The organism is Aeromonas sp. Y293-4 (assembly GCF_027705905.1).
Taxonomy (GTDB): Bacteria; Pseudomonadota; Gammaproteobacteria; order Enterobacterales; family Aeromonadaceae; genus Aeromonas; species Aeromonas veronii.
Window position 1 is genome coordinate 235758 of sequence record NZ_JAPDCI010000002.1, and the last position, 172474, is coordinate 408231.

At 58.3% G+C, this 172474-nt stretch carries 155 protein-coding genes, 2 pseudogenes and 1 other annotated feature (1 of these 158 running past the window's edge); of the genes and pseudogenes, 67 read left to right on the forward strand and 90 right to left on the reverse strand.

Annotated features, from left to right (window positions below):
- The 3 genes from ligA to OKC31_RS03225 all read right to left on the reverse strand — a co-directional run.
- On the reverse strand, window positions 1-48 hold the beginning of the coding sequence (ligA, locus tag OKC31_RS03215) for an NAD-dependent DNA ligase LigA (protein WP_042079843.1). Its footprint begins 1959 nt before the window's first position; only the first 48 of its 2007 coding nucleotides appear in the window; it begins with the start codon at window positions 46-48; its stop codon lies beyond the left edge, outside the window.
- A gap of 99 nt (window positions 49-147) precedes the next feature.
- Window positions 148-1314: a cell division protein ZipA gene (zipA, locus tag OKC31_RS03220; protein WP_257696463.1), complete on the reverse strand. Its 1167-nt coding sequence runs from the start codon at window positions 1312-1314 to the stop codon at window positions 148-150.
- Window positions 1315-1329: 15 nt separating this feature from the next.
- Window positions 1330-4704, reverse strand: a complete 3375-nt coding sequence (locus tag OKC31_RS03225) for an AAA family ATPase (protein ID WP_270656259.1) — start codon at window positions 4702-4704, stop codon at window positions 1330-1332.
- Between the two features lie 213 nt (window positions 4705-4917).
- Between OKC31_RS03225 and cysZ the strand changes: the two genes are divergently transcribed.
- Together cysZ and OKC31_RS03235 are read left to right on the forward strand one after the other, a co-directional pair.
- Complete coding sequence (gene cysZ, locus OKC31_RS03230; protein ID WP_005338455.1) at window positions 4918-5682, forward strand: sulfate transporter CysZ; 765 nt, start codon at window positions 4918-4920, stop codon at window positions 5680-5682.
- 146 nt (window positions 5683-5828) lie between these two features.
- Window positions 5829-6443, forward strand: coding sequence for a trimeric intracellular cation channel family protein (locus tag OKC31_RS03235; protein WP_005338456.1), 615 nt, complete (start codon window positions 5829-5831; stop codon window positions 6441-6443).
- Between the two features lie 85 nt (window positions 6444-6528).
- Here the strand turns inward: OKC31_RS03235 and OKC31_RS03240 are convergent, their stop codons facing one another.
- The 4 genes from OKC31_RS03240 to OKC31_RS03255 form a co-directional block, all read right to left on the reverse strand.
- Entirely contained in the window at window positions 6529-6780 is a 252-nt protein-coding gene (locus tag OKC31_RS03240; protein WP_005338457.1) for a lipoprotein, read from the reverse strand.
- A gap of 47 nt (window positions 6781-6827) precedes the next feature.
- Window positions 6828-7373: a DUF882 domain-containing protein gene (locus OKC31_RS03245; protein ID WP_005338458.1), complete on the reverse strand. Its 546-nt coding sequence runs from the start codon at window positions 7371-7373 to the stop codon at window positions 6828-6830.
- Window positions 7374-7537: 164 nt separating this feature from the next.
- Complete coding sequence (locus OKC31_RS03250; protein WP_040066667.1) at window positions 7538-9022, reverse strand: L,D-transpeptidase family protein; 1485 nt, start codon at window positions 9020-9022, stop codon at window positions 7538-7540.
- Window positions 9023-9114: 92 nt separating this feature from the next.
- Window positions 9115-9879 (reverse strand): substrate-binding periplasmic protein, encoded by a 765-nt coding sequence (locus tag OKC31_RS03255; protein WP_236356417.1) that lies wholly within the window; start codon window positions 9877-9879, stop codon window positions 9115-9117.
- Window positions 9880-10196: 317 nt separating this feature from the next.
- On the opposite strand from OKC31_RS03255, the gene OKC31_RS03260 reads away from it, so the two are divergent.
- From OKC31_RS03260 to OKC31_RS03280, 5 genes are all read left to right on the forward strand, one after another.
- The gene (locus OKC31_RS03260; RefSeq protein ID WP_041202288.1) at window positions 10197-10742 is read left to right on the forward strand and encodes a hypothetical protein; all 546 of its coding nucleotides are present in this window, start codon (window positions 10197-10199) and stop codon (window positions 10740-10742) included.
- A gap of 55 nt (window positions 10743-10797) precedes the next feature.
- Window positions 10798-11817, forward strand: coding sequence for a glycosyltransferase family 2 protein (locus tag OKC31_RS03265; protein WP_021229161.1), 1020 nt, complete (start codon window positions 10798-10800; stop codon window positions 11815-11817).
- The gene (locus OKC31_RS03270) at window positions 11814-12185 is read left to right on the forward strand and encodes a GtrA family protein (protein ID WP_005338463.1); all 372 of its coding nucleotides are present in this window, start codon (window positions 11814-11816) and stop codon (window positions 12183-12185) included. Before OKC31_RS03265 ends, OKC31_RS03270 begins: the two co-directional genes overlap by 4 nt.
- Window positions 12185-13351, forward strand: coding sequence for a hypothetical protein (locus OKC31_RS03275; protein ID WP_139443225.1), 1167 nt, complete (start codon window positions 12185-12187; stop codon window positions 13349-13351). Before OKC31_RS03270 ends, OKC31_RS03275 begins: the two co-directional genes overlap by 1 nt.
- Window positions 13352-13579: 228 nt before the next feature.
- On the forward strand, window positions 13580-15691 hold the full coding sequence (locus tag OKC31_RS03280; protein WP_270656260.1) for an alpha-amylase: 2112 nt from the start codon (window positions 13580-13582) through the stop codon (window positions 15689-15691).
- A gap of 75 nt (window positions 15692-15766) precedes the next feature.
- Here the strand turns inward: OKC31_RS03280 and OKC31_RS03285 are convergent, their stop codons facing one another.
- Window positions 15767-16393 carry a glutathione S-transferase gene (locus tag OKC31_RS03285; protein ID WP_270656261.1) on the reverse strand — a complete coding sequence of 209 codons (627 nt, stop codon included), beginning with the start codon at window positions 16391-16393 and terminating at the stop codon, window positions 15767-15769.
- A gap of 170 nt (window positions 16394-16563) precedes the next feature.
- On the opposite strand from OKC31_RS03285, the gene OKC31_RS03290 reads away from it, so the two are divergent.
- The 4 genes from OKC31_RS03290 (at window position 16564) to OKC31_RS03305 (ending at window position 20137) form a co-directional block, all read left to right on the forward strand.
- Entirely contained in the window at window positions 16564-17208 is a 645-nt protein-coding gene (locus tag OKC31_RS03290) for a response regulator (protein ID WP_005338467.1), read from the forward strand.
- Window positions 17209-17321: 113 nt separating this feature from the next.
- On the forward strand, window positions 17322-17918 hold the full coding sequence (locus tag OKC31_RS03295) for a TetR/AcrR family transcriptional regulator (RefSeq protein ID WP_139493617.1): 597 nt from the start codon (window positions 17322-17324) through the stop codon (window positions 17916-17918).
- Window positions 17919-18000: 82 nt separating this feature from the next.
- Window positions 18001-18879, forward strand: coding sequence for an alpha/beta hydrolase (locus OKC31_RS03300; RefSeq protein ID WP_270656262.1), 879 nt, complete (start codon window positions 18001-18003; stop codon window positions 18877-18879).
- A 112-nt stretch (window positions 18880-18991) separates the two neighbouring features.
- Window positions 18992-20137 carry a patatin-like phospholipase family protein gene (locus OKC31_RS03305; protein WP_270656264.1) on the forward strand — a complete coding sequence of 382 codons (1146 nt, stop codon included), beginning with the start codon at window positions 18992-18994 and terminating at the stop codon, window positions 20135-20137.
- A gap of 28 nt (window positions 20138-20165) precedes the next feature.
- Here OKC31_RS03305 and OKC31_RS03310 read toward each other — a convergent pair whose 3' ends face one another.
- Window positions 20166-22118: a monovalent cation:proton antiporter family protein gene (locus tag OKC31_RS03310; protein WP_005338473.1), complete on the reverse strand. Its 1953-nt coding sequence runs from the start codon at window positions 22116-22118 to the stop codon at window positions 20166-20168.
- A 118-nt stretch (window positions 22119-22236) separates the two neighbouring features.
- Here OKC31_RS03310 and OKC31_RS03315 point away from each other — a divergent pair, with 118 nt between their 5' ends.
- Entirely contained in the window at window positions 22237-23139 is a 903-nt protein-coding gene (locus OKC31_RS03315; protein WP_123173574.1) for a GGDEF domain-containing protein, read from the forward strand.
- Between the two features lie 83 nt (window positions 23140-23222).
- Here OKC31_RS03315 and tilS read toward each other — a convergent pair whose 3' ends face one another.
- Complete coding sequence (tilS, locus tag OKC31_RS03320) at window positions 23223-24581, reverse strand: tRNA lysidine(34) synthetase TilS (protein ID WP_123173575.1); 1359 nt, start codon at window positions 24579-24581, stop codon at window positions 23223-23225.
- Window positions 24582-24761: 180 nt separating this feature from the next.
- Here tilS and OKC31_RS03325 point away from each other — a divergent pair, with 180 nt between their 5' ends.
- Window positions 24762-26795 carry a M13 family metallopeptidase gene (locus tag OKC31_RS03325; RefSeq protein ID WP_270656265.1) on the forward strand — a complete coding sequence of 678 codons (2034 nt, stop codon included), beginning with the start codon at window positions 24762-24764 and terminating at the stop codon, window positions 26793-26795.
- Between the two features lie 58 nt (window positions 26796-26853).
- Entirely contained in the window at window positions 26854-27297 is a 444-nt protein-coding gene (locus tag OKC31_RS03330; RefSeq protein ID WP_005338483.1) for a PliI family lysozyme inhibitor of I-type lysozyme, read from the forward strand.
- A gap of 76 nt (window positions 27298-27373) precedes the next feature.
- On the opposite strand, the gene pdxY is transcribed toward OKC31_RS03330, so the two are convergent.
- The 6 genes from pdxY to OKC31_RS03360 form a co-directional block, all read right to left on the reverse strand.
- Window positions 27374-28234, reverse strand: coding sequence for a pyridoxal kinase PdxY (gene pdxY, locus OKC31_RS03335; RefSeq protein ID WP_270656266.1), 861 nt, complete (start codon window positions 28232-28234; stop codon window positions 27374-27376).
- Window positions 28235-28327: 93 nt separating this feature from the next.
- Complete coding sequence (locus OKC31_RS03340) at window positions 28328-30460, reverse strand: lysine decarboxylase CadA (protein ID WP_123173578.1); 2133 nt, start codon at window positions 30458-30460, stop codon at window positions 28328-28330.
- 77 nt (window positions 30461-30537) lie between these two features.
- A complete protein-coding gene (gene cadB / locus OKC31_RS03345) occupies window positions 30538-31872 on the reverse strand; it encodes a cadaverine/lysine antiporter (protein ID WP_005338486.1) in 1335 nt (444 codons plus the stop codon).
- 740 nt (window positions 31873-32612) lie between these two features.
- Complete coding sequence (gene cadC, locus OKC31_RS03350) at window positions 32613-34157, reverse strand: lysine decarboxylation/transport transcriptional activator CadC (protein WP_123173579.1); 1545 nt, start codon at window positions 34155-34157, stop codon at window positions 32613-32615.
- Between the two features lie 392 nt (window positions 34158-34549).
- On the reverse strand, window positions 34550-35830 hold the full coding sequence (yjeH, locus tag OKC31_RS03355; protein ID WP_270656267.1) for an L-methionine/branched-chain amino acid transporter: 1281 nt from the start codon (window positions 35828-35830) through the stop codon (window positions 34550-34552).
- 101 nt (window positions 35831-35931) lie between these two features.
- Window positions 35932-36831, reverse strand: coding sequence for a LysR family transcriptional regulator (locus OKC31_RS03360; RefSeq protein WP_270656268.1), 900 nt, complete (start codon window positions 36829-36831; stop codon window positions 35932-35934).
- 154 nt (window positions 36832-36985) lie between these two features.
- Between OKC31_RS03360 and OKC31_RS03365 the strand changes: the two genes are divergently transcribed.
- Both OKC31_RS03365 and OKC31_RS03370 read left to right on the forward strand, forming a co-directional pair.
- The gene (locus OKC31_RS03365; RefSeq protein WP_270656270.1) at window positions 36986-38008 is read left to right on the forward strand and encodes an MBL fold metallo-hydrolase; all 1023 of its coding nucleotides are present in this window, start codon (window positions 36986-36988) and stop codon (window positions 38006-38008) included.
- Window positions 38009-38099: 91 nt separating this feature from the next.
- Entirely contained in the window at window positions 38100-38819 is a 720-nt protein-coding gene (locus OKC31_RS03370; RefSeq protein WP_270656272.1) for a substrate-binding periplasmic protein, read from the forward strand.
- Window positions 38820-38910: 91 nt separating this feature from the next.
- Here OKC31_RS03370 and OKC31_RS03375 read toward each other — a convergent pair whose 3' ends face one another.
- Window positions 38911-40203 (reverse strand): HAAAP family serine/threonine permease, encoded by a 1293-nt coding sequence (locus tag OKC31_RS03375; RefSeq protein WP_005338498.1) that lies wholly within the window; start codon window positions 40201-40203, stop codon window positions 38911-38913.
- Window positions 40204-40701: 498 nt separating this feature from the next.
- Between OKC31_RS03375 and OKC31_RS03380 the strand changes: the two genes are divergently transcribed.
- Together OKC31_RS03380 and OKC31_RS03385 are read left to right on the forward strand one after the other, a co-directional pair.
- On the forward strand, window positions 40702-41640 hold the full coding sequence (locus OKC31_RS03380) for a LysR family transcriptional regulator (protein ID WP_042055187.1): 939 nt from the start codon (window positions 40702-40704) through the stop codon (window positions 41638-41640).
- 73 nt (window positions 41641-41713) lie between these two features.
- The gene (locus tag OKC31_RS03385; RefSeq protein WP_157161225.1) at window positions 41714-43126 is read left to right on the forward strand and encodes an MATE family efflux transporter; all 1413 of its coding nucleotides are present in this window, start codon (window positions 41714-41716) and stop codon (window positions 43124-43126) included.
- Window positions 43127-43242: 116 nt separating this feature from the next.
- Here OKC31_RS03385 and alsS read toward each other — a convergent pair whose 3' ends face one another.
- Both alsS and budA read right to left on the reverse strand, forming a co-directional pair.
- Window positions 43243-44913, reverse strand: coding sequence for an acetolactate synthase AlsS (gene alsS, locus OKC31_RS03390; protein WP_005338504.1), 1671 nt, complete (start codon window positions 44911-44913; stop codon window positions 43243-43245).
- Between the two features lie 18 nt (window positions 44914-44931).
- Window positions 44932-45726 (reverse strand): acetolactate decarboxylase, encoded by a 795-nt coding sequence (budA, locus tag OKC31_RS03395; protein WP_270656273.1) that lies wholly within the window; start codon window positions 45724-45726, stop codon window positions 44932-44934.
- A gap of 108 nt (window positions 45727-45834) precedes the next feature.
- Between budA and OKC31_RS03400 the strand changes: the two genes are divergently transcribed.
- Window positions 45835-46770 carry a LysR family transcriptional regulator gene (locus OKC31_RS03400; protein WP_270656274.1) on the forward strand — a complete coding sequence of 312 codons (936 nt, stop codon included), beginning with the start codon at window positions 45835-45837 and terminating at the stop codon, window positions 46768-46770.
- Window positions 46771-46812: 42 nt separating this feature from the next.
- On the opposite strand, the gene tyrS is transcribed toward OKC31_RS03400, so the two are convergent.
- Window positions 46813-48012, reverse strand: coding sequence for a tyrosine--tRNA ligase (gene tyrS / locus OKC31_RS03405; protein ID WP_270656276.1), 1200 nt, complete (start codon window positions 48010-48012; stop codon window positions 46813-46815).
- Window positions 48013-48121: 109 nt separating this feature from the next.
- Between tyrS and OKC31_RS03410 the strand changes: the two genes are divergently transcribed.
- Together OKC31_RS03410 and OKC31_RS03415 are read left to right on the forward strand one after the other, a co-directional pair.
- Window positions 48122-49447: a peptidoglycan DD-metalloendopeptidase family protein gene (locus OKC31_RS03410; protein WP_013724009.1), complete on the forward strand. Its 1326-nt coding sequence runs from the start codon at window positions 48122-48124 to the stop codon at window positions 49445-49447.
- 313 nt (window positions 49448-49760) lie between these two features.
- Window positions 49761-50882 carry an anhydro-N-acetylmuramic acid kinase gene (locus OKC31_RS03415; RefSeq protein ID WP_270656278.1) on the forward strand — a complete coding sequence of 374 codons (1122 nt, stop codon included), beginning with the start codon at window positions 49761-49763 and terminating at the stop codon, window positions 50880-50882.
- 22 nt (window positions 50883-50904) lie between these two features.
- On the opposite strand, the gene OKC31_RS03420 is transcribed toward OKC31_RS03415, so the two are convergent.
- Window positions 50905-51777 carry a hypothetical protein gene (locus OKC31_RS03420; protein WP_257696480.1) on the reverse strand — a complete coding sequence of 291 codons (873 nt, stop codon included), beginning with the start codon at window positions 51775-51777 and terminating at the stop codon, window positions 50905-50907.
- A gap of 1172 nt (window positions 51778-52949) precedes the next feature.
- Between OKC31_RS03420 and OKC31_RS03425 the strand changes: the two genes are divergently transcribed.
- Window positions 52950-54215, forward strand: a complete 1266-nt coding sequence (locus OKC31_RS03425; RefSeq protein WP_257696481.1) for a RidA family protein — start codon at window positions 52950-52952, stop codon at window positions 54213-54215.
- A 73-nt stretch (window positions 54216-54288) separates the two neighbouring features.
- Here OKC31_RS03425 and OKC31_RS03430 read toward each other — a convergent pair whose 3' ends face one another.
- The 3 genes from OKC31_RS03430 to OKC31_RS03440 form a co-directional block, all read right to left on the reverse strand.
- Window positions 54289-55011 carry a PA1136 family autoinducer-binding transcriptional regulator gene (locus OKC31_RS03430; RefSeq protein ID WP_257696482.1) on the reverse strand — a complete coding sequence of 241 codons (723 nt, stop codon included), beginning with the start codon at window positions 55009-55011 and terminating at the stop codon, window positions 54289-54291.
- Window positions 55008-55871, reverse strand: a complete 864-nt coding sequence (hchA, locus tag OKC31_RS03435; RefSeq protein ID WP_064338532.1) for a glyoxalase III HchA — start codon at window positions 55869-55871, stop codon at window positions 55008-55010. The genes OKC31_RS03430 and hchA overlap by 4 nt, the downstream gene beginning before the upstream one ends.
- 145 nt (window positions 55872-56016) lie before the next feature.
- On the reverse strand, window positions 56017-56889 hold the full coding sequence (locus OKC31_RS03440; protein ID WP_201911785.1) for a LysR family transcriptional regulator: 873 nt from the start codon (window positions 56887-56889) through the stop codon (window positions 56017-56019).
- A 135-nt stretch (window positions 56890-57024) separates the two neighbouring features.
- Between OKC31_RS03440 and OKC31_RS03445 the strand changes: the two genes are divergently transcribed.
- Together OKC31_RS03445 and OKC31_RS21675 are read left to right on the forward strand one after the other, a co-directional pair.
- A complete protein-coding gene (locus tag OKC31_RS03445) occupies window positions 57025-58053 on the forward strand; it encodes an NAD(P)H-quinone oxidoreductase (protein ID WP_257696483.1) in 1029 nt (342 codons plus the stop codon).
- Between the two features lie 205 nt (window positions 58054-58258).
- Window positions 58259-58369 (forward strand): annotated as a pseudogene (locus tag OKC31_RS21675) (RidA family protein); the annotation flags it as partial.
- A gap of 159 nt (window positions 58370-58528) precedes the next feature.
- Here the strand turns inward: OKC31_RS21675 and OKC31_RS03450 are convergent.
- The 3 genes from OKC31_RS03450 to tkt form a co-directional block, all read right to left on the reverse strand.
- Window positions 58529-58810 (reverse strand): hypothetical protein, encoded by a 282-nt coding sequence (locus OKC31_RS03450; RefSeq protein WP_106842390.1) that lies wholly within the window; start codon window positions 58808-58810, stop codon window positions 58529-58531.
- Entirely contained in the window at window positions 58810-59178 is a 369-nt protein-coding gene (locus OKC31_RS03455) for a hypothetical protein (protein WP_146142103.1), read from the reverse strand. Before OKC31_RS03455 ends, OKC31_RS03450 begins: the two co-directional genes overlap by 1 nt.
- Window positions 59179-59475: 297 nt before the next feature.
- Window positions 59476-61467, reverse strand: coding sequence for a transketolase (gene tkt, locus OKC31_RS03460; RefSeq protein ID WP_005338517.1), 1992 nt, complete (start codon window positions 61465-61467; stop codon window positions 59476-59478).
- Between the two features lie 349 nt (window positions 61468-61816).
- Between tkt and metK the strand changes: the two genes are divergently transcribed.
- The 7 genes from metK (at window position 61817) to ruvX (ending at window position 67398) form a co-directional block, all read left to right on the forward strand.
- Window positions 61817-62968, forward strand: a complete 1152-nt coding sequence (gene metK, locus OKC31_RS03465) for a methionine adenosyltransferase (RefSeq protein ID WP_005338519.1) — start codon at window positions 61817-61819, stop codon at window positions 62966-62968.
- A 68-nt stretch (window positions 62969-63036) separates the two neighbouring features.
- Window positions 63037-63564, forward strand: coding sequence for a SprT family zinc-dependent metalloprotease (locus OKC31_RS03470; protein WP_257696486.1), 528 nt, complete (start codon window positions 63037-63039; stop codon window positions 63562-63564).
- A gap of 73 nt (window positions 63565-63637) precedes the next feature.
- Window positions 63638-64342: an endonuclease gene (locus tag OKC31_RS03475; RefSeq protein ID WP_257696487.1), complete on the forward strand. Its 705-nt coding sequence runs from the start codon at window positions 63638-63640 to the stop codon at window positions 64340-64342.
- Between the two features lie 119 nt (window positions 64343-64461).
- The gene (gene rsmE, locus OKC31_RS03480; RefSeq protein ID WP_257696488.1) at window positions 64462-65193 is read left to right on the forward strand and encodes a 16S rRNA (uracil(1498)-N(3))-methyltransferase; all 732 of its coding nucleotides are present in this window, start codon (window positions 64462-64464) and stop codon (window positions 65191-65193) included.
- Window positions 65194-65244: 51 nt separating this feature from the next.
- Window positions 65245-66195, forward strand: coding sequence for a glutathione synthase (gshB, locus tag OKC31_RS03485; protein ID WP_040066605.1), 951 nt, complete (start codon window positions 65245-65247; stop codon window positions 66193-66195).
- 182 nt (window positions 66196-66377) lie between these two features.
- Window positions 66378-66932, forward strand: coding sequence for a YqgE/AlgH family protein (locus OKC31_RS03490; RefSeq protein ID WP_005349793.1), 555 nt, complete (start codon window positions 66378-66380; stop codon window positions 66930-66932).
- 43 nt (window positions 66933-66975) lie between these two features.
- Entirely contained in the window at window positions 66976-67398 is a 423-nt protein-coding gene (ruvX, locus tag OKC31_RS03495; RefSeq protein ID WP_005343821.1) for a Holliday junction resolvase RuvX, read from the forward strand.
- A gap of 57 nt (window positions 67399-67455) precedes the next feature.
- Here ruvX and dtpB read toward each other — a convergent pair whose 3' ends face one another.
- From dtpB to OKC31_RS03510, 3 genes are all read right to left on the reverse strand, one after another.
- Window positions 67456-68958 carry a dipeptide/tripeptide permease DtpB gene (gene dtpB, locus OKC31_RS03500; protein WP_270656279.1) on the reverse strand — a complete coding sequence of 501 codons (1503 nt, stop codon included), beginning with the start codon at window positions 68956-68958 and terminating at the stop codon, window positions 67456-67458.
- 717 nt (window positions 68959-69675) lie between these two features.
- Window positions 69676-70638 carry an HTH-type transcriptional regulator YidZ gene (gene yidZ, locus OKC31_RS03505; protein WP_270656281.1) on the reverse strand — a complete coding sequence of 321 codons (963 nt, stop codon included), beginning with the start codon at window positions 70636-70638 and terminating at the stop codon, window positions 69676-69678.
- A gap of 18 nt (window positions 70639-70656) precedes the next feature.
- Entirely contained in the window at window positions 70657-71829 is a 1173-nt protein-coding gene (locus tag OKC31_RS03510) for an MFS transporter (protein WP_270656282.1), read from the reverse strand.
- A gap of 355 nt (window positions 71830-72184) precedes the next feature.
- Between OKC31_RS03510 and OKC31_RS03515 the strand changes: the two genes are divergently transcribed.
- Genes OKC31_RS03515 through OKC31_RS03525 form a run of 3 tightly spaced genes read left to right on the forward strand, consistent with a single transcriptional unit; the run spans window position 72185 to window position 76111 of the window.
- Window positions 72185-73114 carry an AAA family ATPase gene (locus OKC31_RS03515; protein WP_372587237.1) on the forward strand — a complete coding sequence of 310 codons (930 nt, stop codon included), beginning with the start codon at window positions 72185-72187 and terminating at the stop codon, window positions 73112-73114.
- Window positions 73114-74109, forward strand: coding sequence for a DUF58 domain-containing protein (locus OKC31_RS03520; protein ID WP_257696489.1), 996 nt, complete (start codon window positions 73114-73116; stop codon window positions 74107-74109). Before OKC31_RS03515 ends, OKC31_RS03520 begins: the two co-directional genes overlap by 1 nt.
- A complete protein-coding gene (locus tag OKC31_RS03525) occupies window positions 74096-76111 on the forward strand; it encodes a transglutaminase TgpA family protein (RefSeq protein WP_270656283.1) in 2016 nt (671 codons plus the stop codon). The genes OKC31_RS03520 and OKC31_RS03525 overlap by 14 nt, the downstream gene beginning before the upstream one ends.
- Window positions 76112-76173: 62 nt before the next feature.
- Here the strand turns inward: OKC31_RS03525 and OKC31_RS03530 are convergent, their stop codons facing one another.
- Window positions 76174-77604 carry an alanine/glycine:cation symporter family protein gene (locus OKC31_RS03530; protein ID WP_013724018.1) on the reverse strand — a complete coding sequence of 477 codons (1431 nt, stop codon included), beginning with the start codon at window positions 77602-77604 and terminating at the stop codon, window positions 76174-76176.
- 701 nt (window positions 77605-78305) lie between these two features.
- Here OKC31_RS03530 and tal point away from each other — a divergent pair.
- Window positions 78306-79256: a transaldolase gene (gene tal / locus OKC31_RS03535; protein ID WP_005338545.1), complete on the forward strand. Its 951-nt coding sequence runs from the start codon at window positions 78306-78308 to the stop codon at window positions 79254-79256.
- 160 nt (window positions 79257-79416) lie between these two features.
- Entirely contained in the window at window positions 79417-79599 is a 183-nt protein-coding gene (locus OKC31_RS03540) for a DUF3545 family protein (RefSeq protein WP_005338547.1), read from the forward strand.
- Between the two features lie 285 nt (window positions 79600-79884).
- Here OKC31_RS03540 and accA read toward each other — a convergent pair whose 3' ends face one another.
- The 17 genes from accA to rpsB all read right to left on the reverse strand — a co-directional run bounded on the left by accA (window position 79885) and on the right by rpsB (window position 99205).
- Window positions 79885-80835 (reverse strand): acetyl-CoA carboxylase carboxyl transferase subunit alpha, encoded by a 951-nt coding sequence (gene accA, locus OKC31_RS03545; protein WP_005338549.1) that lies wholly within the window; start codon window positions 80833-80835, stop codon window positions 79885-79887.
- Between the two features lie 15 nt (window positions 80836-80850).
- Window positions 80851-84330: a DNA polymerase III subunit alpha gene (dnaE, locus tag OKC31_RS03550; protein ID WP_257696492.1), complete on the reverse strand. Its 3480-nt coding sequence runs from the start codon at window positions 84328-84330 to the stop codon at window positions 80851-80853.
- Between the two features lie 38 nt (window positions 84331-84368).
- Window positions 84369-84959, reverse strand: a complete 591-nt coding sequence (rnhB, locus tag OKC31_RS03555) for a ribonuclease HII (protein WP_257696493.1) — start codon at window positions 84957-84959, stop codon at window positions 84369-84371.
- A 118-nt stretch (window positions 84960-85077) separates the two neighbouring features.
- A complete protein-coding gene (gene lpxB / locus OKC31_RS03560) occupies window positions 85078-86217 on the reverse strand; it encodes a lipid-A-disaccharide synthase (protein ID WP_040098041.1) in 1140 nt (379 codons plus the stop codon).
- Window positions 86210-87001, reverse strand: coding sequence for an acyl-ACP--UDP-N-acetylglucosamine O-acyltransferase (gene lpxA, locus OKC31_RS03565; protein WP_005338557.1), 792 nt, complete (start codon window positions 86999-87001; stop codon window positions 86210-86212). Before lpxA ends, lpxB begins: the two co-directional genes overlap by 8 nt.
- 5 nt (window positions 87002-87006) lie before the next feature.
- Window positions 87007-87468, reverse strand: a complete 462-nt coding sequence (gene fabZ, locus OKC31_RS03570) for a 3-hydroxyacyl-ACP dehydratase FabZ (protein WP_005338559.1) — start codon at window positions 87466-87468, stop codon at window positions 87007-87009.
- Between the two features lie 24 nt (window positions 87469-87492).
- Window positions 87493-88512 carry a UDP-3-O-(3-hydroxymyristoyl)glucosamine N-acyltransferase gene (gene lpxD, locus OKC31_RS03575; RefSeq protein ID WP_005338561.1) on the reverse strand — a complete coding sequence of 340 codons (1020 nt, stop codon included), beginning with the start codon at window positions 88510-88512 and terminating at the stop codon, window positions 87493-87495.
- 3 nt (window positions 88513-88515) lie between these two features.
- Window positions 88516-89028 carry an OmpH family outer membrane protein gene (locus tag OKC31_RS03580; RefSeq protein ID WP_005338563.1) on the reverse strand — a complete coding sequence of 171 codons (513 nt, stop codon included), beginning with the start codon at window positions 89026-89028 and terminating at the stop codon, window positions 88516-88518.
- 149 nt (window positions 89029-89177) lie between these two features.
- The gene (gene bamA / locus OKC31_RS03585) at window positions 89178-91709 is read right to left on the reverse strand and encodes an outer membrane protein assembly factor BamA (protein WP_270656284.1); all 2532 of its coding nucleotides are present in this window, start codon (window positions 91707-91709) and stop codon (window positions 89178-89180) included.
- A 34-nt stretch (window positions 91710-91743) separates the two neighbouring features.
- Window positions 91744-93096 (reverse strand): sigma E protease regulator RseP, encoded by a 1353-nt coding sequence (rseP, locus tag OKC31_RS03590; protein WP_058058902.1) that lies wholly within the window; start codon window positions 93094-93096, stop codon window positions 91744-91746.
- Entirely contained in the window at window positions 93096-94292 is a 1197-nt protein-coding gene (ispC, locus tag OKC31_RS03595; RefSeq protein ID WP_202000324.1) for a 1-deoxy-D-xylulose-5-phosphate reductoisomerase, read from the reverse strand. The genes rseP and ispC overlap by 1 nt, the downstream gene beginning before the upstream one ends.
- On the reverse strand, window positions 94292-95149 hold the full coding sequence (locus OKC31_RS03600) for a phosphatidate cytidylyltransferase (RefSeq protein ID WP_270656285.1): 858 nt from the start codon (window positions 95147-95149) through the stop codon (window positions 94292-94294). The genes ispC and OKC31_RS03600 overlap by 1 nt, the downstream gene beginning before the upstream one ends.
- A 27-nt stretch (window positions 95150-95176) precedes the next feature.
- A complete protein-coding gene (gene uppS / locus OKC31_RS03605) occupies window positions 95177-95953 on the reverse strand; it encodes a polyprenyl diphosphate synthase (RefSeq protein ID WP_005338574.1) in 777 nt (258 codons plus the stop codon).
- Between the two features lie 72 nt (window positions 95954-96025).
- Window positions 96026-96583 (reverse strand): ribosome recycling factor, encoded by a 558-nt coding sequence (gene frr, locus OKC31_RS03610; RefSeq protein ID WP_005338576.1) that lies wholly within the window; start codon window positions 96581-96583, stop codon window positions 96026-96028.
- A gap of 101 nt (window positions 96584-96684) precedes the next feature.
- On the reverse strand, window positions 96685-97419 hold the full coding sequence (gene pyrH / locus OKC31_RS03615; protein ID WP_005338577.1) for a UMP kinase: 735 nt from the start codon (window positions 97417-97419) through the stop codon (window positions 96685-96687).
- Between the two features lie 71 nt (window positions 97420-97490).
- Window positions 97491-98372 (reverse strand): translation elongation factor Ts, encoded by an 882-nt coding sequence (tsf, locus tag OKC31_RS03620; protein ID WP_075114988.1) that lies wholly within the window; start codon window positions 98370-98372, stop codon window positions 97491-97493.
- Between the two features lie 104 nt (window positions 98373-98476).
- Entirely contained in the window at window positions 98477-99205 is a 729-nt protein-coding gene (gene rpsB / locus OKC31_RS03625; protein ID WP_005303470.1) for a 30S ribosomal protein S2, read from the reverse strand.
- 371 nt (window positions 99206-99576) lie between these two features.
- Between rpsB and map the strand changes: the two genes are divergently transcribed.
- The 4 genes from map (at window position 99577) to OKC31_RS03645 (ending at window position 104599) form a co-directional block, all read left to right on the forward strand.
- The gene (gene map / locus OKC31_RS03630; RefSeq protein WP_005338579.1) at window positions 99577-100365 is read left to right on the forward strand and encodes a type I methionyl aminopeptidase; all 789 of its coding nucleotides are present in this window, start codon (window positions 99577-99579) and stop codon (window positions 100363-100365) included.
- An 85-nt stretch (window positions 100366-100450) separates the two neighbouring features.
- On the forward strand, window positions 100451-103087 hold the full coding sequence (glnD, locus tag OKC31_RS03635; protein ID WP_075114989.1) for a bifunctional uridylyltransferase/uridylyl-removing protein GlnD: 2637 nt from the start codon (window positions 100451-100453) through the stop codon (window positions 103085-103087).
- A 174-nt stretch (window positions 103088-103261) separates the two neighbouring features.
- Window positions 103262-104089, forward strand: coding sequence for a 2,3,4,5-tetrahydropyridine-2,6-dicarboxylate N-succinyltransferase (dapD, locus tag OKC31_RS03640; RefSeq protein ID WP_005338581.1), 828 nt, complete (start codon window positions 103262-103264; stop codon window positions 104087-104089).
- Window positions 104090-104215: 126 nt separating this feature from the next.
- Window positions 104216-104599: a DUF3461 family protein gene (locus OKC31_RS03645; RefSeq protein ID WP_005338583.1), complete on the forward strand. Its 384-nt coding sequence runs from the start codon at window positions 104216-104218 to the stop codon at window positions 104597-104599.
- A gap of 285 nt (window positions 104600-104884) precedes the next feature.
- Here OKC31_RS03645 and ptsG read toward each other — a convergent pair whose 3' ends face one another.
- The 6 genes from ptsG to OKC31_RS03675 all read right to left on the reverse strand — a co-directional run bounded on the left by ptsG (window position 104885) and on the right by OKC31_RS03675 (window position 111342).
- Complete coding sequence (gene ptsG, locus OKC31_RS03650; RefSeq protein ID WP_005338586.1) at window positions 104885-106315, reverse strand: PTS glucose transporter subunit IIBC; 1431 nt, start codon at window positions 106313-106315, stop codon at window positions 104885-104887.
- Window positions 106316-106738: 423 nt separating this feature from the next.
- A complete protein-coding gene (locus OKC31_RS03655) occupies window positions 106739-107710 on the reverse strand; it encodes a MalM family protein (RefSeq protein ID WP_005358661.1) in 972 nt (323 codons plus the stop codon).
- A gap of 91 nt (window positions 107711-107801) precedes the next feature.
- Window positions 107802-109163, reverse strand: coding sequence for a maltoporin (locus tag OKC31_RS03660; protein WP_108612675.1), 1362 nt, complete (start codon window positions 109161-109163; stop codon window positions 107802-107804).
- Between the two features lie 542 nt (window positions 109164-109705).
- A complete protein-coding gene (locus tag OKC31_RS03665; RefSeq protein ID WP_270656287.1) occupies window positions 109706-110146 on the reverse strand; it encodes a flavodoxin in 441 nt (146 codons plus the stop codon).
- Window positions 110147-110236: 90 nt separating this feature from the next.
- Window positions 110237-111010, reverse strand: coding sequence for a tRNA pseudouridine(65) synthase TruC (gene truC / locus OKC31_RS03670; RefSeq protein ID WP_139428998.1), 774 nt, complete (start codon window positions 111008-111010; stop codon window positions 110237-110239).
- On the reverse strand, window positions 111007-111342 hold the full coding sequence (locus OKC31_RS03675; RefSeq protein ID WP_005338596.1) for a YqcC family protein: 336 nt from the start codon (window positions 111340-111342) through the stop codon (window positions 111007-111009). Before OKC31_RS03675 ends, truC begins: the two co-directional genes overlap by 4 nt.
- Window positions 111343-111618: 276 nt before the next feature.
- Between OKC31_RS03675 and OKC31_RS03680 the strand changes: the two genes are divergently transcribed.
- From OKC31_RS03680 to OKC31_RS03700, 5 genes are all read left to right on the forward strand, one after another.
- On the forward strand, window positions 111619-112659 hold the full coding sequence (locus OKC31_RS03680) for a DUF3549 family protein (RefSeq protein ID WP_270656288.1): 1041 nt from the start codon (window positions 111619-111621) through the stop codon (window positions 112657-112659).
- A gap of 111 nt (window positions 112660-112770) precedes the next feature.
- The gene (locus tag OKC31_RS03685; RefSeq protein WP_005338600.1) at window positions 112771-113070 is read left to right on the forward strand and encodes a DUF3301 domain-containing protein; all 300 of its coding nucleotides are present in this window, start codon (window positions 112771-112773) and stop codon (window positions 113068-113070) included.
- Window positions 113071-113144: 74 nt separating this feature from the next.
- Window positions 113145-113381 (forward strand): DUF2789 family protein, encoded by a 237-nt coding sequence (locus OKC31_RS03690; RefSeq protein WP_005338602.1) that lies wholly within the window; start codon window positions 113145-113147, stop codon window positions 113379-113381.
- 84 nt (window positions 113382-113465) lie between these two features.
- Complete coding sequence (locus OKC31_RS03695) at window positions 113466-113762, forward strand: DNA-binding protein (protein ID WP_042081118.1); 297 nt, start codon at window positions 113466-113468, stop codon at window positions 113760-113762.
- Window positions 113763-113765: 3 nt separating this feature from the next.
- Window positions 113766-114551, forward strand: a complete 786-nt coding sequence (locus OKC31_RS03700; RefSeq protein ID WP_266134128.1) for a Zn-ribbon-containing protein — start codon at window positions 113766-113768, stop codon at window positions 114549-114551.
- Between the two features lie 92 nt (window positions 114552-114643).
- Here the strand turns inward: OKC31_RS03700 and syd are convergent, their stop codons facing one another.
- Window positions 114644-115192 (reverse strand): SecY-interacting protein, encoded by a 549-nt coding sequence (syd, locus tag OKC31_RS03705; protein WP_158110989.1) that lies wholly within the window; start codon window positions 115190-115192, stop codon window positions 114644-114646.
- 204 nt (window positions 115193-115396) lie between these two features.
- Here syd and queF point away from each other — a divergent pair, with 204 nt between their 5' ends.
- The 7 genes from queF to OKC31_RS03740 all read left to right on the forward strand — a co-directional run bounded on the left by queF (window position 115397) and on the right by OKC31_RS03740 (window position 124620).
- Complete coding sequence (queF, locus tag OKC31_RS03710; protein WP_270656289.1) at window positions 115397-116245, forward strand: NADPH-dependent 7-cyano-7-deazaguanine reductase QueF; 849 nt, start codon at window positions 115397-115399, stop codon at window positions 116243-116245.
- 209 nt (window positions 116246-116454) lie between these two features.
- Window positions 116455-118737 (forward strand): tetratricopeptide repeat protein, encoded by a 2283-nt coding sequence (locus OKC31_RS03715; protein WP_270656291.1) that lies wholly within the window; start codon window positions 116455-116457, stop codon window positions 118735-118737.
- 83 nt (window positions 118738-118820) lie between these two features.
- Complete coding sequence (locus OKC31_RS03720) at window positions 118821-120437, forward strand: GGDEF domain-containing protein (RefSeq protein ID WP_244775407.1); 1617 nt, start codon at window positions 118821-118823, stop codon at window positions 120435-120437.
- 148 nt (window positions 120438-120585) lie between these two features.
- Entirely contained in the window at window positions 120586-121941 is a 1356-nt protein-coding gene (ppnN, locus tag OKC31_RS03725) for a nucleotide 5'-monophosphate nucleosidase PpnN (RefSeq protein ID WP_019445906.1), read from the forward strand.
- 135 nt (window positions 121942-122076) lie between these two features.
- Window positions 122077-122877: a flap endonuclease Xni gene (gene xni, locus OKC31_RS03730; protein WP_236367490.1), complete on the forward strand. Its 801-nt coding sequence runs from the start codon at window positions 122077-122079 to the stop codon at window positions 122875-122877.
- 159 nt (window positions 122878-123036) lie between these two features.
- Complete coding sequence (locus tag OKC31_RS03735; RefSeq protein ID WP_005349723.1) at window positions 123037-124044, forward strand: isocitrate dehydrogenase; 1008 nt, start codon at window positions 123037-123039, stop codon at window positions 124042-124044.
- Between the two features lie 117 nt (window positions 124045-124161).
- A complete protein-coding gene (locus tag OKC31_RS03740) occupies window positions 124162-124620 on the forward strand; it encodes a hypothetical protein (RefSeq protein WP_270656293.1) in 459 nt (152 codons plus the stop codon).
- A gap of 80 nt (window positions 124621-124700) precedes the next feature.
- On the opposite strand, the gene rlmM is transcribed toward OKC31_RS03740, so the two are convergent.
- The 6 genes from rlmM to dinB all read right to left on the reverse strand — a co-directional run bounded on the left by rlmM (window position 124701) and on the right by dinB (window position 131316).
- A complete protein-coding gene (gene rlmM / locus OKC31_RS03745) occupies window positions 124701-125795 on the reverse strand; it encodes a 23S rRNA (cytidine(2498)-2'-O)-methyltransferase RlmM (RefSeq protein WP_005338617.1) in 1095 nt (364 codons plus the stop codon).
- On the reverse strand, window positions 125788-126174 hold the full coding sequence (locus OKC31_RS03750) for a DUF423 domain-containing protein (RefSeq protein ID WP_058052208.1): 387 nt from the start codon (window positions 126172-126174) through the stop codon (window positions 125788-125790). Before OKC31_RS03750 ends, rlmM begins: the two co-directional genes overlap by 8 nt.
- Window positions 126175-126225: 51 nt before the next feature.
- The gene (locus OKC31_RS03755) at window positions 126226-126855 is read right to left on the reverse strand and encodes an alpha/beta family hydrolase (protein WP_270656294.1); all 630 of its coding nucleotides are present in this window, start codon (window positions 126853-126855) and stop codon (window positions 126226-126228) included.
- Window positions 126848-127768, reverse strand: coding sequence for a transcriptional regulator GcvA (locus OKC31_RS03760; protein WP_005338622.1), 921 nt, complete (start codon window positions 127766-127768; stop codon window positions 126848-126850). The genes OKC31_RS03755 and OKC31_RS03760 overlap by 8 nt, the downstream gene beginning before the upstream one ends.
- A gap of 284 nt (window positions 127769-128052) precedes the next feature.
- Window positions 128053-130194 carry a methyl-accepting chemotaxis protein gene (locus OKC31_RS03765; protein WP_270656297.1) on the reverse strand — a complete coding sequence of 714 codons (2142 nt, stop codon included), beginning with the start codon at window positions 130192-130194 and terminating at the stop codon, window positions 128053-128055.
- Window positions 130195-130260: 66 nt separating this feature from the next.
- Window positions 130261-131316, reverse strand: a complete 1056-nt coding sequence (dinB, locus tag OKC31_RS03770) for a DNA polymerase IV (RefSeq protein ID WP_255909469.1) — start codon at window positions 131314-131316, stop codon at window positions 130261-130263.
- Window positions 131317-131447: 131 nt separating this feature from the next.
- Between dinB and OKC31_RS03775 the strand changes: the two genes are divergently transcribed.
- Window positions 131448-131654 carry a hypothetical protein gene (locus OKC31_RS03775; protein ID WP_106842353.1) on the forward strand — a complete coding sequence of 69 codons (207 nt, stop codon included), beginning with the start codon at window positions 131448-131450 and terminating at the stop codon, window positions 131652-131654.
- A gap of 111 nt (window positions 131655-131765) precedes the next feature.
- On the opposite strand, the gene OKC31_RS03780 is transcribed toward OKC31_RS03775, so the two are convergent.
- Together OKC31_RS03780 and OKC31_RS03785 are read right to left on the reverse strand one after the other, a co-directional pair.
- Window positions 131766-132326 (reverse strand): DJ-1 family glyoxalase III, encoded by a 561-nt coding sequence (locus OKC31_RS03780; protein WP_257696823.1) that lies wholly within the window; start codon window positions 132324-132326, stop codon window positions 131766-131768.
- A 37-nt stretch (window positions 132327-132363) separates the two neighbouring features.
- Window positions 132364-133317: a ketopantoate reductase family protein gene (locus OKC31_RS03785; protein ID WP_257696824.1), complete on the reverse strand. Its 954-nt coding sequence runs from the start codon at window positions 133315-133317 to the stop codon at window positions 132364-132366.
- A 200-nt stretch (window positions 133318-133517) separates the two neighbouring features.
- Between OKC31_RS03785 and OKC31_RS03790 the strand changes: the two genes are divergently transcribed.
- A complete protein-coding gene (locus OKC31_RS03790) occupies window positions 133518-134000 on the forward strand; it encodes a YajQ family cyclic di-GMP-binding protein (protein ID WP_005338634.1) in 483 nt (160 codons plus the stop codon).
- A 108-nt stretch (window positions 134001-134108) separates the two neighbouring features.
- Here the strand turns inward: OKC31_RS03790 and OKC31_RS03795 are convergent, their stop codons facing one another.
- The 5 genes from OKC31_RS03795 to OKC31_RS03815 all read right to left on the reverse strand — a co-directional run bounded on the left by OKC31_RS03795 (window position 134109) and on the right by OKC31_RS03815 (window position 138949).
- A complete protein-coding gene (locus OKC31_RS03795; protein ID WP_005349699.1) occupies window positions 134109-134915 on the reverse strand; it encodes a nucleoside-specific channel-forming Tsx family protein in 807 nt (268 codons plus the stop codon).
- 156 nt (window positions 134916-135071) lie between these two features.
- A complete protein-coding gene (locus tag OKC31_RS03800) occupies window positions 135072-136451 on the reverse strand; it encodes an AmpG family muropeptide MFS transporter (protein ID WP_257696825.1) in 1380 nt (459 codons plus the stop codon).
- Between the two features lie 172 nt (window positions 136452-136623).
- Window positions 136624-137211 carry a peptidylprolyl isomerase gene (locus tag OKC31_RS03805; protein ID WP_050547831.1) on the reverse strand — a complete coding sequence of 196 codons (588 nt, stop codon included), beginning with the start codon at window positions 137209-137211 and terminating at the stop codon, window positions 136624-136626.
- 2 nt (window positions 137212-137213) lie between these two features.
- The gene (locus OKC31_RS03810) at window positions 137214-137798 is read right to left on the reverse strand and encodes a YajG family lipoprotein (protein WP_005349692.1); all 585 of its coding nucleotides are present in this window, start codon (window positions 137796-137798) and stop codon (window positions 137214-137216) included.
- Between the two features lie 17 nt (window positions 137799-137815).
- The gene (locus OKC31_RS03815) at window positions 137816-138949 is read right to left on the reverse strand and encodes a methyltransferase (RefSeq protein ID WP_257696827.1); all 1134 of its coding nucleotides are present in this window, start codon (window positions 138947-138949) and stop codon (window positions 137816-137818) included.
- Between the two features lie 204 nt (window positions 138950-139153).
- On the opposite strand from OKC31_RS03815, the gene OKC31_RS03820 reads away from it, so the two are divergent.
- The 9 genes from OKC31_RS03820 to nqrM all read left to right on the forward strand — a co-directional run bounded on the left by OKC31_RS03820 (window position 139154) and on the right by nqrM (window position 147013).
- Entirely contained in the window at window positions 139154-139468 is a 315-nt protein-coding gene (locus OKC31_RS03820; RefSeq protein WP_257696828.1) for a BolA family protein, read from the forward strand.
- A 434-nt stretch (window positions 139469-139902) separates the two neighbouring features.
- Complete coding sequence (locus tag OKC31_RS03825) at window positions 139903-141246, forward strand: Na(+)-translocating NADH-quinone reductase subunit A (RefSeq protein ID WP_257696829.1); 1344 nt, start codon at window positions 139903-139905, stop codon at window positions 141244-141246.
- Window positions 141247-141249: 3 nt separating this feature from the next.
- A complete protein-coding gene (locus OKC31_RS03830) occupies window positions 141250-142479 on the forward strand; it encodes an NADH:ubiquinone reductase (Na(+)-transporting) subunit B (RefSeq protein ID WP_005338642.1) in 1230 nt (409 codons plus the stop codon).
- Window positions 142469-143257, forward strand: a complete 789-nt coding sequence (locus tag OKC31_RS03835) for a Na(+)-translocating NADH-quinone reductase subunit C (RefSeq protein ID WP_270656298.1) — start codon at window positions 142469-142471, stop codon at window positions 143255-143257. Before OKC31_RS03830 ends, OKC31_RS03835 begins: the two co-directional genes overlap by 11 nt.
- Window positions 143250-143882 (forward strand): NADH:ubiquinone reductase (Na(+)-transporting) subunit D, encoded by a 633-nt coding sequence (locus OKC31_RS03840; RefSeq protein ID WP_005338644.1) that lies wholly within the window; start codon window positions 143250-143252, stop codon window positions 143880-143882. The genes OKC31_RS03835 and OKC31_RS03840 overlap by 8 nt, the downstream gene beginning before the upstream one ends.
- Before the next feature lie 3 nt (window positions 143883-143885).
- The gene (gene nqrE / locus OKC31_RS03845) at window positions 143886-144482 is read left to right on the forward strand and encodes an NADH:ubiquinone reductase (Na(+)-transporting) subunit E (protein ID WP_005338645.1); all 597 of its coding nucleotides are present in this window, start codon (window positions 143886-143888) and stop codon (window positions 144480-144482) included.
- Between the two features lie 32 nt (window positions 144483-144514).
- Window positions 144515-145738 carry an NADH:ubiquinone reductase (Na(+)-transporting) subunit F gene (gene nqrF / locus OKC31_RS03850; RefSeq protein WP_005338656.1) on the forward strand — a complete coding sequence of 408 codons (1224 nt, stop codon included), beginning with the start codon at window positions 144515-144517 and terminating at the stop codon, window positions 145736-145738.
- A gap of 3 nt (window positions 145739-145741) precedes the next feature.
- Window positions 145742-146779 carry an FAD:protein FMN transferase ApbE gene (locus OKC31_RS03855; protein WP_005338666.1) on the forward strand — a complete coding sequence of 346 codons (1038 nt, stop codon included), beginning with the start codon at window positions 145742-145744 and terminating at the stop codon, window positions 146777-146779.
- 9 nt (window positions 146780-146788) lie between these two features.
- The gene (nqrM, locus tag OKC31_RS03860; RefSeq protein ID WP_005338668.1) at window positions 146789-147013 is read left to right on the forward strand and encodes a (Na+)-NQR maturation NqrM; all 225 of its coding nucleotides are present in this window, start codon (window positions 146789-146791) and stop codon (window positions 147011-147013) included.
- A gap of 73 nt (window positions 147014-147086) precedes the next feature.
- Here nqrM and OKC31_RS03865 read toward each other — a convergent pair whose 3' ends face one another.
- The 17 genes from OKC31_RS03865 to OKC31_RS03945 form a co-directional block, all read right to left on the reverse strand.
- Window positions 147087-147626 (reverse strand): DUF3833 domain-containing protein, encoded by a 540-nt coding sequence (locus OKC31_RS03865; protein ID WP_270656301.1) that lies wholly within the window; start codon window positions 147624-147626, stop codon window positions 147087-147089.
- A 14-nt stretch (window positions 147627-147640) separates the two neighbouring features.
- The gene (locus OKC31_RS03870; RefSeq protein ID WP_201996087.1) at window positions 147641-148183 is read right to left on the reverse strand and encodes a chalcone isomerase family protein; all 543 of its coding nucleotides are present in this window, start codon (window positions 148181-148183) and stop codon (window positions 147641-147643) included.
- The gene (locus tag OKC31_RS03875; protein WP_005338671.1) at window positions 148140-148361 is read right to left on the reverse strand and encodes a TIGR02450 family Trp-rich protein; all 222 of its coding nucleotides are present in this window, start codon (window positions 148359-148361) and stop codon (window positions 148140-148142) included. The genes OKC31_RS03870 and OKC31_RS03875 overlap by 44 nt, the downstream gene beginning before the upstream one ends.
- Window positions 148358-148834, reverse strand: a complete 477-nt coding sequence (locus OKC31_RS03880; RefSeq protein ID WP_270656302.1) for a DUF2878 domain-containing protein — start codon at window positions 148832-148834, stop codon at window positions 148358-148360. The genes OKC31_RS03875 and OKC31_RS03880 overlap by 4 nt, the downstream gene beginning before the upstream one ends.
- A 2-nt stretch (window positions 148835-148836) precedes the next feature.
- Complete coding sequence (locus OKC31_RS03885) at window positions 148837-150093, reverse strand: SAM-dependent methyltransferase (protein ID WP_270656304.1); 1257 nt, start codon at window positions 150091-150093, stop codon at window positions 148837-148839.
- Window positions 150093-150875, reverse strand: coding sequence for a DUF1365 domain-containing protein (locus OKC31_RS03890; protein ID WP_270656307.1), 783 nt, complete (start codon window positions 150873-150875; stop codon window positions 150093-150095). The genes OKC31_RS03885 and OKC31_RS03890 overlap by 1 nt, the downstream gene beginning before the upstream one ends.
- Window positions 150872-152131: an NAD(P)/FAD-dependent oxidoreductase gene (locus OKC31_RS03895; protein ID WP_270656309.1), complete on the reverse strand. Its 1260-nt coding sequence runs from the start codon at window positions 152129-152131 to the stop codon at window positions 150872-150874. Before OKC31_RS03895 ends, OKC31_RS03890 begins: the two co-directional genes overlap by 4 nt.
- Window positions 152128-152862, reverse strand: a complete 735-nt coding sequence (locus OKC31_RS03900; protein ID WP_270656310.1) for an SDR family NAD(P)-dependent oxidoreductase — start codon at window positions 152860-152862, stop codon at window positions 152128-152130. The genes OKC31_RS03895 and OKC31_RS03900 overlap by 4 nt, the downstream gene beginning before the upstream one ends.
- Window positions 152859-153287: a nuclear transport factor 2 family protein gene (locus OKC31_RS03905; RefSeq protein WP_064337133.1), complete on the reverse strand. Its 429-nt coding sequence runs from the start codon at window positions 153285-153287 to the stop codon at window positions 152859-152861. The genes OKC31_RS03900 and OKC31_RS03905 overlap by 4 nt, the downstream gene beginning before the upstream one ends.
- 1 nt (window position 153288) lies before the next feature.
- On the reverse strand, window positions 153289-154710 hold the full coding sequence (phrB, locus tag OKC31_RS03910) for a deoxyribodipyrimidine photo-lyase (protein ID WP_270656312.1): 1422 nt from the start codon (window positions 154708-154710) through the stop codon (window positions 153289-153291).
- A complete protein-coding gene (locus OKC31_RS03915) occupies window positions 154707-155594 on the reverse strand; it encodes a MerR family transcriptional regulator (protein WP_270656313.1) in 888 nt (295 codons plus the stop codon). Before OKC31_RS03915 ends, phrB begins: the two co-directional genes overlap by 4 nt.
- Before the next feature lie 69 nt (window positions 155595-155663).
- Entirely contained in the window at window positions 155664-156611 is a 948-nt protein-coding gene (locus tag OKC31_RS03920; protein ID WP_139463029.1) for a YbgA family protein, read from the reverse strand.
- A gap of 180 nt (window positions 156612-156791) precedes the next feature.
- Window positions 156792-157433 carry an autotransporter gene (locus tag OKC31_RS03925; RefSeq protein WP_042080712.1) on the reverse strand — a complete coding sequence of 214 codons (642 nt, stop codon included), beginning with the start codon at window positions 157431-157433 and terminating at the stop codon, window positions 156792-156794.
- Window positions 157434-157622: 189 nt separating this feature from the next.
- On the reverse strand, window positions 157623-158195 hold the full coding sequence (locus tag OKC31_RS03930; protein ID WP_139463027.1) for a DUF3157 family protein: 573 nt from the start codon (window positions 158193-158195) through the stop codon (window positions 157623-157625).
- A gap of 106 nt (window positions 158196-158301) precedes the next feature.
- Entirely contained in the window at window positions 158302-159138 is an 837-nt protein-coding gene (locus OKC31_RS03935) for a hypothetical protein (protein WP_019445107.1), read from the reverse strand.
- Window positions 159139-159217: 79 nt separating this feature from the next.
- Window positions 159218-159496 carry a DUF6482 family protein gene (locus OKC31_RS03940; RefSeq protein WP_005338699.1) on the reverse strand — a complete coding sequence of 93 codons (279 nt, stop codon included), beginning with the start codon at window positions 159494-159496 and terminating at the stop codon, window positions 159218-159220.
- Between the two features lie 18 nt (window positions 159497-159514).
- Entirely contained in the window at window positions 159515-160126 is a 612-nt protein-coding gene (locus tag OKC31_RS03945) for an HAD family hydrolase (protein WP_257696842.1), read from the reverse strand.
- 170 nt (window positions 160127-160296) lie between these two features.
- Window positions 160297-160418: a sequence feature (Phe leader region), on the forward strand.
- A 38-nt stretch (window positions 160419-160456) separates the two neighbouring features.
- On the opposite strand from OKC31_RS03945, the gene pheA reads away from it, so the two are divergent.
- Entirely contained in the window at window positions 160457-161629 is a 1173-nt protein-coding gene (gene pheA, locus OKC31_RS03950; protein WP_005343631.1) for a prephenate dehydratase, read from the forward strand.
- Between the two features lie 77 nt (window positions 161630-161706).
- Here pheA and OKC31_RS03955 read toward each other — a convergent pair whose 3' ends face one another.
- Both OKC31_RS03955 and OKC31_RS03960 read right to left on the reverse strand, forming a co-directional pair.
- Entirely contained in the window at window positions 161707-162132 is a 426-nt protein-coding gene (locus OKC31_RS03955) for an LPP20 family lipoprotein (RefSeq protein ID WP_005349622.1), read from the reverse strand.
- A 10-nt stretch (window positions 162133-162142) separates the two neighbouring features.
- The gene (locus OKC31_RS03960) at window positions 162143-162763 is read right to left on the reverse strand and encodes a FlgO family outer membrane protein (RefSeq protein WP_005338718.1); all 621 of its coding nucleotides are present in this window, start codon (window positions 162761-162763) and stop codon (window positions 162143-162145) included.
- A 206-nt stretch (window positions 162764-162969) separates the two neighbouring features.
- Here OKC31_RS03960 and OKC31_RS03965 point away from each other — a divergent pair, with 206 nt between their 5' ends.
- The 3 genes from OKC31_RS03965 to OKC31_RS03975 all read left to right on the forward strand — a co-directional run bounded on the left by OKC31_RS03965 (window position 162970) and on the right by OKC31_RS03975 (window position 166692).
- Window positions 162970-164124, forward strand: a complete 1155-nt coding sequence (locus OKC31_RS03965; RefSeq protein WP_270656314.1) for a flagellar assembly protein FlgT — start codon at window positions 162970-162972, stop codon at window positions 164122-164124.
- A 346-nt stretch (window positions 164125-164470) separates the two neighbouring features.
- The gene (locus OKC31_RS03970) at window positions 164471-166012 is read left to right on the forward strand and encodes a tyrosine-type recombinase/integrase (protein ID WP_270656316.1); all 1542 of its coding nucleotides are present in this window, start codon (window positions 164471-164473) and stop codon (window positions 166010-166012) included.
- 281 nt (window positions 166013-166293) lie between these two features.
- Entirely contained in the window at window positions 166294-166692 is a 399-nt protein-coding gene (locus tag OKC31_RS03975) for an antitoxin Xre/MbcA/ParS toxin-binding domain-containing protein (RefSeq protein ID WP_223936746.1), read from the forward strand.
- Between the two features lie 465 nt (window positions 166693-167157).
- On the opposite strand, the gene OKC31_RS03980 is transcribed toward OKC31_RS03975, so the two are convergent.
- The 3 genes and pseudogenes from OKC31_RS03980 to OKC31_RS03990 all read right to left on the reverse strand — a co-directional run bounded on the left by OKC31_RS03980 (window position 167158) and on the right by OKC31_RS03990 (window position 172163).
- The gene (locus OKC31_RS03980) at window positions 167158-168288 is read right to left on the reverse strand and encodes a hypothetical protein (protein WP_270656317.1); all 1131 of its coding nucleotides are present in this window, start codon (window positions 168286-168288) and stop codon (window positions 167158-167160) included.
- A 485-nt stretch (window positions 168289-168773) separates the two neighbouring features.
- Window positions 168774-169814: pseudogene (locus OKC31_RS03985) on the reverse strand (IS630 family transposase).
- Window positions 169815-170609: 795 nt separating this feature from the next.
- Window positions 170610-172163, reverse strand: coding sequence for a methyl-accepting chemotaxis protein (locus OKC31_RS03990; protein ID WP_270656318.1), 1554 nt, complete (start codon window positions 172161-172163; stop codon window positions 170610-170612).
- Between the last annotated feature and the right edge of the window lie 311 nt (window positions 172164-172474).

Genomic DNA, 172474 nt, shown 5'->3' on the forward strand with positions numbered 1-172474 from the left:
GGTAAGCAGTTCACACAATTGACGGTGGCGGGAGAGGGTGTCGCTCATGAAAAAGTCTCGAAGTGTGATTGAACATACGGCCGGGGTAGAAACAAAAATGCGGTACCAGGGTACCGCACTTTTTCTTCACTCGACCCGCATGGCGTATTAGTCGCGACTGGCCTCGTAGGCAGCCAGCTCGTGACGGTAACGGGCAATGGTCTCATCGCTCAGCGGGCTGCGATCCATATCTGTCAGCATGGCATCGAGATCGCTGGCCAGCTGATCGGCAGCCTGCAGCATATCCTCGAAGGCAAACGCGGCATTGCTGCGTAGCGGCAGTTGCATGAACAGGGAGACACCTGGCGTGGTGAACTGCTCCATCCGGTACGGGTTGAAGGTACCCGGCTTGACCATGTTGATCATGGAGAAGAGCACTTCACCCTTGCCGTTGGGATCTTCGTGACGGTGGAAAATATCCATCTCGCCGAACTTGAAGCCCAGCGCCATCAGGGATGAGAGCAGGGTTGCACCTTGCAAGTCGTGACCCGGACGGCCCATCAGGTTGATGACATAGACATCCTGCCAGATCTTCTCGACCGGCAGGGGGGCCATGCGCGGCTCTTCCACCACAGGAGCAGGTGCCACATAGGGCGGCTCTTCATAAACAGGCTCGGGAGCCACATGACGGGGCTGCGGCTGATATTCCGGCTCGGGAGCACGCACCGGTTCGGCACGAACGGTGTCGGCGGTACGGACTGTCTCTGCACGGGCACCAAAAGTCGGGGCGGTCGCGTAGGCGGGCTCGACCAGCGGCTCGTCATCCAGCGACTGCATCATGGGCTCGCGCTGGGGACGGGAACGGTAGACCGGGGTACGACGATTGACCTGAGCAGGTTTGCGCACCGGCGCGGCAGGCGCCTCGTCGATCTCCTCGAGCAGCGGTTCGTCGAATGTTTCCTCTTCATAGACAGGAGGCGGCGGAACCGGGCGGGCAGCAGGCTTGCGCACTACGGGCGGCGGCAGATCGTCCTCGTCATCTTCATCATCAAAGGCGGGGACGGCAGGGCGACGACCGAGTTCCGGCTGGCGGCTCTCTTCACTGCGCAGCTTGGGCTCGGCACGACGGCCACCACTGACCACGCGTACCTGGCCGATGCCATCGCTGTCGAAGGCATCGTTATCACGATCCCGCGACTTGGAGTCCATCCGTCCAATCGGTTTCTCTTTGATCGGTGCCTGACGATTCTTTTTGTTGCTCCACAACCCGTGAATGAGCAATGCCGCAATAGCAATACCGCCCAGGGCAACCAAGATGTAACGCAATTCCTGCATTAGCTGCTTCTCTTTCTAGTTTTGCTCAGCCAAAGCGACGGCTTCACCGATATCGACCGACACAATGCGAGAAACCCCGGGCTCTTGCATCGTGACGCCAACCAGCTGCTCAGCCATCTCCATGGAGACCTTATTATGACTGATGTAAACGAACTGTACTGTGCTCGACATCTCTTTGACAAGAGAACAGAAGCGACCGACGTTCACTTCATCGAGCGGTGCATCCACCTCATCCAGCAGACAAAAAGGTGCTGGGTTGAGTCTGAAGATGGCAAAAACCAGCGCAAGCGCGGTTAACGCCTTCTCCCCCCCGGAAAGCAGGGCAATGGTAGCATTCTTCTTACCCGGAGGTCTCGCCATGATGCTCACTCCGGCCTCCAAAAGATCATCGGAGGTAAGCTCAAGCCAGGCACTGCCCCCACCGAACACTTTTGGAAACAGGGATTTTAAATCTTCGTTGACCTTATCGAAAGTGTCCCGGAACCGTATTTGTGTCTCTTTATCAATTCTTTTAATGGCTTGGCTCAAGGTTTCCAGCGCTTGCTCGAGATCCTGGCACTGATTTTCAAGATAGGTTGCCCGGGTTTTCGCCTCTTCGTACTCCTCCAGCGCCGCCAGGTTGATGGCGCCGAGCGCCTCCACTTGCGCCTCCAGGGTCTGGATCTCCTGCCGCAACTTGCTGCGATCAGCGGCGATCAGCACCGCCTGATCGAGATCTACCAGTCGAACCCCCAACTCTTCGAACTGCTCGTGCAGCCCTTGTCGACGGGTGAGGTTGCGTTCGCGCTCAAGGCGCAGGGTTGCCAGCTTCTCTTGCAACGTCACCAGCTGCTTGTGATCGGCACTTCTGGCCTGTTCCAGCTCACCGAGCTGGCGCTCCAGCTCCGCAAGCCGTTGATGGCAGGCGAGCTGCTGCGCCTCCAGATTGCGCTGCTCGGCCAGCAGGGGCGCCAGATCCGGTATTGCTTCGCTATCCGGCCCTTTCAGCCCGGCCAGCTCCAGCCCGAGCCTTGCCAACTCCTCTTCACCCAAGGTAATGAGTTGACGCAGATTGCCCAACTCCAGTTGCAAACGCTGGCTGGTCGCTTGTTGCTGCTCGCGGCGCACACGGGCCTCGTCGACCGCCCGCTCGCAGCGGGTCAGCTGCTCCTGAGCGAGCTGCAACCCTTGCGTCAGCGGCTCCCCCTGCTCCTGCAACTCGGCAAGGCGCGCCTCATCGAGTTCCAGTTGTTCACGGGCGCTGGCCAGTCGCTCTGCCTCTTCGGCCTGCTCCTGACCTAGCCGGATCAGCTCTTCGCCGAGCTGACCGAGCCGCTGCAACCGCTCCTGCCGCTGACCCTGTTGCAGGCTCCAGGCTTCGCGCAGTTGTTGCCATTTCTGCTCTTGCTCGCGCAAGGTTCGCTGCGACAACTCCTGCGCGCTGGCAAGCTGGGCGCGCCGGGCATCAGCAGCAACAAGTTGCTCGCTTAGCTGTACCAACCCCGCGGCAACCCTCTCCTGCTCGGTATGCAACCGCTCACGCTCACCGAGCAGCGCCATGGTGCCGAGCGCCGCGCCTTGCCCCAGATCTGCCCAGTTTGGCCCCAGCCAGTCGCCAGCAGGAGTCAGTACCGACTCACCGGCCGCAAGGCTTGGCTGGCGGGCCAATGCGGCCTCCCGGCTCTCCACCAGCCAGATGGCGTTGAGGAAGGCAGGAATATGCTCACCACCCAGTTGCGCCGCCAGGGTACCGGCAACCGCCGGTTGCGCCGGGCCAATCCAGAGCCCCTCTTGCGCCAGATTGCACTCGTCCGCCGGCATTGCGGTGAGCCAGCGACCCAGCACCTTGTCGAGTGCCTGTACCCACTCGGGGGCAACCTGCAGTCGATCCGCCAGGGTCGCCCCTTCCATCTGCTCCCCGAGGATCTGATCCAGCGTCGCCAGCCGCGCCTCCAACTCCCGCTGCAGGCTCAATTGCTGGCCATGCTGCTGCTTGAGTTGTTCATGGGCGTCGACCGCCTGCGCCAGCTGCTCGGTCAGCTCGCCATAGGCAGCCCTCTTCAGCTCCAGCTCACCACTCAGGACATCGAGGGCCGGTTGCAGATCGTCGGCCTCTGTGCCGAGGGGGCCCGCGCGTTCATCTTCCAGTTTGAGGCGGGCCAGCCGGGTCTTGGCCTGCAGCTCCTGCAAACCACCCAACCGGGTACGGGTCTGGTTGAGCTGCCCCTGCAACCCGGCCAACTGTTGCTGCCACTGCTGCTGGCGCAGGCGAGCCTGCTCCAGCTGCTCGCTGGCGTGCTGGCGGGCCTCCTGCTGCTCAGTGAGCAACTGCTCACACTGCTCCAGCCGGGCGCTCTCCTGCTCGGCGCGCAATACCCCTTCGGTCAGTTGATCCTGCTGGCAGGCAAGCTGCGCCTTGCGGGTAGCAATCCGCTCGCCCAGCGCCTCTGCACGGGCCTGCCAGTCGCGCCCCAGTTCACTCTGGTGCAATTGCTGTTGCTCGAGACGGGCGATGGCCTGCCCGCCGAGAAAAATCTGTTGCTGGCGGCTCGCCTGTTCGGCTTGCGCCTCTTGTCTGGCGACCGACAGGGTGACGTGGCGCCCCTCATCGGCGGTGCGCTTGGCATCGAGCGCCGCCAGCGCCTGCTCGGCCTGCGCCAGTTCCGTTTTAGCCTCGCCAAGGCGCGTCTCCAGCGCCCACAACTCGGAGCCAATCAGCTCGGCGCGAGCTGCGCGCGAACGACTCTTGAGCTGTTTGTAGCGCTCGGCCGTTTCGGCCTGGGCTTTGAGGTGGTCAAGGCGCGAACCCAGCTCGCCGCGAATATCGCCGAGGCGCTCCAGGTTCTCCTGAGTGTGGCGAATGCGCTGCTCGGTCTCGCGGCGCCGCTCCTTGTAACGGGAAACCCCGGCGGCCTCTTCCATAAAGAGCTTGAGATCGGCCGGACGTGACTCCACCAGTCGGCTGACAGTGCCCTGCTCGATGATGGCGTAACTGCGGGGGCCAAGACCGGTGCCGAGGAAGAGGTCGGTCACATCCTTGCGGCGGCACTTCTGGCCGTTGATCTGATAGTGGTTGGAGCCGTCGCGCAGCACTTCGCGGCGCACCGAGATCTCGGTAAAGCGGCCGAACTCGCCGGGCACCCGGTTATGGGGATTGTCGAACACCAGCTCCACCGAGGCGCGCCCATGCGCACTGCGGTTGATAGAGCCGTTGAAGATGACATCGGTCATGTTCTCGCCGCGCAGATGGCGGGCGGAGCTCTCCCCCAGCACCCAGCGCACCGCGTCGATGACGTTGGATTTGCCACAGCCATTGGGGCCCACCACGGCGGTCATGTCTGCCGACAGTTCGATGCGGGTCGGCTCGACGAACGACTTGAAGCCGGCGAGTTTGATCAGTTTCAGACGCATGGCGACCTGTATCAGTGGCTAAATAAAGAGGATGCGGGCAGGTGACTTTACCAAATCCAGACCCGGCTTTGTTTGTAATATGCAGGCATCATCCCCATTCATGCCCGATTTTTGGTCGCCACGGCACGAAATAAGGAATAGTCGGCGACTTTACCAAATCAAAGGCTTGTTTGTAATATGCTGGCAGTTCTCCCATGCATAGATGGAGCTCACATGAGCCAATCACCCCATATGGTCAAAGATTCAATCAGCGGTGCAGACTACTTTCTGCGCGGTTTTTCCCTCATTCGCCAACCGGGCATCCGCACCTTTGTGCTGATCCCCCTGCTGGTCAACTTCGTGCTGTTTGCCGGGGCCTTCTATGCCCTGCTGCTGCAACTGGACGGCCTGTTCGCCTGGCTCCATCAGCAGATCCCCGCCTGGCTCGACTGGCTGGACTACCTGCTGTGGCCCATCGCCCTCATCACTATCCTGGTGGTCTTCTCCTTTATTTTCAGCTCAGTTGCCAACTGGGTAGCCGCTCCCTTCAACGGTTTGCTGGCGGAGAAGGTGGAGCAGATCCTCACCGGCCAGCCCGCCAATGACAGCGGCATGCTGGATATCGTCAAGGATGTGCCACGCACCTTCGGCCGCGAATGGACCAAGCTGAAGTATTATCTGCCCAAGGCCATCGGCTGCCTGATCCTGTTCCTGATCCCGGTGGTGGGCCAGACCCTGGCGCCTGTGCTCTGGTTCCTGTTCAGCGCCTGGATGATGGCGATCCAGTATGTGGATTATCCGTTCGACAACCACAAGATCGACTTTATCACCATGCGTGACGCCTTGAAGCAACGCCGTGGCAAGTGTCTGAGCTTCGGCGCTTTGGTGACCCTCTTCTCCGCCATTCCGGTGGTGAACCTCTTCGTGATGCCAGTCGCCATCTGTGGTGCCACCGCCATGTGGGTCGATCACTACCGGCAAGAGCAGTTGGGGCGCTAACCCTTGAACATTGATTAGAAAAAGGCACCCGAAACGGTGCCTTTTTCGTATTTAGCATGAATTAAATTAATGCATGCATTCGATAGCTTGTCCCATATGACACGAGTTGGTAGGATTCTGGCCTTTCTCGTTCCCTGGGATATCTCATGTTACATGCACTCTTCTTGGTGGGCCTGGTGGCCGAAGGGATGACCGGCGCGCTGGCCGCGGGTCGGCGACGGATGGATCTGTTTGGTGTGGTGATCATCGCCTCGGCGACGGCCATCGGTGGTGGCACCATCCGCGATGTGCTGCTGGGCCACTATCCGCTGCTCTGGATTGAGCATCCGGAATACGTGCTGCTGGTTGCCGCAGCCGCGATGGCGGGTGTGGTCTCCGCCCCCCTGATGCGCTATCTCGGCAAGCTGTTCATGGCCCTTGATGCCCTGGGACTGGTGGTCTTCTCCATCTTCGGTGCGGCCCGGGCGCTGGATATGGGCCACGGCGCCGGTATTGCCTGCATCATGGCGGTGGTGACCGGAGTCTTTGGCGGTGTGCTGCGGGATCTGCTCTGTCAGCGAATTCCGCTGGTGTTTCGTCGCGAGCTCTATGCAGCCATTTCGCTGATCACCGCAGCCCTCTACTGTCTGGCGCTGGATCAGGGCTTGCCCACCAACTGGGCAGCGTTCGGTTCCATCGGGATCGGCTTTGTGCTGCGGCTGCTGGCGGTACGCTTCAAGTGGGGTCTGCCCACTTTCAACTACCAGTACGCGACCCATTGAGTACGCCAGCTTCTGGCGAAGCAGGTTGGATTGCGAGCAACAAAAAAGCGCCCGAGTGGCGCTTTTTTCATGGACGTTCTGCGACTCAGTTAATCCCTTCCGAGCTGAAGAAGGTCGCCTTGTCGGCGATAAAGCGGATCTTGATGTTCTTCCCTTCCCCGCCCCAGAGGCAGCTGGTAGTGCCCAAGGCATCGTCACAGCGCTCCGCCTTGCCCAGAATGGTGCTGGCCTCGGCGTAGCTCATCCCCATCTTCAACTGGTCGTAATTTTCACGGTTGAGCTTGCTGCAACCGGTCAACAACAGGGCGATCAGACCGCCAATCACTATCTTTTTCATCGCTATCTCCTCTCTGGTGGGAAGAGCTTGGCAGCTTGCCAACCCCTTTACCAGCTGCGCACCGGGCCGGTATCGAGGTGAACGAAGTTATCACGGGGATAGTAACCAACCCCACCCACCTTGAGCTGGAGCGCTGCCTTGCGCAGATGGGCTAGCTGTACGCCGGGGATCCGCACATCCACCGCCTGCCCCAGGGTGTGGTAGCTGTGCTTGGCCACGCCGCGGCTCTTGTGGCGCTTCTGACGATTGGTCGCCGGGGCGCGATAGCCGGAGATCAGCTGGATTTCGCTGCGCCGACCCAGCTTGTGCTGCAACAGAAACAGTTGATCAAACAGCTTCTTGTCGATGTTGAACACTTCATTGCGCCGGTAATCACGGAAGATGTGGTTGAGCTCAGCCAACCCGTCGCTCAGATAGTGGCCATTCTCCCAATAGCTGGCGCGCACCCGCTCGCCGGTATTGAGATTGAAGAAACTGAGTTCACGCCCGGTGGTACTGCGGCTGGCCAGTGCAGGGAAGGAGATCAGCGAGCTGCCCAGCAGGCAACCGGCTCCCAACAACAGGCGACGTCGACTTATCTCTTGTTCCAGCATAAGGGGTTCGTCCATCGCAGATTCAAGCGAAAATAGTTGAATAAAATCACTGACTGAATGTGATACAGGCGCTTGAAACTACCCTCCGGCGGGGGGCCCTGTCAAACCTCAATCGCCCATAGAAAAGCCCGGCACAGGCCGGGCTTTTCACTCTGTGGCAGGGATCACAGCAGGCGGCTCTGGAAGCTGACCCGATCAAATCCGTAGATATCGTTGCGCAGTTGCTGGCGACCATTTTCGTCGATCCAGCTGCTCCAGTAGACGGTAAAGACCGGGATAGGCGTGGTGAGCGGCAACCATTTGGTCTGGCTCTCCTTGAGGATATTGGCCACCTTGTCCGGCTGATAGCGGGAGTCCGCCAGCAAAAGCTCGGCCAGATCGTCCGCATGCTCCACCCGGATACAGCCCGAACTGAAGGCGCGCGCCCCCTGCTCGAACAGCGCCTTGCGCGGGGTGGAGTGCAGATAGATGGCGTCATTGTTGGGCAGGTAGAACTTGTAGCGCCCCAGAGCATTGTGATCCCCCGGCTTTTGCCGCAGGCGATAGGGGAAACCGGCGGCCAGCGCCTGATGCCACCCCTCTTCGGTGAACTGGACCGGATTGCCCTCGCTGTCGATCACCTCGAACTGCTCGCGACTCAGATAGGCGGGATCCCGACCCAGCTTGGGCAGGATGTCCTTGCTCAGGATCGAGCGCGGCACATGCCAGGAGGGGTTGAGCACGATGGAGCGAATTTCGCTGGCCAGAATGGGGGTGGCCCGCTGCTCCTTGCCGACGATGACCCTGCTGGTAAACACCTCGTTGCCGGACTCCACCACGCTCAGGCGGTAGTCAGGAATATTGACCAGCACGTAGCGGCCACCGGCGAGCTGATCCACCAGATCGCGACGCCACAGGTTACGCAGCAGCAGGCTGGCGCGCACTTGCGGGCCGGTATTGAGCCAGGAGCGGGTCTGACGGCCGATGATGCCGTCCGCGGTGAGACCGTGACGACGCTGGAACTGTTTGATGGCCTGCTCGGTATCACCATCGTAAATCTGATCACCATGGCTCGGGGCGCTGTCGCCCAGCTCGTTGAGCATGGCGCGGATTTGGCCGAGTTCGGCGGAGCTCTCTCCGGCACGCAGGGTCGGCATATCGAGGGTTGGCCACTTGCTGGCCATCGGCATTGCCAGAAGTTTGTGCACTTTGGCCCGCACCGCCTCGTATTCCGCCACCTGAGGGCGCAGGGATTTCACCTGGGTGAGCAGGTCATCATCGCTGGGTTGGGTCACTACAGGGCGGTTCAAATCGAGCTTGAGGGTCTTCATCTGCTCGCGAGAGACCAGATCCATCCCCCGCCAGGCGTGCTGGAAACGACTCAGCTTGGCAAAAATGTCGTCATAGATGGCACCACGCTTGTCTGCAGGGGTGGCCTGCAGGCGCTTCCACAGCGTGAAAAAATCGGGATGCAGCTGGGCAAGCACAGCCTCTTGCAACTGCTGCTCCAGCTCGACACGGGCCTGTTCGGCCTGACTGCCCTGATACCAGTCGTGTCCGGTTTCACTGGCCGCCACCACGACTTGTGCTTCGGTTGCATGTACCGCGCCAGCGGGCAAACATCCCAGCCACACCAGATTGGCAAGGGCCAGCCAATACTTCATCCCCATGGGTACCTCAAAACGGTTTGTTCACTCTGTCAGGCCTGACAAGCAGACCCGATGCTCAGGCCGCTCATGATGCGTGAACGGCCAATACTTTGCTAGCGCCCGGGGGCATAACGCTGCCAGATAATGTCATACGCATCTGTCTCCTTGAACCGCGCCAACGCCTGATTGAATTGTTGCAAGAATTGCGGCGAAAAGCTGCGCTTGCCCAACATAAAGAAGCTCGGCGATTCAGATACAACCATGGGGTGACTGGTGAACAGACCGCTCATCCCCTCCTTGTTAAGGGCGCTGGGGGTAGCCAGCATGTCACCAAGGAAACCGTCGATCCGGCCGCGGGCCAGCTTCTCATAATTTTGCTGGTCGCTCACCGCACTCACCTGTTTGGCATAGCGACCGAGCAGCGACATCACTTCATCGCCATAGAAGTACTCTTTGGTGACACCGAGGGAGTAACCACTGGCCAGCCAGCTCGCCAGATCCTGCTCGGGGTAGTGGCTGCCCTTGCGGATCCACAGCAAGGTGCGCCCCGGGTTGTAGGAGTCGGAAAACCAGGCATAACGAGCGCGCTCATCATTGATATTCGCCTCCATCGCCATGTCTATCTCGCCATACTCCATTTCGTGAAGTACCCGCTTCCAGGGCAGCTCCACATAGTGGACCTTGCAGTGCATGGAAGTGAGCACAGCCGTCAGCACCTCGGCGGCATAACCGCGCACCTCTTGCGGTGAGTCGGCTTCGTAATAATGGTAGGGGGGCCAGTTATCGTAACCGACCTGAATGGGCTCGGGACACAGGGCCCTGGCCAATGCCATTGGCGCCCATAATCCAAGCAGCAGACAGCAAGAGATCCACTTCATATGTCATCCTTGACGAATAAGTGAGTCATCATAAATCGCCCCCTGCAAAATGGCGATAGAAGCCAGATGACTATCGCATCCGCTAGAAAATGACGCAGCAAAGCAACGTCTATTTGCCAATTGCCCTGCCGGAGCACTACTGGCAACCGGCGCCCTGCCAGACCTGTTTAACCGGGATACAGCAACGTTTGGAACAGGGGTAAAAAGGGGTTAATATGTGACCAAATATTTTTTTGTGATCCACTATGCTTTTTTTGCAATTGGATTAGCATATGCGCGACATCGGCCTACCCCTTCTGTCAGGCATAGAGAGTGATATGACGTACAAAAAGTTCGGTTTTTTGACTGCCATTCTGGCGTTAAGCGGTTTTTATCTTTACACCCTCTATCTGGCTGCTCACCCCAACGTGAGCCTGGCCTACAAACTCTATTATCTGGAAGGCAAGACCCGCTTCTGGGAACACAACTCCAGCATGACCTATCAGCCGGGTAACGAGCTCAATCTGACCAAGCCAAGCCGCTTTCTATCCAGCGAAGGCTGGGCCAAGAAGCCGAGCGATGAAGGTACCCTGCTCAGCGGTCAGGGCGGTCTCTACTTTGTGCTACCCAAGCAGGCGGCCAATCCGGATCAGCTGACCGTACAGGCCCGCATCAACAGCCCGGAAGCCGGTGCTCTGTTGAAAGTGGCGCTGGGTCACGACTTCACCACCACGGTGAAACTGGCCAAAGCGGGCATCAACGAAATCCGCCTCAGTCTGCCCGGCGACTCGCTCACGGCAGATCCCAAGCGCCCCAATTTTCTGGCGCTCTCGGCACCTACTCCCATCAATGTGCAGTCGGTACGTTTGACCGTAGCCCAGTGATCCTTGCCCCGAATACCATTTTATAAAAACAACTATCCCAAATAAGGACGTTCTTATGTCGCATCCAGATTTTCGACTCTCTCTGGTCGTTCCCGTTTACAACGAGGAAGAGAGCATCGATGCCTTCATCAACGCGATAGACAACGAACTGGCCCCGCTGAAAGACCAGCTTGAAATTGTATTCGTCAACGATGGCAGCCGTGACCGCACCCGTGAAGTGGTCGAGCAGGCCATCGCCCGCGATCCGCGCGTAACCCTGGTCAACCTGGCACGCAACTTCGGTAAAGAAGCGGCCCTGACCGCCGGTCTGCATCAGGCCAAAGGGGATGCCATCGTGCCGATGGACGTGGATCTGCAAGACCCGCCCGCCCTGATCCTGGAGTTCGTCAAACTGTGGCAGACCGGTGACTATGACACCGTCTACGGCATCCGCGTCGATCGCAGTGCCGATACCCCGATGAAGCGCCTGACTGCCGGTGGCTTCTACCGCTTCTTCAACGCCCTCTCCACCAGCACCAAGCTGCCGGAGAACGCCGGTGACTTCCGCCTGATCGACCGTCGCGTGGTCGAGGCGATCAAGCTGCTGCCCGAGCGCAACCGCTTCATGAAGGGTCTGTTTGCCTGGGCCGGTTTCCGTGCCGTTGGCGTCCCCTACGAGCGCCCGGCCCGTCACGCCGGTGAAACCAAATTCAACTACTGGAAACTGTGGAACTTCGCGCTCGACGGTCTGCTCAGCTTCTCCAGCTGGCCGCTGCGGGTCTGGAGCTATGTGGGTGTCGGCGTCTCCTTCGTCGCCTTCCTCTACATCCTCAAGATCGTGACCCAGGTGGTCTTCTTCGGCATCGACGTGCCCGGTTACGCCTCACTGATGTCCGTAGTGCTGTTCCTCGGTGGTATCCAACTGTTGTCGCTCGGCATCATCGGCGAATACATCGGCCGCATGTTTGTGGAAGTGAAACAGCGCCCGGTCTACCTCATTGAAGGGGTCTATGGCCAGTATGCCAAGCAGGATGCGGCCAAACCGCAGAGCGCTGACAGCAACCAGCAAGAGCAGCAGGAGCAAGCGCCTCAATGATCTCCCGCGAGGAATTCTGGCGGCTGGTACGTTTCGGTTTTGTCGGCGGGGGGGCTACCCTCGTCGACCTTGGCACCTCCATCGCACTGTTTCATACCTGGCCCACCATCTCGGAGCACCTGGTTACCACGTTGGCTTTTGCCATCGCGTTCTGGTTCTCCTTCTTTGGTCACCGCTACATCACCTTCCAGAAGCAGGGAGCCGCCAGCAAGTTTCTGCTGGTCGCCCTCTTCTCACTGGCGGTGCGTAACCTGATCCTGAGCGGCCTGCTGTTTGCGGGGCTCTCCGGTCTGCTGCCGGTGGTCATCGCCACCCTGACCGTTACCGTCCTCACTTACGTTCTCTCTCGCGTCTGGGTTTTTGCCTGATGAATGATATGACCAATACTGCCCCGCTAACCGGGGCTGCACTCCCCTATCGCCCGTCACTGCGCATCAGCGGTCGTGACTGGCTGATGATCATCGCCGCCTTCATGCTGAGCCGGGTGGCCCTGTATGGCATGGGCTACTTCGGTGTCCAGCTCTATGGCTCCCCCGACATAGGCCCGCTGCAGGCCTATTGTCAGTTCGACTGCGTCTGGTTCCAGCGCATCATCGAAAATGGATACGACCTCTACCCGCGCTGGCTGAGCAAGGGCAATGCGGCCAACTGGGCCTTTATGCCGCTCTATCCGATGGTCTCCGGCGCCATCTCCAACCTGTTCAATGTCGAGAGCCTGATCGGCCTCATCATTGTTACCAACCTCTCCTTCTTCGCCAGTTTGCCGCTGATGCTGCTGGTGTTGCGTCAGCTCAAGCTGGGGGACGATACCGCCCGCTTCGGCGTCTGGCTGCTCGCCTTCTCCCCCTTCTCCGCCTACTTCGTCTCCGGCTATACCGAGTCGACCTTTATGGCGCTGATGCTGGGGATGTTCCTGTTCGCCTATCGGGAGCAGTGGCTGATGGTGGCCGTGCTGGGGGTCTGTATCTCCGCTACCCGCAACCTGGGGGTGATGATGGTCTTCCCGGTGCTGATCCTGGCGCTGCAGGCCTACGGCTGGCGGGAATTTTTCCGCTTCACCGAGCGCGCCTTCAAGGTGGTCTTCACCCTCTGGATGATCCCGTTTGGCCTGTTCGCCTACATGGTCTACCTCTATCATCTGACCGGCGATGCCTTCGCCTTCAAGCACATTCAGGTGGCGTGGGGTCGCTACATGGACAGCCCGCTGGACTGGTGGCTGAGCGGTTTCGAGCTGGGCGGCCGCAAGGCTTACCTCTCCATCATGGTGATCTTCGGCTGGTGTCTGAACGGCTACCTGTTCAGCCAGAAGCGCTGGGCGGAAGCGACCCTGATGTTCATCTGCTGCACCATTCCGCTGATGACCGGCCTCAACGCCATGCCGCGCTATATGTTCGGGCTCTACCCGACCCTGCTGGCCATCATTCTGCTGACCCATCGCTGGCCCGCTATCCGCCCGGCGGTGCTCTGCCTCAGCGGCATGGTCGCCTCCTTCATCGCGGTGGCCTTCGTCAACTTCAAGTTCTTCACCGTCTGATGTGACGACAATGCCTGATACACCAAATGCCGGTCACCTGACCGGCATTTTTTTATGGCCGCTATTTTTATCGACAGAGCGTCCCTCTCCTCTCCGTCACACTTTCCTCGGCTTGAAAACGTAACCATTTGAACTGATGTCACAAATCGGCATTTTGCCGATCCAAGGCGCGCTTTGCTGCTCCTAGAATGGGCCCTTGTCCGAACTGCCCTGCTCAAGGAATGGCTTATGCGTCGTGCTCATCACTTATCCCCTCTCTGGCTCGCCCTGCTGGCTGCCCCTCTGTTCATCCAACAGGCGATGGCCGCCCCCGAGGTTCGCCTCTATGTGGATGGTCAACCGGTGGCGGCCCCGCTCGCACTGGACAAGGGCACTGTGGAGCTGACCCATCCCCTTGCCAAGGGGAGCCACCAGATCCGCATAAGCGACGCAGGAAACAGTTGCGGCACCAGCTTTGGCCCGAGCGAGAGCAAGCCGCTCCCCTTCGGCACCGCCCAGCCCATGGACAAATGCAGCAAGGATCAGAGCTTTACCCTGCGGGTGATGCTGGCTGGGGAGTATCAGTTCACCTTCAACCCGGATACCCCCAGCCTCAAGGTGCTACGGGCGACCAAGAAGAGCGAGTTCAAGCGCCAGCCACCAGAAGAGCCCTGCATCAGCTGGGATGGCGGCCCGGTCACGGTATCCCTGAAAGGGGTTTGGCCCGAGGGTACCCGACTGAGGGATGCCTACTCGAAACAGGAGGCGGTGGTCAAACAGGGCAAACTGACTCTGACCCCGAGCAAAGAGAGCGGCGGCCTGCTGCTGCTCGAGCCGGTCAAGGCAGCCAAGCCAGCACCGTTCAGCTGGGATCAGGCAAGCGTCTATTTTCTGCTGACCGATCGCTTCCACAACAGTGACCCCGCCAACGACCACAGCTTCGGCCGCCAGAAGGATGGTCAGGATGAGGTAGCCACCTGGCATGGCGGTGACTTCAAGGGGCTGACCGAGAAGCTCGACTACATCAAGAGCCTCGGCATGAACGCCATCTGGATCACCCCCATGGTGGAGCAGGTGCACGGCTTTATCGGCGGTGGCGAGCAGGGCAACTTCCCTTTCTACGCCTACCACGGATATTGGGCGCTCGACTTCACCAAGATTGACCCCAACTACGGCGATGAAGAGAGCCTGAAAACCCTGGTGGACGAGGCCCACAAGCGCGGCATGCGGATCATCCTCGACGTGGTGATGAACCACGCCGGTTATGCCACCCTCGCCGATCTGCAAGGTCTGGGGCTCACCGAACTGACCCAGAACAGCGGCAAACTGCCGACCGTCTGGAACCAGTGGCGCCCGAGCGGTGGCCTCAACTGGCATGGCTACAACCAGTTCATCGACTATCAATCACCCGCGTGGAACAAGTGGTGGAGCGGTGACTGGGTGCGCGCCAGTCTGCCCGGCTACCCGCAGCCCGGCACCGACGATGTCACTGGCTCGGTGGCGGGGCTGCCGGACTTTCTGACCGAATCGACCAAACCGGTAGGGCTGCCGCCGTTGCTGGCCGCGAAAAAAGACACCCTCGCCAAGGCGCTGCCCAACGCCACCGTGAATGACTATCTCATCGCCTGGCACACCGACTGGGTGCGCCGCTTTGGCATCGACGGCTTCCGCGCCGACACCGTCAAGCATCTGGAGCCCGAGGTGTGGGCCAAGCTCAAGCAGGCGGGCACCGCTGCACTCAAGGAGTGGAAGACCAACAACCCGGGCAAGGCCCTCGATGATCTGCCCTTCTACATGGTGGGCGAGGTGTGGGATCACGGGGTGGCCAAGGATTTCTGGTATCAGAACGGTTTCGATTCCCTGATCAACTTCGACTATCAGCGCGAGTTCGCCCTGCCCCAGGCCCAGTGCATGACCAGCGCCGAGCCCACCTATGCCAGCTACGCCAGCCGCATCAATCAGGATCCCGAGTTCAACGTGTTGAGCTACATCAGCTCCCACGACACCAAGCTGTTCTTTGGAGACTATCAGGATGTGCCGCTACAGCGCCGGGTCGCCAACAGCTTTATGCTGCTGCCAGGCGGCATCCAGCTCTACTACGGCGACGAGTCCGGCCGGGGGCTCGCCAAGGATGGAGGGGTGTTCGATCAGGCGTTGCGCTCGGACATGAACTGGCAGGAGCTGGCCAGCGGCGACAAGGCTGAGCTGGTCAAGCACTGGCAGCAACTGGGCCAGTTCCGCGCCGCCCATCCGGCCATTGCGGCAGGTAGCCACCAGAAACTCTCGGATGCCCCCTACGCCTTCGTGCGGGAGAAGGGGGATGACAAGGTAGTGGTGGTCTTTGCCGGTCGGCAGAAGTAACTCTTGGGCCACATTCACCAGCAACAGAGAGGGGAGCCAATGGCTCCCCTCTCTCGTTCATCTATCTGCCACGGTTCACTGTGACAGGCGCGCCGCCACCGGCCACTGCAACCGCGCCTTGAGCAGGGTCTCCTGCCACAGAGGCCAAGAGAGCAGCGTCTGCTGATAGGCTCCGGCCTGACCGGGCAACAGGATGCCGTAGCTGGCCAGTCGATAGGCCATCACTGCATAGAAGGAATCGACAATGCCCGCCTCGCCAAAGTAGAAGGGGCCCCGCGCCTGCGACCAGATCTCCTGCAAACGGGCCAGCTCACCGACCGCCTCCACCGGGGGATCGATACGGGTTGGCGCCCCAAGAAAGAAGGGGAGCAGAGAACGGATCTGCCGAAATCCCGCGTGCAACTCGGCGCAGAGGCTGCGAGCCAGTGCCCGCTCGGCCAGCGAAACGGGATAGAGCTGGCGCTCGGGACAGAGCTCGTGAACATATTCGGCGATGGCCAGCGAGTCGTGAACCCGCACGCCATCGTGTTCGAGCCAGGGCACCAGACCGGCCGGTGCCAGCCGCTTGAGCCGCGCCAGCGACTTGGCATCCTCCAGATCGAACACCTGCTCCTGCCACGTCAGCCCGCTCATGGCGAGCACCAGTGCCGCCCGCATCGCCCAGGTGGAGCCGGTGCCCACCACCAATACCAAGGATCCCATCTGTTGCCTCCTGCATGAGTTGCCTGCGACCGGCCGATCTGCCCTGATGGCAAAACATCCGATGGTCGCTTCACATTTGCGCACCGGCGGGTTTGACCCTCTTGGTGAGCGATGCTAGTTTGATTTTTCAAAACAATCAGTTAGCAACAATGTGAGCCATTAACCGAAATATGGACAGCCAATTTACCATCGTCATCGCAGATGACCACCCCCTGTTTCGGGGCGCCCTATACCAAGCGGTGCACATGGCCATCAACGACGCTCAATTGCTGGAAGCGGACTCCATCGACAGCCTGACCAGCCTGCTCGGCGAGCACCCCGAAGTTGACCTGTTGCTGCTCGATCTCAAGATGCCGGGGGCCAACGGCTTCGAGGGGCTGGCCCACCTGCGCGGCCAGTATCCCGACCTGCCCATCGTGGTGGTCTCAGCCTCGGAAGATGCGGCCATCATCCAGCAGGTGTTGCGACTCGGAGCGCTCGGCTTTATTCCCAAGTCGGTACCGATGAAGGAGCTGGTCAATGCCCTCAATACGGTGATCGGGGGGGATAACTGGGTGCCGGAAGGCATCTCGCTCCATCCCGAATCGGAAGATGGCCCCGATTTCGCCAGCAAGCTGGCCAGCCTCACCCCCCAGCAGTACAAGGTGCTGATCATGCTGCGCGATGGCAGCCTGAACAAGCAGATCGCCTGGGAGCTCAATGTCTCCGAGGCCACCATCAAGGCCCATATCACCGCCATCTTCAGAAAACTGGGCGTCAAGAACCGAACTCAGGCGGTTATCGCCCTGCAACAGCTCGATATCAAGGAGAGCTGAGCCCCGAACGCGGCGACACAGGCCAGATGAGATAGCCAGCCATGCTGGCTATTTGTTGCTCGACAATTAGCACGATCGTACTTTATGCTGCCAGCGCCAACGAGGAGAGAGTGATGAGCAAGGGGCGCCTGACCCGGGAAAACATTTTGCAGACTGCCTTCGAGCAGGCGAGCCAGCAAGGGCTGGAGAGCCTGACCATCGGCTCGCTGGCCAGCGCCTGCGAGATGTCCAAAAGCGGCCTGTTTGCCCACTTTCAATCCCGCGACAATCTGCAGATCGCCGTGCTGGAGTACGCCGCCGAAGTGTTCCGGCTGCGGGTGATCCAGCCGGTACGCCAGCAGGAGCACCAGAGCCAGCACGACAAGCTGATCGCTCTGCTGCGCGCCTGGCAGGCATGGAACCACTGCTTCGCCGGACGCTGCATGTTCCTCGATGCCTGGACCTCGGCGCAGGATGGCCATGAGCAAAAGAGCCAGGTGCAGCAAGCCGCCCGGCAACTGGTGCGCTTCTGGCTCGACTATCTGGCCCGTCAGGTAGTGCAGGGTCAGGCCGCAGGTGAGTGGCGACAGGAGATGGATCCCTGGCGCGCCGTTTACCGCCTCTATGGCCTCTATCTGGCGGATCAGGTGTTCAACGATCTCGAACTGTGTCAGGATCCGGCCCGCCACTTCTGGCCCGAGGTGGACGCTCTACTGAGCAGCTGGCGCTGATGTTTTGGCATCCGTTCAACACTAATTTTTAAAAACCAACAAAAAAGCACGACCGTTCGCAAATAAAAACCACAGGATGACCATGAGCAGCAAGATCTACTTCAACACCAGCCGCTTCAGCCCGAGCAAATGGCTGCTGGGGATCGGTACCCGGTTGCACTACAGACTCGCCCCCACCCATGCCAAGCGTACCGCCAGCAAGTTGCTGCTCACCCCCCAACGCAACCAGCGGAATGCCCACGAGCCAGCGGGCCTGGTGAAGCAGGCCGTCCATACCAGCGAAGGGGTATTGATGAGCTATCGGCTCGGTCAGGGGCCGCTGTGGCTACTGATGCACGGCTGGTCCGGCAGCGCCAGCCAGTTCTATCCGCTGATGAGCCATATCGCCGCGCAGGGTTTCACCGCCATTGCCTACGATCATCCGGCCCACGGCCAGAGCGCAGGCAACACTGGCCACCTGCCCCGCTTCGTACGCGCCTTCGACGAGCTGGCGACCAAGCTGGCCAGCGAAGCAGGTCCGCTGCACGGCGTCATCGCCCACAGCATGGGGGGCGCCGTCACCCTCTCCAGCCGTCAGCCGGGTATCGATACCCTGCCGCTGCTGTTGATTTCGCCGGTGCTCGACTATGTGCCCCAGCTCTACGGCATGGTGGCGCGCTCTGGCTACTCCATCCGGTTGTTCGATGCGGTGGTCAAGGAGATTGAGCAGGAGTACCAGCACCCCTTGAGCACGGTCGACCCGCTGGGTCGCCTCGCCAGTCGCAGCGGCGCGGCGATGATAGTGCATGACGAGGAGGACAGATTTGCACCGCACGGCGATTCCTTGCGGGCCAGTCAGGATGGTCATACCCGGCTGGTGAGCACCCGGGGACTGGGCCATGGTCGCATTCTTGCCAGTGCGCCGGTATTCGCCGCCTTCGATCAGCTGGCACGACCGGAAAATCCTCTCCGGGCCCTTTGACCGGGGGCCATGAAAAAAACGGGCAAGCGCCCGTTTTTATATTTGATACAGCGCCTTATAGTTAATTTGTCAGTGGGAGCATCCTTGTCAGAACACTATAAGGCGCCAGCATATGGCCAGACCCAATACAGCGTTGTTGCTCACCGGAGGCGGAGCGCGCGCCGCCTATCAGGTCGGCGCCCTCAAAGCCGTGGCGGAGCTCTACCCGCGTAATCTCGGCATCCCTTTTCCCATCCTGTGTGGCACTTCGGCGGGGGCCATCAACGTCACCGCGCTCGCCTGCTACGCCTCCTGCTTCCATCTGGGGGTGCGCAAGCTGGAGTGGGTCTGGCGCCGTTTCGAGACTCACCACATCTTCGATTTTCACCCGGGGCGCCTGCTGTGGCGGCTGATGTACGAGGGGTCGGCGGGGCTGATCAATCCCCACACCAACCACGCCTTTCACCTCTTTGACAACGCGCCGCTGCACCGCCTGCTGGATCAACTCATCGACTATCACCGCATCGATGACAACATCCTCTACGGCAGTCTGGAGGCGCTGGCCATCACGGCGTCGGATTACGATGACGGCCTATCCACCACCTTCTTTCAGGGGCGTGCCGACCACCATCCGTGGGAGCGGGCCAGACGGCGCGGGGTGCGCACCGTGCTTACATCGGAGCACCTGCTCGCCTCCTCGGCGTTGCCCTTTGTCTTTCCGGCCACCCGGATCGGCGAGAAATTCTACGGCGACGGATCCATCCACCAGCTGAGCCCGCTCAGCCCCGCCATTCATCTGGGTGCGGAGCGGATCCTGCTGATCACCCTGGATCCGCCAGCCCACTCGGCGCCGACCCATCACCACGGCCATCTCACCAGCTCCAATATTGCCAGCCATCTGCTCGATACGGTCTTTACCGACACCCTCAACTCCGATCTGGAGCGGCTGTGGCGCATCAACCAGACTCTGGATCTTATCCCTGAGCGGGAGCGCAATCGCCTCAAGCTGAAACGGGTGGAGACCTGCGTGCTAAAACCGAGTCAAGATCTCGACACCATCGCACTGGCCTACCTGCGCAAACTACCGCTAAAGTTGCGCCGCCTGTTGCGGGTGCTGGGCGTGAAGGGGGATGAGACCAGCAGTCTGGCCAGCTTTTTGATATTCTATCCGGGTTATTGCCAGCAGCTGATCAAGCTGGGCTATCAGGACACCCTTAGGGAACGAGAGCGGATCACCGCCTTCCTCGATATCGAAGGGCAGCCAAAAGAGCGGGAATAAAGGGGGCTGCCGATGAGTGCGAGACGACTCAGCGCCCCTCCAGCAAACGCTGCTCCGCCTGCTCCATGGCCACCACGGTGCCAAACAGGATCAGTCGATCGCCAGCCGCCAGCACCAGCTCGGGTCTGGGTTCCAGACTCTGATCCCCGCGCTGCACCTCCTTGATCCGCACCTCATCGAGCGGCAACTCGCGCACTTCACGGCCTACCGCCCACGCTTGATCGTGCAGCAACAGCGGATGGAGGCGTTCAAGCAGCTGATCTGCCTCCAGATTGCTGGCGCTCTGATCCCCCCAGTAGAAGCCGTGCAGGAAGCGATACTGGCTGCTGCGCTCCAGCTCCATCCGGCGGATCACCCGACCGATGGGGATATCGCAGTTGAGCAGCAGGTGGGAGACCAGCATCAGGGCCCCCTCCTGGGACTCGGGGATCACCTCAAACGCCCCCGCCTGCTTGTACTGCTCCAGAAAACTGTCATCCCGGGTACGCACCAGCACCTTGAGATCCCCCGCCAGTTCGCGGATCAGTGCCAGCATCGCCTCCACCCGTTTGCGATCATCGAAGGTGATGATCACCAGCCGTGCCCGCAGCAATCCGGCGGCCAGCAAAATATCGCGGCGGCTGGCATCGCCGAAGGCCACCTGCTCCCCCGCCAGCTTGGCCTCGCTCACCCGCTCCGGGTCAAGATCGAGGGCCAGAAAGGGGATCTCCTCGATCTTGAGAAAGCGGGCACAGGTCTGCCCGGCCCGGCCAAACCCGGCAATGATGACGTGCTGGTTTTTGCTCAGGCCCGACTGGGCGACTTCGGAGCGGGTCAGCAGCGCCGGATCGGTGAGGCTGCGGGCCAGCGAATGGGCCTGGGTCACCAGCCAGGGGGTCATGGCGATGGAGATGATGCCGATGCCGATCAGCAGGGAGACCAGTTGCTGATCCAGCAGGCCGTGGTGCAGTGCCAGTGCCAGCAACACGAAGCCGAACTCCCCCACCTGACTGAGCATGATGCCGGCGGCCATGCTGTCACGCTTTCGCTCCCCCATCAGCCGCCCGGCCAGCAACACCAGCAGGGATTTGCACAGCACCAGCAGCACCACGCAGATCAGTACCTGCCACCATGCCCGCGCCACCAGCTCCCACTCCATGGCCATGCCGATGGTGATAAAGAAGAGCCCCATCAGCACGTCGCGAAAGGGCTTGATGTCTACCTCAAGCTGATGACGGTAGTGGGACTCTCCTAGCATCATCCCCGCCAGAAACGCCCCCAGCGCCATCGACAACCCCAGCGAATGGGTCATGTAGGCAGCCAGCAGCGCCACCAGCAGGGCACTCAGCACGAACAACTCGTCGGAGCGGGCTCGCGCCACCTCGTGAAACAGCAGCGGCAGCAACCACTTGCCCACCGCCAGCAGAGTGAAGAGAGCAAACAGCCCCTTGAGGGTGGCCCAGGCGATCTCGGCGGCCAGGGCGCTCCCCTGCACTTCCGGCTGGGCGAGGATGGGGATCATCACCAGCAGGGGCACCACCGCCAGATCCTGAAACAGCAGCACGCTCACCCCCAGCTGGGCGCGGCGGGTATGGAGCTGCTTCTGCTCGCCGAGCTGCTTGATCACCACAGCCGTGGAGGAGAGTGCCAACGTTCCCGCCACCACCAGCGACTGGGCCAGACCCAGCCCCCACCACCAGCCGATGGCGAAGAAGAGCAGTGACGTGAGCAGCACCTGCAACATCCCCACCCCCAGCACCAACCGACGCATCGCCAGTAATTTCGGCAGGGAGAACTCCAGCCCCAGCGAGAACATCAGAAAGACGATCCCCAGCTCGGCAATGGTCTGCATGATCGACTGGCCGGTGATCACCGCCAGCCCGTGGGGGCCGAGCAAGACGCCGGCAATCAGGTAGGCGAGGATGACCGGCAAGCCGAGGCGCCGGAAAGTTGCCACCAGCAGAACGGCGGCGAACAGCAGGATCAACAGGTCGGTGTACAAATTTTCCTCTCCTTTTATCGACTTAAGCTTAGTCAGCCGATCTGGCGGGCAGGAAAGATATATTGGGCATGCCAATTGCAGGGAGGAGACAGTAGTCAGGTGTTACAGGTGGAAGACCATGGAAAATACGTCGTCACTTAATGGCTTTAGCCATGGCATCGAGCAGTGGGTTCGCCAGATGGAGCGGCTCACGCCGTTGCCCAGCGTTGAACGCAACCAGTTGCTCGAGCAGTTGTTGGGGCAGAGCGATCTCGGCGGTCTGCTGACAACTTTTGCCGATCGTGCGGCAAGAATTGTCAGGATCCACGGTCTCTACCTCGATTGTGGCCAGCCCCATGTGCTGATCCAGCACCCGCCGCTGGCCACCCTCAACCTGCACAACTATCCGTTCGAACTGCGCGGTCAGCATAGCCAGCTGCTCGGCCAGCTCCACTACGAGCTGGAACATCCGATGAGCGGCAGCCAGCAACGGGTACTGATGCAATACCATCAGCTGCTCTGCCTGCTGCTGCCCCTCTATCTGCGGCTGGAAAAACTGGATCAGCTGGTCAGGCTCGATCACCTGACCGGCCTTGGCAACCGATCCTACTTTGACGAGGCCATCGGTCGCGCCATCGAACAGCACAGCCGCGAGCCCCACGGTCTGGTGCTGGTGCTGCTGGATCTCGATCGCTTCAAGCAGATCAATGACACCTGGGGCCATCCGGTGGGGGATCTGGTGCTGAGCCGCTTCGCCCAGCTGCTCAAGGGGTGCATCCGCAGTACGGATCAAGCCTTCCGGCTCGGGGGAGATGAATTTGCCCTGCTGCTGCAACCGGCCGAACCCGAGGCGTGGCGCCCGGTCTGGCTGCGACTGCAGCACATGTTGATGACCAACAAGGAGCTCAGCACCTTCTCGGTCGGATGCAGCCTTGGCGCCGCCAGCTGGCAATCCGGGGTCGATGTGCCGAGCCTCTACGAGGCGGCCGACAGTCACCTCTACGCCCGCAAGAAAGCAGGCAAGGCCAGCCCTAACGAATAATCCCGAACTCTTCTTTGCTCCGGCACATGCGCGCCATGTGACCGGAGCTTCTTTTTTTGGGGTCCCCGCTCACACCGATCACCTCAGGAAAGATCCTGCTCGGGCAAAACCGGGGCGGCACCGCTTCCCTGCCAGTGGCACACCAGCCCGGCCCCCTGCGCCATAAAACCGTCGCAGACAAAGAGCCCCACTAACGCCGCCGCCTGCTCGCCATAGTAGAGGATGGGGATGCGCCCCCGCTGCCACGAAGGCACGCCATACTCCTGCAGCAGCTTCTTCATCCGCCGACTACCGCCCCGTCCCACCGGTTTGAGGGGGATCCCGGGCGCCACCTGAAAGCGCACCGAGAGCGGCTCATCCGCTCGGGGGGCACGCAGCAGCCCCTCGCCGCACTCCGCCATGCGTACCACCAGCTCGCCCAACCCGTCCGGCAGGCTCAGCGGCTCACCCACGGTCAGCGGCAACACCTGATGACAGGGTTGCAGGTCAGGGCTCACCAGATAGAGTCGCTCCTGAAAACGGCGGCAGCTCTGGCGCCCCCAGTTGAGCTGGGGATTGGCATCGCCGCGCGCCAACGCCACCTCCTGCCAGAGCCGGGCAAGCTGCTCGCGGGATGGCATCTCCCCCCCCTGACGGCGGATCCAGTAGCGCAGCAGGTTGTTGCGCCGGGTAGGTGAGAGGGCGTGCAGCGGGCCGATATGGAGCGCCTCCCCCTCGCCCGCCAGCTGCCAGTCGCTCTCGGCCAGCTCCTCCAGCAGCGCCTCCTGCTCGGCGCACAGGGCCATGCTGCGCGCCGCGGTCTGGGCCATGGCGGGCCAGCGCGCCTTGAGTTGGGGGATAAGCGTCTGGCGCAAAAAGTTGCGGTCATAGCTCACGTCCTGATTGCTCTCATCCTCCACCCAGCCAAAGGGTAGGCTCGCCGCCGCCTCGGCCAGCTCGGCGCGACTCATATCGAGCAGCGGCCGCAGCAACAGGCCGCCAGCAAAGGGCTGGCTTGGCAAGATCCCCGCCAAGCCGCGCAGACCAGCGCCGCGCTTGAGGGCCAGCAGCAGGGTCTCCAGCTGATCGTCCTGATGGTGAGCGGTGAGCAGCCACTCCCCCTCCCGCATCCGGGCGGTCAGCCGCTGGTAACGGGCTGTGCGCGCCTGCGCCTCCAGACTCTCGCCATTGCCACAGGCCAGAGTCACCCGCTCGACCAGCAGCTCCACCGCCAATTGCTGACACACGGCTTCACAATGAGCGACCCACTCATCAGCATGGGGACTGAGGCCGTGGTGCACGTGCAGGGCACGAACTGGCAGGCCATGCTCGCGGGCATACTGGGCCGCCAGCACCAGCAGCAGGGTAGAGTCGAGGCCGCCACTGAAGGCCACCTGCAGACCGGTGGAACCTTCCGGCGCTGGCATAGTCAGACAAAAGCGAGAATAAAGATGAGAAATCATAGGCTTCCCCAAAACGGACCGGCCGATCTTAGCAGAGTCGGGCTTATCAAGCTGCAACCCTGCTGCTAGAGTGAGGCTCGCCCGCCCTCTCCACCAAGCTGGCCGCAAGGCGGTCGCACAACTGGTTGGAGCAAGGAAGATGGGCAGGGAAGCAAACAACCCGAATTGGAATCAAACAAGATGAACAATAAGAAAAGCTTACTGGCTGGCCTGATTGGACTGGCCCTGCTGGCTGGCTGCAGTCAGGCACTGCAAGACTCCCCCAAACACTCCGGGCTGGCGCTGGCCAATATGGACACCCAGGTCAAACCTGGCGATGACTTCTTCCGCTACGTCAATGGCAAGTGGCTCGCCACCGCCAAGATCCCCGACGATCGCCCCGCCGATGGCGCTTTCTACATGCTGCGGGACAAATCCCTCGCCGATGTGCGGGTGCTGGTCGAGGGGCTGGCCAAGCAGGAGGCCGCCACCGGCACGCCGACCCAGCAGATCCGCGATCTCTACGCCAGCTATCTGGATCAGGCAGGCCGTGACGCCAAGGGGCTCACCCCGCTGGCACCGGCGCTGGCCGATATCGACCGGATCGGTGATCAGGCTGCATTGGCCCGCGCCTTTGCCCAGTCGGGCCGCATGGGCGGCGGCGCGCCGTTCGGCATCTGGATCGACGCCGATGCCAAGTCCCCCGACCGCTATGCGGTCTACCTCTATCAAGGTGGACTGGGGCTGCCGGATCGGGACTACTACCTCAAGCAGGATCCCGAGAGTCAGGCCCTGCGCCAGAAGTACCAGCTGCATATCGCCGCCATGCTGAGCCGCCTCGGTGAGTCTGACCCGAGCGGCAAGGCCAAGCGGATTCTGGCACTCGAAACCCGGCTCGCCACCATCCAGTGGGACAACGTCGCCCTGCGAGATCGGGAGAAGAACTACAACAAGCGCCCCGCCAGCGAACTGGCACGGCTCGCCCCCCACCTCGACTGGCAGGCCTATCTGAACGCCGCGGGCATTGCTGGTCAGCCGGATCTCATCATCGGCCAGCCGACCTATCTGAGCGCGTTGGATCAGGTGATGGCCCAGACCCCCATCGCCGACTGGCAGGCCTACCTCAAGTGGCAACTGCTGACCGATTACGCCCCCTATCTCGACAGCGAGACCGACCGCGCCAACTTCGCCTTCTACGGCACCACATTGAGCGGCACGCCCAAGCAACGCGCCAGCTGGGAGCGGGCGCTCGGGGTGCTGAACGATCATCTGGGTGAAGCGGTCGGCCAGCTCTATGTGGCCCGCTACTTCCCGCCAGCAGCCAAGGAGCGGATGGAGCAGCTGGTGGAGAACCTGCGCACCGCCTACGGCCAGAGCATCAAGGAGCTCGACTGGATGTCGCCCGAGACCAAAGCACAGGCTCTCGAGAAGCTGGCCAAATTCCGCCCCAAGATCGGCTACCCCGACAAGTGGAAGGATTACAGCGCCATCGCCATCAAACCGGATGATCTGGTGGGCAACCTGCAACGCTCGCAAGCCTTTGAATACGCAGACAGTCTGGCGCGCCTCGGCAAGCCGGTTGACCGGGACGAGTGGCACATGTCGCCGCAGACGGTGAACGCCTACTACAACCCGAGCAACAACGAGATCGTCTTCCCGGCGGCCATTTTGCAGCCCCCCTTCTTCGACATGACGGCGGATGATGCGGTCAACTACGGCGCCATCGGCGGGGTGATCGGCCACGAGATGGGCCACGGTTTTGATGATCAGGGGGCCAAATCCGACGGCGACGGCATGATGCGCGACTGGTGGACACCGCAAGATCTCAAGGAGTTCCGCTTCCGCACCAGCCGTCTGGTGGCCCAGTACAACCGCTTCGAGCCCATCAACGGCCAGTTCGTCAACGGCCAGTTTACCCTGGGGGAGAACATCGGCGATCTGGGCGGCCTCACCATCGCCCACAAGGCCTACGAGCTGTCGCTGGATGGCAAGGAGGCGCCGGTGCTGGATGGCTTCACCGGCGAACAGCGCTTCTTCCTCGGCTGGGCGCAGGTGTGGAAGGGGATGTATCGCCCCGAGCTGATGCAGATGCTGCTGCGCTCCGACCCCCACTCGCCCCCCGAGTACCGGGTCAACGGCGTGGTGCCGAACATTCCCGCCTTCTACGAGGCATTCAACATCCAGCCGGGGGACAAGCTCTATCTGCCGCCCCAGAAGCGGGTGAAGATCTGGTAACAGCATCACGGCGGGCTCCCCGGGAGCCCGCACTCAACAGACAGCAAGAGGTTGCAAGATGAACAGAGCATTGATGATGGCAGGGCTGCTGACCCTGCCGCTGGCGGCACAAGCACAAGCCGAAGAGGGATTTAGCAAGCAACTGACCCTCCCCTCCGGGCAGGTGATCCGGGTGGCGCAGGGGGCCGGTGAGCCCGCCTCCATCGGCAGCTATGACGTGCGGCTCTATTCGGGCCAGAACGCCCAATTTCCACTGGATGAGTTTCAGGATGGCAAGGTGATGGCCCGTAACGGCTTTATCCGGGAGCTGAAACTGGTCGATTTGAATGGCGACAAACAGCCCGAGCTGGTGGTCATCATCGAGAGCGCTGGCAGCGGCAGCTATCAGGATGCCGATGCCTACACCGTCAGCCCGCAGGGTGAGCTGGAGATCTTCAATCAGGTCAAGGAGCTGGAGCCCAAAGAGGATGTGGTCAAGGCGCTCAAAAGCCCGCAAGACTAAGCCCTCTCCCCGAATCTGAAATATAAAAAGCCCTGATGATCAGGGCTTTGTTGTTTCTGCTGTTGGTACAAACAGCTCAGAGGCGGGTCGCCCGGATGGAGACCTGCGGCAGCGCCATCTCGTGCTGGGCAGCAACCAGTTGCAGCTCGTAGGCCCCCGCCAGCCAGGTCCGGGCCAGTACCGCATCCACGCTGGCGTTGGTAAGTTCGAACGCCGCTACCGGGGTACAACCGGCCAGCAGATTGGCCAGCATGGTGGCGCTCAGCAGATCCCCCACCCCGATGGGATGGCGGGCAAAAGGGTAGAGCGGGCGGGAAAGATGAAAGGTCCCCTCCTCGCACACCAGCAGCATCTCGAAGCGGTCCATGGCAAAACCGGCCTTGCCCAGATGCTTGACCATCACCAGCTTGACCCCTTGCGCGCGCAACTGCTGGCACGCCTCAATGGCCTCCGGCACATTGCGGATATCGCGGCCGGTGAGCTGTTCCAGCTCCAGCAGATTGGGGGCCAGCATATCGGCACAGGCCAGTGCCCTGGTTTTCAGAAAATCGGCGACGCCGGGTGCCACTATGCACCCCTTGTCGGGGTGACCCATCACGGGGTCACAAAAATAGAGGGCGTTTGGATTGAGCGCCTTGAGCCGGGCCACCGCCGCCAGGATCTCCTCCCCCTGTTCGGCAGAGCCGAGGTAGCCGCTCAAGATCGCATCGCACTCGGCCAGCACACCGATCTCCGCCAGGCCGTTTACCAGCTGACGGATATGACCGCCGGGCATCACCATCCCCTGCCAGCCTTCGCGGTATTGGGTGTGGTTGGAGAACTGCACCGTGTTCATCGGCCACACCTCGATCCCGAGGCGACGCATGGGAAAAACGGCGGCGCTGTTGCCGGCACAGCCAAAGACTACGTGGGATTGAATGGAGAGCACTCGCTTCATGGTTGGCGACTCACGCAATAAGAACAGGAATTCCGGAGGGAAAAACGGGCCTTGCGGCCCGTTGTTGTCACTTTCGACTGTTGTCACTGTCGATTAACGCAGCACCTTGACGGTGTAGCTGCCATCGGCCTGACGATAGAGGCCGTGGATGTCGGTCTCGAAGCCCGGGTAGTGGGCGCCGATCTCGCACAGCATCTCGAGGAACTCGAGCACCGGCAGAGAATCCTGGGTCACCATCTCGCCCGGCAGAACCAGCGGTACTCCCGGCGGGTACGGCAGGATCATGTTGGCGCTGATGCGATCAACCATGTCACGCAGCGGCACTTCCACCACGTTGCCTGCCAGCTCTTGCTGCCATGCGGCGTGCGGAGTCATCTTCATCTCCGGCAGTACGTCGAACGCCTTGAACATCAGCTCCGGCAGACGGTACTTGCTGGTCAGCTCGTGAATACGCTGCGCCAGCTCCTGGATACGCATCCCTTCGTAGAAGCTCGGGTCTTCACGATAGAGGCTCGGCAGGATGTTCTTGATGGTCAGGTTCAGGTCATAACCACGTTTGAACTCGGTCAGGGCGCGCAGCAGCTGCATCGCCTTGGACTGATCGATACCGATGGAGAAGAGGAACAGCATGTTGTAGGGACCGGTCTTCTCGACCACGATGCCGCGCTCGTCCAGGAACTTGGAGACCAGAGAGGCAGGGATGCCCTTCTCCAGCAGCTTGCCATCACGACCCATACCCGGAGTCAGCAGGGTGACCTTGATCGGATCCAGGTACATGTGGTTGTCATCGATGTCCTTGAAGCCGTGCCAGTCATCTTTCGGATCCAGCTTCCAGCACTCGACGGTGTCGATGTTGTCCGGCTGCCATACGTCGAAGAACCAGCCTTCGCTCTGATCACGCAGACGCTTGATCTCTTTGCGGAAGGAGATGGCGCGATCGATGGAGTCCTTGATCAGACGCTTGCCGGTGTTGCCACGCATCATGGCAGCAGAGATCTCGGTCGATGCCACGATGCCGTACTGCGGCGAGGTGGAGGTGTGCATCATGAAGGCTTCGTTGAAGGTCTCTTCCTCCACGTCACCCTTGATGTGGATCATCGAGGCCTGGGAGAAGGCCGCCAGCAGCTTGTGGGTGGACTGAGTTTCGTAGAACACCTTGCCCGGCATCGCTTCGCCGCTCATGCCGCACTTGCCTTCATAGATCGGGCTGAAGTTGGTGTAAGGCACCCAGGCACTGTCGAAGTGGATGTAAGGAGTGTCCAGCGCCTCCTTGATGAAGCCGGTGTTGTAGAGCAGGCCATCATAGGTGGAGTTGGTGACCACGGCGTAACGGGGAGCCTGGGCACCCGGTGTCGCGGCAACCTTGGCAGCGATGGTATCACGGCTGAATTCGCTCTGCGGGATACCACCCAGAATGCCGTAGGCGTTGCGGGTCGGACGGAAGTAGATCGGAGTCACGTCATTCATCATCATCAGGTGAGTGAGCGACTTGTGGCAGTTACGGTCAACCAGCACTGTGCTGCCGGCCGGCGCGGAGTACATGCCGACGATCTTGTTGGCAGTGGAGGTGCCGTTGGTAACGATATAGGAGCGATCGGCGTTGAAGGTACGGGCGATGTACTCTTCGGCTTCCTTGTGCGGACCGGAGTGATCCAGCAGGGAGCCCAGCTCCGGCATGGAGATGGATACGTCAGCCTTGAACGCGTTCGGGCCGTAGAAGTCATAGAAGATGCTGCCGGCCGGGCTCATCTGGAAGGCGGTACCGCCCATGTGACCCGGAGTACAGAAGGTGTATTTGCCCTCTTCCACGTACTTGAACAGCGCCTTGGTGAACGGCGGCAGGATGGCGTCCTGATACTCCTGAGTGGCCTGACCCATCTTGAGGGCGATGTCGTCGGCCATGCCGAGACGGTACTCGAAGAAGTGCACGTTCAGACGCAGGTCGGTCAGGTGAATGTCCAGGGTGGACTGGTCGTTGGCGAAGGCGAAGATCGGCAGCTTCTCGTTGCGATCGTGGATCTCCTTGCACAGACCCAGGGAGTATTTGTCCCAGTCGAAGATGGCGCCGCAAACGCGGGGGTTCTTCTCAATCAGTTTCAGCAGGTCGGCCACATCGACCGGATAAACAACCTCGAAACCCTTGCGCTCGAGGGAGGCTTGCAGCTGGCGAATGGGTTCTTCTTTAAAGAAAACGCCCAGGTGGTTGAGGATGGCAATGATATTCATCGTAATGCTCCACACATAAAGGGGCGCTCTCCATCAGGGATGGTGAGTGAAGAGCGCTCGGAAGATAAAAGGGGGAATTAGTTGCTGGGTTGTTCGCTCAGCAGGGCATCGTGCTGACGCAGACCCTGTTTTTTGGCGTAGAACATCAGGATGATGAGCGACACCACGAAGGTAGCGGTGAGGTTGGAACCCTTGGCACCCATCAGGGCCACCAGACAGAAGACACAGGCCACACCGGAGAAGATCATCGCGCCGATGCTGCGGGAGGTCATGCCCTCGAAGCGGATCAGGTTAATGCTGGAGTAGAAGTAGGGCAGCATGGTCAGCAGCACCGCATCTGTGGTCAGCACGTTGAAGAGATCGGCAGCATGAGCGGACTGGGAGGTGAAAGCGGTCAGGCCAACCATCAGGGCAGTCATCTTGAGGGAGCCCAGGATCAGACCCTTCTTGGCTACGCCGTTCTTGTCCACTTCGCCATAGATTTTCGGGAAGTTGCCGTCGTTGGCGGCACGCTTGCCCGCCTCGCCCACCAGCATCATCCAGGAACCGAGCGAGGTGAAGCAGGCCAGGGCGGTGAAGGCAGAGACGAACGGTGCAGACCAGCTACCGAAGATGGCGGAAGAGGCCATGGCAAACGGGGCGCCGGAGGCAGCCACTTCACCGGCCGGGAACATGCCGCTGATCACCTGGGTAGAGAGGATGTAGATAACACCCGCGATACCGGTACCCAGCATGGTAGCGAGCGGTACGGTGCGCTTGGGGTTCTTCACCATGCCGGAAGAGACGGCGGCAGATTCAACACCGACGAAGGACCAGAGGCAGATCAGCACGGCGCTGATGACCGCATGCAGGTCGCTGCCGCTGGTGGTATTCCAGTTCTGGCTGTAGACGGTGGCATCAAAATGACCCCAACCCATCACCGCAGTACCGACAACCGGCAGCAGGATCAGCACCAGACCCAGGGTACAGAGTCGGCTCACCCAGCTACCGCCAAGCAGGTTGACGAAGGTGAAGATCCAGACGGCAGCGATAGTGGCTGCGGCGGCCGGGATCGGGCTGTTGAGAATGGGGAAGAAGACCGAGAGGTAGGAGACGCCGGTAATGGCGATGGCCAGGTTACCGATCCAGTTGGCGTGGTAATAAAGCACACCGGTCTGGAAACCGAACACCGGAGAGATCTCGCCAGCGTAAGCAATGGGGCCACCCTCTTGCGGGTTCTTGGTAGCAAGGCGGGCGAAGACAAAGGCGAGGCCCATGGCGCCTACCAGACAGATTGCCCAGCTAAAGACAGAGATGGAGCCGATGGTAGCCAGTGCCGAAGGCAGCAGCGCGATGCCACTCCCCATCATGTTGCCGGCCACCACACCTGTACAGGCGATAAGGCCAATCTTCTTGCTCGTATCTAGGGACATAAGATCTCCGGTTCTATAAAAGGTCGGGTCGTCACATACACATTTGGCGGAACGCCCCGCCAAAGAATGGGCACAGACTAGGCCTCTCATCCCCGGAAAACATAAAGACCAGCTAACGGATAAAAATATGAGGCAACTTTTTTTGCCGCCTCGTCACTTTTGATAAAAACCATTTAAAAACAGTCAATTGACATCACATCACACAGCCGTCTTGATAAAACCTTGATATCCTTCCGCCCAATTTTTGCCCCTTGATAACCCCCTTATCTCGCCACCTTGATATTTTTGGTCAGATAAACCCGGGATAAAGCAGCTCCCATTGCGCCCCCTGCCCTTGCGGCCATTTAGAAGCCCTGCGGATCATCACCCTGAGTGGCCGCTCACCTCCTGTTCGCCCCGCCGCTCGGCTCATCACAATCCAGTCTCAGAGGTAAAGCGCAACGGCGATAACCTGTCAGCAATGAGAAATGGGTCGAGACAGACAGCTTATCCCGCCGCCAACAATGAGCAGATGTCACAAGCTGCACACGGCGCAAAGCCGGGCAGAATGCCGCGTGCAAGGCAAAGGCAAATGGGGATAGTGGGGAGCTGCGGGGGATAAATCGGGCCGTACCAGAGCGACTATCCCCGGTGGCAAACAAGCAGGATTGAAACAAGCAGAAACCGCACAGGCCGCCCGAAGGCAGCCTGTGGATGGGGTCGGCAACCGCACCGACCGGGGGAAAACCAACACTACGGAGTTAGAAGAGCTTCACCTTGCTCTGGCCCAGCGCATTGAACAGAGCCGGGGTGAGGCTCTCCATATTGCTGTAGAAACCGAGCTGCTGGCAGAGCAGATAGGTCTGCTCGGTCGCCTCCATCAGGAAGGCCTGACTGTAGGCATCCCCCGCCGCCTCGGGGCGACCATCCAGCTCCGCCAGCTTGCCCTGCAGTATGTAATAGAGCACCGAGCGGCCGCGACTCGCCGCCTTCTCCAGCAGATAGTTGGCCTGCTGTTGCTGGCCGTTGAGGATAGCCTGCAGGGTCAACGCCTCCCACACCCGGGCTGGCAGGGCGCCGCTGTTTTGCACCACGCTGGCGAGATGGGTGCCAATCCCCTGCAGTCGCTCGCTCTCGGATTTTCCCGCCAGAGTGGCCAGCGCCTCGCCCGCCAGATAGCGCTCCGCCAGCAGCAGCGGCTGATCCGGATGGGCAATCAGCGCCTGCTCCAGCAGATCAATCCCACGCTTGAGGGCGACCGGATCCCGGCTGTTGATGTAGTACTGCGCCTCCATCATCGCCATCAGGGAGGCATCATCGGTCGGCCAGCCCATCCCCGGCTCGGCATCGGGTTGGTCAAGGGCACGCAGCAGATCCTGGCTGCTCGCCTGCAACACGCCGTGCACACTGTGGCGACTGAGCTGGTACTGATGGCTGAACAGCACCCGGTTGGTGTTGATATTGCGATACTCCAGATCGAGATAGGTGCCGCGCGGCTGGCGGGTGACCCGCACACTCAGCTCCTTGCCGGGCATGATGCCCCCCATCAGAGTGGTGGCGCCGTACTGCACCCGCAGCGGCGTGGCCACCGCCACCTCCCCCATCAGGGCGCGGGTAATGCCATCGGCGAGGCGCACGTTCTCGTTGTTGTCATCCATACCGGAGTGGAAGCGGAACACCAGCAGATTGGGATCAAGCATGGCATGCACCTGGGGGCTGGTGTGCTGGTAGCTGAGCATGCTGACAATGGCGATCAGCACGATGGCAACGAAGATATCGAAACTCACCATCTTCCAGCGGCTGCGGGCATCCTTGGCATGGGTGGAGATGGCGCGGGTCAGGGGCCCGGCGGGAAAAGGGGCGATATTGGGCTGTGCATCATCCTGCTCAGCCGCGGGCGGGCTCAGATCGGAGAGCGTCGGGTTGTCGGAGAGAGCGGTATTGACCGCGGGCTGCTCGTCCGCCATCACCACAGAAACCACCTGTAACGGCCGCACCGGTGCCACCAGCTTGTAGCCGCGCTTGGGTACGGTGACGATATAGTCGGTCGCATCGGTGCGACCATCTTTGAGGATCTTGCGCAGTTCGAAGATGGACTGGGTCACCACCTGATCGGTCACCTCGGCGCCATCCCACACCTCGTTGATCAAGGCATCGCGGCCAAACACAGTGCCGGCATTATGGGCCAGAAACCGCAACAGGTTGACCAGTCTGGGTTCGAGGTAGACCTCGCGGTCGGGGCGACACAACATGTTGTCGTCAACGCTCAGGGTCCAGTCGTGGATCTCAAAAACCGATTCGCTCATGATTCACTCGCTGCAGATGGTGACAATGCACGATGAGAGAGACGCAAAACCCGGGCTGACTGAACGGAACAAGGCGCTATCACCACAGGTGACAGATAAAAAGAGAACCGAAGCAATCACATCTCTGAGAGTCAGTCTGGCCAGGCCATCCTGTTTACGTCTGAAGGGCATCCTTGCGGGCATTCCGACCACCGGGATCGGAAGGGATCACTTTAAGCAAAACGGGAGCTGGATCCCACTTTTTTTGGCTATAAATCGCCGTTGAGTTGATCCGACACCGCACTTTTCGGCAAATAGCGTGCCAACTAGTATTCATATGAACATCCCATATGCCGGAATCAAAAAGCCCTGAACATCAGGGCTTTCTCATTTCTTCGACCATCGGGGAGACGTTACTTCGCTACCGGAAGCACATCCTGCTGACGACTGCGGCGCAGATGACGCCGCCACAACGAGAAGCAGCCGTAGCCAAGACTCAGCACCACCGCATAGAGCACCTGGGTGGCGAGCGCCACCAGCACCAGAGCGCAGAGCAGCACGCTTATCCCCGCCAGCCCCTTGCCCACCCCGCCGAGCAGACGCCAGCCCGCCGCCATGCAGAGCAGGTAGACCAGCACGAAGTTGCCGTTGGCGTAGCGGATCAGCTCATCGAGCGGCAGTCGCAGCCAGATGATGAGGGTGATACAGAGCAGGCAGATGGCGAGCACCAGGCCGAGCGCCCGCAGCGGCGCGCCGCGCGCGGTGAGCACGGCCAGCGAAGCGGGTAACTTGCCTTCCCGCGCCATGCTCCAGATCAGCCGGGCAAAGCCCTGAATGTAGATATTGATGCTGGCAAAGCAGGAGAGATAACCGAGCACCGCCACCAGCCACTTGGCGGTGGGGCCGAACAGCAGCGCCAGCAGGGAGGGGATGGCGGTGGCGTTTTTCGCCTCATCGCCGTAGAGGCCATATTTGAGCACCACCAGCGAGTGTACCCAGTAGATAAGTCCCGCCAGCAGCACCCCGCCGAGCAGGGCGATGGGGTAGTCCCGCTCCGGCCGCTTGAACTCCTCCCCCATGTGGGCGAAGGCTTCCAGCCCGACAAAACACCAGAACATCACCGCCAGCGCGGTGGCCATAGGGGGCCACTCGTCCGCGCTAGGCAATGGCCGGGCTGCATCGCGCCAGCTCACCTCCCCCTTGAACCAGATAAGCAGGGTCAGCCCCAAAATGGCGAGCGCAATCAGCAGTTGCAGATTGCCGGAGGAGCGCGCCCCGCGCAGCCCCAGCAGAAAGACCCCGAGCAGGGTCAGCAGCTGGATGGCCCAGAGGGTCCAATCCCCCATCTCGAACAGGGCATGCCAGAAGCCGGCGGCAATCATCAGGGCGGCAGGCAGCCCCACCGGCAGCACAGCCAGAAACAGGAAGGCGGAGAAGCGCTCGGCGCCGTTGCCAAAGGCGAGGCCAATCAGGTGCGGCGCGCCGCCCGCATGGGGATAGCGACGGCCGAGGCGAGCAAAGGTAAAGGCGATGGGCAGCACCAGCGCAATCAGCAGCAACCAGGCCCAGAGCGAGGCCCCACCCGCCAGCGAGGCGGCGGTCGCCGGTACCACGAAGATCCCGGTGCCGAGCAGCGAGGTGGCGAGCAGCCCCATCCCCTGCCAGAGCCCGAGATCCTTTTTCAACCCAGACATATCCTTTTGTCCCGACTAGAAAAACATCCCGCCATGTTAGGCCTCCACCACCCCTTTGTTAAGCACGATGGTTAAGCGCGGCTGCGAGAATATGCAGCCTTTTATTCGGGCTCGGGCCCAGCTTGCAGGGACTCGGCCAGAAAATCCCCCAGCAGGGTGATCTTGAGCACCTGCCGCCGCGCCGCCGGATAGATGAAGTAGAGGGTCTTGGCCGGGCTCTGATAGCGGCCAAGCAGCGGCAGCAAACGCCCCGAAGCGATATGGTCACTCACCTGTTCGGCGGGCTGCAAGGTGATGCCAGCCCCCGAGAGCGCAGCCGTCAACAAGGCTGGCCAGTGATTGATGCGCAGGCGCGAGGCGACCCGCACCTCCTCGCTCTGGCCATCCTCACCGACAAACTGCCAGCGCTCATGCTCGCCCCAGTTGCCGTGCAGACACTGGTGGCGAACTAGATCGGCCGGATGACGGGGCACGCCGTGGCGATTGAGGTAGTCAGGGGCCGCGCAGAGCCGGTAGTGCTGGGTCAGCAGCGGACGGGCAATCAGCGCCTCATCCTGCGGGCGCAGGGTGCGGATAGCGGCGTCGAACCCCTCCTCCACCAGATCGACCCAGCGCGGGGTGAGCTGCAGATCCAGATCCAGCTTGGGGTAGCGGTCGAGAAAAGCGGGCAACAGCGGCACCAGCCGGTGGTGGCCAAAGCTGAGGGGGGCGGCGATGCGCAGCCGTCCGGCCGGCTCGGCCAGCAGATTCTGGGTGAGCGACTCGGTCAGTGCCAGCTCCTCCAGCACCCGCTGGCAGCGAGCCAAAAACAGCTGGCCCAGCTCGGTGAGAGTCTGCTGGCGGGTGGTTTTGTGAAACAGCTTGCCCCCCAGCCACTGCTCCAGCCCCAGCACATGCTTGCCCACCATCTGGGCGCTGATCCCCGCTTCGCTCGCCACCGCGCTGTAGGAGCCGAGATCCACCACCCGGGTGAAGATACGCATGCTGGTCAATCGGTCCACAACCCCTCCTTTTTGCCCGTTTCAAGGCCGTTTGGCCCGCGACCAGGCCCTGATTCACAACCAAAAGTTTAGTAAGAAATGGATCTTAGCCAATTTATTCAACTTTTAGTTACCAATACAGTGATGCCGTCCCTTCCCCACAGGATAAATTCCCATGAACAGCACCTATCTGGCCGCCCTGCTGGTCGGTCTGCTGGCCAGCGGCGCCAGTCAGGCTGCCGAGAGCAGCTTTATCAGCAACCACGACCATGCCCCTGCCTCAGCAACTCAAGCCCAGACCGATATCTTTCGGGTCAGCCTGCTCGGCACCGGCACCCCGGTGCCCCAGATCAGCCGGGGCGGTTACAGCACCCTGGTCGAAGCGGGCAACCAGAAGCTGGTGTTCGATTTTGGCCGCAACTCCGCAACTCGCCTGTGGCAGCTGCATATCCCCATCGGCCGGGTCAACGCCTTCTTCCTCACCCACTTTCACTCAGACCACACCAACGGGCTGGCGGATCTCTGGCTGACCGGCTGGCTGCAACCGGCCTATGGCCAACGCCACGCGCCGATGGAACTCTACGGCCCCAAAGGCACCACAGCTCTCGCCCGTGGCTTGCAGCAGGCCTACGCCACCGACATCGCCACCCGGGTCAAGGATGAGGGAACGCCGCTGGACGGGGTGGAGATCAACAGCCACGAGGTCACCGCCGGGGTGGTCTACAACCATGACGGGGTCAAAGTAACCGCCTTTGACAACGACCACGGGGTCAACATCAAGCCGTCATTCGGCTATCGCATCGACTATCACGGCCACAGCGTGGTGCTCTCCGGCGATACCCGCTACAGCCCCGAAGTGGTGAAGCAGGCCAAAGGGGCCGACCTGCTGGTGCACTGCGTCTCCATGACCTCTGCCGAGCAGATGAAGGCCAACCCCGGCTACAAGGCGATCGCCGGTCACCTCGCCTCCCCCGAGCAGGCGGCCCGGGTAATGAACGAAGCGAGACCGGCGCTGACCGTGTTCAGCCATATCGGCCTCAACGGCAAGATCAGGGTCAAAGATCTGGCGCAGGATCTGCGTGCCCGCTACACCGGCCCCTTCATCATCGGCAACGACCTGATGCAGATTGATCTGCCCACCACGGCCTCCGGCAAGGGCTATGCCCTCTGGCAGTCGGAGAATATCGACAATAAATAGCTGGCACGGATGCCGATCAGCCATGGCCGGCATCCGCAATCGACACCGGGGGCTATCTTTAAGGGGTGTTTGACCACAAGGAGTTATCTCTATGAGCCTGAAATGGAAGCACCTCGCCCTGGCCACTCTTCCCTTGTTCGGCATGTCGGCCGCGCAGGCGGCGGTGTTGACCAGCCTTGAATGGCCCCCTTACACTAGCGCCAGCCTCCCTGAGCAGGGCAAGAGCAGTCAGGTGGTGACCGCAGCCTTTGCCCTGGCTGGCGACCCGCTGACCATCAAGTTCTATCCCTGGCAACGGGCCGTGGACGAGGCGACCAACAACCCCGAGGTACTGGGTTATTTCCCCGAGTATCTCGACCCCAAGAGCAGCTGCCTCTTCTCTGACCCCATAGGTAACGGCCCTCTCGGGTTTGCCCAGCGAGCCGATCAGCCGGTCACCTGGCAGAGCCTTGATGACCTCAAGGGCAAGAAAATTGGTGTCGTAACCGGCTATGTGAATACCACCGAGTTCGACGAAAAAGTGGCCAGCAAGGCACTCTCGGCCGATGCCACCAGCTCGGACAGCCAGAACCTGCTCAAGCTCGGCAACGGTCGGCTCGATCTGGCGGTCATCGACCAGAATGTGATGACCTATCTGCTGGAGAGCGATCCCCAACTCAAGGACATCGCCGCCAACCTCGGTTTCAACGGCAAGATCCTCGAGGACAAGTCCCTCCACGTCTGCTTTACCAACTCCGCCAAGGGGAAAGAGGCGCGGGACAAATTCAACAAGGCGCTGGCCAGTGACGAGGTGAAGAAGCTGATGAAGTAGCGATACCGCATCCGCTCGCCGCCCCAAAAAGCCATAAAAAAAGCCGCCTCTTGCGAGGCGGCTTCTTCATTCAACTTGGTAACCGGCGTTATCAGGCAATCAGCTTGTAGATGATACCGGACATGGCGATCAGGCCAATGATGGTCACGAAGCCGTTGCTGATGTTGCCAGCGTATTTGCGCATGGCCGGAACCTTGGTGATGGCGTACATCGGCATCAGGAACAGCAGCATTGCGATGATCGGGCCGCCCAGGTCTTCAATCATGCCGAGGATGCTCGGGTTGATGGTGGCGATGGCCCAGGTGGTCAGGATCATGAACACGGCAGTGACTTTGTTCAGTTGCTTGGTGTCAACGTTCTTGCCCTTCTCGCGCAGCGCCTTGGCCATCAGGCCGTTCATGCCTTCTTGTGCACCCAGGTAGTGACCCAGGAAGGATTTGCTGATGGCAACCATGGCGATCAGCGGAGCCACAGTACCGATAACCGGGTTATCGAAGTGGTTGGCCAGGTAGGACAGGATGGAGATGTTCTGTTCTTTGGCAGCAGCCAGGTCAGCCGGGGAGAGGCTCAGTACGCAGCTGAATACGAAGAACATAACGGTCATTACCATCATTACGTGGGCGCCCAGCAGGATGTTGCTGCACTTCTTCTCAGCACCTTCACCGTAACGACCTTTGTTGTCCACCGCGAAGGAGGAGATGATCGGGGAGTGGTTGAAGGAGAACACCATTACCGGGATAGCCAGCCACAGGGTCTTGATGAAGTCACCGTTGAAGGCATCGGACAGGGCCGGAGCTTCAGTGATGATGGCACCGTTCCAGTGCGGGATCAGGTAGAACGCCAGACCCATCAGGGTGAGTACGAACGGGAATACCAGCACGCTCATCGCTTTGACGATAACCTGGCCGCCCAGACGAACAACCGCCATCAGACCGAGGATCAGGGCCAGTGACAGAACGGCACGGGGAGGTGCAGACATGCCCAGCTGGTGAACAATCACGCTCTCGACGGTGTTGGTGATGGCGACTGAATACATCAGCACGATCGGGTAGATGGCAAAGAAGTAGAGCAGGGTGATGAATTTGCCTGCGGTCTTGCCGAAGTGCTCTTCTACTACTTCAGTGATGTCGCCATCACGGGTAGAGCCGGACAGCACGAAGCGGGTCAGACCACGGTGAGCAAAGAAAGTCAGCGGCAGCGCCAGGATCAACATGGCGACCAGCGGCCACAGGCCACCTACACCGGCGTTGATTGGCAGGAAGAGCACACCGGCACCGATCGCGGTACCGTACAGACCCAGCATCCAGACCACATCGGCCTTGTTGACGCCGCGGGAGGTGTTGCTGGCTAAACGACCATCAGCTGCAATATTCATGTCAGACATACGTTGTTCCTGTCATCTAGGAAAATGGGATTCTTGTTTGGTCGGGCCTTGGCCCGGTTCCATCTCCCTGGAACGCCTGCTGTCCGTCCTTGATATTAACCTCTCGCCCCCCGGCAACCTGGCCATCACTCCTTGTGACAACAGGATTGCAACAAACAACAGTGCGAGATTTTGACCCTGAGGGTCGGCGCCCGTCTCACTTAACAACCGATTAACGTGCGCCACTCTTGATGGGCTGACTTTAATTAAATGCCCTTATTAATCACAGCGTTTTTTTGAATTAATCAACCAAAGTTTGATTTTGGTCGCCTTTCGGACGACCAAGATCACACTCAAAGCGCCTTATTGTGAGTTTTTTTTAACAATTCAACTTAGTTTCACTGGAATCAATGGCCTGCGAGCAGCTACATATTTGCAACAAGCCACCCGTTTAGCGCGGATTGTGTGCAGCACGGCCTTGGCGTACCCTTGTGACTCACGCCTTTTTGTTGATTGATGATGACCATTACCCGTACCGATCTCGCCGAACTGGCGGTATTTGCCGCCGTCGCCCGTCACCGCAGTTTCAGCAAGGCCGCCCTCGAACTCGGGGTCTCCGCCTCCGCCCTCAGCCACAGCCTGAAGGGGCTGGAAGCCCGTCTGGGGGTGCGGCTGCTCAACCGCAGTACCCGCGCCGTGGTGCCGACCGAAGCGGGCCAGCGGCTGCTCAAGCAGCTGCTCCCCACCCTCAATACCCTGGAAGAGGCGCTTTGCGAGCTGGCCCGCAACAGCGATGAACCGGTGGGTCGACTCAAGCTCTGCGCCCCCCGCGGCGCCATCGACAGCCTGCTGGCACCTGTGCTGATCGACTATCTGGCCCGTTATCCGCGGATGCAGGTGGAGGTAGTAGAGCAGGAGCTGATGCCCCGGCTGATTGAGGATGGTTACGATGCCGCGCTCTTTTATGGCGATCTGCTGCCCAAGGAGATGATCGGCATCCCCCTCGGCCCGCCCCAGCGCTATCTGGTGGTGGGCTCCCCGGCCTATCTGGCGGAGCACGGTACGCCGGAGCACCCGAGCGAGCTGAGCCGCCACGCCTGCATCGGCTATCGCCTCACCCCGCACCACCACTATCGCTGGGCCTTTGCCGCCGACGGCACCATGCTGGAGATCGAAGTAACCGGGCCGCTCACCACCAGCACCCCGGCCCTCTATCTGGGCGCCGCCGAGGCGGGGCTGGGGCTCGCCTACTGTCTGGAAGAGGAGGTGAGCCAGAAAGTCGCGGAGGGGAAACTGCTCACCGTGCTGGAACCCTGGTGTCCCACCTTTGCCGGCTTCTACCTCTTCTATCCCAGTCGGCATCAGCTGGGCAGCGGGCTGCGCATCCTGATCGACATGCTCAAGGCCCACTACCAAAACCCCGGATTAGTGAGTAATACTCAGCAATTCATCAAGTAAAACCCTGATTATCACCAAATAAGTATTAATCTAGACTAGCTGTTCGATAATCGAACTCCCCGAGAGAACAGATATGTCTGCCTATTTAACACTGCGGCAACGGGCCATGACCCGTCGCTTCTGGGCTTACGCCCTCCCCTCCATTCTTGCCATGCTGGTCTCGGGGGCCTACTACCTCATCGACGGCATCTTCGTCGGCCACTATGTCGGCGCCGCTGGCCTCGCCGGGATCAACCTGGTCTATCCGGTCATCATGGTGCTGATCGGTCTGGCCGCCATGATCAGCATGGGGGCGGCCACCGCCATCTCCTTCCAGCAAGGGGCGAAAAACGACAAGCTGGCCCGTCAGGCGCTGGTCAACGCCCTCTGGCTGCTGGCCGGACTCGGGGGCGTTGCACCGGTGCTGCTCTATTACACCCACACCGATATCCTGCTGGGGCTGGGAATTGAACAGGGCACCGAGACCTGGAAACAGGCGAGTGACTACCTCACCTGGATTGGCGGCGGTACCCTGCTGCTGGCCAGCAATCTGGCGGTCCCCTATCTGCTGCGCAACGATGGCCGCCCGAAACTGGCCATGGTGCTGGTGAGCAGCGGCGCCGTGCTCAACATCATCCTCAACTACATCATGGTGGGTCGGCTGGGGCTGGGATTGATCGGTACCGCGCAAGCCACCCTGATGGCAGAGGGTGCGGTGAGCCTGATCGGTCTTGGCTACTTCTTTACCCCCTGGGCGCGGCTGCGCCTCAGCTGGCGGGATCTGGTGCCCAACCTTCCCGCCATGCCGCACCTGCTCTTTACCGGTCTGCCGAGCCTGATTGCCCAGTTCAACCTCGGCCTGCTGCTGATGCTGCACAACAGCCAGCTGATGGTGTACGGCAATGTGAAGGATCTGGCGGGCTTTACCGTGGCCGGTTACACCGAAGCTGTCTTTATCGTCATTCTGCAGGGGCTGGCGTTCGGCATTCAGCCGCTCATCAGCAAGGCGGCGGGGGCCAAGCGCCACCGCAACCTCAAGTACCTGATGGAGATGGGGCTCAAGTTCACCTTTATCTACGGCATGCTGGTGTGGCTCACCATCCAGCTGCTGCCGGGACAGGTCGCCATGCTCTATACCGGCGACAAGGATCCCGAACTGCTGGCCGCTGCCATCAGCAGCCTGACCCTCAACCTCGGCGCAATTCCGCTGGAGGGGATCATCATGTTCGGCATAGTGCTGCTGCAATCCATGGCGCGTACCCGTCAGGCGCTGGTCATCTCCATCGCCAAAACCGTGTTGCTACTGCCGCTCATCTTCCTGCTGCCGCAACTGTGGGGTCGTGATGGGGTGCTGATGGCCCAGCCCGCGACCGTGCTGCTGCTCACCCTACCGCTCTGCTGGCTGCTGTGGCGCGAGTGGCTGCGCCTGAAGATGGCCTGCGCGCCAAAAGCCAAACAGCGCCCACAACCGGCCCGCGCACGCGCCGCCGTCCAGCTGGCCCGTTAAGGCCATTAATACGGCAAAACAATAAAAAAACCGGCATCAATTGATGCCGGTTTTTGCTATATGGGCGGGTCTGCTTGCGCTGACACAACAAGCCAGGCCAGCACTGCTGCCCCCACTTATGCCAATACTTCTGGCCTGAGCTGGGCCATCAGCCCCGGGTTGTCGGAGTAATCCACCGGAATGGCCACCACAGCAGGCCCCTCCACCGCCAGCGCGGCACGCAGGGTGGCGCGCAGCTCGTCGGCCGAGCGCACCGCGAAACCGGCCGCCCCGAACGATTCGGCATAGCGTTTGAAGTCGATGGGACCAAAAGAGACGCCGGAGGTGCGGCAATACTTCTGCTGCTCCTGCATCGCGACCATGTTGTAGCCGTTATCGACCCAGATGATGTGGACGATATTGCTCTTGAGCCGCACCGCCGTCTCCAGCTCCATGCTCGACTGCATAAAGCTGCCATCCCCCGATACCGAGATCACCTTCTCCCCCGGCCGCACCAGCGCCGCACCGATGGCCCACGGCAGTGCCACCCCCATGGTCTGCTGACCGTTGGAGATCAGCACCTGACGGGCGCGGAAGCTGTAGAGGTAGCGGGCAATCCAGATGTGGAAGCTGCCCATGTCGACGCAGAGGGTCATGTCATCGCGCACCAGATCCTGCAGCTCGCGCACGATACGCAAGGGGTGAACCGGATTGCCGTGCAGATCGTCGGCCCGCATTGCCAGTCGCAGCCGCTGCTGGCGCACCCCTTGCAGCAGCCGATCCACCTCGGGGGGACGGATTTTCGGATTGCCCATGATGCGGGTCAGCTGCAACAGGTTGGCACGGATCGACCCCACCAGCTCGGCGGTCGGGCAGTAGCTGCTGTCGATATCGGCAGGCAGCACGTCGATATGGAGGATGCGCCGCTCCCGGTCGCCATTCCACAGCACGGGGTCGTACTCGATGGGGCTGTAGCCGATGCAGATCACCAGATCGGCCCCTGCCAGCAGCTGATCCCCCGGCTGGTTGTTAAAGAGCCCGACCCGTCCGGCAAAGTCATCGAAGTGGCAGCTGTCCACCACCCCGGCAGCCTGATAGGTACCGGTCACCGGCAGCCGCGCCTTGTCGAGGAAGGCGCGCACTGCCTCGGCATTCTCCGGCCGGCTCGCCATCAGGCCGAGCAGCACCACCGGATTCTGGGCGTTGCGCAGCAGGGTCAATGCCTGCTCCATATTCTGTTCATCGGCGCAGCCCGGCTCCGGCACCTCGCGGGGCACCAGCACATTGCCCTGCACCGGCTTGTTGATGATGTCCATCGGCAGGCTGACAAACGCCGCCCCAGGCCGCCCCAGCTCGGCGGCGCGAAAGGCGTTGGCCATCACTTCCGAGATTGCCGCCCCGCTATTGACCTGGGCACTGAACTTGGTGACCGGACGGCAGAGGTTGACCGTATCCATGCTCTGATGAGTGAGTTTGAGGCCATCGGCACGGCGAACCGCACCGCCCAGCGCCACCATGGGGTCACCTTCCGAGGTGGCGGTCGCCAACCCGGTAATGAGGTTGGAGCAGCCGGGGCCCGAGGTGACCAGCGCCACCCCCGCCTTGCCGGTGAGGCGCCCTACCGCGGCCGCCATAAAGGCGGCGTTCGCCTCATGGCGCACCACTATGGTCTCGATGGGGGAGTCCTCCAGCGCATCGAACACCCGGTCAATCTTGGCACCGGGAATACCGAACACCTGCTTGACCCCTTGCGCCTCCAGATGACGAACAACCAGCTCGGCACCGCACTTCCACTGTCTGTTTTCCATGTTATTGCTCCTTGTCTATCAGCCTTCGGCGGCTTGAATGGCGCGATCGAGATCGGCAGGGTTGAGGTCGGCCTGCCGGAAAGCGGGATCCGATGGCAGGGCCAGATTGAGGTGACGCACCACAGAAAGTCGCAGGGTGCCGTGGGCCATGGTGTAGTCGAGCAGATGACCGCCCCCCTTGCGATCGGCGGTGATCATGTGCTCGTGAAAGCCCGCTACATTAACTCCCTGCACGAACGGCGGGCAGCGAAAGCCCACCAGGGTTCCCGCCACCGCGGCAAAGCGGAACAGCGGCTGCTGTTCGATAGCTTCCAGCATGGGACGATAAGGGGGCTCCTGACGCGGCACGGTTCGTACCTTGGCCGTTTCAAACTGGCCGTCGAGGCGCAGGGCAACGAAGACGTTGTCGGATCCCACCAGCCGATCCACCCACTGGTGGATCTCGTCACGGCTGAGGGGGTGATCGAAGCGACGCTCCAGACAGGGGCGAAAATGGGTCATCACCGCGAAGGGGGTCTTCTGATCGGCGCGGGCGGGCCGAGCCGAGCCATCGGAGCGCAACTGGTGGATCTGCCGCTCGAAGGCGATCAGCTCACCATCGAGGTGATTGAAGGTGCCGAGGCCAAAGTCGCCGTGGCGCAGCAGCTCGCTCATGGTGGTCTCCCCTTCGTAGACCCCCGCCAGCAGGGCGCTCATCAGGGAACTCTGGTAGATCTCGCCACCGTCATGCTGCCTGCGCCAGCGGGAAAACTGCTGGCTCACTTCGAGGGCACACGCGCATCCGGCACTGTCAGATGTTGCAATACGTTCCATTCGGGTTTCACCTCCGGCCTGAATCCTGTTAGCGTTAGGATTCAATGGTGACCCGGATCACATTTCAACGCCAATACACCGATCCCGCGACTTTGAGACTCTTTCGATATGGAACTGCGAACCCTGCGCTACTTCATGGCGGTCGTCGACAAACAGAACTTCACCCGGGCAGCCGAGGCGCTCAACATGGCCCAGCCGCCCCTGAGCCAGCAGATCCGCAAGCTGGAGGAGAGCCTCGGCACCCCGCTACTGCGCCGCCTGACTCGCGGCGTCGAGCTGACCGAGGCGGGTGCGAGCCTCTATCGGGATGCCACCCAGATCCTGACGCTGGCCGATGCCGCCAAACAGAAGGTGAAGCGGATCGCCCGCGGCGAGCAGGGGGCGCTGCGCATCGGCTTTGCCGGCTCTACCGTGCTCCACCCCGCGGTGCTGACCCTGTTGCACGACTATCGGGAGCGCTACCCCGAGGTGGCGCTCACCCCGCAGGAGGGCACCATGCCGGCACTGGTAGAGGCGCTGCGCAACGATCGGCTGGATGCCGCCATCTTGCGGCTCCCCTGCCGGGGCAGCGAGGGCTTTGCCCATCACCTTATCGAGCAGGAGCCGCTGCTGATCGCCCTGCCGACCAGCCATCCCAAGGCCAAGCCGGGCCCCTTGTCACTGGCCAGCCTGAAGGATGAGAGTTTTATTCTGTTTCCCCACGCCATCGGGCCCGGGCTCTATGACGGCATCGTGGGCCTCTGTCGGGAGGCGGGCTTCGAGCCGATACTGGGGCCCGAATGTCCGCAGGTGATCTCCACCGTCGGCATGGTGCAGGCGGGCTTTGGCGTGACCCTGGTGCCCAGCTCGGTGGCGGCGCTGCGCCCGCTCGGGGTCAGTTATCACCCCATTGAGGGCAATGGCATGATGACCAGCATCAGTCTGGCGACACGGCCACACCCAAGTAGTGCCGTGCTGCGGCACTTTATCGCCCAGATCCGTGCCGCCCAGATACGACAGGGCCTCCCGAAGGAGGCCCTGTTGAACAAGCTTGAACCGGTTTGATGGCCAGCTTGCCTGATGCGACGGCTTATTTGACGGTACTGCTTATTTGACAGTCACGCGGGCAAACTTGCGCTTGCCGACCTGATAGACGGCGGTACCGGCACCGATGAGTGCCTTGCCATCTTCCAGCTTCTCGCCATCCACCTTGACCGCACCCTGCTTGATCATCCGCAGCGCTTCGGAGGTGGTGGCCACCAGATCGGCCTCTTTCAGCAGGTTGGCGATGGCCAGACCTTCGCCTTCCAGTGCCAGCTCGACTTCCGGCATCTCGTCCGGAATGGCGTTCTTGGAGAAGCGCTGGGTGAAATCTTCGTGGGCCGCTTCAGCCGCCGCTTCGTCGTGATAACGGGCGATGATCTCTTTGGCCAGCCAGATCTTCACGTCGCGCGGGTTGAGAGTACCGGCAGCGATGCCCGCCTTGAACTCTTCGATTTCGGCCAGCGGACGGAAGGAGAGCAGCTCGTAGTAGTTCCACATCAGATCGTCGGTGATGGACATGATCTTGCCGAACATCTCGCCCGGAGCGTCGTGGACGCCGATGTAGTTGCCTGCGGACTTGGACATCTTCTTGACGCCGTCCAGACCCACCAGCAGCGGCATCATCAGCACGCACTGGGTCGCCATGCCGGCATCTTTTTGCAGCTCGCGGCCCATCAGCAGGTTGAACTTCTGGTCGGTACCGCCGAGCTCAACGTCCGCCTTCAGCGCGACCGAGTCATAGCCTTGCAGCAGCGGATAGAGGAATTCGTGAATCGCGATGGATTGGCCGCCGGTGTAGCGCTTTTTGAAGTCGTCACGCTCCATCATGCGGGCCACGGTCTGCTTGGCCGCCAGCTTGATCATGCCGGTCGCGCCCAGTTCGCCCAGCCAGCTGGAGTTGTACTCGATGCGGGTCTTCTTCGGATCGAGGATCTTGAACGCCTGCTCCGCATAGGTGAGGGCGTTGTGCTTGATGGCCTCTTCGGAGAGCGGCGGACGGGTGCTGTTCTTGCCGGAGGGATCACCCACCATGGCAGTGAAATCGCCGATCAGCAGGATGATCTCGTGGCCCAGATCCTGGAAGGTCTTCAGCTTGTTGAGGATCACGGTATGACCCAGATGAATGTCGGGGGCGGTCGGGTCCATGCCCAACTTGATGCGCAGCGGGCGCCCTTCCTTCAACTTGGCGACAAGTTCTTCTTCAACCAGAATTTCTTCCGCTCCGCGCTTGATCTCGGCTAGCGCCACCTCGAGCTGGGACATTTTTTGACTCTCCATCACGATTCCACAGGGCCAAACATATTACTGGAATGGCGGGCCAATTGGAAAGGCTGTAAAATCCGTCCATTCTGCCCGACTTCATCTGCTTCTCATGGTTATTTGGCACGCCTTCAATGCACTCCCCCACTGGCACCGCAAGATGGTGCTGATCTTGAGCATCATGATCATGATGCTGGCTGCCTGGCCCAGCGAACAGGCAGTAGCAACACGGGTCGATGAAAACGGCAACGAAATTGCCCTGCGGGAACCGGCCAACGACAACGCACTGAATGATGAGCTGCCGGCCGAGGCCGCCCAGCCCGTTACCCCGCCCAAGCCGCGCTATATCACCAAGCAGGTGAAAGTACGCCGTGGCGACAACATGGGAGTCATCTTCCAGCGCATTGGCCTGAGCACCACGGATCTGCACCTGATCGATCAGCTCGAGGGCAGCGATCCCCTGCGGATGCTGCAACCTGGGCAGGAGCTCACCTTCAAGCTCACCGAGAACGGCGAGCTGCACAGCCTCTATTACCCCCACAGTCTGGAGCAGGCGCTCAAGGTGAGCCGCAAGGAGGAGACCTTTGTCGCCCGCAACGTCAAGATCGCCCTCGACACCCGCGAACAGGTGAGCAAAGGCGAGATCCGCTCCAGCTTCTGGGGCGCCGCGGTGGATGCGGGAATGACCGAAGATCAGATCATGGACTTGGCTGCCATCTTCGGCTGGGACATCGACTTTGCCCAGGACTTGCAGCCGGGGGACAGCTTCCGGGTGGTCTATGAAGACAAGTTCCGCGACGACGAGCGGGTCGCCTCCGGCGATATTCTGGCGGCGGAGTTCGTCAACCAGGGCACCGCCTACCGCGCCGTGCTCAATGAAGATGGCAACTACTACACCCCGGAAGGCAAAGCGATGCGCAAGAGCTTCCTGCGCGCGCCGGTCAACTTCAAATACATCAGCTCCAACTTCAACCCGCGCCGCCTCCATCCGGTGACCGGCAAGATCCGCCCCCACAACGGCATCGACTATGTGGCGCCGGTGGGCACCCCCATCATGGCGGCGGGCTCAGGCAGCGTGGTGGCCGCCGGTTACAACCAGTTCAACGGCAACTACGTCTTTATCAAGCATGCCGGCAACTATGTGACCAAGTACCTGCACCTCTCCAAGCGCACCGTCAACAAGGGGCAGCGGGTGAAGCAGGGGCAGACCATCGGCACTCTGGGTGGCACCGGTCGCGTCACCGGCCCGCACCTGCACTACGAATTCGTGGTGGGCGGCATTCACAAGAACCCGCGCACCCTCACCCTGCCGCAAGCAGAGACCCTGAGCGGACGCGAGCTGGCCAACTTTAAAAAGCTGGCGATGCCGCAACTGGCCAAGCTCGACAACCCCGAGCTGCAGCTGGCCCAAAACAAGCGGGATAGTCGCGGCAACTAAGTCATCTGGGCTGGCAGGGTGAAGACCCTGCCAGCCCCTTTTATTGAACCCGCGCCAGCCAATCAGATTGAAATGAGTCCAACTTCAGACATAAGATGAGATGGAACACCGGGAGCGGCATGTGGCACGGAAGCAAGGGCTTATCTATCCTGTCTCTCTCACTCTTTTTCCGGTCCGCATTGAGGATGCAACATGGTTGAGCGTTATATCGGTCTGATGTCAAAGACCACGCCATGTGGCATGGGATGAAAGCCGTTCCCCTCTTCACCCTCTCTGCACACCGTATTTTCGAACAGCAATGTAAGGAGACACCATGGCTGAGCGCTATATCGGTCTGATGTCGGGAACCAGCATGGACGGCATTGATGCCGTGCTGGTGATGATCGCCGGGGATGAACTGCGGGTCGAAGCGGCGCTTTGTCACCCCTGGCCGCAAGAGACCGCACGCACGCTGCATGCCCTCTGCACCCCGGGCGACAACGAAATCGACCGCATGGGGGTGGCCGATAATCTGGTGGCGCGAGAGTTTGCCGCCGCCACCCACGCGCTGCTGACCAAGGCGAAGCTTGAGCCCAAAGATATTCGCGCCATCGGCAGCCACGGCCAGACCATCCGCCATCGCCCCCAGCTTGGCTTTACCCTGCAGATCGGCAACGCCGCCCTGCTGGCCGCCCTGACCGGCATCGACGTTATCGCCGATTTTCGCACCATGGATATGGCCCTCGGCGGTCAGGGGGCGCCGCTGGTGCCCGCCTTCCATCAGGCGCTGTTTGCCAAACCCGGCGCCCTGCGGGTGGTACTGAACCTCGGCGGCATCGCCAATATCTCGGTGCTGCCGGGCAATCCGGGCGGGGTATATGGTTTTGATACCGGCCCGGCCAACACCCTGCTCGATGGCTGGTATCGCCGCCATCAGCCCCACGGCGGCAGCTATGACGCCGGTGGCAAATGGGCCGCCAGTGGCAAGCCCATCCCGGCCCTGCTGGAGAAGCTGCTGGCTCACCCCTACTTCGCCGCCCCCGCCCCCAAGACCACCGGACGAGAGATGTTTACCCTCGATTGGCTCGATGGGGAGCTGGCAGGCACTTCATACGCCCCCGTGGATGTGCAGCGCACCCTGCAGGCGCTCACCTGCCACAGCATCGCCCGCCAACTGCCCGCCCGGCCCGAATCAGTCGGTACCAGCCAGCCGAAAGCCGAGCTGTTTGTCTGCGGCGGCGGAGCCCATAACGCCCCCTTGCTGAAGGAGCTGGCCAGCCTGCTGCCTGCATGGCGCATCGCCAGCACTGCCGAGCTGGGCCTTGCCCCCGACTGGGTGGAAGGCGCTGCCTTTGCCTGGCTGGCCATGTGCTTTGTTCACCGCAAGCCGGGCAACCTGCCCGCCGTCACCGGCGCCAGCCGTCCGGCTGTACTGGGTGCACTTTATCCCGCCTGAGTGATGACAAGGGGGCTGCGGATCAGTGTGCCCCCTTGAACAGACGCACAACCTGTTGCCGGATCGGTGCAAACAGCGGGGGCTTTGGCGGCTCCAGATTGATATGGCGCCGCCCGGCACGGGTTTCACAGCGAAGCAGATTCTGGATGTAGTGCTGGTGGGAGCGATGGATCAGCTGTGAAGCCTGATACGCCCACAGTCTGGGCACGCCCCACAGAGTGCTGGCAATCGCACCGACGATGCAGAAGAAAGCGGGCTCCTGAATTCCCATCCGGCTGGCATTCTCCAGCGCCTCCTTGAGCGAATTGGAGTGAGCAATACAGGTCATGATATTGACCATGAAGGCGTCGTAATCATCCTCCCCACCCTTGCCAACGCGCGCCGTCAGGGTCGCCGCGGGCTGATAACCAAACTGATGGCTGATATTTTCCAACACCGTATTCCGCTGGCGGATCACCTTGCCATAAAACATCAGCATCACCATGCAGTCGATCGCCTTGCACAGCGCCTCGTAGTGGGGATGGCTCTTCTTGGGACGCGGCGCCGTGGCGAGGGCCAGCTCTTCAGAGATAGCCAGCAGGCCCACAGGTACGGCGGTGCTGACAAACGAGAGATCAATCGACAGCTCCAGCCCCTCCTCCCCTTCCATGCGGGCCACAATCACATGTTCGCCAAACAGCCGACGCTGGCGCTCGATAAAGGCGCCAAAGACCAGATCACGAAACTGCTTTTGCGGATAAGGGGTATCGAGCAAGCTCTCGATGGTCATGATGGCGGCGGATACCCGGCCGCGCAGTCGGTAATCGGCAGGAATGGGAAAGCTCTTTCCCAGGCGAGGAGGTAACCGCTGCCCAGATGTTTGACAATACATATCGCCCAGAACGAAACCCAGCATAAATCCTCCACTGTCAGGTAATGATGATCGCGATGCGATCTCGCTTGCCAATCCTGGGCAATGGCCTGCCGGTGCATCGATGCTCTCCGTCAGGGCTCCTTGATTACCTTATTAATCATACGATTAATAGCGAGTGAAAAAAGCGACCTGACTCGCAATCACGCCACCAATTAACAGTTTCATCAAGAAACAATAGGAAGCGGTCGATAAATCCATTTTTTTACGCATTTACCTTTAAAAACAGCATATTGAAATTTATGTCTGCGAAATCACCTGAGCTGTTCCCGAGCCCTGAAAACGATCCCAATCATCACAACTAGCCACAGATAAGAGGGAGATCGGACAAACTCGCAAAAAGTGGAAAAAGCGACGACGCGGGGCAACCCCACCCATCGGGGGATGCAACCGGCGTGAAGATAAGCGAATTGCCACCGCCTCCCCTTCCTCATCCAGCGCCACCTCTCATCCAGCACCACAGCTCCCGCACACCGTCACGCCAACGCCAACGCCATGCTCCCCACTCCTGTGCAGCAGGGGCAGATCCGCCGTGCAAATTCATGGCATAGAATTTTATGGCGTTAATAACAGATCCCGGCTGCCAGCAAGGCGTCATCGAGTATGCAGGAATAATCATTAACAGAGAGGAATGCAAAAGCCATGAATTATATTCCAGAGGTATCTTTAATAAGGTGGATATGCATATTAACGGGAATTTTCATAGTCCCTTAAAAGAGCTGAAAACAGATATCCATGCACCATAACATGCATTATTTGCACATCGGCGCATAATATTAACCCTTTATTCACACGCCAATATCCCGAAGAGAGGGAGAGCAAACCCAGTCAGGACAAGGCTGTCCGCCGGTTCGGCACCATTTGCACACAAATTGGCTCCTATTTCGGGTGAATTGAATAGCAATATGATTAAATTTGCGCCCATTGAGCCATCTCATAGAAATGCAATCAGCGGTTTGCAACCCCTGATAGCCACTCATAGAATCGCAGCGTCTGAAATATCTACCCTGTCCTCTTCTCCCTTATTCCTGTCAGCGATTGAGTGGATCACAAATAATAACCGAGGATGCCGCCGCTGGCGCAGTGGCCGTGGCGCACAACAAGATGGGGTAAACCTGTACCTGAATGAACAACAAATATTAAAAAGAGGCATATCTATGAGTGGCACCATCATCAAGTCGGCAAGAAATACCCCCCATGCACCCCAGGATCTGGGCCCCTGCACCCAAACGGTGGCGTTTTCTCATTACAACAATATCTCCGCCCAGCTGCCGGTCGATCCCGCCACCGGCAAGATGGTGAGTGGCGATGTCACCGCGCAGGCCAGACAGTGCCTGAGCAACCTCAAGGCGATCATCGAGAGCATCGGCCATGTGATGGACGATATGGTCAAAGCGACCATTTTCCTGAAAGAGATGGCGGATCTGGAGGCGGTCAACGCCGTCTATCGCGAATTCTTCCCGGGCTATCTGCCGACCCGCACCACCCTCGCCGTCGCCGCGCTGCCGCTGGGTGCGCTGGTGCAGATCGATGCCATCATCTCCAACGGCGAAGGTACCTTCCCACAAGATCCTTGCCCGCTGGTTAAACTGGCCCGCAATAGCGACAAGGCGCCGCACAATCCGCTCTCCACCCATACCGTGGCCTTCTCCCACTACAACAATATCGGCGCCCAGCTGCCGGTCGAGGCCGCCTCGGGCCAGCTGGTTGCCGGTGGCATCAAGGAGCAGGCGGGTCAGTGCCTGCGCAATATCAAGGCGGTGCTGGAGAGCATCGACGTGCCGTTTGACGATATCGTCAAGGTTACCGTCTATCTGACCGATCTGGCTGATCTGGAGGCCGTCAACGAGGTCTACACCACCTTCTTCCCCGACTCCGCCATCGCCCGCGCCGTCGCCTATCTGCCCGCCCGCTCTGTGGTCAGTGCCGCCGCCCTGCCCATGGGGGCACGGGTGCAAATGGATGCGGTCATCTCCCACGGTGACGGCACCCCGCCGCAACTGGTGGAAGATCGCCACAATCTGGTGATCCGTGCCCGCAATACCGACAAGGCACCGCGCAGCCCCTTGCACACCCAGACCGTCGCCTTCTCCCACTACAACCATCTCTCTGCCCAACTGCCGATTGACCCCGCCACCGGCAAGATCCTGACTGGCTGCATCAAGGAGCAGACCGCCCAGTGCCTGAGCAATATCAAGGCGATTGTGGAGAGCATCGGCCATGTGATGGACGATATCGTCAAGGTCAATATCCAGCTCGGCAATATCGCGGATCTGGATGCGGTCAACGCCATCTACACCAAATACTTCCCGGGCTACCTGCCTGCCCGCACCGTAATCGGGGTCAGTGAACTGCCCGCCGGCGCCCTGGTGCAGATTGATGCGGTGATGTCCAACGCGGAAAGCACCCCGCCGCAGGCGTAAGTGTTGCGGTAAATAAAAAAGAGACCGGCTCATAGCCGGTCTCTTTTTAAATGCCAGACAAAGGGATGGCCCCTCAGCCCTCGATATCGCGGTTCCTGAGCGCCACTCTGACCGCCTCTGCCGTGGTGGCCACACCGAGTCGACGGCGGGCACTGCGCAGATGGTTCTCGACCGTGCGCACCGAGAGCTTCAGGGTGGTGGCGATATCGGCATGGCGCCAACCCCGGGAGACCCACTCCAGCACTTCGCGCTCGCGCCCAGTGAGGCCACGCTCGTGACCCGCTACCGGCATCTCCATCAGCCGACGAGCTGCATGAAAAGCCGCCACCGCGATCAGCGCAAGGCCAACCCGAGTGTGGGAGCTGGCATCGATCTGATCGCCGCCAAAGCTCATCGCCCCCTCCAGTCCCAACGGCCCATAGACGGGTACCTGCAAGCCATGTCGGCCCGGCCCCTCAGGCTGGCGAACGATACGGTACTGCTCGCCAGCAGCGCCAACCGTTTTGCTCCAGAAGAAGGGCTGGTCTCGCTCCCTGATATGCATCGCCATCGGGCACTCGCGCATATAGGCATGCAGGTCGACCGCCTCGCCGCTCTCCAGCCACTCCCCCTTCAGCCAGTAGAGATGCTCGACCACCCCCTCCTCGCTGGCACTGATGGAGAAGAGCGCAAAGCGGTGATACCCCAGCGGGGTGGCAAAAGCGCGCACCAGCTGCTGGATCTCCTCCAGCCGCTGACACCCTTCCAGCGCCACCGCGACCTGCAGCGCATTCGCTGGCGACGACGACAACCTCATCGCTTGGCAACCGCCTCCAGCAAGGTGGTAGCTGCCAGCTTGCCGAGGTTATTGCCCGCCAGCGGGCTGTCACCGGTCAGCAGATTGCGATCCCGGAACACCTCTCCCGAGATGCCGTTGTTGACGATCTCAAAACCAATCTCTTTGAGCCTCTCGCCAAACTTCCAGGTGAGGTGGCCAGGCATATAGCCAATTGCCGGGGTCTGGGCATCCAGCTCGTCGGGGAAGGCGCAGATCTTGTAGCCCGCGAAGGTCTCTGGATTGGCCACCGCCAGCAGCGCAGCAGGCCCGTGACAGAGGGAGATGATGAAGCGATCGTTGGCCATCGCCCACTCCAGCAGCGCTTTCACCTCGGCACTCTCCGGCAGCCCCATCAGGGCGCCGTGGCCGCCGGGAATAAAGACGCCGATATAGTCCGAGTCGGCGGCCAGCGCCTGCTTCAGCAAGTCAGCCAGCTTGGCCGGTTGGCGGAACTGCGCTTGATATTTGCCATAGAGCCCCAACACCTCTTCATCTTCGCCGGGCATGGCCCACCACTCGAACTTGACCGGATTGCCGGAGAGGGTGGCCACGTCAAAGGCAAAGCCCGCCTTGTCGAGGTGATACATGGGCAGCAGGGTTTCGACCGGATGGTTACCGGTGGAAAACAGGGTGCCGTTGTCGGTGGGCAGATAACGTTCATCGGCACCGATCAGCAGGATCTTCCAGCGCCCCTCCCGATAGGGAGCGGGATAGTCAGCCCCGGCAAGGTCAGATTTGCGCGAGGTGAACTGGCTCAGGGAGTAGGGCGACGGAAAGAAGGCATTCTGCTCTGCCGGATCCGGGGTCGGTTGTTTATCGTCAACAAGCATATCGGTCATGGGTCAAGCTCCAGTAGTGGTGGACTCGGTCTCACAGTATTGACTGTCAGAGACCAAGTAAATGAGGGTTTTCCCTCAACCTCCATGACTATGGCAAGGGATGTGACAGCGCTGCGACAAAACCTGAACAGAGCGCCCGCCAGACTTAGGCCATCGCGGCAAATGCCCTGACGATGGCATCCATGACGGCCCTGACCCGCGCGGCATGCTGCACATCCTGATGGGTCACCAGCCAGACATCGTAGGATTGCTGTAACTGCCGCTCGGGCCAGACCCGCACCAACCCGGCTTGCTCGGCGAGCGGAACCGCCACCTCGCCAAGTCCCAGCCCCATCAACAGGGCCTGACGCAGCATCAGGCTGGTATTGACCCCCGCTGCTACCGTGGCCTCCTCGGCCGCCTCTTCGAGCATCATTGGCGAGCGAGCGCTCTGCCAGTGGGGCTCATACACCACCAGCGAATGGCCCGCAAAACCGGTGCCCGCTTCGGGAATGCCATGGCGAGCCAGATAGTCGGCGGAGGCATACAACCCGACCGGCCAGGAGGCCAGCTTGCGAATAATCAGGTCGGGATTGTCCGGCTTCACCGTCCGGATCGCGATATCCGCTTCCCGCAGGGACAGATTGACCACCTGGGTCGAGGTATTGAGGATGACCCTGATATCGGGATAACGCTGATGCAGCTCGGTCAGGGCCGGTATCAGAAAATCCATCCCCAGGGTGTCTGTGGTCGCCACACTGACCTCCCCGACCAGGCGGTTGTCGACCCCTTGTGCCGCCCGTACGAAATCAATGGCCGCCAGCTCCATCTGCTGGGCGCTGGCCAGCACTATCTCTCCGACATGAGTCAGCACATACCCTTTGGATGTGCGGAGAAACAGTGTGGCCGCCAGACGATGCTCCAGTGCGGCAATCCGCCTGCCAATGGTGGCCTGATCGACCCCGACCACACGGGCGGCGCCCCTCAGGCTCCCCTCCCGATGCAACGCCAGAAAAATTTTCGCATCATCCCAGTTCATCACGACTCCCGGTTGAAATGCATTTTTGCATTACAGGTGAGGGATAATACTGCGTTTATTCATCAGTAATCTCCACTATCTTGGTGCTCATCCCACTCGGGGAACCTCATATCACCTCGTTACAAGGAGCCGCTGATGCATAACGCCTATTCCATTCCCGCCACCATGAGCGCGGTAGAGATTACCCAGCCAGGTGGCCCCGATGTCTTGCAACTGACCACCCGCGCCACACCCAAGCCCAAGCCAGATGAGGTCTTGATCAGGCACTATGCGACCGGCATCAATGGGCCGGATGTGATGCAGCGCAAGGGGCTCTACCCGCCTCCGGCAGGGGCATCGGATATTCCCGGGCTGGAGGTCGCCGGGGTCGTGGTCGCCAAGGGGGAGCAGGTGACCCATCTCAAGATTGGCGACAAGGTCGCCGCGCTGATTTCGGGTGGCGGCTATGCCGAGTACAGCGTCGCCCACCAGAGCAATGTCCTGCCCCTGCCGCCCGGATTGAGCTTTGTCGAAGCCGCGGCGCTGCCGGAAACCTTTATGACGGTCTGGTCAAATATGTTTGAACGGGGTCAGTTCAAAAAAGGGGACATTATCTTGATCCATGGCGGTGCCTCCGGCATCGGCACGACCGCCACCATGCTGGCCAAGGCATTTGGCGCCGCCAAAATCATCACCACGGTCGGCTCACCCGAGCAGCAGGCCGCCAGCATCAAGCTGGGCTCGGATGTGGCCGTGCTCTACAAGGAGGAGGATTTTGTCGAGGCCGTGCATACCGCCACCAATGGCCATGGCGCCGACATCATTCTCGATATCATTGGCGGGGAGTATGTCGCGCGCAACTATGCGGCGGCCGCCATCAATGGCCGCATAGTCCAGATCGGCATTATTGCGGGCGCCGCCCCCAATCTGGATCTGTTTCCCATGCTGCAAAAGCGGCTGACCCATATCGGCTCTACCCTGCGCTCGCGTACTCCGCAGGAAAAAGCCGATCTGATAGCCCAGCTGCAAACTCAGGTCTGGCCATTTATCGAACGCGGTGAGGTCAAACCGCAGGTTTACCAGACCTTCCCGCTGCATGAGGCCGCCGCCGCCCACCATTTGCTGGATTCAGGCCGCCATATCGGCAAGCTGGTATTAACCATGGCGCCGTTGTCGTCAGATTGATAAAGCCCATCGTGAAGCAGGCCGAGGTGGGATGTGGCGATGTCCAGTGCTGAAAGCACCCCGCCGCAGGGGTAAGTGTTGTGCTCAATAAAAAGTGACCGGCTATATGCCGGTCTCTTTTTTAGGTAACAGGAAGGGCATTATTTTTATGGCACCGTCTAAAAGAACGCGATCGTCCGATTACGCTTCGCTAATCGAACCTACGAGCTATCTGCCTGCCCGCACCGTATTCGGAGTCAGCGAACTGCCCGCTGGTGCCCTGGTACAAATTGATGCTGTGATGTCCAACGCAGAAAGCACCCCGCCGCAGGCGTAAGGTTTGTTGAAATAAAAAAGAGACCGGCCATATACCGGTCTCTTTTTTGGTAACAGGAAGGGATATTATTTTTATGGCATCGTCTTAAAGAATGCGAACGTCAGATTACGCTTCGCTAATCGAACCTACGAGTTCACGCCATATAAAAATCATAATATCTTATCGATTCCAAAAATTTTGGATATGTTTTGCCACTTCATCAGATAAATTATACCAATATGCTTCATTGTTCACTGTATTTATAACAACGAGTGAATCATTAGAATCCATCTTAACCCGAAGTCTTTTCGCCGCCTCTTCAGCGGATAGAGTGGAGTTAACGTACCACAATGACCGCTGTACGGAAGCCCAATCGCCTAATGATTTAATTTCATCAATCAAATTTGTATAGTCTTGATTTGGAGCATATAAATCATAAGATATGAATAAATTATTTGCCATTATGAATCACCCCTAACTTGAGAAGTTGATACTTTTTCATGACTTTTAGCTGAGTGCGGTGTATCTTTTCCATCAACACCACCAAACAAGTGTTTATCTGAAGTTGATGTTAGAACCGTCCGCCCTAAATCACCCCATTTTTCCATTTCACTCATCACTCCTCTTGTAACAGATTTCGCATCAACTCGAATATCCATCAAAAGCTCTTTTGTTTCCTTGTTAACGCTATCAGACTCTTTTTTTAGGTGCAATGTTAGCCAAATTGCAAACCCACCTAATACAAGAGAGGCCACACCCGTAATAAGTGATATAACCTCGATCAATGTAAAGCTAAAGGTAATCACTTCAGCGCCACCAGCTTGGTCCATAATATATCCACCACAAACAAATCTACGCTATTATAACCTTTTCAAAACAAAAATTAAACCCATATAAAAGCACAATAAAATCAGTTGGAAAACTAAAGAAACCCCACAAAAAACTTTCAAAAAAATAATGTTAGTCCCTGCTGGAATAATTAGTTATTAATAAAATTAAAATTTTATATACATGCAGCTAAAAATAGATAGACTGGCTAATCACGTAAAAAATAAAATTTTTAACTATTAATAAAAAAGCGCCTCCCTAGGGAGGCGCTTTTCAGTTCTATACAAAGCAATTAGCTATTACAGGGACTCTGCGGTCGCAACCACGTTTTCCACGGTAAAGCCGAATTCCTTGAACAGCAGCTCGGCCGGTGCGGACTCACCAAAGGTGGTCATACCGATGATCTTGCCGCCGAAACCGACGTACTTGTACCAGTAGTCGGCGATGCCAGCTTCGATGGCCACACGCTTGGTGACGGAGGACGGCAGGACGGACTCTTTGTACTCGGCAGACTGGGCGTCGAACACGTCGGTAGACGGCAGAGAGACCACGCGCACGGCACGGCCCTTGGCAGTCAGCTGCTCATAGGCGGCAACGGCCAGTTCCACTTCGGAACCGGTGGCGATCAGGATCAGCTCCGGAGTACCGGCGCAATCCTTCAGCACGTAGCCCCCCTTGGCGGTGTCGGCCAGCTGCTGGGCAGTACGATCCATCTGGGCCAGGTTCTGACGAGAGAAGATCAGAGAGGTCGGGCCGTCGGTACGCTCGATGGCGTGTTTCCAGGCGATGGCAGATTCAACCTGGTCACACGGACGCCAGGTGCTCATGTTCGGAGTCAGACGCAGGGAGGCGATCTGCTCAACCGGCTGGTGAGTCGGGCCATCTTCACCCAGACCGATAGAGTCGTGGGTGTAAACGAAGATGGCACGCTGCTTCATCAGGGCGGCCATGCGCAGGGCGTTGCGAGCGTACTCCATAAACATCAGGAAGGTGGCGCCGTAGGGGATGAAACCACCGTGCAGGGCGATACCGTTCATGATGGCGGACATGCCGAACTCGCGTACACCGTAGTGGATGTAGTTGCCGGAGGCATCGTCGTTGGTCAGAGACTTGGAGCCGGACCACATGGTCAGGTTGGACGGAGCCAGGTCGGCAGAGCCACCCATGAACTCCGGCAGCAGCTTGCCGAACGCTTCCAGAGAGTTCTGGGACGCTTTACGGGTCGCAATCTTGGCCGGGTTGGCTTGCAGGGTTTCGATGATCTTGGCGGATTCGGCAGCCCAGTTGGCCGGCAGTTCGCCAGCGGTGCGGCGCTTGAATTCGGCAGCCAGCGTCGGGTGAGCGGCTTCATAGGCGGCGAACTTGGCAGCCCAGTCGGCTTCCAGTGCAGCACCCTTCTCCTGAGCGTTCCACTCGGCAGCGATATCGGCCGGGATAACGAACGGAGCGTGGTCCCACTTCAGGAAGGCGCGAGCAGCGGCGATCTCGTCGTTGCCCAGCGGTGAGCCGTGGCAGTCGTGGGAACCGGACTTGTTCGGGGAACCGTAACCGATGATGGTGCGGCAGCAGATCAGAGTCGGCTTGCCGGTCTCGGCCTTAGCGGCTTCGATGGCGGCATTGATGGCTTCCGGGCTGTGACCGTCAACAGCCGGGATAACGTGCCAGCCGTAGGCTTCAAAACGCTTGACGGTGTCGTCGGTGAACCAGCCTTCTACGTGACCGTCGATGGAGATACCGTTGTCATCCCAGAACGCGATCAGTTTGCCCAGTTGCAGGGTACCTGCCAGGGAGCACGCTTCGTGGGAGATACCTTCCATCAGGCAGCCGTCGCCCATAAAGGCGTAGGTGTAGTGGTCAACGATGTCGTGGCCCGGCTGGTTGAACTGTTCAGCCATGGCTTTCTCGGCGATCGCCATACCCACGGCGTTGGTGATGCCCTGACCCAGCGGGCCAGTGGTGGTTTCAACGCCCGGTGCATAGCCGTACTCCGGGTGACCCGGGGTGCGAGAGTGCAGTTGGCGGAAGTTTTTCAGATCGTCGATGGAGAGGTCATAACCGGAGAGGTGCAGCAGGGAGTACAGCAGCATGGAGCCGTGGCCGTTGGAGAGAATGAAACGGTCGCGGTCGGCCCACTTGGGGTTGTTCGGGTTATGTCTGAGGTGGCTACGCCACAGCACTTCGGCGATATCCGCCATTCCCATGGGGGCGCCCGGGTGACCGGAGTTGGCTTTTTGAACGGCATCCATACTCAATGCACGAATGGCATTGGCAAGCTCTTTACGAGAAGGCATCTGAATCTCCTGCGATTGCTTCATTTGATGGCCAAGATTAAGGCGCGTTATTGTCCCAGCAGGGCGCGCGGCGTGCAAATATTATCTGGACGAATAAAGCCGCTTTGGGAGGACAATCGCTTTTCTTGCCCTCTATTGACCAAAGCAACCAGAGAAAAACGTTTGATTTCCATCCCTTTCGGGATAGGAGAGCACCGCTTGTGACCCATTGGACACTGCGCGACAAAATAGTGCTGGCAATCACGGGGGGCGCTAATTAAAATAGACGTCCAGATGTAGATACCTCTACACCATCCTATTCATCCGGTTATTGCTGTGGCGATAACCCAGACAAGCTGAGACTCTTATCATGGCAAAGCTGTTTACTTCCGAGTCGGTCTCCGAAGGCCATCCCGACAAGATTGCGGACCAGATCTCTGATGCGGTACTGGACGCCATCCTCAAGCAAGATACCAAGGCCCGTGTCGCCTGTGAGACCCTGGTCAAGACCGGTATGGTCATGGTGGCCGGCGAAGTAACCACCTCTGCCTGGGTTGATATCGAAGAGATCGTGCGTGATACCGTACGTGAAATCGGCTACACCCACTCCGACATGGGCTTCGATGCTGACTCCTGTGCCGTGCTGAACGCCATCGGCAAGCAGTCCCCGGATATCAACCAGGGCGTTGACCGCAGCGATCCGCTGGAGCAGGGCGCTGGCGACCAGGGCCTGATGTTCGGCTACGCCACCAACGAAACCGACGTGCTGATGCCGGCCCCCATCACCTACTCTCACCTGCTGGTGAAGCGTCAGGCTGAAGTGCGCAAGAACGGCACCCTGCCGTGGCTGCGTCCGGATGCCAAGAGCCAGCTGACCTTCGCCTACGACGATGCAGGCAAGATCATCGGTGTGGATGCCGTGGTGCTGTCTACCCAGCACGCCGAATCCATCAGCCACAAAGATCTGGTTGAAGCGGTACGCGAAGAGATCATCAAGCCGGTACTGCCGGCCGAGTGGGTCAACAAAGACACCAAATACTTCATCAACCCGACCGGCCGTTTCGTTATCGGCGGCCCGATGGGTGACTGCGGTCTGACCGGTCGCAAGATCATCGTCGACACCTACGGCGGCATGGCCCGTCACGGTGGTGGCGCCTTCTCCGGTAAGGATCCGTCCAAGGTTGACCGCTCCGCTGCCTACGCCGCCCGCTACGTTGCCAAAAACATCGTGGCCGCTGGTCTGGCCGATCGCTGTGAAATCCAGATCTCCTACGCCATCGGCGTGGCCGAGCCGACCTCCATCAGCGTCGAGACCTTCGGCACTGCCAAGGTCGCCGAAGAGCTGCTGGTCAAGCTGGTGCGCGAGCACTTCGAACTACGCCCGTATGGCCTGATCGAAATGCTGGATCTGAAGCGCCCGATCTACCAGGCTACCGCTGCCTACGGTCACTTCGGTCGTGACGAGTTCCCGTGGGAGCAGACCGACAAGGCCGAACTGCTGCGTTCTGCCGCTGGCCTGTAAGGCTCGCTGTTGTGATAAAAGGGGAGCCTGGCTCCCCTTTTGCTTATCCGCCATTTGACGAGATGTTGATGTCTGCCACCCCTTCCCAGCTTGTCGCCCTGCTGCAACAACGCGTAGAAGCCTGCTTTGTGCAGGCCGAGACGCGCCTTGGCCGCACCTTCCCACGCCCTCGGATCTACTGCAATATGCGGGGCCGGGCGGCGGGTTCGGCGCGGCTGCAAACCTGGGAGCTGCGCTTCAATCCTGCCCTCTATCAGGCCAACCAGCAGGCGTTTCTGGATGAGGTGGTGCCCCACGAGGTGGCCCATCTGCTGGTTTACGCCCTGTGGGGTGACGGGCGCGGCAAAAACCGGGTTTTGCCCCACGGCCGCCAGTGGCAATCGGTGATGCGGGAGGTGTTCGGCCTTGAGCCCAGAACCACCCACAGCTTCGATCTGGCGGTACTGGCGCAGCCGACCGTGCCTTATCGCTGTCACTGCCAGCAGCATCAACTCTCCATCCGCCGCCATAACAAGGTGGTGCGCGGCGAGGCACGCTACCACTGCCGCCGCTGCAAGCAACCGCTGGAGCGGGAACGGCCGGAGCCAGAGCAGTAAGCCAGCTTGTGTCGCGCCCCTGTGGTAGGGTGCCCGCCATCGTTCGTCAATCACCCCGTTTGCAAGGAATCCCATGCGTTTCATCTCCTCCATCGCCCTGACCCTGCTGGCCGGTTTGCCGCTGCTCAGCGCGCCTCTGCACGCCCAAATCTTTCGCGAAGCCAAGCAAGATCTGGTGAAGCTCTATCGCAGCCAGCCTGCGGTCACCACCTTCTACTGCGGCTGTGACATCGACTATCAGGGCAAGAAAATGAGCCCGGATCTCGCCAGCTGCGGCTATGAGCCGCGCAAGCAGGCCAAACGCGCCGCCCGCATCGAGTGGGAACACGTGGTCCCCGCCTGGGAGTTCGGCCACCAGCTGCAATGCTGGCAGGATGGCGGTCGCAAGAACTGCGAAAAAGCGAGCCCCGAGTTCAACAAGATGGAGGGGGACATGCACAACCTCTTCCCCGCCATTGGCGAGGTGAACGGCGATCGGGCCAACTACCGTTTCTCCGACTGGAACGGCAAGCCGGATCAGTACGGCCAGTGCCAGATGCTGGTGGATTTCAAGGATCGTCGGGTGCAGCCGCCCAAGGGCTCGGTACGGGGCCAGATTGCCCGCGCCTACCTCTACATGAGCCAGCAGTATGGGCTGCGTCTGGCAGCGCAACAGCGTAAACTGTTTGAAGCCTGGGATCGCCAGTACCCGGCAGAGGGCTGGGAGTGCGAGCGCAACCGCCGTATCGGCAAGCTGCAGGGCAATACCAATCCCTTTATTGAAAAGCAGTGCCAATAACCCCATTTGACCAGGGAGGGGGAGCGCCCCTCCTACCATGAAACCCTTACCCACTGCCGCGTGAGCCTTGCTCGCCGCAGGATATAAAGGGTTTCCAAGCAAGAGACTGACAAGCAGCCATGCGCATTCCACGTATCTATGAACCGGCCACCCTGCAAGTTGGCCAGACCATCGCCCTGTCGGAAGACGGCGCCAACCATATCGGCCGGGTACTGCGCATGCAGCCGGGCCAGCAGCTCGAGCTGTTCAACGGCGATGGCAATCAATATCCCGCCACCATCGCCAGCGTCGGCAAAAAGTCGGTGGAAGTGACCATCGACAGCTGCGACGTCCAATCAGTGGAGTCAACGCTGGCCATCCACTTGGGTCAGGTGATCAGCCGTGGCGACAAGATGGACTTCACCATCCAGAAATCGGTTGAGCTGGGCGTCACCTGCATCACCCCACTCTTCTCCGAGCGCTGCGGCGTCAAGCTGCCGGCCGATCGGCTGGAGAAGAAGCGCGAGCAGTGGCAAAAGGTGGTGATCAGCGCCTGCGAACAGTGCGGCCGCAACGTGGTGCCAGAGGTGCGCATGCCGATGGAGCTGGACGCCTGGCTGGCGGAAGAGACCAAGGAGCTCAAGCTCAACCTGCACCCGCGCGCTGAGTACAGCATCAACACCCTGCCCGTTCCCGAGCACGGCGTGCGCCTGCTGATTGGCCCGGAAGGGGGCTTGTCGAGCGACGAGATCGCCCGTACCGTGCAGGAAGATTTCAAAGAGATGCTGCTGGGGCCGCGGGTGCTGCGCACCGAAACTGCCGCCCTGACCGCGATTACTGCGCTGCAGTGCCGCTTTGGCGATCTGGCCTGAAGCAGGTTTTAAGAATCTCACTAGCAATCGAGCCACAAGAAGGATATTCGGATGACCATTAAACTCGGCATCGTGATGGACCCCATCTCGGCCATCAACATCAAGAAAGATTCCAGCTTTGCCATGCTCGAAGAGGCGCAAAAGCGCGGCTATGAGCTCTTCTATCTGGAGATGAAGGATCTCTACATGGAAGCCGGTCGCGCCTTTGGCACCATGCGCCCGCTGACCGTCAAATATGACTATGCCGACTGGTACACGCTGGGCGAGGTGGTGGATCAGCCCCTCTCCAACCTCGATGTGATCCTGATGCGCAAGGATCCGCCGTTCGACACCGAATTTATCTATGCCACCTACATGCTGGAGCGGGCAGAGGATGAGGGTTGCCTTATCGTCAACAAGCCGCAGAGCCTGCGTGACGCCAACGAGAAGCTCTATACCGCCTGGTTTGCCGAGCACACCCCGACCACGCTGGTAACCCGCCGCGCCGACAAGCTGCGCGCCTTCCACGCCAAGCACAAAGACGTCATCCTCAAACCGCTGGACGGCATGGGCGGCGCCTCCATCTTCCGCATGAAGGAGGATGACGCCAACGTCGGTGTGATTATCGAAACCCTGACCGCCCACGGCAGCCAGTACTGCATGGCGCAAACCTATCTGCCCGCCATCAAGGATGGCGACAAGCGGGTGTTGGTGGTGGACGGTGAACCGGTGCCTTACTGCCTCGCGCGCATTCCGGCGCAAGGTGAGACCCGTGGCAATCTGGCGGCCGGTGGCCGTGGTGAAGCGCGCCCCCTGAGCGAAGCCGACTGGGCCATCGCCCGCGCGGTGGGCCCGACGTTGAAAGAGAAAGGCCTCATCTTCGTTGGCCTCGATATCATCGGCGATCGGCTGACCGAGATTAACGTCACCAGCCCGACCTGCATTCGCGAGATTGAAGCGGCCTTCGACGTGCACATCACCGGCATGCTGATGGATGCCATCGAGCGTCGGCTGGGCAAATAATCGCCAGGCAGGGTAACCCGCCCCCGACAAGCCCGAAAACAGAGAGGGTGGCCCGGCGCCACCCTCTCTGTTTAAAGGCAATCCGGAAAGGGGCAGGATCTCGCCCAGCCCAAAAAGCGGTTTTTCCCATGGGGATCAACTGCCATAATTGACCTCAAATACCTTTGCACTATTTGGCCTCTATGCAAACACTGCAAAATCACTTCCTGCTTGCCATGCCAAGCCTGACGGATCCCTACTTCGAGCGCTCGCTGGTCTATCTGTGCGAGCACAACGAAGAGGGTGCCATGGGCTTGGTCGTCAACATTCCGGTGGAGATGTCGCTGGAAACCATGCTGACCCAGCTCCAGCTCAATCCGCCCAACAACCCGGAGCTCAAGCAGCCGGTGCTGCAAGGGGGGCCGGTTCACGCCGATCGCGGCTTCGTGCTGCACAGCTTCCGCCCCGGTTTCAACTCCACCCTGCAGGTGGGGGATGAGATGATGGTGACCACCTCCAAGGATATTCTGGAAACTCTGGGTACGAGCGAGGCCCCTGCCCATTGGCTGGTGGCCCTTGGCTATGCCGGCTGGAGCGCCGGGCAGCTGGAGCAGGAGCTGGTGGACGGCGCCTGGCTGGTTATCCCCCCCAATCCGGCTCTGGTGTTCAAGACCCCCATTCACAAACGTTGGCAGCAAGCTGCCGCCAGCATAGGGGTGAACCCGGTTCACCTCTCCAGCGATATCGGCCACAGCTGATCGGCTGGCCCGCTCCGCTCTCTATTTCGAGGATTTATCAGTTATGTCATCACGCAGCATCATGGGCTTTGACTATGGCACCAAGAGCATTGGCGTCGCCATCGGTCAGGAGCTGACTGGCACAGCCCAGCCTCTGCGCGCCCTCAAGGCCAACGACGGCATCCCCAACTGGGACGAAATCGAGAAGCTGCTCAAGGAGTGGCAACCGGACCTGCTGGTGGTCGGTCTGCCGCTGAACATGGATGGCACCGATCAGGAGATCACGGTACGGGCCCGCAAATTCGGCAACCGGCTGCATGGCCGTTTCGGCAAGCCGGTGGAGTTCAAGGATGAGCGGCTCACCACCACTGATGCCCGCGCCCGGCTGTTTGAGCGAGGCGGCTATCGCGCACTGGAAAAAGGCAGCGTGGACGGCGTATCGGCGCAGCTGATCGTCGAAGCCTGGATGGAAGAGCAGTACAACTAAGCCATCAACAGCAAGGCAAGGGTCGCCGCCCTTGCCTTGTCTCGCACTATCCCCTCATTACGCTTGTGATTGTCCCGCAACCAGCCCTTCGGCCTCAGGGCTCGCATTCATCATCCGGTTCAGCCAGGGCACCATCAGCCCCATCACCACCGCAATCAGCAGGGTCGCCATCCCGATCTTGCCAAACACGCCGGTGTAGATCGGTAAGGTTTGCAGCGGATCCGTCATCCCTTGCGGCACGGCGGTAAAGGTCGCCACATAGCCACCCAGCAGGGACGCCATCGCTTGAGTCAGGAACCACATCCCGAGAATGAAGCCCATCAGGCGTTGCGGTACCAGCGCCGCGACCATCGCTAGTCCCAGGGCGCTGATCATCAGCTCACCCAGACTCTGGAACAAGTAGATAAGCACCATAAACCAAGGGGAGGTAAGCCCCTGCTCATCGGCAAACCACCAGCCAGATGCAGCCGCAGTCAGAAAGCCCAGCGAGCAGAAGAACATCCCGAGGGTGAACTTGAGCGGCATGGTGAGATCCCGCCCCTTGCTGCCCATACGGGTATAGATCATCGCGAGTACCGGGCTACCCACCACCACCCAGAAGGGGTTGAGCGCCTGGAAGCTGATGGGGTTGACGCTCATCCCCAGCATTTCGTGGTGCATGTTGTTGATGGCAAAGAAGTTGAGAGACGTCGGCATCTGGGCGTAAAGCACATAGAAGAGCACCGCCTCAAGCATCAGCACGAAAGCCACATACATCTTGTTGCGGCCCACTGTGTCGAGCCTGAATGCCTCGCGAAAGAAGAAGATCACCACGGCGATGGTCACCGTCATCAGCACCATGTTGGCGATCACTACGTGGTGCATCAACCAGGCACAGAAGAAGACCATAACCACCGAGCCTGCGATTACCAGCAGCAACTTGCTGTAATTGAGCGGCAGGTGATCCGGCTCGGAGCCAATATCCTTGACCATATTGCGGCAGGCAAAGAAGGTGAGCAGCGCAATAATCAACCCCACCCCGCACAGGTTATAGGTCACGGTATAGCCGTAGTGATCGGCAATCACTGGCGCGAGCGAGAGGGAAATAAGGGAGCCGATATTGATCGACATATAGAACAGGGTAAACGCCCCATCCAGCCGCGGATCTTTTGGCTGGTAGCATTTTGACAGCAGGCTGGCCGGATTGGCCTTGAACAGACAGTTACCAACTGCAATGGTGCCCAGCGCATAGAAAATCAGGTCGGGATTGTAGATCGACAGACCGGTCATAAAATAACCGACCACCAACACGATAGCCCCGAGCACCATGGTGCGCTTGGTGCCGAGCACATGGTCGCCGACATAGCCACCGACCGAAATCAAACCATATACCAGTGCCGAGAAGGCGCCGAAGGTAATAAAGGATTGCTCTTGGGAAAATCCCAGTTGCTGTACAAAGAAGACCGCCAGGATCCCCTGCACGCCGTAATAACCGAAGCGCTCCCAGAGTTCGACGAAAAATATCATGAAGAAGGGTTTTGGTTGTTGTAACAACCCGGTGGATGCTGTTGCTGGATGCATATTAAGCTGCCTTTGCTGAGATTTATTTTTATTCATCTGGTGGTAGCTACCGCACTATTTTTTGTCCGTCATTGCCATAACGGTAAGCGCAATCAGCCTGCCAATCTGGCTATTTTCGGGCGTACGCAACCCGTTCGATGAAGGTGTTTTTCATCTAGCCGGTTTCAATTACGGGTTATCGGGGGATGGTGAGTGGCGTCTCCCAGTACAGTTACCGGCTCCGGGTTCTACCTTTGCTGCATCCCTTCACTCAAGCCGATTTATCAACCTTGATACTTATTCCCCTCTGCTCCGTCACTCATGGCTGGTGGCCAGATAGCCGGGGCATGACACGGCCACAGACGACCTGTGGGGCTGGCTCACGCCGCGCTCTAATGGCAGTCACTTACGCAGGCGATATCTAACCCCGCCATTCCAAGGGGTGTCATGCTATATCACTGCAAATACAGGAACTTAATGGTCGATCACACTTTGAAAGTGACCATCAGTGAAGTTTTCTAATGAAACCACATGAATTTTTTTCGTGAAAATAGCCTCAATCGAGACGCGCAACCAAGGCCAATCTGTGCATAAAGAGCGTTGAATGAAACACCATATGAACCCGTGAACCCGCGCTTGGCACTTCAGTCGTGCCAAAGCCCACTCATCCGGGCGATACGACAACAAAAAGCCGGAGCAGATGGCTCCGGCTGATCGATGGGCACCGTCACGCTCACATTAGCGTGGCGATTCGTCATTGTAGAGCCGCCGGATCTCGTTGCGCAGCCACATCACCTTGGCATCCTGATTGTGCCGTTTGTGCCACAGCAGGATGAAGGCGATCTCCAACTGGGCGTAGAGCTTCTCGGGGAGCGGCAGCGGCATGGCGATCAGATTGCCATGATACCGACTGGCATAACCACCGCAGTAGGAAGGGGCCACCGCAATCAGCTCGTGACTCGACTGGGAGGCAATATGCAGCGCCTGCTCGAAGCTGGAGACCATAATGGGCACCTCCCGCTTCAGCCCCTCGTCCTCCAGCAGACTGTCAAGAGCCCAGGTATCGTTCGCTTCCCACACCATGCTGATCTGGGGGCAGGCCAGAAAGTTCTCCAGCGACCACTTCTGCTCCAGCAGCGGGTGATCCTTGCGCAGGAACACCACTGGGCGATCGGTGAACAGCACCTCGTGATCGATGTAATAAGGCAAGCGGTTGACCTTGGCTTGGGAGCGGCCATGGGTCTCGCGGGCGCAGAAGCCGAGATCCGCATCGCCGTTGACGATGTCGTTGAGGGAGTGGTGATCCCACCCCAGCATCCTGACCACCGAGTTGGGGTACTTCTGATAGATGGTCATGGGCAGATCGCTCAGGAAGCTGATGTAGAAGGGGGACTCCATCACCAACGTGAAGCGGGCACCGTCGGGGATCGCCTCGCTATTGAGCGAGGTGATGCTGTCGGTGAGCTGGAACCAGGCTTTCAACTCCTCCTCCAGCGTCAGAGAGAGGTTGGTGGGCTGCAACCCCTGCCGTACCCGCACAAACAGGGGATCGTCAAACCACTCCCGCAATTTGGCCAGAGACTTGCTCACCGCCGACGGAGTGACACAGAGCTTTTTGGCCGCCCCTGCCACACTGCGCTCCTGCATCAGGTACTTGAAGACCACCAGCAGGTTCAAATCGAGTTCACCCAGATTGCGCATATCCCCTCTCATCTTCCATCAGCCCTGCGACCGCGCTTCACGAAGCGCGAGCCATGGTAACAGCCCTTTGACAGCCAGGTAACTGAGCATTGCCAGCAGCAAGGCGCAGATCAGCATCTCGGTCGGGGCAAAGCCAAGTTGACCCAGCAGCCAGATGTAGAGGCCGGAGAGGCTGATCTGCATGATGCAGAGCACGGCACTGGCGAACGCTACATTGTGCTGGCAACCATCGAGCGCCTCCCCCATCGCCACCCCGAAGCCACAGGAGAAGCCGACACAGACCAAGGCAAATCCCGGCAACAACAGATGGATATTGCCCCCCAACTGCCAGCACCCGAGTAGAAAACACGCAGCCAGCAGATAGGAGAGATGAGACACCGCCAGCACTTTCTGTTTGCCCAACCAGCGCAACAGCAGGGGCGTCAGGAAGGAGGTGGACATACTCACGCCGGCCATCACCATCATCACGATGGAGTACTGCTCGGTAGTGAAGCCAAACTCCTTCATCAGGATCAGCGGCGAGACGCTGACATAGGCCAGAATGGCGGTCACGCTGGCACTGGTCAGCAGGGAGAGCAGCATAAAGCGCGGCGAGCGCAGCAGGGCAAAGGGCAGCGCCGCGCTACTCCCCGGTTGCCGTGCTGGGCGGGTCTCCTTGAGCAGCAACAAATTCACCAGACCGCTGATGGCCGCCACCAGCGCCATCGCCACGAAGATCCCGCGCCAGTCAAAATGGGACAGGATGAGGTAACCGAGCACCGGCGCCAGCACCGGGATCACGCAGATCACCCCGTTGATCATCGAGAGCGCCATCGCCAACCGCTCCTGACTCAGCACATCCCGCAGCACGGTAAAGGTCATGATATAGAGCGCCCCCGCCCCGACTCCCTGCCAGAAACGGCCGAAATAGAACTGGCCAATCCCCTCCGCATTGCCTGCCACCAGCGAGGCAAGGACAAAAATCAGCGCGCCCCCGAGCACCACCCAGCGCCGCCCGTAGCGATCGGCAATCATCCCCCCCAGCAGCACGGTGGCCGCCATACCGAACAGATAGATAGAGAAGGCGGTGTGGATCTGCGCCTCGCTCGCCTGCAGGGTATCGGCAATCTGGGGCACGGCGACCAGATAGAGATCGATCCCGACCGGATAGAGAATGATCATCAGAAAAGTGCACAACAGGAAAACAAGCATGGATGCTCCATAGCAGATTGGCGTGCCGATGCCTGCCAGATCACAGCGACAGGCGAACAGTGGCGGGGCCAAGGTGGTGACAAAGGTAGCAACACAGCGCGTCGCAATGGGGCAACTATATGGGTGCCCACCGCCCTCACCTAGTGAAGAGATGGCGATCGGTACATTCCAATCAGGAAATATTGTATTGAGCTGCGTGCCTGGGCGGCCATATTTAATCGACCAGAGGCCGTAATAAACCGCGTCACCTCCCGCTCATAGCCATCCCTGCGCTGCACTTTTCCACCCGTCTGTTATCCGCCTTCGCCCTTGCGGGCGTATAAGCTGTAGGTGCGACGCAATACAGGGAATGTGTATGAAGGGAATGAAGAGAGAAGAGCAGATTGCCGGGCTGCTGGCGGCACTGGAGCAAGTCATTCTGGGCAAGCCGCTGCAACTGAAAATCGCGCTGGTGACCCTGCTGGCGCGTGGTCATCTGCTGATCGAGGATCTGCCCGGTATGGGCAAGACCACCCTGGCCCACGCGCTGGCGCAGGTGCTGGGGCTGGCATGCAGGCGGATGCAGTTCACCGCCGATCTGCTCCCCACCGACCTGCTGGGGCTTCAGATTTTTGACCCCCAGCAACAAACATTTCGCTTTCACCCCGGCCCCATCTTCACCCAGGTGCTGCTGGCAGACGAGATCAACCGTGCCAGCCCCAAGGTGCAGAGCGCCCTGCTGGAGGCGATGGCCGAGGGCAAGGTGAGCATTGAGGGCCACACGCACCCACTCCCCGATCCATTTTTCGTCATCGCCACCCAGAATCCGGCGGATCAGGCTGGCACCTATCCGCTGCCGGAGTCCCAGCTCGACCGCTTCGCCGTGCGACTCTCTTTGGGTTTTCCGCCGCGAGAAGCGGAGCGCCAGCTACTGCGGGGCAATCAGCCGACTGACCCGTTGCCCGCCATGCTGAATGCCGCCGAGCTGGCTGCCCTGCAAGCGGAAGGTGATGCTATCCATGTTTCCGATGCCACCCTCGACTACCTGCTGGCGCTGGTGCACCAGAGCCGCTTTGATGGGGAGCTGCCACAGCCCCTCTCCCCTCGGGCAGCCCAGACCTTGCTGGCGGTGAGCCGGGCCTGGGCGCTGGTGGCGGGGCGGCGCTTTGTCACGGTGGAGGATGTGCAGGCAGTCTTCCCCTATGTGGCCGAGCATCGGCTGCGGGGCAGCTTTGGCGTACAGCACGGCGAAGCCTGTCCCCTTAGCCAGCGGCTGCTGGCCCGGGTCGATCCGGACAATCCCTGATGAGCAAATTGCTAAACCGTTGGCAGCAGTGGCGAGCCCGCTGGCAGCGACGCTGGCTCGACCGCCGCATTCCCCCGGCCCGCCAGATCACGCTGGGTACCCGCAGCCTCTTTATCCTCCCCACCCGCATGGGGCTGCTCTATCTGCTGGTGCTGCTCGCCATCTATCTGCTAGGCACCAACTACCAGAACAATCTGGTACTGCTGGTGGCCTACTGCCTCGGCAGCCTGTTTATGGCAGCCATGTGGCTCACCCACCGCAACCTGCTGGGGCTGGAGCTGCTGGGGAGCCCGTTGGTGCTGGGGGAAGCGGGTAGCCAGCTGCCGATCCGTATCTTGGTGCAGAGCCCGCGCCCGGTGCAGGCGCTCCGGTTTAGCCTCAACGAAGGCACCCTCTGGCTGGCACAGGCCGACGCTGTGCCCAGCACAGTTATCCTGCCAGTATCGGGCTCGCGCCGTGGGCCACTGCACCTTGGTCGATTGCGGGTCGAGAGCCGCTACCCTCTCGGCCTGTTTCGCTGCTGGTCCCTGCTGGACTTGCAGTTGGAGGGCTGGCTCTCTCCCAAACCAGCATTCGGCGCGTTAAGAGGGGAGCATGCGACCCAAAGCGAGGGGCATCAGGGCCAGCCCGCTCCGGCCACTCTCGGTGACTTTGATACCCTGCGGACACATCAGGCCGGTGAACCACTGAGCCGGGTCGCCTGGAAACAACTTGCCCAGGGGCGCGGCCTGCTGACCAAACAGTTCCATGAACCTCAGCAGGATGACACTCGCCTCACATTGCCGCGGGTCGCGGGCGGGGATCTGGAGCAGCGGCTGGCGGTGCTGGCCTGGTGGTGCGCCGATTACGGCAAGCGGGGCATCCCCTTTACCCTGACACTGGCAAACCAGACGCTGGGGCCCGATAACGGTGCCGCCTTTGTGCAGCGCTGCCTGCTGGCACTGGCCCAATTCGATGCAACACCACCGAAGAGCACGCCAGATGCTGCTCGATAACCGCCGCCTGCTACCACTCATCGCCCTGCAACAGCTGCTGCTGGTCGCGGCGCTCTGGCCCCAGTTGCAGCTCTGGGTAGTGGCAGTGGGCGCCATGACCCTCGGCGTCCGGGCCATGATGCTGTGGCGCGGCTGGCCGCCCCTGCCTGCCCGCAGGTTGGCGCTGCTGGCCATCACCACTGTGCTGTTGCTGGGACTACAGTGGCGTGGCTTGGGCACCCTGCCCGCCCTGATCAATCTGCTCTGGCTCGGCTATAGCCTCAAGATGATCGAGGTACGGCGCGAGCGGGATATCGAGCTGGTGCTTCTGCTCGCCTTCTTTCTTATCGCGCTGGCGCTGGTGCAGCGACAGAGCATCGGCTGGACGGCCGGAATGACAGTAGCGCTCTGGCTGGCAGTAACCGCGCTGGTGGCCGCCATCGCTCCCGAGCAGAAACGGCCTTGGCGCAGAGCGGGCGGCGCCCTGCTGCTGGCGCTTCCTCTGCTCATCACCCTGTTTCTGCTGCTGCCAAGGCTCCCGCCCCTCTGGCAGATGCCCACCACCAGCCGCGCCCTGTCGGGGCTCTCGGAAGAGCTGGCCCCCGGCGATATCAGCGAACTGGTCAACTCCTCGGAACTGGCGTTTCGGGTCACTTTTGCCGATGGCCCGCCCCCTGTCCGCGAGCGCTATTTTCCGGTGATGCGCCAAGAAGTTTTCGATGGTCAGCGCTGGTTGCTGAGCCCCGAGGTCAAAGCATGGCAGCAGACAGTGCCGGTGCAGACCGGGCTGACCCTTCTGGCATCCTCTTCACAGGCCAACACTCAACTGGCAGATAGTCCGTTGCCCGCCGGGAGCTACGAGGTGATCGCCGAGCCCCAGCGCCACCGCTGGGCCTTTGCCCTGAGTGAACCGCGCCTGCTGGCGGGTCCGGTGCTGCTTACCCCTCTCGACACCCTCTATCGTCAGGGGAGCGGCGAGGTGGCGATCCGCTATCGCATTGGCAGTGGCGAAGCGCTGCCCGAGGATGACCACCAAGCCGCCCAGCGCAACCTGCAACTGCCTGGCGGGGACAACCCAAGAGCGCGAGCCTATGGCCAAGAGCTTGCGGCACGCTATCCGGATCGCAGCGCGCTGGTCGCCGCCCTGCTCGAACAGTTTCGCAGCCAATCCTATTACTACACCCTGACCCCGCCACGGCTTGGCAGTGACGGGGTGGATGAGTTCCTGTTCGATACCAAGCGCGGCTTTTGCGGCCACTACGCCATGGCGACCGCTTTCGTGCTGCGCGCCGCCGGTATTCCGGCACGGCTGGTCACCGGTTATCTCGGTGGCGAGTGGAATCCCAGAGGCAACTATCTGGCGGTACACCAGTTCGATGCTCATGCCTGGGTGGAGTATCTCGATGAAGGAGGAACATGGCGGCGAATCGACCCCACGGCGGCAGTGGCACCGGAGCGCATTGACGGCGGCGTGAGGGAGGCGCTGAGCGACGAGTTTACCGCTGCCGACCCGCTCGCTTTGCAGCGTTATCGCAACTGGGTCCTGCTCAATCAGCTGCGCTGGTGGGGCAACAATATCGACTACCAGTGGAGTCGCTGGGTGATTGGTTACGATGCGGGCCAACTCTGGCAACAAATCGGCCTGCGCTGGCCCGCACTGGCGGGGCACACACCCTGGTTCATCCTCGCCAGCCTGATGCTGGTCGCCCTGCTGGTGAGCCTGCCCCTGCTGCTGCCCGCCCGCCTGCCGCCAGAGCGGCGCATCTGGCAGCCCCTGCTCAAACGGGGTAAACGCAGCGGCTATCCCCCTGAGCCCGCCGAGAGCATGGGGGCATGGTGCGAGCGGCTGGCACGGCTGCGTCCCGATCTTGCCCATCCCTTGTTGCAGGCGGCCTGGCTCTATCGCCGCTGGCGTTATGCCCCCCTCAGCGAACGGCAACAAGGGCGCTGCTGGCGCCAGTTGCGACGGCGTGTCAGACAGCTCGTTCGGCGCTGGGATCAACAGCCAACGAGTGCGCCATAAAAGAAGGGGGAGCCACCGGCTCCCCCTTCAGGTTTTAATCAAGAGGTTTGACTCACCGCTTGTTACTTTTTGGTCGGATTGTCCCAGATCCCCTCTTCCAGCTGGGAGCGGATCTCGGGGTATTTGTTGGCATCGAAGGTGGGTACCTTGCCCAGCCGGAGCTGGTCGTTGTAATCCTTCGCTAGCTTGATGGCAACGCTGGAGAGCAGCAGGATCGCCACCAGGTTGACGATAGCCATCAGTCCCATGGAGACATCCGCCATCGCCCACACGATCGGCAACTCCCCCACGGCACCGAACATCACCATCCCCAGCACGAACACCCGGAACAGCATCAGGCCGCCCTTGTGGTTGTGCTCGAGGAACACCAGATTGGTCTCGGCATAGGAGTAGTTCGCCACGATGGAGGTGAAGGCGAAGAAGAAGATGGCCGCCGCAATGAAGATGTTGCCACCGCTACCAATCTGGGAGGAGAGCGCCCGCTGGGTCAGCTCGACACCGGTCACGCCGGATCCCGGCTCAAACTGACCTGACATCAGGATGATGGCAGCGGTACAGCTGCAGATGACGATGGTGTCCATAAAGACCCCCAGCATCTGCACATAACCCTGGGAGGCCGGGTGCGGCGGATAGGGAGTGGCAGTCGCCGCAGCGTTGGGCGCAGAGCCCATGCCCGCCTCGTTGGAGAAGAGACCGCGTTTGATACCGTTGATCATCGCCTGGGAGATGGCATAACCCAGCGCACCCGAGCCTGCCTGCTCAATCCCGAAGGCGGACTTGATGATCAGCATGAAGACATGGGGCAACTCGGTGATGTTCATCGCCACGATCACCAGCGCCAGCAGGATGTAGGCCAGTGCCATAAAGGGCACCACCAGCTCGGCAAAACGGGCTATGCCACGAATGCCGCCGAAGATAATCAGGCCGGAGAGCGCCACCAGCGCCAGACCGCTGACCCAGTCAGGAATGCCAAACGCCACCTTCATCGCCAGACTGATGGAGTTGGCCTGCACCGCATTGAACACCAGACCAAACGCCAGGATCAGGCAGAGCGAGAAGACCACCCCCATCCAGCGCATGCCAAGGCCTTTCTCCATGTAGTAGGCCGGGCCACCACGGTAGTTGCCATCCTCATCCTTGACCTTGTAGAGCTGGGCCAGGGTGCTTTCGACGAAGGCGGTCGCCATGCCGATAAAAGCGATCAACCACATCCAGAAGATGGCGCCGGGGCCGCCCAGATAGATGGCGACAGCCACACCGGCCAGGTTGCCGGTGCCGACACGGGCGGCAAGGCTGGTACAAAGGGCCTGGAAGGAGGAGATGCCTGCATTGTCCGATTTACGGCTGTTTTTCAGCACGGAAAACATGTGGCCAAAGTGACGGATCTGGATAAAACCCAGGCGGAAGGTGAAAAAGATACCGACCCCGATGAGCAGGTAGATGAGCACGGCTCCCCACATCAGGTCGTTTAGCATCGCAATCAAGGTGTCCATAATTCTCTCGTTGTTATTCACATCCATGGCCAGTCTGCGCTGACCGTTTTCTGTCTGTCGTTTAATTAGCGTTTCGCTAAAGGGGCGGAATCTAGCACAGCGGGAGAGCCCGGAATAGTGATCCCGGTCACGCGAGACACAAAAAACGAACGGTAAAAGCCCATAAAGCTCCATTTAAATCGCAAACTTTCAACAAACTCAATAATTCAATCAGACAGGCCACCATTAAGCCCCATAAGAGAACCATTTTGATATATCCCTGATGAGCTATCCGAAAACGCAAACGCTTGCATGAAATGGCTTTCAAACAGCGATATTTCGCCAAACGTTTTCGCTGTAATTAAATTTCAAGTACGTAGCGAGATAATTTATGTGATCAATGACACAAATATGGACATTGGCTAAAAAAGTTCAGCTGAAAGCAAACCGGAGCGAGGTCGGAATGAAATGTAAAAAACCTTACTAATCATATAGTTTCACGCCATAAAACGGGATAACTCAACAGCCTGAATGTTTAACAACCAAGCGCCCCTATTGCAGGATGCAGCACATCAGTATTAATTAGGCAGGCAATGACGATGGGCCGCCCCCATCGCGCTTTTCTGAGCCTGAGGCACCAAGATCCTGTAATTTTATTTCAGAACCACCGTCTCAAGCCCGCAACCCAGGGATTACTCCCTCATTAAGAGATGATATTCGCTATGGCCGATAAATTAACCCAGCTGAAAGCCCTGACCACTGTTGTTGCCGACACCGGTGATATCGAAGCCATCAAACGCTATCAGCCCATCGATGCCACCACCAACCCCTCTCTGGTTCTGAAGGCCTCCGAGATCCCCGAGTACGCTCCGCTGATCGAAGACGCCATCAACTGGGCCAAAGCCCAGAGCCAGGACAAGGCACAGCAAATCATCGACGCGGGCGACAAGCTGGCCGTCAACATCGGTCTGGAAGTGCTGAAGATCGTTCCGGGCCGTATCTCTACCGAAGTGGATGCCCGTCTCTCCTTCGATACCGAAGCCAGCATCGCCAAGGCCCGCAAGCTGATCCGTCTTTACAACGAAGCGGGTATCAGCAACGACCGCATTCTGATCAAGCTGGCCTCCACCTGGGAAGGGATCCGTGCCGCCGAGGTACTGGAGAAAGAGGGTATCCAGTGCAACCTGACCCTGCTGTTCTCCTTCGCCCAGGCCCGTGCCTGTGCCGAAGCCGGTGCCTTCCTGATTTCCCCATTTGTGGGTCGCATCCTCGACTGGTACAAGGCCAAAAATGGCCGTGATTACACCGCCAGCGAAGATCCGGGCGTGGTCTCCGTCACCTCCATCTACAACTACTACAAGCAGCACGACTACCCGACCGTCGTGATGGGCGCCAGCTTCCGCAACACCGGCGAGATCCTGGAACTGGCCGGTTGCGACCGCCTGACCATCGGCCCGGCCCTGCTGGAAGAGCTGAGCAAGACCGAAGGCGCCGTGGTACGCAAACTGGACTACACCGGTGAGCGCAAGGCCAAACCGACCCCGATGACCGAAGCCGAATTCCGCTGGGAACTGAACCAGGACGCCATGGCTCACGAGAAGCTGGGCGAAGGCATCCGCATGTTTGCCATCGACCAGGGCAAGCTGGAAACCATGCTGGCAAGCCGCCTGTAATCGGTTCTTTTTTCTGATAAAAACCGGGTCCCCACCAAGGGGCCCGGTTTTTTTTCATGGGCTTTTTTAGCGCTGTCATAGAGTTGTCACGAAAACGTTTTAATTTCAGATTCGTTATGTTATACGGGTGGTGAAAACGATAAAAACCAAGGAGGGAGCCATGGAAATGTTCAACTTCGATTATGACGAGGTGGTTGAACTCGGTTCGCGTAGCCGCGGGACAACGGGAAAAAAACGTAAATGGCGTGAAATCGAGGCGTTGAAAGACAAACATCGCCTGCAGAAGGAGCTGCAATCCATCGATATCGCCTATGAAGGTCTTACAGACGAGATTGAACTGTAATACCGCCAGACACCTGTAAAAGCGCTCCGCACAGTCGGGGCGCTTTTTTATGCCGCAATCGGATGATCAAGCTACTTGTCATGCCACCGCTAACGATGCCAAAGGATGCTGCAGGCTAATGAGAGTCATCACCAACAGCGTGGCATCCAACCCTGCCCCACACCCACGAATGCAGACCTGCGCCGTTTCAGGGCGCATTGGGGCAATCACCGCAAGACAAGTCATCAGCAATAAAAAACCCCCGTCGATGACGGGGGCCTGAACACTCGGGGCTGACGGCTGCGCTTAGCAGTAGCCGTAGCCCAGCAGACGCTGGTAGCGCTGCTCCAGCAGCTGCTCGGTATCGAGCGGACGCAGTGCGTCCAGATCCTGCTTGATGCGAGCCTTGAGGTTTTTGGCCATCTTCTCCACATCGCGGTGGGCACCGCCGAGGGGCTCGTCGATCACGTGGTCGATCAGCTTGAGCTCCTTCAGACGCTGGGCAGTGATCCCCATCGCTTCGGCAGCTACGGAGGCCTTGTCAGCGCTCTTCCACAGGATGGAGGCACACCCTTCCGGCGAGATGACGGAGTAGGTGGAGTACTGCAGCATGTTGACCCGGTCACCCACGCCGATTGCCAGCGCACCACCGGAGCCACCCTCACCAATCACGGTGCAGACAACCGGCACGGTCAGACCGGCCATCACTTTCAGGTTGCGGGCAATCGCTTCGGACTGGCCACGCTCTTCGGCACCGACGCCAGGGTAAGCGCCCGGGGTGTCGATAAAGGTGATGATCGGCATCTTGAAGCGCTCGGCCATCTCCATCAGACGCAGGGCCTTGCGGTACCCTTCCGGACGCGGCATGCCGAAGTTGCGCTTGATCTTCTCTTTGGTCTCGCGACCCTTCTGGTGACCAATCACCATCACCGGCTCGCCGTCGAGACGGGCGATGCCGCCGACGATAGCCTTGTCATCGGCATAGGCGCGATCGCCAGCCAACTCGTCGAAATCGGTGAAGATATGCTCGATATAGTCAAAGGTGTAGGGGCGCTGGGGATGACGCGCCATCTGGGATACCTGCCAGGCACCCAGATCACCGAAGATCTTCTTGGTCAGCTCTTCGTTTTTCTTCTCCAGCCGGCGGATCTCGTCTTTCAGATCCACGGCGTGATTGCCTTCACTCACATGTTTGAGTTCATCAATCTGCGCCTGCAACTCGGCAATCGGCTGTTCAAAATCCAGAAAAAGACTCATAGGGCCTTAGAACCTCTAATCAAAAACCAATTCAACCCGCTCTCGTCCAAGCAGGACTCGCAAGTCATCTATCAGTTGATCGGTGGGCGTCACCCGCCACTCGGTACCGAGCGTCAATCGCACCCGGGAGCCGGGGCGACGATAGTTTACCTGAACCGGACAGACTCCGGCACGGGCGGGCTCCAAAATCTCGCACAAACGCGGGAAAAAGCGATCATCAATCCGCTGTTCATCGAGGGAGATGCGGATTGCTCTGGCAAAACGCTCCCTCGCATCGTTGATATCCAGTAATTCTCGAGCCGACATTTTAAGGCCACCGGAGAAGTCATCAAAGCTGACCTGTCCAGAAACCACCAAAATGCGGTCTTTTTGCATCAATTCTTCATATTTTTCCAGCGCTTCACTGAACAGGGTCACATCGAGGCGACCGGAACGGTCGTCCAGGGTGAAGATCCCCATCTTATTGCCACGCTTGGTCACCATGCTGCGGGCCGCAATCACCAGCCCCGCCGCCGTGGTCACGGTATCGCGGGAGGTGGGATGCAGATCGCACAAGCGACCCGAGGTATAACGACGCAATTCGCTGCTGTACTGGTTGATGGGGTGGCCGGTGAGATAGAGCCCGAGAGTCTCGCGCTCCCCTTCCAGCCACACCTTGTCAGGCCAGTGCGGCACGTTGGCAAACGCCTTCTTGACGTCGTCAATCTCTTCGGTGAGCACGCCGAACATGTCGACCTGCCCCACCGCCTGCGCCTTGGCGTGCTGCTCGGCGGCACGCATCGCCTCCTCCAGGGTCGCCATCAGCGCTGCGCGGTGAGGGCCAAGTCGATCCATGGCGCCAGAGAGGATCAGTTTCTCCATCACCCGCTTGTTGAGCTTCTTGATGTCGACCCGGTTGCAGAAGTCGAACAGATCGCGGAACGGGCCGTCCTGATCCCGGGCGCTCAAGATCGCATCGATGGGGCCTTCACCGACCCCTTTCACCGCCCCGATCCCGTAGACGATATGGCCATCTTCGTTGACCGAGAAGCGATAGCGACCAGTGTTCACATCCGGCGGGATCACGGTGAGCCCCATCCGCTGACACTCATCTACCAGGGTCACGATCTTGTCGGTGTTGTCCATATCGGCGGTCATAACCGCCGCCATGAACTCGGCCGGGAAGTGGGTCTTGAGCCAGAGGGTCTGGTAGGAGACCAGCGCATAGGCGGCGGAGTGGGATTTGTTGAAGCCGTAGCCCGCAAACTTCTCCACCAGATCGAAGATCTTCATCGCCAGCTCGCCGTCGACGCCATTCTTGACGGCGCCCTCCTCGAAACCGGCCCGCTGCTTGGCCATCTCCTCGGGCTTTTTCTTACCCATGGCACGGCGCAGCATGTCCGCGCCCCCCAGGGTATAGCCCGCCAGGGTCTGGGCAATCTGCATCACCTGCTCCTGATAGAGGATGATGCCGTAGGTGGGTTCGAGGATGGGCTTGAGGCTCTCGTGCTGCCACTTCTCGTCCGGATAGGAGATCGCTTCATTACCGTGTTTGCGGTCGATGAAGTTATCCACCATGCCTGACTGGAGCGGGCCCGGTCGGAACAGGGCCACCAGTGCGATCATGTCTTCGAAGCAGTCGGGACGCAGCCGCTTGATGAGATCCTTCATACCGCGAGATTCGAGCTGGAATACCGCTGTGGTCTCGTAGCGCTGCAGCAGGTCGAACGACTTCTTGTCATCGATGGGGATGGCGGCGATATCGACCGGCGGCTTGCCCTCTTTGGCAAGACGCGGGTTTATCATACCGAGCGCCCAGTCGATGATGGTGAGAGTGCGCAGACCCAGGAAGTCGAACTTCACCAGACCGGCGTATTCCACGTCGTTCTTGTCAAACTGGGTGACCGGGTGATGGCCCTCATCATCGCAGTAGAGCGGCGCAAAGTCGGTGATCTTGGTGGGTGCGATCACCACGCCACCGGCGTGTTTACCGGCGTTGCGCACTACCCCTTCCAGGCGGCGGGCCATGTCGATGAGGTCCTTGACCTCCTCATCCTGCTCGTAGAGCTCGGGCAGCTTGGGCTCGGCCTCGAATGCCTTGGCGAGCGTCATGCCCGGATCCGGCGGAATGAGCTTGGAGATGCGATCCACAAAGCCGTAGGCGTGGCCCAGCACCCGGCCCACGTCCCGCACCACCGCCTTGGCCGCCATGCTGCCGAAGGTGATGATCTGCGACACCGCCTCTCGGCCATACATGTCGGAAACGTGCTCGATCACTTCATCCCGTCGATCCATGCAGAAGTCGACGTCGAAGTCGGGCATGGATACCCGCTCGGGGTTGAGGAAACGTTCGAACAGCAGGTCAAATTCCAGCGGGTCGAGGTCGGTGATCTTGAGGGCGTAGGCCACCAGAGAGCCGGCACCGGATCCACGGCCCGGGCCAACGGGGATGCCGTTGTCCTTGGACCACTGGATAAACTCCATCACGATGAGGAAGTAACCCGGGAAGCCCATCTGGTTGATTACTTTCAGCTCGATATCGAGACGCTCGTCATACTCGGGACGACGCTCGGCCCGCACCGCCGGATCCGGGAACAGGAACTCGAGACGCTCCTCCAGACCCTCTTTCGACTTGGCCACCAGAAAATCTTCGGTGGTCATGTCGCCGGTCGGGAAGTTGGGCAGGAAATATTCGCCGAGACGCACCGTCACGTTGCAGCGCTTGGCGATCTCCACCGTATTCTCGAGCGCCTCGGGGATGTCGGCAAAGAGCTCGCACATCTCCTCCTGGCTGCGCAGATACTGCTGGGGGCTGTAGCGACGGGGACGGCGCTTGTCCATCAGGGTATAGCCATCGTGGATGGCGACCCGGATCTCGTGGGCGTCAAAATCATCGGCGTTGAGGAACACCACCTCGTTGGTGGCCACTACCGGCAGCTCGAACTCGGTGGCAATGGCCACCGCCATGTGCAGATAGACCTCCTCGTCGGAGCGGCCGGTGCGCAGCAGCTCGAGGTAATAGGCATCCGGGAAGTGGGTCTGATAGAAGGCGACACACTGCTCGGTCATCTGGCGGTTGCCCTTGAGCAGGAACTTGCCCACATCCCCCTCGCGCCCGCCGGAGAGCACGATCACCCCCTTGGCATGCTCGGCGAGCCAGCTCTTGTCGATAACCGGCCGCCCTTGCACGTGGCCGCGCTGGTAACCGCGGGAAATAAGCAGGGTGATGTTCTGGTAGCCGTCGTTATCCATGGCCAGCAGGGTGAGACGGAACTGCTCGTCGCCGAGTTCATCGCTCTGCACCCAGAAGTCGGCCCCGACGATGGGTTTGATCCCCTTGCCGTGGGCGGCGCCATAGAAGCGCACCAGACCGCACATATTCATCTGATCGGTCAGCGCCAGCGCCGGCATGTTGTTGGCCGCAGCCGCCCCGACGATGGGGTTGATCTTCTGCAGGCCATCGACCATGGAGAAGTCGGAGTGGACTCGCAGGTGGATAAAACGGGGTTCAGCCATCGTCATCTCCTCTCGCTGCTCAAACTAAATGGCATGGTCTACTCGATCCCCAGTGCGCGACGCACAGGCTTGAAGCTCTTGCGATATTCGGGCAACGGGCCACGCTCGGCCAGAATGGCGAGGTGCTCCGCAGTCGGATAACCCTTGTGGCGGGCAAAGCCGTACTCGGGATGACGGCTGTCCAGCTCGGTCATCTCCGCATCGCGGGTCACCTTGGCGAGGATCGAGGCGGCGCTGATGGCGGCCACCAGGCTATCGCCCTTGACCACGGCGCGCGCCTCCATCGGCAATGCCGGGCAACGGTTGCCATCGATAAAGACCAGCTCGGGCGTCACCTTCAGTCCCGCCACGGCGCGCTGCATCGCCAGCATGGTGGCATGCAGGATGTTGAGCTCGTCGATCTCCTCCGGAGTGGCGCGACCGATGGCCCAGGCGAGCGCCTTCTCTTTGATCTCGTCAAACAGCGCCAGCCGCTTCTTCTCGGAGAGCTTCTTGGAGTCGTTGAGCCCCGCGATCGGATTGGCGGGATCGAGAATGACCGCAGCGGTGACCACGTCACCCACCAGCGGGCCACGGCCCACTTCGTCCACACCGGCAACCAGCTTGTTGTCAGGAATATCGATCATCATCTTGTAGCCTTGAATCAAAACAGGCCCCGTGGGGCCTGACAGGGGTCGACTGACGCGGCATCACCGCTCGAAAACGAATGTACGGGTAGCGCGGCGCAATCGACGGTCCGAAATAGCGTTATCTGCCGAGCAGATCCGCCACCGCATCGGCGGCCTGCGAGTCGGCATTGCAGCGGATCAGCTGGTGCAGCTCGGTGAAGGTGTTGACCAGCGCACTGTTGTCGTGCTCGAAGTACTTGCTCACCTCTTCCACCAGATTCTCCGGGGTACACTCGTGCTGGATGAGTTCCGGCACCAGCATGCGACCGGCGAGCAGGTTGGGCAGAGAGACAAATTCGGTCTTCACCAGTCGCTGGGCCAGCCAATAGCTGAAGGGCTTGAGCTTGTAACCCACCACCATCGGTTTTTTCACCAGCATGGCTTCGAGCGCCGCAGTGCCGGAAGCCAGCATCACCACGTCGGCGGCGATCATCGCCTCGCGGCCCTGTCCTTCCAGCAGCACCATGTCGAGACCCGGAGCTACCTCGGCCTTGATGGCCATAAACTGCTCGCGCCGTTTCTGGTTGACCAGCGGCACGATGAAGCCGAGATCTGGATAGCGCACCGTCAGGTGTTTGCACGCCTCGAGAAACAGGGGGGACATAAAGCCCACTTCTGCGGTGCGGCTGCCCGGCAGCACCGCCAGCCAGCGGCGATTGGCATCGATACCGAGATTGCGACGTACGGCTGCCTGATCCGGCACCAATGGAATATCATCCGCCATGGTGTGACCGACAAAACGGCAAGGGGCATCGAAGCGGTCGTAAAAGGCTTTCTCGAACGGCAGGAAGGCGAGCACCATGTCGGTGGCGGCCTTGATCTTGTGAATGCGGTTCTGGCGCCAAGCCCACACCGAGGGGCTGACATAGTGAACCGTCTTGATACCGGCGCGGCGCAGTTTCAGCTCCACTCCGATATTGAAATCCGGTGCATCCACGCCGATGAAGATATCAGGCGGATTGGCGATGAAGTGGCGCAACAGTTCGCGACGGACCTTGAGAATGCGCGGCAGACGGCCCAGCACCTCGGTGATCCCCATGACGGAGAGCTCTTCCATCTCGAACAGGGCCTTGACGCCGAGGGCCTGCATCCGCGGCCCGGCGATCCCTTCAAACTGCGCATCCGGGTAGCGGGCTTGCAGCTCGCGCACCAGACCGGCAGCCAGGATGTCGCCGGAGACCTCTCCGGCGACGATACCGATACGAACCGGATCAGGCACGGATGATCCCGCGCTCGTTGTCTTTGAGGAAGTCCACATAGAGCTGGACAGCCGGTTCGGCTTGCGCCATCTCGATCAGAACCGGCAGCACCTCTTCGATGGTCTTGCCAGAGCGGAAGATCTCTTTGTAGGCACGCTTGACGGCAGAGATGGCCTCGGCGCTGAAACCGCGGCGACGCAGACCTTCGGAGTTCACCCCGAACGGCTTGGCGTAGTTGCCGGCAGCCATCACGTAAGGCGGTACGTCCTTGTTCAGGGCGGCGCAGCCACCGACGAAGGCGTGGGAACCGACGCGGCCAAACTGGTGAATGGCGGAGAGACCACCAAAGATCACGAAATCACCGATCACCACGTGGCCCGCCAGGGTCGCGTTGTTGGCGAAGATGCAGTTGTCACCAATGATGCAGTCGTGGGCAACGTGGACGTTGACCATGAACAGGTTGCCGCTGCCCACCTTGGTCAGGGATTGATCCTGAATGGTACCGCGGTGGAAGGTGCAGTTCTCGCGAATGACGTTGTTGTCGCCAATCTCGAGGAAAGTGCGCTCACCGGCGTACTTCTTGTCCTGGCAATCCTCACCGATGGAGGTGTGCTGGAAGATCTTGTTGCCGCGACCAATCTTGGTCGGGCCCTTGATCACCACATGGGAACCTACCCAGGTGTTGTCACCGATTTCCACCTCGGCGCCGATGACAGAAAAGGGGCCGATTTCAACCCCTTTACCGATCACGGCAGACTCATGGACGATGGCTGTATCGTGAATGATGGCAGTCTGGTCGATCACGTGTGTTAAACCTCGCGTTTGGCGCACATCAGCTCGGCGGTACAGACCACTTCACCGTCGACGGTAGCGACACCGGTGAACTTGGCAATACCGCGACGCTCTTTCAGGAACTCCACGTCGAGCACCAGTTGGTCACCGGGGCCGACCGGACGCTTGAAGCGAGCGTTGTCGATTGAGGCAAAATAGTAGAGTTCGTTGGGAGACGGCTTGCCCACCATGGTAAAGGCCAGGATACCGGTGGCCTGTGCCATCGCTTCCAGGATCAGTACGCCAGGGAACACCGGCTTGGCCGGGAAGTGCCCCTGGAAGATCGGCTCGTTGAACGAGACGTTCTTGATGGCGCGCAGAGTTTTGCGCTCATCGCTGATCTCGTAGTCGTCTACACGATCCACCATCAGAAACGGATAACGGTGGGGCAGCAGATCCATGATTTCCTGGATACCCAGGCTCTTCTTTTCAGTAGTCAAAACAGTACCCTATACCAATCGTGATTATTCTTGATCCAGCTTCTTCTCAAGCTTGCTTAACCGCTTGTGCATCTCTTCGATACGCATCACCCGGGCGGCGGTCTTGCGCCACTCTTTATTGGTTTGCAGAGGGATGCCGGAAGAGTAGACACCGGGCTCGGTAATGGGTCGCATCACCATGGCCATACCGGTGACGGTGGCCTGGTCGCAGATCTCCATATGCCCGTTAAAGACGGAAGCGCCGCCAATGATACAGTATTTGCCGACCTTGAGACTACCAGCCATCACGGTAGAGCCCGCCACGGCGGTGCCGTAACCGATCTCCACGTTGTGGGCGATCTGGCACTGGTTGTCGATGATGACGTTGTCAGCGATGCGGGTATCTTCCAGCGCACCGCGGTCAATGGTGGTACAGGCACCGATCTCGACCCGGTTGCCAATGGTCACACCGCCGAGCTGGGGGATCTTGATCCACTCGCCACGCTCGTTGGCATAACCGAAACCATCGGCCCCGATCACTGTGCCGGATTGAACCAGACAGTCGGTACCCATGGTCACATTGTGATAGAGGGTGACGTTGGCCCACAGCCGGGAGCGGGCTCCCAGCCGGGTATTTTTGCCAACAAAACAGCCCGGGCCAATGCGTACATCGTCACCCAGCACGACGCCGGATTCGATCACTGCATTGGCGCCGATGGCCACTCTCTCGCCCAGTTGCACGTCAGCCGCGATAACGGCACTCGGATGAATATCCGTGGCCGGCTGCGGGGTGGTGTCCAGCAGTTGGGCTACCCGGGCAAAGCCCACATAGGGGTCTTTGAGCACCAGGGCATTGGTGGGACAAAATGGCAGATCCGCTTCGGTAATGAGCACGGCGGTCGCCTTGCTCTGCTCCAGATAGTGCCGGTACTTCTTATTGGACAGGAAGGTGATATCCCCCTCCCCGGCCTTTTCCAGTGTCGCTACCTTGCGGATTTCCAGGGTTCCGTCGCCATGGACCTGGGCCCCCAGTTGCTGGGCCAGCTGTGCGAGAGTGAATGCCATCAATTAGTTGCTCTTGCTTACCTGAGAAATAACCTGGCCGGAGATGTCCAGCTTGCTGGCGGCATACGGGGCGGCATTGCGCTCCAGCACCAGATCGTAACCATTGCTCTTGGCGATGGAATCGATGGCAGCCTGCACCTTGGTCAGGATCTTGTTGCGCTCTTCGGACTGACGGCGACCGTTGTCCTGTTCAAAGGCTTGACGCTTCTGGTTGAACTCCATCTGCAGCTTGGCCAGCTTCTCCTGGTTCTGCTTCTTCTGCTCGGCGCTCATGAAGGCTTCATCCTTGCGGAACTTCTCGACCAGCTTCTGGCCTTCCTGTTCCAGCTTCTGCAGCTCACGCATGCGCGGCTCGAATTCGCCTTTCAGCTTGGCTGCAACGGCTTCACGCTGGGGCAGCTTTTGGAAGACTTCGCCCATATCCACCACGGCGATCTTGGTCTCAGCGAAGGCAGAACCCATGCCGGCAGCCATCAGTGCAAAGCTCAAACCAGCTACTTTCAACGCTTTATTCACACTTACTCCTTGTTCCCTCATGGCGAGGGCTACCTGATTTACCCGATTATGCAAGCGGCGTTAGGACCGTCTTGTTACCTGGTGAGGCACGCATACCGCGCGTCCCATCATTGAAGACCCCCACCGCATGGGTGGGGGCGAAACTCTGCTTAGAAAGTACGGCCGATGTTGAAGGAGAAGAACTCGGTGCGATCCCCTTCGTATTTTTTGATCGGCTTGGCCAGGGCAAACACCAGCGGGCCCATCGGCGAGAGCCACTGCAGGGAGACACCGGCAGAGACCCGGATATTGCCCGGACTGGAGTAGTCCTGGCTCAAGTAGTTGCAATCTGCCCCAGCGGTACAAGGATATGCCCCGTTGGCAAAATCAGTGCTCCAGACGGTACCTGCATCCATAAAGACGGTGGAACGGATCTGCGGACGATAGGTCTCGGAAACAAACGGGGTCGGGAAGACCAGCTCCAGTGTTGCGACGGCCAGAGCGTTGCCCCCCACCGAGGTGTCGGAACCTTCATAACTGCCGGTCTCACAAGGTTGGCTGCCAGTACAAGTGCCAGCCCCCGGTTTGTTGTAGGTCTTGTAAATCGCCTTGGGACCAATGGTGTTGCTCTTGAAGCCACGTACCGTATCGAAACCGCCGGCATAGTAGTTCTCGAAGAACGGCAGCATGGGGTCATCGCCATAGCCGTTACCGTAGGAGACGCGCCCCTTGCCGATCATCACCCAGTTATGATCCGCATCGAGCGGGAAGTAGTGGGCATCTTCGGCGGAAAGCTTGTAGTACTGCAGTTCCATGCCCGGCACGGTCACCTTGGCGTTGACACGCTGGCGGTCACCGGCTGTCGGGAACATCCCCTTGTTCAGGGTGGAGCGGGTCCAGCCAGCGGTGACATCGACGGTCACAAAGTCGAGGTTGGAACCATCCTGTGAATAGAGATTCCAGAACTGATCCATCTGCACCGACTGGCGATTATCGTTCCACTGATCCCAGCAATAGGTATTGCCGTCAGTATCCGGATTGTCCTTTAGACATTCCTGATAGTTCTGGCTATTGAATGAGGGACGGCTCAGCTTGGTGCTCTCGATACCGGTACTGAAGTCGAGACGGTTGAACTCGTTGACCGGGAAACCGCTGGAGAGACGGAAACCGATGGTTTCGTTCTCGTAATCGACAATATCAGCATCATCGGCGCGGAACTGGTTGTAGTAGACCCGACCACCCAGGCTGACACCATCCACGGTGAAGTAGGGGTCATTGTAGCTCAGGTCAACGTTCTTGGAGTAGTCGTTGGTGCTGGCGTTGATGGAGACCGTTTTACCGGTACCCATAAAGTTATTCTGAGAGATCCCCGCCTGCAGGCTGAGACCCGATTCGGTGCCGTAACCGATACCGGCGTTGATGGAGCCTGCTGGCTGCTCCTTGACCTTGAAGTCGAGGTCAACCAGATCATCGTTACCCGGCACCCGCTTGGTGTCCACTTCGACGCTCTCGAAATAACCAAGGCGGTTGAGACGGCTCTTGGACTGCTCGATGTTGTCGGAGGAGAGCCAGGTGCCTTCCATCTGGCGCATCTCGCGACGCAGCACCTGATCTTCGGTGGTGGCGTTACCGCTGAAGTTGATGTTGCGCACATAGACACGGGGGCCAGGCTCAACGTTGACGATCAGCTCCACTTCTTTGGTCTTGTCATTGACCTGCGGGAAGGTGACCACTTTCGGATAGGCGTAGCCGTAACGGCCGAGGAACTTGGAGAGCACTTCTTCGGTATGGGTCACCTGACTGGCGGAGTAGGTGCTGCCGGCAGCGATCGGGATCAATCCCTTCATCTCGCCACCGCGATCGATCAGGTCACCCTTGAGCTGGACACCGGAGACCTTGTACTGATCCCCTTCCTTGATGTTGAGGGTGACGTAGACGCCCTTCTTGTCGGGGGTCATGGAGACCTGGGTAGACTCCTGCTGGAAGCGGATATAGCCGCGGTCCATGTAGTAGGAGCGCAGGGTCTCGATATCACCGGCCAGTTTCTGCTTCTGATAGCGCTGGTCGGCGGTGAAGTTCCACCAGGGCACTTCGTCGCGCAGGGAGAGTTGGGCAATCAGCTTCTCTTCAGGGAAGACGCTGTTGCCGACGATGTTGATCTGCTGGATCTTGGCCGCTTCCCCTTCCACGAAGGTGAACTTGAGGTCGACCCGGTTGCGCGGCAACGGGGTGACGATGGCCTTGACCTTGGCGGAGTATTTACCCACGCCATAGTAGAAATCTTCCAGTCCCTTCTCGAGGGAGGTGAGCACGGTGCGATCCAGCGGATCACCCACACGAATACCTGAGGACTCCAGACTCTGGGTCAGTTGCTCCTCTTTGATATCCTTGTTGCCGGCAAACTCGATGCTGGAGATGGTCGGACGCTCCTTGACCATCACCTGCAGCACTTGGCCGTCACGGTAAACCTTCACATCCTCGAAGTTACCCGAGGCATAGAGCTTTTTGATGGCGCTGGCCAGAGCCACGGAATCGACGGTATCACCGACCCGGATCGGCAGGTTCAACAGTGCGGCCCCCAGGGTCACCCGTTGCAGACCTTCGACCTGGATATCTTGCACCACAAAAGAGGCAGGGGCCGCCTGGGCCAGGAAACTGGCACCCAGCAGGCAACTCAACACCAATGCTTTTTTAACAGCCATTTTGTTCTTATGTGTCCTTGTTGATGCTCTGGCCTCAGAGGCGAGCGAAATCGTTAAACAGCGCAATGCCCATCAATAACATCAGAATGGCGGCGCCGATCCTGAAACCCACTTCCTGTATTTTCTCTGATACCGGCTTGCCGGTGACCGCTTCGATCAGGAAATAGACCAGATGGCCACCATCGAGCACCGGCAGGGGGAACAGATTGATAATCCCCAGGTTGACACTGATCAGCGCCAGAAAACTCAAGAAATAGACCAGGCCATAGTCGGCACTGCTGCCGGCGCCCTTGGCAATGGAGATGGGGCCGCTCAGGTTGTCCAGCGACACGATGCCACCGATCAACTTGCCAATCATGTCAAAGGTGAGCGTGATCAGACTCCAGGTTTTGTCCGCGCCATGCCACAGCGCCTGCAAAGGCCCATACTGTAACAGAATTCGATATTCATCCGGTAATGGAACCAGTTGCGGCGAGAGACCGACGAATCCTACCAGCTTGCCCTGCACCTTGCGGCTATCCGGGGTCAGGGTCACGTTGAGATCACTGTTGTTGCGCTCAACCACCACTTGCAGGGGTTCGCCCGGAGCCTGCTGCACCAGCTCGACAAACTGGGCCCACGCGGTAATAGGCTGATCGCCGACCTGTTTGATACGGTCACCGACCTGCAGTCCCGCCTTTTCACTGGCACTCTTGGGCACCACGGCAGCCACGACTGGCAGCACTTTGCCACTCAGGGGGACGATCCCCAAGCTGCCGATGGGCGACTCTTTATCCGGATCGAAGGTCCAGCCGGTCAGCGACAAGGTTTTATCGGTGGCATAGCTGGTATTGGGTGCCTGCACCTTGAGAGTCACTGCATCATCACCCAGATGGCTGATAAGGGCGTAAGTGACGCTCTCCCAGTCACCGGTCTGCTCATCGCCGACCCCGACAATCTCCATCCCCGGCAGCACACCCGCCTCGGCAACGATGGATGCAGGACGCACCTCACCGATCACCGGCTTGACGCTCGGCACCCCGATGATAAACATCAGCCAGAGGGCAAACAGGGCAAACACGAAGTTGGCCATGGGACCTGCGGCGACAATCGCCATCCGCGCCCAGACACTCTTGTGGTTGAAGGCATACTGCTCGTCACCGGGCTTGAGTTCATCGACCCGGCCATCGAGCATCTTGACGTAACCACCGAGGGGGATCAGCGCCAGCACATATTCGGTGCCATCTTTACCCATCCGGCGCCAGATCGCCTTGCCAAAACCGATAGAGAAGCGCTCAACCTTGACGCCACAACGACGGGCCACCCAGAAGTGACCAAACTCGTGCACCGCGACCAGCAGGCCCAGCGCAACAACAAAGGCACCGATATTCCACAACACACCGCCCATCAGCCAAGCTCCTCAATCAAAGTGTGAGCACGGGCTCTTGCCGCACCGTCCAGGGCAAACAGATCATCGAGCGAGCCGACTGCGCTGCTCTCCAGCGCCAGCATCACTGCCTCGTTGATCCGGGCAATATCCATAAAGCCGATGCGCCCGGCCAGAAAGGCGGCAACCGCCTCCTCGTTGGCTGCATTGAGCGCAGTGGTCGCCGCTTGTCCCTTCTGGCAGGCATTGATGGCCAGCGCCAGACAGGGGTAGCGATCATAATCAGGCCGGATAAAGCTGAACTCTCCGACACTGAAGAAATCCAAAGGTTCCACACTGGAGGGGATGCGATTGGGATAAGCCAGCGCATGGGCAATGGGGGTACACATATCCGGATTGCCAAGCTGAGCAAGCACGGAGCCATCCTTGTACTGCACCATGGAGTGGATCACCGACTGCGGGTGGATCACCACCTGGATCTGCTCGGGCGCCGCATTGAACAACCAGCGCGCCTCGATGTACTCCAGCCCTTTGTTGATCATGGTGGCGGAGTCGACCGAAATCTTGGCCCCCATCGACCAGTTGGGATGAGCGATGGCCTGCGCCGGCGTCACCTTCGCCAGCTCGCTGATCTCGGTGTAACGGAACGGGCCGCCGGAACCAGTCAGCAAAATCTTGCTGATCCCCGCCACAGCCAGATCGCAAAAACCGGGCTGGCGCTGCACGGCAGTCGGCAGACACTGGAAGATGGCATTGTGTTCGCTGTCGATGGGCAGCAGCTCGGCGCCATGCTCGCGCACAGCCTCCATGAAGAAAGCACCGGACATCACCAGCGCCTCCTTGTTGGCCAGCAAAATACGCTTGCCGGCACGTACCGCGGCCATGGTCGGGGCCAGTCCGGCCGCACCGACGATGGCGGCCATCACGCTATGGGCGTCGGGGTGAGCAGCAACCTCGCAAAGGGCTGCTGCACCAGACATGACCCGGGTCGCACTGCCGTGCGCTTTCAGACGGGCAGCCAGTTCACGGGCGGCATCCTCATCGACCATCACGGCAAAACGGGGGGAGAATTCGAGGCAGTCCCGCAACATGGCATCCACGTTGCGGGCGGCGGTCAACGCCAACACTTGCCAACTGCCCGGGTTATGGCGCAGCACTTTCAAGGTACTCTGACCAATGGAGCCGGAGGCTCCCAGAATAACCAGTGACTTGTGCATCAAAACTCCTGACTGATTAGCAGATAACTGAGCAGAAACACCGGCAGAGCGGCGGTCAGGCTGTCGATCCGGTCGAGAATACCGCCATGACCCGGCAGCAGGGTGCCGGAATCCTTGATGCCCGCTTCGCGCTTGAACATGCTCTCGGTCAGATCGCCGAGTACAGAGGCAAGCACCGCCAGCAGAGAGCAAAACAGCACGGTGATCATCTTGGCAGGAACAAATCCCATCGACCAGGTAACGCCGATGGCCAGCAGGCTGGCGGTAAAGAGGCCGCCGCACATTCCTTCGATGGTTTTGCCCGGACTCACAGCCGGTGCCAGCTTGTGCTTACCGAACGCCTTGCCGAAAAAATACGCGCCAGAATCTGCCGCCCAGACCAGTCCCATCACGAACAAGAGGATCCAGGCCCCCATCATGGGATCATGGTAAAAGTTGTAACCACGGATGGCGACCAGCGACCAGAAGAAAGGAACCAAGGTCACCAGACCAAACAGCGACTTGAGCCAGATAGACTCTTTCCACAGCTTGGCGCTTTGGGGATAGCGCAGCACCAGCAGCAGACCCAGCAGCCACCAGCTTACCGCTGTCCAGAGCACGCCCATCACGAGGGGGTGCAGGTGGGGCGTCCAGAGTTGCTCCACCGGCAGCCAAAAGAGGCTGGCACCGAGCAACAGACAAAATACGATGGGCAACCATTGCTGCGGAGCAGCAGAGACAAACCCACTCCATTCGCGACTGGCCAACAAAAACACTAGCGCAGCCAACAGGGCAAAAAATTTCAATGGCAGAAAGAAGAGCGCCCCCAACACCAGGGGGATCAACATCAAAGCAGTAATAATTCGTTGTTTTAGCAAAAGAAACCTCTCTCTTGGGAGCGGGGTTTAGCCGGTCTGCTGCTCGGCGATCAATTCCCGTATCTGTTCACCCGTGCAACCGAAGCGACGCTCGCGGGCAACGAAAGAGGCGACAGCCTCACTGAACTCGGCCTCGTTGAAATCGGGCCACAATACCGGGGTAAAATAGAGCTCGGCATAGGCGAGCTGCCATAACACAAAGTTGCTGATGCGATGATCGCCACCGGTGCGGATCAACAGGTCCACGGGTGGCAGATCGGCCATGCAAACCTCACGGGTCAACATGGATTCATCAATGTCGTCAGCGGCCAGTTCACCGGCCGCCACTGCTTTAGCCAGCTTGCGGGCCGCCTGGGCGATATCCCACTGGCCGCCATAGTTGGCCGCAATGTTCAGGGTCAACCCCTTGTTATTGGCGGTCAAGGCTTCCGCCTTGGCGATTTTGGCCTGCAACCGCTCACTAAAGCGAGCAGTATCGCCAATCACCTTGAGCCGGATCCCGTTGTTGTGCAGTTTCTGCACCTCACGACCCAGCACTGTGATGAATAGTTCCATCAAGGCACTGACCTCCCCTTCCGGGCGGCGCCAGTTCTCGCTGGAGAATGCAAACAGGGTCAATGCCTCGATCTTGGCACGCGCAGCAAAGGTAACGGCCTCGCGCACTGACTTGACGCCCGCCTTGTGGCCATAAACCCGCATCTTGCCTCGGTTCTGGGCCCAGCGACCGTTACCATCCATGATGATGGCGACGTGACGGGGTAAAGACGAGTTGGCACAATCACCCAACGCAGCCAAAAGCGACATGTAATTCTCCCACAAAGACAAAAGCGCCGTGCAGGGGCACTACACGGCGCTCGTAATATACCTTTCAGACGGTTAGATTTCCATTAGCTCCTTCTCCTTTACGGCAAGGGCCTCATCGACCAGCTTGATGTAGGAGTCGGTCAGTTTCTGGATCTCTTCCTGGGCGCGACGGTCGTCGTCTTCGGAGATCTCTTTGTCCTTCAGCAGCGCTTTCAAGTCGGCGTTAGCGTCACGACGGATGTTGCGCACGGCAACACGAGCGTTTTCCGCTTCGGCACGGACGATCTTGGTCAGGTCACGACGACGCTCTTCGGTCAGCGGCGGCAGTGGCACGCGCAGGGTCTGGCCATTGCTGGACGGGTTCAGGCCCAGATCGGAGGTCAGGATCGCCTTCTCTACCGCCTGGATCATGGAGCGGTCAAAAATGGAGATGGAGAGGGTGCGAGCATCTTCTGCCACGACGTTGGCCAACTGTTTCAGCGGAGTGGCAGCACCGTAATACTCAACCTGGATGCCGTCGAGCAGGCTCGGGTGAGCGCGGCCGGTACGGATCTTGGACATTTGAGTCTTGAGCGCTTCTACGCTCTTGCCCATACGGTCCTTGGCGTCGTTTTTAATCTCGTTGATCACAGTGGTTTTCCTTTTGGCGAACGAGCCGCTACACGGCCCGTGTCTATCTTATTTACTGACGTGATGGATAGGATAAGAGCGCCAGGTGGCTCACTTTTATCTTATTTACCAACGTGGTGGATCAGAGTGCCTTCCGGTTCACCCATGACAACCCGGCGCAGGGCACCCGGTTTGTTCATGTTGAACACGCGGATCGGCAGATCATGGTCACGTGCCAGGGTAAAGGCAGCAAGATCCATCACCTTGAGCTCTTTTTCAAGAACTTCATCATAACTCAGTTCATGATACAGCACGGCATCCGGATTCTTGACCGGATCTTCGTTGTATACACCATCAACCTTGGTGGCTTTGAGCACCACATCAGCTTCGATCTCGATCCCGCGCAGGCAAGCCGCAGAATCGGTAGTGAAGAAGGGGTTGCCGGTACCGGCAGAGAAGATAACGACTTTGCCAGCACGCAGCTGGCTGATTGCCTCGGCCCAGCTGTAGGAGTCGCAGACGCCCTGCAGGGAGATGGCAGACATCAGACGGGCATTCACATAAGCACGATGCAGGGCATCACGCATGGCCAGACCGTTCATCACGGTTGCCAGCATACCCATGTGGTCGCCCACCACGCGGTTCATGCCCGCTTTGGCAAGACCGGCACCACGGAACAGGTTGCCGCCACCGATGACCAGACCGACCTGAACACCCAACTCAACCAGTTCTTTGATCTCTTGGGCCATCCGCTCCAGCACCGCCGGATCAATGCCGAAACCCTCGGATCCTTGCAGGGCTTCACCACTCAACTTCAGAAGAACACGTCTGTATGCAGGTTTGGGATTGGTACTCATGTCACTGATTCCTGGTCATATAAAGACCGCGACATAAGTCGCGGTCTGGGGAAACGGAAAAACCGGTTCGATTAGGCCTTTTGAGCGGCCGCGATTTGGGCTGCAACTTCAGCAGCGAAATCGGTCTCTTGCTTCTCGATGCCTTCGCCCACTTCGAAACGGGTGAAGGAGACAACTTCAGCGCCTTCTTTCTTCAGCAGCTCGGCAACGGTCATGGAAGGATCTTTCACGAACGGTTGACCAGTCAGGGAAACCTCACCGGTGAACTTCTTCATGCGGCCTTCAACCATCTTCTCGGCGATCTCTTTCGGCTTGCCGGAGTTGATGGCGATGTCGATCTGGATTTCGCGCTCTTTGGCAACGACTTCAGCAGACACGTCTTCAGGCTTGACGAATTGCGGGCTGTTGGCAGCAACGTGCATGGCCAGATCTTTGGCCAGCTCGGCAGAACCACCGGTCAGCTTGGTGATAACACCAATGCGGGAACCGTGAACGTAGGTACCCAGGTTGTCACCTTCAACCAGCATCACGCGACGTAGGTTCATGTTCTCACCGATCTTGGCGATCAGGTTGGTGATGGTCAGCTCGACGGATTCGCCGTTACCGAAGTCAGCGGCTTTCAGCGCGTCAACGTCAGCAATTTTCTGGGTCGCAGCGATGTCAGCGATCTTCTGGCCCATTGCCATGAAGCTGGCATCTTTGGCGACGAAGTCGGTTTCGCTGTTCAGCTCGATCATGACGGCAACGTTGCCTTCGGTGCGAGCAAAGATAACGCCTTCAGCGGCGATACGGCCAGCTTTCTTGGCGGCTTTGGCCTGACCGGATTTGCGCATGTTCTCAATTGCCAGCTCGATATCACCAGCAGCTTCTTCCAGTGCTTTTTTGCAATCCATCATGCCAGCGGCAGTGCGCTCGCGCAGTTCTTTTACCAGGGCGGCAGTAACGTTAGCCATGTCCAGTATCCTCGGTCTTGAATTGACAAGAAACAGGGGCCACAAGGGCCCCTGCTAACCAATTACATCAGCTTGGTTAATAAGGGCTTTACAGTCCTTATCAATTACTCAGCTTCAACGAAGCCATCTTGTTCGGCTTGAACAACGATGTCCTGAGCGCGAGCTTCCAGTACGGTGTCAGCAGCAGCATTCAGGTACAGCTGTACGGCACGGATAGCGTCGTCGTTACCCGGGATGACATAGTCAACGCCGTCCGGGTTGGAGTTGGTATCAACGATGGAAACTACCGGGATACCCAGGTTATTGGCTTCTTTGATAGCGATATGCTCGTGGTCGGCATCGACAACGAACAGAACGTCAGGCAGGCCGCCCATGTTCTTGATACCACCCAGGCTCTTCTCCAGCTTTTCCATTTCGCGAGTACGCATCAGCGCCTCTTTCTTGGTCAGCTTGTCGAAGGTACCGTCTTGGCTCTGGGTTTCCAGATCTTTCAGGCGCTTGATAGACTGACGAACGGTTTTCCAGTTGGTCAGCATACCGCCCAGCCAGCGGTGGTTTACATAGAACTGGTCGCAACGCTCAGCGGCTTCTTTTACGGCTTCAGACGCGGCACGCTTGGTACCAACGAACAGTACCTTGCCTTTCTTGGCAGCTACGGAGCTGATGAAGTTCATGGCATCGTCAAACATCGGAACGGTTTTTTCCAGGTTGATGATGTGAACTTTGCTGCGGGCACCGAAGATGTAGGATTTCATTTTCGGGTTCCAGTAACGAGTCTGGTGACCGAAGTGAACGCCGGCTTGCAGCATGTCGCGCATAGAAACTTTAGCCATTTTATACCTCTGTATTGGGGTTAGGCCTCCACACATCCCATATAACCGACCCGTTAAGGCACCCCGGCATATGTGTCGATGTGTGTGTGTTGTTTAAGTAAGGGTGATGAAATCGGGACGCAAGTTCCCCATTCCGGCGCGCTTTATACCATAACTTTGTTCAGGACACCACCGGCCGACACCCTAAACAGGTGTAAATATGGATCCCGCCAGAGGATGCTGCGACGCCGATTTGACGTTGTGATGACAATCACACTGGAAGTACGCGGGGGTTGCGGATAAAATTTTGCCCTGATTGCAAACGCATCTATTTTTCATTACCTGTCCTGTCTGCCCTCGCAGGCCTAGCGGCAGGCCGCAAGAGAGATCCCATGTCCATTAAAATCAAGACACCGGAAGAGATTGAAAAGATGCGCGTTGCCGGCCAATTGGCCGCCGATGTGCTGGTCATGATTGCGCCCCATGTCAAAGCTGGCGTCACCACTGACGAACTGAACACCCTCTGCCACGACTATATTGTCGACGTACAACAGGCGGTTCCAGCTCCGCTCAACTACCACGGCTTCCCCAAATCCATCTGCACCTCGGTGAACGATGTGATCTGCCACGGTATCCCGAATCACAAGAAGCTGCGCGATGGCGACATCATCAACCTGGATATCACCGTCATCAAGGATGGCTACCACGGTGATACCTCGGCCATGTTCATCGTGGGCGAGACCACCCCGCTGCGCCGCCAGCTCTGCAAGGTTGCGCAAGAGAGCCTCTACGCTGCCATCAAGAAGGTGCGCCCGGGTGCCTGCATCACCGAGATTGGGGCCGTCATCCAGCCCATCGTCGAGAAGGCCGGTTTCTCCGTGGTGCGTGACTACTGCGGTCACGGTATCGGTGCCGAGTTCCACGAAGAGCCGCAGATCCTCCACTACCGCAACAGTGGCAAGCTGGAGCTGAAAGCGGGCATGTGCTTCACCATCGAGCCGATGGTCAACAGCAAGAAGTATCACTGCAAGGTCAATCCGAAGGATGGCTGGACCGTAACCACAAAGGATGGCGGCGACTCCGCCCAGTGGGAACACACCCTGCTGGTGACCGAGGATGGCTGCGAGGTGCTCACCCTGCGCCCCGATGACACTATCGACCGCTTCATCAAACACAGCTAACATCGAACCCCGGCCCTGAACTTCCAAAGCGCCGGGGTTTTTACTTCTGTTTCAGCCATTTGCCTGCCACTGTGTGTGAGATGCCATGGACGCCAGCCTGCTTTCCCCCCATTTGTTACCCGATGATCAGCTCACTCGCGACAACTGCAAAGAGTACCTGAGCCGCTTTCTCGGCTGGCTGCACGCCCGTTTTGATGCCGGCGACAACATCATCGAGCTGGTCGCCACCCGCTCCGAGTACATGGATCAGTTGCTCTGCCGGTTGTGGCAGAAGTTCGGCTTTGACAAGAGCGATCTGACCCTGATCGCTGTGGGGGGGTATGGTCGCGGCGAGCTGCACCCACACTCCGATATCGACCTGCTGATCCTCTATGACGGCGACGAACTGGACGAGGTGTTGGGACTGCGCATCGGCGAGTTCATCACCTTGCTGTGGGACCTCAAGCTTGAGGTGGGTCAGGCGGTGCGCAACGTGGCGGAGTGCCTTGAGCAGGGGCGCGCCGATATCACTGTCGCCACCAACCTCATTGAGGCCCGCTACATCACAGGTCGCCAGGAGGGCTTCCGGCAACTGAAAGAGGCCACCGGCCCCCAGCACTTCTGGCCGAGCGAAGCCTTCTTTCGCGCCAAACGGCAAGAGCAGGCGGAGCGCCATCAGCAGTTTCTCGGTACCGCCTACAAGCTGGAGCCGGATCTCAAGAGCAATCCGGGTGGCCTGCGGGATATTCAAACTCTCGCCTGGGTCGCCCGCCGCCACTTTGGCGCCACCACCTTGTTCGAGATGACCAGCCACGGCTTTCTCAATCGCGCCGAGTACCGCGAGCTGCTCGACTGCCAGAATTTTCTCTGGAAGGTGCGCTTCGCCCTGCACATGGCCATAAACAAGGGAGATAACCGCCTGCTGTTCGATCGCCAGCGCACCGTGGCCCAGATGTTGGGGTTCGAGGGGGAAGGCAACACTCCGGTCGAGCAGATGATGAAACGCTTCTATCAGACGGTACGGCGGGTCTCCGAGCTCAACGAGATGCTGCTGCAGCTGTTTGACGAAGCCATCCTCGGCAACACAGCCATGGATGTGCGCCGCCTCTCCGACGAGTTCCAGCTCCGTGGCCGCCTCATCGATGCGGTGGATGCGGAGTTGTTTAGCCGTGAACCGGCCGCCATCCTGCGCCTCTTCTATCAGATGGCCCAACACCCCGAGATTGCGGGTATCCACTCGGCCACCTTGCGCCAACTGCGCGAGGCGCGCCGCAAACTCAACTGCTGGTTGCAAGACTTACCCGACTGCCGTCGCCTCTTTATGGCGCTGCTGCGCCACCCCAACGGCATCGGCCTGCCGCTCACCCTGATGCACAAGTACGGCATTCTGGCGGCCTATCTGCCGCAATGGAACCTGATCGTCGGCCAGATGCAGTTCGATATGTTCCACGCCTACACCGTAGATGAGCACACCCACCGGCTGCTCAAGAACATTCACCAGTTCCCCAATCCGGCCAGCCGCCAGAGTCACCCGCTCTGCCACGATGTCTTCACCCGGCTGCGCAAACCTGAGCTGCTCAGCATCGCCGCCCTGTTCCACGATATCGCCAAGGGACGGCGCGGCGATCACTCGGAGCTCGGCGCCGTCGATGCGCTGGAGTTCTGCCAGCTGCACGGCCTCGATCGCTACGAGAGCCGACTGGTCGCCTGGCTGGTGCGCCACCATCTGCTGATGTCGGTCACCGCCCAGCGCCGCGATATCTATGACCCCGACGTGGTCACCGATTTTGCCCAGAAGGTGCGCGACGAGCAGCATCTCGACCTGCTCTACTGCCTCACCGTGGCCGATATCTGCGCCACCAACGATACCCTGTGGAACGACTGGAAGGGCACCCTGCTGCGGGAGCTCTACTTCGCCACCCAGAAGGCGCTGCGCCAGGGGCTGGAGAACCCGCCCGACATGCGGCTGCGCATTCGCGAAAACCAGCGTCAGGCCAAGCAACTACTTGCGCAACGGGATGTATCGGAAGAGGCAATCAACCAGCTCTGGGGCGACTTCAAGGCCGACTACTTCCTGCGTCACAGCCCGGAACAGATCGCCTGGCACTGCCGCCACATCATCGAGCATCGTGACAATCCGGCGCCGCTGGTGATCATCGGCAAACACCCGACCCGCGGCGGCAGCGAGGTATTTATCTACTGCCGCGATACCCCGAATCTGTTTGCCACCGTCGCCTCGGCGCTGGATCAGAAGAACCTCAACATCCACGATGCCCAGATCATGAACTCGCGCAGCAACTATGTACTCGATACCTTCGTGGTGCTGGAGCCGAGCGGCGAGCCCATCAGCCCCAACCGCACCGCCACCATCAAGAAGGCGCTGGAGAAGGCGCTGCAGGAGCCGGGCAAGCTGGTGCTGCGCAACAAGCCGCTGTCGCGGCGCCACCGCCAGTTCAGCGTGCCGACCCGGGTGGTCTTCCTGCCCCATAAAGGGGAAAGCCGTCACACCCTGATGGAGCTGACTGCCCTCGATACCCCCGGCCTGCTGGCCCGGATCGGTGCCGTTTTCCAGCAGTGCGGGCTGTCGCTGCACGCCGCCAAAATCGCCACTTTCGGTGAGAGGGTCGAGGACTTTTTCAGCCTGACCAGCCTCGATGGCGAACCATTGACCGCCGAGCAGCAAAAACAGCTGGAAGAGCGACTGGTACACCAACTCAATCCCCAACAGTCGGTACTGGATTAAGCGAAGAGTGATTCGAAAGAGACTGGTTGTCGGGCGTTTTTTGCCATGCCAAACAACTGGTTGGCGCACACCGGATGAAGAAATGGCCACTGGCCGGAAGAATTCCGGTCAACCCCTTAAAAACAGTCGGAAAAGTGTGATACAACAAACAGAATTTTTTAAAGGAAACCTGTCATGACCGAGTTGCAACAGATCATTGAAGCGGCCTTCGAGCGCCGCGACACCATTACTCCGGGCTCCGTGGATAGCGCCACCAAGTCCGCCATCCTGCAAGCCATCGACCTGCTGGACTCTGGCAAGGCACGGGTTGCCGAGAAGATCGCCGGTGAGTGGGTTGTCCATCAGTGGTTGAAGAAAGCGGTACTGCTCTACTTCCGCATCAACGACAACGGCATCATCAAGGGCGACGATGCCCAGTACTACGACAAGGTTCCCCTCAAGTTCTCCAACTATACCGCCGAGCAGTTCAAGGAAGCGGGTGTGCGCGTGGTGCCGCCGGCAACTGCCCGCAAAGGCTCCTTTATCGCCCCCAATACCGTGCTGATGCCCTCCTATGTCAACATCGGCGCCTTCGTTGACGAAGGTACCATGGTCGATACCTGGGCCACTGTCGGCTCTTGCGCCCAGATCGGTAAGAACGTCCACCTCTCCGGCGGCGTCGGCATCGGTGGCGTACTGGAACCGCTGCAGGCCAACCCGACCATCATCGAAGACAACTGCTTTATCGGCGCCCGCTCCGAAGTGGTTGAAGGGGTGATCGTTGAGGAAGGTTCCGTCATCTCCATGGGCGTCTTTATCGGCCAGTCCACCCGCATCTATGACCGCGAAACCGGCGAAATTCACTACGGCCGCGTACCGGCTGGCTCTGTAGTCGTCTCCGGCTCCCTGCCCTCCAAGTGCGGCAAGTACAGCCTCTACGCGGCGGTGATCGTCAAAAAGGTCGATGCCAAAACCCGTGCCAAAGTCGGCATCAACGCCCTGCTGCGCTCCATCGACGAGTAATCAGCATTGCTGTGATGAAAGGGCGCCTGATGGCGCCCTTTTCATTTTGGCGCCCCTGTCACAGGCAAGCCATGAGGCATCGGTTAAGATGGATGGGACAGGATCGTTTCAAACCGAGGAAGCCTGATGTACGAGAATCTGAAGAGCCTGGGGATCCAGGATCCCGCCTCCGTCGACAGCTACACCCTGCGCCAGGAGGCCAACCACGACATCCTCAAGATCTACTTCAAGAAGCAGAAGGGCGAGTTCTTCGCCAAGAGTGTCAAATTCAAGTATCCCCGCCAGCGCAAGACCATGCTGGTCGACTCCGGTACCCATGAGTACAAGGATGTCACCGAGATCAACGCCAACCTCAAGTATGTGGTGGACGAGCTGGATAACCTGACCCAGGGCGTCCATCAGCAGGCCGACCCGGACATCAAGCAGAAGATCCTGCGCGATCTGCGCCATCTGGAAAAAGTGGTACAGAACAAGATCAGCGAAATCGAACGGGATCTGGAGAAACTCTAATCCCCTCGACTCGACAAAAGAGCGCCCAGATGGCGCTCTTTTTATTGGCTGATTACTGGATGACTTTATCTGGCGATAGGTTGATCTGGTGATGGTGTGCGATAAGGCGCCGCGAGGCACACCAGCAGTTGTGCCGACAGAGGGCATCCCGTTACATATCGCCCCTTGGGCAAAGAGACTCCTGCCGAGATCGATCTACAGCGACTCGCACGCTCCATAACCACAAATAGCAAGAGGGAGGCTTTCGCCTCCCTCTTCAAACACGCTGATATTCAGGCAACAGAATTAGTTGCTCTTCATCCAGATGTCCATGTCGGTTTTCAGGTTGTCAGACTTGGTACCGAAGATGGCTTGAACGCCGGAACCAGCCACTACCACACCGGCAGCACCCAGTTTCTTCAGACCAGCCTGGTCAACTTTGGCAACATCTTTCACGCCAACACGCAGACGGGTGATGCAGGCATCCAGAGAAGCGATGTTCTCTTTACCACCGAAGGCGGCAACCAGAGCAGCAGACATCTCGTCTTTGCCTTGGCCAACGGCCTCTTCAGCAGTCTCGTCTTCACGACCCGGGGTTTTCAGGTTCATGGCACGGATAACGAAGCTGAATACCACGTAGTAGATGGCCGCATAAACCAGACCCAGACCAACCAGCAGCAGCATGTTGTCGGCACGCGGTGATTGCACCACGAAGTCGATGAAGCCGTTGGAGAAGGTGTGACCGTGTACGATACCCAGAGAGTTGGTCAGCACATAAGCCAGACCAGCCAGTACCGCGTGGATTGCGTACAGAACCGGAGCGATGAACAGGAAGGAGAATTCAATCGGCTCGGTGATACCGGTCAGGAAAGAGGTCAGGGCAGCAGAGGCCATGATACCAACGATCTTGGCGCGGTTTTCCGGCTTGGCAGCGTGAGCGATGGCGAACGCAGCAGCAGGCAGACCGAACATTTTGAACAGGTAGCCACCAGCCAGCTGACCGAAGCCGTTACCGGCAGCGCGGGACGCGTCATCAGCAGTCAGGAAGCAGGTCATGATACCGTGAACAGTTTCACCAGCACCGTTGACACAGGTACCAGCCTGATAGAAGAACGGTACGTTCCAGATGTGGTGCAGACCGAACGGGATCAGGGAGCGTTCAACCACGCCGTAGATACCGAAGGCCAGTACCGGGTTCTGGTTGGCAGCCCAGTCAGAGAAGGCACCGATGGCGCCACCCACTGGCGGCCAAATCACGGACAGGATCACACCCAGACCGATGGAGAGGAAACCGGTGATGATGGGTACGGCACGTTTGCCCGCGAAGAAACCCAGGTACTCTGGCAGCTGGATCTTGTAGAAGCGGTTGAACGCCCAGGCAGCGATACCACCGGCCAGGATACCACCCAGCACGCCGGTTTCGATGGTTTCAACACCCATCACAGGTGCCATGACCTTCAGGGTTGCGACCATGATGCCGTAGCCAACGATGGCTGACAGACCTGATACACCGTCGTTATTGGTAAAGCCCAGAGCAACACCCACTGCGAACAGCAGGGCCATCTGGCCAAATACAGAACCACCGGCTTGCTCCATCAATTGGGAGACAATTTCCGGCATCCAGCTGAAGTGGGCAGCACCCACTCCCAGCAGAATACCTGCGACTGGCAAGACTGATACTGGCAGCATCAGCGCCTTACCAACCTTTTGCAGATTAGAGAAAGCATTTTTGAACATTGTGTGCGCTCCTGAATGGATTGTCGTCCCTGAACGATCTATCTGGATGAAATAAGCACTGATTCATTCAGATATCTTCGAGTCGGGCTTGTTTATTTTGACCATCAGAATATAACCCAGCGGGTCATAAATTGCTGCTTTCGAAGGCGGGGGAATATTGAATTTGGAGGGAAGATCACAACTTGTTTAGCGGCTAAAAAACACCTCTAATATAAGTTAATAATCCGCATTATCACTTTATTACAAAGACATATAAATAGCAGTTTCACTTTGTATTTTAATAATGCCAATTATACCGAACGGAAACCAATTGTAACTAAACGTAACAGCTTGATTTTTATTTATTACAGTCTACCGATTAAAAAGGCCTCCAACAAGGGAGGCCTCAACAAATATATCTGACCAGCAAACGGTCGTATTACTCTATTTTTGCGAGCGCTTGACCGCATCAATAAACACGCTTTTTGCCTTGGTTGAACCGGCCCGCTCGGCCTCGTTCACCAGCTTCATCGCCTTGTCGATATCCCCCGCCTTGACCGCTTTTTCGATCTGGCTCTGGTAGAAGGCTTCTGTTTCACTCAGCATGGCAGGAGCAGGTTTGGCTGCGACCGCAGCTGTTGCAGTTGTGGTAACGGCTGCGGTAGTCGCTATCGCGGCAACCTGCTGACCCTGGCTCATGGCCACCTTGTCGGCATATTCGGGTTTGAATACCGCTTCAAGACCACTTCCACGGGCCATATCTTTGACTTTGATCTGCACCAAACCCCACGGGGAGTGCGGGATCACTGGATCCTTGATATCAGGCTCAACGGTACCATTAGCGCGAGCAAACGCTTTTGATGGATGCAGGATTGTTGTGCTGCCAGAGAGCTTATCCGCGGGCGCATAAACGATCATGTATGTTTCGCTGGCCGGGTTGCCAGGCATGCTGCGGTCAACAAAAACACGCCCTTCAATACGGTCGTTATCGAGCAAGTGAGCAGGCTGATAGCTGAATACTGACTCACCCAGGACCCGAGTCACCTTGAACTCGGCATCCAGCATAATAACCTTGGGCACCATCACGGTTTTACTCACCTGTGATGCTAGGCTGATCGCCAGATTGCCGGTGTTGGTCGGCAAGCGATAAGCCGCAAAGTAACTCATCCCCTCATCAAACTGAAAAGTGGGTTGCTTGCCATCAATGGCCAGCAAGGTCTCACCTTCAGGCAAGGGGGCATAACTGAAATCTTTAAACGCCACACAGCAGCTTGAGGCTTTGGCCAACGCTTGCTTGGCTTGATCTGCATCGCTCAAGATCGAGCCATGTTCTTGCAGAGGAACAACCATGTTTCCGGCACAACCGGTTAATAGCGCAGTGATTACGGCTGCAATAGACATCTTTACCCGTTTCATTTTTCTTATCTCCATAATCCGGTGGCCGTGATCCGGCGAAACAAAACTGCCCCCATAAGGGGGCAGTCACTAACTTAACTTAAACTTTTGCTTACCACCAAGCTTCTGCTTGAACACCAAACTGGTAGGTGTCTTTGGAGGTATTGCCTTCGAAGACTTTCTTGTCTTCGTCGTTAGCCAGATAGGAGGCGAACACACGGATTTCCGGACGGGCCCAGAAGCTGGAACCGGCAGACCAGGCTTGTGCCAGAGTCAGCTTGTAGCCAGCATCTTTGTCTTCACTGCCATTGGTAGACTTATTGTTGTCCTTGAAGTAGCCGCCTTCAAAGATGGTCTTGTTGAAGTCATCCCACTTGTACATCGGGCGGATAACAGCGGACATGGTTTCGTACTTGTCGTTGCCATCCCACATTTCGTTGCCTACACCGTAAACCAGCTGGTGACCCATCTCCCAGGAGTTGCCCATCGGAACAACGCCCCAGTTGATGATACGGAAACCATCAGCACCGTCTTTGGCTTCAGCGCCGTACCAGGAACCATCGCCATAGAAAGCCATGGTCTTGGAGTAACCTTCGGTACCGTATTGCAGCACGGTTTTGTTGAAACCACCGAGGATGCCTGCGGTCAGTTCAGCAGTCAGCATAACGCCGTCTTTCGGGTCTTTTTTCAGTGCTTTCTGATCATTGGTCTCATTGACCAGAGCGTAATCCACGCCCAGCTCCAGAGAAGCATCGGTCCACAGCGGGATGCCGGCATAACGCAGATCCAGAGTATTGACGTTCAGGTCTTCGTTCTTGGTGTAAGTAGGCTCTTCGATGTAATTACCGGTCGGATTACCATTGGCATCCAAAACGGGTTTCTTAGTTACACCTGTTTTGGTGTATTGGCCAAACACATCGGCAGCGCTGCGATCGTTGCGTACCCATGCGAAAGAGACTTTACCCGGACCAGCCTGGATGCCTTCGATACCAGCACCAGCACCGGAGATGTTCCAGTAGTAGAAGTCGGAGATGTGGATGTCATGGCGTTGATAGTAACGCTTACCAGCCCACAGGGTTGCTTCAGGAGCAAAGTTCAGCAAGCCTTTGGCTTGTACGTTGAACTGACGCAGAGCGAAGTCAGAATCACCATTGCACTGTTTGGCATCGAAGTTACAAACAGTACCGGTACCTTCCCAGTCGTTTGAACCGTTGGAAGCCATGGCAAACATGGAATCAACATAGAAAGTCTTGCCATCTTTGTTGAATACTTCCTGACCCAGTTGCACTTCACCGTAGGTATCATTTTCGTTACCCAGACGGCCAACTTTATTGACGTTGTATTTAACCATGTCGCCGTCGCCGGAAACACCGACACCGGAACGGAAGTAACCGTGGAAATCTACGGCAAAGGCGGCTTGGGAAGCCAGGGCGGCAGTAACAGCTGCTGCAATCGGGAGCCACTTCATTTTCATTGTCATATTCCTTATTTCCCGCAGTGAGGAGTGTGATCCTGAATATTCAACTTCTTATCACCATGTAATCCTGTTGGTGATAACCGAGGTTGATTATAGGGAGCGTATTTCACGACAAATATGAAGCGACTCACAAAATGGCGACAAATCGCTCGGCAAACGATCGCTACAACACAAGCAGGTAAAAAACCGACAAATAAGGCAATGCATGACCAACAAAACAACAAAATCAGCAATTAAAGCAAACCTGAAAGCGTTACCAGCAATTAATTCGCGACTGAACCAAAGTCATTATTTTACGTTCGAATGACAAAAACATGACTGAGATCGCTTTCAAGATTGAACTTTTATTTGAAGGACGGGTCTGCGGTGCGCTTGAAACCATTACGCCGATGGAATGCCAAAAGGGGAAAATATCCCTCCGCCACTATCGACAATAAGAGTGGGAAATAAGCTTGCTGAGTGAGATGACATTTGTGCAAATAACAATCCCCTGCCGGTTAAGGATCAGGGGATTGATATGGCTCTATTTCAGAGAATATTCAGGGCTGAATATCCCACTTTTTCAGCCAGGTGAGTGCCACCTGTTCGGGTTCATCGTGCAAAGTGGCATCCAGCTCCAGCGGGGGAATCACTCGCGTGGCCCCCAGCTCTTGCAGCAATCCGTCCAGCCGACGGCCCGCGCCACAAAAATGGTCATAGCTGCTGTCGCCCATGGCAATCAGGGCATAACGCAGCCCCTTGAGCCAAGGCGCCTTGTCGACCAGATCGCTGGCAAAAGGCTGCAGATTGGGAGGAATGTCTCCCTGTCCTGTAGTGGCACTAACCAGCAATAAAAAACGGCCGGGGTCGATGTCCGCCAGCCGTGCTTCTTCGTGCAGAGAACAGTGATGCCCCTTGCGTTCCAGCTCATCTGCCAAGGTCTCGGCCACCAGCATGGCTGCGCCATAGACAGTTCCTACCACGATATCGATCTGCGCCATTCTCCTCTCCCTGCTTGAGTCACTCTTTTGAGCAACTCTATCAGCAAGCTGGCGTCAGATGCCACCGGTTCAAGGCTGAGGATCAGGCGCTTAGTAGTCGCTCTCGCTGGCGGGCCAGCCCAGCTCGGCAAACAGGCGCAGCACATCCTGACCGAGTGGCGCCTGGATCCGCATCGGCACCTTGAGCACCGGATGGGTAAAGCTCAGGGTGCGGGCCACCAGCAGCAGCCGTTCGCAGCCAAAGTGCTCGCGAAAGAAACGGTTGTGGCGGCCATCCCCGTGGGTGGTATCCCCGACGATGGGGTGGAACAGGTGATCCATATGACGGCGCAGCTGATGCTTGCGGCCGGTCTTCGGGAACAATCTGACCAGACTGTAGCGACTGGTGGGGTGCTTCTTGGAGACCGCGTGGGGCAGCTCGACCTGATGCAGGCGCCGGAAGGTGGTGACGGCATCCTGCGCCGGGCGATCCGGGTTGCTCATGGCATCGGCAATCTTGTCCAACTGCTCCTTGAGGGGATAGTCGATCACCCCCTGCTCGGGCGCCCAGCCACGCACCAATGCCAGATACTCCTTGTGCACCTGACGTTGGGTAAAGGCTTCGGTGAGTGCGCGGGCAATCACCGGATCGAGCGCAAACAGCAGCACACCGGAGGTGGGTCGGTCGAGGCGATGCACCGGATAGACATGGCGACCGCCGATGAGATCCCGGGTCATCTGCATGGCAAAACGGGTCTCGCCCTTGTCGAGCCAGCTGCGATGCACCAGCAGACCGGACGGCTTGTTGACCGCCACCAGCCACTCATCCTGATAGAGCAGAGTCAGCTTCAGGTCACTCTCTTCTCGGGTTTGCGTTGGCATCATTGTTCGATCACTTTGCCGGAGAGCAGCAGGTCGAAGCGTGCGATCAGGCGCAGCAGCGCTTCTGCCTCGGCCAGATCCTCTTTGTAGACTTCGCTGGCCATGGGATAGAGGGAGACGCTGGTGGGCAGTGGCGCCTGCAACATCACCAGCTGCTCCATGCGCGGGATCAGCACGAACTGCAGCCACTGATCAAAGCTCAGGGTATCGACACAAAAAGGCAGGGTGCTTGCCAGGGCTTCGTCACCGGGATGGTCAGCTTGCCAGCGCTCAAGGCGCTGCAACTCGGCGGTGAGTTCCCCCAACAGGCCAGCTACCAGCAAATATTGATTCATCTCGCTCTCTTCCTCATAACCACAAATTGATCCGCCGACCCGACAGGGTCAGCCAGGATGCCGATACATTCGGTCGCGCAGCACCGGCGGTTCAGCCGGGTCAACGACATACACGGCAACCAGCGCGGCCTGCCGCCTTTAAAAAAGGGCGATACTATACACCTCCCCCCGCATGGCTGCCATGTTGATATCTGCCGCAGCGCACGTCTGCTGCCACTGGCTATCCTCGGCAAGGGCCTTATAATCGGCCCGCATCACCATTAGCCGGATCTCACCATGTCTGCGACGCCTACTGCCATCAATACCTTGACCGAATTTCTGACTCAGGCTGGCACCCAGTTCCAGCTGTTTGACATGGGCCGCCAGGTGCGGCCACTGGCAAGCGATACCTTTGTCCGCATCGAACAGCAGCAAGAGCCCTATCCCTGGCCGCTGCAACAGCACGCCTGGTTGGGTGTGCACTTCTTCCAGCCGAGCGAGTCTCGCCACTACCTCTGGTTCCTCAAGTTTGCCCTCGATGAGCGCGGCCTGCTGATGCCAAACGGCCCCAAGCTGTTCATGGATCAGGTGGTGGAGACCCTGGGCTACAAGCTCACCGGCGATCTGGATGAAGAGAAAGCCCAGCGCTTGGCCGACAATCCCTACACCTTCCGCCCGGCAGAGGCAAAAATGGCCAGTCTGCACGCCAAACTGGCGCGCCAGCTGGAGCAGACCCCTTCTGCCTATTACGATGCCCTCTGCCACTATCTGGCCGCCCCCAACGACACCGGTTGGCAGACTCTGGGGCTGCAGGGCTTTGCCGATCTGGCGGAGCGGCTGCATGATGAGCGCAATCTGGCGCTGATCTGCAAGGCGCTGCCCAAACTACCGCAAGAGCCGCTCTACGCCCTCTGCCAGAGCCTTGAAAACGCCCCGCTGCCGCCAGCAGTACAAGGCGCCCTGCTCGAGTGGATCGGCAAGGAGCAGGAGTGCGCCGCCCCCAACCCTGAGACCCTGGCCTACCTCTGCCGCGCTATGGCCTCCTGCCCCGGCAGCACGCTGCGCACCAACAAGCTACTGACCCTGCTGCAAACCCAGCCGAGCCCTGCGCTGCTGCTCGCCATCGCCGGCCGGCTCTGGCCCGATCTGAAAGATGCCAATCTGCTCAGCCACTATCTGGAACAGCTGGCACTGCAACCGACCCAGTTCTTCAATCAGGTTTTTGCCGAGTTGGTCACTTTACCGGCCCTTCGCAATGATATGCTGGCCAGACTGCGTGACCCCGAGCGCAGCGATGCGCTGGGCAAGGCCATCGGCCGTCTGTTTGCCTCGGCCTGATCCCTCGCCTCCCCCTCACGCCACGAGGCAACACGGCGGGAAATAGAAAAGGAGATCGGGAGTGCCGAGCAGGACTCCCGGTTATCGACATCACGATAAGGAAGCCCGCCTATGGGAGAGATGCTCGGAATTTTGTTGCTGATTGCCGTAGCCGGCCTGTTCTGGCTGCAACGCCAACAGGCAGAAGTGGCCTGGCAATACATGCGCCGCTACTGCCAGCACCATGATCTGCAACTGCTGTCACTGGCCCGCCATCGGCGGGAGCTGGCACATAATCCCCTGCGGCTGCTGACCCACTATCAGTTTGAATTCTCCAGCGATGGCGAGAGCCACTATCAGGGCACCCTCAAGATGCAGGGGCTGCACGTCGTGGGCGTTGATCTGCCCCCCCATCGCATCCCCTCTGCCTGATCTCCAATCTCGTCTCTGCTCCCGGTTGCTGTGCCTGTCTATAATCTCAGGGATTAAACAAAGGGAGAGACGAGATGGAACCCCTTGTCCACGATCTGCCAGCCCTGTTTGCCCAGCTTGGGATGGCCAACGACGAGCTGAGCCTGCACCGCTTTGTGCACGACCATCACCTCGATAATGAGACCCTGCTGCCGGAGGCCGGTTTCTGGAACGCCGCCCAGGCCAGCTTTCTGCGCGATGCCCTGTGGAACGACTCCGACTGGTGCGAGGCGATCGACCAGCTCGATGTGATGTTGCGCCAGCCCCGCTAAGCCGCCCGCCCCTTTCCTCCCCTGCTGGCTTTGGTTAAGATCCCGCCCCGATATCGATCCCTCCTTCTCACCCAGAGCATGCTTATGTCCGCCCACGAGATCATCCGAATTGCCAACGAGCTGGCCGCCAAGGGCCTGACACCCACCACCGCCATGATCAAGGCCCGCCTTACCCAGCCCGTACCGATGGCCGAGCTGCTGAAAGTGCTGAGCCAGTGGAAGCAGCAACCCGTCGCGACCGCCGAGAGCGAGCTCCTGCCAGAGGCCGTGCCCCAGCCAGCGCCGGAGCTCACCCTGCAGCAACTCGCCGAACAGCTCGCACGCATCGAACAGAAGGTGGATCGCCTGACCGACCTGCTCCTCCAGCAGGGGCAAGGCTGAACCATGTATATCGTCGAACTCTGCTTTGAGTGTTACCGCGATACCTCCCTTGGCGACGCCGAGCGGGCCATCGTCAACTACCTCGACATGCTGCGTTATCAGGGCCAGATCCTCGGGCGGGAGTTCCCCACCAGCATGCATGACGGCTATTTCGTCAGTCGGGTGGTCTGCCCGGAGCAGGATAGCCTGCACCCCGATAACCAGAGCGATCAGGTCAAGCTGGCCGAACAGCAGCTCAATCAGGCCGGGCTGCTGGCGCCCAAACTCCAGCTGCAGGGGGCTGATCTGCTCTCCGACAGCACAGATCCTTGCGGCCAGCAGGGCGAGCGGCCGAGCTGGATGCTGCTCTACACCAGCTTCCTGCATACCTGCTCGCCGCTGCGCTGTGGCGACCACTTCGCCCCCATTCCGCTCTACCAACTGCCCGCGGTCGCCAACGGCGATCAGAAACAAATCATCAAGTGGCAGGAGGATTGGGAGGCGTGTGATCAGTTACAGATGAACGGCTCCATCGCCGAACATGCGGCGCTGCACGAAATCGGCGAAGTGGGCAGCCGCCTCTACCGGCGCGGCACCGATCTGGCCAAGCGGCTGGAAGTGCTGAGCGGCATCCCCACCTACTACTACCTCTATCGGGTGGGCGGGCTGAGCGCTGCCGAGGAGAAGGCGCGCCCCTGCCCCAGCTGTGGCGGTGAGTGGGCGCTGGCAGAGCCACTGCACGAGATCTTCGACTTCAAGTGCGACAGCTGCCGTCTGGTCTCCAACCTCTCCTGGGATTTCAAGGATTAAGCGCGTTCCCTGTACACGATGCCATAAAAAAGAGCCTTGCCGCATGGCAAGGCTCTTTTCGCTCCGATGAGTAACCTTGGCTCGAACAGGTGCTATTGCGGTAACGTCTCCAGCCGTTCCAAAAACGCTGGCAAGGAGGGAGCCAGCGTCAGACGGCGGCCGGAATCGAGCCACTCCAGCCACACCTGCCCACTCTCGTTATCCAGCGAGATGAGCGTCATCTCGTTGCGGGTGGTGGCAATAAAGATGGAGGGGGTTCGTTTTAACTTGCGCAGCATCAGCAGGTGGCCGATGAGGTTCTCCTTGAGCAGATCGAGATCCGCCTCGTTCCACGGCAGGATCAGTTCAAGGCGCAGCCCCTTGAAAAGGCAGGGGATGGGGCGGCTGAACCAGTGCCCGAACAGGGCGATGGCGCTGGGATGAATCGTCAGCTCAAGAGCATCGGCCATAGCCGTAAAATCGGCGGGTTCGGAGCGATGGTGAGGACGCCAGGCCACCCGACCATCGGCGGGCTCACCAAGCTGGCAGGGGGAACGCCAGTCCGCCTCCCACTCGCACAGGGGCAGGCCTCGTCTGGCCTCGCCATCCCGTTGCCAGCGGGCAAAAAAGTGCTCCAGGGCAGACAAAACTTGATCCGACATCGAAAATCCCCACAATTGCTGGCAAAGTCCGCTATTGCACCACCAAACCCGGTAACAGACAAGGTTGCCAGCCGACCTTGCGACCCGGGAAACAGAACCCGGGATACAGAGAGGCCGACACCCAAGCCAAACGGCTGCAACCATCCGGCCCAGCAATGGCCCGTTTCATTCCACTCATCATGAGCACATTACGTGAGCAACCCTGTGAGCAAACAAGATAGATACGCCGGGGCCAGCGCCCTGACCGGCCTGAGCCTGGGCCAGCAATCCGATTACATCAGCCAGTACACCCCCTCCCTGCTGCAGCCGGTTCCACGTAGCCTGAACCGGGATGATCTCAAGCTGGGCGATGACCTGCCCTTTAGCGGTTGCGATGTCTGGACCCTCTATGAGCTCTCCTGGCTCAATGCCAAGGGCAAGCCGATGGTGGCGGTGGGGGAAGTGACCATCCCGGCCACCAGTCCGAACCTGATCGAATCCAAATCCTTCAAGCTCTACCTCAACTCCTTCAACCAGACCCGTTGCGACTCTATCGAGGCAGTCGCCGCCATGCTGACCAAGGATCTGAGTGCCTGTGCGGGCGAGACCGTCAAAGTGACCCTGTTCCCCCTCGACAAGGCGCCGCACCAGATTGCCCAGCTGCCCGGCGAGTGCATCGACGAGCAGGATATCGAGGTAGACAATTACGAGTTTGATGCGTCCCTGCTGCAAGGTGCAGCCGGTAGCGATCAGGTAGAAGAGACCCTGCACAGCCACCTGCTCAAATCCAACTGTCTGGTGACCAGCCAGCCCGACTGGGGCTCTGTGGTGATCCGCTACAAGGGGCCGAAACTCGATCGGGAGAAGCTGCTGCGCTATCTCATCTCGTTTCGCCAGCACAACGAGTTCCACGAGCAGTGCATCGAGCGGATCTTTATCGACCTCAAGCACTATTGCCAGCCTGAGCAGTTGACCGTCTATGCCCGCTATACCCGCCGCGGCGGCCTCGACATCAACCCGTTCCGCTCCGATTTCGAAGCCGTGCCCGCCAACCTGCGTCTGATCCGCCAATAAAGTCGAGCTGCGACAGAGAGGGCAGGTACGCTGCCCTCCATGACTGGCAAAAGGCTTCAATTGATGCTTTACGCAGCAGGGATAAGGGGGCTGGATAATAAAATCCAGACGAAACCCACTTGCCGGCCACCAGCAAACCACAGTAAACGCTGGACTCGCAGGGGGGGGCTTGGATAACATGCCAACACCTCTGCGCCGTCCTTAATCCAATGAATCAACTGTTTTTTCTGGCCATGATGATGTCCTCCCTGTCAGCTCCGAATCTGGATCTGGACAAGGAGCAACTCTCTATCGATCTGCAACAAGCGCAATCGATGGTACTGACCGATCCTGCCAGATGCGTCCAGATCACCACCGCCTTCCTGACGCGCGCAGCCAATAATCCCCAGCAAATCATCAGCAATCGCCAGGAGTTCGGTTATCGCGAGCCCATCCTGAGTTACAGCACGGCGGCCCAGACTATAAGCGCCCATCTGCTCAAAGGGGAGTGTCTGCTGCAACTGGGCCAATATCAGGCCACCCAGCAAGCGCTCGACAAGGCGATGGCGCTGGCAGACAAAGAGCGACAACCGGAACTCAAGGCCCACGGCCTCTATCTCAAGATCCGCAGTCAGGCCCTCAAACCGGATAACCAGAGCACCAGCCGTGCCCTGATGGATCAACTGGACGAACAGCTGGCCGTCCCCACGCTCAAGCAGAGCCAGCTCCAGATTTATGGCCGCCTGCAACGCACCAGCTACGACATCGAGAACCAGCACTTCGATGATGCCAAGGCCCACTTGGCAGATGCGCGGATCTGGGCCGCCAAGACCCCCAATCCTCTCGCCAGTGCCTGGGTCAGCGCCATCAGCGGCGACCTCTATCGCGCGCTGCAGCAGCCGCAACTGGCGCTTGGGGAATATATCGATGCCCAGCAACAGGCCAAAAGCCTCAATGACCCGCTCTTTCTCGGCCTGCTGTCGAACCAGATAGTGAAACTCTACCAGCAGGAGCAGGAGCCACAGAAAGCGCTGCAGTATGCCAATGAGGCGGCCAACTACTTCCACTCCATCGGCAACCCCTCCCTGCTGTGCGACTCCCTGATGGTGCTGGCGCGACTCAACCGCGAGCAGGGCGACCTAAATATGGCGCTGGTCTACTTCTTCAATGCGCTGGATCTGCTCGATGAGGGGAGCAACCGACCGCAAGCCTCCCTGCTCAAATATGAAATTGGCAAAACCTACCTGCAAAGCGGCAACCTCTCGCTGGCCAGCAACTACCTCAATGCGGCCCGTCAGTCTCACGAACTGAGCGATGCCAAAGAGCCGCTGATCGATACCCTGCTGCTGCTCGGCGAGCTCTATCTGAAGAAACAGGAGGCCGCCATCGCCATTCTGCAGTTGGAGAACGCCCGCGCGCTGGCCAATCAGCTCGGCGATACTCGCCGTCAGTACGAGGTATTCCGCCTGTTGTCGCTGGCCTATGAGCAGAAGGGGTATCTGCGCCAGGCCCTCGACAGCTACAAGCGCTTCCACCGTCTTGGCGAGGAGGTGCGCCAGCAGGAGCAGGCTATGGAGCAGGCGGCGATCCGCGACAACTATGTCCAGGTCGAGCGGGTGCAACATATCAAAGAGCTGGAGCAGCGACTTAACAACAGCCAGCATCAGCAGGAGCGCTATCTCTGGTCGAGTATCACCACCAGCCTGCTGCTGGCGCTCTTTATCTACCTCTTCTTCACCCTCTGGCTTAAGCTGCGTACTGCCCGCCTGCAACTGAAACGGACCAATGAGGCCCTGCTGATCGAGCCACGCTCGGGGCTGGCCAACTGGCAACGGCTGATGAACCGCTGGCCGCGGGAGATGGCAAAGCGCCAGCTGAAATCGGATCGCTGGTACCTCAGCGAACAGCCCTCCAGCGAGTTCGATGACAAGCTGCACTATCTGCTGTTCCGTGTGCCTTTCCTGGTCAACACGCTGGAGCGCCACGGCTATCAGGCCAGCAGAGAAATCGAGCAGGCCTTCGGTGCCTATATGGACACCCTGACCCCGCAAGATGGCCGTATCTATGACTTGCGTGAAGGACACATGCTCTATGTGGTGCCACAGCGCCACGTCACCAACCTGCATCAACTGGCGGGAGACCTGCTGACCGCCATCGCCGCCTTCCCTTGCAACTATCCGCTGGATCGCCAGATCAGCCTCGGGATTGTCAGTCACCCCTTCCTGCCGAAAGCGGCGACCGCGCTCGATCACAATGGCCTGTTTGACCTCTGCTATCTCGCCCTGTCGGGAGCCATTCAGCTCAGTGAAAAATGCCAGCAAAACGCCTGGTTGGAGCTCGCGGCGATCGATTGCCAACAAGCGGCATTTTTTAATGGAGATGTGTGGCAATGCGGCCTGATGGCAATTGACAAGGGACTGGTAAAAGTCAATTCTTCTCATGAAAAGCAATGGGTTAATTGGCCCAGCCTTGCAAGGAAGCCGGCAGCCGATAACCACCAGGAAATAATGTAGATAACAGGCGAGGATCGAAACCAGGTTCGACCACTGTTGCTATCCAACACCAAAAACAATAATGACAACAGGGCGACCTGATAATGAATGACATCGCTGCCGTAGCAGGACAATTGGCAAGACTCAGGGAATCCCTTCAGCAGAAACAGCTGGAACTCGACGGCGTGCTGTCGTTTTCCGATGCAGAGCGTGCTCGCGGCATCCAGTTTATCAACAAGTTGATGCTCTCCTGCCGTGGTTTCGACCGCGAGCTGGACAATCGCTTCGCCAAGCTCAAGCAGAAACTGGATAACAATCCCGCATTTACCTCGTTGGACGCCGACCTGCTGGCCATTGAAAAATTGCTGCAGCAGCACAGCAATGCGCTGGAAGAGTCGATCACCCTGACCCAAACTGCCATCGATCTTGGTTCCAAACAGCTGAAAACCATCAAGGGCTTCCCGGAAGAGACCCGCAAGTCCCTCAAGGAATTTCTGGCAAGTCCTGCCGGTTACGGCATTGCCGATCACCAGAAGAAGGTGATCAAGCTGCTGGAGTTCTACCAGCAGGCGATCAAGATCCAGCTGCTGCCAAGCCAACCCCTGTTGGCACCTTCAGGTGCAACTCAACAAGCAAGCGATACTGCCAGCAACGATGGCCAGCCCGATGTAGACCCGTTTGATCTAAAAGATCACGCTCGCATCGCCGATGAGTTGCAGCGGCTTATCACCGAACTCGACTTTGCCGGCGCCATCGGCGAGAGCCTGAGCGACATTCGCCGCCAACTGCTGATCGGGATCAACCCTGCCCTGCTGGCGGAAACCTGCCTGCAGGTGATCGAGCTCATCATCGAAGGCACCCGTGAGGAGCGCAAAGCCTCCCGCGCCTTCCTCAGCTCCCTCAACGAGAGCCTGTCCGCAGTACATGTCGGCTTTACCGAATCCCTCGATGAAGGGCGTGCACTGCAAAACGAAACCCGAGAGACCCGCGAAGCACTGGTCAACGAGTTGCAGGCGATCGATCACTCTCTGGCCAGCCATAACTCCATCGATGCGCTCAAGCGCGCCATCTCCGGCCATATGGGCGCCATCAACCTGCTGCTGCAAGAACGGGAAAGTACCGCAGCACGGGAACGTCACCTGCTCACCCGCCTCTCCACCATGGAGTCCAAGCTGCGCTTGATGAAGGAGGAGACCGCCGAGTACAAGAAGCGGCTGACCATTCAAAAACACAAGCTGTTCCTCGACAGCCTGACCCAGGTGCACAACCGGGCCGCCCTCGATGAACGGCTGGAGCAGGAGTACAAACGTTGGCTTCGTTACCGCACTCCGCTCTGCATGGCGATCATCGACATCGATCACTTCAAGAACATCAATGACAACTACGGCCATATGGCGGGTGACAAGGCACTGAAAGTAGTCGCCAAGGCGCTGCAGAGCGCGCTGCGTGACACCGACTTCATCGCTCGTTTTGGTGGGGAAGAGTTTGTGGTGTTGCTGCCCAACATCAACCCGGACAAGTTCCAGAAGCCGCTGGAGACCCTGCGCCAGACCATCAAGAGCATCCCGTTCCGTTTTCGCGATGCCAAGGTGGAGATCACCATCTCCATCGGCGCAACCCTGTTCAAGGATGGGGACAACCCGTCAGATGTGTTCGAGCGGGCGGACAAGGCGCTCTACCACTCCAAGCACACCGGTCGGGATCAAGTGACACTGGCCTGACAAGCGGCTAAAAAAACAGCGAACAGTCGTCGCCCTATTTCCCTCCACCCTCTGTTACCACTACTATCGATCTCAGGGGATGCAACATAGCGTCCCCTTTTCTCCCCAGGGAAAAACACAACGATAACAAGTGAGTAAAGGGGAACCTATGATTACGCACATCAATCCCGTTGGCAGCATGGATTTGCTGTCACAGCTCGAGGTGGATCGCCTCAAGCAGACTGCCTCCAGCGATATCTATCAACTGTTTCGCAACTGCTCGCTGGCAGTGCTCAATTCCGGTAGCCATACCGACAGCTCCAAGGAGATCCTGGAGCGCTTCAAATCGTTCGATATTCATGTGATCCGGCGCGAGCGCGGGGTCAAGCTGGAACTGTTCAATGCCCCCGAGCACGCCTTTGTCGATGGCGAGATCATTCGCGGCATTCAGGAGCACCTCTTCTCGGTGCTGCGCGACATTCTCTATGTCTCCAATCAGCTCGAGTCCAACCGCCTGGTCAATCTGACCAACTCCACTCACATCTCCAACGTGGTGTTCGCCATCCTGCGCAACGCCAAGGTGATCCTGCCCGGCGCCGATCCCAACCTGATCGTCTGCTGGGGTGGCCACTCCATCAACGAGATCGAGTACCAGTACACCCGCGCCGTGGGCAGCGAACTGGGCTTGCGTGAGCTGAACATCTGTACCGGCTGTGGCCCGGGCGCCATGGAGGGTCCGATGAAGGGGGCCGCCGTCGGCCATGCCAAACAGCGGGTACGCAACGGCCGCTACATAGGCCTCACGGAGCCTTCCATCATTGCGGCCGAACCGCCCAACCCCATCGTCAACGAGCTGGTGATCCTGCCGGATATCGAGAAGCGGCTGGAAGCCTTCGTGCGTCTGGGCCATGGCATCATCATCTTCCCGGGCGGGGTCGGCACCGCCGAAGAGCTGCTCTATCTGCTCGGCATCATGATGCATCCGGCCAACGAGCGGCAGCCGATGCCCATCATCCTGACCGGCCCGAAAGAGAGTGCCGACTACTTCCGTGCCATTGACGACTTCATCAAGGCGACCCTCGGTGAACCTGCGACCAAGCTCTACCGGATCATTGTCGGCGATGCGCCGGAAGTGGCCCGAGTGATGAAAGAGGCGATGCCGAAAATCCGCGAATATCGCAAATCGGTCGGTGATGCCTACTCCTTCAACTGGTCCCTCAAGATTGAGCCGGAGTTCCAGCTCCCCTTCGAGCCGGATCACGCCAGCATGGCCAGTCTGGACCTTCACCGCAACCAGCCGCCCCAGTTGCTGGCCGCCAACCTGCGTCGTGCCTTCTCCGGCATCGTCGCCGGCAACGTCAAGGAAGGGGGTATTCGCGCCATCGAGAAGAAGGGCCCCTTCAAGTTGCACGGCGACAAGGAGCTGATGCACCTGATGGACAAGCTGCTGGAGAGTTTCGTCAAGCAGCAGCGGATGAAGCTGCCGGGCAGTCAGTATGTGCCCTGCTACGAAATCGTCCGCTAGGATACAGATACATCATCGACAGAGGGGCGCATCGGCGCCCCTCTTTATTGGCTCAATGCCTTCCCGACTGCCATCAATCCCCCATAAGGCGAGCGGTTTGTTACAATGGGGCGTCCCGACCGCCAAGAGTGCCCCATGTCAACTATCCGGCCACACCTGCTCATCATCGATGCCCTCAACCTCATTCGCCGTCTGCACGCGGTACAGGCCCAGCAGGCACTGACCCCTGCCCAGGCGCTGGTTGCAACCCGCGCCAACCTTATCAATACCTGCCGCAAGCTGCTGGCCAATAGCGAGCCGACCCATGTCATTGCCGTGTTTGATGGCGAGGTGCATAGCTGGCGCAAAGAGGTCTATCCGGCCTACAAGGAGGGGCGAACCCCCATGCCCCCCGAACTGCGTGAGGGGTTGGCGACCCTGCAGGATGCCTTTTGGGAGTGCGGGGTCGATGCCCTGCTCTCCGAGACCGATGAAGCGGATGACCTTATCGCCACCCTTGCCAGTGGCATCGCCAGCCATGGCCATCAGGCGACCATCATCTCCACCGACAAGGGCTTCTGCCAACTGATCTGCCCGCAGATCCGGGTGCGCGACTACTTCAACAAACGCTGGCTGGATGCCGCCTTCGTCCAGCAGCAATATGGGGTAGCCCCTGCTCAGCTGGTCGACTTCTGGGCCCTGACCGGTATCAGCGGTTCCAATATCAAGGGGGTTCCGGGGATCGGCCCCAAGACCGCCACCCAGCTGTTGCAGAAATATGGCCATCTGGCAGCCATGCTCGAAGCCTGTCAGCAAGAGGATGCCGCCAAGCCCCTGATCAAGCTGCGCCAACATCAGGATGAGGCCCTGCTGGCCCAGCGGCTGGTGCGCTTGCAGCAGGATATTCCGCTGGGATTCAACCTGCGGGACATCCGCTACCCGACCCAGCCGGACTGAAGTGCCGAACAAAAATGCAGGCAAGGGCGTGAACCATGACGAGACTCACCCTCGCTGTTGATAAAAGTGAGTAGAATGTAAAGGAATGTGGTTGGTTTGCTGAGTAAATGCTATAAAGCAGCCCCATCCTCCCCTATACCCTGGAAGTGGAACCCTCTCATGTCCAAAAGAAAAATTACCGTGATCCCCGGCGACGGCATCGGCCCCAGCATCATTGAATCAGCCATCCAGATCCTGACCCATGCGGGCTGTGATTTTGAGTACGAATACGCTGATGCGGGTCTGGTTGCCCTCGAGAAGCATGGCGAGCTGCTGCCCCAGGCTACCCTGGATCTGATTGAGAAGAACAAGGTGAGCCTGAAAGGGCCATTGACCACACCGGTCGGCGGCGGTTTTACCTCCATCAACGTCTCCCTGCGCAAGAAGTTCAACCTCTACGCCAACGTGCGCCCGGTCATCTCCTTCAAGGGTACCAGAAGCCGTTACGACAACATCGACATCATCACGGTGCGTGAAAACACCGAAGGGATGTACTCGGGTGCAGGTCAGAAGCGCAGCGATGACAACAAGAGTGCCGAGGCGATGAGCATCATCACCCGCGAAGGGGCCGAACGCATCGTCAAGTTCGCCTTCGAGCTGGCACGTCAGGAAGGGCGCAAGAAGGTCACCATCATCCACAAGGCGAACATCCTCAAGTCGACCTCCGGCCTGTTCCTCGAAGTGGCACGTGAAATCGCCAGCCACTATCCGGATATCCAGAGCGAAGAGATGATCGTCGATGCCGCCTGCATGAACCTGGTGATGTACCCGGAGCGTTTCGATGTCATGGTCACCACCAACCTGTTCGGCGACATTCTATCGGATCTCTGCGCCGGTCTGGTCGGCGGCCTTGGCATGGCGCCCGGCGCCAACATCGGCGATGGCGCGGCCATCTTCGAAGCGGTCCACGGCTCTGCGCCTGACATAGCTGGCAAGAACATTGCCAACCCGACCTCGGTGATCCTCGCCTCCATCCAGATGCTGGAGTACCTCGGCATGCAGGATAAAGCAGAGCGGATCCGCGAGGCGGTGCGAGCTACCATCGAATCCGGTGATCGGGTCACCCGCGATCTGGGTGGCACGGCTTCCACCAGCGAATTCACCCAAGCCATCATCGATCGCCTGTAAGCTAACCAATTGATTTTAAAAGGGAGCATAGGCTCCCTTTTTTATATTTCCGAATCCTTTGCCACTCCCCAAACAGCAACTATGTTCAATAGAGAAGAAGAACAGGGAGTGTTTTTCATGAAGGGATACGGGTGCTATCTGGTTTCGGGTTTGATGCTGGTTTGTGGTGCTGCAAGTGCCTTCGAACAGGCTCAATCAACCCAAACCGCCAAACTGCCGCAGCAGGAAAAACGGACTGCCACCGAGGTATGGCGTTCAAGCCTGAATACCAACGACCTGCTCAAGGCACCCAAACCCCTGTCGTTTGGTATTGAAGTCTCCACCGACAACTTTGGTAATCAAAAGATCACCTCCTACCCGCAGCTTAATCTGACCCCGGAAAAGAGCGTCAGTCTGTCGGTCGAACGCTTCAGACCCAAGGTCAAGTTCAAGGCTGGCGGAATGAACACCGCCCTCAGGCTGAGAGGGGACGGGATAAAGATGCAATTCAATCCGGTCGACAAAACCATCCCGCTGCAGATAGAGATCAAGGTGACCGACGACGAATCTTCCCTGCGCCTCGATTACCGTTTCTGATTTTTTGCCTCCCGAATAGCAAAAGGCCGACAGGTTTCCCTGTCGGCCTTGGTATTTATCGTACGGGCAGAACTGCTACATCACGCCTTGGGCTCGAGTTTGGAGACCCAGTACTTGTTGTAAACATGCACAGTGATCTCTTCCCGATCGTGATAGAGCTGCTTGGCCTGGATCACGAATGCGTTGTCGATCTCCTTGAGCATCTCGCGCAATACCTCGATATTGTGCACCGACTCGGCATAACGCTTCTTCATCGGCAGCTTGAGGTTGAACATCGCCTCCTGGCAGTCGCCCTCACGGAACCAGTCTGCAATCATGTGAACGACCCGTGCCGGTTTATCGACCATGTCGCATACCAGCCAGTAGGTGTTCTTCTTGCTCGGACGCCAGACGAAACCGTCATCCCGGATATGCTTGACCTGACCGGTATCCATCAAGGATTGGGCCATCATGCCGTTGTCGACCGCCGTCACCATCATGCCACGGCGCACCAACTGATAGGTCCAGCCACCCGGGCAGGCGCCCAGATCCACCGCCTTCATGCCTGAACAGAGACGCACATCCCACTCTTCCCGCGGCACGAACACGTAAAACGCCTCCTCCAGCTTGAGGCTGGAGCGGCTCGGTGCATCGGCCGGGAAGCGCAGGCGCGGGATCCCCATGTGGAATCCGGAGTTGTTGAACGAGTAGGAGTAACCCAGCAACACGTGATCATTGGCCATGAAGAAGGCGTGGAACACCGGACGGTTTGGCGTCTCCTTCTTGGTCAGGATCTCGTTGCTGCGCAGCGCCTGACGAAGCGGCACGGTGAACTTGCGGCAGAAGGCCGACAGCTCTTTCGCTTCGTTGGTATCCGCGGTTTCGACCCGCAGATCGCCGCAAATGGTGTAGTCACTCACCGCCTCAAGGATCGGGGAGATCCTGTCCGCGACATCCAGATCCTTCAGCTCATGGGTGACCACCAGCATCTGACGGATGAAGATGAGCTCCCGGAATGGGAGCTTGCGAGCCAGCAGGTCCGCCTGCTCCTCGTCATACAGTTCGAAGATCACATAACCGCTGTCGTCCTTGACCCGGGCGAAACCGTAGCACTGCATGTTACCGGCACGCTCGGTGATCTCTGCAGCCGCCTCTTTCTCAAAACCGGGGCGGCAATAAAGCAGCAGATTATTCATTTTTTCCTCCAAGACGACAGCCAGCCCAGATCAGGGCCGCCCATCCCAACATAAAACAGAGGCCACCGGCCGGAGTAATCAACCCCAGCCCCTTGCTGCCAAGCAGCACCATGGCGTAAATACTGCCGGAGAATCCGATGATCCCCAGCACAAAAGCGGTGCCAGCCAGGTGGATCACCTTGCTGCGCACACCACACCAGCCCAGAACCAGCAGGGCCAATGCGTGAAAAAACTGATATTGCACGGCGGTATTGAATGCCGCCAGACGCTCGGGCGTAATGCCGGTCGCCGCCAATCCATGGGCGCCATAAGCCCCCAGCATGGTGGCCGTCAACCCGAAGAGACCGGCCAGTATCAGCCAATGTCGATGGATCTGCATCCTCACTCTCCCTCTCTCATCACGGCTGGCAATAAAGCCAACCCTCTCGTGCTATCCATGCCGGGCCACAAAATGGCTGATGGCCGCCGCTGCATGCTGCATATTATCCTGCTCACTCACGCCACTGGCTTTACGCGGTTTGAAACCATGATCACCATCGGTCAACCAATGGACCGATACGGCGGGTGAGAAGGGGAAATCGGCCAGTTCGGCGCGACTACCGAAGGTATCGCGCTCCCCCTGCAACAGCAGAGTTGGCACTGCAATATGCTTGAGTACCTCGCCTCGCCAACTGTCGGGCTTGGCCGGAGGGTGGAAAGGATACCCGAGAATGAGCAATCCTGCAGCATTCATCTCACCCTCGCCTGCGCTATACAGTTCCGCCGCCATCCGCCCGCCCATCGACTTGCCCGCCAGAAACAGCCGTGGATGGGCAAACTCGCGGATCATGTCGCGCCAATGGGCGAGCAGCACAGGTGCTCTGTCCGGCGGACGGCGCTTGCCATCCTGTGCTCGCTTGGTCATGTAGGGAAAGTTGAAGCGCACCACTTCGATTTCGGGGCCAGCTAGCAGACGTGACATCTCGGCAAGAAAGGGGTGATCCATCCCTGCACCTGCCCCGTGGGCCAGCAAAATGCGAACGGGGGCATCAACAGCCCCCTCGCGGATCACATCAGGCATCGGCGAGCCTTGCCCTGCGACGCGCCTCTTCCTGCTCCACCAGCTCCAGCATCCAGTCGCGGAAGGCAACGATCTTGCCCTGATCCGACTGTTGCTCCTGGCACACCAGATAGAAGGCATTTTTGCTCACCAGCACCTGCTCGAACGGGCAGATAAGGCGGCCGGCCTCAATCTCGGGTTGTGCCAGCACGCTGTGGCCAAGCGCCACCCCCTGGCCGTGGATCGCCGCCTGAATCACCATGGTTGAGTGGCTGAAGATGGGCCCCTGATTAACGTTGGGTGCATCGATATCGAGCTGTCGGAACCAGGCCTTCCAGTCGCGGCGGGAGGTATCGTGCAACAGGGTATGAAGAGTCAAATCTTGCGGCGTACGCAGTGGCTTGGGCCCGGTCAGCAGCAAGGGAGAACAGACCGGGATCAGGTATTCGGTATGGAGCTTGTCCGAGCGCAGACCCGGCCAGTTGCCGCGGCCGTAGTAGATGGCCACATCCACATCGTCGGTAAGCGACCCTTCATCGAGATCAACCGCCTTGATCCGTACATCGATATCGGGGTGGCGCTCGCTGAACTTGACCAACCGCGGCACCAGCCACTGGATGGCGAAACTCGGCTGCAAACTGACAGTCAACGCCCCCTTGGCACTGCGAGCCAGCAGCTTGTCGGTCGCCTCAGAGATGGAGGCAAAGATGTCCTTGATATCCAGGAAATAGCCCTGCCCCTCTTCGGTCAGTAACAAGGAGCGATTTTTGCGGCGGAACAGCTTGATGCCAAGATACTCCTCCAGCGCCTTGATCTGGTGACTGATGGCAGCCTGAGTCACAAACAACTCTTCTGCTGCGCGGGTAAAGCTTAAGTGACGAGCCGCAGCTTCAAACGCCTTGAGGGCATTGAGCGGGGGTAAACGACGAGACATGACACCAGCCGACGATGAGTTTTTCTAATGGGGCGCATTATAATTTGTCGGTTGCGGGTCGACCAGTGAATAAACATAATTCGCCCAGCAATCAGTCGTCATATGGCTCACATTTTCTACTACGTGTTGGTTTACATGTGTTTTTAGTGAGTCTTTCGACTGCGATTGTGGTGTTGTGTTTCTTCCTCTGCGGGAAGAGGGGCTCAAATCTCACCGGTTTGACCCAGTCTGTCATCTGAATGTGTTTGGCGCCTCCAGCTGGATGGCGCCTTTTTTCATCCCTTCTATACCTTGAACTGCCCCACCAGCTGCTGCTGTTTATCCGCCAGCGCAGAGAGCTCGCGACCATTTTCGGCGGAGGTCGCCGCCTCGGCCCGAATGGTGTGGCTCACATCGCGAATGTTGCTGACGTTGCGGTTGATCTCGTCCGCCACCCGGCTCTGCTCCTGCGCCGCCCGGGCAATCTGCTCGTTCATCTGATGGATGGTGGAGACCGACTGGATAATCTGCTCCAGCACCTGCACCGAGAGATCCACCTTGGCGAGCGTCTCGTCAGCCTGACCATGACCATCGCGGATCGCCTTGACCACGGCGCCGGTACCGGATTGCAGTTGGCTGATCAGGGTCTGGATCTCGACGATGGCATTCTGGGTGCGACCGGCCAGATTACGCACCTCATCGGCCACCACGGCAAAGCCACGACCCTGTTCACCGGCCCGCGCAGCCTCGATGGCCGCATTGAGCGCCAGCAAGTTGGTCTGCTCGGCAATTCCCTGAATCACGGTGAGAATATCGTTGATGTTGTCGCTGTTGGCGGAGAGTCGCTCCACCACCGGCTGGGCATCGTTGATGATGGTCATCAGCTTGCGCATCGCCTCCTGGGTGTCGGCAACGACATATTTGCCCTCTTGCGCCGCGGCATCAGTGGTGTTGGCAGCCGCCACCGCCGAGCCGGCATTACCGGAGACCTGCAACGCCGTGGCGCTCAGCTCTTCAAATGCCGTTGCCACCAGATCGATCTCCTGATACTGGGCCTGCATGCCGCTGCTGGTGCGCTCGGCCACCTGCGCGGCCCGCTCGGCACTGTTGCGCGTACCGGAGACGGTATCAATCACCTGACTGATGGTGGATTGCAACTTGTTGAGGAAGCTGTTGAACCACTTGGCCAGCTCGCCGATCTCGTCTTGCCGCTGGATCTCGATACGCTGGGTCAAATCCCCCTCGCCGCTGGCGATATCCTTGAGGCGGGCAACCACGGCGCGGATGGGCGCCACAATCTGGCGCGCCATCAACCAGATAAAACTCAGGGCCACCAGCGAGATCAGCACCCCGATTGACAGCTGCGAGACCACGCTGCGATTGGCTTCACTGGCCAGCTCATCTTGCAGTTTCTGGGCCGAGGCCAGTACTACGGCCCGTGGCAATTCAATGTAGATGCCCCATTTTCGGTCGGTGCCACGCATGGATACCGGGACAAAGGTCTGCAACAGGGCGCCGTCGCTGCTCCAGCGAGTCAGCTCCTGCCCCTGACTGAGCCAGCCTTTCAGCTCGCTGGCCAGCCCCTGATACTTCTGATCCAACCCGCGCCCCATGGTCACATCGAACTCATCGGCTCCCGCCACGCGCCCCTCGTGACTGACCAGCAAGATTCTGCCCTTGCCCTCATAGAGCTCCTTGTCCATGGTACTGACCAGACTCTGCAAAGTGGCCAGCGAAATATCGACCCCGACCATCCCCAGCAAGGTCTCCTGCTCCAGCAGCGGGACTGTCACCGAGGTCATCAATATCTGTTTATCGCCCACATCGTCCAGATAAGGCTCCAGCAGGCAGAGGGCGCGGGTGCGAATACTGCAGCGATACCACTCGTTTTCGATGCCACCAGCCTCAGTCGGGCTCTCATCGGCCAGTACATCCTCATTCTGCACTTCCGGCTCTATCTTGCCGTTGTCATAGGCCCAGTAACTGGAAAAACGACCCTTGTCGTTGGAACCCAGCGCCGTTGAGCCCTGATAGTTGCTGTCTTCCCCATCCAGCTGGTCAGGCTCGAACACCGCATAGACACCAAGCAGATTGGTCGATGAGGCAACGGCATCGTGCAGCTGCTGATTGACGGCGCTGCGCAGCGCCTCCGAATGGACAAAGTTCTCGGCCGCATTCTTGCGCTGGAACAACACGCTCTCCGCCAGCAAACTGGCGCGGAAATAGGCCTCATCTAGATAGCTGGTCACCTTGGCCGCCTGCTCCGAGCCCATCGCCTTCATCCAGTTCTCGGCAGACTGCTGCGCCTCGTGCATTGTGGCTTGCCGCACCTGCTGTTGCATCTTGTTCGCGTTGTAAATCGAAGAAGCAACCAGAGCGGCGGCTGTCACCAACAGACAGCAACCGGCGATCAGGGTAATCCGACCCTGGACAGAAAGAGCGCTCATGCCAATATTCCTACGTCATACAGATATGGATAGATTATCGACTTTATAAACAAAAACTTAACTCTCTCACAGCAAATCCAGCGAGAGTTGATTAACTTCACCCTCTTTTGGCAAACCCACCACCAAGCCCAGCAGGCGAACCGAACGCCCTTGCGCCCGCTGTAGCCCCTCTTTGAGCAGGGGAACGAACAAGGCTGGCTGATAGCCACCCTGACTGCGATAGACGGTGGTCTGGTGGAAGTCGGCAAACTTGAGTTTAATCCCCTGCCCCATCACTTGCTCGGCAGGGCACGCCAGCTGAAATCGCCGCTCCAGCTCCGGCAGCAGTTGCTGCAATACCGTCAGGCAGGCGGCTTCGTCACAAACATCGTTCGCCAGGGTGGTCTCCACCCCGATGGTTTTGCGGATCCGGTGTGCCTGCACCGGCTGTTCATCCAGCCCCCAGATCCGGGTCGTCAGCATCTCTCCCAGCTTGCCAAAACGGCTGCACAGCTCTTGTGCCGACAAAGCCCGTGCATCCTCACAGGTGTAAAGCCCCTGCGCCTCCAGCCGCTCGGCGGTCTTGCGACCCACCCCGGGCAGTTTGCCGAGGGGCAACTGGCAGACAAATTCGGCCACTTCGTCGGGACGAATGACAAACAGACCATCAGGCTTGCGCTGCTCCGAGGCGAGCTTGGCGAGAAACTTGTTGGGGGCCACTCCGGCCGAGGCGGTCAATCCCAGTTCGGTGACGATGGCTTGCCGGATCTCTTGCGCCATCAGGGTGGCGCTACCGCCACAACAGCGACTGTGGGTCACGTCGAGGTAAGCCTCGTCCAGCGACAGTGGTTCAACCTGATCGGTATAGCGGAGGAAAATGGCCCTGAGCTGACGGGAGATATCCTTGTACACCGCCATTCGCCCAGGGATCAGCACCAGCGGCGGGCAGAGTTTTTTCGCCAGGGCGCTCGGCATGGCGGAGCGCACCCCGAACCGGCGCGCCACATAGTTGCAGGTCGAGATAACACCGCGCCGCTCGGAGGACCCACCGATGGCGAGCGGCACCTCCCGCAATGCGGGGTTATCTCGCATCTCCACCGCGGCAAAAAAACAGTCCATGTCGATATGGATGATCTTGCGCATACTACTGTATAAATAAACAGACATGGTACCATCTTACCCCAAGGATAAGCACAGCTCTATCTCTCTCGTTGCGGCTAAAATAGTAGACTCCAAGGAGACCTTTACTACCACAATGACAAGGAGCGTTCGGGATGAAATATCTTTGGCTGGGACTCTGTTTGCTGCCGTTGACCGGCATCGGCAAGAACAACCCGACGGCAGAGTGCCGCTGGCTGTACGACCGGATTGAGATACTGGAACAGGCCATCAAGAAAGGGGACAAGCTCGGCACAGAACAAGAGTTGTCACGCTGGCGTGAAGAGTTTCGCAAGAAGAAGTGCAAACAGTACGACTACTGAGCCGGACAAGATGGCGTGACCGACAACGGCAGATAACAAACGGGCCCCGATCAAGATGACCGGGGCCCATTTTTCAAAGCATGACCAGCTGGATTCTGCAGCAGAGTGCGCTCAAGGCAGCACCATAGGGCCAGCGACAGTGGCCGCCACCTCATCCCCGCGCAGCATCCGGACCAGTTCAAGCGCAAACTCGATGGCACTGCCCGGCCCCTGACTGGTGATAAGGCGATGAGCATCATCCCTGACTACCCGCTCACGTGACAGCTGCGATGTCGGTAGTCGGGACTGAAAGCCGGGATGACAGGTGACGATGGCATCACCCAGCAGAGCGTGATGTTGCAACACCACCACAGGGGCGGCGCAGATAGCTGCACGCCAGCGACCAAGAGCGGCCTGCTCTTTGAGCAGATCGATGGCCAGCGGGGTATCGCGGATCACTTCGCTGCCGGGCAGACCGCCGGGCACCACGATGGCTTCAAAGTCCCGACGGGTCAGCTCGTCGATATGACAATCGGCCACCAGCTGTACCCCGCGCGATGCTTTCACCTGCCGCAATCCGGCAGGGCAACAAGAGGCCAGCACCACCTCGATGCTGGCGCGCACCAGGGTATCGACAATGGCGACCGTCTCTATCTCTTCCGACCCGGGGGCCACCAGCACCAGTACACTCACGTTCGCCTCCTTGCAGCTTGCTCTGTCATGTAACGGATCAGGCAGCCTGACTCTTCTCTTTGATCGCCTGATAGAGACCCTGATTGACCGGTACGGCAATGCCATGCCGGGCAGCCTTGGCCAACAGGAAGCCGGTGATGGCCTCAATCTCGGTCTCGCGTCCCAGCTCCATATCCTGATACATGGAGGAGTAATTGTCAGCGGTCAGTTCCACCACTGTCATCACCCGGCGTTGCAACTCCTCTGCCGTGGTTGCAACTCCTTCGGCGCACATCACATCCGCCACTTCCACGCAGATCTGCTGCAGGGCATCGGCAAAACGGGGGCCTGCCAGTTCGCCATTTTTCAGCTTGTAGAGAGCCGTCAGGGGATTGATGGCACAGTTGATGGCCAGCTTTTGCCACTGGCGCGTCAATACCTGTTCATCCCAACCAGCCTGACCCAGTGCCAGCGCCAGCTCGTCCGCGAGCGCGACATGGGCCTTGGCGGCATCGTTGATCGGGCCAAGCCAGGTTTCCCCCTTGCCAGTATGACGGAAGACAAAATGGCCGCACTGCATGGCACCATGACTGGTGACACCGGCAATCACCGGATTGTGCGGGAACATCTCGACCACCTGCTCGGCAATGCCCATCCCGTTGTGCAGCAGCACGATTGGCACGCCGGCATCGAGCTTACCCACCAGCGGCGTCAGTGCGGCAATCACCTGACTGGCCTTGGTCATCACCAGCAGACGCTGGATCTTGCCGGGTTTGCTGACAAACCCGCGCTCGATATTGAGCAGCTGAACATGCCCCTCCAGCGAGGTGAAATCGATCCCCGGATGGAGCGTGGACTTATGATGTTCGCGCAACAAGACACGGGTAGATTGACCACTCAGGGTCAACAGGGAGGCAAAAACGCCGCCGAGGGCGCCACAACCCAACAGTGACCACTTCGGAGTAACGGGTGGAATAACGGGCTGTCGGGAATTTTTTAATCCGCTTGGCATGGTGTGACTCTGTCAGGGTAAGGGTTGCAATCCTCTCAACCTGTTACCGGGGATAAGTGAAGATGTCGTTGGTGGACACTAACGGGTCCACCCGTCCTGTGCGCAGGGGATTCTAGCAGAGCAACCCCATCAAAATCAGCAAATTTGCCCGTTTTCTGGTAGATTTGCCCCCCGATAACGCAACATGAGGAGCTCCGGCTATGCCGTCATTCGATATTGTCTCTGAAGTCAAAATGAACGAGGTGTTGAACGCAGTCGACAACGCCAATCGTGAACTGGCCACCCGTTTCGATTTTCGTGGGGTAGAAGCCAGCTTCGAGTTGAACAAGGAAGAGGTAAAGCTGGAAGCCGATGCTGATTTCCAGCTCAAGCAGATGGTCGAAATACTGCGCGGTGCCCTGCTCAAGCGCAACATCGAAAACAGCTCCATGGAAGTGGGTGACTCCGTTCACTCCGGCAAACGCTTCCACCTGACCGTCAAGTTCAAACAGGGGATCGAGAAAGAGATCGCCAAGAAGCTGGTCAAGCTGATCAAGGACTCCAAAATCAAGGTACAGGTCGCCATCCAGGGTGATGAAGTACGTGTCACCGGCAAGAAGCGTGACGATCTGCAAGAGACCATGGCACTGGTCCGTGGCGCCGAACTGGGTCAACCGATGCAGTTCCAGAACTTCCGCGACTGATTTCTCCACTCAGCCGTGGCGCACTTGATGACTCGCGCCACGCTATCTAAATCGCGGCCATAAAAAAACCGGAGCAGATGCTCCGGTTTTTTTGTACCCCAAGTTTTATTAGAACTTGTAGGTAACAGAGAAGTAGTGGCCGAAACCGGTAGACTTGAACGCGTCGGAGTTGTCGATACCGTAGATTTCGTTGAAGTACTTCAGACCGTAGCCAACGGCATAACGGTCGGAATGCCAGTAGATACCGTGGAAGGTTCCCAGACCATCAGAATGACTGGTTTCTTTCATGCCCCAGGTGTAATCCAGATAACCTTGGTAAGAGACGAAGCTGCCATTGGAGAAGGTATAGAAAGGTTTGAACCAGTTCATGGAGAACTGTTGGCCGTTCCAGCCTTCGCCTTGACCACTGAAGGTTTCGTTAGCATGACGCTTGTAAAGGTTCATACCAACTTTGCCAAACCACGGCACCATAACGTCAGCACCCAGACCTACAAATGCATCATTCAGGCCTTGTACACCACCGATGTTAAACAGGGTGGCAACGTAAACTTCTTGCACCGGACCAAAAGAGAGGTCTTGGCCAGTCAATGCATCCAGAGATACACGCGGAGCAAACTTCATGAAGAGGTTTTCTTGCTTGTGCTTGTCGCTGTGCTTGGAGTCAAAAATATCGAAGTAATCAACGTAACCATACAGGTCAAAAATGCCTGAACGACCACCAAACTCCATCTCGAAATAAGTATCGTTGTAACCATCCGGACCATGGGGCTTCTGATCGATGGTGTGCATGATATTGAACTGCATCCACTTGTAGTCATTCTTGTGGATATCACCGCTGTAGTCAGCAGCGAAGGCCGGGGTAGCGGCAGCAGCCAGCAGACCGGCAGCGATCAGAGTCTTGGTAAATTTGGCCATTTTATTGGTCTCTTGTGCGTTAGTTGAGGTTTTCCGTAGCCTGCCCACAAGGAGCGAGAGGGATTCTAATCAAATAAAATTGGGGGTGAAACAACTTCTCGGGAACTTTATCCGGAAGTGTGAATCTAATCACCCCCGATTCTACGCAAACGCTTGCTATTTGTCAGCCGTTGAGAGCAACTCACTCCCTTTTCTGGCGACAAGCACAATCAACAACAACACCGGCAAGCCCAATAAACTGGTTCCGACAAAGAAAGCGCTGTAGCCAATCAGCTCCACAACCTGCCCGGAAAAACCGGCGAGCAACTTGGGTAGCAGCAACATTACCGAGCTGAACAGGGCGTACTGAGTGGCCGAAAATGCCACATTGGTCAGGCTGGAGAGATAGGTCACGAAGGCCGCGGTCGCGATACCGGCACTGAGGTTATCCAGCGAGATGATCAGGGTCAGCAGTTCTAGGTTGTGACCAACCTGATTGAGCAGGGCAAACAGCAAGTTGGTGCTGGCAGTGAGCAGCGCCCCCAAGAACAGGATGCGCAGCGTACCGAAGCGCATCACCAGCACGCCCCCCAGCGCCGCCCCCACTAGCGTCATGATGACGCCAAACACCTTGGTAATGGTGGCAACCTCGGTCTTGCTGAACTGCATATCCACATAGAAGCTGTTGGACATCACCCCCATCACCACATCGGCAACCCGATAGCAGGCGATCAGAGCCAGGATCAGCAGCGCCGAGCTGCCATAGCGACGAAAGAAGTCGGCAAACGGACACCAGACCGCCTCATAGCCCCAGGCCCCCGCACTCGCCAGCAGAGTAGGCCACCCTTTTTCCAAGAGCTGCGCCTTACGTTCGGCCTGTTGTTTACCCTGCTCGGCCAGATCGATATCCGGCTCGTGGCAAAACAGCGTGGTGATAACCCCGAGTGACATCAGACCCGCCATCACCAGATAGGTAATCTGCCAGCCACGATAGTCATAGCCACTATTGCTGCCAAACCAGGCTGCCAGCGCCAGCGCACCGGCGCCCGCCATGATCATCGCCAGCCGGTAACCGGTCATGTAGGAGGCAGCCATCGCCGCCTGCAGCCGCTCGGGGGCGGATTCGATGCGATAGGCGTCGATGACGATATCCTGCGTGGCCGAGGCAAAGGCCACCAGCAGGGCAAACATCGCCAGCTGGGCCAGCTCGGTCTTGGGATCGCAGAACGCCATGCCGACCAGCGCGGCGGCAATCAACAGCTGGGAGAAGAACATCCAGCTGCGGCGACGCCCCAGCAGCGTGGAGAGCAACGGCAGCGGCATGCGATCCACCAGCGGCGACCACAGCCATTTAAAGCCATAGGCGAGCGCCACCCAGCTCATATAGCCGATATCGGTCAGGCTGACATCGGCCTCACGCAACCAGAATGAGAGAGTACCGAACACCAGCAGCAGCGGCAGACCCGATGAAAAACCCATGGCAAAGAGAATAAACACCCGAAATTCGAGATAGACGGCGAGGGACTCTCTCCAGCTTGGTTTGCGGATCATGTTCAACTACCTGACGACTTTGGCAAAGTGCGTCATTTTGGCAGGTTGATGGCAGATAGCCAAGGCGAGCAAAGAGATAGGTCAAAGAAGCCCGGATAGAGAAAAGGCCCATCCCGAACGGGATGAGCCTTGTATTGTGACCTGACGAGGCGAGGTGACGAACCGAGTCCGGCGAGAGTTACTTGCCCGCTTTCTTGTCGACTTTCTTGTCTGCCGGAGTTTCTGCCAGCAAGACCACCTTCTTCAGAATGATGGGACTGGTCGGCACATCGTTGGCACGCAAAATGGGGCTGTAACCGGTCTGTACCTGAGCCAGCTTGTCCAGCACCTCCATCCCCTGCACCACCTGACCGAACACGGTATAACCCGCGGCGCCACCGGCGTTGAGGTTATTGTTGTCGACCAGATTGAAGTAGAACTGGCGAGTAGCGCTGTCGACCGCCTGGGTGCGGGCCATGGCGATGGAGCCACGCTTGTTGGGCAGACCGCCGCGCGACTCGTTGACCACAGGCTCATAGGTTGGCAGTTGCTGGAACTGCTGGTTGTACCCCCCACCCTGCACCACGAAATCCTGGATCACCCGGTGGAAGATGCTGCCGTCATAGCTGCCATCAGCCACGTAACGCAGGAAGTTCTTCACCGTCTGGGGCGCCTGCTTGGACGCCAGCTCCACCACGATATTGCCGTGGTTGGTCTCCATTCTGACTTTCGGGCCCGCGAACGCCAGCGGGGCGATCAGCATGGCCAGCAACCAGAGTTTTTTCATCATCAGACCCCTGCACCGTTCGGTTGACCTTTCAGGTAACCGCGCAGCGCATCATCCGCCATGATCTGCTGCAGCACGCTACCCAGCTGCAGGTTCAGTGTAGACTCCAGGTCGGCCATGCTTGGCTCGCTCGGGCTCTCCTTGCTGGAAGACATGTTGAACTGCTTGGTCAGACGGTTACCCTGGAAATCAGCGATCACCTGCAGGCTGACGCGGGACTTGGTGACATAGGTAAAGGTCTTCTCTTCCACATTGACTGCGGCGTTAGAGATGACCAGGGTCAGGTTGGTGGTGCCACTGTTGCCCACTTCCAGACCCTGGCTGCGCAGCCCTTCGGCCAGCCGCTCGGCCATCAGCAGGTTGAGCGGACGCTCGCTGTTGACCAGCACGGGGGCTTTCTCTTTATGTTTGATGGAGAATACGTAGGCAGCCTCACGCTTGTCTACCCCTTCCATGGTGATGCGATTGCCAGAGTAGTATTGCTGGTTGGCAGGGATCACCTGCGGATTGAGCAGCGCCGTCTCCGGCCAATGAGTGGCACACCCGCCCAGCATCAGGGCGGCCAGCAGCAAGAGTGACTTTTTCATCATGGTTTCCTTTGGCTTTAGCGTTTGATGGCTTTCAAAATAACGAATTTGCTGTTCGACGCAACGACTTGTGCGTTGGCAAACAAGCGCTTGAGTTTGTTGTGATAGTCCAGATGACGGTTGCCTACTATCCAGAGTTCACCCCCTTGAGGCAACACCCGGTGCGCATCGCTGAACATCTGCCAGGCGATATGATCGGTGATCGCCTGCAGCTGATGGAAAGGAGGGTTGCAGAGGATCCGATCCGCAGAGCCGACCGCCACCCCGTCGAGACAGTTATTGACCATAAAGCGGGCGCGCGGCAGTGCATCGGGCTGATTATGCTCGACGTTGAGCTGTGCCGAGGCAACCGCCATATAGGATTCATCGATAAAGGTCACCTCCACCTCGCTGTCTTTGGCAAGCAGCGACAGACCCAGCACCCCGTTGCCACAGCCCAGATCGATCACCTTGCGGGCACTGTGGATGGGCAGGTTGTCCAGCATAAAACGGGCACCAATATCGAGACTGGTGCGCGAGAAGACGTTGGCATGGTTGTGGATGAGCATGCCACTCCCCTCCAGCGGCCAGACAGTCGGGAAGGGGTTGGCCAGCGCGGGTTGCCCGGCCTGCGGCTCGCAGTGAATGAGACGCGCCTTTTTCCAGGCCAGCGAGGTACGGGTAGGCCCCAGATACTTCTCGAACAACTTGAGGGTGGAGGTATGAATATCCTTCGCCTTGCCGGCAGCGATAACGCGAGTTGCCGGTGTTACCACCTCCCGCAACGCCAGCAGTTGCTGCTCCAATAGAGCCTGATATTTGGAGACCTTGATCACTACCAGCGCAGGGGCATCGGGCAGCGGCGCCAGCGCATCCTGCAAGCGGATCCCGCCTGCATCCAGTCCGTTTTCGGCCAGATTGGCCAGGGTCGCCCGCTCACTGATGTAAGAGTCGGTGACGCAGCAGGGGGAGTGCGGATGCAGATAGGCGGCCAGCGCGCCAAAGCCATCATTCATGATGATGACGGGGCCCGTCTGCTCGAGGGGAGACTCCGCCAGGGTGTTGATCAGGTATTCGTCAGCCGCATCCCAGGCTTGCAGGGTCTCCTGACTCTGGCGCGGATAGCGGTAGAGCGTGAGCTGGCAATGGGGAGTGTCGAGAAGGGTTTGCATAGGAAGAGTCCAACCTCGGCTTGATTCGTGTATACAGGCGCCAGGGGCGACGCAAAGTGGCGCTATTCTAGCGAGGAGCAGGAATTTCACCAGTTCGATGCGCATCAAGGGGGCAACTGACGGGTGATTTCCCTCTTACGGGGGCTTATTCCATCCAGCGACTGCCGATAGAATGGCCCGACATTCACTCTGGAAGCCGATCCGATGACCATCCAACAACTGATTGAAGCCAAGCTGACCGCCGCCCTCTCCCCCTCCGTGCTGGAGGTGATCAACGAGAGCCACATGCACCGTGTGGAACCGGGATCTGAGAGCCACTTCAAGGTGGTGATCGTCAGCGAGCAATTTGCAGGGCAGCGGCTGCTGGCCCGTCATCGTCAGGTCAATTCGGTGCTGGCCGATGAGCTGGCCGGTGCCGTTCATGCACTGGCGTTGCATACCTACACAGAGAGCGAGTGGCAGGAAAAAGGCCACGCCCCGCGCACCCCGAGCTGCGTTGGCAAACCGTCACTCTCCTGAAACCGGTTCTACCACAGGATTCTCCTCGATAACCTGCCAACAAAAATTAAACATATTTCCCCCATTGGCCCCGAAAAGGCTACATCCAAGGGGGTATATTTCGGCATCAAGGCTTTTTGCTGATAGTGGAGACAACGGCAAATACCCCCATCGAGGTATCGCAATAAAAAAACCTTTAAAACCACTACTTACAAGGTGTCGGTGGCTTATTCATTGCAGGTTAATTTTGTGATGGCACGGGGATTTTGCCCATTTGGCATGGCAGAAAATGCACCTTAAGTGGTAAACTCAAGCGCTTTTGAGTGAGCCTGCATGTTGAATAATTGTTGAGCCTGCCCACCTGGCACAACCACAACATCGACTCATTCAACCACCCGTCGTGATGTATTTCTCGGCGCTAACCAACCTCTCCCGTAACGGTAGTGCAAGTAAGTATGATTACAATCAAAAGAGGACTGGACATCCCCGTGCTGGGTGCGCCAGAGCAAGTAATCTACGATGGCCCCGCCATCACCCGTGTTGCGACACTGGGCGAGGAGTTTGTGGGGATGCGACCTACTATGTTCGTCAAAGTAGGTGATCGCGTCATCAAAGGTCAGGATCTTTTTGAAGACAAGAAGAATCCGGGCGTTAAATTCACAGCTCCTGCCACCGGTGTGGTTTCAGAGATCAACCGTGGTGCCAAACGTGTTCTCCAGTCTGTGGTCATCGACCTCGACGGTTCCGATGAACAGGTGACGTTTGAGCATTTTGCCTCTGCCGAGCTGGCCAAGCTCGAGCGCAGCAAGGTGCAAGAGATCCTGGTCGCATCAGGTCAGTGGACTGCGTTGCGTACCCGTCCGTTCAGCAAAGTCCCCGCGGTAGCGTCTGCCCCGCGCGCCATCTTTGTGACTGCAATGGACACCAACCCGCTGGCAGCCGATGCCGAGCTGATTATCAAGGAACAGCCGCAGGCCTTCCTCGATGGTCTGGCCGTATTGACCCGCCTGACCGACGGCGCCGTCTACGTCTGTAAAGGCGAAGGCAGTCTGCCCCACTCTCCGCTGGCTCAGGTCAAGGAAGAGATCTTCGTTGGTCCGCACCCTGCCGGTCTGCCGGGTACCCATATCCACTTCCTGGATCCGGTCAGCAGCACCAAGGTGCAGTGGCACATCAACTATCAGGATGTGATTGCATTCGGCAAGCTGTTCACCACCGGTCAGATCTTCACTGACAAGGTGATCGCGCTGGCTGGCCCGAACGTGCTCAAGCCGCGTCTGCTGCGTACCCGTCTGGGCGCCTGCATCAGCCAGCTCACCAACAATGAGCTGCGTGCCGACGAAAACCGTATCATCTCCGGTTCTATCCTGAGTGGCGCCAAAGCCGAAGGTGTTCACGACTACCTGGGCCGCTACCACAATCAGGTTTGCGTGCTGGGTGAAGGTCGCGAGAAAGAGTTCCTGGGCTGGATCAACCCCAGCGCCAACAAGTTCTCTATCACCCGTACCACCCTCTCTCATCTGATGAAGGGCAAGCTGATCAACTTCACCACCACTACCAACGGTAGTAACCGTTCCATGGTGCCTATCGGCAACTATGAGCGGGTGATGCCACTCGACATCCTGCCGACCCTGCTGCTGCGGGACATGGTCTCCGGCGATACCGACGGTGCGCAAGCACTGGGCTGCCTGGAGCTGGATGAGGAAGATTTGGCGCTCTGTACCTTTGTCTGCCCCGGCAAGACAGAGTACGGCCCGATCTTGCGTGAGTGCCTGACCAAGATTGAACTGGAAGGTTAAGCGATGAGTTTCAAGCAACTTCTTGAAAATATGGAACACCACTTCGAACCGGGTGGAAAGTACGCCAAGTACTATGCCCTGTTCGAAGCGGCGTACACCCTGTTCTACACCCCGGGTAGCGTTACCCGCAACGCCTCCCACGTTCGTGATGCGCTCGATCTGAAGCGCATGATGATCATGGTGTGGCTGGCCGTGTTCCCGGCCATGTTCTGGGGCATGTACAACGTTGGTAACCAGGCGATTGCCGCCATTGCCCACATGGGCTCGGCTGCTGGTGCCAGCAGCTGGCAATATGCCCTGGCTACCATGCTGGGCGCCTCCCTCGATCCGGCTGTAGCCGGTATCGGCAGCAAGATGCTGATCGGCGCCACCCACTTCTTCCCGATCTACATCACCGTCTTCTTTGTCGGTGGTTTCTGGGAAGTGCTGTTCGCCATGGTGCGCAAACACGAGATCAACGAAGGCTTCTTCGTAACCTCAATTCTGTTTGCCCTGATCGTGCCGCCCGAGCTGCCCCTGTGGCAAGCTGCGCTGGGTATCACCTTTGGTGTGGTGATGGCCAAAGAGGTGTTCGGTGGTACCGGCAAGAACTTCCTGAACCCGGCACTGGCTGGTCGTGCGTTCCTGTTCTTCGCCTACCCGGGCCAGATCTCCGGTGACGCCGTGTGGGTTGCCGTTGACGGCTTCTCCGGCGCGACTGCCCTGAGCCAGTGGGCCCAAGGCGGCCAGATGGCGCTGATCAACGGTGCAACCGGCCAGGCTATCAGCTGGATGGACGCTTTCCTGGGTAACCTACCGGGTTCCATCGGTGAAGTCTCTACCCTGATGATCCTGCTGGGTGCCGCCATGATCGTCTACATGCGCATCGCCTCCTGGCGCATCATCGCCGGCGTGATGATCGGTATGATCGCCACCTCCCTGCTGTTCAACGTCATCGGTTCCGATACCAACCCCATGTTCAACATGCCGTGGCACTGGCATCTGGTACTGGGTGGCTTCGCCTTCGGTATGGCCTTCATGGCGACCGACCCTGTCTCCGCAGCCTTTACCAACAAAGGCAAGTGGTGGTATGGCGCCCTGATCGGCGTAATGGTCGTGCTGGTTCGCGTGGTCAACCCTGCGTTCCCGGAAGGCATGATGCTGGCCATTCTGTTTGCGAACCTGTTTGCTCCCCTGTTTGACCACTTCGTCGCTCAGGCAAACATCAAGCGGAGGATTGCTCGTGGCGTTTAATAAAGATTCAACCCTCGGCACCGTCAGCGTGGTCACCGGCCTGTGTCTGGCCTGTTCCATCGTGGTATCCGTTGCCGCTGTGGGCCTGCGTTCTACCCAGCAGGAAAACAAGGCGCTGGACAAGCAGAGCAACATTCTCGCCGTAGCCGGTGTGGATGTGAGCGAAGTGGCCAAACGCGACCTGGCCAAACTGTACGGCGAGAAGATCGAAGCCCGTCTGGTGGATCTGGCAACCGGTGACTTTGTTGACGGCGATGCCGACAACTTCGACACCAAGCAGGCAGCCAAAGATCCGGCCCGCAGCATCCGTCTTGCCGCCTCTGACGACAAGGCCAGCCTGCGTCAGATCTCCAAGCAGATCCCGGTATTCTTCGCCAAGGATGCCGAAGGCAAGATCGACAGCATCATCCTGCCCATCTACGGTCAGGGTCTGTGGTCGACCATGTATGCCTTCGTCGCCGTTGCCGCTGATGGCCAGACCATCAAGGGCATCACCTACTATGACCACGGTGAAACCCCGGGTCTGGGTGGCGAGATCGAAAACCCGGCCTGGCAGGCGCTGTTCAAGGACAAGAAACTGTTCGACCAGAATGGCATGCCGGCGCTGCGCGTCATCAAGGGCCATGCTCCGGCGGGCTCCGAGCACGAGATCGATGGTCTCTCCGGTGCCACTCTGACCGGTAACGGTGTACAGCATACCTTCGACTTCTGGATGGGTTCCAAGGGCTTTGGTCCTTTCCTGGCCAAGGTTCGTGCAGGAGAAATCAACAATGGCTGACAAGAGCGAAATGAAGAAGTTGCTGTTGACGCCTGTGCTGGGCAACAACCCCATCGCCTTGCAGGTGCTGGGTGTCTGTTCTGCACTGGCGGTTACCAGCCAGATGAAAACTGCGTTTGTAATGACCCTCGCGGTCATGGCGGTCACCGCCTTCTCAAACCTGTTCATCTCCCTGATCCGCAACCAGATCCCGAACAGCGTCCGGATCATCGTACAGATGGCGATCATCGCCTCACTGGTTATCGTGGTTGACCAGGTGCTCAAGGCGTATGCCTATGACATCTCCAAGCAACTGTCGGTCTTCGTGGGTCTGATCATCACCAACTGTATCGTAATGGGCCGCGCTGAAGCATACGCCATGAAAAGTGCCCCACTGCCCTCCTTCCTGGATGGTATCGGCAACGGTCTGGGCTATGGCGCCATTCTGCTGAGTGTCGCGACCGTGCGTGAACTGCTGGGCTCCGGCACCTGGTTCGGCATCGAGCTGCTGCCGCTGGTGAACAACGGTGGCTGGTATGTGCCCAACGGCCTGCTGCTGCTGCCGCCGAGTGCATTCTTCATCATTGGTCTGATCATTTGGGGCGTGCGCACCAAGGATCCCAAGCAGGTGGAGGCGAAGGATTAAGGTATGGAACACTATCTGAGTCTGTTGATTAAATCGATCTTCATCGAAAACCTGGCACTCTCCTTCTTCCTGGGGATGTGTACCTTCCTGGCGGTGTCCAAGAAGGTAAAGACCTCCATGGGTCTGGGTATTGCCGTTATTGTGGTGCAGACCATCGCGGTTCCTGCCAACAACCTGATCTACAACTACGTGCTTAAAGATGGCGCTCTGGTATCCGGTCTGGATCTGAGCTTCCTGAGCTTCATCACCTTCATCGGTGTGATTGCAGCACTGGTACAGATCCTGGAGATGGCGCTGGACAAGTACTTCCCGGCACTCTACAACGCGCTGGGTATCTTCCTGCCGCTCATCACCGTGAACTGCGCCATCTTCGGTGGCGTCTCCTTCATGGTGCAGCGTGACTACAACTTCATGGAGTCTGTGGTCTACGGTGTGGGTTCAGGGGCAGGCTGGATGCTGGCGATCGTTGCGCTGGCAGGTATCCGCGAGAAGATGAAGTATTCCGATGTTCCGGAAGGCCTGCGCGGTCTGGGCATCACCTTCATCACCGCCGGTCTGATGGCGCTGGGCTTCATGTCCTTCTCTGGTATCTCCCTGTAATCGGCTTTCCTGCAATCAGAAAGGAACGATAGATGGAAATTATTTTGGGTGTGGTCATGTTTACCGTGATCCTGCTGGCACTGGTGGCAGTCATTCTGTTCGCCAAGTCCAAGCTGGTGACCGCGGGCGACGTGACAATCAGCATCAATGGTGACCCGGCCAAGGCTGTGACCAGCCCGGCCGGTGGCAAGCTGCTCGGCGTGCTGGCTGGCAGCGGTATCTTCGTCTCCTCCGCCTGTGGCGGCGGTGGCTCCTGCGGCCAGTGCAAGGTACGGGTGAAATCCGGTGGCGGCGACATTCTGCCGACCGAACTGGATCACATCAGCAAGGGCGAAGCCCGTCATGGCGAGCGTCTGGCCTGTCAGGTTACCGTTCGCTCCGACATGGATATCGAACTGCCGGAAGAGATCTTCGGGGTGAAGAAGTGGGAATGTACTGTTATCTCCAACGATAACAAGGCCACCTTCATCAAGGAGCTCAAGCTGCAGATCCCCGATGGCGAGAGCGTGCCGTTCCGCGCCGGTGGTTATATCCAGATTGAAGCCCCGGCTCACCACGTGCACTACAAGAACTTCGATATTCCCGAGGAGTATCGCGGTGACTGGGATCGCTTCAAGATTTTTGAGCTGGAGTCCAAGGTCGATGAGCCGATCATCCGTGCCTACTCCATGGCCAACTATCCGGAAGAGTTCGGCATCATCATGCTGAACGTGCGTATCGCGACCCCGCCGCCCAGCAACTGGACTGCCCCTCCGGGACAGATGTCCTCCTACATCTTCAGCCTGAAGGCTGGCGACAAGGTGACCATCTCCGGTCCGTTCGGTGAGTTCTTCGCCAAGGATACCGATGCCGAAATGGTATTCATCGGTGGTGGTGCAGGTATGGCGCCGATGCGTTCCCATATCTTCGACCAGCTGCGTCGCCTGAAGTCCAAGCGCAAGATGAGCTTCTGGTACGGTGCCCGTTCCAAGCGCGAAATGTTCTATGTCGAAGACTTTGACATGCTCGCCGCCGAGAACGAGAACTTCACCTGGAACGTCGCCCTGTCTGATCCGCAACCGGAAGACAACTGGGACGGCTACACCGGCTTCATCCACAACGTGCTCTACGAGAACTATCTCAAGAACCACGAAGCACCGGAAGATTGCGAGTTCTACATGTGTGGACCTCCGGTGATGAACGCTGCCGTCATCAACATGCTCAAAGACTTGGGCGTTGAAGACGAAAACATCCTGTTGGATGACTTTGGTGGTTAATCCATGCACAGTGTTGTAAAGACCTGGCTAGCCTTCGGGCTAGCCTTTTTCTTGACTGGGTGCGGTCAGGAGACGGTCCAATCCAAACCGGAGATCCACATCACCGGCAGCACCATGGGCACTTATTACTCCATCAAGGTGGCGGACAGCGCCATCAGCGATCCGGCCAAATTACAGGCCGAGGTCGATGTGTTGCTGGAGCGGGTCAACGATCAGATGTCGACCTATCGCCCCGATTCCGAACTGTCGCGCTTCAACCAGAGCCGTGACAACAAACCGGTAGTGGTCTCCCGCGATACCGCACGGGTCGTCACAGAGGCCATTCACATTGGCCGTGAGAGCCAGGGGGCGCTGGACGTCACCGTTGGCCCCTTGGTCAATCTGTGGGGCTTTGGCCCTGACAAAAAGCCGACCAAGGTTCCCTCCGACGAGCTGATCACCCAGACTCGCCAGAAGACCGGTCTGGGCAACCTGCACGTCATCACCTCGGTGGATGCCGATACCCTGCAAAAAGACATTCCGGATCTCTACGTTGACCTCTCCGCCATCGCCAAGGGCTTTGGTGTGGACAAGGTAGCCGAGTATCTGGAGTCACTGGGTGCGCGCAACTATCTGGTGGAGATTGGCGGCGAGCTGCGGATCAATGGCGTCAACGGCAAGGGTCACCCCTGGCGCGTGGCCATCGAGAAGCCCACCGCAGGCACCGGCACGGTGCAAGAGGTGATAGTGCCCGGTGACAACGGGGTGGCCACCTCGGGCGATTACCGCAACTACTATGAACTGGATGGTCAGCGCTTCTCCCACACCATAGATCCGCGCAGCGGCAAGCCGATCCAGCACCGTCTGGTATCGGTCACCGTGATCCACCCCTCCTGCATGACCGCAGACGGGTTGGCCACCGTGTTTATGGTGATGGGGACCGAGAAAAGCCTGGCCTATGCCAATGAGCGCGGCCTGGCGATCTTCGTGATCACCAAGACGGACAACGGCTTTGAAGAGGCTTACTCCGATGCCTTCAAGCCCTATCTGGTCAAGAAGTAAGAGGTAGAGATGCAGATTTTTCTGATCACCTTCGGGGTATTCATGCTGGTGATAGCCGCCATGGCTATCGGTTACATCTTCCAGAAGAAGACCATCTCCGGCTCCTGTGGCGGTCTGGGTAGCGTCGGCATCGAGAAAGAGTGCGATTGCCCGGAACCCTGCGACAACCGCAAGAAGAAGATGGCCAAGGAAGAGGCCCGTCGCAAGATGCTGGAAGAGAACCGCATCATCTGATGACTCTGGTTTTTCGGTAAACAAAAGCGCGCCATCGGCGCGCTTTTTACTGGGCGTTATCTTGCGTTAACGGTCAGGGCTGACGTTCGATATAGAGGATCACCTCGCCAAGATGGATACCTAACTTGCTGATCTCGGCGCGATTGATCAGGCGATCCTCGTCCAGCAGGTACATCCAGTCATCGAAGCTCACCCGCACCACCTCGCCATCCGGTAGCGCCAGATCGAGCTGATAACGCCAGTTGAGGGCGAACCCTTCGCTTTTACCCACCGCCTCTCCCACCACATCGGAAGCAGTACCGCGCCAGTGACCATCATCGCCCTTGCTCAGATACCAGGTACGGGTCTGCTGGCGGCCATCGTCAAAGTAGAACTGTTCGAACAGCTCTCCCTTGCCATCCTTCCAACGACCCACCATCTCGACCCGAAAGCGACTGGTCACTTCGCCGCTGCGGTCGGTTACCAAGCCGTGAGCCACTAATTTACCGTTGAAGAAACGGGCGAGATCCCAGTTTGGCCCCTGCCCCCGATAGTCATCGAGACTGGCACCACAGCCGCTCAACAGCAAAAAAGGGAGCAACAGCAACCAGCGGTATGCACGATAGAAAAACATTGGAAACTCCATGCTCAGGGTTGGCCACGCAGGCGGCGGGTAAGGGCGGGATCGCGGCTGTTGTCAGCCAGCCAAATGGCGAGAAAAGCGGCCGAGAATTGTGGATCGGCCAGAGTGCCGAGGGGTTTTTCCTGCCACCAGAAGTGGCCTGCCCCCCCCTTGTCGACATAGAAGGTGAGCTTGTCGCCTGCCTGCACATCGGGCCAGAGTGCAGCGAGCTGGCCGAGCCAGCGCTGACGTTCGGCGTCGGAGCCAAGACCGAGTCGCTGCCACTCGGCGGCGGTGGCGCTCAGCAGGTCTTCCCGCTCGATGGATCTGGCATAGGTGAGGGTCAGGGCCTGCGGATAGTGACCGGGCTGATAGCGCCCGCTTTCACTGTAGAGGGTGGCATCGTAGAGCTTGAACCAGAGCCAGTTCATCTCCCCCTGCCCGACCGGGCGCAACTGCTGCCAGGGGGCGGAAGAAGCTTGCACCGCGGTTGCAGCAAAGAGCGTAAACGCCAGCAGCAGCGGGTTAATTCCACCCCATATGCCAGTGGTTGGGGTCTTCCAGTTCATGCCAGTCCATCTCCTGTTCTTGCAGGGTGTTGATATCCTGCATCACCACCTGCACCAACTGCCCCTGCGCATCCCGCTGGCAGGCAACCACCAGATAGAAGCGATCAGTCAGCTCATGCTGGCTCTCTTTGGTCCATTTGGAAAAAAGCAACGAGTCGGTCGAAAAGGTGTTTGTCATGACTCACCCTCCAGCTTGACCATTACCCACAGGAGTACGGGTAACCACCACATCCAGATCACTGCAAGCAGCGCCGTGCTGATCCAGATGCCCCAGGGTAAGTGTACTGCCCCCATGGCGGCCCCCGCCACATAGGAGGAGGCACCACCAAATACGCCAAACAGCGCCTGCTGCCAGCGAGGCAAGCGCAGTAGCCAGCGCATACCGTGGGCCAGCGTCAGGGCAAAACCGAGCCAGAGCAGCACCAGCCAGAGGGGAAAACCGGACGGGAACCGGAACAGGCCGAGCTGCCAGAGCAGGGCATCCAGCAGACAGCCGGCCACCGCGATGGGGAGCAGCCGCCAGTCACGCAGGCGGCTGGGTGAGAAGATAAAGTGCAGCAGCAACATTGCCAGCAGCGGGCCCGGCTGCTGCCACTTCACCGCCAGCAACCAGTAGAGGTTGAACCCCAGCAGGTGAGCCCACTGCCACATGGTCAGTGACCGCTTACTGGCACATCACCCGACCAGCCCGCAGGCCCCGGCTTGGCGGCCTCCAACTGCACCAGACTGATGGTGCGCTCCCAGAATCCCCCCTCGCAATAGGCGAAGTAGAAGTGCCACAGCCGGATGAAATCCTGGCTGTAACCGAGCTTGGGCAGCTCGGGCGCCAACGCCAGAAAACGCTCGCACCAGTGGGCCAGGGTACGGGCATAGTGATGGCCGTGATCATGCAGCCGCACCAGCTGCATGTCGGTCTCCCGCGCCAGCAACCCCGCCATCTGGGATACGCTCGGCAGACAGCCACCGGGGAAGATGTAGCGCTGGATGAAATCGACTCCGCGCAGATACTGGGCATGGCGCTGATCGGCGATGGTAATGGCCTGAATGAGCAGACGGCCACCGGGTTTGAGCAGCCGCGACAGCTGGCGGAAATAGTCGGGCAGGAAGGCGTGGCCCACCGCCTCGATCATCTCGATGGAGACCAGCTTGTCATAGGTCCCCTCCAGCTTGCGGTAATCCTCCAGCAGCAAGGTGATGCGATCCCCCAGCCCCTCCCGCGCAATCCACTCCTTGGCGTAGTCATGCTGGGCCCGGGAGATGGTCGTGGTGGTCACCCGGCAGCCATAGTGGCGGGCGGCATAGACGGCCAGGCCGCCCCAGCCGGTACCGATCTCCAGCAGATGGTCGTCAGGCCCCAGCGCCAGTCGCTCGCAGATAGTGCGCAGCTTGGCCTGCTGCCCCTCTTCGAGAGTGGCCTCGGCGCTCGGATAGATGGCGCTCGAGTACTGCATATGGCTGTCGAGAAACCCCTGATAGAGGGTATTGCCGAGATCGTAGTGGGCGGCGATGTTGGAGCGCGAACCGGTCAGAGTATTGCGATTGAGCCAGTGGCGCACCTTGTTGAAGGGGAAACTGAGCCAGCCGAGGCGCCGCTCGAGGGAGTCAAGCAGGGTCAGGTTGCGGGCCAGCAGCCGCACCAGCGCCACCGGATCCGGGCTGGTCCAGAGCCCCTCCACCCAAGTTTCTCCGGCGGCAATGCTTCCCCCCAGCAACAGGCGACGATAGAAGGTCGGATCCTGCACCACCAGTTCGGCATGCAGATCGGTACCCGCGACGCCAAAGCTGTGGCGCTCACCGCCATCCCACAGCAGCAGCTGGCCATGTTCCAGGCGACCCAGCAGATTGAGCAGCAGTTGTCTTGCCCCCTTGTCGATGAAAGAGGCAGAGAGGGTTGATTGAGCAAGTTCCATTAGCGGCTCTCCGGATGGGTAAAAATCGGGGTTCGTTTGATAAATAGACGCAGGGCCTGCCAGTAGATCCCGAGCAGCACCTTCATGGTCATCCAGGGCCAGCGGGCCAGCAGGGCCACCAGCCCCTTGCGCGACAAGGGTTCGCGAGTGAGCGCCAGGGTTGCGTCAAATAGTTTGGCTTCACCGGATACGGGATGACTCTCGATGTGGATCAGTGTCTCCTGCGCGGGCGGCCTGATCCGCCAGTGATAACGCATCGCCAGCCCCATAAAGGGGGATACGTGAAAATCCTTGTCATGGGGTGCCAGCGCCGCCAGATCCAGCAGGTAGTAGTGACGCTCGTTCCAGGGAGTGTTCGATACCTCTGCCAGCAGATAGCGCGCCTCGCCCTGCCGGTAGCAGAAGTAGAAGTTGACCGGGCTGAAGTAGAACCCCAGACAGCGCACATTGCCGAGCAGCAGCACCCGCCCCTCGGGGTCGGCATCGCCACCCAGCTCGCTCACCTTCTGCCACACCGCCTGCTTGAGGCTTCCCTCACTCCCCTTGAGATAGTCATGGCGGTGAAACGAAAGCAGTCCCGAGCGCTCCACACCGAACCAGCGCCCCTGATCGAGCTGCGGCAGCTCGTCGAGATCCAGTCCCAGCATAAACAGGCTGTAGGAGAAGGCGTGAGCCCGCGGCGCAAAACGGCGGTGGCGTACCGAGCCCTGCCAGATGGCGCTGGTAACACCGGCCAGTTCGTCTGTACGCTCATGTGCGGTGGCCACGGTGGCGCCGTTCATAGCTCGGCCCCGAAGCGTCTGGCGACATCCAGCGCGCTGCGCACCCCATCCTCATGGAAGCCGTTGTACCAGTAGGCACCACAGAAGTGTGTGTACTGCTGGCCGCAGATCTCCGCACGCCGTTGCTGGGCGGCAATAGAGGCCTGATTGAACACCGGATGGTGGTAGACGAAGCGGCGCAGTACCTTGCTCTCATCCACCTTGCCCTTGGGGTTGAGGCTGACGCAGAAGGGCTCCGGCGAGTTAACCCCCTGCAGGATGTTCATGTTGTAGCTCACCAGTGGCCGCGCCTCGTCATTGCCATCGAGCTGATAGTTCCAGCTTGCCCATGCCTTGCGACGGGTGGGCAGGCAACGGGCATCGGTATGGAGCCAGACATCGTTGGCCTGATAGGGCATGTCGCCGAGAATAGCCTGCTCCCGCTCGCCGGGATCCGCCAGCAGCGCCAGCGCCTGATCGCTGTGGCAGGCGAAGATCACCTCGTCAAACCGTTCTTCGCCGTAACTGCTCTGGATCACCACGCCACCCGCGTCCCGCCACACGCTCTGCACCGGACAGGCGAGGCGGATTTGCGACTGCCAACCCGCGGTAAGGGGGCCGATATATTCCCGCGAGCCACCCGGGATCACGTACCACTGGGGGCGATTGGCCACATCCAGCAGGCCGTGGTTGGCAAAAAAGCGCAGGAAGAAACCAAGGGGGAAGGCGCGCATATCGGCCAGGGTCGATGACCAGATCGCCGCCCCCATCGGCAAGATGTAGTGGCGGGCGAAGTAGTCGCTAAACTCCCCCGCCAGCAAAAAATCCCCCAGAGTCAGCTCGGGACCAGCCCCCTGATGCTGACCATCCGCCAGCCAGGCCCGCGCCTCGCGGTTGAACCGCAAAATCTCGGCGACGAAGCCGTAGAAACGGGGGCTCAACAGATTGCTGCGCTGGGCAAACAGGGTGTCGAGGTTGTGACCGTTATACTCCAGTCCCTCCGGGCTCTTTACCGAGAAGCTCATCTCGGCCGGTTGGCGCGCCATGCCGATCCGTGCCAACAACTTCAAGAAGTTGGGGTAGGTGCGATCGTTGAAGACGATAAAGCCGGTGTCGATGGCATAGCTGCGGCCAGCCTGATTCACATCGACAGTGGCTGTGTGCCCCCCCAGAGTCGGCGCCGCCTCAAACAGGGTAATGTCATGGAGTTTGTGGAGCAGAAAACCGGCGGTGAGCCCCGAGATCCCTGAACCGACGATGGCGATCTTTTTCTTCATGAATGGCTTCCTTTCGATACGAGTGCGCGGCCAAGGCGCAGCCAGAGCCCCACCGGCAGCGCACCAAGCAGGCGCAGCAACCAGATGAAACGGCGGGGAAAGTGGATCTGGTGACGACCAGCGGTCAGCCCGTCCATGATGGCGCGGGAGGCCTGCTCCACCGTCACCAGACAGGGCATGGGAAAATCATTTTTGGCGGTGAGCGGCGTCTGGACAAAGCCGGGGCGGATCAGGGTCACCCCGATCCCTTTGCTGGCCAAATCGAGGCGCAAGGTATCCGCCAGATAGTCGAGGGCCGCCTTGGAGGCGCCATAGGCCTCGGCTCGTGGCAGCGGCAGCCAGCTCACCGACGAGCTGACGATGGCTAGCCGAGATCCCGCCCCTAACAACGGCAAGAAGGCGGCCAGCGCATGGCCTGTGGCGGTCAGATTGGTGTCGATGACACGGGCAAACAGCTCGCTGTCAAACCCCTCCGCTACATCCATGTACTCGCAGTTGCCTGCGTTGAGGATCAGCAGATCGAGGGATGGCAGCGTAGCAGCCACCCCGCTCATTGCGGCCAGATCCCGGGCATCGAACTGCAGCGGCGTGACGCCATCCAGCCCCAGCGCCTGCAGCCGTTCGACATCGCGGCCACAACCCCACACCTGCCAGCCTGCCCGCCGGTAATCCAGCGCCAACTGGCGACCGATGCCGGAAGTCGCGCCTGTAATAAGCACCCGGCCGCTCATGCGCCGAGTCTCCCCTTGATGGCGCGCACCACGGGCCCGAGCAGCGGCAACTGCTCGTAGAGCATGGCGCCCAGGTCAAAATAGTCCCGGTGCTGGCACACCTTGCCCGCCTCGTCGAATTCGAGGCGGGTGGCCCCCTCCACCGTCACCGGCTCACCACCACGCAATCTGGGGTGAGAGAAGGTCATAGTCCAGCCGAGCCAGGCCTGCGGCCCTTGCTGCTGCTGACTGGTGATGACGAAGCGACAGTAGGCGAGGCGCTGATAGAGGGCGGCAAAATAGTCGCCAAGGGCCGCCAGCCCCTCAATGCGGTGAGCCGGGTCGGTAAAGACCACCTGTTCGGCATAGACCTCGGGCAAGCGGTGCAACTGCTGTTTGTCCAGTTGCTGATAGAGGCCAATAAAGCGGGCCAGCGGCTCGTTCATCCTATTTCTCCAGAGAGCGAAACATCTCGATGGCTCTCACCCGGGCAACGGCGTGATCCACCATGGGTGCCGGATAATCCTGTCGCCCCTTGAGTCGCAGCCAGTCGTGGGGCTGATGCACATAAGCGGCGGGAATATCGGCCAGTTCAGTTACCCAAGTACGGATAAACTCCCCTTGTGGATCAAATCGTTGCCCCTGAGTGGTGGGGTTGAAGACCCGAAAATAGGGCGCTGCATCGGCACCGGTACCCGCTGCCCACTGCCAGCCGCCGTTGTTGGCCGCCAGATCTCCGTCGATGAGCCTACTCATGAAGTAATCCTCCCCGAGCCGCCAGTGGATATGGAGATCCTTGGTGAGAAAGCTCGCCACTATCATTCGCAGCCGGTTGTGCATCCAGCCAGTGGCGTTGAGGCAGCGCATCGCCGCATCGACGATGGGGTAGCCGGTGCGCCCCTCGCACCAGGCGGCGAAGGCATCCGGGTCCCAGCTCCACGGCAGGGCCGCCGTCTCGGGTTTGAAGGGGCGATTCATGGAGAGGGTCGGGATCAGCACCAACAGGTGGCGATAGAACTCGCGCCAGATGAGTTCATTGAGCCAGACAAAGCCGGGCTGGGCCTTGGACTGGGGCCGATAGCCGAGCCGCTGCTGGAGCGCGGCCACGCACTGACGGGGACTGATGATGCCCGCCGCCAGATAGGGGGAGAGCACGGACGTGCCCGCGATGGCAGGAAAATCCCGGGTCTCGCCATAGTCGAGCACTGCCTGCTCCAGAAAATCGTTCAAACGGCGCTGGGCTTCCGCCTCCCCCACTGGCCAACGTGGATCAGGCGTCAGCTCGCCGAGCGCCTCATCAACCCACGCCCGCTCGGCCAGCGGCTGCCACGGCAGCGTCTCACCACGAGCAGTGGGCGCGCGATGAATGACAAACCCCTCCTCGTCGAGGGCCTTGAGCCAGGCGCGGCTAAAAGGGGTGAAGACCTTGAACATCTCCCCCGAGCCGGTCAGCACCCGCCCCGGCGGCAATACGCAGCAGCCGTTGAGCCAGTGACAGCTCACCGCCTGCTCTGCCAGTACGGCGCTGACGGCGTGATCGCGGCGCTGCTCGTCGATCTCGATAGCCTGATTGGCATAGAGCTGGGTCACCCCCAGCTCGCGGCATAGGTCTGACAACGCAGCAGGCGCCTCGGCAAAAGTCTCCACTCGCAGCAGATGGAGCGGGATGCCGAGGGCCGCCAGCTCGCGGCCCAATTCATCCACCTGCGCCAACATAAAGCGCTGACGGATGGGGGCCATTTTGTGCTGCCGCCACTGGGTGGGGGAGATGATAAAGAGCGCGGCACCCGGTTCGTCACCGGCGCAGGCATGGCGCAGCGCCGGGTTGTCGGCAAGGCGCAGATCATTGCGCAACCAGACCAGCTTCATGATTTTTTCCTCCCGCGTCCGCTGGTGCCAGCAGCATCTGGGGCATCCGCCATCAGCTCGGCAAGGCTCGCCTGCCAGCCATGGCCTTTAAGCCACTCATCGTCGTAGAGGCGCCCCAGCTCGCCAAACAGGCGTGTGCCTGCGGGCCACCCGGCGGCCAGCTCCTGCTTGCCGAGCCCGGCACCCAGCAGCACCAGCCAGGGGGTAACGGCACGCCCCTCCAGCAAGCTGGCATGGCGCGGCTCGACCGCCCCCAGCAGTTGCACCTCATAGCCCTGACCGATCAACTCGTAGGCGGCCCAGACCAGATCGAGGGGGCCGACTTGCCCCCAACTCGCCAGCGTGATCGGCACACCCTTCTCCTGCTCGATCAGGTGGCGGGCGAAGCGGGTATGGAGCCAGCCCAGCCACACCTGTTGCAGCAGCTCGCCATCGGGCCGCTCGCGCCACAGCCCCAGCAGCCGCTCCACCAGCGGTTGCAGTACCCGGCTGCGCACCAGCTCGAACGGGTAGCTCGCCAGCAGGTCGTTGAGCTCAGCCTCCGCCTTGCGCTGGTTGAAGGCGAGTAACGCCTGACTGAACTGCTCCAAGGTCTGCTGCCAGTGATCGCTCACCGGCTCGGAATGGGGTTCGCTCAGGAGCCCCTTCACCTGCCCGATACTCACTCCCCGCTCCAGCCAGCTCAGGATCTCGCCGATTTGGCGGATATCCTGCTCGCTGTAGAGGCGGTGGCCCTTTTCGGTGCGGGCCGGTTGCACCAGACCGTAGCGGCGCTGCCAGGCACGCAGGGTCACGGCGTTGACGCCGGTGAGACGGGAGACCTCGCGAATGGGGTAGATCCCCTCATCAGCGAGAGGAGCAACTTCTTGCGATAAATCAGACATGACAACGTCCATCAAACAGAGGGGTAAAGCGCCCCGGCGCAAACCATGCGCCGGGGCAACAGAACGGATTCAGAGCCCGTAACGCAATTTGAGCGTATCGGGGTGTGGATTGAGATATACCTGCTCGGCGAGATAGGGATTGGGGTACTCGCGCAGGTAGTGGCGGATCAGGGTCAGCGGCACCAGCAAAGGGAAGATGCCGGTGCGGTACTTGTCGATGGTATCGGCAAGCTCCTGCTTCTGGGCCGGGGTCAGCACCCGCTTGAAGTAGCCCTGCAGGTGCATCAGCACATTGGTGTGGCTGCGACGGTTGGCCCGCAGGGTCAGCGCCGTCATCAATCCCTTGATGTAGTTGTCGGCCACCTCCTGCAAATTGGTGGACTTGCCCAGATTGCCGAGCAGCTTGCCGAGCGCCCGGTAGTGGGTGGTGGCGTGGGAGAGCACCAGATACTTGTAGCGGGAGTGGAAGCGGATCAGCGCAGAGGCGGTAATGCCGCGGGCGCAGAGTTGCTGCCAGTCGTGGTAGGCGAAGACCCGCAGCACGAAGTTCTCCCGCAGGATGGGGTCGCACAGGCGGCCATCTTCCTCTACCGGCAGCAGGGGGTTGGCCTCCATCAACGCCTTGGCAAAGAGGCCAATCCCCTCCTTGGCGCTCCCCTCGTTGTTGGCGCCATAGACCTTGACCCGCTCCATGCCGCAGCTGGGTGATTTGGCACAGAGGATATAACCGGAGATAAAGTCGAGCTGGCGCGCTTTCTGCTCGCTGAAGGCAATCAGCTTTTCGGTGACATCGAAGCTACCGTTGCTCGCCTCGGCGCGGATCTCGCCGTGACGCTTGACCAAACGGATGGCGGCGCGAGGCGCCCCCAGACCGATGGCCATCTCGGGACAGACGGGGTGGTAGTCAAAGTGAGCGCCAAGATCCCGTTCGCAGAAGCTGGAGCGCTTGTGGCCCCCATCGAAACGTACCTCTTGTCCCAGCAGGCAGGCACTGATACCGACTTTAATCTTGTACATGATAACGCTCCTTGTATAAGCATTGATTCAGTTATAGCAGTTATACAAAAAAATGAAAGTTGTATAACTATTTGCGACTGATACGACACAAGGAGAAAAAAGGGATCACCGGAAAAAGAAAAAACCCATGGCGAACGCCATGGGTAAAAAACAAGACACTACGGACTACGGGAAGGGGGATTAGAAGCTGTACTTCACACCCAGGCTGGAGATGGAACCTTTTTGCAGATCCCAGTTGCGATAGGTGTAATCGGCAGTCAGCGCCCAGTTCTGGTTGAGCTTGTAGGCACCGCCCACCTTGAAGTCGTGCATATCGTCGGTCATGTTGGCGTAGCGATAAGCGGTAGAGAGCTCGACATTGCCGATGTCGTAGCGCAGACCCACTTCACCGTACATGCTGCCGCTATCTTTGCGAGCAACAGCATCCCACCCTTTGTTAGCGATATCGCTGGCAAGTTCACGCTCCAGCATGTAGCCGGTCACACCGGTTTCACCGTAGAGGTTCAGACCCGTGCTCAGCGGGGTAAATACACCGACACCGATGCTGGAGATCGACATGCTGTCGTTGCCGTTGCTGCGAGAGGTGTATTCAGTGCTGCCGCGACCATAGAAATTGGAGCCGAAGCTCTTGGAGAGATCCAGGCTCAGACCGCCAAAATCACGGGTTCCTTTACTGTCATTGCTGAAGGTACCGCTGAGATAGTCGGATTTGGTGTGCGCCCAGGTGGCGGAACCCTTGGCGTAGCTGAAGGCATCCTGCGCCATGACGGAAGTAGAGGCAAACCCGGCCAGAACCAGAAGAGAGACAGTTGCTTTTTTCATGATGATAACTCCATGTGATTGGGCCCGTTGCTAGCGAGCTGGTATGGAGTCATTGTGCGATCAGGTTCCCGGCTTGCCGAGCTGCAAGCTGTTGCAGAACCATGTCAGATGTAAGCAGATATTGCAGGGGGTGTCAGCGGCAACAAGTTGCCGGCCCACACGGTTTGCATGGGCCGGAACAACGCCAAATCAGCGGAAGACCACCTCGTCAATTTCAACCCGCACCAGCGGCTGACCGGTCAATCCGGCAGGACGGGGGATCTCGAGGCCCAGCGACGGACGGGCTTGCCCCTTGCGCAGATAGGTTTCCGGCAGGCGGTTCTCGGCAACCCAGAAGCGGGCCTCCTGACGGCTCAGCTGCACCCCGTCAGCACTGAACAGGGTCACCATGCCATGCACCCCGACTACATTGCGGGTGCCGGTATTGCTCACCATAAAGGTCAGCACCAGCGGGTCAGATCCCTCGATCTTGTCCAGTTTGACCACCACACCGTCACGCGCCATCTGGGCAAGCAGGTCCGGATTGGCCTTGGCCTGATCGGTCAACACCGGGGCCGCGACGGCCACCACGGCCCCAGCCTTCCCATCAGCAGCCACGCCCTGCACAGGCTCGGCCGGTTTGACCACCAGATACTCCCAGGTGAAGTCGTCGTTGAGCTGAACCTGCCGGCCATCGGGCAGCGTCACCTGAGAAAGAGGGGCAGCCTGCGCCAGTACGGGGGAGAGGCACAGGGCAATCAGCAGACGGGAGAAGGGTTTCATAGGGCGAAGCTCGGTAACGGGTGAAAGGGCGACAGTATAAACAGTCCCGTCGCCCCTTGCCTATGACAGCACTCACGTTCTGGCACCGGCATCGCTTGCCCGCAGGCTAGATGGCGAGATCGTGCCGCTCTTTCTGTGCCATATCCAGGGTCACCAGATCGAACTTGCTCCCCTTGAGGGCAGACAAAATATCCGATTGCATATCAAATGCCTGCGCACGCTGATGCTCGGGCAGACGCACCCGGGCCAGGGTGGTGGAGCAGTCACACAGGGTATGGAAAAAGACCTGTGCCTCGTCCAGCCCCATGTCGGCCAGCATCTGCTCTGCCTGATCCACCATTCGCAGATAACGCTGCTCAAGCTGCCGTGGATTGGTGAAGCGATTGCTGAGGCAACCGTTGCTCCCCTTGCCCCAACGACCGAGCTGACGCTTGTTGAAGCCGTAACGATAATCGCGGCGCATCAATCCGTTGTCGGCAAAAAACCAGATTGAGTTGGCAGGCAGAGACCCGAACTGGGCAAGATAATCATCACGCTCCTCCACCGCTGCCGGAACCAGCAACGGCAGATGAGCCCACTCCGGACGAGTCTGCACATACTCACCAATGCGGCGAACCGGGTCGATCAGCCCTTCAATATTTGGCAGGCGATCGCAAAAGACGATCTCGTCACTCTTGATGACCCAGTGATCGATGCCATAACGCTGGCAATAACGGCGGGCACGGGCCACTTCGCTGCGACTGCGGGTCGGATTATCGAGGGTAATTGCGTGGATTTTCACACCGGCAGCGCGGCACAGCTCGATGCTGTAGCAGGATTCCAACCGTCCCGAAAAAGAGACAACCAGCTCGTCAAAACTTGCCAGTCGCTCAATCAGCAGCTGTTCCCTGGCTTGAAAAGAGTGATCATATCCCTGATTCAGTACAACTACATTGGCACCCATTAAACAGCTCCGGATGATGAACAGGTGCAGTATTGTGCGGCAAACAAACTGAATAGACCCTTAAAGAGTCTGGTTAAAATTAAAACTTGATGATTATTTCCTGTGATTCTGCTGCTAAATCTTCATTTTGGGCGTCATAAATCCGTAATCTTGCTTGGTGAACCCGATGGGCTCGCAAGAAACCCTGCGCCTGATCCAGCGAGGTGAAAGTCAGGCGCCCTCCCTCGCTGTCGGTCAGGCAGAGGCACTCCCCTTCTGCCTCAACACAGAGCTGATAACCGCTACCATCCTTGCAGGCGATGATCAGGGTCGCCTCGGGATAGTGACTGAGCCAATTGCGAAACCGGCCATGCTCCATAGTGCTCCTAAAGGGGCATCACCCCCTGCCGGTGGCGGGCAAACAGCCCAGCTCACCCAGTTGCTGACGACAACTCGCCGCGTCGGTAAAGACGATCCCCCTGATACCGAGGGCCTCGGCGGCCGCGATGTTGGCGGAACAGTCATCGATGAAGAGACACTCTGCCGGTTTCAGATCGAACGACACCAGCAGATAGCGGTAGATATCCGGCTCCGGCTTCATCATCCGTACCCGCGCCGACACCACCTTGCCGCTAAAGAAGTGCCAAAAATCCTGATGCTGCTCCAGCCAGTCGATGCTGGCATGACCCATGTTGGAGAGGGCATACAGGGTGTGCCCCGCCCCGTGAAGCTCGGCTATCAGGGTTAGCATAGCGGGATCTGGCTGCAGGGAGGCGGGAACTGCCTGTAAAATGGCCAGATTCTGTGTCGCCGAAAGGCCGGTGCGCGCTTGCGCTTCCCTGGCCATGGTGTGGAGCGACATGGTGCCTCTGTCTACCTCCAGCCAGTCCGGGTGGTTAAAGAGCTGCTCGGCCAATTGTTCAGCCCCTTGCGGCCCACGCACCGAACGCACTATGCCTACCGGATCCCAGCTCACCACCACCCGTCCCAGATCGAAAATAATCGCCATCGTCTTTACCTCCCCCACTGGGTTTCAGTCATCAAAACAGAGTCAATAGAACATCATTCATACGCCATTTTCTCAACCGAATACCCTGCCCCCATCCCCGCCCGCGGGCAAGTTTTACTTGCATCAGACCGGCAAATCCCTTAATGGTTATGACGTTACTTCAAGGACACACCTATGCACGCACTATTCTTCTTTGCTTTCTCGTTTATCCGGCCCGCTTGAGGGAAGGCCTGTCGTCGTGTGAACAGAAAGCAAAGACGAATCGAGCCTCCCCTAGCGGAGGCTTTTTTTTGCATTAATATCAATCGATTACTTGGATAGGGAACAATCATGGCAACGCTCGACGAGATCAGACAAGACATCACCCGGTTGGATCAGGAGCTGCTTGCCCTGCTGGCGAAACGCAAGACCCTCAGCATCGAGGTCGCCCGTGCCAAGCAAGCCAACCCGCGCCCCATCCGTGACCACCAGCGGGAGCAGGAGCTGCTGGTCGCCCTGATCCAGAAAGGGCGCGTGCTTGGGTTGGATGCCCAGTACATCACTCGCATCTATCACACCATCATCGAAGACTCTGTGCTCTCCCAGCAGGCCTATCTGCAGAGCCTGCTCAACCCGGAGCAGCAGGAGCCGATGACCAGCGTCGCCTATCTGGGGCCGCGTGGTTCCTACTCCAGCCTGGCCGCCCGCAAATATCTGGCGCGCTACAAGGATCAGGTGATCGAGGTGAACTGCCAGAACTTCCGCGAAGTGCTGGATGCGGTGGAGTCGGGTCGCGCCGCCTTTGGCGTGCTGCCCATCGAGAACACCAGCTCGGGCTCCATCAACGAAGTCTATGACGTGATGCAGCACACCAGCCTCTCCATCGTCGGCGAGCTCACCTACCCCATCGAGCACTGCATTCTCACCGCCGTGCCGACCGAGCTGAGCCGCATCAAGACCTTCTATGCCCACCCGCAGGTGTTCCAGCAGTGCTCCCACTATCTGAGCAAATTGGAAGGGGCGCGCCACGAGATCTGCGACTCCTCCTCCAGTGCCATGATGAAGGTGAAAGAACTGGCCAGCCCGGAGGCCGCCGCCATCGGCAGCGCCGCCGGTGGTGAACTGTATGGTCTGGACGTGCTGGCCGAGCAGCTCGCCAACCAGAAAGAGAACTACAGCCGCTTCATCGTGGTGGCGCGAAAGCCCATCGACGTGGCACCGCAGATCCCGGCCAAGACCACCCTCATCATGTCCACCTCCCAGAAGCCGGGTTCGCTGGTCGAGGCGCTGCTGGTACTGCGCAGCCACGAGATCAACATGACCAAACTGGAGTCCCGTCCGGTGCAGGGCAACCCGTGGGAAGAGATGTTCTATCTCGATGTCTCCGCCAACCTGCAGACCCCGGCGATGCAGGCCGCACTGGTGGAGCTGACCAAGATCACCCGCTATATCAAGGTGCTTGGCTGCTACCCGAGCGAGGATGTGAAACCCACCGCTGTGCCGCCGGTGCTGATGGGGAGCTAACCAGCCCACAACGACAAAAGGCGAGCACCCTGCTCGCCTTTTGTTTTGATGCCGGTTTTCACGGCAAGCCCATCAACTCAGAACTGACCGGCCATCAACTGATTGATGTTGTAGAGGGCACGGGTATCGAGCTCCATCTCGGTGGCATAGGTATTGCCGCGCGGATAGGAGGCAACCACCCGGGCACCACGCACCACACCGGCGACCGACACATCCAGCGAGTTGGAGGTCTGGGTCAGGTCACGATAGCTGCTCTGGCCGCGCACCTGCTGACCATTGAGCTGTTCGGCCAGCTCGCGATAAGCATCCATCTTGGAAGCGCGAATGGCTTGCAGCATCTTCTCCGACTGGGAGGGGCCGGGCTGGATGTCGATCACCGCATAGCCCACAGCCTTGAGCACCGGAAAATCATCGGGCTTGCCACCCTGGGTATAATCCACCACCCGGTTGTAGCTGCAACCGGTGAGCAAGAGTGCCAACAGGCAACCAAACAGGATCTTCATGACTCGCTCCTCACGGGGTCAGGTTGACCAGATGACCGCCCGGCCGGGCCTGACTGTCACGCATCAGATAACCGCGATTGATCGATGCCCGACCAAACGAATTGTTGGCACCGAACAGATATTTTTGCGGGATCAGGCTCTGGGCCGTGGTCTCCACCATCTTGGTGCGCATGTCGATAACGCGGGCATTGACCAGAATTCCCTTACTGTTGCGGCTGAAGGTGCCGACCAGAATGCGGGAGATCGGCAAACGGGAAGAGAGCTCCTTATAGTTGCGGCTCAGCACGAAGTCCCCCTGCGGCGTCACCTTGATGCTGCCGGTCAGCTTGAAGTCCACCACCACCTCGCCGCGGCGGTTGAGCTCGTAGATAAAGCTCTCCTCAATCTGCTGCCCCATCCAGTTGGTATCCTGCAGGGTATCGAGATCGACGAAAGAGGCCACCGCGATAGGTTCGGTCAGAGTGGTCAGCGATTTGCGCTCCATCAGCTGATCGGTCATGCGCGCCACCAGCCAGTTGAGCTCCATACCCTGCGCCGCCTGGCGGGGGTCACCCTGATCCCGATTGATAGGGTCGGAGCCGCACCCGGTCAATGCCAGGGCGAGCGCCAACGCCGTGATGAGTTTGTTCATGGATACCTTTCCTGTATCTGCACCTGACTTATTATCGGACGCACCGGACAAAGCTTGAGCCGGGAATGAGGCATGATTCTTGCTTTTTAATGGTCATTGTCAGCGCCAGCGTGCGCTGCCACTTGGAAAGTGTTGTGATCCATGTCGGCCAGCAGGTGCCATTTCCTCAAAATGGCTCGGCTGCCCGCCAACTCAAGGTATCTGCTATGAAATTACCGCTGCTGTTGACCCTGCTGCTGGCCAGCCTGAGCGCCCGCGCCGAGCTTATCGAAGCGCAGGGCAGTGCTGCCATTCTGGGGGGCGATGAGGTCTATGCCCGAGAGCAGGCGACCCGCGACGCCCTGCGTCAGGCGCTGTTGGCCAGCGGCGCGGCCGTTTCCAGCGTCCAGCGTCTGGAAAATGGCAGCCTGCGATCCGAGCAGATCCAGATCCGCTCCGGCGGCGACATTCGCCAGTACCGCCTCAAACGGGAAGAGGTGCGCAACGGCCGCATGTACATCACCCTGGTGGCCGACATTCAGGCCGAACGCCAGATCTGCCAGACCCAGCACTTCGCCAAGGATTTGACACTGGTGCGGCTGCGGATGCGCTATCCGGATCAGGCAAGCTATGGCGCCATGGACGACATGCCGGAAAACCTCTCGCGGCGGCTATTCGAAACTCTCGCCAATGCGTCGCAAGGGGTCGCGGTGCGCCAGTGGCTGGATGAAAACCTGCGCATCGATCCGCTCCATCTGCAACAGGGGGATCGCAGTGCCCTCGAGGAGATCAAGGCGCTCAGCCTGCGTACCGACAGCCAGTATCTGGTGCTCGGCAGCATCGACGATCTCTCCATCGAACCGCAAGGCAACCAGCTGACCAGCTGGTATGAGGATCCCGTGCGCAACTTTCGCATGCAGCTCTACCTGTTCGATGGCATCAACGGCAGTCTGGTCAACCGCAAGGTCTACGAAGGGCGCGCCACCTGGACCTTTGGCAAGCGGGAACAGGTGGGCAGCAGCAGCGGCCAGTTCTGGCAATCGAGCTATGGCCAGGAGGTCAACTACCAGCTGCAGCAGGCCGCTCAGGATCTGGTGGCCCAGCTCACCTGTGCACCGGTCACCGCCCGGGTGGTCGGCCAGAACGAACGCGGCCCCTACATCAATCTGGGGCGGCGCAACGGCGTCAAGCTCGGCGACCAGTTCCGCATCCAGCACAACGCCGACTTCATCGACCCCTACGGCAAGTCGCGCATGATGCGCAACCCGGCCGACGGCCTGTTCGAGGTAGTGCAGGTATTCGACGATGGCGCCATCATCAGCAGCCAGAACAAATATTCGCCGTTTAACATCCAGAATGGGGATTTGGCAGTATTGGAATAAGAATCAAGGGTTTAAAAGGGAGTTGCTTCTTGTATAATGCCCGCCACACAGCTCCCGTAGCTCAGCAGGATAGAGCGGTCCCCTCCTAAGGGATGTTTATTGCTTAAAAATCTATCTAAATAGGCTGTTATAAGATTTTTTAAATATTAGGAATTATAAATATTTCCTTTAAAAACATAGCTTTATAGTTCAAAAAGCATTCATAAACAACCAGGCCGCTTGTTTTGTGAGCGGTGCAATCGATGCCTATTTTGCGCTATTTAAGAGCTATTCACGCCATTCAACTCTACTTTTGCGCTATTTTGCCGCTATAATGTCTCAATAGAACATTTTTCGGTGGTACCTAATGGCTCCCAAAAATCCGGCTACATCCATACGCAAAGAAGAGTTCGATCTTAAGACGCTGCTCCAGGGTCACCCTGCGGCCATAATTAAAGGGAAATTCTCATTCACCTTTAAAGACCAGTACATAGATAGTCTTCCATTTATTAATGATAAAAATAAATGCGTTGAATTAACGCACTATAGTTCTGACGATGAGAAATATAATGAAAAGAACAAACCAAGATTAAAACTAAGAATCGGAAACAGTGTTAAGACATTCTATATTGTTTACGATAAAAATCGGAGGCAGAAAATTGGCAATTGGATGACTCGCACTAAAAGTGGACATTATCCAAAAGGTTTTTTTAGCGTTACACAGGCTAAGGAAGAGTTTAAGAGATTAGTTAGTGATGCTGAAAAGATTAATCCAGAAAAGTGGAAATATCAGTCTTTTACATTGAGAACTTATCTTTTAGAGCATTATAAAAACGACCGTGAAAACAAATCAAACAAGAGGAATTCATTAATCCCTGTTACCGACAAAACAATAAGGGAAATCTCATCTGCCTTTGAACCATGGTTAGACCTCAAGCTATCTGAATTTAATGAAGATCACCCAGTAATATTCAAAAAGTATTGGCAGAACAAAGAAACGCCAATAACATCAGAAACAATGAGGAAATACTATTCCTTATTAAACAGCTTGTTTAATATGTGCGTTACGTGCGCCTATTTACCAAAGAATAAAATTGATAGGCATATTTTTCTGTTCCCAAGAAACCCTAAGAGGCCTGTCACAACATATACTGACCCCACAAATGAAGTCGTGGAATTTATTTTTGATGAAGACACTCCAGGTGGTGGGGATTCCAAGATCATAGTTGCAACCATGTTCCTATGCGGGGCAAGAAACTCTGAAATATATAGAAACACAAGCAACAATTTTAATATTAATGATAGATCCATACGTATTCCTGAGCACATTAGTAAAAACAAGGCTGCACGCATTGTTGCTATTGAGTCAGACTCATACTGGAATTACGTAGCGAAATACAAAACTCTAAAAAGCTTGAGTGATCGAGAGGGTGAGTTGATGTTTCCTTGTTGCCGCGAAGCAAAGGCCCCCCATGTAACTTCGAGCCTTTATCAGAAAACTTGGCAGGCAGTTAAAAAAGAGTTTAATTTTCCTAAGATAGGCCGATTATATGATGCCAGACATACTTTTGCCAAAAAAGCACTAGAAAGTGGAGTACCTATTCAAGATTTATCTAAGATCACTGGACACAGCCTCGAAACGCTGATGAATTACTATATTGACAACAATATCAGCCAAGCTACAAGAGAAAAATTAAGGAGTGCAACCAATTCTAATGCAGCTATAAAGGTGCAACAGGAAACGAATTTCCCTCCATCTGTTAATAGCCTATATGAAAGCTATGTTAGGAGATGTATAAAGAAGAATATAAAATATGAACTCTCTACGTTCGTACAAGAAATGAAAGATTTGGGTGACCAAAACCAACTAAATGCAGAGCAAATTTTTTGGCTTAAAGAAATGCTGTAGCTTGAATATAACGCTATTGCTTTTTTGAAATGGATTTGCTGAATGAGGCCATATTTCTAGGTATAGGCCATGAACATGATTCAGTTCGTTCATTCGCTAATGGAGGGGGCGGGTGCCCTCCATATCAGCAACATCAACAATTATAACCAGTGAGGTAACTGTCAGAAAATCTGAACATGGAGTACGATGATGAGAACAAATCATTGTCAATACGGGAACAGTAAAATATGTCACTTTCAGTTTATCAACCCAGTACGCAGGCTAGTTCAGCACCCACCCTTATGACGACTCTCAACATCCCTCAAGATCCACTGAGTGCACATCTCTGGATCATAGCTGGCGTAGCGCCAAGCATCATTCATCAAATTTCCGGACTAGTGATGACTGATGTTGGTGTGATATGCCGCCTTGTGGGCATTAGCCGAGGCACATTGTCACGTAAGGTCAGGAATAAGACCACCCTATCAGTATCACAGGGTGAAAGGGTATACGGCGTTGTACAGGCACTCGACGCTGTTCTCTTCCTCCACAGAAACAATACCGTCAGAGCAATGTCATGGTTACACCGCCCAGCCTGGGGCTTAGGTGGTAAACGGCCAGCAGAGGTGCTGTCGACAGCTTTAGGGGCTCAGGCAGTAATAGTACTTGTAGGACGAATCCAACATGGGGTGTGCACCTAGAGCGAGGTAGCTGATAGGCTAACCCCCCCCTTAAGAACGCTTCAAAAACAACCAACCTCATCTTTTTTCGAACTTTTTTCATTTACCCCACTTGAAAAAATCGAAAAACTGTCCATTTACTATTATTGAGAACAATTAAAAAATTTAAGAATTTCAACATTCCGCTGCTTCGCAGCGAAGATAATCCAGATTTTTAATTCCTTCGAGCTAGCGTTCCTTAAAGTAAGAAAATTGCACTTACAATAAGAAATTACTAAAATATAGTGTGTCAACACTCATTTTTTGAGTGAATTATCTTTTGTTAAAGTAATTAGCACACCTAACTCAGCAAGATCTAAATGTAGTGAGTGAGAGGCAATGATTATTTTCACGTTTTAACACGCCTCTCACACTGTCGACAGCTGTCGATCACAAATAAAAACTCAACACAAAAGATAAAAAATATCTTTTTTAGTTAATTCCGCCTTAGTCATATGAGCCGTGATCTTCAAATACGATTCCATCATCAAAATGTTCTTGACATAGCTTATCTACAACTCGCTGAGCCTTGTGATGCAAGACCATCTCTAGAGCTGGTAATGTCAGTGCAGGAAAAGACTGCCCTTGAATAGTGAATGTATTCTTGTCACTACCCACATACATATCATAAGTTGTGGATGTATCGACCTCATTTAGGAGATCATACCCAATACACTCTGCAAAAAGTACCCATATCCAACAACGATATAAGTCTTCTTTTTCATAGTTGCTAATCAACTTGTGCATTGCGTTAATAGACCCTTGTAATGCAGCTCTAATCCACCAGTAATATGCATGTTGCATATACCCAGCATCTTCGCATTTGACTGCTACATTTTCATGATACGTGTAGTCTTTTAATTCATTCATATATAAAGAAACATCAAGCCGATAGGTTGACAATAACTCTATAGCCTCTATGTCAAATCTCATAGCTGATTTTTTCAAGTGCTGGAGCCAAAGCGAGTATCGTTCTCTATCATTATCAACTAATCCGCCTACATCTGTATCATTAAACTCACCAGCCAGTTTATAAAACTCTTGATGAAGCTCGTATTGTGGGAAAGATGAAGCATTTCGGTCTGCAAATGCACTTAGCTGGACCAACCCCTGGTGTACTAATGGCGAGTTAAATTCATTCTGTTTAAACATATTCATTAATTCCCCAGCATAATGGTCTGAGGAGCTAAAGCGGCTAGCAGTAGTCGAATTAGGAGGAAGTTGATTACTCTTAATATAAAGATGAGTAATGTAATCGTCGTTTAGGCGATTCCTCAAAATCTCTTTTACGCGTAGGCTTATAATACCCGCCTGTACTAACGATGTGGCCAACTTCTGAGCAATACGCTCAGGAATACTAATACCCAGAATATTAGCTCTAGCCTCAATTGCACTTACATCCAACGCAACCTGCCATTTCGTATTACTGAGCAGAATCGCATCAGCTTGCAATGACGCGTAAGTACTGTAGCCATAGGCCGCAGCAATCATCTCGTAGATATGACTACGTTTGAGGGAGATGCCTAGTACATCTTTGAGCTCAAGTTGGGTTGTGTGGACGAACGCTTTGATGGTCATGATCCAATCTCCTAGTCCTACCCTGGGGTATACATCGCACGTTTAATCCATCCAAGGTGAGGATTTGAGGTTGAGATCATGTCGCTTGAGAGTAGTAACCATTTTGACTCGTGCGAAAGTCTGGCCGGTCAGCCAAGACAAATCATAACCTAGTAAGTGGCACTGTCCAAGAGTCCATTCTCGCCCCGAGCCTCTCCGACACCCAGTAGACCAGCCCTGTGAGTTGTGGAATGAGCCGAATGTGGTGTCAATTCGGCTCATTTTTGGCATTGCACTGCTTGCCCGCGACACAAAATCAGCGAGATTATCGATGGCAGCAGACTGGAGCTACTGCTGAAAACCTTAATCCAGAACATTTCAAGGCTCACCCAGATCGGAGCCATTTAAGGCAATCCTTTACGAACCACACAAAATGTGGGGTTCTTTATCTCCTCAAAATCTCACGTCTTCACTGTCAATTTTCGGCACTGACTAAATAACTGATCCTAATAGTGCTCCACCTTCGCTGTGCCATAGCCATTCCCCGGGAAAGGAGACACGGTATCCATGAAGTGTTTCACTCGGGCCAGCAGATTGGCCATTCCTCTGCATTGATGATTGCGCGTTACTGTTTCATGTAACTTGTGCCACAGCCGTTCTATGTGATTAACCCAAGGGCTGTAAACTGGCTGGAACACCAAGCAGAGCTTGGGGTTCTTCTTCAACCATCACTCGGTCTGTTTGCTTTTGTGAATGATGTAGTTATCGAGGATCAGCGTGATGGTTTTGGCTCGTCGGTAGTGGCGAAGCAGCTTTTCCAGCATGGCGATAAACAGGGATGAGTTTTTCTTTATCCCACTGACGTAAAGCACTCTTCCGTTGCCTGCATGGAGAACGCCTGCCAGGTAATGTTTGGCATTCTGTCCCGGTGTGACAACCCGCTTTTGCTGCGCTCTGAACATCCAGTCGGCCCCAAATTTGGGATTGAGGTCGATATCGACTTCATCCTCATAAAACACCGGATTATCGGCATCACAGCGGGCCAGTGCCTCGTCGATATCCGCCATTTTATCCTGATAGGCTGGATCTTTTATCCGCAAGGTCGGCACGGGCCTTCGCCAGACAATGCCCATACGCGGTAACCATCGGCGGAGCGTGGAGGCTGCCATGTTGAGGCCTGTTAACCGATTGATTTTGATAGCCAATAGTTCGGTACACCAGCGGCTGCGTTGATAACCAAAATCTTGCGGAGAAAACTGCATGAGCAGCACCAGTAAGGTGACAATCTTGGCGACAGGTAGGACCGGGGCACGGCCAGCCAGTAAGGCTTCTAGAGCCCCCACACCTTCATCCCGATACCACCGAAGCCAACGGCCGATGATCGAGCGAGCCGCGCCGGTAAGGTGATGAACATCAGTGATCGTGCGTCCTTCATGTAACAGCAAGATGGCCATCAAGCGACGAGCATGCCCTTTATCACGGGTGGCATGGATGATTTTGTGAATGCGGTGCCGTTGTGGTCGTGGCAGGGGTGGTAGGATAGGCATCAACTCAGTCCTTTGGGTGTGGCTTGTTTTGTTTGGCGACTAATGAGATCGCACAAACTGGACTGAGTTCCTTTCCTCCAGTGATCTACTATTCGGAACAGCTATTTAGCTTTTGCTTTCTGATGATGCTTGTGCATAGTGGCTACATTCTCTCAGCCCATAAGGCGAGAAGCTGGCTGCAAGGTAGCGGAGGAGGATGGATAAATCGTATTAGCGCCCTTTTATTCCTATTGCTCGCTATCGTACTGCTGAAGAGCTAGATCTAAATGCGCACTGGTTGGTGTTTATCCACTCAGTACGCACCGCCATCTAAAGACCGATGTAGCGTTCACTCTCCTCGATAAACTCAGCCAGCGCCCACCACATCAGGACAGGATTGGAGTACATAGGGAAGTGACCACTGTTGGGGATATTGGTCAGCCAAACCCTAGCTTGAGATAATTGACCCAGGTAGGATAGATGGGCATTTTGCTCCCCAAACATAAAGTGCTGTGGGCAAGGAAGGGAGAGAAATTTGCCGAGTAAGTCCCCTTTATCCGAATGGGTCACCATAGAGCGGAAGATGGGCCGAACCGCCTCTTTTTGTACTTTGTGATGTAAAGACGCGGCATACCTCGTGCCTGCCGAGCGTGAGCGCATTGCTGGCGTCTACGTGCCTTCGGAGGGACGTTGCCTTGGCACCTTTCTTTTTCAGCGGGTATAACAGTCTTCGGCACTGACATACCCCATGCTTACTTTATTAAGGCCCGCAGGGAAGAACGTGGTGGGCAGATCCCTTGTGTAAGTTCCTCCAATTCAGCCAAAAGTTTTACTTAAATTTTTCAGTCTATTAGCTCTGTCTAATAAAACTCCGCTAGTATCTCGTATATTCTCAATTTTTTTACTATTTTCATGAGATAAACAAGAAAATTCATTTATATTCCTACTTATCTCATCTACAACTGCTTGTTGCTGGGTTGCAGCAGATGATATTTGATTTGAAAAATCTGACACTTTATCTATTTCATGCACTACTTTATTTAAGCCCTCTGAACCAGAGCGAGTAATAGAAAGGCAGTCATTAGTTTTTTCTACATTTTCATGCATCCACCCTTTCCACATCGATAATGTCTTTTGAATATGATTAATACTACTCTGTATTTGCTCTGTTGCCTTCTGTGTTCGAGTTGATAAATTACGAACCTCATCAGCTACGACAGCAAAACCACGCCCTTGCTCACCAGCTCTGGCTGCTTCAATAGCTGCATTTAAGGCTAATAGATTAGTTTGATCTGCAATACCCTGTATTTCAGACATAATTGTACCGATTCGCTCTGACTCAGTAGAAAGCTCAACAGCTGATTTAAAAGCATGCTCAGCTTTAATTGCTAACAATGAAATATTTTCTCCCACAGAATCGAGCTGTTTATTGGTCATTATGCAATGATTACGTGCATCTTCTATTTGTTGATTACTATCTTGAATATTTCTACTAATCTCCTCTGCGGCCGATGCCATTTGAGTCACTGCTGTAGCTATTTGTTGAATCTGTAGGTCTTGTGATGAAATATCTTGACTTGCAAGGAATGCTGAACCTCGCAGATTATCTGCAATATTTCTTAGAGATACAGTCTCATCATCAATCCGTCCTAAAATAGTTCTATTTTTTGCTTGCCCAAGCTTGATATGGAAGTCCGCAATACTATGAGAAGCATCTCCTGAAAATATCAATCGACTAATACTATCATAATCATGCCCTAAAGATTTTAGATATTTAGGTGTTGATAATATAAAATTTGAATTTATTATAAACACTAAAATTAATGGCATTAGTATCCATACTATTTCTAGCGAGGGTACTAGCATGACAATACTAAAGAAACTGCTTAACAATAACAAAACGCTTACGTAATTTGGCACTAACCATTTTTTGTAAAAAAGGGATTTTGCCCCACTCTCATGTAATTTAAGCGTATTGTATATTTTTTTAGCTCTTTCTATATGCTCAATAGAGGCCCTACATCGGACTGATTGATAACCAGATATTTTATCGTTCTCATATATTGGAGTTACATATGCATCGACCCAATAGTAACCTCCATTTTTGCAGCGATTTTTGACGATCCCTCTCCATGGTTTTTTTGCTTTTAAATGTGCCCATAAATCAGCAAAGGCAGCTTTAGGCATATCAGGATGACGAACAATATTGTGATGCTGCCCGATCATTTCCTCTAAGGAAAATCCGGCTACTTGGCAAAACTCTGAATTTGCGTATGTTATGTCTCCATTCGTATCTGTTGTTGAAACCAGCTGTACACCTTCTGCTACCTCTACTTCAAGATCATGTATTTTTTCCTTCGCATGTAGCATGTTGATGCTCCGAGCCAGTGGTTCAAGTTGTCACAGTATGGCATATTCATTAATGCTTTGTGGTTGCAATGTGTTAAAAATCAACCTGATTACCCATGACCCCAGGCAGTTTCAAGAGCCGGTATGGCATTGGGGAGCCTGTTACTACAGCCCCCCATTCACTTTATACTTTAAATGGGCGTTGTTGCCCAAATCAACCAACAAGTCATGACTTCCCCAGCCCCAAGTGACCGTTACACTCGGGGCTTTCTGACCGGCAGACCAAGGGTGTTCAGTTTGTTGATTGCACCAACATACGCCATCACTTCCCC

Coding starts and splice junctions, on each gene's coding strand:
- OKC31_RS03820 (WP_257696828.1), top strand. CDS start 139,154: ATGACCATCCAACAACTGATTGAAGCCAAGCTGACCGCCGCCCTCTCC.
- OKC31_RS03270 (WP_005338463.1), top strand. CDS start 11,814: ATGATCTCCCGCGAGGAATTCTGGCGGCTGGTACGTTTCGGTTTTGTC.
- OKC31_RS03245 (WP_005338458.1), bottom strand. CDS start 7,373: ATGCTGGAACAAGAGATAAGTCGACGTCGCCTGTTGTTGGGAGCCGGT.
- OKC31_RS03810 (WP_005349692.1), bottom strand. CDS start 137,798: ATGAAAAAGTCACTCTTGCTGCTGGCCGCCCTGATGCTGGGCGGGTGT.
- OKC31_RS03295 (WP_139493617.1), top strand. CDS start 17,322: ATGAGCAAGGGGCGCCTGACCCGGGAAAACATTTTGCAGACTGCCTTC.
- tilS (WP_123173575.1), bottom strand. CDS start 24,581: ATGATTTCTCATCTTTATTCTCGCTTTTGTCTGACTATGCCAGCGCCG.
- gshB (WP_040066605.1), top strand. CDS start 65,245: ATGACCATTAAACTCGGCATCGTGATGGACCCCATCTCGGCCATCAAC.
- OKC31_RS03425 (WP_257696481.1), top strand. CDS start 52,950: ATGAGTGGCACCATCATCAAGTCGGCAAGAAATACCCCCCATGCACCC.
- yjeH (WP_270656267.1), bottom strand. CDS start 35,830: ATGTCTGGGTTGAAAAAGGATCTCGGGCTCTGGCAGGGGATGGGGCTG.
- OKC31_RS03490 (WP_005349793.1), top strand. CDS start 66,378: ATGCAAACACTGCAAAATCACTTCCTGCTTGCCATGCCAAGCCTGACG.
- OKC31_RS03265 (WP_021229161.1), top strand. CDS start 10,798: ATGTCGCATCCAGATTTTCGACTCTCTCTGGTCGTTCCCGTTTACAAC.
- OKC31_RS03875 (WP_005338671.1), bottom strand. CDS start 148,361: ATGACAAACACCTTTTCGACCGACTCGTTGCTTTTTTCCAAATGGACC.
- OKC31_RS03250 (WP_040066667.1), bottom strand. CDS start 9,022: ATGGGGATGAAGTATTGGCTGGCCCTTGCCAATCTGGTGTGGCTGGGA.
- OKC31_RS03830 (WP_005338642.1), top strand. CDS start 141,250: ATGAGTTTCAAGCAACTTCTTGAAAATATGGAACACCACTTCGAACCG.
- dtpB (WP_270656279.1), bottom strand. CDS start 68,958: ATGCATCCAGCAACAGCATCCACCGGGTTGTTACAACAACCAAAACCC.
- OKC31_RS03365 (WP_270656270.1), top strand. CDS start 36,986: ATGAACAGCACCTATCTGGCCGCCCTGCTGGTCGGTCTGCTGGCCAGC.
- OKC31_RS03895 (WP_270656309.1), bottom strand. CDS start 152,131: ATGAAGAAAAAGATCGCCATCGTCGGTTCAGGGATCTCGGGGCTCACC.
- OKC31_RS03880 (WP_270656302.1), bottom strand. CDS start 148,834: ATGTGGCAGTGGGCTCACCTGCTGGGGTTCAACCTCTACTGGTTGCTG.
- cadB (WP_005338486.1), bottom strand. CDS start 31,872: ATGTCCCTAGATACGAGCAAGAAGATTGGCCTTATCGCCTGTACAGGT.
- OKC31_RS03540 (WP_005338547.1), top strand. CDS start 79,417: ATGGAAATGTTCAACTTCGATTATGACGAGGTGGTTGAACTCGGTTCG.
- OKC31_RS03530 (WP_013724018.1), bottom strand. CDS start 77,604: ATGGACACCTTGATTGCGATGCTAAACGACCTGATGTGGGGAGCCGTG.
- OKC31_RS03795 (WP_005349699.1), bottom strand. CDS start 134,915: ATGGCCAAATTTACCAAGACTCTGATCGCTGCCGGTCTGCTGGCTGCT.
- OKC31_RS03340 (WP_123173578.1), bottom strand. CDS start 30,460: ATGAATATCATTGCCATCCTCAACCACCTGGGCGTTTTCTTTAAAGAA.
- OKC31_RS03695 (WP_042081118.1), top strand. CDS start 113,466: ATGTCCGCCCACGAGATCATCCGAATTGCCAACGAGCTGGCCGCCAAG.
- OKC31_RS03980 (WP_270656317.1), bottom strand. CDS start 168,288: ATGACCATCAAAGCGTTCGTCCACACAACCCAACTTGAGCTCAAAGAT.
- OKC31_RS03945 (WP_257696842.1), bottom strand. CDS start 160,126: ATGGCGATTATTTTCGATCTGGGACGGGTGGTGGTGAGCTGGGATCCG.
- OKC31_RS03885 (WP_270656304.1), bottom strand. CDS start 150,093: ATGGAACTTGCTCAATCAACCCTCTCTGCCTCTTTCATCGACAAGGGG.
- OKC31_RS03300 (WP_270656262.1), top strand. CDS start 18,001: ATGAGCAGCAAGATCTACTTCAACACCAGCCGCTTCAGCCCGAGCAAA.
- OKC31_RS03965 (WP_270656314.1), top strand. CDS start 162,970: ATGAAATTACCGCTGCTGTTGACCCTGCTGCTGGCCAGCCTGAGCGCC.
- phrB (WP_270656312.1), bottom strand. CDS start 154,710: ATGAAGCTGGTCTGGTTGCGCAATGATCTGCGCCTTGCCGACAACCCG.
- OKC31_RS03805 (WP_050547831.1), bottom strand. CDS start 137,211: ATGAAAAAACTCTGGTTGCTGGCCATGCTGATCGCCCCGCTGGCGTTC.
- OKC31_RS03930 (WP_139463027.1), bottom strand. CDS start 158,195: ATGAAACCCTTCTCCCGTCTGCTGATTGCCCTGTGCCTCTCCCCCGTA.
- tyrS (WP_270656276.1), bottom strand. CDS start 48,012: ATGTCCCAGCTCGAGGTGGCGCTAGCCGAGATCAAGCGCGGAGCGGAA.
- OKC31_RS03240 (WP_005338457.1), bottom strand. CDS start 6,780: ATGAAAAAGATAGTGATTGGCGGTCTGATCGCCCTGTTGTTGACCGGT.
- OKC31_RS03690 (WP_005338602.1), top strand. CDS start 113,145: ATGGAACCCCTTGTCCACGATCTGCCAGCCCTGTTTGCCCAGCTTGGG.
- OKC31_RS03515 (WP_372587237.1), top strand. CDS start 72,185: ATGAAGGGAATGAAGAGAGAAGAGCAGATTGCCGGGCTGCTGGCGGCA.
- xni (WP_236367490.1), top strand. CDS start 122,077: ATGTCAACTATCCGGCCACACCTGCTCATCATCGATGCCCTCAACCTC.
- OKC31_RS03410 (WP_013724009.1), top strand. CDS start 48,122: ATGGTTATTTGGCACGCCTTCAATGCACTCCCCCACTGGCACCGCAAG.
- OKC31_RS03455 (WP_146142103.1), bottom strand. CDS start 59,178: ATGGACCAAGCTGGTGGCGCTGAAGTGATTACCTTTAGCTTTACATTG.
- hchA (WP_064338532.1), bottom strand. CDS start 55,871: ATGACCGATATGCTTGTTGACGATAAACAACCGACCCCGGATCCGGCA.
- OKC31_RS03825 (WP_257696829.1), top strand. CDS start 139,903: ATGATTACAATCAAAAGAGGACTGGACATCCCCGTGCTGGGTGCGCCA.
- OKC31_RS03925 (WP_042080712.1), bottom strand. CDS start 157,433: ATGAAAAAAGCAACTGTCTCTCTTCTGGTTCTGGCCGGGTTTGCCTCT.
- lpxD (WP_005338561.1), bottom strand. CDS start 88,512: ATGGCATTCACTCTCGCACAGCTGGCCCAGCAACTGGGGGCCCAGGTC.
- OKC31_RS03450 (WP_106842390.1), bottom strand. CDS start 58,810: ATGGCAAATAATTTATTCATATCTTATGATTTATATGCTCCAAATCAA.
- OKC31_RS03990 (WP_270656318.1), bottom strand. CDS start 172,163: ATGCTACATGCGAAGGAAAAAATACATGATCTTGAAGTAGAGGTAGCA.
- OKC31_RS03275 (WP_139443225.1), top strand. CDS start 12,185: ATGAATGATATGACCAATACTGCCCCGCTAACCGGGGCTGCACTCCCC.
- OKC31_RS03720 (WP_244775407.1), top strand. CDS start 118,821: ATGAATGACATCGCTGCCGTAGCAGGACAATTGGCAAGACTCAGGGAA.
- dapD (WP_005338581.1), top strand. CDS start 103,262: ATGACCGAGTTGCAACAGATCATTGAAGCGGCCTTCGAGCGCCGCGAC.
- OKC31_RS03735 (WP_005349723.1), top strand. CDS start 123,037: ATGTCCAAAAGAAAAATTACCGTGATCCCCGGCGACGGCATCGGCCCC.
- nqrF (WP_005338656.1), top strand. CDS start 144,515: ATGGAAATTATTTTGGGTGTGGTCATGTTTACCGTGATCCTGCTGGCA.
- syd (WP_158110989.1), bottom strand. CDS start 115,192: ATGTCGGATCAAGTTTTGTCTGCCCTGGAGCACTTTTTTGCCCGCTGG.
- accA (WP_005338549.1), bottom strand. CDS start 80,835: ATGAGTCTTTTTCTGGATTTTGAACAGCCGATTGCCGAGTTGCAGGCG.
- OKC31_RS03775 (WP_106842353.1), top strand. CDS start 131,448: ATGAAATATCTTTGGCTGGGACTCTGTTTGCTGCCGTTGACCGGCATC.
- OKC31_RS03665 (WP_270656287.1), bottom strand. CDS start 110,146: ATGGCGCAGATCGATATCGTGGTAGGAACTGTCTATGGCGCAGCCATG.
- OKC31_RS03865 (WP_270656301.1), bottom strand. CDS start 147,626: ATGTTTTTCTATCGTGCATACCGCTGGTTGCTGTTGCTCCCTTTTTTG.
- ruvX (WP_005343821.1), top strand. CDS start 66,976: ATGTCATCACGCAGCATCATGGGCTTTGACTATGGCACCAAGAGCATT.
- glnD (WP_075114989.1), top strand. CDS start 100,451: ATGGACGCCAGCCTGCTTTCCCCCCATTTGTTACCCGATGATCAGCTC.
- OKC31_RS03430 (WP_257696482.1), bottom strand. CDS start 55,011: ATGAGGTTGTCGTCGTCGCCAGCGAATGCGCTGCAGGTCGCGGTGGCG.
- OKC31_RS03685 (WP_005338600.1), top strand. CDS start 112,771: ATGGGAGAGATGCTCGGAATTTTGTTGCTGATTGCCGTAGCCGGCCTG.
- map (WP_005338579.1), top strand. CDS start 99,577: ATGTCCATTAAAATCAAGACACCGGAAGAGATTGAAAAGATGCGCGTT.
- OKC31_RS03285 (WP_270656261.1), bottom strand. CDS start 16,393: ATGGGATCCTTGGTATTGGTGGTGGGCACCGGCTCCACCTGGGCGATG.
- ptsG (WP_005338586.1), bottom strand. CDS start 106,315: ATGTTCAAAAATGCTTTCTCTAATCTGCAAAAGGTTGGTAAGGCGCTG.
- rpsB (WP_005303470.1), bottom strand. CDS start 99,205: ATGGCTAAAGTTTCTATGCGCGACATGCTGCAAGCCGGCGTTCACTTC.
- OKC31_RS03385 (WP_157161225.1), top strand. CDS start 41,714: ATGTCTGCCTATTTAACACTGCGGCAACGGGCCATGACCCGTCGCTTC.
- tal (WP_005338545.1), top strand. CDS start 78,306: ATGGCCGATAAATTAACCCAGCTGAAAGCCCTGACCACTGTTGTTGCC.
- OKC31_RS03870 (WP_201996087.1), bottom strand. CDS start 148,183: ATGAACTGGAAGACCCCAACCACTGGCATATGGGGTGGAATTAACCCG.
- nqrE (WP_005338645.1), top strand. CDS start 143,886: ATGGAACACTATCTGAGTCTGTTGATTAAATCGATCTTCATCGAAAAC.
- OKC31_RS03475 (WP_257696487.1), top strand. CDS start 63,638: ATGCGTTTCATCTCCTCCATCGCCCTGACCCTGCTGGCCGGTTTGCCG.
- OKC31_RS03890 (WP_270656307.1), bottom strand. CDS start 150,875: ATGAACGGCGCCACCGTGGCCACCGCACATGAGCGTACAGACGAACTG.
- tkt (WP_005338517.1), bottom strand. CDS start 61,467: ATGCCTTCTCGTAAAGAGCTTGCCAATGCCATTCGTGCATTGAGTATG.
- rseP (WP_058058902.1), bottom strand. CDS start 93,096: ATGGGCGGTGTGTTGTGGAATATCGGTGCCTTTGTTGTTGCGCTGGGC.
- OKC31_RS03955 (WP_005349622.1), bottom strand. CDS start 162,132: ATGAAGATCCTGTTTGGTTGCCTGTTGGCACTCTTGCTCACCGGTTGC.
- OKC31_RS03760 (WP_005338622.1), bottom strand. CDS start 127,768: ATGTCTCGTCGTTTACCCCCGCTCAATGCCCTCAAGGCGTTTGAAGCT.
- OKC31_RS03785 (WP_257696824.1), bottom strand. CDS start 133,317: ATGCCAAGCGGATTAAAAAATTCCCGACAGCCCGTTATTCCACCCGTT.
- OKC31_RS03935 (WP_019445107.1), bottom strand. CDS start 159,138: ATGGGTGCCAATGTAGTTGTACTGAATCAGGGATATGATCACTCTTTT.
- uppS (WP_005338574.1), bottom strand. CDS start 95,953: ATGTCGCTTTTGGCTGCGTTGGGTGATTGTGCCAACTCGTCTTTACCC.
- OKC31_RS03380 (WP_042055187.1), top strand. CDS start 40,702: ATGACCATTACCCGTACCGATCTCGCCGAACTGGCGGTATTTGCCGCC.
- OKC31_RS03740 (WP_270656293.1), top strand. CDS start 124,162: ATGAAGGGATACGGGTGCTATCTGGTTTCGGGTTTGATGCTGGTTTGT.
- OKC31_RS03330 (WP_005338483.1), top strand. CDS start 26,854: ATGAACAGAGCATTGATGATGGCAGGGCTGCTGACCCTGCCGCTGGCG.
- pheA (WP_005343631.1), top strand. CDS start 160,457: ATGGCAACGCTCGACGAGATCAGACAAGACATCACCCGGTTGGATCAG.
- OKC31_RS03375 (WP_005338498.1), bottom strand. CDS start 40,203: ATGTCTGACATGAATATTGCAGCTGATGGTCGTTTAGCCAGCAACACC.
- OKC31_RS03235 (WP_005338456.1), top strand. CDS start 5,829: ATGTTACATGCACTCTTCTTGGTGGGCCTGGTGGCCGAAGGGATGACC.
- OKC31_RS03975 (WP_223936746.1), top strand. CDS start 166,294: ATGACGACTCTCAACATCCCTCAAGATCCACTGAGTGCACATCTCTGG.
- ispC (WP_202000324.1), bottom strand. CDS start 94,292: ATGCACAAGTCACTGGTTATTCTGGGAGCCTCCGGCTCCATTGGTCAG.
- OKC31_RS03940 (WP_005338699.1), bottom strand. CDS start 159,496: ATGGAGCATGGCCGGTTTCGCAATTGGCTCAGTCACTATCCCGAGGCG.
- alsS (WP_005338504.1), bottom strand. CDS start 44,913: ATGGAAAACAGACAGTGGAAGTGCGGTGCCGAGCTGGTTGTTCGTCAT.
- OKC31_RS03520 (WP_257696489.1), top strand. CDS start 73,114: ATGAGCAAATTGCTAAACCGTTGGCAGCAGTGGCGAGCCCGCTGGCAG.
- OKC31_RS03960 (WP_005338718.1), bottom strand. CDS start 162,763: ATGAACAAACTCATCACGGCGTTGGCGCTCGCCCTGGCATTGACCGGG.
- bamA (WP_270656284.1), bottom strand. CDS start 91,709: ATGGCTGTTAAAAAAGCATTGGTGTTGAGTTGCCTGCTGGGTGCCAGT.
- OKC31_RS03765 (WP_270656297.1), bottom strand. CDS start 130,194: ATGAGCGCTCTTTCTGTCCAGGGTCGGATTACCCTGATCGCCGGTTGC.
- OKC31_RS03415 (WP_270656278.1), top strand. CDS start 49,761: ATGGCTGAGCGCTATATCGGTCTGATGTCGGGAACCAGCATGGACGGC.
- OKC31_RS03325 (WP_270656265.1), top strand. CDS start 24,762: ATGAACAATAAGAAAAGCTTACTGGCTGGCCTGATTGGACTGGCCCTG.
- yidZ (WP_270656281.1), bottom strand. CDS start 70,638: ATGCGCAATCTGGGTGAACTCGATTTGAACCTGCTGGTGGTCTTCAAG.
- dinB (WP_255909469.1), bottom strand. CDS start 131,316: ATGCGCAAGATCATCCATATCGACATGGACTGTTTTTTTGCCGCGGTG.
- OKC31_RS03755 (WP_270656294.1), bottom strand. CDS start 126,855: ATGCCTGATGTGATCCGCGAGGGGGCTGTTGATGCCCCCGTTCGCATT.
- OKC31_RS03305 (WP_270656264.1), top strand. CDS start 18,992: ATGGCCAGACCCAATACAGCGTTGTTGCTCACCGGAGGCGGAGCGCGC.
- metK (WP_005338519.1), top strand. CDS start 61,817: ATGGCAAAGCTGTTTACTTCCGAGTCGGTCTCCGAAGGCCATCCCGAC.
- OKC31_RS03280 (WP_270656260.1), top strand. CDS start 13,580: ATGCGTCGTGCTCATCACTTATCCCCTCTCTGGCTCGCCCTGCTGGCT.
- OKC31_RS03675 (WP_005338596.1), bottom strand. CDS start 111,342: ATGAATCAATATTTGCTGGTAGCTGGCCTGTTGGGGGAACTCACCGCC.
- OKC31_RS03290 (WP_005338467.1), top strand. CDS start 16,564: ATGGACAGCCAATTTACCATCGTCATCGCAGATGACCACCCCCTGTTT.
- OKC31_RS03750 (WP_058052208.1), bottom strand. CDS start 126,174: ATGCAGATCCATCGACATTGGCTGATACTGGCCGGTCTCTTCGGGTTG.
- ppnN (WP_019445906.1), top strand. CDS start 120,586: ATGATTACGCACATCAATCCCGTTGGCAGCATGGATTTGCTGTCACAG.
- OKC31_RS03715 (WP_270656291.1), top strand. CDS start 116,455: ATGAATCAACTGTTTTTTCTGGCCATGATGATGTCCTCCCTGTCAGCT.
- OKC31_RS03510 (WP_270656282.1), bottom strand. CDS start 71,829: ATGCTTGTTTTCCTGTTGTGCACTTTTCTGATGATCATTCTCTATCCG.
- OKC31_RS03840 (WP_005338644.1), top strand. CDS start 143,250: ATGGCTGACAAGAGCGAAATGAAGAAGTTGCTGTTGACGCCTGTGCTG.
- OKC31_RS03260 (WP_041202288.1), top strand. CDS start 10,197: ATGACGTACAAAAAGTTCGGTTTTTTGACTGCCATTCTGGCGTTAAGC.
- OKC31_RS03225 (WP_270656259.1), bottom strand. CDS start 4,704: ATGCGTCTGAAACTGATCAAACTCGCCGGCTTCAAGTCGTTCGTCGAG.
- OKC31_RS03440 (WP_201911785.1), bottom strand. CDS start 56,889: ATGAACTGGGATGATGCGAAAATTTTTCTGGCGTTGCATCGGGAGGGG.
- budA (WP_270656273.1), bottom strand. CDS start 45,726: ATGGAACGTATTGCAACATCTGACAGTGCCGGATGCGCGTGTGCCCTC.
- OKC31_RS03655 (WP_005358661.1), bottom strand. CDS start 107,710: ATGAAACGGGTAAAGATGTCTATTGCAGCCGTAATCACTGCGCTATTA.
- OKC31_RS03905 (WP_064337133.1), bottom strand. CDS start 153,287: ATGAACGAGCCGCTGGCCCGCTTTATTGGCCTCTATCAGCAACTGGAC.
- OKC31_RS03445 (WP_257696483.1), top strand. CDS start 57,025: ATGCATAACGCCTATTCCATTCCCGCCACCATGAGCGCGGTAGAGATT.
- OKC31_RS03255 (WP_236356417.1), bottom strand. CDS start 9,879: ATGAAGTGGATCTCTTGCTGTCTGCTGCTTGGATTATGGGCGCCAATG.
- OKC31_RS03370 (WP_270656272.1), top strand. CDS start 38,100: ATGAGCCTGAAATGGAAGCACCTCGCCCTGGCCACTCTTCCCTTGTTC.
- OKC31_RS03420 (WP_257696480.1), bottom strand. CDS start 51,777: ATGCTGGGTTTCGTTCTGGGCGATATGTATTGTCAAACATCTGGGCAG.
- OKC31_RS03525 (WP_270656283.1), top strand. CDS start 74,096: ATGCTGCTCGATAACCGCCGCCTGCTACCACTCATCGCCCTGCAACAG.
- cadC (WP_123173579.1), bottom strand. CDS start 34,157: ATGAGCGAATCGGTTTTTGAGATCCACGACTGGACCCTGAGCGTTGAC.
- tsf (WP_075114988.1), bottom strand. CDS start 98,372: ATGGCTAACGTTACTGCCGCCCTGGTAAAAGAACTGCGCGAGCGCACT.
- rnhB (WP_257696493.1), bottom strand. CDS start 84,959: ATGATGATCGATATTCCTGACAACAAGCTGGTTGCCGGTGTGGACGAA.
- cysZ (WP_005338455.1), top strand. CDS start 4,918: ATGAGCCAATCACCCCATATGGTCAAAGATTCAATCAGCGGTGCAGAC.
- rlmM (WP_005338617.1), bottom strand. CDS start 125,795: ATGAATAATCTGCTGCTTTATTGCCGCCCCGGTTTTGAGAAAGAGGCG.
- dnaE (WP_257696492.1), bottom strand. CDS start 84,330: ATGGCTGAACCCCGTTTTATCCACCTGCGAGTCCACTCCGACTTCTCC.
- OKC31_RS03660 (WP_108612675.1), bottom strand. CDS start 109,163: ATGAAAATGAAGTGGCTCCCGATTGCAGCAGCTGTTACTGCCGCCCTG.
- OKC31_RS03645 (WP_005338583.1), top strand. CDS start 104,216: ATGTACGAGAATCTGAAGAGCCTGGGGATCCAGGATCCCGCCTCCGTC.
- OKC31_RS03700 (WP_266134128.1), top strand. CDS start 113,766: ATGTATATCGTCGAACTCTGCTTTGAGTGTTACCGCGATACCTCCCTT.
- OKC31_RS03900 (WP_270656310.1), bottom strand. CDS start 152,862: ATGAGCGGCCGGGTGCTTATTACAGGCGCGACTTCCGGCATCGGTCGC.
- OKC31_RS03855 (WP_005338666.1), top strand. CDS start 145,742: ATGCACAGTGTTGTAAAGACCTGGCTAGCCTTCGGGCTAGCCTTTTTC.
- rsmE (WP_257696488.1), top strand. CDS start 64,462: ATGCGCATTCCACGTATCTATGAACCGGCCACCCTGCAAGTTGGCCAG.
- OKC31_RS03315 (WP_123173574.1), top strand. CDS start 22,237: ATGGAAAATACGTCGTCACTTAATGGCTTTAGCCATGGCATCGAGCAG.
- OKC31_RS03915 (WP_270656313.1), bottom strand. CDS start 155,594: ATGTCTGATTTATCGCAAGAAGTTGCTCCTCTCGCTGATGAGGGGATC.
- OKC31_RS03400 (WP_270656274.1), top strand. CDS start 45,835: ATGGAACTGCGAACCCTGCGCTACTTCATGGCGGTCGTCGACAAACAG.
- OKC31_RS03470 (WP_257696486.1), top strand. CDS start 63,037: ATGTCTGCCACCCCTTCCCAGCTTGTCGCCCTGCTGCAACAACGCGTA.
- pyrH (WP_005338577.1), bottom strand. CDS start 97,419: ATGAGTACCAATCCCAAACCTGCATACAGACGTGTTCTTCTGAAGTTG.
- OKC31_RS03970 (WP_270656316.1), top strand. CDS start 164,471: ATGGCTCCCAAAAATCCGGCTACATCCATACGCAAAGAAGAGTTCGAT.
- OKC31_RS03920 (WP_139463029.1), bottom strand. CDS start 156,611: ATGTACAAGATTAAAGTCGGTATCAGTGCCTGCCTGCTGGGACAAGAG.
- pdxY (WP_270656266.1), bottom strand. CDS start 28,234: ATGAAGCGAGTGCTCTCCATTCAATCCCACGTAGTCTTTGGCTGTGCC.
- nqrM (WP_005338668.1), top strand. CDS start 146,789: ATGCAGATTTTTCTGATCACCTTCGGGGTATTCATGCTGGTGATAGCC.
- OKC31_RS03815 (WP_257696827.1), bottom strand. CDS start 138,949: ATGCAAACCCTTCTCGACACTCCCCATTGCCAGCTCACGCTCTACCGC.
- OKC31_RS03680 (WP_270656288.1), top strand. CDS start 111,619: ATGTCTGCGACGCCTACTGCCATCAATACCTTGACCGAATTTCTGACT.
- zipA (WP_257696463.1), bottom strand. CDS start 1,314: ATGCAGGAATTGCGTTACATCTTGGTTGCCCTGGGCGGTATTGCTATT.
- OKC31_RS03790 (WP_005338634.1), top strand. CDS start 133,518: ATGCCGTCATTCGATATTGTCTCTGAAGTCAAAATGAACGAGGTGTTG.
- truC (WP_139428998.1), bottom strand. CDS start 111,010: ATGATGCCAACGCAAACCCGAGAAGAGAGTGACCTGAAGCTGACTCTG.